This window comes from Candidatus Litorirhabdus singularis, from assembly GCF_026262625.1.
GTDB classification, from domain to species: domain Bacteria; phylum Pseudomonadota; class Gammaproteobacteria; order Pseudomonadales; family Halieaceae; genus Litorirhabdus; species Litorirhabdus singularis.
In genome coordinates, this window is record NZ_SHNN01000002.1 from 575,187 (window position 1) to 805,872 (window position 230,686).

The 230,686-nt window shown below is 54.6% G+C and carries 224 protein-coding genes, 6 tRNA genes and 1 other RNA gene (1 of these 231 running past the window's edge); 75 read left to right on the forward strand and 156 right to left on the reverse strand.

From position 1 onward, the window contains the following. Positions 1-24: 24 nt before the first annotated feature. Genes fabD through EYC98_RS10945 form a run of 4 tightly spaced genes read right to left on the reverse strand, consistent with a single transcriptional unit; the run spans position 25 to position 2,705 of the window. Positions 25-978: an ACP S-malonyltransferase gene (gene fabD, locus EYC98_RS10930; protein WP_279245379.1), complete on the reverse strand. Its 954-nt coding sequence runs from the start codon at positions 976-978 to the stop codon at positions 25-27. A 31-nt stretch (positions 979-1,009) separates the two neighbouring features. Beyond that, positions 1,010-2,032, reverse strand: a complete 1,023-nt coding sequence (gene plsX, locus EYC98_RS10935; RefSeq protein WP_279245380.1) for a phosphate acyltransferase PlsX — start codon at positions 2,030-2,032, stop codon at positions 1,010-1,012. A 15-nt stretch (positions 2,033-2,047) separates the two neighbouring features. Then, positions 2,048-2,230: a 50S ribosomal protein L32 gene (rpmF, locus tag EYC98_RS10940; protein ID WP_279245381.1), complete on the reverse strand. Its 183-nt coding sequence runs from the start codon at positions 2,228-2,230 to the stop codon at positions 2,048-2,050. A gap of 4 nt (positions 2,231-2,234) precedes the next feature. After that, positions 2,235-2,705: a YceD family protein gene (locus EYC98_RS10945; RefSeq protein ID WP_279245382.1), complete on the reverse strand. Its 471-nt coding sequence runs from the start codon at positions 2,703-2,705 to the stop codon at positions 2,235-2,237. Between the two features lie 144 nt (positions 2,706-2,849). On the opposite strand from EYC98_RS10945, the gene EYC98_RS10950 reads away from it, so the two are divergent. Next, positions 2,850-3,434: a Maf family protein gene (locus tag EYC98_RS10950; protein WP_279245383.1), complete on the forward strand. Its 585-nt coding sequence runs from the start codon at positions 2,850-2,852 to the stop codon at positions 3,432-3,434. On the opposite strand, the gene EYC98_RS10955 is transcribed toward EYC98_RS10950, so the two are convergent. Continuing rightward, on the reverse strand, positions 3,417-4,052 hold the full coding sequence (locus tag EYC98_RS10955) for an HAD-IA family hydrolase (protein ID WP_279245384.1): 636 nt from the start codon (positions 4,050-4,052) through the stop codon (positions 3,417-3,419). The genes EYC98_RS10950 and EYC98_RS10955 overlap by 18 nt on opposite strands. Next, on the reverse strand, positions 4,052-4,993 hold the full coding sequence (locus EYC98_RS10960) for an RluA family pseudouridine synthase (protein WP_279245385.1): 942 nt from the start codon (positions 4,991-4,993) through the stop codon (positions 4,052-4,054). The genes EYC98_RS10955 and EYC98_RS10960 overlap by 1 nt, the downstream gene beginning before the upstream one ends. Positions 4,994-5,441: 448 nt before the next feature. On the opposite strand from EYC98_RS10960, the gene rne reads away from it, so the two are divergent. The 9 genes from rne to trmA all read left to right on the forward strand — a co-directional run bounded on the left by rne (position 5,442) and on the right by trmA (position 12,950). Beyond that, positions 5,442-8,393, forward strand: coding sequence for a ribonuclease E (gene rne, locus EYC98_RS10965; RefSeq protein WP_279245386.1), 2,952 nt, complete (start codon positions 5,442-5,444; stop codon positions 8,391-8,393). Positions 8,394-8,467: 74 nt separating this feature from the next. Next, a tRNA-Ser gene (locus EYC98_RS10970) sits at positions 8,468-8,557 on the forward strand. 160 nt (positions 8,558-8,717) lie between these two features. Beyond that, the gene (locus EYC98_RS10975) at positions 8,718-9,392 is read left to right on the forward strand and encodes a Bax inhibitor-1/YccA family protein (protein WP_279245387.1); all 675 of its coding nucleotides are present in this window, start codon (positions 8,718-8,720) and stop codon (positions 9,390-9,392) included. Between the two features lie 78 nt (positions 9,393-9,470). Next, positions 9,471-9,866 (forward strand): sulfurtransferase complex subunit TusD, encoded by a 396-nt coding sequence (gene tusD, locus EYC98_RS10980; RefSeq protein ID WP_279245388.1) that lies wholly within the window; start codon positions 9,471-9,473, stop codon positions 9,864-9,866. A gap of 4 nt (positions 9,867-9,870) precedes the next feature. Further along, entirely contained in the window at positions 9,871-10,221 is a 351-nt protein-coding gene (gene tusC, locus EYC98_RS10985) for a sulfurtransferase complex subunit TusC (protein ID WP_279245389.1), read from the forward strand. 1 nt (position 10,222) lies between these two features. Further along, a complete protein-coding gene (gene tusB, locus EYC98_RS10990; protein ID WP_279245390.1) occupies positions 10,223-10,522 on the forward strand; it encodes a sulfurtransferase complex subunit TusB in 300 nt (99 codons plus the stop codon). A 3-nt stretch (positions 10,523-10,525) separates the two neighbouring features. Beyond that, the gene (locus EYC98_RS10995; protein ID WP_279245391.1) at positions 10,526-10,849 is read left to right on the forward strand and encodes a TusE/DsrC/DsvC family sulfur relay protein; all 324 of its coding nucleotides are present in this window, start codon (positions 10,526-10,528) and stop codon (positions 10,847-10,849) included. After that, positions 10,846-11,859 (forward strand): glycosyl transferase family protein, encoded by a 1,014-nt coding sequence (locus tag EYC98_RS11000; RefSeq protein WP_279245392.1) that lies wholly within the window; start codon positions 10,846-10,848, stop codon positions 11,857-11,859. Before EYC98_RS10995 ends, EYC98_RS11000 begins: the two co-directional genes overlap by 4 nt. Then, on the forward strand, positions 11,853-12,950 hold the full coding sequence (gene trmA / locus EYC98_RS11005) for a tRNA (uridine(54)-C5)-methyltransferase TrmA (RefSeq protein ID WP_279245393.1): 1,098 nt from the start codon (positions 11,853-11,855) through the stop codon (positions 12,948-12,950). Before EYC98_RS11000 ends, trmA begins: the two co-directional genes overlap by 7 nt. Here the strand turns inward: trmA and EYC98_RS11010 are convergent. The 3 genes from EYC98_RS11010 to EYC98_RS11020 all read right to left on the reverse strand — a co-directional run bounded on the left by EYC98_RS11010 (position 12,947) and on the right by EYC98_RS11020 (position 17,935). Next, on the reverse strand, positions 12,947-13,834 hold the full coding sequence (locus EYC98_RS11010; RefSeq protein ID WP_279245394.1) for a hypothetical protein: 888 nt from the start codon (positions 13,832-13,834) through the stop codon (positions 12,947-12,949). The genes trmA and EYC98_RS11010 overlap by 4 nt on opposite strands. Positions 13,835-13,860: 26 nt before the next feature. Next, positions 13,861-14,484 carry a dUTP diphosphatase gene (locus EYC98_RS11015; protein ID WP_279245395.1) on the reverse strand — a complete coding sequence of 208 codons (624 nt, stop codon included), beginning with the start codon at positions 14,482-14,484 and terminating at the stop codon, positions 13,861-13,863. Between the two features lie 82 nt (positions 14,485-14,566). Beyond that, positions 14,567-17,935, reverse strand: coding sequence for a mechanosensitive ion channel domain-containing protein (locus EYC98_RS11020; protein WP_279245396.1), 3,369 nt, complete (start codon positions 17,933-17,935; stop codon positions 14,567-14,569). 120 nt (positions 17,936-18,055) lie between these two features. On the opposite strand from EYC98_RS11020, the gene EYC98_RS11025 reads away from it, so the two are divergent. Genes EYC98_RS11025 through EYC98_RS11035 form a run of 3 tightly spaced genes read left to right on the forward strand, consistent with a single transcriptional unit; the run spans position 18,056 to position 21,186 of the window. Beyond that, positions 18,056-18,685: an ATP-dependent zinc protease family protein gene (locus tag EYC98_RS11025; RefSeq protein ID WP_279245397.1), complete on the forward strand. Its 630-nt coding sequence runs from the start codon at positions 18,056-18,058 to the stop codon at positions 18,683-18,685. 12 nt (positions 18,686-18,697) lie between these two features. Beyond that, positions 18,698-20,221 carry a UUP1 family membrane protein gene (locus EYC98_RS11030; RefSeq protein ID WP_279245398.1) on the forward strand — a complete coding sequence of 508 codons (1,524 nt, stop codon included), beginning with the start codon at positions 18,698-18,700 and terminating at the stop codon, positions 20,219-20,221. Further along, entirely contained in the window at positions 20,221-21,186 is a 966-nt protein-coding gene (locus EYC98_RS11035) for an alpha-L-glutamate ligase-like protein (RefSeq protein ID WP_279245399.1), read from the forward strand. Before EYC98_RS11030 ends, EYC98_RS11035 begins: the two co-directional genes overlap by 1 nt. 315 nt (positions 21,187-21,501) lie before the next feature. On the opposite strand, the gene EYC98_RS11040 is transcribed toward EYC98_RS11035, so the two are convergent. Then, entirely contained in the window at positions 21,502-22,407 is a 906-nt protein-coding gene (locus EYC98_RS11040) for a haloalkane dehalogenase (RefSeq protein WP_279245400.1), read from the reverse strand. A gap of 566 nt (positions 22,408-22,973) precedes the next feature. Between EYC98_RS11040 and EYC98_RS11045 the strand changes: the two genes are divergently transcribed. After that, positions 22,974-23,624, forward strand: coding sequence for a choice-of-anchor E domain-containing protein (locus EYC98_RS11045; protein WP_279245401.1), 651 nt, complete (start codon positions 22,974-22,976; stop codon positions 23,622-23,624). Positions 23,625-23,695: 71 nt separating this feature from the next. Here EYC98_RS11045 and EYC98_RS11050 read toward each other — a convergent pair whose 3' ends face one another. The 5 genes from EYC98_RS11050 to EYC98_RS11070 all read right to left on the reverse strand — a co-directional run bounded on the left by EYC98_RS11050 (position 23,696) and on the right by EYC98_RS11070 (position 26,225). Continuing rightward, a complete protein-coding gene (locus EYC98_RS11050) occupies positions 23,696-24,337 on the reverse strand; it encodes an NAD(P)-dependent oxidoreductase (RefSeq protein ID WP_279245402.1) in 642 nt (213 codons plus the stop codon). 28 nt (positions 24,338-24,365) lie between these two features. Beyond that, positions 24,366-24,818: a GNAT family N-acetyltransferase gene (locus EYC98_RS11055; protein ID WP_279245403.1), complete on the reverse strand. Its 453-nt coding sequence runs from the start codon at positions 24,816-24,818 to the stop codon at positions 24,366-24,368. A gap of 88 nt (positions 24,819-24,906) precedes the next feature. Continuing rightward, the gene (locus EYC98_RS11060; RefSeq protein WP_279245404.1) at positions 24,907-25,188 is read right to left on the reverse strand and encodes a hypothetical protein; all 282 of its coding nucleotides are present in this window, start codon (positions 25,186-25,188) and stop codon (positions 24,907-24,909) included. A gap of 105 nt (positions 25,189-25,293) precedes the next feature. Continuing rightward, positions 25,294-25,692 (reverse strand): PH domain-containing protein, encoded by a 399-nt coding sequence (locus EYC98_RS11065; protein WP_279245405.1) that lies wholly within the window; start codon positions 25,690-25,692, stop codon positions 25,294-25,296. 446 nt (positions 25,693-26,138) lie between these two features. Beyond that, positions 26,139-26,225, reverse strand: a tRNA-Leu gene (locus EYC98_RS11070). Positions 26,226-26,335: 110 nt separating this feature from the next. Between EYC98_RS11070 and EYC98_RS11075 the strand changes: the two genes are divergently transcribed. The 3 genes from EYC98_RS11075 (at position 26,336) to EYC98_RS11085 (ending at position 29,056) form a co-directional block, all read left to right on the forward strand. Next, a complete protein-coding gene (locus EYC98_RS11075) occupies positions 26,336-27,688 on the forward strand; it encodes a sodium-dependent transporter (RefSeq protein WP_279245406.1) in 1,353 nt (450 codons plus the stop codon). Positions 27,689-27,699: 11 nt separating this feature from the next. Next, on the forward strand, positions 27,700-28,722 hold the full coding sequence (locus tag EYC98_RS11080; RefSeq protein ID WP_279245407.1) for an SDR family NAD(P)-dependent oxidoreductase: 1,023 nt from the start codon (positions 27,700-27,702) through the stop codon (positions 28,720-28,722). 196 nt (positions 28,723-28,918) lie between these two features. Further along, positions 28,919-29,056 carry a hypothetical protein gene (locus EYC98_RS11085; protein WP_279245408.1) on the forward strand — a complete coding sequence of 46 codons (138 nt, stop codon included), beginning with the start codon at positions 28,919-28,921 and terminating at the stop codon, positions 29,054-29,056. Between the two features lie 620 nt (positions 29,057-29,676). On the opposite strand, the gene EYC98_RS11090 is transcribed toward EYC98_RS11085, so the two are convergent. The 8 genes from EYC98_RS11090 to EYC98_RS11125 all read right to left on the reverse strand — a co-directional run bounded on the left by EYC98_RS11090 (position 29,677) and on the right by EYC98_RS11125 (position 37,632). Further along, a tRNA-Cys gene (locus EYC98_RS11090) sits at positions 29,677-29,750 on the reverse strand. 75 nt (positions 29,751-29,825) lie between these two features. Then, positions 29,826-30,386: a CDP-diacylglycerol--glycerol-3-phosphate 3-phosphatidyltransferase gene (gene pgsA / locus EYC98_RS11095; RefSeq protein WP_279246073.1), complete on the reverse strand. Its 561-nt coding sequence runs from the start codon at positions 30,384-30,386 to the stop codon at positions 29,826-29,828. A gap of 8 nt (positions 30,387-30,394) precedes the next feature. Then, positions 30,395-32,314, reverse strand: a complete 1,920-nt coding sequence (uvrC, locus tag EYC98_RS11100) for an excinuclease ABC subunit UvrC (protein WP_279245409.1) — start codon at positions 32,312-32,314, stop codon at positions 30,395-30,397. Between the two features lie 20 nt (positions 32,315-32,334). Next, positions 32,335-33,345: a UDP-N-acetylmuramate dehydrogenase gene (gene murB / locus EYC98_RS11105; protein WP_279245410.1), complete on the reverse strand. Its 1,011-nt coding sequence runs from the start codon at positions 33,343-33,345 to the stop codon at positions 32,335-32,337. Positions 33,346-33,390: 45 nt separating this feature from the next. Further along, positions 33,391-34,149 (reverse strand): 3-deoxy-manno-octulosonate cytidylyltransferase, encoded by a 759-nt coding sequence (gene kdsB, locus EYC98_RS11110; RefSeq protein ID WP_279245411.1) that lies wholly within the window; start codon positions 34,147-34,149, stop codon positions 33,391-33,393. Between the two features lie 29 nt (positions 34,150-34,178). After that, complete coding sequence (locus tag EYC98_RS11115; RefSeq protein ID WP_279245412.1) at positions 34,179-34,595, reverse strand: ExbD/TolR family protein; 417 nt, start codon at positions 34,593-34,595, stop codon at positions 34,179-34,181. Next, positions 34,592-35,227 carry a MotA/TolQ/ExbB proton channel family protein gene (locus tag EYC98_RS11120; protein WP_279245413.1) on the reverse strand — a complete coding sequence of 212 codons (636 nt, stop codon included), beginning with the start codon at positions 35,225-35,227 and terminating at the stop codon, positions 34,592-34,594. Before EYC98_RS11120 ends, EYC98_RS11115 begins: the two co-directional genes overlap by 4 nt. Positions 35,228-35,304: 77 nt before the next feature. After that, positions 35,305-37,632, reverse strand: coding sequence for a DNA internalization-related competence protein ComEC/Rec2 (locus tag EYC98_RS11125; protein WP_279245414.1), 2,328 nt, complete (start codon positions 37,630-37,632; stop codon positions 35,305-35,307). 132 nt (positions 37,633-37,764) lie between these two features. Between EYC98_RS11125 and EYC98_RS11130 the strand changes: the two genes are divergently transcribed. Then, on the forward strand, positions 37,765-38,292 hold the full coding sequence (locus EYC98_RS11130; protein WP_320415552.1) for a DUF2062 domain-containing protein: 528 nt from the start codon (positions 37,765-37,767) through the stop codon (positions 38,290-38,292). Here EYC98_RS11130 and EYC98_RS11135 read toward each other — a convergent pair. From EYC98_RS11135 to EYC98_RS11190, 12 genes are all read right to left on the reverse strand, one after another. Next, complete coding sequence (locus EYC98_RS11135) at positions 38,231-39,472, reverse strand: lipoprotein-releasing ABC transporter permease subunit (protein ID WP_279245416.1); 1,242 nt, start codon at positions 39,470-39,472, stop codon at positions 38,231-38,233. The two genes, EYC98_RS11130 and EYC98_RS11135, sit on opposite strands and share 62 nt — an antisense overlap. Next, the gene (locus tag EYC98_RS11140; RefSeq protein WP_279245417.1) at positions 39,469-40,164 is read right to left on the reverse strand and encodes an ABC transporter ATP-binding protein; all 696 of its coding nucleotides are present in this window, start codon (positions 40,162-40,164) and stop codon (positions 39,469-39,471) included. The genes EYC98_RS11135 and EYC98_RS11140 overlap by 4 nt, the downstream gene beginning before the upstream one ends. After that, positions 40,157-41,410, reverse strand: a complete 1,254-nt coding sequence (locus EYC98_RS11145; protein WP_279245418.1) for a lipoprotein-releasing ABC transporter permease subunit — start codon at positions 41,408-41,410, stop codon at positions 40,157-40,159. The genes EYC98_RS11140 and EYC98_RS11145 overlap by 8 nt, the downstream gene beginning before the upstream one ends. 3 nt (positions 41,411-41,413) lie before the next feature. Further along, positions 41,414-41,647, reverse strand: a complete 234-nt coding sequence (nqrM, locus tag EYC98_RS11150) for a (Na+)-NQR maturation NqrM (protein WP_279245419.1) — start codon at positions 41,645-41,647, stop codon at positions 41,414-41,416. A gap of 9 nt (positions 41,648-41,656) precedes the next feature. Further along, positions 41,657-42,703 carry an FAD:protein FMN transferase gene (locus EYC98_RS11155; RefSeq protein WP_279245420.1) on the reverse strand — a complete coding sequence of 349 codons (1,047 nt, stop codon included), beginning with the start codon at positions 42,701-42,703 and terminating at the stop codon, positions 41,657-41,659. Continuing rightward, the gene (nqrF, locus tag EYC98_RS11160) at positions 42,687-43,910 is read right to left on the reverse strand and encodes an NADH:ubiquinone reductase (Na(+)-transporting) subunit F (RefSeq protein WP_279245421.1); all 1,224 of its coding nucleotides are present in this window, start codon (positions 43,908-43,910) and stop codon (positions 42,687-42,689) included. Before nqrF ends, EYC98_RS11155 begins: the two co-directional genes overlap by 17 nt. 46 nt (positions 43,911-43,956) lie before the next feature. Continuing rightward, entirely contained in the window at positions 43,957-44,565 is a 609-nt protein-coding gene (gene nqrE, locus EYC98_RS11165) for an NADH:ubiquinone reductase (Na(+)-transporting) subunit E (RefSeq protein WP_279245422.1), read from the reverse strand. Then, a complete protein-coding gene (locus EYC98_RS11170) occupies positions 44,566-45,228 on the reverse strand; it encodes an NADH:ubiquinone reductase (Na(+)-transporting) subunit D (protein ID WP_279245423.1) in 663 nt (220 codons plus the stop codon). Position 45,229: 1 nt separating this feature from the next. After that, entirely contained in the window at positions 45,230-46,000 is a 771-nt protein-coding gene (locus tag EYC98_RS11175; RefSeq protein WP_279245424.1) for a Na(+)-translocating NADH-quinone reductase subunit C, read from the reverse strand. Further along, complete coding sequence (locus EYC98_RS11180; protein WP_279245425.1) at positions 45,993-47,189, reverse strand: NADH:ubiquinone reductase (Na(+)-transporting) subunit B; 1,197 nt, start codon at positions 47,187-47,189, stop codon at positions 45,993-45,995. The genes EYC98_RS11175 and EYC98_RS11180 overlap by 8 nt, the downstream gene beginning before the upstream one ends. Before the next feature lie 2 nt (positions 47,190-47,191). Further along, entirely contained in the window at positions 47,192-48,535 is a 1,344-nt protein-coding gene (locus tag EYC98_RS11185) for a Na(+)-translocating NADH-quinone reductase subunit A (RefSeq protein ID WP_279245426.1), read from the reverse strand. A 173-nt stretch (positions 48,536-48,708) separates the two neighbouring features. Next, positions 48,709-50,103: a glyceraldehyde-3-phosphate dehydrogenase gene (locus EYC98_RS11190; RefSeq protein WP_420887179.1), complete on the reverse strand. Its 1,395-nt coding sequence runs from the start codon at positions 50,101-50,103 to the stop codon at positions 48,709-48,711. Positions 50,104-50,291: 188 nt separating this feature from the next. Here EYC98_RS11190 and mfd point away from each other — a divergent pair, with 188 nt between their 5' ends. Together mfd and EYC98_RS11200 are read left to right on the forward strand one after the other, a co-directional pair. Further along, entirely contained in the window at positions 50,292-53,756 is a 3,465-nt protein-coding gene (gene mfd / locus EYC98_RS11195; RefSeq protein ID WP_279245428.1) for a transcription-repair coupling factor, read from the forward strand. Between the two features lie 20 nt (positions 53,757-53,776). Continuing rightward, positions 53,777-54,808 (forward strand): CsiV family protein, encoded by a 1,032-nt coding sequence (locus EYC98_RS11200; protein ID WP_279245429.1) that lies wholly within the window; start codon positions 53,777-53,779, stop codon positions 54,806-54,808. Here the strand turns inward: EYC98_RS11200 and EYC98_RS11205 are convergent. After that, on the reverse strand, positions 54,771-55,511 hold the full coding sequence (locus EYC98_RS11205; RefSeq protein WP_279245430.1) for an S-methyl-5'-thioinosine phosphorylase: 741 nt from the start codon (positions 55,509-55,511) through the stop codon (positions 54,771-54,773). The genes EYC98_RS11200 and EYC98_RS11205 overlap by 38 nt on opposite strands. Positions 55,512-55,800: 289 nt before the next feature. Between EYC98_RS11205 and EYC98_RS11210 the strand changes: the two genes are divergently transcribed. Beyond that, positions 55,801-56,118 carry a DUF6763 family protein gene (locus tag EYC98_RS11210; RefSeq protein ID WP_279245431.1) on the forward strand — a complete coding sequence of 106 codons (318 nt, stop codon included), beginning with the start codon at positions 55,801-55,803 and terminating at the stop codon, positions 56,116-56,118. Between the two features lie 88 nt (positions 56,119-56,206). After that, positions 56,207-56,809, forward strand: coding sequence for a transcriptional repressor LexA (lexA, locus tag EYC98_RS11215; RefSeq protein ID WP_279245432.1), 603 nt, complete (start codon positions 56,207-56,209; stop codon positions 56,807-56,809). A gap of 41 nt (positions 56,810-56,850) precedes the next feature. Here lexA and EYC98_RS11220 read toward each other — a convergent pair whose 3' ends face one another. From EYC98_RS11220 to EYC98_RS11230, 3 genes are all read right to left on the reverse strand, one after another. Beyond that, positions 56,851-57,099: a hypothetical protein gene (locus EYC98_RS11220; RefSeq protein ID WP_279245433.1), complete on the reverse strand. Its 249-nt coding sequence runs from the start codon at positions 57,097-57,099 to the stop codon at positions 56,851-56,853. A 59-nt stretch (positions 57,100-57,158) separates the two neighbouring features. Then, positions 57,159-59,885: a type I DNA topoisomerase gene (gene topA / locus EYC98_RS11225; RefSeq protein WP_279245434.1), complete on the reverse strand. Its 2,727-nt coding sequence runs from the start codon at positions 59,883-59,885 to the stop codon at positions 57,159-57,161. 85 nt (positions 59,886-59,970) lie between these two features. Further along, positions 59,971-60,432, reverse strand: coding sequence for a hypothetical protein (locus EYC98_RS11230; RefSeq protein ID WP_279245435.1), 462 nt, complete (start codon positions 60,430-60,432; stop codon positions 59,971-59,973). Positions 60,433-60,515: 83 nt separating this feature from the next. On the opposite strand from EYC98_RS11230, the gene EYC98_RS11235 reads away from it, so the two are divergent. Beyond that, complete coding sequence (locus tag EYC98_RS11235; protein WP_279245436.1) at positions 60,516-60,950, forward strand: universal stress protein; 435 nt, start codon at positions 60,516-60,518, stop codon at positions 60,948-60,950. On the opposite strand, the gene EYC98_RS11240 is transcribed toward EYC98_RS11235, so the two are convergent. Both EYC98_RS11240 and EYC98_RS11245 read right to left on the reverse strand, forming a co-directional pair. After that, on the reverse strand, positions 60,947-61,228 hold the full coding sequence (locus EYC98_RS11240; protein WP_279245437.1) for a glutaredoxin family protein: 282 nt from the start codon (positions 61,226-61,228) through the stop codon (positions 60,947-60,949). The two genes, EYC98_RS11235 and EYC98_RS11240, sit on opposite strands and share 4 nt — an antisense overlap. After that, positions 61,206-62,423, reverse strand: a complete 1,218-nt coding sequence (locus EYC98_RS11245) for an ammonium transporter (RefSeq protein ID WP_279245438.1) — start codon at positions 62,421-62,423, stop codon at positions 61,206-61,208. Before EYC98_RS11245 ends, EYC98_RS11240 begins: the two co-directional genes overlap by 23 nt. A gap of 229 nt (positions 62,424-62,652) precedes the next feature. Here EYC98_RS11245 and EYC98_RS11250 point away from each other — a divergent pair, with 229 nt between their 5' ends. Together EYC98_RS11250 and EYC98_RS11255 are read left to right on the forward strand one after the other, a co-directional pair. Further along, positions 62,653-63,573, forward strand: coding sequence for an IclR family transcriptional regulator (locus EYC98_RS11250; RefSeq protein ID WP_279245439.1), 921 nt, complete (start codon positions 62,653-62,655; stop codon positions 63,571-63,573). Beyond that, on the forward strand, positions 63,573-64,352 hold the full coding sequence (locus tag EYC98_RS11255; protein ID WP_279245440.1) for a TrmH family RNA methyltransferase: 780 nt from the start codon (positions 63,573-63,575) through the stop codon (positions 64,350-64,352). Before EYC98_RS11250 ends, EYC98_RS11255 begins: the two co-directional genes overlap by 1 nt. Here EYC98_RS11255 and EYC98_RS11260 read toward each other — a convergent pair. The 12 genes from EYC98_RS11260 to EYC98_RS11315 all read right to left on the reverse strand — a co-directional run bounded on the left by EYC98_RS11260 (position 64,337) and on the right by EYC98_RS11315 (position 73,053). Beyond that, a complete protein-coding gene (locus tag EYC98_RS11260) occupies positions 64,337-65,512 on the reverse strand; it encodes a vWA domain-containing protein (RefSeq protein WP_279245441.1) in 1,176 nt (391 codons plus the stop codon). The two genes, EYC98_RS11255 and EYC98_RS11260, sit on opposite strands and share 16 nt — an antisense overlap. A 15-nt stretch (positions 65,513-65,527) precedes the next feature. Further along, the gene (locus EYC98_RS11265) at positions 65,528-66,373 is read right to left on the reverse strand and encodes an AAA family ATPase (RefSeq protein ID WP_279245442.1); all 846 of its coding nucleotides are present in this window, start codon (positions 66,371-66,373) and stop codon (positions 65,528-65,530) included. A 67-nt stretch (positions 66,374-66,440) separates the two neighbouring features. Next, a complete protein-coding gene (locus tag EYC98_RS11270) occupies positions 66,441-67,817 on the reverse strand; it encodes a vWA domain-containing protein (RefSeq protein WP_279245443.1) in 1,377 nt (458 codons plus the stop codon). Then, a complete protein-coding gene (locus tag EYC98_RS11275; protein ID WP_279245444.1) occupies positions 67,817-68,185 on the reverse strand; it encodes a hypothetical protein in 369 nt (122 codons plus the stop codon). Before EYC98_RS11275 ends, EYC98_RS11270 begins: the two co-directional genes overlap by 1 nt. Before the next feature lie 30 nt (positions 68,186-68,215). Further along, positions 68,216-68,659 carry a YcgN family cysteine cluster protein gene (locus EYC98_RS11280; protein WP_279245445.1) on the reverse strand — a complete coding sequence of 148 codons (444 nt, stop codon included), beginning with the start codon at positions 68,657-68,659 and terminating at the stop codon, positions 68,216-68,218. Then, entirely contained in the window at positions 68,652-68,918 is a 267-nt protein-coding gene (locus EYC98_RS11285) for a YcgL domain-containing protein (protein ID WP_279245446.1), read from the reverse strand. Before EYC98_RS11285 ends, EYC98_RS11280 begins: the two co-directional genes overlap by 8 nt. A gap of 2 nt (positions 68,919-68,920) precedes the next feature. Beyond that, on the reverse strand, positions 68,921-70,036 hold the full coding sequence (gene rnd / locus EYC98_RS11290; protein ID WP_279245447.1) for a ribonuclease D: 1,116 nt from the start codon (positions 70,034-70,036) through the stop codon (positions 68,921-68,923). Continuing rightward, positions 70,033-70,638: a recombination mediator RecR gene (gene recR, locus EYC98_RS11295; RefSeq protein WP_279245448.1), complete on the reverse strand. Its 606-nt coding sequence runs from the start codon at positions 70,636-70,638 to the stop codon at positions 70,033-70,035. The genes rnd and recR overlap by 4 nt, the downstream gene beginning before the upstream one ends. Positions 70,639-70,640: 2 nt before the next feature. After that, positions 70,641-70,970 carry a YbaB/EbfC family nucleoid-associated protein gene (locus EYC98_RS11300; RefSeq protein WP_279245449.1) on the reverse strand — a complete coding sequence of 110 codons (330 nt, stop codon included), beginning with the start codon at positions 70,968-70,970 and terminating at the stop codon, positions 70,641-70,643. Between the two features lie 8 nt (positions 70,971-70,978). Continuing rightward, a complete protein-coding gene (gene dnaX, locus EYC98_RS11305; protein WP_279245450.1) occupies positions 70,979-72,802 on the reverse strand; it encodes a DNA polymerase III subunit gamma/tau in 1,824 nt (607 codons plus the stop codon). A gap of 52 nt (positions 72,803-72,854) precedes the next feature. Next, an RNA gene (gene ffs, locus EYC98_RS11310) (signal recognition particle sRNA small type) lies at positions 72,855-72,951 on the reverse strand. A 14-nt stretch (positions 72,952-72,965) separates the two neighbouring features. Then, a tRNA-Ser gene (locus EYC98_RS11315) sits at positions 72,966-73,053 on the reverse strand. Positions 73,054-73,238: 185 nt separating this feature from the next. Between EYC98_RS11315 and EYC98_RS11320 the strand changes: the two genes are divergently transcribed. Further along, positions 73,239-73,406, forward strand: coding sequence for a hypothetical protein (locus EYC98_RS11320; RefSeq protein ID WP_279245451.1), 168 nt, complete (start codon positions 73,239-73,241; stop codon positions 73,404-73,406). Positions 73,407-73,427: 21 nt separating this feature from the next. Here EYC98_RS11320 and queF read toward each other — a convergent pair whose 3' ends face one another. The 3 genes from queF to EYC98_RS11335 are packed head-to-tail and all read right to left on the reverse strand — an operon-like array spanning position 73,428 to position 75,957. After that, on the reverse strand, positions 73,428-74,249 hold the full coding sequence (queF, locus tag EYC98_RS11325) for an NADPH-dependent 7-cyano-7-deazaguanine reductase QueF (protein WP_279245452.1): 822 nt from the start codon (positions 74,247-74,249) through the stop codon (positions 73,428-73,430). Positions 74,250-74,255: 6 nt separating this feature from the next. Then, positions 74,256-75,029: an ABC transporter permease gene (locus EYC98_RS11330; protein ID WP_279245453.1), complete on the reverse strand. Its 774-nt coding sequence runs from the start codon at positions 75,027-75,029 to the stop codon at positions 74,256-74,258. Beyond that, positions 75,019-75,957 (reverse strand): ABC transporter ATP-binding protein, encoded by a 939-nt coding sequence (locus tag EYC98_RS11335; protein WP_279245454.1) that lies wholly within the window; start codon positions 75,955-75,957, stop codon positions 75,019-75,021. The genes EYC98_RS11330 and EYC98_RS11335 overlap by 11 nt, the downstream gene beginning before the upstream one ends. Before the next feature lie 71 nt (positions 75,958-76,028). On the opposite strand from EYC98_RS11335, the gene EYC98_RS11340 reads away from it, so the two are divergent. The 3 genes from EYC98_RS11340 (at position 76,029) to EYC98_RS11350 (ending at position 76,814) form a co-directional block, all read left to right on the forward strand. Further along, on the forward strand, positions 76,029-76,409 hold the full coding sequence (locus EYC98_RS11340; RefSeq protein WP_279245455.1) for a PA2817 family protein: 381 nt from the start codon (positions 76,029-76,031) through the stop codon (positions 76,407-76,409). An 83-nt stretch (positions 76,410-76,492) separates the two neighbouring features. After that, positions 76,493-76,568, forward strand: a tRNA-Glu gene (locus tag EYC98_RS11345). Positions 76,569-76,738: 170 nt separating this feature from the next. Next, positions 76,739-76,814: transfer RNA gene (locus EYC98_RS11350), tRNA-Gly, on the forward strand. A gap of 279 nt (positions 76,815-77,093) precedes the next feature. Here EYC98_RS11350 and msrB read toward each other — a convergent pair. Then, the gene (gene msrB, locus EYC98_RS11355; RefSeq protein ID WP_279245456.1) at positions 77,094-77,486 is read right to left on the reverse strand and encodes a peptide-methionine (R)-S-oxide reductase MsrB; all 393 of its coding nucleotides are present in this window, start codon (positions 77,484-77,486) and stop codon (positions 77,094-77,096) included. Between the two features lie 74 nt (positions 77,487-77,560). On the opposite strand from msrB, the gene EYC98_RS11360 reads away from it, so the two are divergent. Further along, entirely contained in the window at positions 77,561-78,001 is a 441-nt protein-coding gene (locus EYC98_RS11360) for a hypothetical protein (protein ID WP_279245457.1), read from the forward strand. Here the strand turns inward: EYC98_RS11360 and EYC98_RS11365 are convergent. Genes EYC98_RS11365 through EYC98_RS11395 form a run of 7 tightly spaced genes read right to left on the reverse strand, consistent with a single transcriptional unit; the run spans position 77,983 to position 83,125 of the window. Further along, positions 77,983-78,933 carry a class I SAM-dependent methyltransferase gene (locus tag EYC98_RS11365; RefSeq protein ID WP_279245458.1) on the reverse strand — a complete coding sequence of 317 codons (951 nt, stop codon included), beginning with the start codon at positions 78,931-78,933 and terminating at the stop codon, positions 77,983-77,985. The genes EYC98_RS11360 and EYC98_RS11365 overlap by 19 nt on opposite strands. Then, a complete protein-coding gene (locus EYC98_RS11370; RefSeq protein WP_279245459.1) occupies positions 78,930-80,057 on the reverse strand; it encodes an ATP-NAD kinase family protein in 1,128 nt (375 codons plus the stop codon). The genes EYC98_RS11365 and EYC98_RS11370 overlap by 4 nt, the downstream gene beginning before the upstream one ends. Before the next feature lie 21 nt (positions 80,058-80,078). Continuing rightward, complete coding sequence (locus EYC98_RS11375; RefSeq protein ID WP_279245460.1) at positions 80,079-81,188, reverse strand: 4-phosphoerythronate dehydrogenase; 1,110 nt, start codon at positions 81,186-81,188, stop codon at positions 80,079-80,081. Continuing rightward, complete coding sequence (locus EYC98_RS11380; RefSeq protein WP_279245461.1) at positions 81,188-82,099, reverse strand: 5'-3' exonuclease; 912 nt, start codon at positions 82,097-82,099, stop codon at positions 81,188-81,190. Before EYC98_RS11380 ends, EYC98_RS11375 begins: the two co-directional genes overlap by 1 nt. After that, positions 82,099-82,650, reverse strand: a complete 552-nt coding sequence (locus EYC98_RS11385) for an elongation factor P hydroxylase (protein ID WP_279245462.1) — start codon at positions 82,648-82,650, stop codon at positions 82,099-82,101. The genes EYC98_RS11380 and EYC98_RS11385 overlap by 1 nt, the downstream gene beginning before the upstream one ends. Beyond that, positions 82,650-82,889, reverse strand: coding sequence for a sulfurtransferase TusA (gene tusA / locus EYC98_RS11390; RefSeq protein WP_279245463.1), 240 nt, complete (start codon positions 82,887-82,889; stop codon positions 82,650-82,652). Before tusA ends, EYC98_RS11385 begins: the two co-directional genes overlap by 1 nt. Beyond that, positions 82,886-83,125, reverse strand: coding sequence for a YheU family protein (locus EYC98_RS11395; RefSeq protein WP_279245464.1), 240 nt, complete (start codon positions 83,123-83,125; stop codon positions 82,886-82,888). Before EYC98_RS11395 ends, tusA begins: the two co-directional genes overlap by 4 nt. A gap of 117 nt (positions 83,126-83,242) precedes the next feature. On the opposite strand from EYC98_RS11395, the gene EYC98_RS11400 reads away from it, so the two are divergent. Continuing rightward, the gene (locus tag EYC98_RS11400; RefSeq protein WP_279245465.1) at positions 83,243-83,767 is read left to right on the forward strand and encodes a glycine cleavage system transcriptional repressor; all 525 of its coding nucleotides are present in this window, start codon (positions 83,243-83,245) and stop codon (positions 83,765-83,767) included. Here the strand turns inward: EYC98_RS11400 and EYC98_RS11405 are convergent. Genes EYC98_RS11405 through prmB form a run of 4 tightly spaced genes read right to left on the reverse strand, consistent with a single transcriptional unit; the run spans position 83,764 to position 87,225 of the window. After that, complete coding sequence (locus EYC98_RS11405; protein ID WP_279245466.1) at positions 83,764-84,003, reverse strand: hypothetical protein; 240 nt, start codon at positions 84,001-84,003, stop codon at positions 83,764-83,766. The two genes, EYC98_RS11400 and EYC98_RS11405, sit on opposite strands and share 4 nt — an antisense overlap. Continuing rightward, positions 83,981-85,141, reverse strand: coding sequence for an MFS transporter (locus tag EYC98_RS11410; RefSeq protein ID WP_279245467.1), 1,161 nt, complete (start codon positions 85,139-85,141; stop codon positions 83,981-83,983). The genes EYC98_RS11405 and EYC98_RS11410 overlap by 23 nt, the downstream gene beginning before the upstream one ends. A 7-nt stretch (positions 85,142-85,148) precedes the next feature. Next, entirely contained in the window at positions 85,149-86,258 is a 1,110-nt protein-coding gene (aroC, locus tag EYC98_RS11415; protein WP_279245468.1) for a chorismate synthase, read from the reverse strand. 49 nt (positions 86,259-86,307) lie between these two features. Beyond that, on the reverse strand, positions 86,308-87,225 hold the full coding sequence (gene prmB / locus EYC98_RS11420) for a 50S ribosomal protein L3 N(5)-glutamine methyltransferase (protein WP_279245469.1): 918 nt from the start codon (positions 87,223-87,225) through the stop codon (positions 86,308-86,310). Positions 87,226-87,316: 91 nt separating this feature from the next. Between prmB and folE the strand changes: the two genes are divergently transcribed. Continuing rightward, positions 87,317-87,865, forward strand: a complete 549-nt coding sequence (gene folE, locus EYC98_RS11425) for a GTP cyclohydrolase I FolE (protein WP_279245470.1) — start codon at positions 87,317-87,319, stop codon at positions 87,863-87,865. On the opposite strand, the gene EYC98_RS11430 is transcribed toward folE, so the two are convergent. The 13 genes from EYC98_RS11430 to sdhC form a co-directional block, all read right to left on the reverse strand. Further along, the gene (locus tag EYC98_RS11430; RefSeq protein WP_279245471.1) at positions 87,862-88,401 is read right to left on the reverse strand and encodes a DUF4892 domain-containing protein; all 540 of its coding nucleotides are present in this window, start codon (positions 88,399-88,401) and stop codon (positions 87,862-87,864) included. The two genes, folE and EYC98_RS11430, sit on opposite strands and share 4 nt — an antisense overlap. 11 nt (positions 88,402-88,412) lie before the next feature. Further along, positions 88,413-88,892 carry a phosphohistidine phosphatase SixA gene (gene sixA, locus EYC98_RS11435; protein ID WP_279245472.1) on the reverse strand — a complete coding sequence of 160 codons (480 nt, stop codon included), beginning with the start codon at positions 88,890-88,892 and terminating at the stop codon, positions 88,413-88,415. After that, positions 88,889-89,917: an NAD(P)H-dependent glycerol-3-phosphate dehydrogenase gene (locus EYC98_RS11440; protein ID WP_279245473.1), complete on the reverse strand. Its 1,029-nt coding sequence runs from the start codon at positions 89,915-89,917 to the stop codon at positions 88,889-88,891. Before EYC98_RS11440 ends, sixA begins: the two co-directional genes overlap by 4 nt. Positions 89,918-89,957: 40 nt before the next feature. Beyond that, positions 89,958-91,883, reverse strand: coding sequence for a molecular chaperone HtpG (htpG, locus tag EYC98_RS11445; RefSeq protein ID WP_279245474.1), 1,926 nt, complete (start codon positions 91,881-91,883; stop codon positions 89,958-89,960). Between the two features lie 154 nt (positions 91,884-92,037). Continuing rightward, positions 92,038-92,910 (reverse strand): succinate--CoA ligase subunit alpha, encoded by an 873-nt coding sequence (sucD, locus tag EYC98_RS11450; RefSeq protein ID WP_279245475.1) that lies wholly within the window; start codon positions 92,908-92,910, stop codon positions 92,038-92,040. Then, a complete protein-coding gene (sucC, locus tag EYC98_RS11455; RefSeq protein ID WP_279245476.1) occupies positions 92,907-94,076 on the reverse strand; it encodes an ADP-forming succinate--CoA ligase subunit beta in 1,170 nt (389 codons plus the stop codon). The genes sucD and sucC overlap by 4 nt, the downstream gene beginning before the upstream one ends. A gap of 136 nt (positions 94,077-94,212) precedes the next feature. Beyond that, positions 94,213-95,652, reverse strand: a complete 1,440-nt coding sequence (gene lpdA / locus EYC98_RS11460) for a dihydrolipoyl dehydrogenase (protein WP_279245477.1) — start codon at positions 95,650-95,652, stop codon at positions 94,213-94,215. A gap of 74 nt (positions 95,653-95,726) precedes the next feature. Continuing rightward, positions 95,727-96,950, reverse strand: a complete 1,224-nt coding sequence (gene odhB, locus EYC98_RS11465) for a 2-oxoglutarate dehydrogenase complex dihydrolipoyllysine-residue succinyltransferase (protein ID WP_279245478.1) — start codon at positions 96,948-96,950, stop codon at positions 95,727-95,729. An 8-nt stretch (positions 96,951-96,958) separates the two neighbouring features. After that, positions 96,959-99,781 carry a 2-oxoglutarate dehydrogenase E1 component gene (locus EYC98_RS11470; RefSeq protein WP_279245479.1) on the reverse strand — a complete coding sequence of 941 codons (2,823 nt, stop codon included), beginning with the start codon at positions 99,779-99,781 and terminating at the stop codon, positions 96,959-96,961. 75 nt (positions 99,782-99,856) lie between these two features. Continuing rightward, the gene (locus EYC98_RS11475) at positions 99,857-100,561 is read right to left on the reverse strand and encodes a succinate dehydrogenase iron-sulfur subunit (RefSeq protein WP_279245480.1); all 705 of its coding nucleotides are present in this window, start codon (positions 100,559-100,561) and stop codon (positions 99,857-99,859) included. A 14-nt stretch (positions 100,562-100,575) separates the two neighbouring features. Next, positions 100,576-102,348: a succinate dehydrogenase flavoprotein subunit gene (sdhA, locus tag EYC98_RS11480; RefSeq protein ID WP_279245481.1), complete on the reverse strand. Its 1,773-nt coding sequence runs from the start codon at positions 102,346-102,348 to the stop codon at positions 100,576-100,578. 2 nt (positions 102,349-102,350) lie between these two features. Beyond that, positions 102,351-102,719 carry a succinate dehydrogenase, hydrophobic membrane anchor protein gene (sdhD, locus tag EYC98_RS11485; RefSeq protein WP_279245482.1) on the reverse strand — a complete coding sequence of 123 codons (369 nt, stop codon included), beginning with the start codon at positions 102,717-102,719 and terminating at the stop codon, positions 102,351-102,353. Next, entirely contained in the window at positions 102,713-103,087 is a 375-nt protein-coding gene (gene sdhC, locus EYC98_RS11490) for a succinate dehydrogenase, cytochrome b556 subunit (protein WP_279245483.1), read from the reverse strand. Before sdhC ends, sdhD begins: the two co-directional genes overlap by 7 nt. A gap of 197 nt (positions 103,088-103,284) precedes the next feature. Between sdhC and gltA the strand changes: the two genes are divergently transcribed. Both gltA and EYC98_RS11500 read left to right on the forward strand, forming a co-directional pair. After that, positions 103,285-104,583 carry a citrate synthase gene (gene gltA, locus EYC98_RS11495; RefSeq protein WP_279245484.1) on the forward strand — a complete coding sequence of 433 codons (1,299 nt, stop codon included), beginning with the start codon at positions 103,285-103,287 and terminating at the stop codon, positions 104,581-104,583. Next, positions 104,583-105,704: a beta-ketoacyl-ACP synthase III gene (locus EYC98_RS11500; protein WP_279245485.1), complete on the forward strand. Its 1,122-nt coding sequence runs from the start codon at positions 104,583-104,585 to the stop codon at positions 105,702-105,704. The genes gltA and EYC98_RS11500 overlap by 1 nt, the downstream gene beginning before the upstream one ends. Positions 105,705-105,716: 12 nt before the next feature. Here the strand turns inward: EYC98_RS11500 and hisC are convergent, their stop codons facing one another. Further along, positions 105,717-106,769, reverse strand: coding sequence for a histidinol-phosphate transaminase (hisC, locus tag EYC98_RS11505; protein ID WP_279245486.1), 1,053 nt, complete (start codon positions 106,767-106,769; stop codon positions 105,717-105,719). 142 nt (positions 106,770-106,911) lie between these two features. On the opposite strand from hisC, the gene EYC98_RS11510 reads away from it, so the two are divergent. Then, entirely contained in the window at positions 106,912-107,592 is a 681-nt protein-coding gene (locus EYC98_RS11510) for a TIGR00153 family protein (RefSeq protein WP_279245487.1), read from the forward strand. Between the two features lie 80 nt (positions 107,593-107,672). Here EYC98_RS11510 and phoU read toward each other — a convergent pair whose 3' ends face one another. The 24 genes from phoU to ttcA all read right to left on the reverse strand — a co-directional run bounded on the left by phoU (position 107,673) and on the right by ttcA (position 136,066). Further along, positions 107,673-108,392, reverse strand: a complete 720-nt coding sequence (gene phoU, locus EYC98_RS11515) for a phosphate signaling complex protein PhoU (RefSeq protein WP_279245488.1) — start codon at positions 108,390-108,392, stop codon at positions 107,673-107,675. A 14-nt stretch (positions 108,393-108,406) separates the two neighbouring features. Further along, positions 108,407-109,207 (reverse strand): phosphate ABC transporter ATP-binding protein PstB, encoded by an 801-nt coding sequence (gene pstB / locus EYC98_RS11520; RefSeq protein ID WP_279246074.1) that lies wholly within the window; start codon positions 109,205-109,207, stop codon positions 108,407-108,409. Between the two features lie 37 nt (positions 109,208-109,244). Further along, the gene (gene pstA / locus EYC98_RS11525) at positions 109,245-110,951 is read right to left on the reverse strand and encodes a phosphate ABC transporter permease PstA (protein ID WP_279245489.1); all 1,707 of its coding nucleotides are present in this window, start codon (positions 110,949-110,951) and stop codon (positions 109,245-109,247) included. Then, complete coding sequence (locus EYC98_RS11530; RefSeq protein ID WP_279245490.1) at positions 110,951-113,206, reverse strand: ABC transporter permease subunit; 2,256 nt, start codon at positions 113,204-113,206, stop codon at positions 110,951-110,953. Before EYC98_RS11530 ends, pstA begins: the two co-directional genes overlap by 1 nt. Before the next feature lie 28 nt (positions 113,207-113,234). Continuing rightward, entirely contained in the window at positions 113,235-114,218 is a 984-nt protein-coding gene (locus tag EYC98_RS11535; RefSeq protein WP_279245491.1) for a PstS family phosphate ABC transporter substrate-binding protein, read from the reverse strand. A 57-nt stretch (positions 114,219-114,275) separates the two neighbouring features. Further along, complete coding sequence (phoR, locus tag EYC98_RS11540) at positions 114,276-115,547, reverse strand: phosphate regulon sensor histidine kinase PhoR (RefSeq protein WP_279245492.1); 1,272 nt, start codon at positions 115,545-115,547, stop codon at positions 114,276-114,278. Then, positions 115,547-116,254: a phosphate regulon transcriptional regulator PhoB gene (phoB, locus tag EYC98_RS11545; RefSeq protein WP_279245493.1), complete on the reverse strand. Its 708-nt coding sequence runs from the start codon at positions 116,252-116,254 to the stop codon at positions 115,547-115,549. Before phoB ends, phoR begins: the two co-directional genes overlap by 1 nt. 69 nt (positions 116,255-116,323) lie before the next feature. Beyond that, on the reverse strand, positions 116,324-117,376 hold the full coding sequence (locus EYC98_RS11550) for a 2-oxoacid:ferredoxin oxidoreductase subunit beta (protein ID WP_279245494.1): 1,053 nt from the start codon (positions 117,374-117,376) through the stop codon (positions 116,324-116,326). Beyond that, positions 117,373-119,235, reverse strand: a complete 1,863-nt coding sequence (locus EYC98_RS11555; protein WP_279245495.1) for a 2-oxoacid:acceptor oxidoreductase subunit alpha — start codon at positions 119,233-119,235, stop codon at positions 117,373-117,375. Before EYC98_RS11555 ends, EYC98_RS11550 begins: the two co-directional genes overlap by 4 nt. A gap of 1 nt (position 119,236) precedes the next feature. Next, positions 119,237-121,018, reverse strand: a complete 1,782-nt coding sequence (locus EYC98_RS11560) for an FAD-dependent oxidoreductase (RefSeq protein ID WP_279245496.1) — start codon at positions 121,016-121,018, stop codon at positions 119,237-119,239. Between the two features lie 199 nt (positions 121,019-121,217). After that, the gene (locus EYC98_RS11565; RefSeq protein ID WP_279245497.1) at positions 121,218-121,820 is read right to left on the reverse strand and encodes a transglycosylase SLT domain-containing protein; all 603 of its coding nucleotides are present in this window, start codon (positions 121,818-121,820) and stop codon (positions 121,218-121,220) included. Positions 121,821-121,822: 2 nt separating this feature from the next. Then, on the reverse strand, positions 121,823-123,844 hold the full coding sequence (ligA, locus tag EYC98_RS11570) for an NAD-dependent DNA ligase LigA (RefSeq protein ID WP_279245498.1): 2,022 nt from the start codon (positions 123,842-123,844) through the stop codon (positions 121,823-121,825). After that, positions 123,844-124,596 (reverse strand): cell division protein ZipA, encoded by a 753-nt coding sequence (zipA, locus tag EYC98_RS11575; RefSeq protein ID WP_279245499.1) that lies wholly within the window; start codon positions 124,594-124,596, stop codon positions 123,844-123,846. Before zipA ends, ligA begins: the two co-directional genes overlap by 1 nt. After that, positions 124,596-128,093 carry a chromosome segregation protein SMC gene (smc, locus tag EYC98_RS11580; RefSeq protein ID WP_279245500.1) on the reverse strand — a complete coding sequence of 1,166 codons (3,498 nt, stop codon included), beginning with the start codon at positions 128,091-128,093 and terminating at the stop codon, positions 124,596-124,598. The genes zipA and smc overlap by 1 nt, the downstream gene beginning before the upstream one ends. Before the next feature lie 157 nt (positions 128,094-128,250). After that, the gene (gene ccmI / locus EYC98_RS11585; protein ID WP_279245501.1) at positions 128,251-129,480 is read right to left on the reverse strand and encodes a c-type cytochrome biogenesis protein CcmI; all 1,230 of its coding nucleotides are present in this window, start codon (positions 129,478-129,480) and stop codon (positions 128,251-128,253) included. Next, on the reverse strand, positions 129,477-129,938 hold the full coding sequence (locus tag EYC98_RS11590) for a cytochrome c-type biogenesis protein (protein WP_279245502.1): 462 nt from the start codon (positions 129,936-129,938) through the stop codon (positions 129,477-129,479). Before EYC98_RS11590 ends, ccmI begins: the two co-directional genes overlap by 4 nt. Continuing rightward, complete coding sequence (locus tag EYC98_RS11595) at positions 129,938-130,471, reverse strand: DsbE family thiol:disulfide interchange protein (RefSeq protein ID WP_279245503.1); 534 nt, start codon at positions 130,469-130,471, stop codon at positions 129,938-129,940. The genes EYC98_RS11590 and EYC98_RS11595 overlap by 1 nt, the downstream gene beginning before the upstream one ends. Continuing rightward, entirely contained in the window at positions 130,458-132,470 is a 2,013-nt protein-coding gene (locus tag EYC98_RS11600) for a heme lyase CcmF/NrfE family subunit (RefSeq protein WP_279245504.1), read from the reverse strand. The genes EYC98_RS11595 and EYC98_RS11600 overlap by 14 nt, the downstream gene beginning before the upstream one ends. After that, positions 132,467-132,904 (reverse strand): cytochrome c maturation protein CcmE, encoded by a 438-nt coding sequence (gene ccmE / locus EYC98_RS11605; RefSeq protein WP_279245505.1) that lies wholly within the window; start codon positions 132,902-132,904, stop codon positions 132,467-132,469. Before ccmE ends, EYC98_RS11600 begins: the two co-directional genes overlap by 4 nt. Further along, on the reverse strand, positions 132,904-133,119 hold the full coding sequence (ccmD, locus tag EYC98_RS11610) for a heme exporter protein CcmD (RefSeq protein ID WP_279245506.1): 216 nt from the start codon (positions 133,117-133,119) through the stop codon (positions 132,904-132,906). The genes ccmE and ccmD overlap by 1 nt, the downstream gene beginning before the upstream one ends. Beyond that, complete coding sequence (locus tag EYC98_RS11615) at positions 133,109-133,873, reverse strand: heme ABC transporter permease (RefSeq protein ID WP_338140838.1); 765 nt, start codon at positions 133,871-133,873, stop codon at positions 133,109-133,111. The genes ccmD and EYC98_RS11615 overlap by 11 nt, the downstream gene beginning before the upstream one ends. 57 nt (positions 133,874-133,930) lie before the next feature. Further along, complete coding sequence (ccmB, locus tag EYC98_RS11620) at positions 133,931-134,605, reverse strand: heme exporter protein CcmB (RefSeq protein ID WP_279245507.1); 675 nt, start codon at positions 134,603-134,605, stop codon at positions 133,931-133,933. A 1-nt stretch (position 134,606) separates the two neighbouring features. After that, on the reverse strand, positions 134,607-135,224 hold the full coding sequence (gene ccmA, locus EYC98_RS11625) for a cytochrome c biogenesis heme-transporting ATPase CcmA (RefSeq protein WP_279245508.1): 618 nt from the start codon (positions 135,222-135,224) through the stop codon (positions 134,607-134,609). Continuing rightward, on the reverse strand, positions 135,224-136,066 hold the full coding sequence (gene ttcA / locus EYC98_RS11630) for a tRNA 2-thiocytidine(32) synthetase TtcA (RefSeq protein ID WP_279245509.1): 843 nt from the start codon (positions 136,064-136,066) through the stop codon (positions 135,224-135,226). The genes ccmA and ttcA overlap by 1 nt, the downstream gene beginning before the upstream one ends. 166 nt (positions 136,067-136,232) lie before the next feature. Between ttcA and EYC98_RS11635 the strand changes: the two genes are divergently transcribed. Both EYC98_RS11635 and EYC98_RS11640 read left to right on the forward strand, forming a co-directional pair. Next, a complete protein-coding gene (locus tag EYC98_RS11635; protein WP_279245510.1) occupies positions 136,233-137,213 on the forward strand; it encodes a malate dehydrogenase in 981 nt (326 codons plus the stop codon). Next, entirely contained in the window at positions 137,213-137,860 is a 648-nt protein-coding gene (locus EYC98_RS11640; protein ID WP_279245511.1) for a TetR/AcrR family transcriptional regulator, read from the forward strand. The genes EYC98_RS11635 and EYC98_RS11640 overlap by 1 nt, the downstream gene beginning before the upstream one ends. Here the strand turns inward: EYC98_RS11640 and EYC98_RS11645 are convergent. After that, positions 137,846-140,314: an ABC transporter permease gene (locus EYC98_RS11645; protein ID WP_320415553.1), complete on the reverse strand. Its 2,469-nt coding sequence runs from the start codon at positions 140,312-140,314 to the stop codon at positions 137,846-137,848. The two genes, EYC98_RS11640 and EYC98_RS11645, sit on opposite strands and share 15 nt — an antisense overlap. Beyond that, positions 140,311-140,979, reverse strand: coding sequence for an ABC transporter ATP-binding protein (locus EYC98_RS11650; RefSeq protein ID WP_279245512.1), 669 nt, complete (start codon positions 140,977-140,979; stop codon positions 140,311-140,313). Before EYC98_RS11650 ends, EYC98_RS11645 begins: the two co-directional genes overlap by 4 nt. Positions 140,980-140,998: 19 nt before the next feature. Between EYC98_RS11650 and EYC98_RS11655 the strand changes: the two genes are divergently transcribed. Further along, complete coding sequence (locus tag EYC98_RS11655) at positions 140,999-141,619, forward strand: arylesterase (RefSeq protein ID WP_279245513.1); 621 nt, start codon at positions 140,999-141,001, stop codon at positions 141,617-141,619. Beyond that, positions 141,612-142,907, forward strand: a complete 1,296-nt coding sequence (bioA, locus tag EYC98_RS11660; protein WP_279245514.1) for an adenosylmethionine--8-amino-7-oxononanoate transaminase — start codon at positions 141,612-141,614, stop codon at positions 142,905-142,907. The genes EYC98_RS11655 and bioA overlap by 8 nt, the downstream gene beginning before the upstream one ends. 23 nt (positions 142,908-142,930) lie before the next feature. Here the strand turns inward: bioA and EYC98_RS11665 are convergent, their stop codons facing one another. Beyond that, complete coding sequence (locus EYC98_RS11665; protein ID WP_279245515.1) at positions 142,931-143,710, reverse strand: PhzF family phenazine biosynthesis protein; 780 nt, start codon at positions 143,708-143,710, stop codon at positions 142,931-142,933. Positions 143,711-143,837: 127 nt separating this feature from the next. Here EYC98_RS11665 and EYC98_RS11670 point away from each other — a divergent pair, with 127 nt between their 5' ends. The 3 genes from EYC98_RS11670 (at position 143,838) to EYC98_RS11680 (ending at position 147,487) form a co-directional block, all read left to right on the forward strand. Further along, on the forward strand, positions 143,838-144,650 hold the full coding sequence (locus tag EYC98_RS11670; RefSeq protein WP_279245516.1) for an ion transporter: 813 nt from the start codon (positions 143,838-143,840) through the stop codon (positions 144,648-144,650). Continuing rightward, positions 144,647-146,830 (forward strand): YgiQ family radical SAM protein, encoded by a 2,184-nt coding sequence (locus EYC98_RS11675; protein ID WP_279245517.1) that lies wholly within the window; start codon positions 144,647-144,649, stop codon positions 146,828-146,830. Before EYC98_RS11670 ends, EYC98_RS11675 begins: the two co-directional genes overlap by 4 nt. Positions 146,831-146,905: 75 nt before the next feature. Continuing rightward, positions 146,906-147,487 (forward strand): YtfJ family protein, encoded by a 582-nt coding sequence (locus EYC98_RS11680; protein ID WP_279245518.1) that lies wholly within the window; start codon positions 146,906-146,908, stop codon positions 147,485-147,487. 26 nt (positions 147,488-147,513) lie between these two features. On the opposite strand, the gene EYC98_RS11685 is transcribed toward EYC98_RS11680, so the two are convergent. Genes EYC98_RS11685 through EYC98_RS11705 form a run of 5 tightly spaced genes read right to left on the reverse strand, consistent with a single transcriptional unit; the run spans position 147,514 to position 152,611 of the window. After that, positions 147,514-147,696 carry a hypothetical protein gene (locus tag EYC98_RS11685; protein WP_279245519.1) on the reverse strand — a complete coding sequence of 61 codons (183 nt, stop codon included), beginning with the start codon at positions 147,694-147,696 and terminating at the stop codon, positions 147,514-147,516. A 41-nt stretch (positions 147,697-147,737) separates the two neighbouring features. Further along, positions 147,738-149,453 carry an amidohydrolase gene (locus EYC98_RS11690; protein ID WP_279245520.1) on the reverse strand — a complete coding sequence of 572 codons (1,716 nt, stop codon included), beginning with the start codon at positions 149,451-149,453 and terminating at the stop codon, positions 147,738-147,740. A gap of 29 nt (positions 149,454-149,482) precedes the next feature. Beyond that, positions 149,483-150,616, reverse strand: coding sequence for an acyl-CoA dehydrogenase family protein (locus EYC98_RS11695; RefSeq protein WP_279245521.1), 1,134 nt, complete (start codon positions 150,614-150,616; stop codon positions 149,483-149,485). A 29-nt stretch (positions 150,617-150,645) separates the two neighbouring features. Then, entirely contained in the window at positions 150,646-151,893 is a 1,248-nt protein-coding gene (locus EYC98_RS11700; RefSeq protein WP_279245522.1) for an acyl-CoA dehydrogenase family protein, read from the reverse strand. A gap of 49 nt (positions 151,894-151,942) precedes the next feature. Next, positions 151,943-152,611: a TetR/AcrR family transcriptional regulator gene (locus tag EYC98_RS11705; RefSeq protein WP_279245523.1), complete on the reverse strand. Its 669-nt coding sequence runs from the start codon at positions 152,609-152,611 to the stop codon at positions 151,943-151,945. A gap of 146 nt (positions 152,612-152,757) precedes the next feature. On the opposite strand from EYC98_RS11705, the gene EYC98_RS11710 reads away from it, so the two are divergent. Beyond that, complete coding sequence (locus tag EYC98_RS11710; protein ID WP_279245524.1) at positions 152,758-154,797, forward strand: DUF3604 domain-containing protein; 2,040 nt, start codon at positions 152,758-152,760, stop codon at positions 154,795-154,797. A gap of 26 nt (positions 154,798-154,823) precedes the next feature. Beyond that, positions 154,824-155,450, forward strand: coding sequence for a class I SAM-dependent methyltransferase (locus tag EYC98_RS11715; RefSeq protein ID WP_279245525.1), 627 nt, complete (start codon positions 154,824-154,826; stop codon positions 155,448-155,450). Between the two features lie 12 nt (positions 155,451-155,462). On the opposite strand, the gene EYC98_RS11720 is transcribed toward EYC98_RS11715, so the two are convergent. From EYC98_RS11720 to EYC98_RS11735, 4 genes are read right to left on the reverse strand one after another with little or no spacing between them, the layout of a single operon-like run. Next, entirely contained in the window at positions 155,463-156,755 is a 1,293-nt protein-coding gene (locus EYC98_RS11720) for a hypothetical protein (protein WP_279245526.1), read from the reverse strand. Between the two features lie 19 nt (positions 156,756-156,774). Continuing rightward, complete coding sequence (locus tag EYC98_RS11725; protein WP_279245527.1) at positions 156,775-157,401, reverse strand: TetR/AcrR family transcriptional regulator; 627 nt, start codon at positions 157,399-157,401, stop codon at positions 156,775-156,777. Further along, positions 157,391-158,833: an MBL fold metallo-hydrolase gene (locus EYC98_RS11730; protein ID WP_279245528.1), complete on the reverse strand. Its 1,443-nt coding sequence runs from the start codon at positions 158,831-158,833 to the stop codon at positions 157,391-157,393. Before EYC98_RS11730 ends, EYC98_RS11725 begins: the two co-directional genes overlap by 11 nt. Positions 158,834-158,851: 18 nt before the next feature. Then, positions 158,852-161,056 carry a DUF3604 domain-containing protein gene (locus EYC98_RS11735; RefSeq protein WP_279245529.1) on the reverse strand — a complete coding sequence of 735 codons (2,205 nt, stop codon included), beginning with the start codon at positions 161,054-161,056 and terminating at the stop codon, positions 158,852-158,854. A gap of 331 nt (positions 161,057-161,387) precedes the next feature. Here EYC98_RS11735 and EYC98_RS11740 point away from each other — a divergent pair, with 331 nt between their 5' ends. Then, the gene (locus EYC98_RS11740) at positions 161,388-163,103 is read left to right on the forward strand and encodes a WS/DGAT/MGAT family O-acyltransferase (RefSeq protein WP_279245530.1); all 1,716 of its coding nucleotides are present in this window, start codon (positions 161,388-161,390) and stop codon (positions 163,101-163,103) included. Between the two features lie 42 nt (positions 163,104-163,145). On the opposite strand, the gene EYC98_RS11745 is transcribed toward EYC98_RS11740, so the two are convergent. Continuing rightward, positions 163,146-165,041, reverse strand: coding sequence for a metallophosphoesterase (locus EYC98_RS11745; protein WP_279245531.1), 1,896 nt, complete (start codon positions 165,039-165,041; stop codon positions 163,146-163,148). A 363-nt stretch (positions 165,042-165,404) separates the two neighbouring features. Here EYC98_RS11745 and EYC98_RS11750 point away from each other — a divergent pair, with 363 nt between their 5' ends. Genes EYC98_RS11750 through rapA form a run of 3 tightly spaced genes read left to right on the forward strand, consistent with a single transcriptional unit; the run spans position 165,405 to position 169,995 of the window. Continuing rightward, entirely contained in the window at positions 165,405-166,349 is a 945-nt protein-coding gene (locus EYC98_RS11750; protein WP_279245532.1) for a LysR family transcriptional regulator, read from the forward strand. A gap of 52 nt (positions 166,350-166,401) precedes the next feature. Next, positions 166,402-167,214 (forward strand): TatD family hydrolase, encoded by an 813-nt coding sequence (locus EYC98_RS11755; protein ID WP_279245533.1) that lies wholly within the window; start codon positions 166,402-166,404, stop codon positions 167,212-167,214. 60 nt (positions 167,215-167,274) lie between these two features. Further along, positions 167,275-169,995: an RNA polymerase-associated protein RapA gene (rapA, locus tag EYC98_RS11760; RefSeq protein WP_279245534.1), complete on the forward strand. Its 2,721-nt coding sequence runs from the start codon at positions 167,275-167,277 to the stop codon at positions 169,993-169,995. Between the two features lie 32 nt (positions 169,996-170,027). Here rapA and EYC98_RS11765 read toward each other — a convergent pair whose 3' ends face one another. Then, complete coding sequence (locus EYC98_RS11765; protein ID WP_279245535.1) at positions 170,028-170,822, reverse strand: SDR family NAD(P)-dependent oxidoreductase; 795 nt, start codon at positions 170,820-170,822, stop codon at positions 170,028-170,030. Between the two features lie 151 nt (positions 170,823-170,973). Here EYC98_RS11765 and EYC98_RS11770 point away from each other — a divergent pair, with 151 nt between their 5' ends. The 5 genes from EYC98_RS11770 to EYC98_RS11790 all read left to right on the forward strand — a co-directional run bounded on the left by EYC98_RS11770 (position 170,974) and on the right by EYC98_RS11790 (position 177,316). Further along, positions 170,974-171,558: a nuclear transport factor 2 family protein gene (locus EYC98_RS11770; protein WP_279245536.1), complete on the forward strand. Its 585-nt coding sequence runs from the start codon at positions 170,974-170,976 to the stop codon at positions 171,556-171,558. Positions 171,559-171,704: 146 nt separating this feature from the next. Continuing rightward, entirely contained in the window at positions 171,705-173,996 is a 2,292-nt protein-coding gene (locus tag EYC98_RS11775; RefSeq protein WP_279245537.1) for an EAL domain-containing protein, read from the forward strand. Positions 173,997-173,998: 2 nt separating this feature from the next. Then, a complete protein-coding gene (locus tag EYC98_RS11780) occupies positions 173,999-176,245 on the forward strand; it encodes a DUF3604 domain-containing protein (protein ID WP_279245538.1) in 2,247 nt (748 codons plus the stop codon). A gap of 14 nt (positions 176,246-176,259) precedes the next feature. Continuing rightward, the gene (locus tag EYC98_RS11785; protein ID WP_279245539.1) at positions 176,260-176,931 is read left to right on the forward strand and encodes a hypothetical protein; all 672 of its coding nucleotides are present in this window, start codon (positions 176,260-176,262) and stop codon (positions 176,929-176,931) included. Positions 176,932-176,977: 46 nt separating this feature from the next. After that, positions 176,978-177,316, forward strand: a complete 339-nt coding sequence (locus EYC98_RS11790; RefSeq protein ID WP_279245540.1) for a hypothetical protein — start codon at positions 176,978-176,980, stop codon at positions 177,314-177,316. 4 nt (positions 177,317-177,320) lie between these two features. Here EYC98_RS11790 and EYC98_RS11795 read toward each other — a convergent pair whose 3' ends face one another. Both EYC98_RS11795 and EYC98_RS11800 read right to left on the reverse strand, forming a co-directional pair. Then, positions 177,321-177,875 (reverse strand): hypothetical protein, encoded by a 555-nt coding sequence (locus EYC98_RS11795; protein ID WP_279245541.1) that lies wholly within the window; start codon positions 177,873-177,875, stop codon positions 177,321-177,323. An 11-nt stretch (positions 177,876-177,886) separates the two neighbouring features. Then, positions 177,887-178,495, reverse strand: a complete 609-nt coding sequence (locus EYC98_RS11800; protein ID WP_279245542.1) for a class D sortase — start codon at positions 178,493-178,495, stop codon at positions 177,887-177,889. Between the two features lie 91 nt (positions 178,496-178,586). Here EYC98_RS11800 and EYC98_RS11805 point away from each other — a divergent pair, with 91 nt between their 5' ends. Continuing rightward, positions 178,587-178,982: a thiol-disulfide oxidoreductase DCC family protein gene (locus tag EYC98_RS11805; RefSeq protein ID WP_279245543.1), complete on the forward strand. Its 396-nt coding sequence runs from the start codon at positions 178,587-178,589 to the stop codon at positions 178,980-178,982. A gap of 6 nt (positions 178,983-178,988) precedes the next feature. Here EYC98_RS11805 and EYC98_RS11810 read toward each other — a convergent pair whose 3' ends face one another. Further along, the gene (locus tag EYC98_RS11810; RefSeq protein WP_279245544.1) at positions 178,989-179,885 is read right to left on the reverse strand and encodes a TIGR01777 family oxidoreductase; all 897 of its coding nucleotides are present in this window, start codon (positions 179,883-179,885) and stop codon (positions 178,989-178,991) included. A 193-nt stretch (positions 179,886-180,078) separates the two neighbouring features. Here EYC98_RS11810 and EYC98_RS11815 point away from each other — a divergent pair, with 193 nt between their 5' ends. After that, positions 180,079-181,236 carry an epoxide hydrolase family protein gene (locus EYC98_RS11815; RefSeq protein WP_279245545.1) on the forward strand — a complete coding sequence of 386 codons (1,158 nt, stop codon included), beginning with the start codon at positions 180,079-180,081 and terminating at the stop codon, positions 181,234-181,236. Then, a complete protein-coding gene (locus EYC98_RS11820) occupies positions 181,233-181,937 on the forward strand; it encodes a PaaI family thioesterase (protein ID WP_279245546.1) in 705 nt (234 codons plus the stop codon). Before EYC98_RS11815 ends, EYC98_RS11820 begins: the two co-directional genes overlap by 4 nt. On the opposite strand, the gene EYC98_RS11825 is transcribed toward EYC98_RS11820, so the two are convergent. Both EYC98_RS11825 and hrpB read right to left on the reverse strand, forming a co-directional pair. Then, positions 181,934-182,509 (reverse strand): hypothetical protein, encoded by a 576-nt coding sequence (locus EYC98_RS11825; RefSeq protein ID WP_279245547.1) that lies wholly within the window; start codon positions 182,507-182,509, stop codon positions 181,934-181,936. The genes EYC98_RS11820 and EYC98_RS11825 overlap by 4 nt on opposite strands. Positions 182,510-182,616: 107 nt before the next feature. After that, positions 182,617-185,163, reverse strand: coding sequence for an ATP-dependent helicase HrpB (gene hrpB, locus EYC98_RS11830; RefSeq protein WP_279245548.1), 2,547 nt, complete (start codon positions 185,161-185,163; stop codon positions 182,617-182,619). 61 nt (positions 185,164-185,224) lie between these two features. Between hrpB and EYC98_RS11835 the strand changes: the two genes are divergently transcribed. Together EYC98_RS11835 and EYC98_RS11840 are read left to right on the forward strand one after the other, a co-directional pair. Beyond that, positions 185,225-185,983 carry a glutathione S-transferase N-terminal domain-containing protein gene (locus EYC98_RS11835; protein ID WP_279245549.1) on the forward strand — a complete coding sequence of 253 codons (759 nt, stop codon included), beginning with the start codon at positions 185,225-185,227 and terminating at the stop codon, positions 185,981-185,983. A 10-nt stretch (positions 185,984-185,993) separates the two neighbouring features. Further along, complete coding sequence (locus EYC98_RS11840; RefSeq protein ID WP_279245550.1) at positions 185,994-186,710, forward strand: hypothetical protein; 717 nt, start codon at positions 185,994-185,996, stop codon at positions 186,708-186,710. Between the two features lie 162 nt (positions 186,711-186,872). On the opposite strand, the gene EYC98_RS11845 is transcribed toward EYC98_RS11840, so the two are convergent. Together EYC98_RS11845 and EYC98_RS11850 are read right to left on the reverse strand one after the other, a co-directional pair. Further along, positions 186,873-189,998 (reverse strand): efflux RND transporter permease subunit, encoded by a 3,126-nt coding sequence (locus EYC98_RS11845; RefSeq protein WP_279245551.1) that lies wholly within the window; start codon positions 189,996-189,998, stop codon positions 186,873-186,875. 4 nt (positions 189,999-190,002) lie between these two features. Continuing rightward, complete coding sequence (locus EYC98_RS11850) at positions 190,003-191,097, reverse strand: efflux RND transporter periplasmic adaptor subunit (protein ID WP_279245552.1); 1,095 nt, start codon at positions 191,095-191,097, stop codon at positions 190,003-190,005. A 124-nt stretch (positions 191,098-191,221) separates the two neighbouring features. Between EYC98_RS11850 and EYC98_RS11855 the strand changes: the two genes are divergently transcribed. The 3 genes from EYC98_RS11855 to EYC98_RS11865 are packed head-to-tail and all read left to right on the forward strand — an operon-like array spanning position 191,222 to position 193,270. Further along, the gene (locus EYC98_RS11855) at positions 191,222-192,154 is read left to right on the forward strand and encodes an SPFH domain-containing protein (protein WP_279245553.1); all 933 of its coding nucleotides are present in this window, start codon (positions 191,222-191,224) and stop codon (positions 192,152-192,154) included. Then, positions 192,154-192,636, forward strand: a complete 483-nt coding sequence (locus EYC98_RS11860) for an NfeD family protein (RefSeq protein ID WP_279245554.1) — start codon at positions 192,154-192,156, stop codon at positions 192,634-192,636. The genes EYC98_RS11855 and EYC98_RS11860 overlap by 1 nt, the downstream gene beginning before the upstream one ends. 19 nt (positions 192,637-192,655) lie before the next feature. Continuing rightward, the gene (locus EYC98_RS11865) at positions 192,656-193,270 is read left to right on the forward strand and encodes a 3'-5' exonuclease (RefSeq protein ID WP_279245555.1); all 615 of its coding nucleotides are present in this window, start codon (positions 192,656-192,658) and stop codon (positions 193,268-193,270) included. A gap of 32 nt (positions 193,271-193,302) precedes the next feature. On the opposite strand, the gene EYC98_RS11870 is transcribed toward EYC98_RS11865, so the two are convergent. From EYC98_RS11870 to EYC98_RS11895, 6 genes are all read right to left on the reverse strand, one after another. Beyond that, a complete protein-coding gene (locus tag EYC98_RS11870) occupies positions 193,303-193,629 on the reverse strand; it encodes a hypothetical protein (protein WP_279245556.1) in 327 nt (108 codons plus the stop codon). A 101-nt stretch (positions 193,630-193,730) separates the two neighbouring features. Beyond that, entirely contained in the window at positions 193,731-193,919 is a 189-nt protein-coding gene (locus tag EYC98_RS11875; protein ID WP_279245557.1) for a hypothetical protein, read from the reverse strand. Continuing rightward, a complete protein-coding gene (locus EYC98_RS11880) occupies positions 193,916-194,458 on the reverse strand; it encodes a hypothetical protein (RefSeq protein ID WP_279245558.1) in 543 nt (180 codons plus the stop codon). Before EYC98_RS11880 ends, EYC98_RS11875 begins: the two co-directional genes overlap by 4 nt. Before the next feature lie 272 nt (positions 194,459-194,730). Continuing rightward, positions 194,731-195,249 carry a YqiA/YcfP family alpha/beta fold hydrolase gene (locus EYC98_RS11885; RefSeq protein WP_279245559.1) on the reverse strand — a complete coding sequence of 173 codons (519 nt, stop codon included), beginning with the start codon at positions 195,247-195,249 and terminating at the stop codon, positions 194,731-194,733. 159 nt (positions 195,250-195,408) lie between these two features. Continuing rightward, on the reverse strand, positions 195,409-196,707 hold the full coding sequence (locus EYC98_RS11890; RefSeq protein ID WP_279245560.1) for a type II toxin-antitoxin system HipA family toxin: 1,299 nt from the start codon (positions 196,705-196,707) through the stop codon (positions 195,409-195,411). After that, the gene (locus EYC98_RS11895; RefSeq protein WP_279245561.1) at positions 196,704-197,045 is read right to left on the reverse strand and encodes a helix-turn-helix domain-containing protein; all 342 of its coding nucleotides are present in this window, start codon (positions 197,043-197,045) and stop codon (positions 196,704-196,706) included. The genes EYC98_RS11890 and EYC98_RS11895 overlap by 4 nt, the downstream gene beginning before the upstream one ends. Positions 197,046-197,291: 246 nt before the next feature. Here EYC98_RS11895 and EYC98_RS11900 point away from each other — a divergent pair, with 246 nt between their 5' ends. Continuing rightward, on the forward strand, positions 197,292-198,191 hold the full coding sequence (locus EYC98_RS11900; RefSeq protein WP_279245562.1) for a BrxR family helix-turn-helix transcriptional regulator: 900 nt from the start codon (positions 197,292-197,294) through the stop codon (positions 198,189-198,191). A 77-nt stretch (positions 198,192-198,268) separates the two neighbouring features. Here EYC98_RS11900 and EYC98_RS11905 read toward each other — a convergent pair whose 3' ends face one another. Beyond that, complete coding sequence (locus EYC98_RS11905) at positions 198,269-198,520, reverse strand: hypothetical protein (RefSeq protein ID WP_279245563.1); 252 nt, start codon at positions 198,518-198,520, stop codon at positions 198,269-198,271. A gap of 204 nt (positions 198,521-198,724) precedes the next feature. Between EYC98_RS11905 and EYC98_RS11910 the strand changes: the two genes are divergently transcribed. Further along, a complete protein-coding gene (locus EYC98_RS11910) occupies positions 198,725-199,495 on the forward strand; it encodes an SDR family NAD(P)-dependent oxidoreductase (RefSeq protein ID WP_279245564.1) in 771 nt (256 codons plus the stop codon). On the opposite strand, the gene EYC98_RS11915 is transcribed toward EYC98_RS11910, so the two are convergent. Further along, entirely contained in the window at positions 199,492-201,363 is a 1,872-nt protein-coding gene (locus EYC98_RS11915) for an N-acyl-D-amino-acid deacylase family protein (RefSeq protein WP_279245565.1), read from the reverse strand. The two genes, EYC98_RS11910 and EYC98_RS11915, sit on opposite strands and share 4 nt — an antisense overlap. Positions 201,364-201,518: 155 nt before the next feature. Between EYC98_RS11915 and EYC98_RS11920 the strand changes: the two genes are divergently transcribed. After that, complete coding sequence (locus EYC98_RS11920) at positions 201,519-201,920, forward strand: MAPEG family protein (RefSeq protein WP_279245566.1); 402 nt, start codon at positions 201,519-201,521, stop codon at positions 201,918-201,920. Positions 201,921-202,100: 180 nt separating this feature from the next. Here EYC98_RS11920 and EYC98_RS11925 read toward each other — a convergent pair whose 3' ends face one another. The 6 genes from EYC98_RS11925 to EYC98_RS11950 form a co-directional block, all read right to left on the reverse strand. Further along, positions 202,101-202,526, reverse strand: a complete 426-nt coding sequence (locus EYC98_RS11925; protein WP_279245567.1) for a hypothetical protein — start codon at positions 202,524-202,526, stop codon at positions 202,101-202,103. Between the two features lie 62 nt (positions 202,527-202,588). Further along, positions 202,589-202,801 carry a hypothetical protein gene (locus EYC98_RS11930; RefSeq protein WP_279245568.1) on the reverse strand — a complete coding sequence of 71 codons (213 nt, stop codon included), beginning with the start codon at positions 202,799-202,801 and terminating at the stop codon, positions 202,589-202,591. Further along, positions 202,788-202,919, reverse strand: coding sequence for a hypothetical protein (locus EYC98_RS11935; protein WP_279245569.1), 132 nt, complete (start codon positions 202,917-202,919; stop codon positions 202,788-202,790). Before EYC98_RS11935 ends, EYC98_RS11930 begins: the two co-directional genes overlap by 14 nt. 303 nt (positions 202,920-203,222) lie before the next feature. Next, positions 203,223-203,930, reverse strand: a complete 708-nt coding sequence (locus EYC98_RS11940; RefSeq protein ID WP_279245570.1) for an OmpA family protein — start codon at positions 203,928-203,930, stop codon at positions 203,223-203,225. Positions 203,931-204,096: 166 nt separating this feature from the next. Next, complete coding sequence (locus EYC98_RS11945; protein WP_279245571.1) at positions 204,097-204,636, reverse strand: class D sortase; 540 nt, start codon at positions 204,634-204,636, stop codon at positions 204,097-204,099. A 14-nt stretch (positions 204,637-204,650) separates the two neighbouring features. After that, positions 204,651-206,537 (reverse strand): marine proteobacterial sortase target protein, encoded by a 1,887-nt coding sequence (locus tag EYC98_RS11950; RefSeq protein ID WP_279245572.1) that lies wholly within the window; start codon positions 206,535-206,537, stop codon positions 204,651-204,653. Between the two features lie 276 nt (positions 206,538-206,813). Between EYC98_RS11950 and pdsR the strand changes: the two genes are divergently transcribed. Beyond that, entirely contained in the window at positions 206,814-207,506 is a 693-nt protein-coding gene (pdsR, locus tag EYC98_RS11955; RefSeq protein WP_279245573.1) for a proteobacterial dedicated sortase system response regulator, read from the forward strand. Between the two features lie 39 nt (positions 207,507-207,545). Further along, entirely contained in the window at positions 207,546-209,522 is a 1,977-nt protein-coding gene (locus tag EYC98_RS11960) for an ATP-binding protein (protein ID WP_279245574.1), read from the forward strand. Here EYC98_RS11960 and EYC98_RS11965 read toward each other — a convergent pair. The 3 genes from EYC98_RS11965 to EYC98_RS11975 form a co-directional block, all read right to left on the reverse strand. Next, complete coding sequence (locus EYC98_RS11965; protein WP_279245575.1) at positions 209,512-210,387, reverse strand: universal stress protein; 876 nt, start codon at positions 210,385-210,387, stop codon at positions 209,512-209,514. The genes EYC98_RS11960 and EYC98_RS11965 overlap by 11 nt on opposite strands. After that, positions 210,387-211,433: an AraC family transcriptional regulator gene (locus tag EYC98_RS11970; RefSeq protein WP_279245576.1), complete on the reverse strand. Its 1,047-nt coding sequence runs from the start codon at positions 211,431-211,433 to the stop codon at positions 210,387-210,389. The genes EYC98_RS11965 and EYC98_RS11970 overlap by 1 nt, the downstream gene beginning before the upstream one ends. A gap of 114 nt (positions 211,434-211,547) precedes the next feature. Further along, the gene (locus EYC98_RS11975; protein WP_279245577.1) at positions 211,548-212,771 is read right to left on the reverse strand and encodes an MFS transporter; all 1,224 of its coding nucleotides are present in this window, start codon (positions 212,769-212,771) and stop codon (positions 211,548-211,550) included. A 514-nt stretch (positions 212,772-213,285) separates the two neighbouring features. On the opposite strand from EYC98_RS11975, the gene EYC98_RS11980 reads away from it, so the two are divergent. The 3 genes from EYC98_RS11980 to fghA all read left to right on the forward strand — a co-directional run bounded on the left by EYC98_RS11980 (position 213,286) and on the right by fghA (position 216,272). Beyond that, positions 213,286-214,206 carry an LLM class flavin-dependent oxidoreductase gene (locus tag EYC98_RS11980; RefSeq protein ID WP_279246077.1) on the forward strand — a complete coding sequence of 307 codons (921 nt, stop codon included), beginning with the start codon at positions 213,286-213,288 and terminating at the stop codon, positions 214,204-214,206. A gap of 105 nt (positions 214,207-214,311) precedes the next feature. Further along, entirely contained in the window at positions 214,312-215,418 is a 1,107-nt protein-coding gene (locus EYC98_RS11985) for an S-(hydroxymethyl)glutathione dehydrogenase/class III alcohol dehydrogenase (RefSeq protein WP_279245578.1), read from the forward strand. A gap of 14 nt (positions 215,419-215,432) precedes the next feature. Beyond that, positions 215,433-216,272 carry an S-formylglutathione hydrolase gene (fghA, locus tag EYC98_RS11990; RefSeq protein WP_279245579.1) on the forward strand — a complete coding sequence of 280 codons (840 nt, stop codon included), beginning with the start codon at positions 215,433-215,435 and terminating at the stop codon, positions 216,270-216,272. Positions 216,273-216,323: 51 nt separating this feature from the next. On the opposite strand, the gene EYC98_RS11995 is transcribed toward fghA, so the two are convergent. The 5 genes from EYC98_RS11995 to EYC98_RS12015 all read right to left on the reverse strand — a co-directional run bounded on the left by EYC98_RS11995 (position 216,324) and on the right by EYC98_RS12015 (position 219,012). Further along, the gene (locus EYC98_RS11995; protein ID WP_279245580.1) at positions 216,324-217,109 is read right to left on the reverse strand and encodes an esterase/lipase family protein; all 786 of its coding nucleotides are present in this window, start codon (positions 217,107-217,109) and stop codon (positions 216,324-216,326) included. 123 nt (positions 217,110-217,232) lie between these two features. Next, positions 217,233-217,700, reverse strand: a complete 468-nt coding sequence (locus tag EYC98_RS12000; RefSeq protein ID WP_279245581.1) for a PspC domain-containing protein — start codon at positions 217,698-217,700, stop codon at positions 217,233-217,235. Positions 217,701-217,829: 129 nt separating this feature from the next. Continuing rightward, entirely contained in the window at positions 217,830-218,087 is a 258-nt protein-coding gene (gene pspB / locus EYC98_RS12005) for an envelope stress response membrane protein PspB (protein WP_279245582.1), read from the reverse strand. A 10-nt stretch (positions 218,088-218,097) separates the two neighbouring features. Further along, positions 218,098-218,793, reverse strand: a complete 696-nt coding sequence (gene pspA, locus EYC98_RS12010) for a phage shock protein PspA (RefSeq protein WP_279245583.1) — start codon at positions 218,791-218,793, stop codon at positions 218,098-218,100. 21 nt (positions 218,794-218,814) lie between these two features. Further along, a complete protein-coding gene (locus EYC98_RS12015) occupies positions 218,815-219,012 on the reverse strand; it encodes a hypothetical protein (RefSeq protein ID WP_279245584.1) in 198 nt (65 codons plus the stop codon). A 224-nt stretch (positions 219,013-219,236) separates the two neighbouring features. On the opposite strand from EYC98_RS12015, the gene pspF reads away from it, so the two are divergent. The 3 genes from pspF (at position 219,237) to EYC98_RS12030 (ending at position 222,131) form a co-directional block, all read left to right on the forward strand. Then, positions 219,237-220,286, forward strand: coding sequence for a phage shock protein operon transcriptional activator (gene pspF / locus EYC98_RS12020; protein ID WP_279245585.1), 1,050 nt, complete (start codon positions 219,237-219,239; stop codon positions 220,284-220,286). Then, positions 220,283-220,537 carry a hypothetical protein gene (locus EYC98_RS21860; protein WP_279245586.1) on the forward strand — a complete coding sequence of 85 codons (255 nt, stop codon included), beginning with the start codon at positions 220,283-220,285 and terminating at the stop codon, positions 220,535-220,537. Before pspF ends, EYC98_RS21860 begins: the two co-directional genes overlap by 4 nt. Before the next feature lie 136 nt (positions 220,538-220,673). Next, positions 220,674-222,131, forward strand: coding sequence for an NAD-dependent succinate-semialdehyde dehydrogenase (locus tag EYC98_RS12030; protein ID WP_279245587.1), 1,458 nt, complete (start codon positions 220,674-220,676; stop codon positions 222,129-222,131). A 42-nt stretch (positions 222,132-222,173) separates the two neighbouring features. On the opposite strand, the gene glpK is transcribed toward EYC98_RS12030, so the two are convergent. Together glpK and EYC98_RS12040 are read right to left on the reverse strand one after the other, a co-directional pair. Beyond that, positions 222,174-223,664, reverse strand: coding sequence for a glycerol kinase GlpK (glpK, locus tag EYC98_RS12035; RefSeq protein WP_279245588.1), 1,491 nt, complete (start codon positions 223,662-223,664; stop codon positions 222,174-222,176). Positions 223,665-223,675: 11 nt separating this feature from the next. After that, entirely contained in the window at positions 223,676-225,103 is a 1,428-nt protein-coding gene (locus EYC98_RS12040; RefSeq protein WP_279245589.1) for an aldehyde dehydrogenase family protein, read from the reverse strand. A gap of 233 nt (positions 225,104-225,336) precedes the next feature. Between EYC98_RS12040 and EYC98_RS12045 the strand changes: the two genes are divergently transcribed. Then, a complete protein-coding gene (locus EYC98_RS12045; RefSeq protein ID WP_279245590.1) occupies positions 225,337-226,491 on the forward strand; it encodes an acyl-CoA dehydrogenase family protein in 1,155 nt (384 codons plus the stop codon). A 41-nt stretch (positions 226,492-226,532) separates the two neighbouring features. Here EYC98_RS12045 and EYC98_RS12050 read toward each other — a convergent pair whose 3' ends face one another. Continuing rightward, positions 226,533-227,738, reverse strand: a complete 1,206-nt coding sequence (locus EYC98_RS12050) for a CaiB/BaiF CoA transferase family protein (protein ID WP_279245591.1) — start codon at positions 227,736-227,738, stop codon at positions 226,533-226,535. Between the two features lie 116 nt (positions 227,739-227,854). On the opposite strand from EYC98_RS12050, the gene EYC98_RS12055 reads away from it, so the two are divergent. Continuing rightward, complete coding sequence (locus EYC98_RS12055; protein ID WP_279245592.1) at positions 227,855-228,361, forward strand: thioesterase family protein; 507 nt, start codon at positions 227,855-227,857, stop codon at positions 228,359-228,361. On the opposite strand, the gene EYC98_RS12060 is transcribed toward EYC98_RS12055, so the two are convergent. From EYC98_RS12060 to EYC98_RS12070, 3 genes are read right to left on the reverse strand one after another with little or no spacing between them, the layout of a single operon-like run. Beyond that, positions 228,358-228,936, reverse strand: coding sequence for a lysophospholipid acyltransferase family protein (locus EYC98_RS12060; protein WP_279245593.1), 579 nt, complete (start codon positions 228,934-228,936; stop codon positions 228,358-228,360). The two genes, EYC98_RS12055 and EYC98_RS12060, sit on opposite strands and share 4 nt — an antisense overlap. Positions 228,937-228,939: 3 nt before the next feature. Continuing rightward, the gene (locus EYC98_RS12065; RefSeq protein ID WP_279245594.1) at positions 228,940-229,533 is read right to left on the reverse strand and encodes a hypothetical protein; all 594 of its coding nucleotides are present in this window, start codon (positions 229,531-229,533) and stop codon (positions 228,940-228,942) included. Beyond that, entirely contained in the window at positions 229,533-229,916 is a 384-nt protein-coding gene (locus tag EYC98_RS12070) for a hypothetical protein (RefSeq protein ID WP_279245595.1), read from the reverse strand. The genes EYC98_RS12065 and EYC98_RS12070 overlap by 1 nt, the downstream gene beginning before the upstream one ends. 128 nt (positions 229,917-230,044) lie before the next feature. Between EYC98_RS12070 and EYC98_RS12075 the strand changes: the two genes are divergently transcribed. After that, positions 230,045-230,590 (forward strand): PepSY-associated TM helix domain-containing protein, encoded by a 546-nt coding sequence (locus EYC98_RS12075; protein WP_279245596.1) that lies wholly within the window; start codon positions 230,045-230,047, stop codon positions 230,588-230,590. Here the strand turns inward: EYC98_RS12075 and EYC98_RS12080 are convergent. Continuing rightward, positions 230,587-230,686, reverse strand: partial view of an AEC family transporter gene (locus EYC98_RS12080; RefSeq protein ID WP_279245597.1) — the end only. Its footprint extends 854 nt past the window's final position; 100 of the gene's 954 nt are visible here — the last part of the coding sequence; its start codon lies beyond the right edge, outside the window — the gene reads right to left on this strand; it ends in the stop codon at positions 230,587-230,589. The two genes, EYC98_RS12075 and EYC98_RS12080, sit on opposite strands and share 4 nt — an antisense overlap.

Consider the following 230,686-nt stretch of genomic DNA (forward strand, 5'->3'; position numbering starts at 1 on the left):
TTCCTTTATCAACGAGAGGCGCGATCAGGCGCTAGCGAGTTCGGTTACCGTATTCTGTAACGCTTCTGGTTCTTCTATATTAAAGCTGCTGAGACTCTTGTCGATGCGCCGGTTGAGACCGCTGAGCACTTTACCCGGGCCGCACTCAACCACCCGGGTGATCCCTGCAGCCGTCATGGCTTGAACGCAACCTGTCCACTGCACAGGGCTGTATATCTGCCGCACCAGTAACTCGGGTATTGCCGCTGGATCTGATTCCATAGCCGCATGCACATTATGCACGACGGGAACCTGTGGGGCGCTAAACTCAATTGCTGCCATTGCCTCTGCCAGCTTCTCACCGGCAGGTCGCATGAGTTCCGTATGGAAAGGCGCGCTAACCGGCAGCGGCAAAGCGCGTTTGGCGCCCGCTGCTTTACACAATGTAATCGCCGCTTCTACCGCAGCACTTTTGCCCGCTATAACGACCTGTCCTGGAGAGTTAAAGTTGACCGCTGCTACGACCTCACCAGATTCCGCGGCTGCTGCAGCGCAGGCCGCATTAATAGCGTCATCCTCAAGTCCAATAATCGCCGCCATCGCCCCCTCACCCACCGGCACGGCTGTCTGCATGAATGATCCTCTCTGCTGCACCAGTTTTACCGCCACTGAAAACTCCAGAGCACCAGCACAGACCAGGGCCGAAAACTCTCCCAAACTATGCCCTGCCATAAGGGCCGGCACGGCTCCCCCCGCTGCCAACCAGGCGCGATAGAGGGCCACGCTGCTGGTGAGCAACACGGGCTGGGTAGTCTCTGTCAGGTTTAGCTGCTCTTGCTCGCCGTTCTGGACCAAATCCCAGAGGTCATAGCCGAGTACCGTGGAAGCCTCTGCGAAGGTGTCTCCAATAATCGGATAAGCGGCGGCCGCGGCGGCAAGCATGCCTACTTTTTGCGATCCCTGTCCGGGGAAAACGAAGGCGATATCTTTTTGAGTCATAGCTCGAGTCTCGTTGCAGGAGGTTCTGGTTTTAGAAGAGTCTAGTTTCAGCAGCGTCTACTTTAAAGTGCTGCTGCAATGTCGGCACCATTTTATTGCGGACACAGAGAGCGGTCTGGGCTATGGCGTTGGCAAAACTGTCGCCATCGCTATGCCCATGGCTTTTAACCACCACGCCGTTCAGGCCCAGCATGAAGGCACCACTGTAGCTGGCTGGATCGATCGTAGTGCGCCAACTAGCCAATGGCCCTGTCAGCAGTTTAGCGGCCAGCCGCGCTGCTAACGAACTGCCCAGCTGAGACTCTAAACGCCTCGCCGCATGGGCTGCCGTGCCTTCCATTGCCTTCAGCGCAATATTGCCCAACATACCGTCGCAGACCACTACGGCGGCGTTGCCACTGAGGAGTTCGTTGGCTTCTATGCTGCCGATAAAATTAACCTCGGGGTCGTCCTGAAGGTATTGGTAGCACAAGCGGATTTGATCATTTCCCTTGGTGGCCTCGTGGCCGTTACTCAGCAGCGCAACAGCCGGCGTGGCGTCGGCGTGCAAAGCACTGACCAACGCGATGCCAAGCCGCGCAAATTCATGCAGTTGCGCGGCACGGCAATCGACGTTGGCACCGAGGTCCAGCATGTAACTATGGCCATTACTAACCGGCAACGCAGAGCACAGAGCCGGCCGGCTAAAACCGGGCAGCATGCCCAAAGCTTGCCGGGCTAACACCATTAATGCACCGGTATTCCCGGCAGATACCATGCCCGCTGCGCTGCCGGCAGCGACCGCGTCCAAACCGATTCTAAGGGGGTTGTCGCTGGAATCACGCAGCACGTCGAGCGGACTGGCATCCATAGCGACGGTCGCTGAGGCAGGTAATAGAGAGAGTCTGGAGTTATGAGTGCGACCCAGAGCGGCAGTGATCAAGGCTTGATCGCCCACCAACGTCAGGGATAATTCAGGGTCAGCGTCCACCGCCCGCACTGCGGCGGGAATGGAGCTGCGGAGACCGTGGTCTCCGCTCATTACGTCAACTGCCAGTCGAACTTCGGCGGTCAAACGGTCAATCCGGTATTAGTCTTCTGCGCCGGTGTCTACAACCTTACGGCCGCGATAGAAACCGTCGGCAGTCATGTGATGACGACGATGTGTTTCACCGCTGGTCTCATCAACAGACAGGGTTGCTGTGCCCAAAGCGTCGTGCGAACGACGCATGCCACGCCGAGAGCGGGTTTTCTTACTTTTCTGAACTGCCATGGTATTACTCCTGGTTCTGGTTGCCGGACTTCAATTGCTCCAGCACCGCAAATGGATTCTCTTTCCCCGAGCCAGCTTCTGGCGGCGGGGCCTTGTATTCTTCTAACGTCTGCTTACAAGCTGCGGTGTCGTGATAACCGACAATCGGCAGCTTGAGTATTATCTCATCTTCAACCAACGACCAGAGATCGCAGTTTTCGTCCTCGAGCAACAACGGCTCCAGTCGCTCTGGCAAGGCTTTCGCCTCATCATCATCGGCTACTAACGCCAGCCGGTTTTCTGCAACCAACTCCAACGGCATCGGTTCAAGACAGCGCTGACAGGTTATCTCTACTGTCGCTCGTACTGAAATATCAATCACCGAGCGATTCTCCTCGTCCTTGGAGAAGACGCATTCTGCCTCTACTGAACCCTCTGTCGAAGCCAGCAATGTGCTGATACGCTCCATTTTCGGGAGTGCGAGGTTGCCACTCACAGAGACGCCACGGACTGCCGCTTTTCGCGCATCCAGAGTGCTCGGAAGAGGCTCTGTAAACATAGGCGCGCAACTATAGGGGCGGATCTTCGTATTGTCAAAAAAATCTTTTAAATACAGCAGCTTCTATAACATACTGCGGAAATGGAAACCCTCATTCTAGCCTCAGGCTCGCGTTACCGTAAGCACCTGCTCCAACGCTTGCAAATACCCTTCAGCGTATTACCCCCTGATATCGATGAATCTCCCCTTTCAGGTGAGCCAGCAATTGCCCTGGCCGAGCGTCTGGCGGCAACCAAGGCTGAGATTATAGGTCGCGACCATCCGGGCAGCGTTGTTATCGGCAGTGATCAGGTTGCTCTATTAGACGAAGCGCTGTTAGGCAAACCGGGTACCGTCGCTAACGCGGAAGCCCAATTAGCCCTGTGCAGCGGCCGCGTAGTGGAATTCTTTACCGCAGTCTGTGTCTATTGGGACGGAGCCATGCAACAAACCAATGTCCCCTATCAGGTCGAGTTCAGAGAGCTTACCAGCGCAGAGATCAAGCGCTACGTGGAGCTTGAGCAACCTTTGGATTGCGCCGGCAGCTTCAAATGCGAGGGTTTGGGCAGCACGCTGTTCAGGCGGCTAAACGGAGAGGACCCCACAGCGCTGGAAGGCTTGCCGCTAATAGCCTTGAGTTCAATGCTTAGACATTGGGGCATTGACCCCTTACAACGGCAGGTCTAGCAGTTCAGGGAGAGAGTCCACAATGTGAGCTGGACCGTGTTGTCGTAATCGCTCACTGCTGTGGACGCCAAAACTCACACCGACAGAAGTCATGCCGCCGCTGCGCGCCATAGCGAGGTCATATTCACTGTCTCCTATCATGACGGCCTGCTCGGCGACACAATCCAGTTCAACCAGAATCTGCCGGAGCATCAGTGGGTCAGGCTTCGAAGCGGTTTCATCGGCACATCGGGTAGCATCAAAAAAATCGCCTAGCCCCAGCGCACCAAGCACGCGGTCCAGGCCGCGGCGACTTTTGCCAGTAGCAACGGCCAATTGCCAACCGCGACCTCGCAGTTGCTCGAGCATCGGCATGGCACCGGGGAACAAAGCGCAGGGCTGGCGGTCCAGATAACGGTAATGATCGCTATAAGCATCTCGCAGCGCTATGTGATCAGCGCCAGGCAATGTAGGGAACAGAATCTGCAAAGCCTCAGGTAGACCGAGACCGATTATGTCGCGCACTGCGTCCGCGGGCGGCTCGTCTATACCCAGCTTGCCCGCGGCACCTTGCATCGCTTCAACAATACGCCCGGTAGAATCGCTGAGCGTCCCATCCCAATCAAATATAACCAGCATCAGGAACCATCCAGTGCGGGCATTTGATCGAGCACGGCTTGCAGTTCCGGTTCAAGCGGCGCTGAAACCTGCTGTCGATTCCCTGCCGCATTACGGAAGGTTAACTGCGCCGCATGTAAAAATAACCGCGGCACCTTGTGACGACGCGCCAGTTCGGCGACTTCGGGGCTCTGATATTTTTCATCTCCCAGCAGCGGATGGCCTGCAAACTGCGCATGCACGCGTATCTGATGCGTACGACCGGTCAAAGGTCGTGCCTCGACCAGGGTGACACCCTCAAAGCGGCGCAGCACCTTAAAATCTGTGCGCGCCGGCTTGCCCTGCTTGTCTACCCGAACGATACGCTCGCCTTCCTTCACCGAACACTTGAGCAAAGGCGCCTCCACAAAGCTGCGTCGCCGTGGCCAGGTACCTGCAACTAATGCCAGGTAGCGCTTATCCATATGTTCTTCGCGCAACTGGCGGTGTAAGTCTTTAAGCACCGACGCCTTGCGTGCGATCAGCAATATTCCCGAGGTCTCTCGATCGAGTCGGTGCACCAATTCCAGGTAGCGATCTTGAGTACGTAGCAGGCGCAGACATTCTATTAGTCCGTAATTGAGCCCACTGCCCCCGTGCACAGCCAAGCCAGCAGGCTTATTCAACACCAGCAGGCCATCGTCTTCGTAAACCACACCGGACGTCAGACGCTTTGCCCAGCGGTCTGGTACATGCGTCACTTCCTGACCTGTATTGATGTGCAGCGGTGGAATCCGAACCATATCTCCGGCAGCAACACGGGTATCTGCTTTAACACGGCCCTTGTTGATCCGAATTTCACCTTTACGCAGAGCGCGGTAGATACGCGTACGCGGTACCCCCTTTAGCTCGCGCTGCAGAAAGTTATCCAGGCGCTGCCCGGCATAATCTGGTGTGACCTTTATAAAGCGGACCTGACTCATAAAATGTTTATATTTGAAGGGCTTAGGAATTGCTGTTATAGTCTGCGCTCGCGATTCGGTGGATATCAATCCAGAGAGAGGAGCGCCACGAGGGGATAAACCCCCGGTGAGGGTATCTAACCCAACAGCATCGACGTGGCAGACCGAGCGCAATATAAACGTTTTTAGCGCGTGACGACAGCAAATGACGTTCGTCACTGGAATTAACCGCACAGCACGGGCTGGCGGCTATAGACAAGAATCAATTACTGCCTGGGACGATAGCGTTTTCTAAGCGATCCCGGGGATACAAGACCACCGACACCTTTTTACTGGTATGCCGCAGTCTTTATTGGATATTCTATTGAAACACACTGATTAGTCAGTGTTTTAGCGGGCTCCGCTGTAATGAGCCTGCGATTCCTGTCAGCAGCTCCACCCCGCTGTGCCACACATAAAAGTGGTACACATGAAAAAAATGTTAATCAATGCAACTCACCCTGAGGAGTTGCGCGTAGGCTTGGTAGACGGCCAGAGACTTTATGATCTGGATATCGAAAACCGCACCCGCATACAGAAAAAATCCAATATCTATATCGGTAAAATCACTCGCGTAGAGCCCAGCCTTGAAGCTGCGTTCGTCGACTTTGGTGCCGACCGTCATGGCTTCCTGCCCATGAAAGAGATATCTCGCGAGTACTTCAAGCGCAAGCCTGAAGGCGAAGGTCGCATGAAGATCAAGGAATTGGTCAAGGAAGGCACCGAGGTCGTTGTGCAGGTAGATAAGGAAGAGCGTGGCAATAAAGGTGCCGCACTGACTACCTTTATAAGCCTGGCCGGTCGCTACCTGGTGCTGATGCCCAATAATCCGCGCGCAGGAGGCATTTCGCGCCGTATTGAGGGCGAGGAACGCACTCAGCTGCGTGACGCACTCAGCGGCTTGGAGATTCCCGAAGGAATGGGCGTTATTGTCCGCACCGCAGGTATCGGACGCAGTTCTGAAGAAATGCAGTGGGACCTTAACTATCTGGTCCAGCTCTGGGAAGCAGTTGCCAAAGCCAGCTCTGAAGAGAAGGCCCCTGCCCTGCTGCTGCAGGAAAGCAACGTCATTATCCGAGCGATCCGCGATTACCTGCGAGACGATATAGACCAGGTCATTATTGACTCACCTGAAGCCTACCAACATGCGCTGACGTTCATCTCGCACATCATGCCGCAGTATCAGAGCCGGCTGAAGATGTACGATGACTCGATACCGATGTTCAATCGCTTCCAGATTGAAAGTCAGATTGAGACAGCATTCCAGCGTGAAGTGAGACTGCCGTCGGGCGGTTCCATCGTCATTGACCCTACCGAGGCACTGGTATCCATTGATATCAACTCGGCGCGTGCGACGCGGGGCAGCGACATCGAGGAAACTGCGACCAACACCAACCTGGAAGCCGCTGATGAAATCGCTCGTCAGCTTCGCCTGCGCGATATCGGTGGCCTTATTGTCATCGACTTTATTGATATGTTGCAATCGCGCAATCAACGCGCAGTAGAGAACCGCATCCGCGATGCATTGGAGATAGATCGTGCAAGGGTTCAGGTAGGACGTATATCACGCTTCGGCTTGTTGGAAATGTCACGCCAGCGCCTGCGCCCGTCACTCGGCGAAACCAGCGGCATTGTCTGCCCTCGTTGCAGTGGCCAGGGTACTATTCGCGATACCAAGTCGCTTGCACTCGCGGTACTGCGTCTGCTTGAAGAAGAAGCTATTAAGGACCGCTCCGGTGAAGTACGCGCCATCGTACCGGTGCCGGTGGCCACTTACCTTCTCAACGAGAAGCGATCCGCGCTGGCCGGTATTGAAGAAGAGACCAAAGTGCGACTCATGGTAGTACCTAACCCCCATATGGATACGCCCCACTACGAAGTCACTCGTTTGCGTGACGACGAAATGGAAGTGCGCAGCGACTTGTCATTCGAGGTAGATGTTTCACCTGATGAAGAGACTCCAGCTGCGGATGTTCATGTTGACGCCGCGCCTCAACAGGCGGCTGTGCAGGGCGTCACGCCAAGAGGACCGGCACCGGAGCACACAGAGCCCAGCGCCACCCCAGAGCCCGCCCCGGTCGCTGCAGCTCCAGCGCCTGCTGAAAAACCAGCCAAGAGCGGACTGTTTGCCAAGATCGCTGCACTGTTCTCCGCTCCGGTTGAAGAAGAAGTCGTAGTCGAAGAAGTGCCTGCACCTAAGCCACAGGGAAACCGTCGTGGTGGCGAGAATCGCAACCGTAACCGCAATCGTAACCGTAATCGCAACCGCAACAATGGCAACGGCGACGCTCGCGGCGAACGCAAGCCAGAGCAGCAAAAGCAGGACGATCAAAAGCAGGACGATCAAAAAAGTAACCAGTCCCAAGCTTCAGATGGCGAGAAGAAAAATGACGAGAAGCGCGAAGGTTCGCGTGGGCGCAACCGCCGCGGCGGCCAGAATCGTCGCAATCGGGATGCTACGCCCAACAATACTGAGAACGCCGTTACGGCCACGACAACCGAAGCTGTAGCTGCGGCAGAGACTTCGCCAGCAGCAGCTGATGAGTCGCAGTCAGACAAGCCGCGCAAGCGTCCGGCGGGTATGCGTGGTGAAAATCAGCCACGTCGTCGCCGTCGGGGCAACAGACCGGCTGTTGAGGCAGCGGAAGGTGCAACAGATGCTGTGGCCACGGAAGCCTCGCCAGAAACCGCAGATACTGCGGCTTTAGCGAGCGATCCTGCTATCGCCGTCACTACCCAGACGGTAGAGGCAGATCCTGCTAGCAAGCCAACTGAGACTGCAGCAGAGTCATCAGCCGACGCAACTGATAGCAAAACCGACACTGCTAATAACGAGGCAGCGCCTGTAGTTGATGAAACTGTCGTTGAGGAAACTGTCCTTGAGCAAACTGCCGTTGAGAAAGCTGTAGCTGAGAACGCTGTAACTGAGAAAGCTGTAGCAGTAGAAGCTGAAGTGACTGCAGAAGAAGAAGGATCTGCAGCAGAGGCTTCGCTAGTCGAAGACACCGTAGCGGCAGAAGTTGAAGCTCCTGTTGCAGAAGCGGCGAGCGAACCAGCGCCAGTCCAGCCAGCTGTTGCAGAAGTGTCTGCGCCAGCGCCGAAACCTGCGCCTGCTCCGGCACCGGAACCGGTAGCTGCACCTGTTGCCGCCAACCAGGATGGCGTTGCTGCCTCGGGTCGAGCAGTCAATGATCCACGAGAATCAGCGAAGCCTATCAGCAGCGTTGCTATAGAAACCGGACACCCTGCGCTGTTCGGCGACACCGTCGCCGCACCTGTAGTACCGGTTCGGGCGAAGCCACCGCGGGCATCCAATGACCCTCGCGCAAGCAGAGCCCAGGCAGCACCCGAGCCTGAGTCTAGTGAGCAGGCAAACGGTTGATGGATGCGGGTTAGCGAATAGCTGACCCGTACTCTTGTCACCCTGATTTAGAGCTGTATAATCGCGTTCTTTCCGGTGGGCTGGCTGAGTGGTCGAAAGCGGCGGTCTTGAAAACCGTTGAGGGTTTATCCCCTCCTAAGGTTCGAATCCTTAGCCCACCGCCATTTATACTTGACCCGGACACGTTCCGGGTTTTTTCTGTCCAGAAGACCCTACTTTTCTCGAAGAGTCAGTTCGGTTTTTTGGTCTTGCTTTTGGAATTTTCCCGCTTATGATGGGTCTAACGAAAGTACGCAATGTTGCGTCTTTATAGGGAGTTGTACCATGCAAGATAAACCTGTCTACGCCACGCCGGCTGCCCACCTGGATTCGGTCCTGGCAACCAACAAGGTGCTCAGGAATACCTACATGCTGTTAGGCATGACCCTCTTGTTCAGTGCCTTTACTGCTACGGCATCGATCGTGATAGGAATATCACAGGGTGCTGCACTGATGCTGATGCTGGTCTCCTTCGGTCTTCTGTTTGTTGTCAATCGCACCGCAGATAGCGCCAAAGGACTGATTTTCATCTTTATATTCACGGGGTGTATGGGCGCGTCCCTCGGACCCATGCTCAGTTTCTACCTCTCGATGCCCAGTGGCCCGGGCCTGGTTATGCAGGCGTTGGGTGGTACTGCGCTGGTCTTTTTTGGACTTTCTGCTTACGCGCTGACCAGCCGTAAAGACTTTTCATTCATGGGTGGTTTCCTGTTTGTGGGCCTTCTGGTGGCGGTAATAGCTTCTATCGCCAACATCTTCCTCGGCATTCCTGCGCTGTCGCTGACTGTTTCTGCAGCAATCGTGATGATTATGTCCGGATTGATCCTGTTTGATACCAGTCGCATTATCAACGGTGGCGAAACCAACTACATACGCGCGACTGTCGGACTGTACCTCAGCATCTACAACCTGTTTATCCACATGTTGAGTTTGTTGACTGCCTTTTCTGGCGATGACTGACACAGCACTTAGCTTAGCTTTGGCCCCGGCAATGCCGGGGTTTTTTGTTTGCGCGCTCAATAATACCGACACTGAATCATGAAATTGTCGCTTTTGGTAATGGCAGCACCCTATGCCAGCGGCGGAGCTGATAGCGCCTGGCACTACGCCGATGCGGCGCTGGCTCTGGGTCATGAGCTAAGTCGGGTATTCTTTTATGACGAGGGCGCGCTAAACGGCACACTATCGAGTGTTCCGCCGCAAGATGAAGGTAACCGCACCGAACGCTGGGCAGTATTGCAGCAGCGCAGTGGCTGCGAGCTGATTCTATGCATCGCATCTGCCCTCAAGCGCGGTATGCTGGACTCCACTGAAGCTGAGCGCTACGAACAAAGCGGCGCAACGATTCATCCCGCTTTTGAGCTTGGAGGCCTGGGTTTGTTGGTTGACGCTAGCGCCAACTCGGATCGTCTGATCACTTTTGGCCCAGGCTAAACCCATGAAAAGGACGCTGTTAATCAGCCGACAAGCGCCTTACCAGAGCCACTTGGCCAGAGGCGCGCTGGACGCCGCTCTCGCTGCCGCAGTATTCGAACAGGATGTTACCCTGCTGTTCATGGATGACGGCCTCTGGCAGCTTCTCGACGGGCAGCAGCCTGACGCTGCCTACACTAAAAGTCTGGAAAAAACTCTGCGTTCGCTAAACCTGTATGATCTGGAAAAGTTGTATTTTGAGCAGGCCGCCGCGGTTGCCAGAGGCCTCAGCAGCGAGGATTTTTGCGTCCCGTGTGAGCCTGTTACTGACACCGCCAGCTTCATCGACTCATTTGACGTGATCTGGAGCTTTTAACATGCTGCTGCATACCGTAAACCAGAGCCCTATCACTAGCACTGCATGGCAAAGCGCACTGAACTCCCTGCTCCCGGGCGCGCACATTTTACTGTTGGAGGATGGGGTGTACGCCGCCGTCGCTGGCACTGCCGCTGCCGATCAGTTGTTAGCACTGAACGACGTACACTGCCACGTACTAGCCGCTGACGCAGCTACCCGCGGTATTACTCATAAGCTCGCCGAGGGCATAGAACTGATCAGCTATCAGGATTTCGTCAACTTGAGCACTGAATGTCACGCCGTACAGAGCTGGTATTAGGCCGTGATAACGCTGCCGCCCGAGCGGTTCGATAAAGAGGGTTTCCTGCGTGACCTGAACGCTTGGTCTCCAGCCGTCGCAAAACAAATTGCCGCTGCCGAGGATATAGCATTGTCAGATGAACACTGGGAAGTTATCGAATTATTGCGCCGCTATTATCAGGAGTTTGAAGCCTCGCCGGCGATGCGCGCTTTGGTTAAATATACTCGTATTCATTTGGGAGACGACAAGGGTCGCAGCATTTATCTGCTGCGTCTATTCCCTGGTAGCCCGGCCAAGCTGGGCAGCAAGATCGCGGGACTGCCAAAACCGGAAAACTGTCTATGAGTGACACTGTAGTTAAGCAGGAACACGCTTTTGCCCAGTATGTCCGAATCCTCGGCAAGGGCAAAACCGGTACGCGTAATTTGCAGCGTGAGGAAGCCCGCGACGCTTTTAGAATGATGCTAACCGGCAACGCTGAACCGCTACAGATAGGTGCTTTTCTAATGCTGCTGCGGGTTAAAGAAGAATCTGGCGAGGAGTTGGCCGGCTTCGTTGATGCCTGCCGTGACGTTATGGGTTTTGTACCGCGCCCGCAGGAAGTGGATCTTGACTGGTCGAGCTATGCGGGCAAGAAAAATCAGCAACCTTGGTATCTGCTCAGCGCCCTGCTGCTGGCGGCTAATGGTATCAAAGTCTGTATACACGGCGCTGATGGGCATACGCCGGGCAGAGTGTATACCGGCCCAGTACTCGAGCGCCTGGGCATCAAAGCTGCTAACTCGATCCAGCAGGCTCAGGAACATCTGCGCGAGCGTAATTTTGCCTGGCTGCCATTGGCCAACTTTTGCCCGCAGCTGCATGAAATGATGCAGTACAGGCATTTACTGGGGCTGCGCTCGCCAGTGAACACCCTGGCTCGACTGCTCAACCCATTGGGTGCCAACAGCAGTATTCAGAGTGTATTTCACCCCGCTTATGCGCGCCTGCACCTGGAGGGCGACGCGCTACTGCAGCAGCCTGCAAGCCTGGTTTTCAAAGGTGAAGGCGGAGAAGTGGAAATTAAACCCCACGCGACAACCGACTGCCAAATGCAACGTATGGGAACTGACGCATCGTTTAGTTGGCAGCGCAGTTTGCCGCAAAAACCTGAATCAGAGAGTTTGCTTGGAAGCGCTGCATTGAAACAGCTGTGGCGCGACGATGACGGTCAGGAGCGCTATCGCTATGGCCGACTGGCTACGGTGCACACGGCCGCTGTCGCGCTGCTATTGCTAGACCGCGCCAGCGATCAGCAACAAGCCCTGCAACTCGCCACTGACTGGTGGCAACAACGTGAGCGTAACCGATGGTAGCTCTTTCTGCCTTTCAACCACACAACTACGATGCGCTGCTTCAGTCTAAGCGTGAGCATCTGGAACAGCTTCTCGCGCCTTTCTCGGTGCCAGCCACTAAGGTGTTTGATTCACCGCCTGACAGCTTTCGGATGCGCGCCGAGTTTCGAATCTGGCACGACGGCGATGACATGTTCTATGCCATGTTTGATCCCGGTCGGCCTCGCGATCCATTGCGCGTGGATACGTTCCCCATCGCCAGCCAACGCATCCAGACAGCGATGCAGCCACTGCTCGACAAGCTACTGGCAAATCCTGAACTGCGTCGTAAACTGTTCCAGGTAGAGTTCCTGTCGACGCAGACAGACCAGCTACTCATCACGCTGATCTATCATCGCCAACTGGACGACACATGGCAGGAACAAGCGGCGCATCTGGAGACTGCACTCGATGCCAAGGTAATTGGCAGAGCGCGAAAACAGCGCTTGGTCTTAAGCCAGGACTACGTGGATGAACAACTAACCATAGGCCGGCGGGTATTCCATTATAGGCAGTTTGAACAGGGTTTCACCCAGCCGAATGCCAACGTCAATAGCAAGATGATCGAATGGGCTTGCGAACAAGCCAGGGGCTGCAGCGGAGATTTGCTGGAGCTATACTGCGGCAACGGCAATTTCACGCTGCCATTGGCGGGTCATTTCGACAAAGTGCTCGCAACGGAAGTGTCAAAAGCGTCAATGAACTCCGCTCGATTCAATCAGCAGCGCAACAACATCAATAATCTGGAACTGGTGAGGCTAGCCGCAGAAGAAGTGGTGGAGGCGCTAGCCGGCGCGCGGCCGTTTCGGCGTCTGGCTCATCTTGAGAATGGACTCGCAGGATACAATTTCGGAACCGTATTCGTTGACCCACCGCGGGCCGGACTGGACGCTGCCACGGAAAAGCTGGTGAGCCAATTTGACAATATTATTTATATATCATGCAATCCAGTAACACTGGCTGGGAACCTTGAAAGCATCTGTAGAACCCATAGTGTGCAGGCATGTGCCCTCTTCGACCAGTTCCCTTACACACAGCATGTGGAATGCGGCGTACTCTTACAGCGTCGCTAGACCTTAATGCCAAACTCTAGCAGGGCACGCCCCAGCGTTTCGTCCAAGCGCTCGCAGTCCTCTTCGCGCACGTCTATCAGCCGCAGCTGATGCTGCTGATAGAGAGCCTGCTTCTTTAGCTTCATGGTCAGCCGCTCTTTACTCTCTTGCTGCAACCAGCATTCAATATAGACATGTGCTGAAGGCAGGTAGAAATCAGCGTAATACTCTTCCTCAACCGGAAGCGCGCGATGACAGGCATGAGTGAGCTGCGCCAGATAAAGCCAGTTGCAGACCTGCAGTTCCAGTGGAGTCACCAACAGATGTCCATCCAGTCCTTCGCTAGGCGTACTTTCGACCTTGCTAAACAGGTCATCACCGGCACCATCAGCCTCGATGACCAGACCGGCGTCGGACTGCTTGATGAGCTCACGGTGAATGACTGGATGGTCAACAAAATCATGTGGCCAGGTGACATAATAAGCACCACTTTCTGCACTCTCTTGCTGCTGGCCGCCGAGCTGTTTGCCCCTGGCAGTCAATTCCCAACCCAGAATGCTGTGCATCTGTAAGCCAAGTTCAGCCAGTGAACGGTTAATCTGGCGCGGATGCAGGCGCGTATAGTAGCGCTGCATTTCGCTGGCGGTTATGCGCTGATTGGATTCGAGAGCCGCCAACAGGGGATGTTTATCCAGCGTGGGCGGCCACACAATATAACGCCCATAGCGATGGCTCTCTACATACTCACCGCCTTCAAACTCGCCCTTGGGTGTCAATACCCAGGCGTCGTCAACACGGCGTATCCAGCCGTAGTCTTTTAGCGTCGCAAACAATTGCTGTACCGACAGGTCCAGCACTTTGGCCATACCAGTGGTTGAAATTTTCTTGTCGGGATCTTCACTCATAAGGGGTTGACCCGGCATAAGCCGGGTTAGTCTGCAGATTCCTGATAACGTTGATCCAGTGCCTGGTAGAGACGATCGGCATAGTCTGCAGCTTCAGCGTCAAGCTCTGCTGCCAACTCCACCAGATGCTCATTATCTTCTCTACCAAGCCACAGCTTCCGATAGCTGCCGTCTTTATAGCCATTATCCTGACGGAAGAAGTTCAGTACATTTTTGCCGACATAACTGCGATACAGCGATTCAAAACTCATCTCTGCGGCCGTGAGGAGGTCCCAAAAAGCTGTCACCGAAAAGCCCTTTGTATTCAAACTGGCAGCCGCGAGTCGCTCCGTGGCCTCGCGCACGTCAATAATGGCTGGCTCATAGCCTTGCAGCTCAACGACGATAGCCGCAGCAATTTCATCACTGCTCTGCTGCTGTCGAAACATGGCACTCATACCAAAATGCCAGATGTCCACAATCTCTAAACGAACCTGCTCAATATCCGGATTCTGCTGCTTCCACCATTTGTAACCGTAGTGATCCATCAGTTCGCCACACTCGATCCAGACAGCGCGATACCACTCAAAATTTTGATCAATCCAGCTTTCATGAACGCGTGTATTCATACGGTGCTGCATTTCCAGCATATTGATCAGAGCTTGTTTCATAGTGTCCTCAAGGGCTCGATTTGGCGGCAATTTGATGCGCGAGCATAGCAGCGCACAGCAGTCGACACCAGCTACGTCAAAGCTATTGCGCGGGCGCGGCTGGTGGGTCCTGCTGCAGGTTTACTTGCAAGGGCTGACTCGTATCCAGATGCACGTCGCGCTGCGGAAAGGCAACCACGATACCCTCTTCCTGAAATAGCGTATTAACCGACTGACGCACTTCGCTGGCCGTCACCAGGCGCTTGTCGACGCTACCCAGAAAACAGCGCAGCACCAACTTCAGGGAGTTGTCGCCAAAGTCGTCAAAGGTAACAAAAGGCTGAGGATCTTCTAACACCAGAGGATGGCTCTTGCCTGCCTGCACAGCGAGCTCCATTGCACGCTTAAGGTTCGTACCATAGGCAACCCCGGCTACCACTTCAAAGCGGGTAACCTGGTCACTCAACGACCAATTCAGCAGCCGCCCGGTAATAAACTCCTTGTTGGGCACCAGTAGCTCGCGCCGGTCAAAATCTCGAATGGTGGTTGCACGCATTCTAATACGGGTGACGACTCCAGAAGTCTCTCCCACCGTAACGGTGTCACCCACTCTTATCGGCTGCTCAAAAAGTAAGATAAGACCACTAATAAAGTTGGCGACAATCTCCTGTAATCCAAACCCAATACCAACACTCAGTGCTGCGACAGCCCATTGAATTTGCGACCAGGCGAACCCCAGCATGCCCAGCACACTCATGAATACCCCCGCAATCAACACATAGCTAAACAGCGTTGAAACCGCATAAATAGCTCCAGCGGACATGGTTGTTTGTTGCTGTAGCAATAGTTCCAACAGTCCGGGAATGCGTTTAACCGCAACATAGCCTAGAAACGCGACTAACAGAGCAATGCCAAAATCTGCCAGAGTTACCGGAAGTATCGTATCGATGCCCTCCAGCTTCTCCGTATAGGTCCACAATTCTACATCGTTAAGAATGCCGAGCGCCGGCAACACCTCGCGCCAAACCGTGAGTACCCCGAAGACAGCGCCGATGAGAAGAAAGGCACTAAGCAATTTCCGTCCATCTGCATCTATCGTGTCCGGGTCCAACTCGACACGCTGAGGAGTCTCCTGCTCCTCTTCCTCAGGATTCTCCGCTGCCAAAGCGGCTGCAACCTCGACCTCCTCCCGCTCGCGCTTAATCATTCTCATTCGTAACAAACGTAGCCAACGCACACCAAACTCGTGCGCAATCAGGAGCGCCGCAAAAATACCGATGGTTAAAAGCATCAGTACTAAAAATTCGGTAGCGGTGCCGCTATAGCCCAACAGCATCAATAGGATCAGCGCACAAGGCACACCTATGAGAAACAACCTAGCCGCACGCGCCCAGATACTGCGTCGCGTATTACCAGAGGTGGCAAGCAGCGTATCTAGTCGAGATTCTACAAAGTTGGGCAGGCGCGCGAAGAATATGGCCAGCGCAACTTGTGCGGTTATCAACATAAGGGCGACAAACATGTTGTCAGCCTCGGTTAGACTTAACCGGTTGGCCAAAATGGCCAACAGTACGGTAGGTACAAACACCTGTTCCAGTGCGGTAAGACGCCTTCTGATGACCTGAATAGTACTAATTGACCAGTGGAAGTGGCGCACGGCCAAGCCATTATCCAGTACCAGATGACGCAGAATTTCCATACCAAAAAAGTAGTAACTGACTCGTTCAAGCGCAAACGACAGTGGCAATGCCACCGATGAATCTGGAGCGAGACCCCTCAGTGCCAGACCCAAGACCAGGAACAAGAACGGCCAGCGCAGTGCGAGCACTACCGTTATGATCAGACCCTGAAAGGTAGACATGAGCGTGTCTTGCTCGACATTGCCGACGCTCTCGCCCGTAGCCTCCAACCGTTGAAGCAGCCAACGCCTGCTGCGAAATAGAATGGCACTAACCAAAAATAGCAACAGCAGCCCTATCGACCCCGCTATATGCGCGGGCAGCAACACTAGCATCTTCCACCACTGGGTTGGTTCAAATACTTGCCAGGCTTCCCGAGGTAACTTCTCCAGCTTGGCCAGCGACAGCGGTGAGTCGGTTCTAATCCAGAGTAAGCGTTCAGATATAAACTTGCTGTAGCTGTCGGCCGACTTTTTTAGCCTTCGCGATGAAAAATCCAACTCTCCCAGCGTTCGTAAGTAGCTCTCTTCACCATCTATTGCTGCGATGATCAGATCACGCCGGGCTAACAACAGCTGACGGATCTCCGGGTCCAGGCTGCTTCGTTCGGCGTCACTCAGCCCCTCAGTGATCAGCCTGATTTGATCATTCATATTGTGATTGTCGCGGCGCTGCTCTTCGTACTCGATTTGGCGCAGGCTCGAATCCGCAATCATTTGTTCACGCTCTGACGCGGAGTAGCTGGCTTGACGACGCCTCGGGAACTGGTTTTTTTGTTCACTGAGTATGCGGCCTAGCGCCTGCGACATTCCCACAACTTGAAGCTTGCGCTCCAACGCCTGCAAGTCCGACTCATAGCGATCGGCGCCTGCACGCGCACTCTGTTCCGCCTCGCGTATTTTCTCCAGTTCAGTCGCCACCTGCGCTGAACGGGTGGTTAAGTGGGTATTTTCTTCAGCCAGCTTGAGTAACAAAGGGTCGCGACCCTGCAGTTCTTGCTCAGCAGATTTTGCGGCGTCAGCGGCTTTCTCAGCTTCTCCCTGACGCAACTTGATAACAAGGCTTTCATGCATTTTCACTGCGTCGCTAAGTCTGGCAATGTCGAAATTGGCACGATCTTTCTGGGCCTTCAACAGCTCCTGCCGCATAGGCCTGCTCAGCTGCTCTGCATCAAGCATAGCCAGTTCCGCAGTCGTATTATCAAGCTGCGCTTTTAGCAACCAGCGCCCCTCACGGTCCTGAAGAGAGTCGGACAGCGGCGCTGCGTTGAATTGATCATTAAGGCTATTCTGCTCTAAAGCTAGTGCAGTCATTCGCTGGCGAATTTCACCGGGACGGGATGTTTCTCGTTGCAACTGATTATCTAAATCTGCAGCCTGAGTTTGCACGGCCGCCAATTCAGCCTTGTCCTGCTGCAAGCTTGCCTCCGCCTGACCCAAGCTTATGCCTGAGACTACCCCCTCAACACTGCTTGAAGCGCTATTGGCCTCGTTCAGCTCAGCCTTGATTCTCGCGGCGTCGGCGGAAGCTGTAGCCAGCAGTTTCTCATAGCTACTGCGTTTGGCTTTAAAGTTTGCGGTGAACTTGATCAGGCTTTCGACCTGATTTAAGGACGCCAGCAGACGCTCCTTCTCGGCGGCTTCGAGGTCGCTTGCACCTTCTATCTGCGATCGTGCCGCCTTCAACTGCTCCGCGGAAAGTTCCGACCCGGACGTTATAGCCGTTTGCGCCATAGAGGTGGCCGGCAGCAGGAAAAAAAGGCATATGAACACTACTTTTAGTTGTGGGCGCACGAGAGGCTCCGTAGACAGGTTTGATGAGTGCATAGTAGGCAAATTTGTGCCGTATATCGATATAGAAATGTACCCATATGGGCGACCGCCATAGACACGTGAATGTGGTAGGGTTTGCCTGTGAAAGCTACCCTACCAATACCTACCAGAGCCGCTGCTATAATCGCGTTTGCAATATTGACGGTGGCCTGCAGCACGGCGCCCGTTACCGTGGTTGAGTCGGAGCCCGAGACAACGATTGCCACATCGACATTGCCGCCTGATGACGTTGGCTCCGTTCCCGCACCGGAGCCAATTGTGATAGTGGAGCCCTGCCCCATTACGCTTGACGACATGTTGCTGGTAGGAGAAGTTGAGCATGTGTTGGTGGGCGCAGAGCAGATATTATTGCAGGCACGCATAGACACTGGAGCCAAAACAACATCGCTGGACGTGTCTGATATCGAGTACTTCGAGCGCGACGGCGAACGCTGGGTACAATTTGCCGTCGCTGACCCGAGTACCGCGACAAGCCAAATACTGCAACGGCCTTTTAAGCGCAAAGTACGCATAAAGCGTCACGGGGATGAGTCGCAGCCACGCCCGATAGTCACTTTAATCATCAGCATGGGAAATTTATCACGGGAGGTTGAAGTCAGCCTGACGGATCGCAGCGGCTTTCGCTACCCGGTGCTGATAGGTCGTAACTTTCTGGATGACGAGGCGTTAGTCGATGTCAGCCGCAAATTTGTGGCAACGGATTCAGACTGAAATGAGGCGGCCATGAACCCGGGCAGGCAAATTGTAGCGCTGGTCGCGCTGCTGGTGATAGCGGGTGTTTCCTTGGTCTGGTACAAGCATCAGGTACTTGGCTTTCCCCTCTTGGCCAGTGAATCACAGACGCTGTGGAAGATTGAAGCAACGCTGAAGTTCGATGCACTGGGCGGACCGGTTACGGCCAGCATCAATTTGCCGGACGCGGTCGTCGGGCGCAGCGACGTATTTACCGAACAAATGGCGCCAGGCTACCAATTCGCCATCGTCGATCAGGACAACAACAGTATTGCTCAGTGGCGCCACGCTGACCCACCAGAGGGTGCCCAGGTGCTTTATTTGCGTTCCGAAATATTCTTCAATGAATTGGGGCCGCTCACAGAGGCGCCGGCGCCGGTGCCGGTAACACCTCACTTAATCGGCCTGGAGGCACGGGGTTTTGCTGACGCGCGCCAAATTCTCGCGGCCATGGATCTCGAGCCAGCTGCGCTAGTAGAAACGATTCTACGAGAAATCAACAGCCCCCAGAGTGCCTGGCTCGGTCTACTCTTGCGCGACCGCAGTCGGCGAGCAGATAAAGTTCAACTTGCCGCAGACCTACTGGCCTTTCAGGGCATAGCTGCACGCGTGATAAGAGGCGTGGAACTAATCGACAGACAACGTGGGCGCAGCGCTAGATTTATGCTCAAAGTTTGGCAGGACAATGCCTGGCAACTCTATGACGCGAAGTCTGCAACCGCACTACCATGGACCAAGTTTATTGAATTTCAGCAAGGTGAGCAGGCGCTCTTTGAAGTTTTTGGTGGCGAGAAATCAGAGTTATCATTTGCCGTCGTCAGCGAAGAGCGTGCGGCCTTTGTCAACGCGGTGGAAAATGCACGGAACCATAGCAGTTGGCTGGTCGATTTTTCAATTTATAGCTTACCCGTGGCGCAGCAGAGCACCTTCAAGCTGCTATTGCTGATTCCGCTGGGCGCGCTGGTGGTGGTGATACTGCGAAATCTGGTTGGCATAAGAACCTCGGGGACGTTTATGCCGATTCTTATTGCACTGAGTTTTTTACAAACTTCGCTGCTACCTGGCCTGATGTTGTTCCTCTTGGTAGTCGGGACTGGATTGCTGGTGCGTTCCTATATGTCGCGACTTAACCTGCTATTGGTGCCGCGCATCGCCGCGGTACTCGTGTTTGTCATTATTTTGTATGCCGCCATCGGCATTGCCGCGCATAAGCTGGGCTTTGACTGGGGCGCCAAAGTGACGTTTTTCCCGATGATTATTTTGTCATGGACCATTGAACGCATGTCTATCTTGTGGGATGAAGACGGCGCCAGAGAGGTGTTCATACAAGGCGGCGGAAGCCTCGTAACAGCGTCCGTAGCCTACTTGTTAATGAATAGCCAAACAGTGTCTGATGCGATTTTCCTTTACCCGGAAATGCTATTGATTGTTTTGGCAATCATTATTGCCATTGGCAGCTACAGCGGCTACCGCTTATCTGACTTGCGCCGTTTCCAGCCCATGGAGCGTTATTAGTGCTGGGGTTCGCCTCTCCATTAAGACTAAGGCGCATGGGTGTTGTCGGCATGAACCGTCGCAACGTGCGCTATATAGCACCCAACAATGCCCGTAGCCTGTATCCACTGGTAGACAACAAGCTCAAGACCAAACTGCTATGTGATGAACACGGTATCGCGGTACCGCGCCTCCTCGGCGTGTGCCGCTTTCAGCACCACCTGCGGGAGTTGGATGAGTTTTTACACGAACACCCCTCCTTTGTGATTAAACCCGCCAAGGGCAGCGGCGGCAAAGGGATTGTGGTGGTGAGCAGTCGCCAGGGGCGCAATTTTCAAAAGCCAAGCGGCGAGCAGATAACGATTCAGTCCATCAAGCGGCACACTTCCAATACGCTCAGTGGCTTGTACAGCCTGGGCGGAAAACCCGATGTCGCTATCATCGAAGAGATGGTCCAGTTTACCGATGACTTTGCAGACTTTTCCTTTGAAGGTGTACCGGACGTACGGGTGATTGTCTATCGCGGTTATCCGGTCATGGCCATGATGCGATTGTCTACCCACGCCTCCGACGGCAAAGCCAATTTGCATCAGGGCGCCGTAGGAGTTGGTATAGACCTGGCTTCAGGTCGCGCGCTCCAAGGCGTGCAGCACGGACACCTGATAACCCACCATCCCGATACCGAGCGGCGCCTGTCAGAGCTTGTTGTGCCGCAGTGGAGCGATTTACTGGAACTGGCTGCTCGTAGTTATGAAGTGACCGGACTCGGCTATATTGGTGCAGATATTGTTATAGACCGCGCACGCGGACCGCTGTTGCTGGAGCTGAATGCTCGGCCGGGGCTTGCTATACAAATGGCAAATGGTAAAGGCTTAGAACCGCGTGTCGGACTGGCCGAACAACGCGCCAATGATTACCCTGATGGTCGGCAGGAGTCAGCGTCAGATCGAGTACTGTACGCGACGGAAAGTATTGCCGCCCTATAGACCCAATACTCTGGAGTAGCAACGCTGGAGCTGATCTGAAATCACGGGCTATGTCCCTGATTAGTAACAATCTCCGGGGGAAGCCGTCTAATGAAAGCACCTGTCCATAGCACACTCAGCCTTCTGCTCGTGACCGCAGCCATCAGCATTGCTGGTTGTAACACCAGCACCGAATCCATCAGTCCTGCGATGGACTGATTTCAGGCCATCCAGTTGCAACAAGAAGTCGCTAATATCGGCCATGCGCTGACACAAAGGTAGATCTCCCGATGCCTTATACAGCGGTACTTGGGGTAAGCCTATTGCTCGTAGTGGCTAAGCACTGATCCCAAAATGCTCGAGGGCACGCTGCGCGATTGCCGCTCCATACTCCTGCACAAAATGTCCGGCTTCAGGCACTTTTAACGGCTCAGGACAATTTTTGATCAGACCACGAAGAGCTTCCATCGGGCCTTCGCCCAAGACTCCGTCACGCATACCGATGGCCATAAAGCTGCTTCCGGACCACTCCTTTGACCAGAACTCACGAGCCCGCAAACCGTGCTCGATGCCGCTCATGCCCGGTTCAACCGGCACCAATTGCGGAAAGCGCCTGACACCTGCTTTATAGCGGTTATCCGGGAATGGTGCATCGTAAGCCAGTGCATCCATGAGGTTAACCGCTTCCAGCGCATCACTAGCAAACATACCGCTAATAGGTATCTCTGGAGCTCTCGCGGCAAAGCCTTTCCACCTGGCAAACCCCTCCGACAGTGGCTCGCCAATCGGAATAGCCGTATTCATCACTAACAGGCGCTTAAAGCGACCAGGCATGTCCATCGGTAAGGTCAGACCCAAAATTCCGCCCCAGTCCTGACACACCAACGTGATATTGGTTAAATCCAGCTGTTCAATCAATCGCAACAGACTGTCGCGGTGAAAATCAAAGGTGTAGACCGCATCATCTACGGGCTTATCAGAGCGACCAAAACCGAACAGGTCCGGCACCACCGCGCGATGCCCGGCGCTACAAAAAACCGGTATCATTTTACGATACAGATAGCTCCAGGCCGGTTCACCGTGCAGGCACAGAAAAACCTCTTCTGTTGAATCACCCTCGTCAATATAAGCCATTCTGAGTGAATCATAGCCGGGCAGTGAATCGGTATAGTTAGGCTCGTAGGGAAAAGCCGGTAACAGTGAGAATCGCTCCTTAGGGGTTCGTAAGGCTTGGATCGACATTGGATACCTCGTTCAATGGCCGGCTTAACCGGTGCTGGTGGATTAGGCACCTGCCTTTGCGTTAAGAAAAGATGACCGCTACGCCAGTTATGGTCGCTATAGCCTTAAGCATTTTGGCAGCAAAAGCAGTGAAATGCCTACTATAACCAAAATGACGGTATTTGAAACAAAGTACGGGCAGACCATCAACGCAATACCAGTGTATCTCGCCACCGCGTGCGACTGTCGCCTGCCGTAAATGAAATACCCCAGTCCTATAGAACCGAACAATAGGGCCCAGAGTATGGTTGCCGTATCCATGTGCTTTTGCAGTCCACCTTGCGCGCCATTGACCACAACATAGTGTCAGGTTTTTTTACATTGTGCGCCTCATTTCACACTTGGAGAATCGTAAGTCTTTGATTTAACTGGGTTGGCATGATTCATGCATAATGTAAAGCCAAGGGGAAAGACTAACGTTTTTCCTTAGTCTTGCTGGCGTCAATACTCACCAGCTTAAGATTCCGCCCAGGAAATGACTACGCTGGGTCAGATATGACCCAGTTACAGCAGCAGGAGCAACATCAATGGAAATAAGAAAGCACAAAACAATTCAGGCACTTACCCTGGCAGTGTCGCTAGGTTTTGCCGCAGCCAGCGCACAAGCTGCTACCGTCTCTTACACAGGTTCAACGGGTATTTCAGACGTTTCGGCTAGCTCACTGGATCTGGAACAGTTTGACGCCAGTCTGGGCACACTCACTGGCATCGCTATTGACTGGGACATGGGTTTTTCAGGCGCGTTTTTCGCGATTCGGTTCTCTCAAGACGGTACAGCATCCGGAGAGAATTCGTTTATAGCCAGCACCGCAATTACCACTGCTGCACCAGCCGGCGCAGCTGGACCCGCGCTCAACGCTAGTGCGGGAGTCGCGTTTGACGTCAATGTGCCTGAGGATTATCAGCAAAACTACTCGGGTGAAACCTCTGACTCACAGAGCTTCGGCCCTCTGGCTGCGTTCGTGGGTAACGGGCTGGTTAGTTATGACTTTTGGGGCATGGCTAGCGCTACTTCGACTGTAAGCAATGGCGTATTTTCAGGTATTGATACACACCGCTATCAAGTAGACGCAGAGATCACCTACACCTACTCTCCAGTACCGCTGCCTGCGGCTGCTTGGTTGTTTGGTTCAGCTCTGCTTGGCCTTGCCGGTGTGGCACGACGTAGAAAGTCATAAGCATACCCGGAGGTCTCCTCCAGAAAACCCGCCATGTGCGGGTTTTTTTATGCCTGTTAGTTGGTTGGATTCTAGTACTGGATGATGGGTGCTTTTCTGGTCCAGGTGTCGTCCGCCAACATGTGCAACATGGCGTGAGCGCAATCTGAAAACGATATTTTGGACAAGCCACTATAGGCGTTGAACCCAAGGCGATACTTCTCAGTCCTTTTACCTTCATTCATTTGCAGAGGCCGAATACCAATCCAGTCCAGGTCGAAAGTGTTCTCTAGTAGCCTGAGCTGGTTCTCTTTATCAGAGTGCCTATGCTTGAGAAAAACCTCAGCGTACCACCGTACGAATTTGGACCCCCATGTAATCACATCATCGCTCAGGATATTACTGCCGCCTCCGCACCAAACCAACTTCGAAATATCGTACTGGCGCATTGCGTCGATTATATTTTTGGTGGCATCAGTGCAGAGATTCTGAGGTGAGGTTTTTTCATCCACGCCGATGGCGAAAAGAATAGCATCGGTGCCATCTGAAACCGCCTCCAGCACGTCGCCAGCTACCAGTGCATCGCCCTGCACTATCGTCAATCTATTGCGTACAGAATCCGGGAGCTTCTGTGGATCGCGCACGAGGACAGTAACTTCATGGCCCACTTCCAGACATTGGAGCAAACATTGCCGCCCCAAACCGCCCGTAGCACCGAACAAGGTAATTTTCATATAAGCAGTTCTCCTTACGGCTACCCCGCTACTGCAGCGGACGACTTAATCCATGGGCCGTAAACTTCAGACGCAATAATTGTTGCCCGGTCGGCTCATGGAATTTTTCCTCCAGGTGCTCAAACCCATACCTTGAATAAAACCTACGACCAACAGTATTCGCTTTAAAAACCTCTACTTCCAAATTGCCATGCATAGACTGGGCTTTATCCATTAGTGCCTTACCGATACCTTTGCCATGGTAATCGGGATGAAGAAATATTGCGCCTACCTCATTTCCCATGAGTGCGATAAAACCCCTAACTACACCGTTTACCTCAACTACCCACGTATCTGTATTCGGAAGATAGATATCGGCCGTGTTCTTGCGCTCCTGTGCTATGAATTCGTCCGTCATGAATTTATGGGCGAGTCGTGTTGCCAGCTCCCAGGTTTCAAGAACTGATTCTAGATCTGCTTGCCTATACTGTCTTATTTCCAAAAAGCCTTACCTATTACAGATGAAGCAATGATACGAAGCAAACAGGCGAGTCACTTAGTGGCGTATTAGAGCCTGTTACATACAGTCTTTACAGCACACCAGATTCCGTTTGGTTAAGGTAAATAAAAGTTGGCTGCTTTACACCCAACTCATCTCGAATTTTCTGGACTTCCGCTGACTCAAAAAAGGATCTGGCTTGGGCATGCGACTGCCAACCTGAAAAGTGAACCACTCGATTGGCGTCACCTTGATATTGCAGCACTTGATAGTTGACCTCACCTGCCGCCTTCCTCAAATCGGCAGCATGATCAAAACCACGTTTCCATTCAGCGTAGTTTTCTACTTCGTGAGTTATTAGCACATAGTCCATTCTGAATTCCCTTAAGACACTATCCCAAGACCAACTGTTCGAGCGCCCAGAGCTACGGCGGGGCTTCTCTTTTGCGGCAACCCAGGGCGCTGCCAACTTGGAATGCTAGGTTTCTGGGTGCCCGATTGCCTTCCTGAAGCCCGCTTTATCAGCAGGTGAGATCATTATCTTTTTCCCCGCGCCATACTCCAATTCAATGCGATCCAATGACAACGCTGGACTTGAAAGCAGGTTGCGCGTTTCCCGGACCGAGGATATGGACGAGATTTGAATAGTCCAGAAAAATGGTCCACTACGAACTGAGATACTCTGGTCAGCAACAACGTACTTTGTAGATGCCAGAATCCATAGTGGCAGCCCAGCACCAAGGGCAAGAATCAGTAATCCGGTCATTACACCATCGCCTTGCTGAGTAGCTGTGTAGGCTGCAATAAGACAGGCAATGGCTGAACCTGCCAATACGAGCAAGAGCCATGTGTCGATTTTGGACTTATAAATTTCCATAAATGTAAGCTCCTGAAGATTTTAACTCGAAAGAGACAGCCGCCTGTTAGTGATACCTTATAGGATTTTCCTGAAATCAACACTCACCCTCTATCAGGATCTCAATAATATCTACATGCAGGCAACTCTTGATCTCTAACCAACTTTTCTTAGTGTCAGTTCGGTTTTAAACCGCGTTGTTTCTGTCAGAATTGTCAACTTTAAGCGTCGCTGAGGCTACGTTGTCGTTCGATACCAGCAAAACTCGATCCGTTGGCGTAGAGAAAGTGTCATGAGAGATTGTGTCGTTCAAGACATCCTGAGCAACGAACTGGATTAGAAACCGAAGAATGAGAGCTACCGGCGACTGGGCGATACGCCCCCGCGATCTGTACCTGGTGTGAACCGAGCAATCATTCCGTACGACTTCGAAATAACGTAAACACGAATTTATGCGGTTTTTATAGTGGTGCCCGAGGCCGGAATTGAACCGGCACGACCGTTAAGTCGGGAGATTTTAAGTCTCCTGTGTCTACCAATTTCACCACCCGGGCAGTACTTAGGCTATGAAAGCGGCGGCATAATATCACAAGCTTTGCGGGCACTGAAAGCTTCTCTACAACAGTGCTACACTGCCGCTTGCTGATTAGGGAAAATAATAATTATGGCAAGCGCTCGCGGAGAATTTGGCTCTCGGTTTGGATTTATCATGGCCGCTGCCGGCAGTGCAGTGGGCCTGGGCAATATTTGGGGTTTCCCGACGCAGGCAGCTAGCAACGGCGGCGCTGCATTTTTACTCGTTTATCTAGTATTGGCCTTCTGTCTCGCCTACCCGGTATTGATGGCCGAGCTGATTATTGGCCGCCACGCGCACTCCAACGCGGTCAGCGCCCTGCAAAAAATTGCCCCTGGAGCACGCAGCCGCCGTCTGGGTACCACCACTGGCGTGGTCGGCTTTATTACCGCCAGCTTCATTCTCAGTTTTTATGCGGTTATAGCCGGCTGGATGATGGCCCACTGTTTGGCCGCAGCGGCTAACTTGCTAGGCGCACCAGACATCGCTGCCTGGCTGGTCAATATGGGTACGACACGTAATATTCTGTTTATGGCTCTGTTTATGGGCCTGACTGTCGGCATCATTAATGGCGGGGTTCACGACGGCATTGAGCGCTGGTCCAGTCGTTTGATGCCTGTGTTGCTGGTGACCATGGTACTACTGGTGGTGTATGTGTTGACGCTGGACGGGGCGATGGAGGGGCTAAAAGTTTACCTGCTGCCCGACTTCAGTGCGGCTATCAGCCCACAACTAATCGTTAAGGCACTGGGTGCAGCGTTTTTCTCACTCTCACTGGGTGTGGGCACTATGCTCGTCTATGGCTCCTATGTCTCGGACAAGGAGAATCTTCCTGTGCTGGGCGGTCTGGTCACTTTGATTGATATCGGTATTGCGGTGCTGGCCGGATTTTTGGTGTTACCCGCTATGTATGTGGCACAGCACAGTGGCGTAGAGATCTTCAACAGTGCTGGTGCCCTGATTTCTGAAGATACCCTAATATTTACGGTGCTACCGGCGTTATTCGATACCATGGGCATAGCCGGAGTGGTGGTCAGTTTTGCCTTTTTCGCGCTGATGAGCATCGCCGCCCTCACCTCCTCCATTTCTATGTTAGAGGTTCCCGTTGCCTATACCATTGAGTCACAGGGCTGGACCCGTCATCGCGCGGTGCTCCTCATTGGCTTTGCCATTGGGGTGATGAGCCTGATTATCTTACTCAACTTTGACACGCTGTTCGGCTTGGTAGTCAGTGTAACTACCCGCTATTCTCAGCCCTTACTTGGGTTCATGTATTGCCTGTTCTGCGGCTGGCTTTGGCATCGCGACAGCATCCTGCAGGAGCTCAAGAATGGCGCTCCTGATGTGGAAAGTGGCTTCTTCTGGAAAATCTGGCCCGGTTACATTCGGTATGTATGCCCCGCCGTTATCATGATTATCTTTCTGCAGGCTATTTTCGGATAGGGAGAGCGCCAGTGAATACATTGCAGCGACGTCAATTTTTACTGCGACTTGCCATTCTGGGCAGCGCTACTGCACTGCCTTCGCAGCTGCTGGCCTCTATTACCAGTGCCAAACCTCAACGCAGCGCTTTTGACGAGGACACCACGGCAACCATGGTGCTGGAGGGAATCGATCTCAGCGGTAAGACCTACGCCATTACCGGCGCGAATTCGGGGTTGGGTTACGAAACGATGAGGGTGCTAACCCAGCACGGGGCGCGCGTCATTGCTATAGCTCGCTCTCAAAAGAAAGCTGAGCAGGCCGTGGCCAGTATTAGCGGTGACGCCATACCGGCTGTGCTCGACCTGGGCAAGTTCGACACCATTGTCGACTGCGCGCAGTCCATTCGCCAACTGAACACGCCTTTAGACGGGCTTATCTGCAACGCTGGCATCATGGCACTGCCCCAACGGGAACTACTGTACGGCATAGAAAAACAGTTTGTGGTCAATCATCTGGGACATTTCATACTCATTAACCAGCTGCAGGAACAGGTGGTAGCCGCACCTGCGGGCCGTTTTGTGATCCTCAGCAGCCTGGCCCACCAACGCGCGCCTGCAACAGGCATTCAGTTTGATGATCTGGCACTGGAAAAGTCTGAATACGATGCCTGGGGCGCCTATGGCCACTCCAAACTGGCCAACGCGCTGTGCTCCCGCGAGCTGGCAAGGCGCTTAAACGGCACTTCGGCAACTTCCAACAGTGTGCACCCCGGAGTCATCAATACTAATCTGGGGCGTCATCTGCCCTGGTACATGCGCGTTGGAGGCGCCATGTTTGGATGGACCTTCATGAAAACTGTTGAACAGGGCGCTGCCACCCAAACCTACGTGGCAGCACACCCTCAAATGAAAGGCATTAACGGTTACTATTTTGCTGACTGCAATATCGACCCAGGTGAAACTCCCTCGATGCAGGATGACGCCATGGCCAGCCAACTATGGGAAGTCTCCGAGCGTCTGACCCGCGAATGGCTGCCAAGTAAGACAGCTTAAGGCCGTGCGGAATCGCTTCAGTCAATGTGAACTGGTTCACAACTTTACCTTCTAAGTGTCGGTTTTTTTTACAGTTTTTCGATTCTATCAACCTGTATCGACGGCCCCGGCCTTGAGTTACGTGGTGTTTGAGCGATTGGCATGATGCTTGCTACTTCTATTCCCATAGACACAGTAATTTGTAGGGAACAGGATCATGCTCATAAGCCCACATACCAAAATGTACGCTATCGCCATTGTTCTCGCCGTGATGTCCTGGGACTCACGAGCTGACGTTATGAGCGCACCTATCCTGCACAGCACTGACTATACGATTAGCGTTGTTGAACGGTAGCAGCGCCGCTTTCAGCTACAGCAAACGTACACAGCACACCGGAACGGCAGATAATTTACTGATCGAATTTGGGGGTTCAACAATTTTCTACTACACTTGCTTTTGTAATCTCACAGAGAGGTAAAGCAAGTGAACGCCCCCATGCTCGGAGAAGACAGCAGCTGGCTATATTGGGCAAGCGGTTGTCTCGCTGGTGTCGGCTGTATGCTGATGACCGTATCACTTTTAGGGCTCGCATTCTTGTAAGAGGGCTAAACCCCTCCTGCGCGAAGCAGCCTCACTCTTCTGGCGTATTTGCGCCACCGGCCTCCTCGGTCAGCACGCCTGAAAACTAGCAATCACTCGATACATTAAGCACTCCCGCCAAGGCAAGACCTGACTAACCCTTATGGGTCACACGCGTTTCTGAGAGTCGTCTATAGTTAAGTGATGACAAAAACAGAATATAACCGGAAACTGTTTCAGCTAACCCACGTCTATAAGCAGGCGCGACGCAATCACGATGAACGGGCGGTGATGAGCGCACTGGCGGCGGTTAACAGCCATTGCCAACAGCGTAGACAGCGTCCGGCAAGCGTATAAACTGGGGCCCTGCAGCTGAAGACGCTACAGGGGGAAGTTGGAGGCTCGGGTCGGAATCGAACCGGCGTACACGGAGTTGCAGTCCGCTGCATGACCACTCTGCCACCGAGCCATCGATGCGAGGCGGCCTATTCTAGGGTGTTGCTGGAATCTGTCAAGGAATTACGCGCAACTTACTGAAAAACAGCTATTTTTGCTCTTCTTCAAGCACTTTCCATGCCGCTTTAAGGTAGACCATCATTGACCACAGGGTGAGTGCTGCTGCGGCATAGATCATCAAGTACGCTACATTCAGCATCCAGCCCTCTGCGGACGCGGGGTCAAGCGCTAGTAACGCCACTATCGCCACCATCTGCACAAAGGTCTTCACCTTGCCAATATAGGATACGGCAACGCTGGTGCGCTCGCCCAGCTCAGCCATCCACTCGCGCAGCGCTGATATGACAATCTCACGACCAATAATCACACAGGCTGCCAGGGTCAATAATTTGTTTTCATGCAGTTCCACCAATAGCACCAGCGCCACAGCAACCATCAGTTTGTCTGCTACTGGGTCCAGAAAGGCGCCAAACTCGGTCATCTGCGCCAGCTTGCGCGCCAGGTAACCGTCAAACCAGTCAGTTATCGCCGCGATGCCAAAAAGACCTGAGGCCACCAGATAGTGATTCTCAAACGGCCAGTAAAACACCAGCACCAGCACCGGTATCATAGCTACCCGGGTCACGGTCAGGGTATTGGGAATATTCATACTCATGGTCAGTCCCTGTGTAGCTGTCCGTAAATTTCGCGGGCTATCTTTTCATTAATACCGGGGACTTTCATCAATTCGTCAAGGCTTGCCCGCTGCACGCCCTGTATCCCGCCAAAATGTCGCAATAGCTCGCGGCGTCGCTTAGCGCCGACGCCACTGATTTGATCCAGCACCGAGCTCTGGCGTTTCTTGTCCCGCTTGGCCCGGTGACCGGTAATCGCAAAGCGGTGCGACTCGTCCCTGATATGTTGTATCAGGTGCAAGCCTACGTTGTCACCTGGCAATTGCAATTCGCGGCCGCTATCGCCGATGATCAAGGTTTCAAACCCGGCTTTGCGTGTCACTCCCTTTGCCACACCGATGACTTTGACCTGGTCGATCTTGAGATCGGCCAGTACAGTCATGGCCTGCTGCACCTGCCCCTTACCCCCATCTATAAACAAGATGTCCGGGCATGCCCCCTCTCCAGCTTTCAGGCGCTTGTAGCGACGCTCTAGCGCCTGCTGCATAGCCGCATAATCGTCGCCGGGCGTTATCCCCTCAATATTAAATTTACGATAGTCAGACTTACGTGGACCGTTTTGATCGAACACCACACAAGATGCCACCGTGGCCTCACCTGAACTATGACTGATATCAAAACACTCCATGCGCTCGGGTGCCTTGGGCAAATCGAGACTGGTCTGCAGCACTTTGATGCGCTGTTGTGCGGTCTTGCGGGCTGACAATTCCGATTGCAGGTTCTCGGCAGCGGTTTGACGTGCCAGCTGCAACCACTTGGCCCGAGCCTCGCGCACACGTGTCTTCAGCGATAGCTTACGCCCGGCTCGCTCCGACAATACCTCTTCAAGCGCAGCTGCATCAGCGATTTTCTCACCCAGCACAATTTCTTTGGGCAGTTCCCGTTCTGAGCCCAGGTAGTACTGCGTCAGAAAGGCACTCAATACCTCGGCCGGTGTTGTATCCAGACGCAGCGGCGGAAAGTAGCTGCGACTGCCAAGCACCCTGCCGGCACGCACAAACAATACCTGCACACAGGCCTTGCCCGCCTCGACAATGGCGCACACGATATCCAGGTCACCCGCAGCACCTTCGATACCCTGCGTCGCCTGTACCTGCTGCAACTGCGACAACTGATCACGTAGCTGGGCAGCCTGTTCAAATTCCAGCTTGGCTGAAGCCTGTTCCATCGAGTCAGCCAGACGTTTCATCAATTGTTGCGAACGCCCGTTCAGGAACAGCACGGTATTTTCAACTTGAGTGCCGTATTCATCCGGCGTTACCAGGTTCACGCAAGGCGCGGTGCAGCGGCCAATCTGATGCTGCAGGCAGGGACGCGAGCGATTGCGGAAATAGCTGTCTTCACACTGCCGCACCTGAAACACTTTCTGCAAAAAATGCAGGCTATCGCGCACTGCGCCGGCGCTGGGAAAAGGGCCGAAGTAGCGCCCCTTAACGCGTTTAGTGCCTCTATGGAGGGCCAGTCGCGGGAAATCCTCATTTTCCGTCAACAGAATATAGGGAAAGGATTTGTCGTCACGCAGCAATATATTGTAAGGCGGTTTATGTTGTTTGATCAGGCTGTGCTCCAGCAACAGAGCATCGGTCTCGGTGCTGGTAACTGTTACCTGAACATTGGTAATTTTAGCGACCATGGCCATAGTCTTCGCTTCCAGCGCGGAGGCACGAAAGTAACTGGACACACGACTTTTGAGATTCTTGGCCTTGCCGATATATAACAGCGAACCATCAGCCGCATACATCTGGTAGATACCCGAGCGAGTGGTTAAGGAGCGCAGAAAAGACTCATACTCAAACCCCGCTCTGGTTTTTGCCACGCCAGTGTCAGACACACTTTCCGTCTCAGATGCAGGCGTGGCCGCATCACGGTGTTCCACTGACTCTGTTATGTCCGGGTCAATCATCTCGGCTGAGCCTTGTTTGCTTAACCATAGTTACGGGGTTCCTGTTCCAGCAGGATACCAAAACGCTCTGCCACTGCGGACTGAATACGTGCGGCAAACCGTCGTACCGTTGTCGCAGATTGCTTATCCGGGTTTATCACAACCAGTGCATGGCGGCCGTGGACGCGCACCGGTTCTGACTGCAACGTCTTAAAACCACACGCTTCAATCAGCCAGGCCGCCGGCACGCTGGCACCAGCGGCACGCGCATAATGCGGCAGCTGCGGAAACTTGATCAATAGCGCTTCCAGCTCCGCCTCAGTCAGCTGCGGGTTCTTGAAAAAGCTCCCCACATTGGGCACCCGTGCCGGGTCCGGCAGTTTACTGGTGCGAATTGCCAATACCGCATTGAAGACGTCCAGCGGCGTCGGCGAGACCAACCCGTGCTCGGCGCAGTATGCAGCCAGTGCCGGGTAGCTTACGTCAGGTTCAGCCTGACGCGGAAGTTTAAAAACAACGGTTTCAATCAGCAGCTGATCACTTAGATCGCGCTTAAAAACACTGTCGCGGTAGCCAAAAGCACATTCGTCACGGCTTAGTTGCAGACCCTCACCGGTATTCAGGTCGCGTGCCAATACCCGTTCGATAAACCCACCCACCTCGGCACCGTAGGCGCCAATGTTCTGAATCGGGGCGGCGCCAACACTCCCCGGTATCAACGCCAGGTTCTCCAAACCGGCCCAACCCTGGCTAATACTCCAGTGCACAAACTGATGCCAATTTTCACCGCCAGCCACCGCTACGGTGACACTGCTCTCATCTTCTAACAAAATTTCACGGCCCTGGCACAACTGATGCAGAACGAGGCCCGGCAGCCGTTCGCCTAGTACCACATTACTACCTCCTCCCAGCACCAGTAAGGGCTCTTGATGCTGTCGGGCAAATTGCCATGCAGCTGCAAAATCCTTGGCCTCGCGCAGGGGGGCGTACCACTGCGCCCGACTCGGAGTCGCCAGAGTATTGAAAGCTTGCAGGTCAATATTTGCTTGCACAGACATCGCTCAGGCAGCCCTGTGGCAGCAGGTGGTCACAACAGGTCAACTCGCCAACAAACGGCGTACATGCTCGAGGTCCGCCTCGGTATCAACGCCGGGCGGCACCTCTGCACAGGCGTTTTCAACGTGAATGCGCACGCCATTAGCCAGTGCCCGTAGTTGCTCCAGACTTTCCAATTGCTCCAGTGCTGCCGGGGGCCACTGCACAAAGCGGTGTAAGAAGGCGACGCGATAGGCATAAATACCCAGGTGGCGCGCTCCGCTTACCTGTGCGTCGAGTTCTGGCTGACCGTCCGCGAAAGCATCACGGTCCCAGGGTATCGCAGCGCGACTAAAGTACAGGGCCAACTGCTGTGTATCCGCCACCACTTTGACAATATTGGGATTAAATAACTCAGCGGCACTGTGCAGCGGCTCTGACAGAGTGGCGATACCCGCCTCGCTGTTTGCCGCCAGATTGCTGGCTACCTGGTTGATCACCGCTGGCGGAATCAGAGGTTCGTCACCCTGCACATTGACCACAATCTCCTCGTCTGCGAGTTGCAGCTGGCGTGCCACCTCTTCGATACGGTCAGTTCCTGAAGGATGATCGGCACGGGTCAGGCAGGTGTCGGCACCAAAGCCACGAGCGACTTCGACAATGCGTGCATCATCGGTTGCCACAACCACACGTGTAGCAGCACTCTCGCAAGCCTGCTCATAAACACGCTGTACCATCGGCTTGCCGGCTATATCTGCCAGCGGCTTACCCGGCAATCGACTGGACCCAAAGCGGGCCGGAATGACGACAGTAAAACTCATGGCTTGGCTCCGTTCAGCAAATCTCGCGGCTAGTCGCGCGGCGTAATAGTGGTAATACTCAGACGGATAAACCCCAGTTGACCCGCGGCGTCCATGGCTCTAACCACCGCTTCGTGGGGCGTCTGGGCATCCGCTGTAATTACCATAGGCAGCGACGTATCACCCTGCGACAACTGGCGAATAGCAGCCATCAGAGTATTGCGATCATTATCCGCCAGGCTTCGTGCATTGATACTGTACTGACCTGCCTCGCTGATCATAATTTCAATGTGCTCCGGCAGCTCAGGGTTAGGGCTGCCGACGGCTTCTGGAAGATCAATAGTGAGGTGTGTTTCTTTGGTGAAGCTGGTGCTAACCATAAAAAATATCAACAACAAAAACACCACATCAATCAGCGGTGTCAGATTTACATTAACCTCTTCAAGCTGTTGGCGACGAAATTTCAAACGCCCGACTCTTCCTTGGCAGTCGCGGCGGCGTCATTGTGCAAGGCATCTACCAGCTTGATCGTCTGCTGCTCCAGATCGATCACTATAGAGTCAATACGACCGACGAAATAGCGATGCATAATCAGGCTGGGGATAGCTACGGCCAGCCCCGCGGCGGTAGTCACCAGAGCTTCGGAGATACCTCCAGCCAAAGCCGAGGCATTGCCGGTGCCCTGCGCCATGATCTCGGTAAACACCTTAATCATGCCTACCACTGTTCCCAACAAGCCCAACAGCGGCGTTACTGCGGCTATGGTCCCCAGTGGATTAAGATAGCGTTCGAGCCGGTGTACAACATGCGCGGCCGCCTCTTCGATACTTTCTTTCATGACATCGCGCCCGTGGTGCGCATTGCCAAGCCCAGCTGCGAGAATTTCTCCCAACGAAGATGAGGTGCGCAAGGTGCGCAGTTTCTGGGCGTCCAATTCATTATTCTTCAACTGCCGCCAGACCAGCGCCAACAAATGCGGCGGCGAAATCTTCTTCGGGTTGAGGGTTACCAACCGTTCTACGCAGATCGCCAGCGCGGCTACAGAACAAAGCAGAATCGGCAGCATCAACCACCCTCCCGCTGTTACCAGCTCAAGCACACTCTACTCCCATCTCTGCATTCTAAAGACGACATTATAGGCGCAAGCTGGGTTGATAAAAACGACCTAGTACCAATCTAATGCCAATAATAACGCTGTTGTTCACGCCAACCGGCGGCGTGCTGCAATCGGCCTTCTCGCACCTTAAACTCGAGCGCGCCCTGCTGTGCTGTATTCCACAAGCGGGCCCCTCGCCGTCGGTAACGCGCAGCCACCTCCGGTCTGGGGTGACCAAAGCGGTTGAGGTAGCCACTGGCGAAGACCACTTCAGAGGGCTTCAGCGTGCTTACAAATGGCCCGGAAGATGAACTCAGACTGCCATGATGCGGCGCAATCAGCAGATCTACCTCCAGCGACCCCTGGGCCCGGCCAATCAACTCCAGCTCAGCACCCTGCTCTATATCACCCGGCAACATGACCCGAAAGTCGCCATGCTCCACCAATAACACACAGGAGCGATTGTTGCGTTTGAGGTAAGTCCCAAGCGGATCCGGGTGCAATTGTGTCAACCGTAACTGGCCTAGCGCTAACGTGGCTCCCGCACCACATCCTTGGTCCGGCATACCGGCCGCCACCGGGTCGCCCAACCAGATTCGCTGCACTGGTAATGCCGCTCTCACTGAGTCCAGGCCGCTGGCGTGATCATTGTCTGCATGACTGATTACCAGTAGGTCAAGACTTTCAATACCTTGCGCGTACAAGTACGGCAGAATCACTGCAGTTGCCATATTGGGTCCAGCCGGATCTCCGGCCCCGGTGTCATACAGCACCGTGTGGCTAGCAGTGCGCAGCACCACCGCAAGGCCCTGTCCGACATCAAGCACATTGACCACTAAGGTATCTGCCGGCACTGCGGGGCGATAAGGGACCAACAACGGCAATAATAACGGCACGGCTAGCCAGCGCCAGCGCAGGGGTGCAGGCAGTAAGCACAACAACAGCGCAGATAAAGCCAACAACAGGCTGGCGGGTGTCGGGTGATAGGCGAGCCAAGGCTGAATTGCGCCCTCTTTCAGCCACTCCCCCAACCACAGCAGCCCGCGCAGCGGTAAGGCCGCTATCTGCCAACAAACCACGGCGCCGCCCGGTAGCACCGGCAACAACGCCACGCCCGCCAAGCCCAAGGGTGCCACCAGCAGTCCAACCACGGGTATGGCGACCAGATTAGCTACCGGGGCCGCCCAACTGCTGCCGCCAAACCACAGGCTGCTAAGCAAACCAGTCACAGTGGAGAGGCACAATTGTAGATACAGGAGCTGTCGCCAGCCGCGAATATCGGGGCGCAACAGTAACAACCCGGCAATGGCCAGCACCGCACCAAACGACATCCAGAAGCCTGCGTTATGAGTAGCCAGGGGCTGCATGAGCATAACCAGTAACAGGGCCCAACTGATGCTATAGCGCCAGCCAAAGCGACGCCGGAGCAACCATCCGGCCTGAATCAGTCCCAACATCACCAGAGCTCGAGTCGTCGGTAGAGCAAAACCCGCCAGCGCACTGTAGCTGGTGGCAATAAAAATAGCCCCCAAATGTCCTGCAACGCTAGCCTGACGCAATAGCCCAAGCAACAACAGACCGCGGCCCAACTGCAGTCCCAGCCAGAAGCCCAATGCCGCCATCATGCCCACGTGCAAACCCGACACTACCACTAAATGATTGAGTCCCAGATGTTGTAGAAGCAGCCAATCTGAGTGAGCGATGGCGCCCCGCTGACCGACAGTTATCGCAGCCAACAGGGCTGTAACACGCAGCTCCAGGCCACTGTTTTCCAACGCCTCCAGTATTCGCTGGCGTACAAACTGATGGGGATTCGGCCACGGCTGGGCACTGGCCAGCGCGACCAGACCACGACTACGGATAGAGCCCGTAGCAGCTATTTTGTGCTGCGCCAGCCAACTCTGGTAATTGAAACTGTCAGGATTCGACAAGCCCCAGGGGCGTTTCAGACGCGCCTCCAGCTGCCAGCGTTCACCGGCTGTAAAGCGTTGTTCACCGTAGAAGCTCAACAATACCCGACTACCCGCTGACAGACAGTCGCTACGCTCAGCGTTACAGACCTCAGATAAGACTTCGCCGATAAAGCGCTGACGCCAACGCGGACCAGGTAATTCACGTCGTTGCGGAGGTTCCAATACCCGCACCTGCAATGCCAATACGGTGCCTTCCAGAACAGACGGCAGCCGTTCATGTAACAGCTGGTGACCCCACAGACTACTGAAACTTGCCCCACAGGATAATCCGACGACAAACAGAACCTGGCTTTGCCAGCGTCGCACGCGCGCCGCCCACAGCGCCCCTAATAACGCCAGCGCTATGCCTGCGAGAATCGCGGTCAAAGAAGGCAGGGCCGGCCACCAGCCGACCCCAAAACCTCCCACCACTGTACCAATCATCCATGAATACATGTAAAGTAGCCGCCTTTATCCTTGGCTACTTTCAGTCAAGCACAGGACTCCCGATACCGCCAGCGAACCATGCCTAAACGTACCTTCAGGCGCATTACCCCGTCCCCGACCCGGCTCCGGAGGATCTCGGGTTTGCATCTGCTCGGCGATTGGATCTATCAGCCCAACCTGTGGCACATCAATCGACATTCCTCTGCAGCAGCTTTTTTTGTCGGCTTGTTTATTGCCTTCATGCCCGTACCGGGGCAGATGATTTTTGCAGCGCTAGCGGCTATCTGGTTACGTGCCAACCTGCCACTGTCGGTAGCGCTGTGCTGGATCACTAACCCGCTAACCATTGGCCCCATATTTTTTCTTGCGTATAAACTGGGCGCGGTGGTCTTAGATATGACACCTCAGCCAATTGAGTTTGAACTGTCCTGGCAGTGGATCAACAACGGGCTGTTAAAGGTGTGGCAGCCGTTCCTGCTAGGCTGCCTGCTCTGCGGTACCTTCTTTGGCTGTCTGGGGTATTTTCTGGTCAGCGTTATCTGGCGCTGGGACGTGGTGAGACGTTGGGAAATACGCAAGGAGCAACGCGCGCGGCGCCTCGCGGAGGCTACTCGTGACGTAGAGCTTCGGCAGGCGCCAAACGAGCCGCCCGACGCGCAGGGTAAATAGCCGCAAAAAAGCACATGGTAATCGTCACCACGTTGATCACCAGGATGTCCTGCCAACGCGGATCTGATGGCAGTCGCGACACCGGATACACGTCGGTGGTTAAAAACTGGATACCCAGTACCGATTCCAGTCCTTCCACCAAGTCGCTGATACCGTAACTAAGCCCCAGCCCCAGAAGAGTCCCCAGCGCGGTTCCCAACAGTGCAATCAGCAAGCCCTGGCACAGAAAGATAATGGTAATACTGCCAGGGGTCGCGCCCTGTGCACGTAATATGGCAATGTCGGCCTGCTTATCGATCACCACCAACACCAGCGAAGACACCACATTGAAGGCGGCTATTGCGATAATCGACAGCAGCAGCACCACAATAAGATTACGAGACAGCTGAATAGCGGCATACAGATTGCCATGGGTAAACGTCCAGTCATTCGCGTAAAAGCCGGCGGGAAGATTTTCCAATAGTTCCCAACCAATTCGCTGTGCCGCAAACAAGTCCGACACCTGCAGATGAAAGCCATCCACCGCTGGCGGGGCGGTCCGCCCCAGCAGCTTGCCCGCTAAGCCAAGATGAACAAAAGCCGCCGCCTGATCCAGCTCAGTACCACTATCGAGCAGACCACTGATAACAACATGGTGATTACGAGTACCCGCCGCACTCCGGGTAGGACCCGGCACAATCAACGACAGCCGATCACCCACAGTGGCTTGTAGACGACGCGCCAGCTCAACGCCCAAAATAATTCCATTGGGGCTGCCTGCAAATGCTTCCAGATGCCGGGTGCTAATAGCACGCTGCAGAACCCCCAGCCGCCGTTCAGCACCCAGATCAATGCCTGTAGCCAGCGCGGTCTCAATGCCAGTGCGGTAAACCAGTAGGCCCTGGAATTGTATATACGGGGCGGCACCGTTCACCTGGGGATGCTGTTCCATTAAATCCAGAGTCTGCTGCCAATCGGCGATAGGTTGATAAGACTTCACCGTTAGCTGCGGTACCAGACCCAAAATGCGTTCACGCATTTCCCGGTCAAAGCCGTTCATCACCGACAGAACAACAATCAATAAGGTAATAGCCAGCACAATACCGGCAATCGACAGCAGCGACAAAAAACTGCTTAAGTCAGCTCCACGCCGAGTGAACGTGTAGCGCGCGGCCATTGCCAGCAGATTGGCAGTTCTCACGCAGAGCCCTTGCGCTGCAATACGCCGGCTGACAACTCCCAGATTTGATCCATATGCGCAGCAATCAGTGGATCATGAGTCACAATAATGAAACTGGTGTTACTGCTCACCATTAACTCATCAATCAGTGCCAGCACCTGGTTGGCCGAGGTTGGGTCGAGATTACCCGTAGGCTCATCCATCAATACGCAAGCTGGCTCCGTGACCAATGCCCTGGCTATGGCTACCCGCTGCCGCTCGCCGCCGGACAGTTGTGCCGGGCGATGCTGCAAACGAGTGTCTAGCCCGACCCGCGCCAGCATCGCGCTTGCACGGGCGTTTGCAGCTTGGCGCGATTCACCGCCAATCAGCAGCGGCATGGCGACATTTTCCAATGCGGTGAATTCTGGTAGCAAATGATGAAACTGATACACGAAACCCAGGCTGCGGTTGCGCAGTTTGCAGCGCTGCGCCTCACTGAGCCCACTCATATCCTGCCCTAGCATCGTTACCGCCCCGCTACTGGGAATGTCCAAACCACCCAACAAATTGAGGAGTGTTGACTTGCCCGAGCCCGAAGCGCCAATAATGGCCAGTCGTGCTGCACTCGGCAGTTCAAAATTAATGCCGCGCAGTACCTCAACTTCCAAGCCTGCGTCACGGTAAGTCCGCCCGAGGTCAATACACTGCAGTACCGTAGTTGGTTCAGCCATAACGCAACACCTCCGCAGGAGCAATACGCGTAGCACGCCAAGCCGGCACTAACGTAGCCAGTAGACTCAGCAACAAAGCGCTGCCAACAATCAGCAGCACATCCCGCCACTGCAAGTCCGCTGGCAGGTTGCTGATAAAATACACTTGCGGGTCAAACACCTTGAAGCCAAACAACTGCTCCAATAACGCCACCGCCTCGCTAATATTGAGTGCCAGCAACACGCCCACCAGCGCTCCAACTGCGACGCCTACGCTCGCCAGCACCAACCCCTGCGCCATAAAAATCGCCATCACACTGCGCGCGCTGATCCCCATGGTGCGCAGCACGGCTATGTCACCGCGCTTTTCGGTTATGGCCATGGTCAAGGTAGACACAATATTGAAAGCCGCTACCGCTACTACGCTCATCAGCAGCACCGTGATCATAGTTTTTTCCATGCGTACGGCACTGAACAGACTGCGCTGGGTCTGCTCCCAGTCACGTACCTGAAAACCTGGACCCAGTTCCTCAGCGATATCTCGTGACAGCCGTGGTGCCGCATAGAGATCCGCAAACTGCAGCCGCAGCCCATGCACAGCATCTCCCAGAGACAACAGTTTTTGTCCGGCGCCTAAAGCTATATAAGCGCGGTTGCTGTCCAACTGCGCACCAACACTAAATACACCAACAACCTCAAAACGCTTGGTACGAGGGTAGGCACCCAATGGGGTGAGAGTCAGCCTGGGTACCGTGACCTCAACGCTGTCACCCAGATTGAGACCCAAGCCGCGAGCCAGCAGACTCCCCAACACAATGCCGTAGCGCTGCTCTTCGAGTGCCGAAAACTTCCCTGCCAACATATTGTCGGCTACTGCCGAGACTGCAGATTCCAAGCGTGGGTCAATGGCTACCAGTTGGGCGCCCGCCACCTGTCGCTGACTGGCTAGCAGCACTTTGGTTTCAATAAAAGGAGCGAATCCAACAATAGAGGGATTCTCTTGCAGTGTGTCGGTGAGTTCTGACCAAGCCTCTAGATCACCGGTCTCAGCGCGTATTTCAGCGTGTGAAACCAGAGTCAGTATACGATCGCGAAGTTCACCGCCAAACCCGTTCATCACCGACAGCACCACTATCAAACTGGCGACGCCAATCGCCATCCCTAACAATGAAACCATAGAAACGACGCCGATAAAGCGAGTGCGCTGACGTGAAAAACTGTAGCGAGTGCCAATATAAAGCGGTAGCTGTCGCTGCCAAAACCGCACTGGTTAATCCCGGTTTTTATCTGCCGAGTAAAACAGCTCAGAGGCAGCTGAATCAGAGCGAGTTTGCTCCTCGCACACCTGAGGGTTGCCGCCGCAAATATCGCAAGACGTATCCAGGCCAATAGCCCCCATACCACCGCAGGAGCCCTTGATAGGCTTATTACTGAAGATTACGCCAACCGCCATGCTCGCAACGACCAGGAGGAAGAACAGGAAAGTGAATACAAATGTCATCATCCGCGCATATTACTGTAAATAGTGTTCGATTGCTGGCGTTTTACGCACAACGATTTCTGTTCCTGCTGCTATCACCAGATAAGCTGCAAGCCCCTGCTGAGTTGCAATACGCAGCGCATGTTCTGGGCCTAGCACCGTAAGCGCAGTAGCCCAAGCATCAGCGAGTGTGACCTGTGGATGCACCACTGTCACCGAAACCAGTTCATGCTGCACGGGCCACCCGGTGCGCGGGTCCAGACTATGGGAATACTGCACTCCGTCGACCTCAAAAAAGTTTCGATAGTTGCCAGAGGTGGCTATACCGGCACTAGACAGCGCCAGAATCGCCAGCGGAGCGCCTCCACCAATGCGCGGTTGTTCGATGGCAATACGCCAGGCCTCACCGCGCGGATTAACACCCAGAACCCGCACCTCACCGCCAATTTCCACCATGTAGTCAGTGATACCCCGGCGGTTAAGTAACTCAGCCAACTGGTCTACGGCATAACCTTTGGCGATTGAAGAAAAGTCCAGCTGCAAGGCGCCAGTCTTAAGCAGCCGCATACCCTGCTCATCGACCTCGACTTGCTGCTCTCCGACTTGCTCCAGCAAGCGTGCTATGGCGTCGTCGTCGGGCACAGTATCGCCCATCTGCGGACCAAAGCCCCACAGGTCTACCAAGGGCGCAATGCTCACATCGTAGGCACCCTCACTGGCGTCCGTCACTGACCGCGCTACGAGAAATACCTGGATAAACTCTGCACTGACCGAATGCCACTCACCGCTTGCGGCACGATTGAAGCGGCTAATTTCTGAATTCTCACGATACGTCGACATGCTGGCATTGATCTGCTCCAGTCGCGTCTCGATGTCGCTACGCAGAATATCAGTGTCCGCCACCGTATCTTGACGGGTGATTGTGACGTGATAGCTGGTACCCATGGTGGGCCCCGCCAGCTGCAACGGTAGCTCAGATTGTCCACAGCCATTGAGTAGCAGCACAGCGCCAACGAAAAAGGCCAGCAACATGTGCTGGCCTTGGCGTCGATTGTGAAGCGGGTTATCCACCAAAGTCATCAAGCATAATATTCTCGGGTTCAACACCCAGATCGGCCAACATAGAGATGACCGCTGCGTTCATCATGGGCGGACCGCACATGTAGTATTCACAGTCCTCTGGCGCTGGGTGATCTTTCAAATACTGTTCGAAAAGCACGTTGTGGATAAAGCCGGTCAGGCCATCCCAGTTATCCTCGGGCTGCGGATCTGACAGTGCGACATGCCAGTCAAAGTTGTCATTTTCCGCCGCCAGCGTGTCGTAATCCTCTACGTAAAACATCTCGCGCAGTGACCGCGCCCCATACCAAAAGGACATTTTACGTGTGGAATTGATACGACGCAGTTGGTCAAATATGTGTGAGCGCATGGGAGCCATGCCAGCACCACCACCGATAAACACCATCTCTGCCTCAGTGTCCTTGGCAAAGAATTCGCCGAATGGACCGTAGACCTTAACCTTGTCACCGGGCTTGAGATTAAACGTCCAGGAAGACATTTGCCCACAGGGAATGCCGGTACTACCCGGGGGTGGTGTCGCAATACGTATATTGAATTTGACCACGCCCTTCTCTTCCGGGAAGTTTGCCATGGAGTAGGCGCGAATCACTGTCTCATCGACCTTCGAACTCAGGTCAAAGAATTTAAATCGCTCCCAATCACCGCGATACTCTTCGTCGATATCAAAGTCTTTGTACTGTACTTCGTGAGGCGGACACTCCAGCTGTACATAACCACCCGCGCGAAAGTCTACGTTTTCGCCATCAGGCAATTTCAGCACGAGCTCTTTGATGAAGGTTGCAACATTAGAGTTGGACTCTACGGTGCATTCCCACTGCTTGACGCCGAATACTTCCTCGGGCACTACCACAGTCATGTTTTCTTTGACTGGGGTCTGACAAGACAAACGCCAGCCATCCGCAGCATCACGCCGTGTAAAATGAGATTCTTCGGTAGGCAACATGGCGCCACCACCCTCAGTGACGATGCACTTACATTGCGCACAAGTACCACCACCACCGCAGGCTGATGCCAAAAACAGATCGTTGGCGGCTAGCGTCTGCAGCAATTTGCCGCCGGCTGGCACCACTATCTCTTTTTCACCATTGACACTAATGGTGACGTTGCCTGAGGTCACCATGCGCGACCGGGCCAACAAAATCACCGCTACCAGAGTGAGAACTATGGCGGTAAACATCACCACGCCAAGACTAACTGTCAAAATCATAACTGCCTATCCGTTTACAGGTCTGTCTGTTTACAGGTCTATTCGTTTACAAGTCAATACCGCCGAAAGACATAAAGCCCAGCGACATAAGTCCAACAATAATAAACGTAATACCTAGCCCCTGCAGTCCATCCGGTACATCAGAGTACTTAAGTTTCTCGCGAATACCGGCCAGGGCAGTAATTGCCAGGGCCCAGCCGACGCCGGCTCCAGCGCCAAATACCACGCTTTCGCTGAGATTATAGTCGCGCTCCACCATAAATAGTGAAGCACCCAAAATGGCGCAATTCACAGTGATTAGCGGTAGAAATACGCCAAGCGCGTTATAGAGTGCCGGCACATATTTATCCAGAAACATCTCCAGAATCTGCACCAGCGCGGCGATTACGCCAATATAACTCAGCAGTCCGAGAAAACTCAGGTCAACATCGGGCAATCCGGCCCAGGCCAGTGCTCCATCCGCCAGCAGGTAGGTGTAAATCAGATTGTTAACCGGCACGGTAATGGTCAACACCACAATTACCGCTACGCCAAGACCAAAGGCCGCTTGGATTTTCTTGGATACCGCCAAAAACGTACACATGCCCAGGAAGAAGGCGAGCGCCATATTGTCGATAAATATAGAGCGAACAAACAGGCTCAGATAATGTTCCATTTACACACCCTCCTTGGCAACGGTGTGCTTGGCCATGCGAAAATCTGGCTCTTCGACCTGCGCTGGTTTCCAACTACGCAGAGCCCAAATCAGTAGGCCAATCAAGAAGAACGCGCTGGGGGGCAGCAACAACAAACCGTTAGGATTGTACCAACCGCCGTCGGTCACCAGTGGCAGAATCTCGACGCCAAACAGCTTTCCGGCACCAAACAACTCACGCACAAACGCCACTAATAGCAACACCACGCTATAACCCAGCCCGTTGCCTATACCATCAATAAAGCTGGGCACGGGTGCGTTCTTCATGGCGAAGGCCTCGGCCCGCCCCATGACAATACAGTTGGTAATAATCAGGCCGACAAATACCGACAACTGCTTGCTGATGCCGTAAGCCACGGCCTTAAGCACCTGGTCCACTACAATCACCAGCGAGGCAATAATAATCATCTGCACAATAATCCGAATGCTACTCGGCACATGATTGCGCACTGTGGAGATAAAGAACCCGGAGAATGCTGTCACCAGGGTCAGTGCGATACACATCACCACCGTCACCTGCATCGAAGAAGTTACCGCCAGCGCCGAACAGATACCCAGTATCTGTAAAGCGATCGGGTTCTCCTTGAAAATCGGCGTCGTCAGCGTGTCTTTCAAAGTCGCCATGTTATGCGTCTCCCGCTTTCAATTTTTCTAAAAATGGACCAAAGCCCTGTTGCCCCATCCAGAAATGCACCATATTGGTAACACCACGACTGGTCAGCGTGGCACCGGCCAGACCGTCTACCTGATATTCAGACCCGGCACGAGTTTTATCCACACTGCCCTTGATCAGTTCCAGCGCCACCGCCTGGTCCTGATAGATTTTCTTACCCGGCCAGCTAGCTTTCCAGCGCGGGTTATCAATCTCGCCACCCAGCCCCGGGGTTTCTCCGTGCTCATAAAAGCCCAGCCCTGCCACGGTATTCAAATCTGACTGTAGTGCCACAAAACCATACATGGTCGACCATAAGCCATAACCGTGCAGTGGTAGCACCACTTTCTCTAACTCGCCTTGCTCACGCACCAGATACACTAGAGCGTAATTTGAGCGGCGCCTGACCTTAGCAACGTCCTGCTCGGAGCTCAAAACCAGCGAAGTTGAGGGGTTCTTGGCAGACTTACGCTGATCGAAGCTCTCCGGGTCCATACCCTCGACAAATTCGCCCGTATCGAGATCAACCAGGCGAGTTTCAATGCGCGAGAACTGCTCGGCTATGGGAGTGCCCTCTTCAAGCAGCCCGGCCGCGGCCAGAATATTACGATTACGATCGTCGAGCTTGTTGGCAACCTGCATGTCTTTCAACGCTACCGCTGCGCCAGAAACAAGTACCGAACACACTACGCAAAGCGATACCGCTACGATGAGAGTTTTCTGAATGGAATCATTATTAGCCACGGGCAAGTCTCCGTTTGATATTCGACTGCACCACAAAGTGGTCAATTAACGGAGCAAAAAGATTGGCAAACAATATGGCCAGCATCATGCCCTCGGGGAACGCCGGGTTAACCACTCGAATCAATACCACCATGACGCCTATCAACCCACCAAACCAGAGCTTGCCGGTATTGGTCATCGCAGCAGACACCGGATCGGTTGCCATAAAGACCATACCAAAGGCAAAGCTTCCAACTACCAAGTGCCAGTACCACGGCACAGCAAACATCGGGTTAGTGCCCGTGTCCAACACATTAAACAGTGTCGATAAGGCGATCATACCCAGCATCACACCCAGCATAATGCGCCAGGACGCTATCCGGGTTACCAGCAATACCAGCATACCCAGCCCAATAGCCAGCGTAGACGTCTCACCAATTGATCCCTGCATATTGCCCATAAAGGCCTGCCCCCATTGCAGTGACTGCTGCAGTGTAGCAACGCCCTCTGTCGCCATGATCGACAGAGCAGTAGCGCCGGTATAACCGTCTACCGCAGTCCAAACGGAATCACCAGACAACTGCGCTGGATAAGCAAAGAACAGAAACGCACGCCCGGTAAGCGCTGGGTTGAGAAAGTTCTTACCGGTTCCACCAAACACTTCCTTACCGATAACCACACCAAAGCTGATGCCCATTGCCACCTGCCACAGGGGGATATCCGGTGGGCATATCAAGGCAAACAGAACCGATGTGACAAAGAAACCTTCGTTAACCTCGTGACCCCGTTTGATTGCAAACAGGATTTCCCAGGCGATACCGACCAAAAAGGTCGTTATATAGATAGGCATAAAGTAGACGGCGCCAAACCAGAAGCAATCCCAGAGGCTGGTGGGATCGTTACCGGCCAACAGACCGATGAGCGGCCCATGCCAGTCTGTAATGCCACCGGTGCCGGCGGCCATCACGGTATTGGCCTGAAAGCCGAGATTGTACATGCCGTAAAACATAGCTGGGAAAGTCGCCAACCACACGGTGATCATGATCCGCTTGAGGTCTACGCCATCGCGCACATGAGCCGTACTGCGGGTCACTGAATCCGGCGAGTACAAAAAGGTGTCAAACACCTCATACAGCGCGTAGAAATTCTGCAGCTTACCGCCTTCCTGGAAGTGGTGCTCGACACCATCGAGCATTTTACGCAAACCCACGATCAGCCCTCCTTTTCTATCATGTTGAGGTTATCCCGCAGAATCGGCCCGTATTCATATTTACCTGCGCATACGTAACTGCATAACGCCAGGTCTTCTTCTTCCAACTCAAGACAACCAAGACTCTGTGCAGTTTCGGTATCACCCACTACCAGCGCTCGCAGTAGTTGGGTCGGCAGCACATCCAGCGGCATCACCTTCTCGTAGCTGCCCGTCGGCACCAACGCGCGCTCGCTGCCATTGGTCGTTGTGGTCATTGGCAGCAACTTGCGCGGCAGTATGCTGGTCAAGTAAATCCCCAGACTGCTGTGCTTGCTGGCGCCGGGTGAAAGCCAACCCATAAACTCGCGGTGGTGACCCTCTAACAATACCGATACCTGATTGTGGTAACGCCCCAGATAAGCAGTGCCTGCCTGAACCTTACGGCCCCCAAGAACAGAGCCTGAAATAATACGATTGTCACCGGACTTTAACTCACCCGCGCAAAGCGCCTGCAAGTCAGCGCCCAAGCGAGTACGCAACAAACGCGGCCGCTCCACTTGTGGGCCACCGAGTGATATCACCCGCGTGGTATAAATCTCACCATCGAGGAACAGACGGCCTATGGCAATCACGTCCTGATAGCCGACAGTCCACACTGTACGGTTAACGCTGGCTGGCATCAAATGATGAATATGCGTGCCCGGTAACCCGGCTGGATGCGGTCCGGCGAATTGTTGCGCCTCGAGTTTGTTGCTGGTTCCGGCGGGCACTTCACTGCCCGCGGCGCTGCAGACATAGACTTTACCGTCGCTGAGCATGGCCAGCAGATCCTGACCCAGAGCAAAGGCTTCGGCCTGTTCCTGAATGACCAGCGCCGGGTTAGCCGCCAAGGGATGGGTGTCCATAGCGCTAATAAAAATAGCAGCCGGCGCAGCGTCATGGGCGGGAATCTTACTGAAAGGCCGTGTACGCAGTGACGTCCAGAGCCCGGACGACTGCAGTTGCTGTCGCACGGCCTGGGCATCAAGGCTGCGGGCCTGCTCTGCGCTCACTGGGGTAAAGCGCACGGCCTCATCACCGTCGACATCAATGACTACCGACTGCAATACTCGCCTGGAACCACGATTAATCGCGGCAATTGTCCCGGCTGCAGGTGCAGTGAAAGAGATACCAGGATTTTTCTTGTCGGTGAAGAGCTCTTGACCCTTTTTCACGCTGTCGCCGACCTGAACTGCCATGGTGGGCTTCATGCCCTCATAGTCAAAGCCGACCAAGGCCACGGACCGTGCCGGAGCGCAATCGTCTATGGCCTGCTCCGGCTGACCGGATATGGGAATATCCATACCCCGCTTAAGCTTTATCATTGCAAATGCCTGTGCGAATGTTAACAAATGTGAATGGAGTGGGAAGTGACCGTCCCAAATCGCGCGCATTATAAGGAATTCGCCCGCGTTGCGCCACAGGATCGGCGTCACACAGTTGATTTTGCACAAGTTTTTGCAGGTAGCACGGCATCTGGCCCGCTCCCGACGCCAACTCAGTCGACTTTGGGGTAGCTCGAGTAGTGAATACCGGCCATTTGCTCAAGAATCCGGAACACCTGGCAGCTATAACCAAACTCATTGTCATACCACAGATAAATGACTGCCTGCTTGCCATTGACGATGGTAGCTTCGGAATCAAAGACACAGGCGTGGCGGGAGCCGACAAAGTCACTGGACACGACTTCCGGGGAATTCGAGTAATCAATCTGTTTGCGTAGCGGTGAATGCAAGGCCACTCCGCGCATGTACTCATTCAATTCCTGAGCCGTAATCTCTTGCTTTAAGCTCAAATTCAAAATCGCCATAGAGACATTCGGTGTGGGCACGCGAATAGCGTTCCCTGTGAGCTTGCCCAGCAGCTGCGGCAACACTTTGCCAACCGCTTTGGCAGCGCCCGTCTCTGTCAAAACCATATTCAGAACGGCGCTGCGACCGCGTCGATCGGCCTTGTGGTAGTTATCAATAAGGTTCTGATCGTTGGTATAAGCGTGCACAGTTTCAACGTGGCCTGTGATGATGCCGTATTCATCATCCAGCGCCTTAAGAGGCGGTGCTATGGCATTGGTGGTGCACGATGCTGCAGAAATGATGTCGTCAGAATCCATGATCTCCTCATCATTAATGCCGTGTACGATGTTCTTCATCTCGCCCTTACCAGGCGCCGTAAGAATCACTTTACTCGCACCTTTGCACTGCAGGTGCTGAGAGAGCCCCTCAGAATCACGCCACATACCGGTGTTATCAATAATAATAGCGTTTTCGATGCCGTATTCGGTGTAATCCACTTCGGCGGGGGAATTGGCGTAGATGACCTTGACTTCATTACCATTGGCAACAAAAGACTGCCGCTCTTCGTCAACTCGGATAGTCCCATCAAACGGACCATGTACTGAATCTCTGCGCAGCAGGCTGGCGCGCTTGACCAAATCGTTGGCTGCCTTACCCCTGCGTACCACAATGGCGCGCAACCGCAGCGTATCTCCGCCCTCTGCTTTCTCAACCAGCAAACGCGCCATCAGTCGGCCGATACGACCAAAGCCGTATAGCACAACATCGCGTGGCTTAACGACGGGTTTGGCATTACTGCCTATCAGCTCACTGACGACCTGTTTAACGTACTTCTTAACGCTCAGTCCTGCCGGACGGCCTTCAGCTTCATAATCAACCGCAATACGGCCCACATCAATGTGCGCAGTGCCCAAATCGAGGCTGGCAAGCGCTTTGATGACGGGATAGGTCTCGTATTCTGACAATTCATTCTGTTCGATCTGGCGGACGTAACGGTGATCCTGCATTAGGTCCAGCACCGAGCGGTTAACCAGCGAATGCCCATAGATATAGGTTTTAACGCTGTTCTCGCGGGATAACTTCCCCACCAGTGGAATCATGGCCTCTGCCAGAGCCTCACGCTCTTTCCAGTCCTTGAAATAATCACTCGGGCGCTCGCGTGTTTGATCGTTCACCGTATCATCCTGTAAGTCGGGGGGTCTTTGAGCCGGTATTATCTTCGTATGGTGGCGCCGGCGCAAGCTAGCTACAATACGCGCCCGAGATTCCCGTCACAGTTTGTAAATAAATGTTTAATGAACTCCTGCAACAGTTAGCCCAAGCAGCACCTGAACACTCCCGTACCGCCATTGGACCCGTTCACGGTAGCGCTGCCGCGCGCCTGATCGTCGAACGTGCAGAAAGCGGCCCGCTGCAATTAGTCATCACCTCGGACGGTCAGGGTGGCAGCCAGTTACTGCGCGAACTCGATTTTTACGGCCGTGGCCGCGATCTTTCGATTCTGCGGTTCCCGGATTGGGAAACTCTGCCCTACGATAATTTTTCGCCGCATCAGGATATTGTTTCCGAAAGACTACACGCGCTTTACCACCTACCCAACCTGCAAGGTGGCATTGTGGTGGTGCCAATCAGCACACTCATGCATCGCCTGCCGCCCACCGAATACGTCACCGGCTATAGCCTGGTACTAGAGCTGGGCCAGAAGCTGGACCTTGAGGAGTTCCGCCGACGGCTTGAGCGCAATGGCTACCGCAGTGTCGATACGGTCTTTGAGCATGGCGAATACGCAATGCGCGGCTCACTGTTTGATATATACCCTATGGGCAGTCGGCTGCCCTTTCGCATCGATATGCTGGATGACGAAATAGAAACACTGCGCACCTTTGACCCGGAGACCCAGCGCACCATCGAGCAAGTTGATGCTATTGACCTGCTGCCGGCTCGAGAGTTTGCCCTCGACCGTCGCTCAATTATGCGCTTTCAGGACAATTGGCTGGCGGCCTTCGACGTCGATCACGACGCCTGCCCCATGTACAGTGAAGTCGGCGCGGGACGGATACCCGGCGGCTGCGAATACTACCTGCCGCTATTCTTTGAACACTGCGCAACTCTATTTGACTACTTACCTGACGACTGCCAGGTGAGCGCCATCGGCTCCCACCATTCTGCCGCTGAACATTTCTGGTCTGAGATCACGCACCGTTTTGAGGAATATGGCGTCGACCCGCGCCGCCCGCTGCTGCCGCCTACGCGCGGTTTCTTAACCGTGGCAGAACTCTACAGCGAATTGGGCCAACATCATTTGCTGGAGTTGCGCACCGAACCAGACGCCCCTACTCATATGTCTCCAGGGCTTCTACCACCGCCGGACCTCAGCCTGGACCAGAGCGCTCGCTCACCTGCGCTGCGGATCGCGCACTTCGTTGAGGAGCACCATGGCCCTGTTTTACTGTGCGCGGAATCGGCAGGTCGGCGTGAGATTCTGTTGGAGTCTCTGGCTGAGCTTAAACTGCACCCAACCGAGTACGCCGGGTGGGACGAGTTTATCAGCGCCGGTGCTGACTTCGGCATTAGCACCGCACCTATTGATCGCGGAGTATATTTTGGTGACGATGCGCCAACACTTATCTGCGAAGCACAGCTATTTGGCAACCGCATCGCCCAGCGCCGGCGCCGCGAAACCAGCGCAGCGCAAACCGCCAATGCATTCAGAGACATCAACGAATTGCGCCCAGGCGTGCCCGTCGTGCACTTTGATCATGGTGTGGGCCGCTATCTGGGACTTGAATCACTGGATGTGGACGAGCAGCTCACTGAATTTATTGCGCTAGCCTATGCAGAGGGTGCAAAACTCTATGTGCCAGTGGCATCCCTGCATCTGATCAGCCGCTATGCCGGAGCTGATCCCGAAATAGCACCACTGCACCGTCTCGGCAGTGATAGCTGGCAGAAGGCACGCCGGAAAGCGGCGGAGAAAGTTAACGATGTGGCCGCTGAGCTACTGGAGATATACGCGCGCAGAGAGGCTAAAGAAGGCTATCAGTTCAAACTCGAACCCGGGCCCTACGAGCAGTTCAGTGACGCCTTCCCGTTCGAGGAAACCCCGGATCAGGTGGATTCTATTAAGGCCGTCGTGGATGACATGACCAGTGCGCGAGTCATGGACAGACTGGTTTGTGGCGACGTCGGCTTTGGGAAAACGGAAGTAGCGATGCGCGCCGCTTTTATCGCGGTACAGAATGCACGTCAGGTTGCGATACTGGTTCCCACCACCCTGCTGGCACAGCAGCACCACTCATCATTTAGTGATCGCTTCGCCGACTGGCCAGTGCAAGTTGAAGTGCTGTCGCGCTTTCGTAGCGCGGCAGAACAAAGCGCTATTCTGGAGCGGGTCAAGAACGGGAAAGTTGATATCCTGATTGGCACTCACAAGCTGCTCAATAGCAGTGTGACCTATCAGGATCTGGGGCTCCTTATTATTGATGAGGAACACCGCTTCGGGGTCAAACAAAAAGACTCGATCAAGGCACTGCGTGCCGAGGTCGATATCTTGACGCTGACCGCAACGCCGATACCCAGAACCCTGAACATGGCACTGGGTGGTATGCGCGACCTATCCATTATAGCCACGCCACCTGCGCGCCGACTGTCTATAAAGACCTTTGTGCGCGAACATAACATTGGTCTGATTAAGGAAGCGGTACTGCGAGAAACCCTGCGTGGCGGCCAGGTCTATTATCTGCACAACGAAGTAAAAACCATTGAGGAGCGAGCACGCAAATTACGCGAGCTAGTGCCAGAATTGCGAGTAGCGGTTGCCCACGGACAAATGCGCGAACAGCAATTGGAGCAGGTGATGTCCGACTTCTATCACCAGAAGTTCCATGTACTGCTGTGCACTACCATTATCGAAACCGGTATCGACGTACCCAGCGCCAACACCATCATCATTGAACGCGCCGATCGCTTTGGTCTGGCGCAACTGCATCAGCTCCGGGGCCGTGTCGGGCGTTCGCACCATCAGGCGTACGCTTACCTGCTGTGCCCGCCCCGCTCTGCCATTACCACTGACGCAGAAAAGCGACTCGACGCGATTGAGGCTGCCGGTGATCTCGGCGCTGGCTATCTACTGGCAACCCACGACCTGGAAATTCGTGGCGCTGGAGAATTGCTCGGCGAAGATCAGAGCGGACAAATCCACAGTGTTGGCTACAGCTTATATATGGACATGCTGGAACGCGCGGTCACCTCGTTACGCAATGGCGAGATCCCGGATATTGATGACGACGGCAGGCGCGATACCGAAGTTAACTTGCGCATACCGGCACTGATTCCAGATGACTACCTACCTGACATCAATACCCGACTCGTACTCTACAAACGCATCGCCGGCGCCCGCGACGATAGTGATTTGCGCGAGATACAGGTAGAGATGATTGACCGCTTCGGTCTTTTACCGGAAGCTACCCGCAACCTGTTCACAATTACACAAACAAAACTGTTGGCTAGCGCGCTCGGTATTACCAAAATAGAGGCAGGAGATCGCGGTGGCAGTCTGGACTTTGCAGACAACACGCAGGTCGACCCGCTGGCACTGGTGAAACTGGTGCAAAAAGAACCACATATCTATCGTCTGGTGGGTGGCACCCGCTTGCGCTTTGACAGTGAACTTCCCGAGTTTGAGGAGCGATACCAATTCGTACAACAGCTAATAGAAAAGATAAGCCCAGACAGCAGCGAAGCCGCAGCGTGAGAGGTCAGGCGTGCCTGCTGATGATGCTGTGTATGGCCTGGTCGAGCTCAAGCAGTGCCCAGCACGATACCAACTGGTATCAGGTCGAATTGCTGGTGTTCAATTACCTCACGCCACGCACCAATGAGAAATGGCCCATCTATCCAGAGCTGGGTTACCCGGACTACATGCAGGCGCTAGAAGACATCACCACCGACAACAATGCTGCTCGCGACATGGAATTTGTTACGCTTGAAACCGCCGCCGCTGAACCCATAGACTTGTTTTGGGAGCGGAGTCTGGAGAGCCTCTGGCAGGAGGTAGGCGAGCTGGAGCGTAATGCTCAAGTACTGGCACCGACGGCAGATTCGAACAGCACGGCGACGGCCGTGTATAAATTGTCCGTTCCCGCCGCGTTCTCAAGACTACCCGCCAGCGCTCAACAATTTCGAGATGAGGTAGATCTCATTCGACGCAGCGCTGACCTGCATCTGCTCTATCATGAAAGTTGGCTACAGCCGATGCGCGGGCGTGATCGAAGCATCGCCATGGTGCTGGACAGCGACGAGAAACGCGGGGCCTATCCGGTACTTCAGGGCAGCATTCTGTTGCATGTCTCGCGCTATTTACACATCGAAACCGACCTTTGGGTGAACATCGAGGCCTCAGGTCAAGGTCGCGGACGCTATCTGTCACCGCCACCACCACCGGTGCAGGCATCAAGCACTGCCGCTTGGCAATTTCGTATTGAAACCAGTGAAATGGACTTTAGTATGGCGCCTGATGAGCCGTTAATGGCTGGATCAGAAGTCGTTTCTGCGCAACAACTGGCAGACGCTCTGGCTCTACCCAGCAGCCCTTGGTACGATTTTGCTCAACCGGTTCAGGTAACGCAGCGACGGCGTATGCGCAGCAGCGAAGTACACTTTATAGACCATCCGCTGGTGGGTATCATTGTCACTGTAACGCCTTATGAATTCTTGCCGTTTATCGATCCACAGGCAGCATCTGACGCCACGGCAGCAGTGGCCGACCCTACTGGCGTAGCAAAAACCGTTGCAGCCAGCCGCTAACATTGACTGCTTGCTGCTGCAGAATTTCGTGCATTGCCGCTTCGGTAATGGGCTGAGTATCAAGCCCCGCTCCCCAATTGACGACGATACACAAGGCCGCATAATCAAGCCCTAACTCTGCCGCTAATGCCGCCTCAGGCATGCCGGTCATACCGACCACATCACATCCGTCTTGAGCCAGCCGCCTAATCTCCGCCGCGGTCTCCAGTCTGGGGCCCTGTGTGGCAGCGTATACACCTCCGTCGAGACATTCCACACCGGCATCAAGCGCTGCCTGAAGCAGGCACTCGCGCACACGATGGCTATAAGGCTGAGTAAACTCAATATGCTCCAGACCAAGTTCGCCGCCATCGTAAAAGGTATGCTGCCGGCCCCACGTGTAGTCAATCAGCTGGTCGGGCACCGACAAAATACCTGGCCCCATGGGCGCGCTAATACCCCCCACCGCGTTGACTGCAACCACCTGAGTCACGCCGAGTTCGCGCAGGGCCCAGAGATTCGCTCGGTAGTTGATCAGATGCGGGGGCAATCGATGCGGCACGCCATGACGTGCGAGAAAATAGGCCTGGCACTCGTTCAACTTTCCTGCCTGTATCGGGTGTGAGGGGGCACCCCAGGGCGTATCTGCCGTAAACTCCTGCAATGGAGTGAAACCCGGTAGCTGATTCAGTCCAGTGCCGCCAATAATTGCTGTAGTCGTCACAACTGTGCCTCTCAATGTTCATCTGTTTATACAATTTTCGCATTTATAGGTTAGGTGTTAATAGCCTGACAAGCTAAAAAACCAACCGACAGCGCGCGGAGACCAGACCAGCTTCTGCTAAGCCATTGATAAGCTACCAAAAGTCTTTTTACGTAGACCAATTATCAATGTAAACGGGGCTGCTAATTACCTTTGGCGCTAATGGACAGCCCCACTCGTTTTGATATCTTAACAGTGACGCGACTGTTACCAGCACGCAAAATGGCAACAGCGTTATTGGGAGACAGACATGAAACTTTTGCCACCTCTTATCGGCGAATGGTACAGGGACGTCCAGAACGGGGCGATTTTTGAAGTAGTGGCATGGGATATTCAAACCCTGCTAATAGAGACTCAGTACCTGGACGGCGAGGTCAGTGAATACGAACTCGAATCATGGCGCGAGCTGACGTTGACGCGCTGTGAACCACCAGAGGATTGGCGCACGCCTTTTGAGCTAGATGGTGACGATGTACACGACCCCGACCTGCCCTTCCATCCCGAGGACTGGTCAGGCCCCGTTAATGGCATTGAGCCGGAGTACAGCTGCGGCGTTGAAGATATCTGAGACGCTAGCGCAGTACTTGTATATATAAACAGCCTGTATATAATCACAGCATCTAATTGACGGGGCCCGTGCCCTGTGAGGCGCTGTGATGGAAAACCTGACTAACCGACAACAACAGGTATTAGACCTGATCCGCCGTCATATATCGGACACCGGATTCCCTCCCACACGCGCCGATATCGCGCGAGAATTAGGTTTCAAATCAGCCAACGCTGCTGAGGAGCACCTCAAGGCTCTGGCGCGTAAGGGCGCTATCGAAATGGTACCTGGCGCTTCGCGTGGTATCCGTCTGCCCGAGAGCCAGGGCATTCCGGTTATTGGCCGTGTGGCCGCTGGAAGCCCGGTATTGGCGATTGAGCATATTGAGGAATATTGCGACTTACCGGCGGCATTTTTCAAGCCCGCAGCAGACTACTTTTTGCGGGTCAGCGGCGACAGCATGATTGATGTTGGCATTCATGATGATGACTTGCTGGCCGTGCATCGCACCAGTAATGTCAAGAACGGCGATATTGTGGTCGCGCGTATCGGCGATGAAGTCACCGTAAAACGCCTGCAAAAAGGTAAATCCAACCGTCATCTGACACTGCTGCCAGAGAACGCTGATTATCAGCCCATTGAAGTGGACCTGGGAGAGGTTGAATTTGCCATAGAAGGACTCAGTGTTGGGGTTCTACGACGCGGCTGCTAGTTAAAGAATGACAGGCGCACGCTGCCCCACGACCGCACTTTTTAATGAACCGTGCGTGGCACCTCATCTGCTTCCTCTAGCTCCAGGCCTTCGTGCTCAGCCATTGAAGCCGCCGCCTGAATACCGGCCTGGATCATAACCCGGGCCACTTCCAACGATGAGTCCATCAGGTATACCCGGGACTCCTCGGAAAACTGAATAACCACCAACGGCTCTCCATCTTCCTCGGCACGCTGCAGCGCCACGTCGCCATTGGCGAGTTCGACTATTTCCAAGAACGATGAGCTCAAAGGGTTCCCCTGATCCTATGCGATGAGTGATTCTATCATAAGCGGCCTGACCCAGAGGCTCAGGCCGAGGTTTTTTTCTGCTTCGCAGCTGCAGATTTTTTCTTTGCCGCCGCCTTTTTCTTAGGTTTTGCCTTCTTCTTGGCTGCCGGCTTTTTCTTGGGCGGAATTTCCTGCTGCCATGTGTTGCCGTGATAAAAGGCCCGCCAACCAGTGGGCTTGTCGTCGACCTCAGTCATCACATACTGCTCTTTAGTCTTGCGACTAAAACGAATCTGGCTGCGATTGCCATCAGGGTCTGTCACCGGCGCGGAGAACAAGAAACCGTACTTGGGATCGATCTCCTGCTGGTGAGGCAAAATCTCATCCACAAATGGGGCCCGCGTCTCACGATTACGCGGGAAACCGCTGGCCGCCAAAAACATGCCCGCCGCGCCGTCTCGCAGCACGTAGGTATCCTCGACCTTCTCACAGGCCAATTCAGGCATCGGCACGGGGTCCATCTTAGGCGGAGCGGCCTCGCCGTTACGCAACAGCTTGCGGGTGTTTTTGCACTCCTCCGCCGTGCAACCAAAGTACTTACCGAAGCGCCCGGTCTTGAGCTGCATTTCAGCGCTACATTTGTCGCACTCAAGCACCGGTCCGTCATAACCCTTAATCTTGAAGGCACCCTGCTCTACTTCAAAGCCACTGCAGTCAGGGTTATTACCGCAGACGTGTAGCTTGCGCTTTTCGTCTATCAGGTAACTGTCCATGGCAGTGTTGCAGATTTGGCAGCGATGCCGAGTACGCAGTTGCCGCGATTCTGCCTCTTCGTCAGCATCCTCACTGACAGCTTCATCGCCCGAAGTCAGATTTATCGTCGATTTACAGCGTTCTTTTGGCGGCAGCGCATAACCGGAGCAACCCAGGAAGACACCGGTGCTGGCGGTACGAACCTGCATCGGGCGCCCACACTGACTGCATTCAATATCAGTCATGGTGGGCTCATTGGTACGCATCCCACCCTCTGGTTGCTCGGCCTTTTGCATCTGTTCCGAAAAGTCAGCATAGAAGCTGTCCAACAAGGCACGCCATTCCAGCTTGCCTTCGGCAACCTCATCAAGGCGCTCTTCCATGCCTGCCGTGAACCCATAATCGAGCAGCTCGGTAAAGCTCTCCTGCAGGCGCTCGGTTACCACATCACCCATCTTTTCGGCATAGAAGCGCTTGTTCTCCAGACGCACGTAACCGCGATCCTGAATCGTCGAGATAATCGAAGCGTAGGTGGAGGGCCGGCCGATGCCGCGTTTCTCTAACTCACGCACCAGGCTGGCCTCACCGAAGCGCGCTGCCGGTTTGGTAAAGTGCTGCGCGGGCAGTAATTCTTTGAGATTAAGTATTTCGCCCTCATTAATATCAGGCAATACCGTATCTTCGGCGGCTTTACCGCCAGCCGGCAACACCTTGGTGTAACCATCAAACTTGATGATTCGACCCTTGGCATTGAGTTCGAAATCTCCAGCTCCGATCGTTAAGGTGCTTGATAAATAACGTGCTGGCATCATTTGGCAAGCCACGAAACGCCGCCAAATCAACTCATATAGCCGCTCTGCGTCGCGCTCCATGTTCTGCAGTTGATGCTGCATCACATTAACGTCGGATGGACGAATCGCCTCGTGTGCTTCCTGAGCGCCCTCCTTGGAGGAGTAACGCAGCGGACCTTCTGGAAGATACTCTGGCGCAAAATTGTTCTGGATATAATCGCGACAGGTTTGCACTGCGTCAGCACTCAAATTGGTTGAGTCAGTTCGCATATAGGTTATGTAGCCGGCCTCATACAGACGCTGCGCCATCATCATGGTCTTCTTGACGCTGAACCCCAAACGCGTGCTGGCCGCCTGCTGTAATGTTGACGTAATGAAGGGAGCCGAAGGACGTGAGCTGGTTGGCTTATCTTCACGCAGCCGAACCCGATATTCCGATTTTTGCAGCTCGGCGACAGCTGCCATCGCAGTGGTCTCATCCCCTGGGCGGAAATTTTCGCCACCGTGCTTGCGCACCTGAAAGCGGACTTCGTCACTGGCGCCGGACAACAAATCAGCATGAATTTCCCAATATTCCTCAGGAATAAAAGCATGAATTTCGCGTTCACGCTCGACGATCAATTTCACCGCAACCGATTGCACTCGGCCAGCCGACAAGCCCCGGGCTACCTTAGCCCACAGCAGCGGTGACACCATGTAACCAACGACCCGGTCCAGAAAGCGTCGGGCCTGCTGGGCATTGACGCGATCGGTATCCAGCTTACCAGGTGATTTGAAGGCATCCTGAATCGCCTTCTTGGTTATTTCATTGAAGACTACCCGCTGAAAGCGCGTATCGTCGCCGCCAATGGCTTCGCGCAAGTGCCAGGCAATCGCCTCCCCCTCACGGTCAAGGTCAGTCGCGAGGTAGATGGTGTCAGCGTCAGCCGCCAACTTCTGTAGCTCCGAGACAACCTTCTCTTTGCCAGGCAGAATTTCATAGTGCGCCTGCCAGTTCTTCTCGGGATCAATGCCCATACGCTTAATGGTCTGCGCCCGACTTTTCTGTTTCTTGTGCTCGATCTTTTTCTCAGGCGACAGTTTGCGGGTAATCGCTGCCTGTCGAGCCCGCTCTTTGGGGTCGACAGCGCTCTTACCACTGCCAGCTGTTGGCAGGTCCCTAATGTGACCAATGCTGGACTTGACCACAAAATCGTTGCCCAGATACTTATTGATAGTCTTGGCTTTAGCGGGAGACTCGACGATGACCAGTGATTTACCCATATTCCCTCAAGAGGTGCGTGCAAAAGGCGACATATATAAGACTTGAACCAGCACGGGTCAAGGAAAATTGTGTGTAACGTGTCATTCAGCTCACCGGAGGCTCGCCCAAAAGGCGTCGTAGCTGACTATCAATCAGCTTCAGATCCTCCGAGTTACCGGTCTCATCCCAGAACACTCCGATACCTGCCATAGAGGCACTAGCGTGGCTCACCCCCTCTGGCATAGCAGCCAGTGGCTCAGCCACTTCAGGTGGTATTTCCCGGAGTCCGATCAGCCAACCCTGAGCTGTACGTCGATAGACTACATTGGGATGTGGCTGCTTGTCTTCACGCGGCCGCCGGCGTGAGTAAAACGGCTGCAAACCGCTGTCAGGCATATCTGGCAGCTGCTGCAACTGTACCACCATGCCAGCCAATGCGGCCTGTTCACGCAGCGAGGCGAGATGACGCTGATGCCGGCTAGGGCGCATACTCAGCAACGGTGAAAGCGCTACCATCACCACAAAAATAATCAGAACCCAGGTCACTACTACCTCACTCACTTTCATCTGCACTTGACCTAGCGCAGCATTTGCAGGGGCTATACTATGTTATATATTACGTATTCAACAGATCCTAATGAGGAAGTGCCGTGAGTAACTACCAAACATTGTTAATGGCCGTCGACTTGAGTGAAGATTCACATGCAGTTGCGGCCAAAGCCGCCGCTCTGCGCGATGCCTATGGCGCCACGCTACACATCATCCACGTCATAGAACCGCTGAGCTTTGCCTACGGGGGCGATATCCCCATGGATTTTTCTGGAATTCAGGAAGAGATCCATCAACAAGCACGCACTCAATTGACTGCGTTTGGTGAGAAGTACGGTGTGACGGAAGCTAATCGACACATTGTATTGGGCCGGCCTGAAGTTGAAATTCATGCTCTCGGCGAGGAACTTGGCGTCGACCTCGTCGTAGTCGGCAGCCACGGCCGCTACGGCCTGGCCTTGTTGATGGGTTCAACAGCTAACGGCGTGCTGCACGGTGCCACCTGTGATGTGCTGGCAGTACGCGTAGGCAGCTAATCTCCGGTAGAGGGTGCTGACGGCACCGCTGCCTGTAACAATGCGGCAATCTGCGCTGGCGTGAACGGCCAGTTAAGCTCCGCCCCGCCATCGCCACGACGCAGCACCGGTATCAACCAGCCATAACGTTCGAACAGCGCGTCGTCGGCACTGATATCCACCGTCGTCACTGTAATGCCTTGCGCCAACCACGGTTGCAGCAGTTCCAGCGCCTGCTCACACAAATGGCAGGCACTGGTGCTATATAGCGTCAGATCAGAGGTCGTAGCCACGCTCATTATGCAGAACCGTGTCCAGCCCCTCGGTCTCTTCCTCTTCGTTAACGCGCAGTGGAGTCACAAAACCAATCAGCTTTAAAATGATGTAGGTTGCTACAGCGGTGTAAAGGCCTACCGCCACGATACCGCACAGTTGGACCGAGAGCTGCTGGGCGATGGTTACACCCTCGGCAAGGCCCTGCCCTGAAAACACGCCGAGCCCGGAACTGGCAAAAATGCCAGCCAAAAAAGTTCCGAGCATCCCACCGACGCCGTGCACGGGAAATACGTCCAGTGAGTCATCTATTTTTAACTTCTGCTTGAGCGTAAGAGTGGCATAAAAACACACGATACCGGCACTCACACCAATCACCAATGCGCCTCCGGGTCCGACAAAGCCAGATGCCGGTGTTATCGTGCCCAGTCCCGCCACCATACCGGTGACAATACCCAAAGCACTGGGCTTGCCGTACTTTATCCATTCGATGGCCATCCAGGTGAAAGCCCCGGCGGAAGCTGAGAGATGGGTTACCAGCATCGCCATGCCCGCGTCGCCATTGGCAGCCAGCGCGCTACCGGCGTTGAAGCCAAACCAGCCTACCCAGAGCATACTGGCGCCGGTGATGGTCATCGTCATGTTGTGAGGAGGCATAGGCACTTCACCGAAACCACGGCGATTACCAATAACCAGGGCCGCGACCAGAGCGCCTACTCCAGCGGTGATGTGGACCACGGTACCACCGGCAAAGTCGAGTAAGCCCATTTCACCCAGCCAACCGCCGCCCCACACCCAGTGAGTCACGGGAGCGTAGACTACAAGCAGCCACAGCAATGAGAAAATAAGCACGGCGCCAAAGCGGGTGCGCTCAGCAAAGCCACCAATAATCAGAGCCGGGGTAATAATCGCAAACGTCATCTGAAACATGACAAAGACCGTTTCTGGCAGGTCACCGGCAAGGCTATCTTCACCGACCCCGGATAGGAGAACCTTGTTAAAGCCACCCAGCCACTTCGAGCCTTCGTCAAAGGCTATGCTGTAGCCAATCACATACCAGAAAATAGAAGCGACACAGGCAATACCAAAGCACTGCATGAGGACCGACAGCACATTCTTGGATCGCACCAGCCCTCCATAAAACAAGGCCAGTCCTGGCAATGTCATGAAAAGTACCAACGCGGTTGCCGTCAGTATCCAGGCGGTATTTGCTCCATCCATAAGGGCTTCCTCAAGAAAACTTGTGTTTTATTGTTAGCAGTAAATAGCTGCGCGACATAGGGTACTGAACAGACCGTCGCTGGACAAGTAGGAATCCTCAAGACGCGGGTTTCTACCCTTGATGTATCCATTCAATGGCAGTACCATAACCCTAAGTTTAATAATTCATACTGGAAGCGCGGGCGCCTTTGGGCTCGCCGCTTGCACACCGAACAGAGGTATAACGTAGGTGCCATTGTTTTCTCAACCCACTGCGCGAGCGCTCGCCATCCTCGACCTGTTGATGGCCAATCCCCAGCAAGCATTCGGACTCACCGAAATGACCCGCCGGCTGAACCTGAACAAGGCGACCTGCCATGCCATCCTAACGACTATGGCCAATTACGGCTTCTTGGTGCAACACCCCAAAACCAAAGCCTATCGCCTGGGGCCCAGCATAATAGCCGCAGGTAATGCGGCATTCGCACAGTTTCCAGTACTGGAATATGCCCGCCCGGAGCTCGAAAGTCTGGAGAACGAGTTTGATATAGGCTTCGCGGCAACCGGCCGCTCCAAGACCCACGTTGTTCTGTTGGCGCTATACGCCTCAGCCAGTTCGCTGATCGATCAGTTCCAGCTCGGCCTGCGCCTACCCAACACCGCCCCTGTCGGTGCCTGCTTCACCGCCTGGTCGCCTGCCAAACAACTTGAAGCCTGGCTTGAACGGGCCCATGAAGCCCGCGGTGAATACAACGAGAAGCTGGATCAAAAGCTTCGCATGTCGGTCATTTCGATTCGTGCCCGCGGCTTCGAAGTCACCTTGAAAACCAAGGCCGAGGCTGAATTACACGAAAATCTTCGGCTTATCCAGAATGCCTGGAACCTGAAGGATCTGGAAGAAATCACTCATAACTACCAGCGCGCACTCTGCGATGAATACGTGCATCTGGACCGCATAGAACCGCGCTCACGCTACGACGTAAGCACCATCAGTGTGCCTGTTTTTGCCTATAAGCAGTTGCCCGCGCTGTGCTTCGCCGCAGGTTCATTCGGCCAAAGCATCACCGGCAGCGAGATTGAAAGCATTGCACAAAGTATGCGTGATGCCGCTGAACGGGTAACACAGCGGGCGCGCGCACAAGCCACGCCCGAGGACAGTTACCTCAACTAATGTCAGTGCCGGACTCTCCCGAGTTCAAGGACCGTAAGGCCCTCTTTGACCGTATGATTACCGTGTACGGCCGCAATCCAGTGCTGGAAGCATTGGAAGACCCCAATCTTGAATGCTTTCGCTTACACCTGGCCGACAGTAATAAACCGGCTGCGGTATTGCAGAAAATGCAGGAACTCGCGGTTCAACGCGGCGCCGAAGTCTGCTTTCACGGCAAGCGTGAGCTCTCCAGAATTTCCCGCAATGGCAAGCAGGATCAGGGCGTTGCCGCCGATATCGTGTGCCCCGGTTTCAGGCAGTTAGAACAGTATCTGGAGTTGCCACGGCAGGGGCGACAACGCCTGCTGGCACTTGACGGCATCAGTAATCCGCAGAATCTTGGCATGTTGGTACGCTCCGCAGTAGCCGGTGGAATCAATGGTATTGTCTGGAGTGCAAGGGGCAACGCTGAATTGGGACCACTAGCCATCAAGGCCAGCACTGGCACGCTCTATCGCGCGCCTATTCTGCGCTGTGAGAACCTGGGCAAGGGGCTTGCCGCCTGTCAGGCAGCTGGCTTTGCGATACGTGTGCTGGGGGCTGAGGGATCTACCAGTCTGCTGGATGCCGCCACTGGCGACACCGGGTCTGTGGTATACGTGCTCGGTAACGAGACGCGAGGCGTCTCGGCAGAAATTCGACAGCTCGCTGATGCTACGGTCTCTATCCCCATGGCTAGCGGTGTCGAGTCACTGAATGTCGCCGTCACCGCTGCCCTGATCGCCTATTTGGACAGGTAGGCCATACCCTCTTCCAGCCCGCGCAGACTCAGTGGATACATATGACCCTCCAGTAACTGACGGGTCATGGAAATAGACTGCGTATACTCCCATTCATCTTCAGGTACCGGGTTAAGCCATATCACTTTGTCATAGGTATCAGTGATACGCCGCATCCACAGCTCACCGGCCTCTTCGTTCCAATGCTCAACACTGCCGCCGGGTTGCACAATTTCATAGGGTGACATCGACGCGTCGCCGACAAAAACCACTTTGTAGTCGTGGCTGTACTTGTGCATCACATCCAGCATAGGCGTGCGCTCGTTGTGTCGCCGCACGTTATTCTGCCAAATGGATTCATAAATAAAGTTATGGAAGTAGAAGTTTTCCATATGCTTAAACTCGGTTCGCGCCGCGGAGAACAGTTCTTCACAGGTTTTGATATGCGGATCCATCGAGCCACCGATATCGAAAAACAGTAAGACTTTTACCGCGTTGTGCCGCTCCGGAACCATCTTGATATCCAGAAAACCGGCGTTGCGGGCGGTGGAACTGATGGTATCGTCCAGGTCCAGTTCCTCAGTGGCGCCAGTACGCGCAAATTTGCGCAAACGCCGCAGTGCCACCTTGATATTACGGGTGCCTAATTCAACGGAGTCATCCAGATTGGCAAACTCGCGTTTGTCCCAAACCTTTACTGCCTTTTTGTTCTTGCCGTTCTCACCGACCCGGATTCCTTCAGGGTTAAAGCCCTCCTGACCGAACGGTGATGTGCCTCCGGTGCCAACCCACTTGGAGCCGCCTTCGTGACGTTCCTTCTGCTCCTCGAGACGCTTCTTGAACTCCTCAATCAGCTTTTCCAACCCGCCCAGAGACTCAATTTTGGCCTTCTCTTCGTCAGTCAGATTCTTCAAAAACTCACTGCGCAGCCACTCATCGGGAATGAGGGCCTCGATGATGTCGTCGAGACCTTCCAAGTCCTTGAAATGAGCGCCAAATGCCTGGTCAAAACGATCGAAGTACTTTTCGTCCTTGACCATACAGGTCCGCGAAAAATAGTAAAACTCGTCAATATCAGCAAACGCAATACGTTGCTTGAGACCTTCCAGCAAGTCCAGCAGTTCTTTGGTCGTCACCGGTACGCCTGCATCACGCAGGCCCTGAAAAAAGTTAATCAGCATGGTTCGACAGCTACCCTAGCGCATTTCGCGTCGATGCATAAACGCCAGCCGCTCCAGCAGATGGACATCCTGCTCATTCTTGATCAGCGCGCCATACAACGGCGGTATCGCCTTACTGGGGTCACGCTCCTTCAGCACCTCGTCGGGTATCTCATCAGCCATCAACAGCTTCAGCCAGTCGATCAGCTCCGATGTGCTTGGCTTTTTCTTCAAACCGGGAATGCTGCGTACATCGAAGAACACTTCCATAGCTTCCTGTACCAGATCTGCGGCGATATTCGGATAGTGAACATCGACAATCTGGCGCATGGTGTCGCGATCCGGAAAGTTGATAAAGTGGAAGAAGCAGCGACGCAGAAACGCGTCGGGAAGTTCTTTTTCATTGTTACTAGTGATAATAATCACCGGGCGCTTCTTGGCTTTGATGGTCTCGCCGGTTTCGTAAACGAAAAACTCCATGCGGTCGAGCTCTACCAGCAGGTCATTCGGAAATTCGATATCCGCTTTGTCGACCTCATCAATCAGCAGCACCACCTGCTCCTCTGAATCAAAAGCTTCCCAGAGCTTGCCGCGCTTGATGTAGTTAGCAATATCATGCACTTTGCCATCGCCGAGCTGCGAATCGCGCAGTCGGGAAACCGCATCGTACTCATACAGGCCCTGCTGTGCCTTGGTGGTAGATTTGACATGCCACTGAATCAAGCGCATGCCCAATGCGTCTGCGACCTCTTCCGCCAGCATAGTCTTACCTGTGCCAGGCTCGCCCTTAATCAACAATGGCCGCTGCAGGGTAACTGCCGCGTTAACCGCCATGCTTAGATCATCAGTAGCGACGTAGCGCTTCGTACCTTCAAATTTCATGTTGAGTCACTTTCTTCCAAAAAACCAGCGTGCCAGCCTACCTAGACGTGCTCTTTGACGCAAGGGGTTAACGGCGTCTGCGTGGCCACATAAACACTGCCACTAGCACCAACAGGAGCAGCGAAACTATCGCTGGCGGCAACCAACCAGCCGGTACCCAACCTGTATCGACACTTTCTGGCGGCGCCTCCAGCTCGGGTGGCGGTGCATATACATCGGTTATTAAATTGACCTCGCGCTGATAGCTCCCGCCATCTGCTTGTACCTGAATTTGATAGCGCCCCGCAGCTGCTAGCATCGTCAGCGGCAGGCGGACTTCCCCGGCACCGTCCACGTCAGCACCGCTAGCCTGCAACTGCCAGCGCTCCCCGTCCTGCCGTTCGACCTGTATCGACAGGCTCAACAGGCCCAGTAATTCAGCATCGGTTACCGCCCGGCCAGCTTCTGTGAGACTGATACCGATCTCAGGAATACGACCTTCCGGCATCGTTGTGGGAGGCGCGTCAATCTCCAACGAGAGCTTAGAGAGCACATTGACTCTGGCAATGGCACTTGGCGCCGATATCAACCAGGCGCCAGCCGCAGGCTCGCTGACCGTGATCAACTGAAAGCGAGGGTGTTGAAACCATCCCACCGCGGGATTGTCGCTGCCAGCGTTGTACTGCTGACCATCGGGACCGGCCAAACCGACCTCATCAACATTGGGGTCATGGAAAATTAAAGCGGTAAACTCGGAGACAGAGGCATCAATTAGAAATTCCCCGCCAAACAGCGGCACCTGTTCAGTAGGCGCGGCAATATCCAAAGCCTGCAGAAATACCGCAGACAACTGCTCCGCGCTGACTACGCGTTCTGACAGACCACCGGTTGCCTGCGCCAACTGGGTCAGAAAGGTCTCGTCTGCCTCTGCGGACAGCGCGATGGTATGCACTGTGATGCCAGCTTCACGAAATTCGCGCGCCGTCTGCTCCAACAACAACTGGGCGGCTGCGGCGTTCTCTGCGCCATCAGCAGACACCTCCACCTTACCGTCCGTCAGCAAGATCACCGACGTCTGGTAATCATAGTGCAGCCGCGCTGCATCCCACGTTGCGGCACGCAGTGCCTCAGGGATATTGGTGAGCAAGCCATGATTACCAATCTCTGCCACCGCGGCAGAGGCGCGCTCGCGCCAAGGCTCATCTACCAAGGCATGCGGCACCGGCATATTGACGTGTTCGCCGAACGTCCAGACGCCGGCACGAGACCCGTCTGGCAGTAACCTAACCATCAGTTCCAGAGCAGGCGCGCGCAGATTATCAGGGTCCGACTCGCGCATACTTCCCGAAATATCGATCAATAAGCGCACATCTGGGAGCCGTTCGCTGGCCACTAGCGGCGGCGACAGCATACTGCCAGCACCGAGCACCAGCAGCACAACCAACCAACTACGCAGAGCGCTCATCAGGCGTCTCCGATCGGCCCGGCCTCACGCCCGCGTAAGCTCAGGCGACGCCCGATGATCATCACAAAGCCCAGTACCAAAGACGCCCCTATGCACCAGAGCAAAGGTGTTCCTGCGCGGGCGAAAGCTGCAGATTCAATAGCCAATGCGTCGAACACCGCGACCACAAGCGCCGGGGCCAGAGCCAACGTGTCCTCGGTGGCGCGTGCCGGCGTTAACAACAACGCAGCCGAGACCAGCAATGCTGTGAATACGGCGGCCCAGGAGCCACCCCAGCGGCTTACCCAATAACCGGCAACACCCGCGAGCCCAGCAGCTCCAAAAACATAAATCGCCCACGCCAGTTGATAGGTTTGATCAGTCTGCATACAGCGCCTCCCATCTAACAATCATAGTGGTTAATCCACCCAATGTACGATGTGCTCATCGTAACCGTCAGGATGCACAAATTCATCGGAGATCGCTCGACCGCGAATCGAAATACCCGCCTCGTGCACTGAGTCCGGCGAGCCACTAAGCAGTGGGTGCCAGTCGAACAGAGGTTTGCCCTCTGCCAAAAGGCGATAGGCGCAGGTACCCGGCAGCCAGTGATACTCAGTCAAATCCTCAACCCGCAGATGCACACAATTGGGTACAATTTGCGAGCGCCGCTCATAATCCGAGCAACGACAGCCCTGCTCATCCAGATAGCGACAGCGCACGCCAGTGTAAAACACTTCGCCGCTGTCAGCGTCCTCGAGCTTGTGCAGGCAGCAACGGGCACATCCATCACAGAGTGATTCCCATTGTGGCTGGCTCATCTCCGCCAGCGGCACTGTCTCCCAGAAGCGCGACTCAGCCATCACTGCGCTCGCGTGCCAGCAATTGTGTAGGCGTCGGTGGTAGCTGCAAAAAATACCCGTGTTCTTGCAAGCTTTGACGCACCAGGTCAGCATCAACTCGCGCCAGAGTGCGTTTGGCATCAAGCATCAGCAACATAATCGGCTCGGGGTCACCAAATGTTTTCAGCAGCGCTTCAGGCACAGCCTCAAGACCACGACTCTTTTCAACGTAAAGATACATTTCAGTTTTACGCGAGCTCTTGTAAATTTGGGTCAGCATTGTTATCTCGCCGCGTTAGCAATTTCCAGTAAGGGTTCAATCAAAGGCTGCCGGCGCCACCCCGCCCAGGTAACTGGCTCTGCAATAACTGCACCGGGCTCCGCCAAGCGCACTAGCAACTCATAGTCCTTGCCAGTGAGCAGTATTTCGGGGGCCACCTGCCATTCCTGCGCAATCCCCGCCACCTTCTTTTTCATCGCCTTAACCGTATTGCGCTGCTGCGCCGAGAGCGGCTCAGGCAATGGCGGCACCGTATCCCCACTCGCTTCAGCTTGCTGCAAGACTGTTAGCAGCGTAGCGCCCTGTTTACGCACCACCGAGGCGGGCATGTCCGGAATAGTGGCGAGGTCGGCCTCACTACGCGCGCCACGCTCGGCCAGCGCCAGGCAACTTTTGTCATGCAAAATCCAGTTACGCGGCTTATCGACGACAACCGCCCGCTCCTCGCGCCAGGCACACAAGGCGGCCAAACGTGCCAACTGAACTGGCTTCAGTTTCCATGCAGATTTTATCCGCAAGTGCGGCGGCGCTGCTGGCGCCAGAGCTACCTGCACTGCGCTTTCGCTGTCTTCCAGTACCCACTCCAACCTGCCGCCATCAAGCAATTCCTGATGTAGGCGCGGATATAACCGCGCCAGCGGCAACACATCCTGAGCTGCATATTCCAACTGGGCGTCTGAGAGCGGACGCCGTAGCCAATTGGACCGGGTCTCTTCCTTGGGTATTTGAGCGCCGGTCAACTGTTCAATCAACCCACGATAGCCGAGTCCGAAGCCCAGCCCCAAACAGGCGGCAGCGCGCTGGCTATCAAACAGCGGGCGTGGCAAACATCCCAGCAGATGCTGAAACACTTCCAGATCCTCGCTCGGTGAATGCAAAATTTTGGTAATGTGAGGGTTTTCAAGCAGCTCTGCCAATGGCGATAAATCAGACACGGTAAGCGGATCTATCAGCCAAGCTTCTTCGCTGCCCACAAAACACAGCTGGATCAGCGCGGCTTTGGCATAAAAGGTATCGGTACGCATAAACTCAGTATCGATGACGACAGCTTTGGCGTCACTGTGCGCCGCTAAAATCTCTGCAAAAACCTCGTTTTCTGTGACCAACTGCCAGCTCATGTTATGCCTACCTCGCGGCGACCGCTGAGCGCATGCGCCAGGGTATTACCGTCTACAAATTCGAGTTCTCCGCCCAAGGGTACGCCGTGTGCAATGCGCGTTACGGTAACCCCGTCAGCGCGCAACAGTTCTCCCACATAGTATGCCGTGGCCTCTCCTTCTACGGTGGGATTGGTCGCCAGAATGACTTCTGTCACGTCTTCATCAGCTACCCTCGATTGCAACTGATCCAGGCCTATCTCTTCCGGACCAATGCCATCAATCGGCGATAAATGTCCCATCAATACAAAATACTGGCCGCGGTAGGACCCACTTTGCTCTACCGCCATTACGTCACTGGGCGACTCGACCACACAAAGAGTCTTGTTGTCGCGACGTTGGTCGCGGCAAATGGAGCACAGCGTTTCCTCACTAAAGTTACGACATTGCTGGCAATGCCGCACCCCGGTCATTGCCGCCACCAGCGACTCGGCAAGCGCTGTCGCTCCTTCCCGATCCCGTTCTAACAAATGCAGCGCCATGCGCTGGGCTGACTTGGGGCCGACACCGGGCAAACAGCGCAAGCCATCCACCAGATTCTCAATGAGGGGGCTAAAACTCACCGTCAGTCCTGGAACGGCATTTTGAAGCCAGCAGGTAAGTCCAGACCGCCGGCAACATTGGCCATGGCTTGCTGGCTGTTGATCTCTACCTTCTTGACCGCATCATTGACTGCCGCTGCCAGCAAGTCCTCTAGCACCTCTTTGGCCTCGCCCATTACCGCATCATCAATACTGACACGCCTGACATCGTAGCGCCCGCTCATGATCACTTTGACCATGCCTGCACCCGCCTGCCCTTCGAGCTCGACGTTGGCCAGTTGTTCCTGTGCTTTCTGCATAGACTCCTGCATTTGCTGAGCCTGTTTCATCATGTCACCGATACTGTTTTTCACATCTACCCTCAGTGTTTAATCGGAGTTATCGAATCGCGGTCCAAAGTGCCCGCAAATGTGTCTAGTAATAGTTTAACGCGGGGGTCCTGTTCTATAGACACCACCGCCTGGGCCAACCGCTCATCCAACAAGCGCTGAGCTCTGGCTGCCGGAGTCTCCTGTCGCGGCGAGCCAATTTCTACATGCACGTGTATTTCACGCCCCAATAATTGGCTCAATGCACTGGCTATTTTTTCATCAACGCTGGAGTTGTACAACGAGCCATTAGCCTCATCCAGCACCAGGTAAGCTTTGTCGCCTTCCACCTGACGCAGCTCGCAGTTGGACGCTACATTCTGCAGCACTCCGGAAAATTTGAGCGTGTCCAGCAGGTCTGCCCAGCGGCCAGGCTCAAACAACTGCGCGGGGTCTACCGGCTTGGTAGCTACTGCCGGGACTGCTTTGGCGGCAACGTCCTCAGCAACATCGACCAGAGCCCCTTCTGGTTCTGGCTCTGGATGGGGACGTTTCTGCATTGAGCCACCAAAGCTGGAGCTTGGCGGTTTTGCAGAAGGTGCTGATTGTTGTTCCTGAGGCGCTGATCTTACTGGCGGCGTAGATGGCGGCTCAGACCTGAATGCCTGCGCAGCAACAGCTGCTGCCGGTTCAGGCGCAGATAGCACAGGCGCCGAAGGCGCCTCAGGCTTTTTTACCGGTTCTGCGTCCTCCCCGGACACAAGCTCTTCATACTCCCCGGCATCCAGGACCTCCCCGGGACGGAAAGCAATCATTCGCAGCAGGGTCATCTCCAGTCCACTGCGCATGTCGGCTGCAAACGGCAGATCACGGCGCCCATTGAGCCCAATCTGGTAGTAGAGCTGCGCATCCTCAGGGCTGATAGAGGCGGCTATAGACTGAACTCTCTGCGCATCACCCCAGCTATTATCAACTGCCTCTGGAACGGTTTGGGCAACTGCAACGCGATGCAACAAGCCAACCAGTTCTTGCAACGCTCCGGGATAATCAGGCGCATGCTGTGAGAGATTCTCGACTGATTTTAGCGCAGCTGCTGCATCCTGAGCCGCTACGGCTTCAAGCAACGCATATACGAACACCAAATCCACGGTGCCCAACATTTCTCTAACGTCCTGCTCGCCCAATTGACCGGAGCCAAAGGCAATCGCCTGATCAGTGAGGCTGAGAGCATCGCGCATACTGCCGGTAGCCGCGCGTGCCAACAGCCATAGCGCCGGCTCCTCAAAGGCAACTGACTCAGCCTCTAGGACGTTCTTCAGATGGGCAACAATCACTTCTGGCAGCATATTCTTCAGATTGAACTGCAGACAGCGTGACAAAACCGTTACCGGTAACTTCTGGGGATCTGTGGTGGCCAGCAAGAATTTAACGTGAGGCGGAGGTTCTTCCAGTGTTTTCAGCAGAGCGTTAAAACTATGCGTCGACAGCATGTGTACTTCATCAATGAGGTACACCTTATACCGGCAGCGTGTTGGCGCGTACTGTACGTTTTCCAAAAGTTCGCGCGTGTCCTCTACTTTGGTGCGCGACGCCGCATCCACTTCAATCAGATCAACGCTACGACCCTCTGCAATTTCACGGCAAGAAGCGCACTCGCCGCAGGGCACCGAACTTACGCCCTGTTCGCAGTTGAGACTTTTCGCAAAGATACGCGCCACAGTGGTCTTACCGACACCGCGGGTTCCAGTAAACAAATACGCATGATGCAGGCGGTCGTGATCAAGAGCGTTAATTAACGCCTTTAGGACATGTTCCTGCCCGACCATTTCCCTGAATGTTCCGGGCCGCCACTTGCGGGCCAGGACCTGATACGACATAGACTTGTTAACCCTGCATTTAGGCCGCTAGCATACACGATTAAGGTGGCGGCCCAAACAGCCACACCCCGGCACACGAATCAAAAGTTACCGTTGCTCCCTTCCAGGCCTGGCGGAGTTCACTTCCTATCGTTGCGGGGGGACCGTAAGGGCCACCATAAAATGGCGGAGAGGGAGGGATTCGAACCCTCGATAGGTTGCCCTATACACACTTTCCAGGCGTGCTCCTTCGGCCACTCGGACACCTCTCCCGACGCGGCGCGCATGATACCACAACACTGGCGGGTTGCCAGCCTTACTGGCACTGATCGCGTTTAACAGCTGACGCCTTATGACATGTCAGTGGCGGCCTATGCCATGGGAACCAGAACCGTGGACGGGTGTAATGGACGCATCAGCCCAGCAACAGTAACGGGCACTACCGAGGCAACACATTATGCGTATTATTGGACATCAACACCGCAGCGCCGCCACCTACCGTCGCAAGCAGGCGCTGGTTACTCAGCTTTGTCACGGCAATCAGGTCGCCAGCGAGGAACTGCGACTGCTGTTAAAGATGGAAGGCGGTGACAAGCTGCGCGGCAGAGGTCGCCCCAGATCTTAATCCCGGATCACTAATCCACCGCTATTGGCGGGCACTTCTGATCAGTGGCGCAGCAGCTGCTTCTGAGCAACGCCAGGGGTTGATGTCTAGCCCACCACGGCGGCAGTAAAGAGCCTGCACCGAGAGCTGAGCCGGCTCACAGACTGCGCTGAGATCACAAAAGATGCGCTCTACGCACTGCTCATGGAACTCCTGATGCTGACGAAAACCCAACAGGTAAGCCAGCAGGCTGGCGGGTTCTAGCGCCCGCCCCCGCAGGCGGACAATCACGCTGGCCCAGTCCGGTTGCGCAGTAACCGGGCATAGCGACCGCAATAGGTGACTGTGGTAAACCTGTTCCTGCGCGCCACCGCCAGCACGCAACAAACTGACGTCCGGGCTCGCCGGAATAGACTCAGGCGCCAAGCAGTCTAGATTCTCGCCTGGCAAAGCCTGCACGGCCAAAGCCGGGTCATCCAGGCCCAGCAGCTTTAATTGCACCTCGGTGCCAACCACAGCAGCGATGTCTGCACACACTGTCGCAATCAACTCATCGGTATTGCCAAACTGGGTCATATTCAGGGAATTTAGATACAGTTTCAGCGACTTGGACTCTACCAGATTGGCTGAAGTCGCCGGAATGTGCAGACGCCCTACTCGCGCCTGCGGCACGCTCTGCGCATCCAGCCATGACAATTCCCACAGGTGCCAGATGTCTTCGCCAAGGCTCGCACCTGGATAGCTCGCCATGGGCAGTGCCAGGCGCCCCTCTTGGCGCGGTATCGGATACAGCAACTCCGGGGCGTAATGCTGCGCTGCTGGCGTAATCTTGCCCAGCGGGTTCTGCGGCGACTGGTCACTCATAGCGGATCACTGTCGCAGCCGCTTGCCCGTATTGAGCAGATACATGCAGAAGCTGAAGGCCACCACGTTGAACAACGCCAACATAGCAAAGGCAAAACCAACATCGACGTCAGAGACACCCAGCACGCCATAGCGAAAGCCATTCACCACATACACCAGGGGATTGAGAGCCGACACACCCGCCCAGAAATCCGACAGTAAATCCAGTGAATAGAATACGCCGCCCAGATAGATCAATGGGGTCAAAATGAACGTGGGCACAATCGAAATATCGTCGAAGTTATTGGCAAAAACCGCATTAATAAAACCGAACATACAAAACAATACCGAAGTCATCAACACAATCGCGACTGTCAGACCAAAGTGCTTAACCTCCAGGTCTGCAAAGAATAACGACAGACAAGTCACAATAATGGCGACCAACAGACCACGACTGACACCTCCCATGACATAGCCGGCCAGAATAATCACATTGGGCACGGGTGATACCAGTAGCTCTTCGACACTGTTGTTGAACTTTGCCCCAAAGAACGAAGACACCACGTTGGAATACGAATTGGTCACCACCGACATCATAATCAACCCGGGCACTACAAACTGCATATAGGTAAAGCCACCCATCTCACCAATCCGCGAGCCAATCAAGGTTCCGAAAATGACAAAATACAGCGTCATAGTTATGGCTGGTGGCAGCAGTGTCTGCGGCCAAATGCGGAGATAACGACGAATCTCCTTAATGAGAATAGTGTAAAACGCTACCCACTTTTCATTAGGATTCATCAACAGCCTCCAGCGGCGCAGGGCCCAGCAAGCTGACAAACATTTCCTCAAGCCGATTGGCCTTGTTGCGCATACTGCTCACTTCCAGCCCTTGCTCCGACAACAGACTGAACAGCTGGTTGACCGTCTGTCCCTTGTCGACATCCACCTCCAGCGTATGGTCGTCTACCCGCCGGCAGGAATAGCCCGTCAGCGCAATGCTGGGTGGCAACGACGTCGCCATATCCAGCATAAATACCTCGGTATGTAGCTGCTGCAGTAGGTCACGCATACTGCTGTTTTTCACGATAAGACCATGATCAATAATGGCGATATTTCGACACAGCATCTCCGCCTCTTCCAGGTAATGCGTGGTGAGAATAATGGTTGTGCCATCGACATTGATCTCCCGCAGGAAGTCCCACATGGAACGCCGCATCTCAATGTCTACGCCGGCGGTTGGCTCATCGAGTATCAGCAAGCGCGGCTCGTGCACCAGCGCGCGGGCGATCATCAGCCGTCGTTTCATACCGCCTGAAAGCTCCCTGGCCCGATCAAAGCGTTTTTCCCACAGACCGAGCTTCTGCAAATACTTTTCTGCACGCTGCTGGGACAGCGCCGCTGGCAAGCCATAATAGCCGCCCTGCGTCACCAATATGTCGATGACTCGCTCAAACACATTGAAGTTAAATTCCTGCGGGACAATCCCTATACTCTTCTTGGCCAGCGGAAAGTTCTCGTCAATATCTACCCCGAAAATCTGCACACTGCCGCCACTTTTGTTAATCAGTGAGAACAGAATGCCGATGGTCGTGGACTTACCCGCTCCATTGGGCCCAAGCAACGCAAAAAAATCGCCCTCAGCCACCTCCAGGCTGATACCCTTGAGAGCCTCAACGCCGTTGGGGTAGCGCTTTTGCAAATTGCTTATGGTTAATGCTGCAGTCATGTATTTCCTGTTGTGCATCGCTAAAAAAGCCCGCTATTGTATATCCGACTCACCAACCACGCGACTAACTTATGAACGATGATCAATATCGCGAGCACTGTATCGACTTGCTCAACAAATTCAGTGGCCTACTAGCCAAACATTGCGAGCAGTGCTCTGACGACGATCCTCTGCGCACCATGTCTGAAGGATTCAACCACATTGCCACCGGCGCTGAGCTCTATAGCTCGGGTCCGGTCCTTGTCAATCAGCTGTTTGCCAGCTGTCCAGACCTGGCGCCCTACTTCCCGCGCGAGATACTCTGGTTCCTCGGAGGCGAGTGCCTGCATCTGATGCCAGACCGGGAAATCGCCATCTATCAACAACTGGACGACCAGCGCTGGAGCGCCGCGGAGGCAGGCAAAATCCTGCACTATCACGATGCGCGCGCCAAGCTCTTGAAATTGCAATAGAATCTCCACAGTTTTTGGCGGCAATGGCTTGACCTTTGGAACACGGGGTCCTAGAATGCGCGCCACTCGATTGAGAGCTATGCGTCCCCTTCGTCTAGTGGCCTAGGACACTGCCCTTTCACGGCGGTAACAGGGGTTCGAACCCCCTAGGGGACGCCATTTCTCAGCGAGTATGCAGTAACCGTGGCGGCGGTTTAAACACGTAAGCGGGAATAGCTTGCTGGTACAGCGGAACCTTAACAGTGGTTAGGCTTCTACCAGTGAAGGAAAACTTGCAACCGTGGCGGCGGTTTAAACACGTGGCCGTGACGGCGGTTTAAACACGTTATGCGGGAATAGCTCAGCTGGTAGAGCGCAACCTTGCCAAGGTTGAGGTCGCGAGTTCGAACCTCGTTTCCCGCTCCAAATCAAGAAAAGGGTCAACCGTCAGGTTGGCCCTTTTTGGTTAAAGCGGTTCGAAGTTGTACGCAACCCCGGCTCTTTCCCGCTCCAAATCAAGAAAAGGGTCAACCGTCAGGTTGGCCCTTTTTGGTTTAGGCTGTCAGCAGTCGCTTAATGCCGCACCGTCCTCCTTCTGCCTGCTTCCAAACCCTGCATCTGCATAGTCGCCCCAGTGGAGTACCTGGGGCATTCATGTTCACAAAAAACTTTAAAATAAAAACCTAAGCTATTGTTTTTAATTGGCTATTTTTTATCCAAGCTAATGGATGCCGAGTTAATACAATACCGCAGACCGGTGGGCGCAGGCCCGTCCTCAAACACGTGGCCAAGATGCGAGCCACAGTTGTCACACATCACCTCCACCCGAAGCATGCCATGGGTGGTATCCCTGGCTTCACGGATCTTGGGGGCATCTGCGGGCTGAAAAAAACTTGGCCATCCGCAACCTGAATCAAATTTACTGTCCGACAAAAACAACACCTCCCCACAGCACTTGCAGGTGTAGCTGCCCTCATCTTTGGTGTCCCAATATTCGCCACTGAAGGCAGGCTCAGTCCCCTTTTCCCGACAAACCGCGTACTCCTGGCGACTCAATTTCTCGCGCCAATTTTCGTTATTTTCCAAATCTTTACTCACTGTAATCTCCTCTCTGGAACCACCAAACCCGATCCCGTACACTAACGACTTCTTAGTTGAGCGACAACCGATCGATGGCTGACCTGCACATAGATGATTTTTATCGCGACAGCGCGATGATCATGCTGCAACTTTATTCCCGTTTTCCCCGCAAAACCATCCTCTACGTAGAGGATATCTCGGGCCCGGACGCTCCCGATGAATACGGTCTGCATTCCGAACGCTTTCAGGCCTGCTTCAGCGCCATGGTCTGGCTGGGCCAACAGGGGTATTTACAGTTTGAAGATACGGTCAGAGAGGAGGCATTGGATCAAGGGGTTTTAACCCAACGCGGTTTTTTACTGCTATCTTCGCGCTCAGAACTGGAGTTGGGTATACCAGTAGAGGAAGAAGAACAGCTACCACCATCAGTCATGGAGCACTCACAAACCAACGTTAATCAGATCAGGGCGGCCCTGAAATCTGGCTCATCAATCATGCTTCGCCACGTGATGCACTACATGCTGTCGCTGTAAGTGAAGCACATCAGTTTCAGCGCCGGGTCGTGATCACGCTCATCAAAAGCCACCGCAGGCCGCAAGTCCTTAATAAATAACAATTGTGGAGCCTGTTGTGCCACTGCATCCAAGAGGAATCGAGCTGCCACCTGCGGCGAGTCTAGACACAACAGGACCTCTGCACCGGGCGCGCATAATGAGGGCAGCTTGCTGATTACCCTGGGGTAATCCCGTTCAGCTAAAAAACTGCCGGGGTTATTGTTCGGTGGACTCACAATAATGACATCGAAAGGGCCACTGCGACGCAGCCTGCCCCAGCTTTTGAACACATTGTGACTGAGATAACTGACCCCATCGCCCACCCCATTGAGCTGATGATTCTGCTGCCCCTGACGTAATGCAGCAGCCGACGGTTCCAGGTTCACTGCATGAGTAGCTCCGCTGGCTCGGGCTACAACAGAAAAAACACAGGTATCAGCATACAAATTCAGTACCCGCTTACCTGCTGAGACAGTTGCTAACCAGCGTCTGGCTTCAGCCCACTCCAAGGCAAAGCCCAAGGGCAGCCCCGTCGCCAGAACAATGCCATATTTGAGACCATCCTCAGTGGCTATGGGCTGACTTGGCAAAGCCCCCCGCATCACTTGCACGGGTTTGCCGGCCAAGTGGCAGGACTGGCAGACGATAGTTTCGGCGCCAAATAGCGCGCAGGTCTGCTCCAGGCCGTCCAGCAGTGCTTCTAGTACAGGGGGCGCGAGGGGAGCCTCCAGTGACACCAATAACACGGGGTGATAGTAATCGATCGCAATCTGCGCCCATTCAGGAGCGCTGTCGTCGCGCCCATCGAACAGTCTGCATGCTTCTTTGCTGCTCTGTGACAAACGCTGTGCCAGCTGCAGCATCATTGGTCGCAGCGCGAGCCGTGCAGCCTCGATTGACCCTGCCGTCACTGCACCGCCACTACGGGGTATAGGATAGCGTCCTGATAACCGGTCAATATGCGGCGATAACCTGCCAGCTCACGGTCGAGTTCAGGGTCATTGGTATCTACCAGTAAGGGGCGCCCCGACAGCGCCGCTATCTTGCCTTTACCAGCGACGACAACAATATTATCAACACCGACCTCGCGGATAACTGCGGGACTCAACTGTTGATTGCCACGACCAAAGACATGTCCCTGACCGCCGATGGCGGTCACCAGAATTTGCGACGGCCCACTCCACTCCTGCAGCAATGCGAGTAGCTCGTTAGCAGTCACATCGCTGCCACTCAGCTGCCCTGCAATAACAACATCCACGCCCAGCAAAGTGCCGTTCACGCCCAACTCTTCTGTAATCGCGGCAGTGGTAGACCCAGGCCCAATCACATACAAAGTATCTGCTTGCATGCGCTCAACAACGTCTGCTGCGATTTCTGCGGCTACCAGCTCTTTACTCTCAACACCGGAAATCTTGGTTTGCTGTAAAAAACTGCCCACCTCTGGCACCAGCAATTCGCCATAGAATTTGGATTTCACCTGGCCTTGTCGAAACGCCGCCTCATCAATATCGCGGACCTCACGCAGCTGCACATTGACCAAGCCTGCCGCGACCAGTCGCAACAGTATTTCTCCCGCCGCCTCCGGTGCCACGGCAAACACTCCTGAATGCATCTTTACACCGCAGGGTATTCCCAGCACTGGCAGCTCAGACTCTGAACCCAGTGCATCAAGAACGTCTCGGGCGGTACCGTCACCACCACCAAACACCAGCAGGTCAAGTTCGCACTCGCGCAGTGCTTGAACAGCTAGCAGCGTATCCTGAGGTCCGGTATCCGCCGACTTCGGCAAGCCAATGATTTGATGCCGCAGGCCCAAAGCAGCACAAATATCGCCACCCATGGCACCACCCCAACACTGCACGTGTATATCCGCGTCCGCCAGCATTGCCAAGGCACGCTGACAACGCTGCGGTGCACGTAATTCAGCCCCGAGTGCCAATGCCCGCTCACGCACGTCAGGCCCATCGCTGCCTTTCAGTGCCACACTGCCGCCGATACCCGCATAGGGGTTTATCACCAGGCCGATTTTTAACATTGGTTTATTAACATTGGCTTATTAACATTGAATTCCCAAAGCCTGACATAGTGCCAACTGCTCTGCATCAAGCTGCTTGGCGTTTACTATCGACAACGATGCCAACTCGCGTCGCCGCGGATAGTCGCTGCGCTGCTGGTCAAAATCTGCGCCAGCATTAAGCCGCATACGCTCATCATCGCTGCGCACGCTATAACTGTTAGCCTGCAGCCAACGGATGAGTTGCGCCTTGAACAAATTGGCAGGAACTTCCAGCGAGAGCGATTCTAGCTGACCTGAGGAAGCATCCGGGATCGTCAGACCCAAGGCCCTACAGGCACTGTCGCGCAGCATGCGGGTCGCCAAAACTTTACCATCGTAGCTATAACCTGCGATGTGTGGCGTTGCAAAAAAACAGCGCTGCATCAGTTCTACATCAATTGTGGGTTCATGCTCCCACACGTCCAGAATCACTCGACGCTGGGGCTGCTCCGACAGCAGTTGCTTAAGCGCGTTGTTGTCAACGATGGGCCCACGCCCGGCATTGATCAGCAAACTATGCAGGCTAATACGCTGCAGTGCTTCAGCGTCCAGCAAATGATAACTTGGCCAGGGCTCACGCCGCGTCAGCTCAGCATGGACGCATATTACGGTGCAATTCAAGACTTGATCCAGGTCGACCAGCCGCTGATCAGATCCACGCTCCAGCCAGGGATCGTAGGCACAGCAAGCTATACCCATAGTGTTCAGACGCGCAGCCAGGCGTTTACCAATCACCCCAAAACCAACGATACCCACCGTACCTCCAGCGCACAGCTGTTCCAGGTAGTCGTCGCAACTGGCAATCGCACTAATCACGTATTCCAGTACCGAATTGGCATTCGAACCCGGGGCATGAGCAAACCCGACCCCCTGTGCGGCCAGATAATCGACATCAACATGATCGAAACCGCTGGTGGCGGTGCCTACAAATGACACGGCGCTGCCATCCAACAACGACGCACCTACTGAGGTCACCGATCTTACCAGCAGTATATCGGCGTCACGGACATGTTCAGCACGCAGCTCGCGTCCCGGGTACAAGGCAACGCTGCCCAGTGCGCCAAAGAGTTCTTCAACGCCCACCATATTGCTATCAGCTACTATTCTCATCAGCGCCTCCTCACGCGCTGCGCAAGATTGCCACAGCGAGCAGGCAACGGTCCTTCAATGCCCAACTCAAGTAACCACCCCTGCAACGCCAGCAGCGGCTCTGCTTGTAACTGGTAGGCGGATGGCAATACGTTTACCTCTTCAATATGCTCGGCTAACTGCACCAGACTGCGCGCCAGCAGCGCCTGCCCCCAATGTTGCTGAAGATTCTGACTAATTCTGGCGGCGCCGCGCACACCGCTTTGCGCTAGCTGATCGAATCGATAGCGTAACTGGTCTAGTGAACCAAAGGTTTGCAACAACTGTGCGGCGGTCTTGGCGCCTACCCCCGGTACACCAGGAATATCGTCACTGGGGTCGCCTACCAATGCCAGATAATCGGCCATCTGCTCGGGTGCGACACCGAATTTCTCCGTAAATTGCTCGCGCTGCATACGACTGCCGCTGGCGGCATCCCAGAGCACATCGCCGGCTCCCAACAGTAGCTGTCCCAGATCCTTGTCGCGGCTGATCACACAGCAGTCCTGCCCCTGCTCTCTAGCCAACCGTGCCAAGCTACTTATATAGTCGTCAGCTTCATATTTAATGCCACTGTAGGCGGGAATGCCAAGAACTTCTGTCAACTCCCTGCAGCAGCGCAATTGCAGCGCCAAAGCTTCATCGGGAAGCTCACGACTGGCCTTATAGCCGGCATACAACTTGTTGCGAAAACAGGTTCGCAGACTTTCATCAAAAGCCGCAGCAACAATGACCGGCTGGTCGGCGCTAACCTCTTCGAGTAAATCGAGCATAAAGGCAGCGTACCCATAGACCGCATTCAGCGGGAAGCCATCTGGCGTGCGCCAACGATCCGGCAAGGAGAACCAGGCCCGAAAAATATAAATAGAGGCATCCACTAGGTAAACCGGCATCACAGGCACCTGCTGAAACTATTCTGGAGGGCGTCAAACACCTCTATCTGCGGTGTGGCGAGACCACCGAATTCCTCCGCCAAGGCTAATCTGAAAGCGCCTGCGCGCTGCCCCAAGCCCTCTTCACACAGGCGCTGCGCCTGCTTAATCACCTGTCGTTCGAAACTGTCAGCGTCAATCGTCTCACCGGTCAGGTTATCGGCACTGATGTGAAAGTCCTGGGCGCAGGCCAGGCTGAAATGCCATTCCAGAGCCTGGGGCAATGCCTCCACAGCCTCAAACTCTTGCTGCTGGCGGCCACTGCGGCCATCAGGCTGATACCAATAGCCGTAATCGGGTAGCTGACGCCGCTTGGCTCCAGCGATACACCAATGTGCCACTTCGTGCAGAGCACTGGCAAAATAGTCATCTCGATAAAATATCTGGTGCTGCTGTTGAGTCCTGCGTGCAGGTTGGTACAGCGGCTCATCGGCACCGCCGCGTAGCACCGTATTGTGACTATCGCAGAAGCAATCAGCAAAGACCTGCTCCAATCTAAGCGCGGCTGACATCAGTCCGGCATCCGCTTGCGAATGGTGTAGTGGTACTCCTGGCCCACCTGCTCCTGCGCCACTAAGTCGTGACCCAGGAACTCACAAAAACGCGGGATATCACGCGTCGTAGAGGGATCTGTAGCGAGTACCTGCAGGATCTCTCCGGCCGCAATATCCCTGACTTTGTTGTGCAATAACATAACCGGCTCTGGACACAACAGACCCCGCGCATCAAGAATATCCCGCACCTTTGTCATTCCAGCAGCTCCTGAGCCTGCTCACGTGGTAGCAAGTCCCACTCTTGGCTATCGCCATCGTATAAGAGGCACAAACTGCCGTCCTGTAATTGCGCTCGCAACCGCCCCACCTTGCCAGCCAGGGTCAGCTCATAATGCCCGTAGTCAGTGCCGTCGCGACTGGCAAACTCTTCCAGTAACGCTGCCAGCACCTCTTCCGACAGCCGCTGAATAGGAACTTCCACAAAGTCTGCCATGTTCTCCGTCCGCTATGTTTGCCAAGTCGGTGTTTGAGCTTATTTGGCACCACACTAGGCGCGCCGTGGCTTGGCGGGTAATATACGGCCTCATGCGGCAAATGTGGAGTCCAAGCGGTGGAAACCTCTTTCATCATCACTTTTATTGGCGACGATCGCCCCGGTCTGGTAGAAGAACTATCGGCTGTCATTTCTGACCATCAGGGTAACTGGCTGGAGAGCCGTCTATCCCAGCTGGCCGGAAAATTTGCCGGACTGATACGGGTTTCCCTGCCCAGCGACCGCGGCGCATTGTTGGAAGATGCATTAAAACAGCTGTCCGAACGCGGGCTTAGCGTTCGAGTTCACACCCTGACTGAGGCTGATACCAGCGCTAGCAATGAACGCGCGATACGCCTGTCCATTATGGGCCCGGATCGACCGGGTATTGTGCGCGAAATCGCCAGCGCCTTGGCGCGGCAAGCGATCAATGTGATTGATATGCACAGTGATGTGAGCAGTGCTCCGATGAGCGCAGAGCAGCTATTTACCGCCAATGTAGAAGCAGAGATTCCCGCTTCCAGCGACCTTGATGCGCTCACAGACACCTTGGAGCAAATTGCCAACGACATGTCAGTCGACGTTAATATGGATTTGCTTTAGTCGCCACCAAACTGCGCTATTGCCCGCTGCAGCATGCGCAATAACGCCCGAGCCAGTACCAGCAGGGCTACAAACAGCGCGGCTGCCAACACAATGGTCAAGACGCCCCCCGCGCTGTACAGGAATAACTGTGCCATCTCCCGCGGCGGGATATCAAAGTGATAAATGGCCGACCAGACCAGAACCACGCTGGCCAGCACGGCTAACAACAGGCTACGACGCTGGCGTGACTTCATCACTAGCTTCCTCAATATGAATATATTTCCAGGCGATTATCAGCGCCAGCAAGCTGGCTCCACTGGCCATCAAATAGGTCGCTTGCTGGCTATACTGCCACAGCCACCCACTGGCGATTGCGCCCACGGCGCCACCTGCGCCAAAACTTAGACCACTATAAAGAGCCTGCCCCTGGCCAGCTAGTGCCGGCGGGAAAGAGCGTCGAATCAGTTCAATAGCCACCGCGTGAAAAGCACCAAAAGTCGCCGCATGCAGACACTGCGCCAGCACTAGCAGCAGCCAGTACTGCGCGCCATAGCCAATCAATATCCATCGCAGTACTGCCAGCGCCAGGCACGCCAGCGTTAACAGCCGGATTCCAAAGCGCGGCAGTACGCGGTGCATAAACAGAAACAGCACCACCTCAGCCACTACGCCCAGTGCCCATAGCTGGCCTATAGCGGCACGGCTGTAACCCAGACCCTCCAGGTGCAGACTGAAGAAGGTGTAATAAGGGCCGTGAGCGACCTGGAGTAGAAAGCACACCAACAAAAAACCCCATACGGTTTTTTTGCGCAATATCTGCCGCAGGCCCGCATTGTTTGCAGCCCGAGGTGGTCGCGCCACATCCACTATGAGCAAGCTCGACAACCAGATCGTGGCTAACAGACCCGCCATGACCCATGGCAAGCTGGCAACCGACACCCTGTCAAACCATGCGCCCAGGCCGACGACAGCCACGATAAAGCCTACTGAGCCCCACACGCGCAGTTGACTGTAACGATTATACTCGGCGCCCAGGTGAGCCAGAGTAATCACTTCAAACTGGGGCAGTATCGCGTTCCAGAAAAAGCTATATAAAAGGACAACCAAAAGCAGTGTCGAGAACTCTCGAGAGGCAAAGATGCCGCAGAAACACAGCAACGCTAACAATGCACCTAACTGCACAACCCGCAGTCGTTTGCCACTGGCATCGGCAAGCCAACCCCAGAGATTCGGTGCCATGATCTTGGTGGCCATGACGGCACCGCTCAGATAACCAATCTCCAAAGGGGAAAACCCCTCACCCTCAAGAAACAGGCTCCAGTACGGAACGTAGGCACCCAGCAGAGCGAAATAGAAAAAGTAGAACCCAGACAGGCGCCAGTAGGGAAGCACTAGTGAATTAGAGCCCCTCTGGGCCGGCACTGGCTGGTAATATCGGTGTCTCACAGGTGACATCGGCATTCTGCGCCCGATGGCGTAGATAGTGGTCCATAAGCACCAGCGCCAGCATAGCTTCGGCAATCGGCGTGGCTCTAATACCGACACAGGGGTCGTGGCGACCGTGTGTAGCCACTTCCATTGCCGCACCGCTCGTGTCAATACTATCACCGGGGAGACGAATGCTAGAGGTTGGTTTCAAGGCAATACTAACCGTAACATCCTGGCCGCTGGAAATTCCGCCCAACACGCCACCGGCATTGTTGCTATGAAAACCCGCCGGCGACATCAAATCGCGATGCTCGCTGCCCTTCTGCTCGACCGCGTCAAAGCCTGCGCCAACTTCTACCCCTTTGACCGCGTTAATACCCATCATCGCTGCGGCGATGTCAGCATCCAAGCGATCGAAAACCGGCTCGCCCAGGCCCGGCGGCACACCGCTGGCAACCACGTTGATACGCGCGCCAATGGAGTCGCCGGACTTATTCAGCGCAGCCATGTAGGTCTCCATTTCCTGAACCCGCTCTGCATCAGGACAAAAAAATGGATTACGTTCTACTTCTTCCCAATCGTGATTGATGGCTGCTATCGGCCCAAGCTGCGCCAGATAGCCGCGCACCAGCATGCCACGCGCAGCCAGATACTTTTTAGCAATGGCTCCGGCAGCTACGCGCATGGCAGTCTCTCGCGCCGACGAACGACCGCCGCCACGATAATCTCTAAAGCCATATTTCTGATTATAGGTGTAGTCCGCATGTGCCGGTCTGAAAGTGGTTTTAATGTTGCCATAGTCCTTACTGCGCTGATCAGTGTTCTGAATCAACAGCCCGATCGGCGTGCCGGTGGTAACGCCCTCAAATACACCGGACAGAATTTGCACCTCATCCGCTTCGCGACGTTGGGTGGTAAAACGGGATGTACCGGGTTTGCGCCGGTTGAGATCAGTTTGTAAATCAGCTGCCGACAACTCTAGTCCCGGCGGACAGCCATCTACCACACAGCCCAGCGCGGGGCCATGACTCTCGCCAAAGCTGGTTACTGTGAATAACTTGCCAAATGTATTCCCTGCCATGAGATGACTGCGACCCAGAGACTAAAATGAGAGCAATATTATAAAGGTTTCAGGCGAAGCTTGCCCCGCTTTGCAGCAATTCTTGTGCAGTAAGCACGAAAACACCATGGCCACCGCGCTCCAGCTCTATCCAGGTAAACGGCACATCTGGAAAGGCCTCTTCCAGCGCTTCCCAGCTATTGCCGACTTCGGCCACCAACAGGCCATCAGGGGCCAGAAAGTGCGGCGCTTGCTGCAGAATAATCGTAATCGCTTCCAGCCCGTCGCTCCCCGACCCCAGCGCCAAAGCAGGTTCGTGTCGATATTCTGCCGGCATAGCCTGCAGATCATTAACATCTACGTACGGCGGATTAGTCACTATTAGATCGTATTGCTTGCCCCGCACTGCTGCGAACATATCGGACTCAATGACTGTGACGCGCTGCTCCAGATCCAGCCGCTGCGCGTTCTCAGCCGCCAGCCCCAACGCCTCCTCTGATATATCCAGCAAATCGACACTAACCTCCGGCAACCAGGCGGCGATGGCAAGACCAATGCAGCCACTGCCACAACACATATCCAACACCCGGCGTGGATTCACGCCGGGATACCAGGGAACAAATTCGGTTTCAATCAGTTCGGCTATCGGCGAGCGCGGAATAATTGCTCGAGTATCTATCAAGAATTCCAGGCCCGCGAACCAGGCCCGCCCAGTCAAATACGGTACTGGAATACGCTCGTCAACACGGCGCCTGGCCAACTCAATCACTCGCTCTTTCTCGTTATCGGCGACCACACAATCCAGAATTGATGGGTCCGCCTCCAATGACAGGCGTAACCCGCCCAATACCAGATGCAACGCTTCATCCCAGGCATTGTCCGTGCCGTGACCGTAGAACAAATCGGCCGCTTCAAAGCACTCACGCGCCCAGCGTATGCAATCACCGACCGTATCCAACTGGTGTTTCAATTTTTGCTGCTCATTCATGACTGCAGTTTAACCCGCGGCGCCAAATTGCCATAATCTGGTGGTGTTGGTAACATCCGCCTCCACCCTAATGCCAACGCAGAGGAATGCCATGGAAGACGCTTTTGCACGGATTATCACCGCCTGCGGTGAAGACCTGAACCGTCCAGGTTTACTTGATACCCCGAAACGGGCGGCCAAGGCGTTCGAGTTTCTGACTCACGGCTACCGGCAGAACGTTGAAGACATTGTAAATAACGCGCTGTTTCCGTCCGATTCCAGTGAGATGGTGTTAGTGCAGGATATTGAGATGTATTCGATGTGTGAACATCACCTGTTACCGTTCATTGGCAAGTGCCATGTCGCTTATATCCCTAATGGCAAGGTGCTGGGTCTATCCAAGATTGCCAGAATCGTCGACTTATACGCGCGGCGCCTACAAATCCAGGAGCAGCTGACCACTCAAATCGCGCAAACGGTAATGGAAGTCACTGAATCAGAAGGTTGCGGCGTGATCATTGAAGCCCAGCATATGTGCATGATGATGCGCGGCGTTGAGAAGCAAAACTCATTGATGAAAACCTCGGCCATGCTGGGCAGTTTTCGTTCCAATCAGCCTACCCGCAATGAGTTTCTGTCCCTGCTAAAAATCAGCCGCTAATTACTGTGGCGAATCAAATCGAGATGCAGGTAGTGGCGTCGATTGGCTCTGTCTATAGCATAAATTACGTAGGTGTAAGTCGCACCATCTTGCTGAATGCGCGCCACCAAATATTGCTGTCGCTCGTCATGGCCGTATAGCAGGCGTTGATCGAAAACACGGCTAGCCCACTGTGCACTGCTGCCACAGCTGCGCCCATCGCACTCAAACAGCACCTGAGCGTTTTCAGTCACCTGATCCCGCATCCATTCGAACGCTTCCTGAGCAGTATAATCTTGGTTAATCGCCCAAGTTAGGCGCAGCAATTCGCCATCAATCTGCTCTGATTCTTTGTGGCGCCAGCGGCCACCCACTTTTTGCATAGCACCCAGACCCAGCAAGTAATCCACCTCCGTAGGCCCCTGCTCAACTGCCTGCGTACTGTGCGGATAGGGCTCTGGAAGGAACTCGGCAAAGATAGCAGGAGACAGCGCCGGCAACGGATCGGCGGCATATGCCACCGAGGCTGCCAACCAAACCAGTACACTTACTACCATTCGCTGCATCATTAAGTCCTGAATTCAAACAGAGGTGGCCACGCGTAAAAGGCCTGATTGGCGCAACCGCGCGCGGGTAACTCGGCATCTAATGCTACCAGACCCGCCGGTGGATATCCGGGCAGATCGTAGTCACCACTGGTGCCGTTGCACAGCCAGGCCACTAATTCCGCGACCAGGGGTAGATGGCTAACCAGCAGCACGCAGTCAAGGTTCAGATCATGCAACACTGACTCAACTCGCTCCGGCGTTGACTCCGGCACCAACTCTGCGGTTTCTTGAAACGGTAAACCCGGCAAATACTCACCCACAATCGCTGCGGTTTGACGGGCTCGAAGCTTGGGGCTGTGCACGATCGCTTGCGGTAACGGGAGCTCTTGTAACAGTTTGCCAACACTCGCTACCTGCTGCCGACCTCTAGCAGTCAGCGCCTGTTCTTCGGTTGCAACGCTACGAGCGGCTTCACCGTGGCGCAACACATAGATTCTCACTCGGAATCCTTGCGCACTGCGAACTCCACGTCGTGGGTTTGCTCCGCCATCATCATACCGCCAATGACGCCAGCGAGATCCTGCCGCTCATAGAGTATGGCATACAGGCCAGACATCAATGGCATGTATACCGAGCGAGCGTCGGCCGCCTGCTTCAGCGAACCCAACGTATTAACCCCTTCTGCAACCTGACCCAGCTCAGCAACGATGTCGTCAAGCGCGCGCCCCTGACCAAGCTCAAAACCTACGCGGTAATTGCGACTGAGCGGCGAGGAACAGGTGACGATCAAGTCACCGACGCCGGACAAGCCCAGAAAGGTCAGCGGGTTGGCGCCCATATCTACTGCAAAGCGCGACATCTCGGCCAAACTGCGCGTCAGCAGCATACCCATCGTATTCTCACCGACCTCAAGCGCCGCACCCAAGCCGGCCATAATGGCATACACATTCTTGAGCGCACCGCCCAGCTCTACTCCGTACCTATCGTGACTGGCGTAGACCCTGAAATTGCCACTGTGTAACAACCCCTGAACCAGTTGCACCAACGCGTCATCGGCACTGGCTATCACCGTTCCTGTGAGCTGCCCATCGGCAATTTCGCGGGCAAGATTGGGGCCGCTAAGTACGCCCAGGCGGTGCTTGGGGAGTTCGTCTTCCAAGACCTGGCTCATCAGCTTAAAGCTCTCTGCCTCGATACCCTTGGTCATGCTAATGACCACAGCCTGAGCATCCAGATGCTTGCCGACCTCGCGCGCCACTTGTCGGCAGGAACTGCTGGGCACCGCCATAAACAGCACGTCGACATCGGCCACAGCGTCCGCAAGGTCGGTAGTCGCGCGCAGCCCGCGGTGCAGCGGGTAATCAGGCAGGTAGGCTGAATTGACATGTTCAGCGTTCACTGTGCGCGCGACTTCTGCATTGCGCATCCACAGCGACACCGCATGCCCATTAGCGGCCACAATGTTGGCAATGACAGTACCGAAACTACCACCGCCAATCACCGCTACCCGGTGCTCTGTACCCATACTCAGTGTCCTGCCCCGTGGCCTTACAGCCTGCCCTGAATCAGTGACTCAGTTCAAGTAACAACTTATTCAACCGCGCTACATAGCCCGCTGGGTCTTCCAACTGACCACCCTCTGCCAGATGGGCCTGATCAAAGATAACGCTGGCAAGGTCACTAAAACGATCCTCATCCGCCTCCTGATCCAGCTTTTGCAGCAGTGGATGTTGGCTATTAATTTCCAAAATCGGTTTTGAATCGGGGACTGCCTGCCCGGCCGACTCCATAATCCGCCGCATCTGGGCTCCCATATCGTGGTCGCCGACCACCAAACAAGCCGGGGAGTCAGTCAGTCTGGAGGTCGCCCGGACATCCTCTACCCGTGCTTCCAACGCCACTTTCAATCTCTCCACCAGCGCTTCGCTATCCTTTTGCAGCTGCTCCTGTTCCTGCTTGTCCTCTTCTGACAAGTCACCCAGATCAAGCTCTCCGCGGGCTACATCCTGGAACTGCTTATCTTTGTATTCCATCATGTGGTTAATCAGCCAGTCGTCGACGCGATCAGTCAGCAACAATACCTCGATACCCTTCTTGTGGAACACTTCAAGGTGCGGGCTATTGCGAGCGGTGTTGTAGTTCTCCGCTACCACATAGAAAATTTTGTCCTGCCCTTCCTGCATCCGCTCAATGTAATCATCCAAACTCTGAGTCTGTGCCTCAGCATCGCCTTGAGTGGTGGCAAAACGCAACAAGCCGGCAATCTTCTCCTTATTGGCCATGTCCTCAGCCGGTCCCTCCTTCAGCACCTGACCGAAGGTATCCCAGAACGTCTGATAGTCCTCGCTGTCCTTTTTCTTGGCCATTTTGGCCAACATATCCAGTACGCGTTTGGTTAACGCTGAGCGCATCGAATCTACCGCCGGGTCCTGCTGCAGAATTTCCCGTGACACATTGAGCGACAGGTCATTGGAATCTACGACTCCTTTGACAAAACGCAGGTACATCGGCAGAAACTGCTCTGCCTCGTCCATGATAAAGGTGCGTTGAACGTACAACTTCACGCCGCGGGTCATCTCACGATTCCACATATCAAAAGGCGCGCGGGTAGGGATATACAGCAAGCTGGTGTATTCAAACTTACCTTCAACCTTGTTGTGACTCCATTTTAGCGGCGGTTCAAAGTCATTGGATATATGCTTGTAAAATTCCAGGTATTCCTCTTCGCTGACATCATCGCGGCTGCGCGTCCACAGTGCTTGAGCCTCATTAATGGCCTCAAACTCGGGCTCAGCAACAGACTCAGTGGCGCCTTCCTCGGCATCCGGGTCAACCGCAGGCGCCGGCTTGGCCATCAGTACGGGCACTGAAATATGATCAGAGTATTTCTTTATAACGCTGCGCACACGCCAGTCATCAGAAAAATCAGTGCAGTCGCTCTTCAAATGCAAAATGATGGTCGTGCCGCGCGCGTCCTTCTCGGTGGCTTCAATAGAAAACTCTGCCTCACCGTGGGACTCCCAAAGGACTGCCTGATCAACAGCGGCACCGGCCCGGCGAGTTACGACCTCGACCCGATCGGCAACAATAAACGCCGAGTAGAATCCAACCCCGAACTGACCAATCAGCTGCGAGTCTTTTTTCTCATCACCGGTCAGAGACTGCAAAAACTGCGCAGTACCAGATTTAGCAATAGTACCCAGATTCTCAATCACCTCGTCGCGCGACATGCCAATACCATTGTCACTGATGGTCAGGGTATTGGCGTCTTTGTCAGCTTCCACTCGAATACTCAGCTGCGGGTCAGTTTCCAGCAGCGAGGCATCGGAGAGCGCTTCAAAGCGCAACTTGTCAATGGCATCGGAGGCATTGGATACAAGCTCACGCAGGAATATCTCCTGATTGCTATACAGGGAGTGAATCATCAGATGCAATAGCTGCTTGGCTTCAGTCTGAAAGCCCAATGTTTCTTTATTGGCGTCGGCAGTCATAGGTGTTTAATCTCCAGTCATCAAAAATCGCCCACTGTTAATGGGGGCTTGGTGCGCAATTTCAAGGTGCGATGCCTAGTAATCGGGCCTCAGGGCCAAAAAACGAGCATAAAAAAGCCGGCCCAGGGCCGGCTAGTGTTGATCCAGCAGTCCGTTACCAACCGGTAACTTCAGCCAGTCCAGCGCCAATTTCAGCCAAACTACGTACTGTCTTAACGCCAGCGTCTTCCAGAGCAGCAAACTTTTCGTCTGCAGTGCCCTTGCCGCCAGAAATGATCGCTCCAGCATGACCCATACGCTTGCCTTTAGGTGCGGTAACACCAGCAATGTAAGACACAACCGGCTTAGTCACATTCGCTTTGATATAGGCCGCAGCCTCTTCTTCAGCGGTGCCACCGATCTCGCCGATCATTACAATCGCTTCGGTAGCCGGATCATTCTGGAACATTTCCAGAATATCGATGAAGTTAGAACCGGGAATCGGATCGCCGCCAATACCCACACACGTGGACTGACCGTAACCTGCATCAGTGGTCTGCTTGACCGCCTCGTAGGTCAGGGTTCCTGAACGAGAGACGATACCGACTTTACCAGGTAGATGAATGCTGCCTGGCATAATGCCGATTTTGCTCTCTCCAGGAGTAATAACTCCAGGACAGTTAGGCCCTATCAGACGGACACCCAACTCGTCGCATTTAACCTTGGCTTCGAGCATGTCCAGCGTAGGAATACCTTCTGTAATACAGACGATCAGGCTAATCCCACCATTGGCCGCCTCCAGAATCGAATCCTTACAAAATGCCGCAGGCACATAGATAACCGAAGCATCAGCGCCAGTTGCAGCGACAGCTTCTGCCACAGTATTAAAAACGGGCAAACCCAGGTGCTCCTGCCCGCCCTTACCGGGAGTGACGCCACCGACCATCTGAGTACCGTACTCAATCGCCTGCTCGGAGTGGAATGTACCCTGCGAACCAGTAAAGCCCTGGCAAATTACCTTGGTGTTCTTATCAATCAAAATACTCATGACTGGCTCTCCGCCGCTTTCACTGCCTGCTGTGCAGCGTCGGTAAGACTCTCAGCAGTGATAATATTCAACCCACTATCAGCCATTAGTTTACGGCCGAGCTCCGCATTATTGCCTTCCAGTCGGACCACCACCGGAACCGCAACACCAACCTCTTCCACCGCGCCAATAATACCCTCGGCAATCAGGTCGCAACGCACAATACCGCCAAAAATATTTACCAGCACGGCTTTAACGTTGTCGTCGGAAAGAATGATCTTGAACGCCTCGGTAACACGTTCTTTGGTCGCACCGCCGCCAACATCGAGAAAGTTAGCAGGGAAGCCACCGTGTAATGCCACAATATCCATGGTGCCCATGGCCAGTCCAGCGCCATTAACCATGCAACCAATGCTGCCATCCAGCGCTACATAGTTGAGTTCCCATTGCGCGGCATGCGCCTCGCGCTCATCTTCCTGGCTCGGGTCATGCATGTCTCGCAGTCCGCCCTGACGGTACATAGCATTACCATCCACGCCCAGCTTGGCGTCCAGACAGTGCAGGTTACCCTCTTCAGTAATTACCAGCGGGTTTACTTCTATCAGTGCCAGATCCTTATCTTGAAACAGTTGCGCCAGACCCATGAAGATCTTCACAAACTGCTTGATCTGATCGCCTTTCAAGCCAAGGTTAAAAGCCAGCTCACGGCCCTGATAGGGCTGTGCGCCCGTCAGAGGATCAATAATAGCGCGCAGGATCTTGTCAGGAGTTTCCTCAGCGACCTTCTCAATTTCAACGCCACCTTCAGTGGAAGCCATAAACACGATACGACGACTGGCACGATCTACCACCGCCCCGAGATACAGTTCATCAGCAATATCGGTGCAGGTTTCAACCAGAATCTTGCTCACCGGCTGACCATTTTCATCAGTCTGATAGGTCACCAAATTCTTACCCAACCAGTGCTCGGCGAAATCGCGTATTTCTTCCTTTGACTTTACCAGCTTGACGCCGCCAGCTTTGCCGCGACCACCAGCGTGTACCTGAGCTTTAACCACCCACATATCGCCGCCAATTTTGTCCGCTGCGTTTGCAGCGTCCTCTGGGGTGTCTACCGCGTAACCTTTGGAAACTGGTAAACCGTACTCAGCAAACAGCTGCTTGCCCTGATACTCATGAAGATTCATGTATTTCTACCGTGTGTTGGAAAACGAAACCGTAAATGGCGGTTATCAAGCCTTGCAGCTCCCGCCCCCATATTCTTATGGTCGTATGCTGAAAATGCGGCGCTAATTTTCTATGAAAACGGCCGAACGCGCAAATCTATTTGCGCGGCCGCCGATTTGGTATGTGAATCGCGTGACCGTCTACGGCCAATGCGGCCTCATGCACTGCCTCAGAAAGCGTCGGATGCGCGAACACAGTCAGCCCAATATCTTCTGAGCTGGCGCCAAATTCCATGGCAATAACAACCTGCTGAACCAGGTCTGCGGCGTTTGGACCGACAACGTGGCAGCCCAAAATACGGTCGCTTTCAGCATCTGCCAGCATCTTTACCATACCTTGCGAGTCGTTAATCGCAAGGGCTCTGCCGCTGGCAGCAAACGGAAACACCCCGCTTTTGTATTCAATGCCTTCGGCTTTCAGCTCCTGTTCAGTTTTACCGACCGCGGCAATCTCCGGATGCGTATAAATAACCGAAGGAATCGTCTCGTAGTTCATTTCAGCGTGCTTACCGGCAATGCGCTCAGCCACCATGACACCTTCTTCCGACCCTTTATGGGCCAGCATCGGGCCGCGCACTATGTCACCAACCGCATAGATACAGGGAGCTTCCGTTTCGCAAAAATCGTTAACAAAGATGAAACCGCGCTCATCCATGGTGACGCCGCTATCACCGGCTAACAGATTCTCTGTCTGCGGCCTACGGCCTACCGCCACTATTAACTTGTCGAAGACCTCTTCATGTTCACCATCGCCATCGGTATAGGTCACAGTGACGGCATCGCCACCCGCCACGGCTCCGGTAACACGGGCGCCCATACGGATATCAAGGCCCTGACCGCTGAGGATTTTCTTGCTTTCGCGGGCTATCTGAACATCCATCATCGGCAAAAATTCATCCAATGCTTCCAGCACGACTACTTCGGCACCACAACGATTCCAGACGCTACCCAGTTCAAGACCGATTACACCGGCGCCAATCACGCCCAAGCGCGCGGGTACTGACTGAAATTCCAGGGCACCAGTAGAGTCGACAATCAAGTTGTTGTCGATCGGCGCTGGTGGTATCTCAACCGGAACCGAGCCGGTCGCGATAATGATGTTCGCGGCTTCAATGACCGACACGTCTCCCTCGGCAGTGGTGAGCTCGACCTTATGCCCCGCCAACACCTTGCCACTACCGATCACAGGCGTGACGCCGTTCGCTTTGAAGAGCCCGGTAATGCCCCCGGTTAACTGGTCGACGATTTTGTCTTTACGCGCCAACATAGCTGGCACGTTCAAGGAAGCGCTAGCTACTTCGATACCATGCACACCCAGTTCACTGGCGGCTTCATGGAATTTGTGACTGCTGTGTAGCAGGGCTTTGGAGGGGATACAGCCGACATTGAGACAAGTACCTCCCAACCGCGACTTGCCAGCCGAGTCCAGCCACTTTTCAACACAGGCAACTTTAAGCCCCAACTGTGCGGCACGAATGGCAGCGACATAGCCGGCCGGACCTGAGCCTATAACAACGACATCATATGAATCGGACATGGTAACTCCTGTAGAGACTTATGCTATGTCGCATGCGCGCCATAGCCAAAGAAAAAAAACGTCGGGCGACAGACTTAAAGCTGTAACAAAATTCGCGCCGGATCCTCAATAAAATCTTTGATCGAAGCCAGAAATTGCACCGCATCCTTACCATCGACCAAACGATGATCATAGGACAAAGCCAGGTACATCATAGGCTGAATGACAACTTCACCATCGACGGCCATAGGCCGGTCCTGAATTTTGTGCATACCCAAAATACCGGTCTGAGGCGGATTCAGAATGGGCGTAGACAGCAAGGACCCAAATACGCCGCCATTAGTAATGGTGAAGGTGCCTCCGGTCATATCTTCAATGCTCAGCTTGCCGTTGCGGGCACGGCCACCAAAGTCGGCAATACGCGCTTCAATATCTGCCATGCTCATAAAATCAGCATCACGCAATACGGGCACCACCAAACCATTCTCGGTAGACACGGCGACGCCGACATCCTGGTAACCGTGATAGACGATATCATCACCGTCGATGGATGCATTGACCACCGGAAAGCGCTTCAACGCCTCGCAGGCAGCTTTCACAAAAAAGCCCATAAAGCCCAGTCGGGTGCCGTTGTGAGCTCCCTGAAACTGCTCTTTGTATTTGCCGCGCAACGCCATGACAGGCGCCATATTGACCTCATTGAAGGTCGTCAGCATGGCAGTCTCGCGTGACACACTGAGCAGACGCTCGGCAATGCGCTTACGCATACGCGTCATGGGAACCCGTCGCTCTAGCCTATCACCACCGGGCTCAGCCGCAGCGATAACCGGACTCTGCGCTGGCGCCGCAGGAACCGGCGTTGGTGCAACACGCGCCGCTTCTATATGTTTCAATAAATCATCTTTGGTAATGCGGCCATCTCTGCCAGTGCCGACCACCTGTGCCAGGTCGACACCTTCTTCCTCAGCCATCCGACGCGCCGCAGGCCCGAGCTGCGCCATAGCACCGTCGTCATCAGCCGCTGGTTGCTCAGGAGTGCCTGGAGGTGCAGCCACGGGGGCAGGGCTAGTCTTGGCAACCTTGCCCTCCTCTAGTCTCCCTATTACCTCGTCACTCAGAATTACTTCGCCGGCAGGTTTGACAATCTCGGTAAGCACGCCGTCAAACGGTGCGACCACCTCCATAACAACCTTGTCGGTCTCAATCTCTACCAACAGTTCATCACGCTGCACCGGATCTCCCGCGGCCTTGTGCCAAACTGCTATTTCTCCATCCGCCACTGACTCTGGGAATGACGGTGCCTTGATATCTTGTGCCATGTTTTTACCTAGTCCGCCGCTAAAGCTGCGTTAATGAGACGTTCCTGTTGTTCAAGGTGAAGGGCCATATAGCCTGCCGCGGGTGCGGCGGCTGCATCACGTCCCACATAGTGGAGATACACCTCGGGTTTATGTCTGAATAAAACGCGCCGCATGTGGTGCTGACTGGAATACCAGGCGCCCTGATTCATAGGCTCTTCCTGGCACCAGATCGCGTCTTTAAGATTGGGATACTGTTGCAGTATGCGAAACAGATCAGGCTCAGGGAACGGGTATAGCTGTTCCATCCTGACCAGCGCAATATCGTCGATGCCGCGATCTCTGCGAGCGTCGCGAAGGTCGTAGTATACCTTGCCTGAACACAGGACCACGCGCCGCACTTTGTCGCTATCCAGGTCATCTGTTTCCGGCAACACATTCTGAAAGCAACCGCTCGCCAGGTCTTCAATGGTCGATACTGCCTGCTTATGCCGTAAAAGGCTCTTTGGCGACATCACAATCAGCGGAGTTCGCAGCGGTCTGATCGCCTGCCGTCGCAGCATATGATAAACCTGTGCGGGAGTTGTAGGCACACATACCTGAATATTGTGCTCAGCACAGAGCTGTAAAAACCGCTCCAGTCGCGCCGAAGAATGCTCAGGGCCCTGACCCTCATAGCCGTGGGGCAACAACAGCGTCAGACCGCAGACGCGATTCCACTTGTGCTCACCGCTGGTAATAAATTGATCAATGACGACCTGAGCGCCATTGGCAAAGTCACCAAATTGAGCCTCCCAGATCACCAGGCCTTTGGGCGCAGTGGTTGCATAGCCGTATTCAAATGCCAACACCGCTTCCTCAGACAGCAGCGAATCATATATCTCAAATACCGGCTGTTCCTTGCTGATCTTTTGCAAGGGAATGTAGATGCTGCCATCTTTTTGATTGTGCAGAACCGCATGGCGGTGAGAAAAGGTACCGCGACCCACATCCTGTCCGGTCAGCCGAATGGGATAGTCCTCTTGCAACAAGGTGGCATAGGCCATCGTTTCCGCAAAGCCCCAGTTAATCTCCATAGACCCCGCTGCCATCTTGCGGCGGTCTGTCAGAATTCTATTCACCTGACGCTGCAGCGGCACACCCTCGGGTGACTGGTTAATCTGTGCACCTAGTTCTTGCAGGCGTTTGATAGGAATAGACGTGTCGCATTCAATATCCCAGTTATGACCCAAATAGGGTTCCCAGTCTACGAACATAGAGCTATTGGGCTCATGTACCAGACTTTTCACCATCGGCTGATCACGATCCAGAGAGGCACGCAGCTCTTCGACCAGATATTCGTCTTCTTCTGCGGTGATCACCCCGCTGGCAATGAGTCGCTGTGCATACAGATCGCGCGTGGTTGGATGGTGCTTGATCTTCTCGTACATCAGCGGCTGGGTGGTCGACGGTTCGTCCGCCTCGTTGTGGCCACGACGTCGGTAGCAAACCAGATCCAGCACCACATCTTTGGTAAATTCATTGCGGTAGTCGACCGCCAGTTGCGTCACAAATAACACCGCTTCCGGATCATCCGCATTGACGTGAAAAATAGGCGCCTGCACCATTTTGGCAATGTCAGTACAGTATTCAGTAGAACGTGCATCAGCGCGGCGACTGGTGGTAAAGCCGATCTGGTTGTTCAACACCACATGGATGGTGCCACCGGTGCGGTAGCCACGGGTCTGCGACATCTGGAAGGTTTCCATGACCACACCCTGTCCGGCGAAAGCGGCATCGCCATGCAACACGATGGGGACCACGGTGTTGCCCTGGGGGTCTAGACGCCGGTCCTGTCTGGCACGCACGGAGCCCTCAACCACAGGGCTTACAATTTCCAGATGCGAGGGATTGAAAGCCAATGCCAGGTGACACTCACCACCTTCGGTCATAACATTCGAAGAGAAACCCTGATGATATTTGACGTCACCGGAGCTGGTGTAAGTAACTTTGCCCTCAAACTCATCAAACAACTCTGAGGGCTTTTTACCAAACACGTTGACCAGGACATTGAGCCGTCCGCGGTGGGCCATACCAATAACAATTTCTTTGGCACCATAACCGCCAGAGCGCTGCACCATCTCCGACAGCATCGGAATCAGTGACTCTCCGCCTTCAAGACCGAAACGCTTGGTACCCGGGTATTTGGAACCCAGCGACTTTTCTAGTCCCTCCGCCTTGATTAGACGGCGCAGTAATTTTCGGCGTACTTCATCACCGTAGTCAGGCGCGCAACGGACGCTTTCCATGCGCTGCATGATCCAGTGCCGCTCCTCAGTCGCTACAATGTGCATGAACTCTGCGCCTACCGTATTGCAATAGGTGCGTTCCATGGCATCGACAATTTCACCCAAGGTAGCGTCAGCCTTACCAATATGCAGACTGCCGGTTTGGAACACAGTATCAAAATCGGCTGTGCTCAATTCGTGAAAAGCCAGCTCCAGGTCAGGAATATGTTGGCGTTCAGCGAGCCCGAGAGGATCCAGTTTGGCCTTCTGATGACCGCGCTGACGGTAAGTAGAGATCAGTTGCACCACTCGCACCTGCTTGCGCTCATACTCGGTGGCTTTACTGTCTTGCTGCACCGTAGCTTCAGTGCGCACCCGCATCTTGCCAATTTGGGCAAAGCGGTCACGGACCGTAGAGTGGGGTACGTCCTGCAAGGCGTTGCCGTTTACACGGGGCAAGCTGTCGAAGTACCCCCGCCACTCTTCAGGTACCGCGTTAGGATCCTTAAGGTAGGTTTCATAGAGGTCTTCTACGTAGGTGGCATTGCCACCCGATATATGGGAGCTCTTCCAAAGGAGCTCCATGCTGCCTTCTTGCATCACTTTCCTGTCAGCCGCTGGGGCTCTTAACTACAAACACGTGCCCAAGTTTGGCACAAATCAGGTGGCGCGTTGCAATAACATGTTACGAATATGGCCAATAGCACGCGTCGGATTCAAACCCTTGGGGCAGACTGCAACACAATTTTGAATACCATGACAGCGAAATACGCTGAAAGGGTCGTCCAGATTGGCCAGTCTGTCTTCAGTCGCCGTATCCCGGCTATCCGCCAGGAATCGATAGGCCTGAAGCAAGCCTGCGGGGCCGATAAATCGATCCGGGTTCCACCAGAACGAGGGGCAACTGGTCGAACAGCAGGCGCACAAGATGCACTCATACAGGCCATCCAGCTTTTCACGTTCCGCTGGCGTCTGCAGACGTTCAATCGCCGGTGCCGGGGTATCGTTCTGCAAGTAGGGCTGAATTTTTTCATACTGGGCGTAGAACAGGGTCATATCAACCACCAGATCTCGCACCACCGGCAGGCCGGGTAATGGACGCACAATCAGCTTGTTGTTCTTTACTGTCGTTGACAGTGGCGAAATACAAGCAAGGCCATTCTTACCATTCATATTGACTCCATCAGAGCCGCATACGCCTTCGCGACAGGAGCGCCGGTAAGCCACTGAAGAATCCTGGGCCTTGATCAGCTCCAGTACGTCGAGCACCATCAGGTCCTTGCCGCCGGTATCGACTTCAAGGTCCTGCATATAAGGTTCGCTATCGGTATCCGGGTTATAGCGATAAATACTGACTTGTAGCATGTTGCTTTATCCCCTTAATAGGTCCTGATTTTAGGTTGAAACGTGTCAACTGTCTTGGGCTCAAAGTTGACGCCGCGCTTGCTGACTTGCTTATTGACTGGATCATAGACGGAGTGGCAGAGCCAGTTTTCGTCATCGCGTTCCTGAAAATCATCACGCGCATGAGCACCACGACTCTCGTCACGGGCTTCTGCGGGTATCGCGGTAGATTCAGCAACTTCCAGCAAGTTTTGCAATTCCAGTAATTCAATACGAGCAGTATTAAAGGCCTGGCTCTTGTCTTTCAGGTGCGCACCTTCAATACGCGGCCGCAGATCTTCAAGCTTGGCAATGCCATCGCGCATAAACTCACCTTTGCGGAACACACCGAAGTGATTCTGCATAATACCCTGTAGCTCTTTACGCAGGTCGGCAACATTCTCCCCTGAAGAGGATTCGTTGACGCCATTCAGGCGTTCCATCGCATGATCAACATCAGACTGCGAAGAATCCCGCAGTTCGATACCTGTGCGCAGCGCACTTTCGATATGCAGCCCTGAAGCACGACCAAACACCACCAGATCGAGCAGAGAATTACCGCCTAACCGGTTGGCGCCGTGCACAGATACACAAGCGGCTTCGCCACAGGCGTAAAGGCCTGGAATAACATGATCATTGCCCTGTGCATCCAAGGTCAGTGCCTGACCATGAACGTTGGTGGGGATACCACCCATCATATAGTGGCAGGTTGGCACAACCGGGATCGGCTCTTTCACCGGATCAGCATGTGCAAAGGTACGCGACAGCTCGCAAATACCCGGCAGACGACTCTCGAGCACTTCCTCACCCAGGTGGTCCAGCTTCAGGAATACATGGTCACCGTCAGGGCCACATCCGCGACCCTCGAGAATTTCCAGCACCATGGAACGTGCCACGACATCACGGCCAGCCAGATCCTTGGCGTTGGGCGCATAGCGCTCCATAAAACGCTCACCATCCTTGTTGATCAGATAACCGCCCTCACCTCGACAACCCTCAGTAACGAGCGTGCCAGCACCATGAATACCAGTGGGGTGAAACTGCCACATTTCCATGTCCTGCACGGGAAAACCCGCCCGCAAGGCCATGCCGATACCGTCTCCGGTATTGATATGAGCATTTGTCGTGGACGCGTAGATACGTCCGGCGCCGCCGGTGGCAAATACAGTCGCCTTGGATTTAACGTAGACGGTTTCGCCGGTTTCCATGCAAATGGCGATAACCCCGGTCACAGCACCGTCCTGATTCTTGACCAGGTCTACTGCAAACCACTCGTTAAAGAAGGTGGTCTCATTTTTGACGTTGTTCTGATACAGGGTATGTAGCAGCGCATGGCCAGTACGATCCGCTGCCGCACAGGTACGTGCAGCCTGACCGCCTTCGCCAAAGTTTTTAGATTGACCACCAAAGGGCCGCTGGTAGATGCGCCCCTCCTCGGTACGTGAAAAAGGCAAGCCCATATGCTCGAGTTCAAAAATCGCCTCGGGACCTACCGAGCACATATACTCAATGGCATCCTGATCACCGATATAATCTGACCCCTTAACGGTGTCATACATATGCCAGCGCCAATCGTCATCGGGATCATCGGAGGCAATGGCACATGTGATGCCACCCTGAGCCGATACCGTGTGCGAGCGGGTCGGGAATACCTTGGTTATAACAGCGGTTTTATAGCCCGACTGCGAAAGCTGCAGGGCAGCACGCATACCAGCACCACCGCCGCCTACGATAACCCCATCAAATGATATTGTACGAATTCCAGCCATGCTTAGCTTCCCCAGATAATAGAAATGCCCCACACCACATAGGTGAAGAGGGCAACGGCACAAACGCAGGTCAATACGCCACGCAACAAATTGGCTTTGGCGCCCATCATGCGGGGCGTCACGTAATCTGTCAGCGTACACCACAGACCAATCCAGGCATGAGCGGCCAGAGACAGTAGTGCTGCCACACTGAACACACGCACCCACGTCGGCTCAAAGGTCGTGCGCCATTCCTGATAGCTCATATCAGGATTAGCGACCACAACCGCGCCGATAAAAATAAAATAGGCCAACAAAACCACACCGCTCACGCGCTGTACTAGCCAGTCATACAGACCCGAACGGCCAAAGTTAGTAACGGCAGTTACCATATCCATATCCCCGCAACAACAATCAGGATTGCGGCTACAGCCACAACAATTTTGGCGCCCAAAATGCCGCCCTCGAGAGTTTCTCCAACACCCGCATCACCGAACAAATGCTTAATACCGGAGGCCGCATGGTAAATGAGCGCGGCCACAATCACCCAGATCACCAGCTTATACAAAGGCGAGGCCAGCTCCAGCTTTAACGCGTTAAAGCTCTCCTCACTGGCCAGACTGGCGTCCAGAGCATAGATAAGCACGGCCATGGCCACAAATAGAAATACGCCGGAAGCGCGTGTCAGGATTGACACCAAAGCTGGCAGAGGCAGCTTGATGGTTGTCATGTCCAGATTTACAGGTCGATTATCATTCACAGTAATAACACCACTTTGCCCCAGACAGTGCGGGCTGTTTATCCTAAAGAAAGGTGAGCAATCTGAAACCGCGCTAGAGCCCATTCAGGCTGGGCGCGACCGGCGGAATTATAGTGATAACGTCTGCCAAATACAATTGACAAAATCAGCCGAAACTCTATAGTTGACCCCCCCACAGACTCAGATCAGGACCCTTCATGAGCGACAAGACCGCCACCCTATCTATAGCCGACCCTAATGGCGCCATCGAGACCATCGAACTACCCGTTTACAGCGGTACTATAGGCCCAGACGTTGTTGATGTCGGAGCACTGACTGCACAGGGTATGTTTACTTATGACCCCGGCTTTGTCTCAACCGCAGCCTGTGAATCGCAAATTACCTATATAGATGGAGCGCAAGGCATTCTGCTGCACCGCGGCTACCCTATCGAGCAACTGGCAGAGCACTCCGATTACCTGGAGACCTGCTACCTGCTGCTCTACGGCGAACTGCCCACTGCCGAGCAAAAGGCGGAGTTTGAGAACACCGTGCGCTACCACACTATGGTCCACGACCAGCTGACATCGTTCTTCCACGGCTTTCGCCGCGACGCCCACCCCATGGCCATCTTGTGTGGTGTGGTAGGCGCTTTGTCCGCCTTTTACCACGATTCTCTGGACATCAGTGACGAACAGCACCGCGAGATTGCCGCTTTCCGACTCATCGCCAAGATGCCAACGCTGGCCGCTATGAGCTACAAATTTTCCGTGGGACAGCCGTTTATGTACCCGGATAATAGCCTGGGTTATGCAGAAAACTTTCTGCACATGATGTTTGGCACTCCCTGCGAGGAATCCAACGTCAATCCTGTTTTGGCCAGAGCCATGGACAGAATCTTCCTGCTCCACGCTGACCACGAGCAGAATGCCTCTACCTCTACCGTGCGTTTAACCGGTTCTTCGGGCGCTAATCCGTTTGCCTGTATCGCCGCCGGTATTGCCGCACTGTGGGGTCCTTCCCACGGTGGCGCCAACGAAGCAGTGCTCAATATGCTTGAGGAAATTGGCGATGTGAGCCGTATCGACGAGTTTGTTGCCCGCGCCAAGGACAAAGAAGATCCGTTCCGACTGATGGGCTTTGGCCACCGTGTTTACAAGAACTTTGATCCTCGCGCCAAGGTTATGAAAGAAGCCGCTGACGAAGTGCTGGCTGAACTCGGCATCGAGAATGACCCGCTGCTGGAAATTGCCAAGCGTCTGGAACAAATAGCTCTGGAAGACGACTATTTTATCAGCAAGAAACTTTACCCCAATGTCGATTTCTACTCCGGTATTATTCTGAAGGCGATTGGCATTCCCACCAGTATGTTTACCGTGATTTTCGCGGTTGGCCGTACGGTTGGATGGATCGCTCACTGGCATGAGATGATTAGCGGTAGCTACCGTATTGGGCGTCCGCGTCAGCTCTATACTGGCCACGAACAGCGCGATTACAGCCCGTTAGAAGATCGGTAATGTCCGCCATTGTTATCAGCGGTACCGGGCTTTTCACGCCTGAGCAGTCCATTAGTAATGCGGAGCTAGTCGAATCCTTCAACACTTGGGTTGATAGCGCTAACAGTGCCAACGCCATCGCAATAAATGCCGGTGAGCAGGAGCCGCTGCAGCACTCCAGCGTCGAGTTTATTGAAAAAGCATCCGGTATCAAAAGCCGCTATGTGATCGATAAGACCGGTATTCTCGATCCTGAGCGCATGGCACCACGTATTCCCGAGAGGCCCAATACTGAACCCTCTTTGCAGTGCGAAATTGGTGTCGCGGCAGCCCGTCAAGCCTTGTCTATGGCCGGCAAAACCCCACAGGACGTTGATGCCGTGCTGGTCGCCTGTTCTAACCTGCAACGCGCCTACCCGGCTATGGCAGTGGAACTGCAAGCGGCATTGGGTATTGAAGGCTGGGGCTATGACATGAACGTTGCCTGCTCCTCGGCCACATTCGCGCTGCAACAAGCACGCGATAGCATCGCTAACGGCAGCGCTCGCTGCGTGCTCATAATCAACCCTGAAATTTGTAGCGGCCACTTGAATTTTCGCGATCGCGATGCTCACTTTATCTTTGGTGATGTGTGCACAGCCATGGTCGTGGAGAGCGCAGAAACCGCGACCTCCGAATCCCAGTTCGAGATACTGGGAGCACGTTTGCAGACCTCCTTCTCCAACAATATCCGCAACAATTTCGGCTTTCTTAATCGTGCAGACGAAACCGGCGCGGGTCAGCCCGACAAGCTATTTGTGCAAAATGGTCGCAAGGTCTTCAAGGAAGTCTGTCCCATGGTCGCCGAGCAGATAGTTGCGCATTTGGAGAGCCTGGAACTGACACCGGAGCAGCTCAAGCGTATGTGGCTACACCAAGCCAACCTGAGTATGAATCAATTGATAGGCAAGCGAGTGCTCGGCCGCGAGGCCAGCGCTGCTGAGGCCCCGACTATCCTCGATGAATATGCCAACACTAGCTCCGCGGGGTCCGTCATCGCCTTTCATAAGTACAACGATGACTTTGCTTCCGGTGATCTCGGCGTATTGTGCTCCTTCGGCGCCGGCTACAGCATCGGCAGTATCGTTCTGCGTAAGGTCTAGCCCGCTGGGGCCTCAGCCGAGGTCATCCAGCGCGTCCAGCAAACACTGACACTCCTCACGGGTGCCCACGGTAATCCGCAGAAACTCATCGATGCGCGGTTTGGCAAAATGCCGCACCAACACGCCGCGCTCCCGCAGCTGAGCGAATACTTTGGCGGCGTCACCGTGGTCAGGTCGCGCAAACAAGAAATTGGCCGCCGACGGCAACACCCCAAATCCCCTGTCCCTCAGTTCAGCCGCTAGCCACTCACGCAGTTCAATCAGCCGCTGACAACTATCATTAAACCAGCCCACGTCTTCCAGAGCCGCAATGGCGCCAGCTTGCGCGAGTCGATCCAACGGATAAGAATTGAAGCTGTCTTTGACTCGCTGCAACCCCTCAATCAACGCAGCATCTCCAAACGCCGCACCAACCCGCAGTCCCGCTAGCCCGCGTGACTTGGACAAGGTCTGCACGACCAGCAAATTACTGAATTTGTGGATCAACGGAACGACACTTTCACCACCGAAATCAACGTAGGCCTCATCGACCACAACGACAGTGTCAGGGTTCGCTGCCAACAGACTGGCAATAGCCGCAGCACCAACAACTACCCCCGTGGGGGCGTTAGGATTTGCAAAAATGATACCGCCATTGGGACGCTGGTAATCCTCCAGTTGCACGGCAAAGTCATCATCCAGTGGCACCGTCTCGTAGTCGAGACCAAATAACGCCGCATAGACCGGATAAAAACTGTAAGAGATATCCGGAAACAAAAGCGGGCGCCGGGGCTGAAACAGCGCCCGAAATACATGCGCCAACACCTCATCAGAGCCATTACCGACGAATACCTCGGCGCTGGAAACTCCAGCGACCTTGGCCAGTGCGGCTCTCAGGTCAACGCTCTCCGGGTCAGGATACAGGCGCAGGCTCTCGTTGTTAGCTCCACCAATAGCTTCCAGAGCGCGCGAAGACGGCGCCCATGGTAATTCATTAGTGTTAAGCTTGGTGAGCTGGGCCTTTGGCTGCTCACCCGGCACATAGGGAGAAAGGGAGGCCACCAGCGGGCTCCAGAAACGGGACATCGAACAACTCCTGCGGAAACGAACAAACATTTTACTCAATAATGGCTAAACTTACCCGTTTGAGATGTATTCACACTATACGGCCATATTCATCCTGAAAAAGAATTTCTATAATAAGCAACCAAATCGAGGAATCTACGCCATGCCCCCCAGAAATCCATTTGCCAATCTGTTTGTCGAGTCACCTATGCGGCCACTGCAGGATCATATGGACCGCGTCTACGAGACCACTGCCGCTTTAGTCCCCTTCCTTCAGGCTGCGCAAGCCGGAGACTGGAAGCTCGCCCGGGTAGAGCAGAAGAAGATTGTGAAGTTGGAACATGTTGCCGACAAACAGAAGCGGTCCGTGCGCACTCATTTACCAAAAAGCCTGTTCATGCCCGTATCACGCTCAGATTTACTCGAACTGGTCAGTGTACAGGACCATATTGCCAATGCCGCCAAGGACGTTTCGGGACTCATGTTGGGAAGAAAAATGCGTTTCCCGGAGGAGATCGCGGAAGATTTCATTGCCTATGCGAAGGCGAACATAGACACCGCGAAACAGGCAATGAAGGCGGTTAAGCGCCTCGATCATGTGCTCGAGCTTGGTTTCAGCAAACGCGAATTGCAAAGCGTCGAGAAAGAGGTTGCAGAAATAGAACATCTGGAACACCTCACCGACAAACTGCAGATTAAACTCCGCGCCAAGCTGCACACTATCGAAGAAAACTTGAATGCGGTCGATGTCATGTTCCTCTACCGCATTATTGACAGCCTGGCGAAAATTTCAGATCACGCAGAGAAGGTCGGCAGTCGTCTGCAGATAGTCGTCGCAGTTTGATCCCGGCCCGACATTAGCTGCAGGCACAAACCGCCTGCGGTCTCGTCAAGTTGATTGAGACAGTGGGCACTCGCAGGCGCCTACTTCTCTTCAAGTTGAGCGATCAGATCGCTAATTTCAAGGTGGCGCACGTCCAAACCCTTGACCAGATAGATAACGTATTCAGCAATATTACAGGCGTGATCACCGACGCGCTCCAGAGCACGTAAAGCCCACATTTCCTTTAAAACAGAGCCAATAACGCGAGGGTCTTCGACCATATAGGTCATCAGGGAGCGCATCGCACTGCCATACTCCTTGTCGACCTGGCTGTCTTCCTTAGCAACTTGTATCGCCATATCCACATCCAGTCGGGCGAAGGCATCCAGCGCATCGTGAACCATTCCGGCGACATGGTTACCAATATGCCGCAATTCTACGTAGCCACTGGGAGAAGCACCCTCCTCACACAGTGTGATCGATTGCCGCGCGATCTTGGCAGCTTCATCACCAATTCGTTCGAGGTCGGATATAGCTTTGCTAATCGCTAGTACCAGCCGCAGATCACTTGCGGTGGGCTGGCGGCGCGCGAGAATACGCGAACAATCATCATCTATCTCCACTTCCAGCATGTTGACGTCATGATCACGACTGACCACTCGCTCGGCCTGATCAGGGTCCTTTTCCACCAGCGAGTGGACCGCGGAGCTAACCTGCTGCTCAACCATACCGCCCATTTCCAACATGCGAGCTTTAATCTCTTCCAACTCATGATCAAACTGAGCCGAGATATGTTGAGTGTTACTGTCGTGAGTGACCATGTTGCGACTCCCCTCTAACCGTAGCGTCCAGTGATATAATCTTCAGTCTGTTTCTTGCCCGGATTGGTAAACAGCTGATCCGTTGAATCATACTCAATCAGCTTACCCATATACATAAAGGCAGTCATATCAGAGACTCGCGCCGCCTGCTGCATATTGTGCGTCACAATAACGATGGTATAGCGAGACTTGAGCTCATAAATAAGCTCTTCAATCTTCAAAGTACTGATAGGGTCAAGCGCCGAAGCCGGCTCATCCAATAAGACAACCTCAGGTTCTACCGCTATGGTGCGGGCAATGACCAGCCGCTGCTGCTGACCACCGGATAAACCCAGTGCGCTGTCACCCAGCCGGTCTTTAACCTCATCCCATAACGCAGCCGCCTTTAGCGACTTTTCCACGGCCTCATCCAGCACGCGCTTCTTGTTAATTCCCTGTATGCGCAGACCGTAAGCGACGTTTTCGTAAATCGACTTGGGGAACGGGTTGGGTTTTTGAAACACCATACCTATGCGTCTGCGCAAGGCTGATACATCGATGCGACGATCGTAGATGTTGTCATCATCCATCAGAATCTTACCTTCCACACGACAACCGTCGACCAGATCATTCATGCGATTAAAACAACGCAACAAACTAGACTTGCCACAGCCACTGGGGCCAATAAACGCCGTTACCCGTTGCCGCGGTATTTCCAGATCGATATCAAACAGCGCCTGGGTTTGGCCACCGTAGAACAAGCTCAGACCCTCAACCTTGAGCGCGAGACCCGCATCATCAAGCCCCTGCGCCGGTTGCCGACCCAACGCCTCCATATCTATGCCATGTGTCTGTATAGTCAAACTCTAACCCTCAGCTTTCCAGCGACTTATAGCGTTCGCGCAGACGGTTGCGCAGGGAAACCGCCGTAAAATTTAGCAGTGCGATAATAATCACCAGCAGCAAGGCGGTGGCGTAAACCAGTGGCCGGGCTGCTTCAACATTCGGGCTCTGAAATCCGACGTCATAAATATGAAAGCCCAGATGCATGAATTTCTGATCCAGATGCACAAAGGGGTAATTACCGTCCACCGGTAGCGATGGCGCCAACTTGACGACTCCGACCAACATCAACGGTGCTACTTCACCGGCTGCTCGCGCCACCGCAAGTATAAGGCCTGTCATTATCGCCGGGCTGGCCATAGGCAAGACCACTCTCCACAAGGTTTCCGCGCGCGTAGCCCCCAAAGCGAGGCTGCCCTCGCGGACCGCGCTGGGTATCCGTGAAAGCCCCTCTTCCGTTGCCACAATAACCACGGGCAAGGTCAGCAAAGCCAGCGTCAGTGATGCCCACATCAGCCCCGGCGTTCCAAATGTAGGGCTAGGCAGCGCAGCTGAGAAAAACAGAGAGTCGAGTTCACCGCCCACGATATACACAAAGAAGCCGAGGCCAAAAACGCCATAAACGATTGAAGGCACGCCCGCGAGATTATTGACCGCCACTCTGATGGTACGTGTCACCAGGCCCTGGCGTGCATATTCACGTAGGTAAACAGCAGCAATGACGCCAAAGGGCGTGACCATTACTGACATCAACAACACCATCATTACGGTACCGAAAATAGCCGGAAATACGCCACCTTCAGTATTGGCTTCACGCGGTTCTGTTGACAAAAACTCCCAGAGCTTGGCAACGTAATGTCCCATTTTTTGCAACAGACTCATCTGGTTTGGTAGTGTCGCTCGCACCACCTTGGCTATCGCCTGATCGACGATGCGTCCATCAACCAGTCGCACCTCGTAACGATCATCCCGTATAGAATCATACAGTGATGCGAGTTGCTGCTGCAGAACCCTATATTCCGCGTCGAGCACCGCTCGCTGTTCTGCCAATTCTGCCAGGGCGCCGGGATTTACATCTCCCGCCATTTCCAGTTTGCGCTCGGCGAGTCGCACCGCCTCCATACCATGATTAATACTGCCAATTTCTTTACGTTCTATGCGGTGAATCTCTTCACGCACCGCCACGCTGCCTGCTATTGCCTGCTGGAAGGCCTGCCAGGTCCGGGGAACACCCTCACCCTCGGCAACTCGCTCACCGCGCACGGTTACACTATGCAAAAATCCGTACTGATTACCCCACTCCAGTCGCTCTACCACCATCGCCCATTCCGGGTTATGAGTATCCACCAACTGCTCTTCCAGCACCCAGACAAAGTCGCTGCCCAGAAAATCACGGTTGCCCTGCTTGAACAGCATGCGATTGAAAAACGGGCCTGCCCCTACCAGGGTTATTCCGGCACTGCGCAGCTGCTCGCCACTAACCTGTTTCTCTTCGACAAGGACGCCCAACTGGGCAGACTCCTGACCATCGTAGACAACACCAGATTGTATGATGTTATTCGGCCAGAAGTGTCCAAAGCCACGCACCGCAAGCAGCGATATCAAACCCACAACCGCAATAACGCTGATGCTCACCGCTGCACCATTCGCCCAGATCAGCGGTTCACCGCTGCGAATCCAGGTCAGCATGCCAGCGCGCTTTTGCAGGTATAGACTGTTTTTTTCAGAAGCAGACATCAGAGCGACCCGTATTTCACACGCAGGCGCTGACGAATAATCTCAGCGATCGTGTTGACCACGAAAGTAAACATAAACAGTACAAAAGCTGCCAGAAACAAGATTCTGAAGTGACTGCTATCGACTTCTGCCTCCGGTACTTCGACAGCAATATTCGCAGCCAGCGTGCGCATGCCCTCAAATATATTGGCGTCCATAATTGGCGTATTACCGGTCGCCATCAAGACGATCATAGTTTCGCCTACTGCCCGCCCCAGACCGATCATAAGCCCGGAGAAAATGCCCGGGCTGGCGGTAGGGATGACCACCCCGACCAGGGTTTGCCAGGGCGTCGCGCCCAGCGCCAGACTGCCGTAGCTCAAATGCTTGGGCACCGCAAAGATGGCATCTTCAGCGATCGAGAAAATGGTGGGAATAACTGCCATGCCCATGGCAATACCAACAACCAGAGCGTTGCGCTGATCAAATGATATGCCCAGATCCTGTGTAATCCAGGCCCGCATGTCACCACCAAATAGCAGTAGCTCCACGCTGTCGTTCATCGCAAAACACAGCCAGGTTACGCCGCACACCACCGGTATGAGAATCGCCGCATGCCAGCCATCAGGTACCAGGGTACGCAGATTGACCGGCAACCGTGACCAGAAAAAAGCGAAACCCAAAATACCCACCGGCATCAGCAACAGCACCGAAAACACTCCGGTCAGGTTAGTTTCTACAAAAGGTGCCAGCCACAGACCCGCAAGAAAACCCAGGATGACGGTTGGCAGCGCCTCCATCAGCTCGATAAGAGGTTTTATTTTGCGTCGCAAAGCAGGGGCCATAAAATAGGCCGTATAGATCGCGCCACATATGGCCAGTGGTGCCGCGATCAGCATCGCGTAGAAAGCCGCCTTCAAAGTCCCGAATGCCAGCGGTGCGAAACTGTACTTGGGCTCAAAATCGTTACTGGAAGCGGAAGACTGCCAAGTGTAATCAGGCTCCGGATAGCTTTCGTACCAAATCTTGGTCCACAGTGCCGAGAAGGAAATCTCGGGATGCTCGTTGTCGATATCCCACTGACTGACCTTGCCGTTCTGGTCCATTAACAACAAAGCATCGGCTCGTGGTGCTATTGCCGCCACCTGTGTGGCTCGGTAATCCACAGACTGACTCAGTAACTTGCGCTGCCCTGTGGTGTGAAATATTTGTAACTGTCCATCTGCATCAAGCGCCAGAAAACCCTTTCGACGCTGCTCTGGTAGCAATTGCAACAACTGCGCTCCGCCAGTGTCAAAGGAGCGGATCTTGTTCAGCGCCGCCTCTTTGCCATTACGTACCATAAAGTACTGGGATAACTCACCGTCGGTGGACGCTGCCAATAAGGAAATACCACCCAGTAGCATGCTACTGGTGCTGAGCTCACTGCCATCCGCAAACAGGCGACCTTCATCCGCGAGCTGCTGGGCGCCGCTCACATCTTCACGATTGAGATCGATGACCTGATAGGCGCCCGCTTTATCCAGCAGATACAACCAACGCTGGTCTGTGCCCAGATACAGCGCAGCGTATTCCTTGCGCGGCAAATTCAGGCTCAACTCCTCGCGCTCCAACTCTATCTCGCCACTGAGAAAGTTCTCTTCTTTGGTATACCGAACGACCCACAGCTCACCACTCGTCGATTGAGCGGCGATCACCAACCCGGCATCGGTATCACGCAGTGCCAATAGTGCCAGCGCCGATCCATCTGCCGCAACCTGAATCGGATCGTCCCCATGAGGATATTCGATGCGCGGTGTGATCAACCGTTTATCGTCGGGATAAGAGAGACGATACTCGTGGGAGGCCAGCAACACAGTACCGTCAGCGTAACCAAGCCCTAGTAAACGGCTATCAGCAGCCTCTGCACTAACTACGGTGAGTGCTACCGAATCCTGCTGTCGTAGCGGTTGATAAAGCACAGTCGCCCCGGATGCCAACTCTGAAAACCGCGCGTGGCCGCCGGTATCCAGAATCAGGCTCATCTCACCCTGCTCTTCAATATACATATAGGCAGCATCAGTCGCTGCTGTCAGCTGCAGTTGTTGCTCAGTGGCAAGTTCAATCTTGGCTGCGGAGAACAGTGGCAGGATTTCATAAACCAGATAGAAAAATATGAGCAGAATCGACATCAGCACCGCTCCGCCACCGGCACTGATTACCACGGTAGCGGCACGGTCCTTGAAATGGCGCCAGGGCGCCATCCATTTAGGGGTCTGTTCTGCGAGAGAAGTCATCTTGGAAATCGACAAGGGGGGACCCGGCCTAGCCGCCGGTGCTCAGTTCAGCCAAGGTGCGCTCTGCGACGCTAGCGGGCAGCGGAATATAGCCATCCTTGAAGACGACCTCCTGACCCTGCCGCGACAATACTAACTTGAAGAACTCGCGCTCCAGAGGCGCCAGCGGCTTGTTGGGTGCTTTGTTAACGTAAACATACAGGAAGCGCGACAGCGGGTAAGCGCCGGCAACTGCGTTGGCCGGCGTTGCTTCAACAAAATCTCCACCTGGCTTTTTCGACAGTGGTATGGCTCGCACGCTGGAAGTCCTATACCCGATACCCGAATAGCCGATACCATTGATAGAGGTAGATACCGACTGCACTACCGAAGCGGACCCAGGTTGCTCGTTAACTGAGTTCTTAAAGTCCCCTTTACAGAGGCCCCGCTTCTTAAAGTAGCCGTAAGTGCCGGAGACAGAGTTACGCCCAAACAACTGAATGTCGCGACGCTCCCAACTTCCATCCAGACCCGCCAGTCCCCAGCTGGAGATATCAACATCTCCACCACATTTGCGCGTTGAAGAAAATATCGCATCAACGTCTGCAATACTCATTCCGGGAATGGGGTTGTCCTTGTGTACGTAGACTGCCAGGGCATCAATCGCGACCGGCACGGCAGTTGGCTTATAGCCAAACCGAGTTTCAAAGGCTTCGATTTCCTTGTCCTTCATGCGACGACTCATCGGACCCATATTGGAGGTCGATTCAGTCAACGCGGGCGGCGCTGTGGAAGAGCCGGCTGCTTGAATTTGGACTTTAACATTAGGGTAGGCACGCTGAAACTCTTCGGCCCACAGGGTCATCAGATTGGCTAGCGTGTCCGACCCGACACTGGAGAGGTTGCCCGAAACACCACTAGCAACCTGATAATCCTGGAGCCCGCTGTCGACACCGTTATCTGCTATTACAATACCACTGGTAACGAGGCTTACAGCCATTAAACCACTACGTAAAAAACGCGCTACTGTCATACTATCTCTCCGCTGGACTACTGTCTGAAGCCACAGTAAACGGAAGATGTTACAGTTTTATGACAAGGGTAAAATACAGGTAAATATACTGCCGACACCCTTCTTACTGGTAATTTCCAAGGTGCCGTGATGCCCTGCCAGGATGTGTTTGACGATTGCCAGACCCAAGCCGGTTCCGCCAGAAGCAACCGAGCGACTTTTGTCGACACGGTAAAAGCGTTCAGTTAAACGTGGAATATGCTCAGCCTCTATACCGGGCCCACTATCGGTGACCGACAAGCGGCCCCAATCACCCTGCTCTGACCAGCTCAACAATACATCACCTTCGCTGTACTTAAGGGCATTAATCAGCAGGTTGGAAACAGCGCTGTATAGCAAGCGATGATTACCCCGCACCCAGCGTTTGCTGCTTCTATCAATAACAATGCTTCGACCAGGCTCGGCGTTTTCAAAATGCTGCTGCACCTCGGCCATAAGCGCCCCCACATCTACAGGCGCCAGGTCCTCGCCTGGCTGAGTTGCCTCAAGCTCCGCTAACACCAGTAGTTCGCTGAGCAACGTCTCCATACGCGCCGATTGCTCGCGCATTTGTTTCAAGGGCCGCAACACCCTGTCTTCTTGACACAAGCCACTATCGATCAAGGTATGCAAATAGCCCGTAATAACTGTCAGCGGTGTCCTAAGTTCGTGTGACACATTGGCAACAAAGTCGCGCCGCATTGCCTCCAACTGGTCCAGCCGGGTTACGTCACGGGCAAACATCAGGTGACTGCCGTGCCCGAAGGGCGTGATCTCGATCTGCAGCCGCAGTTGCGCATCAGCAGGGCTGGCAATCAGCAACGGCTCCTGAAAATCGCCTGAACTAAAATAGCGTATGAAGCGCGGCAAGCGCAGCAAATTGAGTAACGCCTGACCACGATCACGCGGATAATGGAGGCCCAGCAGTTGCACTGCAGACTCATTGCTCCACTCGATACGGCCCTCGGGGTCAATCATTACCGTCCCCTCTTTGAGCGCTGAAAACGATTCACGCATGTAGCTGACAGCTGTCTGCAGACGGTAGCGCTCTTCTCGGTCGCGTCGCTGCAGGTGGTAGATGCTATCAAACACCGCGCCCCATAGACCCTTGGCCTCCGGCGGCTCGGCGTCTGGTGTCTGTAACCACTGCGTGACGCGCCACATCTGCATCATCCATGACACAACGACAAGAAGGCAGGCCAGCGCAAATCCCAGTAGTGGCTTCGAAAAGAACCAGCCGATGGCTATTCCCAGCAGCAGATAGATAACAGCGCGACGTACCTCTCCCGTCCATACGGCACGCGAGTCCACTAGAGGGCAACGCCCTGCGAGGAAAACCGATAGCCTGTACCGCGCACTGTTTGAATCAGCTGTGAGTAATCTGGCGTTCTGTTTTCCAATGCTTTGCGCAGGCGACGTATATGCACATCCACGGTACGCTCCTCCACATAGACGTTGGCACCCCAGACTTGATCAAGCAACTGACCGCGCGTATAGGCTCGCTCTGGGTGAGACATAAAAAACTGTAATAATCTAAATTCGGTAGGGCCAAGATCAATGTCGTCAGTGCCAACACTCACGCGTTTACTCTGCCCATCAAGCACCAGTTCCGCCACCTGCAAGCGCTCGGCGGCTTCGCCGCCGACGCTGCGGCGCAATAGAGATCGCACTCGGGCGATCAGTTCACGCGGCGCGAACGGCTTGGTAATGTAGTCATCCGCGCCCACGTCCAGACCTTGAATCACATTATCTTCAGCCGTCTTAGCGGTGAGCATGATCACTGGCAGCTCACGAGTGTCATCATTGCGCTTGATACGATGCAGCAACTCAATTCCATTACCACCCGGTAGCATCCAGTCCAACAGCACCAGGTCGGGACGCTGATCGACGATTATCTGATAAGCATCGCGAATGTTATCGGTCTGCAGACAGTCAAACTCTGCAATTTCCAGGGCCATGACCAACATGTCGCGAATGGCCACTTCATCTTCAACGATCAGCACGGAGCGTTCGTTCATAGTTCTCTAATCCCGCTTTGGTTAACCTACCTTATTAAAAGCGGACATTATTACCAAATTATGACAGCGCTAGCGTAAAGACTCGTTAATGTTCTCTAAAACCTTGCGCCCGGGACATAATTCTTCCGGCCCCAGCTGGTTAAGCGGTCGCTGCACAGTGTCCAATGCCTCATGTAAATCTTCAGAGTGCTCTTCCATATAAATTAAACCGGTCAGTATTTGTCCGCTCTGACGATGCTGCTCTACGATATTCATGGCCGATGCGCGGTCAAACGGATCCAGCCCCTCTGCCAGTTTGTGAAGATGGATCACGGAGCCGTCATGCATAGTGACTTCTGCAGAAGTACCAGGTTGGTAATGCGCGGTAATCTCCTGCTGCATAGGCACAAAGTCTATAGTGCCGGTGGCTTCTGAATGTTCACGCACAAATTCATAGGACTTGGTCGAGCCTACATTATTGTTAAAGGTGACACAGGGGGAAATAACATCAATCAGAGCAAAGCCTTTGTGGCTAATGCCGGCCTTGATTAATGGAACCAACTGCTCTTTGTCGCCAGAAAAGCTTCGAGCTACAAAGCCCGCACCAAGTTGCAACGCTGTGCCGCACAAATCTATCGCCGCAAACGGGTTGGGGTCACCCTTTTTGCTGGCCGAGCCAGCATCCGCGGTCGCGGAGTCCTGTCCTTTGGTTAAACCGTAGCAACCATTATTCATGACGATGTAAACCATATTCAGGTTACGTCTAATCGCATGTACAAACTGCCCCATACCAATGGACGCTGTATCACCATCACCCGATACCGCCAGGTAGGTAAGATCTCTATTGGCCATAGAGGCGCCAGTAGCGACAGACGGCATACGTCCGTGCACAGAATTAAAGCCATGAGACTTGCCCAAAAAATAGGTCGGTGTTTTAGAGGAACAGCCAATACCCGATATTTTGGCGATCTTGTGTGGTTCTATCGACAACTCATGGACCGCCTTAACAATGGCACCGCTGATAGAATCGTGACCACAACCCGCGCACAGAGTGGATATAGACCCCTCATAATCTGCCTTGGTGTATCCCAGGTCATTCACCGGCAATTCGGGGTGACGGAATTTCGGATTAATGTAACTCATGATGCTTCTCCCGACTCCAGTTTGCCAGTTTCGCGGCGTAACGGAGTGATGTTGGTACCAGGTATCTGTTGCAAAATCTGCTTACGTATATTGCGTGCGCTAATCGGAGTGCCGTCAAAGCACAGCACCGACTTAAGCTTGTCGGGCCCAAATTCGAACTCGGCCATCAAGAGGGTGCGTAACTGTGCATCACGATTTTGTTCAATCACAAAGGTACGTTCATGCTGGTCGATAAAAGCCTCTACGTCCTGGTTGAACGGAAACGAACGCACACGCATGGCATCTATATAAACTCCCTCCTCTGCCAAATAGTCCAGCGCCTCCAGAGATGAAGATTCGCTGGTGCCATAGAATATAACGCCGTAATCAGTAGGGCGGTCAGCCGGATTCATAACGGGCCCCGGCACCCAGGTCTTTGCAGTTTCCCACTTTGCCATCAAACGGTGCATATTCGCCTCATAGATCTCACCGCTTTCTGTATACACCGCGTATTCATCACGCGAGGTGCCGCGAGTAAAGAAAGCGCCTTTAGTGGGGTGTGTTCCAGGATAGGTGCGATAGCAAATGGCATCGCCATCAACATCCTTGTAGCGCCCGAAATCTTCCATATTATCGAGGTCTTCTGCAGACAGCACTTTACCGCGATCGTAAGTTCTGTCGTCATCCCAATGCAGCGGCTCAGACATATTGTCATTCATGCCCATATCCAGGTCCGTGAGAATGATGATGGGTGTCTGCAGACGCTCAGCCAGGTCAAAGCTATCGGCTGTCATATCAAATGCTTCGCGCGGAGTCGAAGGGAACAGCAGCACCTGCTTGGTATCGCCATGCGAAGCATACGCCGCAGACAGCACGTCAGACTGCTGTGTTCGCGTTGGCATCCCGGTAGAAGGCCCTGCACGCTGAACATCAATCAATACTGTGGGGATTTCTGCGAAGTAAGCCAGGCCCAGAAACTCGCTCATCAAAGATATGCCGGGGCCGCTGGTAGCTGTGAAAGAACGGGCGCCATTCCAGCTTGCACCAATGACCATACCGATGGCCGCCAGTTCATCTTCCGCCTGCACAATCGCGTAATTTTTGCGTCCGGTGCCGGGGTCTATACGCATACGCTTGGCGTACTTTTCAAACGCCTCCACCACCGAGGTAGACGGTGTGATGGGATACCAGGCTGCCATCGTAGCGCCGCCATAAATAGCCCCCAGACCGATCGCGCTATTACCATCGATCAAAATACAATCACCGACCAAGTCGCGTTTCTCAACGCGAATACCCAGCGGACACTCAATGTTTTCCCGCGCATACTGATGGCCAAGCTCCAGCGCGTGGATATTGGGCGCAACCAACTTCTCTTTGCCCTTGAACTGGTCACCCACCAGACGCGTCAGAACCGCAAAGTCGATATCCAGCAGCGCAGCCAGTGCACCCACATAAATAACGTTCTTAAACAGCTGTCTTTGTCTTGGGTCAGAATATTCGTTGTTGCAAATGCGGGTCAGCGGCAGCCCAATGATATTGACATCATTGCGGATCAGCCTCAGGTCTAGCGGTTTGGTATTGTCATAGATAAAGTAGCCACCGCTTTCAACTTCCTGAATATCCTTGGGCATACTCTGCGGATTAACGCTGAGCATGATGTCTACCCCGCCGCGACGGCCGAGATAGCCTTTTTCACTAACCCGTACTTCGTACCAGGTAGGCAGGCCCTGAATGTTAGACGGGAAAATGTTTTTGGGAGAGACTGGCAGTCCCATCCTGAACAACGCCTTGGCAAACAGATTGTTGGCACTGGCTGAACCAGTGCCGTTGACGTTGGCGAACTTTATAACAAAGTCGTTAACTGACTTGATAGTTTTCATATCACTGGCCCGCCTTGGTTACGCTGTATAGGAATTTCTGCATATCCCATGCCGTGGTAGGGCAGCGCTCGGCGCAAAGGCCGCAATGCAAACAAACGTCCTCGTCCTTTACCATGCTACGTTTGGTGGGTAGCACATCGGAAACATAAAGATCCTGTGCCAGGTTCCCCGCCGGTGCGGTCAGCTGCGTGCGCAGCACGCCTTCCTCTACGTCAGCAGCAACAAACGTAATGCAATCGGTCGGGCAAATATCGACACAGGCATCACATTCAATACAGCGGGTTTCTTCGAATACGGTCTGCACGTCGCAATTAAGACAACGTTCCGCCTCCTTGAAACCGGTTTCGCGGTCAAACCCCAACTCCACTTCAAGTTTGCGATCAGCGAGTGTTTTCTTCTTGTCAGCCTGGGGCACGACATAACGCAGATCACTCTCAATGGCGTTGTCATAACTCCATTCGTGCACGCCCATCTTCTGGCTGACCAGATTAACTCCGGGGCCGGGACGCTCACGCACATCCTCACCGCGACACATCAGATCAATAGAAATTGCTGCCTGATGGCCGTGAGCAACCGCAGTAATCACATTCTCAGGACCAAACGCTGAGTCACCGCCAAAAAAGACACGCTCGTTAGTCGATTGGAAAGTGGTCTCATCCACCACCGGCATATCCCACTTACCAAACTCAAGTCCAATATCACGCTCAATCCAGGGGAAGGTGTTTTCCTGCCCGATGGCCATCAGCACAATGTCAGCCTCCATCAGAACCGGGTCATCGCCAGTAGGCACCAGACTGCGGCTGCCATCTTCGGCATAGACCGCCTCTACTTTTTCAAACCGAACCCCTTTGAACTCACCATTTTCAACGACAAATTCCTTGGGTACGTGATTGTCGTAAATAGGAATATCTTCATGCATCGCATCTTCTTTTTCCCAAGGCGATGCTTTCATGTTGGCAAACGGGCTACGTACGACGACGCGCACATCTTCGCCACCCAGACGCCGCGAGGTTCTACAACAATCCATTGCCGTATTACCGCCACCCATCACAATCACGCGCTTGGCAATTTTTTCAACGTGCTCGAATGCCACACTCGACAGCCAGTCAATCCCTATATGAATACTGGCATCCGCCTCTGCTCGTCCTGGCAGCTCCAGATCCTTGCCGCGGGGCGCGCCAGTGCCAACAAACACGGCGTCATAGCCTTTATCCAGAATCTCTTTGAGGCTGCCAACGTAATGATTAAACGTCGTTACCGCGCCCATATCGAGAATATAATTAACTTCCTGATCAAGCACTTCGATAGGCAAGCGGAAGGACGGAATCTGGCTGCGCATCATGCCGCCACCGGCAATCTGGTTATCGTAAATATCTATGCTATACCCGAGTGGCAGCAAGTCTCTGGCTACCGTCAACGAAGCCGGTCCTGCACCGATCAGTGCGATACGCTTGCCATTTTTCTGTGTGGGTATCTCCGGCATGCGCGCAGCGATAACCGCATCGTCCTTGTTGTCTGCTGCAACTCGTTTGAGGCGACAAATCGCTACTGGTTCCTCTTCTACCCTGCCGCGCCTGCAGGCGGGCTCACAGGGACGGTCACAGGTGCGGCCGAGCACTCCGGGGAATACGTTTGACTCCCAGTTGATCATATAGGCATCGTCGTAACGCTCTGCCGCTATCATACGGATATACTCTGGCACCGGCGTATGAGCCGGACACGCGTACTGACAATCCACTACCTTGTGGAAGTATTCTGGATCTTTTATGTTTGTTAACTTCACCGCTTCTACCCTGACCTTTTTTTGTTAGCTAATTATGTCGTGTGTAGTTGTGCCAGTGCCCACAATGGACAGTGGCCATGGATTGTTTCACATTCTGCGGAAAGATACAGTGCATTTGCCACAGAAACGTAAATATTCCAATGACTTACACAGCTGTTAAGAATATTGGCTTGGCACCCAACCGTCCTCACAGAGCGGTCTAAAGACCGAAGAACCAGCCACCCTTATCGAGGCTCTTTTCGCAGCTGTTTAATTGGCGGGTATACTTGGCGGACTGGCGCGATACTTTCTTGGCCACATCCTTGAGCCACTGCTTATTTTTAAAGGTGCGACGATTAAAACCTCCATGCCCTTCGTGATAAGCAAGGTATAGATGATAGGGGTCATCTTTGCTGATGCCGCTGCGTTTAAAGGACTGGTGGTTATACCAGCCTATAAAATCGATTGAATCGCCGAAGTCATCACGATCAGCACCGTAATTACCGGCGTCGCGACTATAGGTTTCCCAGGTTTCTTTCAATGCCTGGGTGTAGCCATAGGAAGAGGAAGGTCTGGGGCCTGGTATAACCCAGAGAATCTTTTTGCGAGGCGGCTTGGCTTTGGCTTTGAAACGGCTTTCCTGGTGCATGATGGCCATCATCACCGGGACCGGACTACCCCACTTCTTCTGCGACTTATGGGCATCCTTATACCAGCCGCTTTTCTCCTTGAACATTGAGCAAACATCGTTGACGTCTGAGGGCGGCGAAGTCGTGCAGCCCGATATGGCTAGTAGCAAAAAAATCAATACGATACAGCGCATTATTAGTCCTTGAAGTCACGCTCGAGAAGCGTCTGTAATGCCGTTTCATCAATAACAGTTACGCCCAATTTTTCAGCTTTAGTGAGCTTGGATCCAGCGCCTGGCCCGGCAACCAGACAGGAGGTTTTGGCCGATACGCTAGCCGCAACCTTGGCTCCGTAACCCTGTAGCAGTGCTTTTGCCTGATCCCGGGTCATCGTCTCCAGAGTCCCAGTTACTACCCAGGTCTCGCCTGCCAGCGGCTGATCAGCCGCCGGAGTCTGAACCAAATCTGGCCAACTGACACCCGCTTCGCGCAGCGCCTTCACGACCGTCAGATTTTCCACTGTATCAAAAAACTGCCGCAGGTAATCGGCTACCACTGGCCCCACATCCGGTACCTGCAGCAAACGTTCTTCAGTGGCGCCCTGCAGCGCCTCCCAACTGCCAAAGTGTTGCGCCAGGGACAGCGCAGTCGCCTCCCCCACTTCTCGAATGCCCAGTGCGTAAACAAACCGCGCCAAACTCGTTTCGCGACTGGCCGCAATGGCTGTCACCAGATTGGCGGCTGAACGCGGCCCCATGCGCTCCAGCTCGCTGAGGTCCGCCACCGAGAGCTGATACAGATCGGCAACCGAGCTTACCAGCCCCGCATCAACCAGTTGCTCAACCAACTTATCCCCAAGCCCTTCGATGTCCAGTGCGCGGCGCGAAGCGTAATGTTTGATGGCCTCCTTTTGCTGAGCCGCACAAACCAGACCACCACCGCAGCGGATAACTGCTTCCCCTTCGGCCTGCACCAGTGCTGAGTCACACACAGGGCAACGCTCTGGGAACGTAATGGCGCGACTGCCAGCGGCACGTCGTTCCAGATTCACCGAAACCACCTGCGGGATAACATCGCCAGCGCGTCGGACCAGAACTTCGTCGCCGATTTCCAGCCCCAGTCGTTCAATTTCGTCGCGGTTATGCAGGGTAGCGTTGCTGACGGTCACACCACCGACGAACACCGGTTCGAGTCTCGCCACTGGAGTGATCGCGCCAGTTCTGCCGACCTGAAACTCAACATCCAACAAACGCGTGGACTGCTCCTGTGCCGGAAACTTACGCGCAATAGCCCAACGCGGTGCGCGCGAAACGAAACCTAGTGTTTGTTGCAGTGCTATAGCGTTGACCTTGAAGACAATGCCATCTATGTCGTAGGGCAGCTCGTCGCGACGCACAGCCAGCTGACGATAATATTCCAGACACCCCTCAATTGATGTGACTATCGCGGACTCAGCATTGATACGCAGCCCCCATTCATTCAGACAATCGAGAATGGCAGAGTGCCGTTCGGGTAGCTGACCGCGGTCAACGCGCCCGACACTGTAACAACACATTTGCAGCGGGCGCTGCGCCGTAATTCTGGAATCAAGCTGGCGCAGACTGCCCGCAGCAGCATTGCGTGGATTAACAAAGACTTTATCGCCAGACTCACGTGCTCGCTCATTCAGCGACGCAAACCCCGCTCGCGGCATATAAATCTCGCCGCGCACTTCCAACACTTCTGGATATCCTGAACCCAGTAAAGTCAGCGGCACCGAATCAATGGTGCGTACGTTGTGGGTTATATCCTCACCAGTACTGCCGTCACCGCGCGTAGCACCACGAATAAGAGAGCCATTTTCATAGAGCAAACTAACGGCAATGCCGTCCAATTTCGGCTCACAGGCGTATTCAATGGCTGAATCGCTGCCGATACGCTCTTTCAAGCGACGGTCGAAAGCCAGCAATTCCTCATCATCAAAGGCGTTGTCCAGCGACAACATAGGCACGTCATGCCGCACTTGGCCAAACTGTTGCAGCGGGGCCGATCCAACCCGCTGGGTTGGCGAGTCTGAGCTTATCAGCGCCGGATACTGTTGCTCAAGTGCCTGCAGGCGCCGCAATAGGGCGTCATATTCCGCATCAGAAACCACTGGCTCATCGAGGACGTGATAACGATAGTTGTGCTGGTTGATCTGCGCTCGCAGCTCAGCTGACTCTGACTCGGGGCTGCTCACTAACGCCCATCTTTGGTCAGGAGACGACGTTCCAGGTCACGAATCAGTTGTCGGTTATGTTCAAGCGTTTGCCGCGTCATAACGCTGCGCGAGTCGTCGAGCAGATCGCCGCCGAGGTGCTTGGCGACACTCTCTGCAGTTTCACGCATTTGTTCATACGCTTGCATCATATTGCCGGGGCCCGGTAAGGGCAGAAAAAATGTCAGACCAGGTGTGGTAAAACCGCTCATGGCGTCAATGTCAAACACGCCTGGCTGCAGCATATTCGCGACGCTAAACTGAATGCGGCCGCGACCGGCTGCCTGTTCATGCCGATGAAAGAAGTTCATTTCCCCAAAGCGGAGGTCGCAGGCCAGTAACACCTGTAGAATATCATCGCCGCCAAAGCCGTCATCATCGCGCGCCACGACATGCATTAGAATAACTTCTTCCGCTGCAGGGGGCTCTGGCTCTGCCGGGTCCCGGGCACTCATCCCCTGCAGCAGATCAAGATTGTCGCCGGAGTCGCGTCCGCTAACATCTGCAAAGTCATCATCGCTGGCACCACCAGCGCGCTCCAGGATGCGGGCGCCGCCATTAGGCAGCTCACGCATTACTGGCGCATCGGGGTCAGCGCCTTCCTCGGGAACCTTGGCCAGCGACATACGTACCCTCGATGGGCTCTTCCGCATGCGCCGATAGCCATCCAGCAACACCGCCAGTATTAGCAGCGCACCCACTATCACCATCCAATCGCGAACGTTAATGTCCATTAAACAGCAGCCAGCTCAGCGGCCTCTTCGACATCTACGCTAACCAGTCGCGACACGCCTGGTTCCTGCATAGTTACACCGAGGAGGTGGTCCGCCATTTCCATCGTAATTTTGTTATGAGTAATAAAAATAAACTGCACTTGGTCTGACATCTCCTTAACCATACGCGCATACCGCGCCGTGTTGGCGTCATCCAGCGGCGCATCGACCTCATCCAGCATACAGAATGGAGCGGGGTTCAATCGGAATATTGAAAACACCAGGGCAATCGCTGTCAATGCTTTTTCACCGCCCGAAAGCAGATGAATAGTACTGTTTTTCTTTCCCGGTGGACGCGCCATGATGGTTATGCCGGTATCCAGAAGATCATCTCCGGTCATTTCCAGATAAGCCGAGCCCCCGCCAAAGACCTTTGGAAACAGTTCTTGCAGACTGCTGTTAACTGTCTCAAACGTTTCTCGAAAGCGATTACGGGTTTCTTTATCAATCTTGCGGATTGCCGACTCCAGCGTTTCCAGGGCACTTTCCAGATCCTGATTCTGGGCGTCCAGATAATTCTTGCGCTCAGACTGTTGACTGTACTCATCTATAGCAGCCAGATTAATCGGCCCTAAACGCGCAATACGCGCGGCAACTTTGTCCAGCCGCATCTGCCATTCCACTTCAGCCGCTTCTTCTGGCAGCTCCCGCAGCACCGACTCCAGGTCCTGCTCGGCATCCTTCAGCAGTTGCTGCACATTCTCTCGTTTCACATCCAGTGTCTGCTGCTGCAGGCGCAACTGTTCCAATTCCTGGCGCACTGACTGTGCCCGCTGCTCAATCGCGCCGCGCTCGGTCTCGGCCTCGCGCATTTGGTGGTCGATTGCTGACAAGGCCTGACGGGCGCCGCCAAGCTCAGACTCTACCAACAGCCGCTGCTCCAGCAGTTCTTCCAGCTCGGCGCGCAGGTCATCCAGTGGCTGATCATTGCTAGCCAGGCTTTCCTGCAGGGCCTGTTTACGCTCCAGTAGCTGCTCTACCTGAGCCGAGGTGCGGGCAATCGACTGCTCCATCGATTGCAGCTGCGTTTGTAACGACTGGTGGCGCATAGCCAACTGATGTGCATTATCTTTGTCATGGCGAGCGTTCTGCCGCGCGCTATCCAGGTTTTGACGCGAGCTATCTCGACGCGACAGTAGTTGCTCGCGCCGCTGAGAGTCAGATTCCATCGACTCAATGGCCGCCGCCAGCAACTGCCGCGCTTCTGCAATACTGTCCTGCTCACTACGGAACTGGGTGCGCAAATCGTCGATTTCGGTCTCTATGCCATCGCGACGTTTGTTGATCTGCTCAATCTTGGCCTGCTCGGCGCTCAGTCGCGCGCTGATATCCGCGTGCTGACGCGTTTCAACCTGCAACTGATTCAGAGACTGCTGACGTTGTGCTTCCAATTCTTTCAAGTGACTAGCCAGCTGCTCCTGCTCCGCCTCCAGCTGGGCGCACTGAGTTGCCGCTGCCTGCATACCGGCATGCAATTCCTCCAGCGCTTGCTGGCGCTCGATAACACCCACTTCTTCGTCGGCCAGTCGATTAACCCGCAGCCAGTTGGTGCCCAGCCACACCCCTTCCGGGGTTATAACGCTTTGATGCGCTGCCAGACTGGCGCGCAACACCAGGGCATCGGCCAGATTCTCTGCGGTGCAAACACTACCCAGTAAACCGCTGAGTTCCTGACCACCTTGGACCTGGTCCAGCAATGAGTCGGCTACCCCGGCTTCCCCGCCGCGGCCGCGGTCCAGTAACAGCAAATTGCCCTCGGGCAATTCAGCGAGTGCCGCTTGCAGCGGATCTATATCGTCGACGCATATGGCCTGCAGGTAATCACCCAGGACTGTTTCTACCGCACGCTGCCACCGCGGTTCAACTTGCAGCTGCTCCAGCAGCCGCGGGTTCTGATCCAACTGTTGTCCCTGCAACCAACCTTCAACACCAGCACCTTGAGTCACGGAGGCCTGCTGCAACGCCTCCAGCGATGCGTGGCGCCCGCGCATAGTCTGTAAATTGCCTCGCGACTGATCCAGCTCACTGGCCACCGCGCTGCGGCGATCACGAGTTGCATTGACCTGCTCCAGCAGCTGTTCACTGCGCTGCTGATGTTCCGCTATCACCAGCTCCTGTTCAGCAAGCTGCTCGCCCAGCATATCGGATTCATTGTCCGCAGGACCGGCAGCCAGCGATTTCTGTTCCTGCTCTAGCGTACCAATGCGATTTTGCAGCCGCTGCAGCGCCTGCTCCAAATGTTGGATACGTGATTGCTGAACTTCTGCCTGCTGCCGGGGTTCAGCTGCCACTTGGTTGAATTCATCCCACTCCTGCTGCCATGTGGCCATCTCAGACTCAGCCTCCAGCAGCGCCGCCGCTGACAATTCCTCCGCCTGTTGCAGTAGTTCCAGCTCGGGCAGCACCCCGGTAATTTCCTCTTGCCACATCGCCTGACGCTCACTGTCGTCCGCCAGATGCCGGCCCGCTTCAGTGAAACTGGCATCTGTCTGTGCGAGGTCTTCCGCCAGCTGACTGCCACGTTCCTGCTGATGCTTCAGGGTTTGCTCGTTGCGCGCAATTTCCGAGCCCAGACCATAAAATCGTGCCTGCACTTCGTTAAACTGGTCGGTGGCGTCAGTGTGACCTACCCGGTACTCTTCGATTCGCGCATCCACCTGCCGCTGGTCGGCAATCACGCTTTCGAGCTTGATATCACGCTCACCAATTTCGTGCTTGGCCTGGCTCAACCCGGTATCCAGAGTACGCCACTGCAGTGCGTGTAACTGAGCACTGAGCAACCGTTCCTCGGCTTTATAATCGGCGTATTTTTCAGCGGACTGGGCCTGTCGTTGGAGGTGCTGCAGCTGACGCTCAAGTTCCTCGCGAAGGTCAGTTAGACGTTCAAGGTTTTCATGGGTACGCCGCATGCGGCTTTCAGTTTCCTTGCGCCGCTCCTTATATTTGGAGATACCAGCGGCTTCTTCGATAAAGACGCGCAAATCCTCCGGGCGCGACTCAATGAGTCGCGAAATCATGCCCTGCTCAATAATGGCGTAGCTACGTGGGCCCAGCCCGGTGCCCAGGAAGATATCAGTGATATCGCGACGCCTGCACTTGGAGCCATTGAGGAAATATTCTGATTGACCTTCGCGAGTCACCTGCCGCTTGATTGAAATTTCGCTATAGCTGGCGTACTCGCCGCCGACTTTGCCATCCTGATTGTCAAACACCAGCTCAATGTGAGCCTGCCCCACCGGTTGGCGGTTGACCGAGCCGTTAAATATAACGTCGGTCATTGATTCACCGCGCAGATTCTTGGCTGAGCTCTCGCCCATAACCCAACGCACGGCGTCGATCACGTTCGATTTACCGCAGCCGTTGGGCCCCACAACGGCGCACATGTTGCTGGGCAACTGCACGTGGGTGGGGTCCACAAAGGACTTGAAGCCTGCCAGCTTTATCGACTTTAATCTCATGCGACGTTAAATGATCTCTCTATGTAATTGATTTTATTATATTATTTAATTTTAAGACGCTTACTTTAAACGGCAGCGACAGTAACCCAAACACTATATGTAGTGGCGTAGTTTAACGCGAGCACACTAGTCATGGCAGTGGCAAAAGCGGTTTTTTTTAGATTTTTTTCGGTTGCAACGTTAGCTGCATAGACTCCGGCTCGCTCGCAGGTACCAAGGGCCCTACTTCGCCCTGAAACGTAGCGTTAGCTTCGCCGGGCTGACCGTTAGGTGAGATGCGGGCAATGACCGTCACCTGTTCGAGGGTAGAAATACGCTGACCGGCCATTGCCGCTGCATCATCAAGCACCACCGTACGCGGCAGTTCAGAGGCCCGAAATCGCTGCACCGCCACTGGCATTCGCGCACCTGAAACCGCATCGCGCGCAAAGACAAACACCGTATCCGATGGCCCCGGAGTCGCACCGGCCGGCAGCTCGACGGTCACACTCACTGACCCTGCGGCCACCATACTGGTATCCGCTGCGGCTGTTAAAACAGCAGCTGAACCCGTCGCTGCGACCGGCGCCGTTCCACCCGCAGCCAGCGCTTGTCGCGCACGGGCAATCACACCATTAATCATTTGCACCGAATCTGACTGCGGATCCTCCATGGCCACCAGACGTTCCCAATAGCCTATAGCCTCCTGATAGCGTTGCTCCTCAAAAGCCACCATGCCAAGCAGCCCCAGCGCGGTAGACTGATGAGGGTTTATCGCCAGCGCCTGTTCCGCCAAAACTTTTCCCTCAGCATCCAGTCGTCGCCCTGCCGCGAGAAAACTCGCCTGCGCCGCCATGGCTAGCGCGATGGCATCCTGCGGTGACTGACTGGCCAGGCCCGTGTAAACCGTCTGCGCACGACCATACTGACCGCTATTAATATAGAAACGTCCCAGCATCGCCTGATAATGCAGGTTATCAGGACGCTGCAAGGCGCGCGCTTCTACCAACGCCATCACCCCCGCATAATCGGCATCAGTGCTATCAGCGCCCAGACCCTGGAGTGCTCGAGTCACTTCAACATCACCCATCGCACCCAGCTGCCAGTAAAGTGCAGCTGCCAGCGCTACTACAGGCACCAACAACCAGATCGGGTTCAATGACTTGGCCGCGATCACAGCCTGGCCATCGCCGTCGATACCGTCTTCCAACAGCCTTAACTGGGCGTCTTCGCGCAACACACTGGCCTGCTCATCTTCCGCCAACTCGCCGCTACGAATTGAATACCAGTCCAGATTAGAGGACTCCGCTGAGTGCAGCTCGCGGCTCCGGGCGAACCAGTTCGGGCGCAGTAAAAAGGCCGCAGCCAATACCACTAACAGCCCCACTCCAAACCACCAAATACTCATGACTCGCGCTCCTGCAATAACTTGGCCAAGCGCTCACGTTCGACATCCTGCAACCCGGAATTCCCAGCGGCGCGGCGACTGCGCCTGACAGTACTCCACAGAGTCAGTCCCGCCAGTGCCAATAGCAGCACAGGAGACAGCCATAGCACCGCTGTGGTAGGACTGAAACGTGGTCGATAGAGCACAAATTCGCCGTAGCGTTGCACCATATAATCGACAATTTCCTCATTGCTCTTACCTGACTGCAACTGTTCATTAAGTTGCGCACGCAGATCCTGCGCAATAGGCGCGTTGGAATCCGCAATATTCTGATTCTGGCACTTCGGACAGCGTAGTTCGTTACTCAGGACCCGATAGCGCTCACGCATCGCCGGATCACTGAACTCATAGGTTTCAATAACTGCCTGAGCCGCCTGGACCCAAAGCACAAAAACGACCAGTGCAGACCAACGCAACATCAATTTTCTCTCCAACCCAGTTGTAACAGCAATGGCTGCAGTGTCTGAGTCCAGACCTGCTCATTGACGACACCAACATGGCGATAGCGAATGACACCTTGCGCATCTAATACATAGGTTTCCGGGGCGCCGTAGACACCCAGGTCCAGCCCCAGCGTGCCATCGACATCGGCAATATTGAGCCGGTAGGGGTTACCCAACTGTCCCAGCCATGCCAGTGCGTCTTCGCCACGGTCTTTGTAATTGAGCCCAAACAGAGGCACGCCCAGATCGGCAATGCGCTGCAAATAGGGATGTTCGACGCGACAACTGGGGCACCAGCTAGCCCACACATTGAGCAACGCAGGAGCGCCCAGCAGCGCCTCGCGTGACAGGCTTTCATCAGTGCCCAGTGCCGTCAGAGAAAACTGCGGAAAAGCCTGATCCACCATGGCCGAAGGCAGCGCCTGGGGGTCGAGTTGTAATCCGCGCCCCAACAGCAATCCCAGTGCCACAAACATCAACAGCGGTATGAATAGCCTAAGTCGTTGCATGAGTGCCGGTCACCGCTGCCGCAGCGTTATCAGTGCCAGTATCTGTATCAGCATTAGTCGCTTTCACCTTGCCTGCCCGATAACGGCGGTCAGCCAGGGTTACGAAGCTACCCAGCGCCATAAGAATAGGCCCCAACCAGATCCAGCGCAGAAACGGCTTGTACTGCAAACGCACCGACCAGGCTCCGTCACCTATCGGCTCGCCCAGCGCCACAAAGAGATCACGCCATAGCCCACCGCTAATCGCTGCCTCTGTCATCACCTGCCCGGAAGCCATATAGCGGCGCTTCTGTGCCGCTAGACGCGCAACCAGTTTGTCCTCAAGAGTTATCGCAAATACGCCCTCATCGGCCGTGTAGTTGGGACCAGATACGCGCTCCAGACTCTCGAACCTGAACACATGACCGGCCACTTCCTGACTCTCGCCTGGAGACATCTTCAAATCCATCTCCACCGCATATTGGCTGGTCAGCACGACTCCGATGACCGCAACCGCGAAGCCCAAATGAGCCAGCTGCATACCGTAATAACTGGGGGTGAGTCGCTTCAAACCTGCAACCAGGCTACTGGCGTTGCGTACCTTCGTTTGTAAATCACGCAACATCGCCAGCATCAAATAAATTGCCAGCACCAAAGCCAGCGCCACCCAGATGTTATAGCTCTGATTCGATATCAGCGGCAGCAAAGCGCCCACCACCACCGCCACTAAGGCCGGCACTAATAGTTCTCGCAGCCAGCGGGCGCTCGAGTCCTGCTTCCAGCGTGCCGTAGGACCGATACCCATAAACGGAAGCAACACCGCCATCAACGGCACGAATACCGCGTTGAAATAAGGTGGCCCGACAGAATATTTGCCCAGCCCTAGAGCATCGGTCAACAGTGGAAACAGCGTGCCAAATAACACCGTGAGAGTCGCCACCAGAAAAAACACGTTATTGATCAGTAGCAGACACTCGCGCGACATCCAGCCGAAGCTGATGCGGCTTTGCACTGCAGGTGCACGGAAGGCATACAACGTCAGTGAGCCACCCACCACCAGACACAGAAAGATAAGGATGAAAACACCCCGCTCAGGGTCTGTGGCAAACGCGTGCACTGAGGTCAATACTCCGGATCGAACCAGAAACGTCCCCAACAGGCTCAGCGAAAAAGTGAAAATGGCCAGCAGTACGGTCCAACTTTTGAACAGCCCCCGTTTCTCGGTTACCGCCAGGCTATGTACCAGCGCAGTGCCTGCCAACCAGGGCATGAAAGATGCGTTTTCGACCGGATCCCAAAACCACCAACCGCCCCAGCCAAGCTCATAATAGGCCCACCAGCTGCCCAACATGATGCCGAGGCTAAGAAAGCCCCACGCCACGTTAGTCCAGGGTCGTGACCAGCGTGCCCAGGAGGCATCCAATCGCCCTCCCAACAGCGCTGCGATAGCAAACGCAAAGGCCACTGAGAATCCAACGTAGCCCATGTACAGCAGCGGCGGATGTATTACCAGGCCGGGATCCTGCAACAGCGGATTAAGATCTGCCCCGTCTGCTGGAATCGATGGCAGCAGGCGCGCAAAAGGATTAGAAGTGAGTAGCGAAAACAGCAGGAATCCGACAGCGATAAGACCCATTACCGATAGCACTCGGGCCAGCATCTGCAACGGCAGTGCCCTGCTGAACAGCGCCACAGCAGCCGTCCAGCCCGACAGAATAAGAGACCATAGGAGCAGAGAGCCCTCATGATTACCCCAGACAGCAGCAAACTTGTACGCCGTCGGCATCAGCGAATTGGAATGTGAAGCCACCAGTGCCACGGAAAAATCGTCCTGCAGAAACGACGTGGCCAGGCAGGCAAAACTGATCGCTGTGAACACCAACATACCTACGGCCAGTGAGGGCGCCAGCTCCATGGCCTGCCGCTGTTGCCGAAAACTGCCCAGCAAAGGCACAGTGCCCAATAACAGCGCTAAGCAGAGTGCCAGTATCAACGCAAAATGTCCCAGCTCCGGAATCATGATTCTGCCTCCTGATATTCCTTCATCGCCTCTATGACCTCCGGTGGCATATAGTTTTCATCGTGCTTGGCCAACACTTCGGTTGCCTGCAAGACACCGCTCTCGTCCAGTTTGCCCGCAGCGACCACGCCCTGACCCTCACCGAACAAATCCGGCAAAATACCTTCATAAACAACACCGACGGTTGCGCGGTTATCGGTTACCTCAAACTCAACCCGCAAACTGTCGGTGCTGCGTTTCAAGCTACCATCCACAACCATGCCGCCGAGGCGGATATTTTGCCCAATAGGCGCTTTACCGGCGACGATTTCAGAGGGTGGGAAGAACAGATTGATATTACCTCGAAGTCCGTAGGTCACCAGACCCGCCGCCACGGAGGAAAATACGACGATGAAACAGACTATCAGCAGACGCTGCTTACGAACCGGATGCACTACTCTTCTCCCTCTGCGTTGGATTGGCTGGCGCGCTGTTGACGCGCCAGCTCACTGCGCAATAACGCCAGCTGCTGACGTTGCAGGCGCCGACTGCGCAATACAGGCCCCAGCAAAAGCACGGTCACGGCTACCAAGGAAACACCATAGACGCTCCAGACGTAAGCGCCGTGCCCCGCCATATTCAAGGCTTCTGCTACCGTATCAAACTGCATTCGCTGACCCCTGCCCCGCCTTGGCGAGCACTAACTTGCGAACCCAGTTGGTGGAACTCTCACGTCGCAATATTTCACTGCGCATGTACAGCAGCAGGCTGCTGGCAAACAAGCAATAAAATGCCACAATCATTAACAACAGTGGCCGCAGCATCGACCCATCCATGGTCGAATCTTCAGTAAATTTGATACTGGCCGGCTGATGCAGGCTGTACCACCAGTCGACCGACTTATAAATGATCGGTATGTTCACCGTACCTACCAGACTGAGGACCGCACAGGCTTTACCCGCTAGTTCTTCGTTATCGAAGGCCTCGTAGAGCGCAATAATGCCAACATAGAGAAAGAACAGTACCAGCATGGACGTCACGCGCGCGTCCCAAACCCACCAGGTTCCCCAGGTCGGCTTACCCCAGACCGCGCCCGACAATAACCCCAGAAAGGTCAGCATCGCGCCTATTGGCGCACAGCTGCGCAGCGCGATGTCTGCCATCTTCATGCGCCAGATCAGACTGACTGCGCCTGCCGTTGCCATCACATAGTAGCCTGCCAACGCCACTACTGACGCCGGCACATGCACAAACATGATGCGATAACTATTACCCTGCCTGAAATCTGGCGGCGCATAAAGCAAGCCCCAGACGGCGCCCACTGCCAACAATATCACGGTTATAGGTACCAGCCAGCGCAGAATGCTGCCCGCAATACTGTAGAGCCAGGGCGGCGATCCAAACTTATGAAACCAAGTCCACATTAGCAGTAATGTCAATAAAACCAGGCGCAGATTATACAGGTCCAAGCCATAGAAATACTAACCTGCATCAACAGAAATTCGCAGACCAGCGGCAATCGCAAAGGGTGCTAATGCGACAGCCAGCGAAAGCATGCCGCCCAGCACCAGTAACTGAGGCTGCGCGCTGTTTCCAGCAGCGGCAAACTGCACAGCTGCGCTGCCAAAAATCAGTACCGGCACATAAAAGGGGATAATCAGTAATGAGATGAGTATACCGCCGCGCTTGAGGCCCACTGTCAGCGCTGCACCAATGCCACCGATCAGACTCAGCACTGCGGTACCCAACAACAAACTCAGCATCAGCGTGCCGATCGCCTTGCCTGGCAGTTGTAACATCAGCGCGAACAGCGGTGATAGCAAGGTCAGCGGCAGGCCGGTCAGCAACCAGTGCGCAAAAACATAAGTCAGCGCGGGCAGAAATAAGGGTTGCGGGGCAAGCACCAGCTGCTCCAGCGTACCGTCATCAAAATCGCCGCGAAACATACCCTCCACTGCCAACAGCGTTGCCAGCAAGGCCACTATCCACAACACCGCCGGTGCAAATTCAGTTAGCTGGCGCGGGTCAGGACCAATACCGAGCGGAAACAACATCACCACCAGTAAAAAGAACACCAATGGGTTAACCACTTCTACCGGCCGCCGCACGGCGAGCAAGAGTTGCCGCCGGAGACAGGCTGCCAGTAACCGCCCCATCCTAGCTTCGCTCCTGACGCGCAATGCTGACTCGCCGCACCGGGTAGTCTGAGGGCAAAGGCTGATGTGAGGTTAGCACTACGGCGCCGCCAGCGGCCGCGCGCGCAGCTATAACATCTGCCAACCGTTTGACTCCGGCCCTATCAATTGCGGTGAATGGCTCATCCAGCAACCACAAGGGCGCCTCGCTCAGATAAAGGCGAGCCAAATTCACCCGCCTCTGTTGCCCTGCGGAAAGATTATGACAGGGAATATCCTCATAACCGGTTAGCTCGACCGACTGCAACGCGGCGTCTAAGCCCGCCAACGGTAGATTCTGCACAGAGCAGTACCAGCGCAAGTTTTCCCGCGGTGTCAGCAAGGTTTTCACACCCGCCTTGTGACCCAGATAAAGCAAGCTATCGGCATTGCATTGCAAACCCCCGCTGTAACCGTAGCGCGCAAGTCCGGCCAGCGTGCGCAACAAACTGGTCTTGCCGCTGCCATTCTCCCCCTCCAGCATCATCACTTCACCAGGGTAGATCTCCAGAGAGAAGTCACTGAGTAATACCCTGCCGCCGCGCTCTAACTCCAAGCCGTGGACTTTTAGCAATGGTTCGGCATGGGCCGCGGCGGTCACTAGAGATTGACTACCTGAATGCCCGGCACATGCAAATCCGGGTCTTCGGCTATGCTGAGCGAACCAAAATCGAACAGCGACACATCGGCAAGTTGAGAGGGCGCCACATTGCGAATGCTTCTGAAAATGGTTTCGGTACGTCCAGGATACTCCCGCTCCCATTCCTGCAGCATGCGTTTAATTTGCACCCGCTGCAGATTTTCCTGCGAACCACACAGGTTGCAGGGAATAATTGGAAACTGTTTGTGGTCGGCATAGCGCACCAGGTCAGACTCCTTGCAATAGGCCATCGGTCGTATCACTACATTACGCTTGTCGTCGCTCAGTAACTTCGGCGGCATGGCCTTCAGGGAACCGGCGAAAAACATATTCAAAAACAAGGTCTCTACAATATCATCGCGATGATGGCCCAGAGCAATCTTGCTGGCGCCAATTTCCTGTGCGAAACCATAGAGACTACCGCGTCTCAGCCGAGAACATAATCCGCAGGTGGTTTTTCCCTCTGGCACCAGCGATTTCACGATGCTGTAGGTATCCTTCTCCAAAATGTAATAGGGAACACCCTGCGCCTCGAGGTACGCCGGTAGCACATGCTCAGGAAAGCCCGGCTGCTTCTGATCCAGATTTACCGCAATCAGCTCAAAATCAACCGGAGCGTTAAGGCGCAGGTTAATCAGGATATCAAGCATCGCGTAAGAGTCTTTACCACCAGAGAGACATACCATGACGCGATCGCCGGCTTCTATCATGCTGTAGTCGGCAATCGCATTACCTACGTTGCGGCGCAGCCGTTTATGCAGCTTGTTAAATTCGGTTTTTTCCTTTCTCGAAAGCTCGGGCACTGCTTGGCCTATGATGATCGCTGGTCGGCTGCGGATTTTACTTGTTTTCGGAGCAAATCCCAATGCAGTAGCAATTATTCAGTGAGATGACTAAAATGGCCGCCCCAGAATCGGCCCACCTTAATTGGCTGACATTCAATATCCAAGCACAGAGGATTTGCAAACGATGAAAGCTCCCGTACGCGTAGTAGTGACCGGCGCCGCCGGCCAGATTGGTTATGCCCTGTTATTCCGGATTGCTTCCGGCGCGATGCTCGGCGAAGACCAGCCGGTAATACTTCAATTACTGGACATTACCCCTGCCATGGAAGCGCTGGAAGGCGTGCGCATGGAACTTGACGACTGTGCCTTCCCGCTGCTGAGCGACGTTATCTGCACTGATGATCCCAATGTAGCCTTCCAGGACACCGACTATGCACTGCTGGTTGGTGCCCGTCCGCGTGGCCCAGGGATGGAGCGCAAGGATTTGCTGGAAGCCAATGCCGCTATATTCTCCGTTCAAGGCAAGGCGATTAATGACAACGCCAGCAAAAACATCAAGGTCTTGGTAGTCGGTAATCCCGCCAACACCAATGCACTCATCACTCAGCGTAACGCGCCCGACATCGACCCGCGTAACTTTACCGCCATGATGCGACTCGATCACAACCGCGCGAAGACCCAGATCGCTCAGAAGACGGGCAAGACTGTGTCTGATGTCAGCCACATGACCGTATGGGGTAATCACTCCGCTACCCAGTACCCGGATCTGTTCAACACCCTCGTGGACGGGAAAAGCGCTATCGAACTGGTCGATCAGGAATGGTACGAGAATGACTTTATCCCTACGGTGCAGCAGCGTGGCGCGGCTATTATCGCCGCACGTGGTGCTTCATCCGCTGCCTCTGCCGCTAACGCTGCTATTGACCACATGCGCAGCTGGGCACTGGGTACCGAAGGTGACGACTGGGTTTCTATGGGCGTTTATTCCGACGGTTCCTACGATATCACCGCAGGCCTGATCTACTCTTTCCCCTGTCGTTGTCGCGACGGTGCCTGGGAAATCGTACAGGGTCTCTCAGTTGATGAGTTCAGCCGCGGTCGCATGCAGGCTACCGAGCAGGAACTGACCTCAGAGCGTGACGCTGTGCAGCATCTGCTCCCCTGATGACTGAAGGCATCGGCAAAAGCTACCATCACGGCAATCTGCGCAACGAACTGCTGGAAGCAGCAGAAGCGCAGTTAGCCGAAGCTGGCGCCGAAGACCTGAGCCTGCGCGCACTGGCGCGCAGGGTCGGGGTTTCTCAAACAGCCCCTTATCGTCATTTTCAAGACAAGAGCGATTTGCTCGGAGCGCTAGCGACCCGAGGCTATTCGAAACTACTGCAGCAATTAGAACTGGCGCGGTTGCGTGCCGGCGATGATCCCGTAAAACAGTTGTATGCGTTCGCTCACAGCTACGTGAATTATGCGGTCAATAATCGGGACGTTTTCAAACTGATGTTCGGGCCCATGCTGCAGCCCAATGAGCAGTTCCCCGACCTGCAAAATACCAGTCGCGAAACCTATGACCTGGTGCGAGATATTATGCGCCGCGGTATTGAACAGGGTGTGTTCCTGCACTCCGACGTAGAATACCTCGCCAATGCTGGCTGGTCCGGTATTCACGGTCTGGCAACCCTAAAGCTGGACATTCCAGAGCTATTTCAGCGCAAGATCGACCTGAATCGGCAGATTGATCTGGGAGTCGCCATTTTTGTCACCGGTCTGGCCAACCTGTCGCCTGCGGAGGAGCAGCCCTCACAACTCCCTTAACACCGTCAGTGGCGGACTGGAAATCACCCGCCGACAGTTCCAAACACCCAACCCACCGATCAGAGTAATGCCAACCAGTGGTCCCAGAAACCACAGCAGTGGACTGGGCTGATAGCTCATGTCCAGTGCCTGTGTCTGCAGGATGTAAACCGACAGCTCTGCCGCTAGAGTCGCCAGACTACCCGCAAACAAGCCCAGCACACCGAATTCAATCACCAAGCTACCCAGTATCAATTTACGCGGCGCTCCCAACGCACGGAGTATGGCGCTTTCCAACAAGCGCGCGTCAACACTGGCCTGCACCCCGGCAATCAAGACCAGCGCGCCGGCTAATAAAATTACCCCCAGCACCAGTTCTATCGCCGCCGAAACCTGACTGACGATGGCGCGCACCTGCTGCACCACCACATCCATTTCTATCACCGTGACGGTAGGAAATTCACGGATGAACTGGTTTAAAAACTGTTTCTCTTCTCCGCCCAGGTAGAAGCTGGTCATAAACGTCGCCGGGTAACCCTGCAATACCGCGGGCGGAAACACCATAAAGAAATTGGGTTGCATACTGCCCCAATCCAGTCGGCGAATACTGGCCACCGTAACACTGAGCTCACGTGCGCCCACGGTGTAGGTGACTGTATCACCCACCTTTATCTTCATACTGTCGGCAATGCCTTCCTCCAGCGAGACCAGCGGTTGTGCGCTATCTGCGTCCCACCAGCTGCCGGCGATTATTTCATTGTTAGGCGGTACCGCGTCTGACCAGGTCAAGTTGGTCTCGCGCTCACGCCTACCCTCTTCCGGATCATCACTGCGCCCCAATGCCTCGCCATTGATATGCGTTACCCTGCCCCGCACCATGGGATAAAGCGGCTGCGACAGCACAGCTTTACGATTCAGCGCCTCGCGTACCGGATTAACCTGCTCCGGAGAAATATTAATCAGGAAGTGATTCGGCGTGCCTTCCGGCAATTGGGTTTGCCACTCTTCTATCAGGGAGGTCCGTACCAGTACCAAAATCAACAGCAACATAATCGCCATGGAGAAAATCACCACCTGCAGGGTATTGGCCGCACCGCGTCGCTGCAGTCCCGCCAGAGCCAGGCGCCAGATACTGCCGGCGCGCATACCGGCCAGACGACCACCACGAAGCAGCAGCGTCGCAGCCCCTGCAGCTACTAATGCCGAACACGCCAGTCCGGCAAGTACCGCCAGCGTCAGATTTACATCGCGGCTATACCAGAGCATCAGCAGAATAATTGCACCCAGGCCCACCAGGTAGTCCTGCACCGTCCGTTGCGCCATGCCCGGCATATCTCTGCGTAACACCCGCAGCGGCGAAATTTTGCCGAGTCGACGCAGCGGCGGCCAAGCAAAGCTAGCCAGACACACAAGTGCGGTGAACATCCCCATCAGGTAAGGGCGTGGACCGCTGGACGCAGGGGTTACCGGCAGAGCATCGCCAAACAAGACAAAAAACAGACTCTGCATAGACCAGCCCAACAACGACCCTAGCAAAGTTGCCGCCGCACCCAGTATCAGCAGGCTGCTGCCGTACAAACGCGCAATTCGCCCGGAAGTAGCACCCAGACTCTTCATGATTGCCACATAGTCATAGTGACGTTCGCTGAAACGCCTCGCTCCCAGAGCAATAGCTACTGCGGCCAGCACCACTCCCAAGCTACCTGCCAACAGCAAAAACTGCTCCGCGCGTTGCAGGGCACTGCCTATCGATTGCTGGCTGCTGGCAACGTCGAGTAATCGCTCACCGTTCTCCAGACGAGGTTCCAACCATTCAACGGTAGTCTCAAGCGCACCGGCATCACCGGCTAGCAGCAGCCGATACTCCACGCGACTACCGACTTGAACCACCTCAGTCGCGGGGATATCCGTATAGTTCATCAATACTCGGGGACCAAATCCCAGAAAACTACTGCCTTGATCAGGCTCACTCCGGATCGCCGCCGTCACTGAAAAATCAGCTTCGCCGATGGTGAGTTGCGCACCTACATCGATATCCAGCAGGGCGAATAGACGAGAGTCGATCCAGACAGTGCCGGCAGCAGGCCCGTGGGCAATAGCCTGAGGGGCGGCGAAAGGCTGATCGGAGCGCAGTAATTCACCGCGCAACGGATAGTTATCGCTGACTGCCTTTACCGATGCCAGAACCATATCCTCGTCTCCGGCGTAGACCATCGACGGGAAGGACAATGTGTTGGCTACTTGCAGCCCCTGACTGAGGGCATACTCGCCCCATGAATCGCTGACCGCAGATGAGCTGCTAACGACGCGATCCGCCGCCAGGAAGCGATGACTCTCTTGCTCCAGACTATTTTGCAGACGCGTGGTAAAGGCACTGATTCCAGACACGATAGTGACGGCGATAACCAAAGCCGCAAACAACACACCCAGCTCGCCACCGCGCCAATCGCGCAGCAACATTTTAAGTGCCGTCACGCCTGCGCTTCCACCAGAGCTCCGGCATGCAATCGCACACGCCGATCGCAACGGTCCGCGAGGCGGGATTCATGCGTTACCAGTACCAGAGTCGTACCCTGCTCCCGGTTGATTTCGAACAGCAGATCAATAATATGCGCGCCGGTCTCAGTATCAAGGTTTCCAGTGGGCTCATCGGCAAACAGGATCACCGGTTCAGCGGCAAAAGCACGGGCGATTGCCACCCTTTGCTGCTCGCCTCCCGACAATTGGCTGGGGTAATGAGTCACCCGCTCCCCCAGTTCCACCCGCGCCAGAAAGCCAGCAGCGCGAGATTCTGCATCGCTATGACCGGCAAGCTCCAGGGGCAACATGACGTTCTCCAAGGCAGTCAGGCTGGGCAGCAGTTGAAAGGACTGGAACACAAACCCCACTTTCTCCGCCCGCAACAATGCGCGTTCATCTTCATCCAACTGCTGGAGATCTACCCCGTCGATCCACACTTTGCCATCGGTGGCTTCATCAAGCCCCGCCATCAGTCCTAATAGCGTAGACTTACCGGAACCGGAGGCGCCAACGATAGCTACTGATTCCGAGGCCTTGATTTCCAGATCAATCCCTTTCAGTATTTCCAGCTGGCCCCCGGCAACTTCAACCCGTTTCAGGAGATTCTCTGTTTTGATCATATTCTGGCGTAGCTCTTTTATGACCGCCCGACTGGCGGTCCTATGGTTATTAATAGGGCTGTTGTACAGTCCCGGATCACTGGCGCTGCAAAAAAACGTGCTTATCCTGGGCGATAGTATCAGCGCCGCCTATGGCATGTCTCTAGAGGAAGGCTGGGCGAACCTCCTGCAAAGCCGGTTACAGGAGCGTGGCATTAGCTATCAGGTTATCAACAGCAGTATCAGCGGTGCTGACAGCAGCCACGGGGTACGCGCCTTACCAGGTCTGCTGGAGCAACACCAACCTGCGATTCTGGTCCTCGAGCTGGGCGGTAACGATGGCTTACGCGGCTATCCGTTGAAGCGCCTGCGCGAAAACCTGCAATCCATGATTTCTCTGGCGCAGCAGGCCGGCGCTCAGGTCATACTGGTAGGCATGCAAATTCCACCCAACTACGGTACCCGCTATGCGCAGGGTTTCAGTTCCAGCTATCAACAGCTGGCGACGGCAAACAGTATTGTGCTGGTGCCACAATTTCTGGAAAACATCGCGCGGCAAAGCGACATGATGCAGGCAGACGGCATCCACCCTACGCCGGCCGCGCAAGCCTTGTTATTGGAAAACCTGTGGCCACATCTCGAGGCATTATTAGATGACTGAAAGCAAGGCGACGCCAACGCTGGCGCAGCGCGATCGCGCGCACGTCTGGCACCCCTACGCGCCGGCAGATAGCGATGCGCCACTGTATGGTGTCACCTCAGCCGATGGCGTGCGACTGCAGCTAGAGGATGGTCGCGAGATTATCGATGGCATGTCGTCCTGGTGGTGCGCTGTCCACGGCTACAATCATCCGATATTGAACACCGCAGTCAATGAGCAAATTCAGCGCATGTCACATGTCATGTTTGGCGGACTGACCCATGGTCCAGCCGTGGAACTGGCAGAATTACTGGTGCAAATAACCCCGCCTGCGCTGGACCGGGTGTTCTTCAGTGATTCTGGTTCTGTGGCGGTGGAAGTGGCATTGAAGATGGCGCTGCAGTACTGGCACGCAACCGGGCAACCACAAAAGCAACGCTTTATCGCACTGCGTAGTGGCTATCATGGTGATACTTTCGGCGCCATGTCTGTTTGTGACCCGGTTACCGGGATGCACCACTTATTTGGCGACGTATTGCCGCAACATTTATTTGCGCCAGCCCCCGACTGTACTTTTGGCAGTGGCTGTAGCAGCGCCGATATGGCTCCCATGCGCCAATTACTCAGCAAAAACCATGACAGCGTCGCCGCAGTGATCCTGGAACCGATTGTTCAGGGAGCTGGTGGCATGCGGTTCTATGACCCTGCCTACCTCCAGCAACTCAGCCTGCTGTGCGAAGAGTTCAACTGCCTGCTCATCTTCGACGAAATTGCGACCGGGTTCGGTCGCACCGGAAAATTGTTTGCGCTGGAGCATGCTGAGGTAGTGCCCGATATTCTCTGCCTTGGCAAAGCACTGACGGGCGGTTATATGTCATTAGCCGCCACCCTGTGTAATCAAAGAGTCGCCAACGGTATTAGCGATGGCGATGCCGGCGCCTTCATGCATGGCCCCACTTTCATGGGCAACCCCTTGGCCTGCGCAGTCGCCTGTGCCAGCATTAAACTGCTGCTGGAAAACGATTGGCAGGCCCGCGTGCAACGCATTAACAATGACTTGCAACAAGGATTGGCGCCAGCAGCTGAGCTGCCCGCGGTAGCTGAGGTGCGCTGTCTGGGAGCAATTGGCGTTATCGAACTACATGAGCCGGTGAACATGGCACAGATTCAGCCAATGTTCGTTGAACGCGGAGTCTGGCTGCGCCCATTTGGTAAGCTCGTTTATACCATGCCCCCGTTTATTACTAACAGCGCGGATATTGCCACGCTTAGCGCCGCCATGATCGATACTATCGACAGCCTCTGCTAGCTGCTCAATCCAGCCGCGAACGGTTATAGCCGCAGCGTGCCCTGCATAAAGGTCACGGCCTGACCGCTCAGATGTACACGGTCTCCCTCCAGCTGGCACTGCAACTCCCCGCCCCGCGCAGATACCTGCCGCGCCTCCAGAGTCGTCTTATTCAGTCGCCGAGACCAAAACGGTGTCAGGGCACAATGTGCAGAACCCGTAACGGGATCCTCGTCAATGCCCACTTGAGGGCCGAAAAACCGCGATACAAAATCAACATTTTCACCCGGAGCCGTAACGATAACCGGGGTATCACTCGCGGCCAGCAGGGCTTTCATATCCGGCCTCAGCGCTCTCACTTGCGCTTCGTTGGCGTACAGATACAGGCACTTATCACCGTTGAAAGCCGCCTGAGGTTGCGCGCCCAGGGCCTCAGCCAGCGCGGGATCCACAGTCTCCTCGGCCAGCTCGTAGGCTGGAAAATCCAGACTGATGGAAGCACCCGAGCGGCGTGCCGTCAGCCAACCACCACGAGTGGTAAAGCGAATCTCTGGAGCAGAATAAGCCAGTTCATTGAATAACACATGAGCGGTCGCCAATGTGGCATGGCCACACAAATCTACTTCAACCGTCGGCGTAAACCAGCGCAGCTCGAATGCATCACCGGCCGCTGCGTAAAACGCTGTCTCAGACAAGTTATTCTCAGCGGCAATCGCTTGTAATAATGAGTCCGGCAACCACTCCGAAAGGCAGACCACGGCTGCAGGGTTACCACCGAAAGGCCTCGCACTGAAAGCACTCACCTGAAATTGTTGTAAAGCCATACCTTGCCACTCCAAAACCTTACGCTTGGCCACAATACACCGTCGATAGTCCAGTTTTGACAGACAATCGAGCTACTCATTGCCGCGCTGATCACTTATAGTGCCATCAAATTCGAGCTCGAGAATTATGGAAAGCAATCAGTCACCCGCCCAGCTCAAACTCTACAATATCATTTTTGGCACAGAGAGCTCCTGGGGACGCACTTTTGATCTGGCGATCATCATCGCTATCCTGCTCAGCGTGGGAGTCGTGCTGCTGGATTCTATTCCCCGCTACCACAGCAGTTATGGCGACTTTTTCTACGCCGTAGAATGGGTCTTCACCATTATTTTTACCATCGAGTATGTGCTGCGACTATGGTGCTCACCGAATCGCCGGCAATATGCACTAAGCACCTTCGGGCTGGTGGACTTGCTAGCCATTCTGCCAACCTATATCGCCTTCTGGTTCCCCGATGCTATTTCACTACTGATTATTCGTCTGATCAGAATACTGCGCATCTTTCGAGTATTGCGGTTGCTGCAGTTTCTGCGCGAAGCCAATGTACTATCGCGCTCGCTGTCTAATTCACGCCGTAAGATTTTCGTGTTCTTCTCAATGATGCTGATACTGACCACGATTTTTGGTTGTCTGATGTATGTAATCGAGGGACCACACAATGGGTTTGCGACTATTCCGCACAGTATTTACTGGGCTATCGTCACCATTACCACGGTGGGCTACGGCGACGTTGTGCCTCATACTGCACTGGGGCAGGCAGTCGCTTCAGTCGGAATGCTGACCGGGTACGCCATCATTGCCGTACCGACAGGTATCATCACCGCTGAGCTTGCTATGGAAATATCCCGTGACCGCTTACGAACCAATTGCAAAAACTGTGAACGCGCCGGTCACGACACTGACGCGAAACACTGCAAATATTGTGGAGCTCAACTATGAACGCGCCTGTTAATGCGCCCCGTGCTATTACCGAGTATCGCAAATATTGGGCTGAATGCTACGGTGTTTCGCCCTACCTACCCATGAGCCGCGCCGAGATGGATGCGCTGGGTTGGGACAGCTGCGACATCATTATTGTTACTGGCGACGCTTACGTAGATCACCCCAGCTTTGGAATGGCAGTGATTGGCCGCCTGCTGGAGGCGCAGGGCTTCCGGGTCGGCATCATCTCCCAGCCTGACTGGAGCAGTGCCGAGGCGTTTACCCAGCTAGGGCGTCCCAATCTGTTCTTCGGCGTCGCCGCCGGTAATATGGACTCGATGATCAATCACTACACCGCCGACCGCAAACGCCGCAATGATGACGCTTACACGGCAGGCAATGTCGGCGGCAAACGCCCCGATCGCGCAGTGATCGTATACAGCCAGCGGATTCGTGAGGCCTATAAAAATGTGCCGCTGGTCATCGGTGGTATCGAAGCCAGCCTGCGCAGAATTGCTCACTATGACTACTGGAGCGAAAAAATACGTCGCTCCGTATTGCTAGACGCTCGCGCGGATATTCTCTTATACGGCAACGCAGAGCGCGCGATTGTCGACCTTGCACATCGCCTGGCCAACGGTGATTCCATACACAGTATTCGCGACCTGCGCGGCACGGCTTACGTTTGCAAACGAATCCCCGACGGCTGGCAGGTGCTCGATAGCAGCGACGTGGATGTCGTGGGCGCCGTTGCGCCACCACTGAATCCCTATGCTGAAACCGGGCCCGAATGCGCCACCGGCGGTGCCGAGAGCAACGCTGATTCAGAGCCTGACGGCGATGTACAGGCGGTACGCCTGGTGCCACGCCAGAGTGCACTGCAACGTTCAGGCCCGACTGTTATTCGACTGCCAGCCTTCGAACAAGTACGCGCCGACAGCACGCTCTACGCGCACGCGTCTCGCATTCTGCACAAAGAAACCAACCCGCATAATGCCAGTGCACTGGTACAGGCGCACGGTGACCGTGAGTTGTGGCTCAACCCACCTCCGATCCCACTAACCACCGAAGAGCTAGACTGGGTCTTCGAACAGCCCTTTCAGCGCACCCCACACCCGGTCTACGGCGACGCCAAAATAACGGCTTACGAAATGATCCGGTTTTCGGTAAACATCATGCGCGGCTGCTTTGGCGGCTGCACTTTTTGTTCTATCACCGAGCATGAGGGGCGTATTATTCAAAACCGCTCACAACCCTCTATCATTCGTGAAGTGGAGCAGATTCGCGACAAAACTCCCGGTTTCACCGGCGTCATTTCCGACCTCGGCGGCCCCACCGCCAACATGTGGCGGCTGGCCTGCAAGAGTCGCGAGATAGAAGCCAGCTGTCGCAAGCTCAGCTGTGTATACCCGGGAATATGCAAAAATCTGAATACCGATCAGACACCGCTGATTGAGTTATACCGCGAAGCACGAGCGGTTCCCGGTGTGAAAAAAGTGTTGATCGCCTCCGGGCTGCGTTACGACATCGCCGTGAAGACGCCCGCCTATGTCAAAGAGCTGGTCACCCACCATGTCGGTGGCTATCTAAAGATAGCACCAGAGCACACGGAACAAGGCCCGCTGAGCACGATGATGAAGCCCGGCATCGGCACCTACGAGACTTTTCGTAAAATGTTCGAGAAGTACTCAAAAGAGGCTGGTAAAAAGCAGTACCTGATTCCCTATTTTATTGCGGCCCACCCAGGCACTACTGACACTGACATGATGAATCTGGCGCTGTGGCTCAAACAGAATGGCTTTCGCGCTGACCAAGTCCAGACGTTCTATCCCTCGCCGATGGCATCGGCAACGGCCATGTACCACTCCGGGCGGAATACGCTGAAAAAAATCAGTCGTCAAGGCGACATGATGCCCACGGTACGCGGCCTGCGACAACGTCGTTTGCACAAGGCCTTTTTACGTTATCACGACCCTGATAATTGGCCGCAGCTGCGCCAGGCCTTGCAGAAAATGGGTCGCCGCGACCTTATCGGCAGCGCACCACACCAGTTAATACCCGCGCGACAACCCGCTGGAAGTAGCCAGCGCGCTGGCGCGCCCGGCACCACTTTTGCCACTCAGCACAATGGCTTGCCGCGTACACCGGAGCATAAACGAGGTACGCGGCGCAGCCGCAAACCCAGCAGGCAACGCTAACAATCTGGATCATCACCCTTTTTCAAGGTGCGCTCGCTGGAGTATCATGAGCGTACCCGCACAGGAGTACATGACATGAAAACCATAACCCTGATAGGTCTACTCTGGATGACCGCCGCGTCCAGCTTCGCTGGTGGCATTCTGGTCGGGCAACCGCTGCCGCAGTTGAAGATATCAGAACGCGGTGAACTACTATTGGATGACGATGATGTCAGCTATAGCGCCTGGCAGTCGCCACAGCAGCCTGGCAAAGCCCACGTCCTGCAATACATGGCAGGTACCGCCGGCGCCAGCAAGCTGAACGAACCGTTCACCGAACGGCTCAAGGTCTCAGCCGATCTAGATATTATGGTGACCACCGTTATTAATCTCGACGATGCTACCTGGGGTACCAGCGGCTTTGTGGTCAGTGAGGTTAAAAAGAACAAGCGCCTATTCCCGATGTCACAACTGGTACTGGACGACGATGGGCACGGTCGCGAGGTCTGGTCATTACCACGCAAGTCTTCGGCGATTGTCATCACCGATGCCGCTGGCATTGTCCTGTATGTTAAAGAAGGTGCAATGGATGAAAGCGAGATTGAGCGAGCTTTAGAGTTGCTGCGCGGCACCGGCAGTCCTGCAGTGCTCGGCACCGATACCGCCGCCAGTTCCTAACCCATCATCTGCGGCCGAGATTGGGGCTACTGCGGTAGCGACTCATTCTCGGGCTGATCTTTTGCAGCCGGGTCACAACGCCAGCTGCCACTCGGTAATTGCGCGCAATCCCAGTCGTCACTGCCTTCATAGGGAACGGCCGCTGGCCTGCTGCCATCGTTGCTGGGACTCGAGCCACAACCAGCTAACACCAGTAGTAATAGTGCCATCAAACCTTGCTTAAATGATCGTCGGTAAAGTTGTGGTTTCATCAGTGCCCATCTCTTCGATATACGGTAACCCCGCCAACAAGGGTTTCAACCACCTCCAGTTCGCGTACATCACCATTAGTTTGCAATGGATCTCCGCTCAGCCACACCAGATCGGCCAGCTTACCGGGCTCCAATGAGCCGATGCGGTCCTCCTGAAACACCTGCCAGGCTGCATCGATAGTCATCGCACGCAGTGCGGCCTCAGGTGACACACGTTGTTCAGCGCCTATAACATTGCCGCCAGTTGAGATTCTGTTCACCGTACTCCAAAGCAACTGCAGCGGCTGCATGGGCACCACAGGGGTATCAAGGTGCACGCTGTAGCGCAGGCCCAGCGACTGTGCTGAACGGGTCGGGCTCATTCGCGCCGCACGCTCAGGACCCATGAATATGTCCCGGTGCCGGTCACCCCAATAATAGGTATGCGCCGAGAAAAAACTAGGCGTAACGCCCAGTCTCTGCATCTTTTGCAATTGATCTTCACGTGCCATTTGCGCGTGAATCAACACCAGGCGCGGGTCAGCTTCGGGACGCTTCTGTTGCGCCAGTTCAAAAGCATGCAGAATGTCATCTATTGAGCCATCACCGTTACCGTGAATTGCCAACTGATAGCCGGCCTCATGAAAGCGCGCCACAATCTCAACCAGTTGCTCGCGAGGAATGGTCGGATAGCCGCGGTAATTTGCGTCGCCTTTGTAAGGTTCATGATAGGGATGCCCCAGATACCCGGTGTAGCCTTGAATGCTGCCATCGGCGACAATTTTGACCGGCCCAAGGCGCAGCTTCTCACTCTCGAATTCAGACTTTACTACCGTACCAGCAAGTAAATCGGCGCCCAGCATGTCATAAAACGGAAACAGCACCAGGCGGGGAGCCAACATATTCAGTCGCGAGAGGGTTGCCAGACCGCTGGCCAGACCACTGTCCACTCCGCCACTCTGAGCCGTAGTCACTCCTTGTGCCGCATATTCCTCGCTGGCTGATAGCGCCATCTCTACAGCCTCGAGCATGCTGAAGTCCATGGCCTTCGCCATGGCTGGCATGTGCGCAGTCTCTTCCAACAGTCCGGCCGGCTCACGCAGTCCAGGCTGACGCCGTATGACTCCACCAATAGGATCTTCGCTAGCCGCATCAATGCCAAGCTCTGCCAATGCCATACTATTGGCCACGCCCATGTGTCCAGAAACGTGAGCAATATAGATGGGACGGTCTGTGGCGACAGCATCAAGATCTTCCCGCGTCGGGTGCCGATGCTCAGCCAGCAAGGTGTCATCATAGCCAATGCCCAGCAACCAACCGCTGCCAGGCCGTTCCTCTGCTTTTGCCCGCAGTGCAGCCTGTAAGCCGGCTATATCCTGCACCTGTCCAATCGGTGGACTATTGAGGTCAGCTCCCAACACCGTCAGACCTGAGCCGGGGAAGTGCCCGTGGGCGTCAACAAATCCGGGCATCAGGGTTTGACCACCCAGATCAGTCACCAGGCTGCGATCAGTTTTCAGCGCCAGAATTTGCTCGCTGCTGCCGAGGCGCTCTATCTCTTCGCCGCGCAACGAAACCGCTTCGTACACTGCGTTTTCGGCATTCATCGACAACACCTGCCCATTGATAAATAGCCGATGCTCGGGCGGGGCCACCGGGCGGGTACCCAGCCACAAGCTGGTTGCGACGCCAAGCAACCCTACCAATACAATCGCCAAAATAAGTCTGAGGTTCACGTCATTACTACTCCAGTTCTGCCATCCACTTATGCTGCGACTGGCCCGATCACCAGGTCTGCCAATTTAGCGCGATGATAGGCAGCGTCACCCCAAAGCATCTGATTATGCATTTGACGCTTGAAATAGAGATGGATATAGCATTCCCAGGTAAAACCAATGCCACCGTGAAATTGCACCGAGCGGCTAGAAGCATAGGCCGCCATATCACTGGCCGACGCCTTGGCCATATGGGCGGTACGGGCAGCAGCTTCAGGCTCCGAGTCCAACGCGCAGGCTGCGTTGTAGACCAGTGACTTGGTCTGGTCAATCTCAAGCATCACGTTTACCAGCGGATGCTTAACCGCCTGAAAGAAGCCCAACTCGCGATCGAACTGTTTGCGCACGCGAGCGTACTCTACGGTCGTTTGCAGCTGCCATTCAGCAGCGCCCACCATGTCGGCCGCTACCATGGTCCAGAGCGCAGGCATAGCTTGATGTAACGCCGCGCCGGCGTCTGTCGCAACCAGTTCAGCAGTAACCCCGTCGAAGCAAACGCGGGCCTGATCGCGCGTCAAATCGACAATCGCATCGATCTCTAACGCAATACCCGTGGCATCCGCAGCGACCCAGTACAACTCTACCGCAGCGCCGTTACGCGCCTTCACCAGAAACTGGCTAACTTTTTGCGCATCCTGAACATAATAGGCGGTACCACTTAGCTTGCCGTCTCGAACCTCGACATCAGTATCGGCGTATTCCCAGGAGCCGCGGCTATCAATACCGGCATAAGTCGCTGCTGCGCCGCCCGCTATCGCCTCCAGTGCCGCATCAGCAGCGGTCGAGTTGGCAGCGGCCAATATGTAACTGACATTGGCTGTCGCCAGCAATGGCGAGGGAAAAGCAGCGCGTCCGGACTCTTCACACAATGCCGCTACGGCGACTGCGCCCAAATCCATACCCCCTACCCGCTCCGGCACTGCCAGCATGGTCCACCCCAGATCAACCATTTGTTGCCACAGTTCGGGGGCCCACTGGGTCACCAGCGGTCGATGCGGATCGGGGTCCGCCGCTACCAGCGCATGCAGTTTATCAACCGGCAGCGAATCCTGAAAAAACTTGCGCGCTGAGTCACGCAGCATCACCTGCTCTTCGCCAAAACCAAAATTTGTGGGTTGTGCCATTACCTTCATTCCTCGCTTGGATTGCTGTTCTACTTGGACTTGGGCAAGCCCAGCACGCGTTCGCCCAGTATATTTCGCTGGACTTCATTGGCACCGGCAGCAATCGTCATACCAAAAGAGTTCATATAGGCCATCGGCCAGCGACCACCGGCGGGGGCATTCGGGTCAGCCAAATAAAGTGAGCCCGCCGCGCCCTCGATTTCGGTAGCCAGTTCCGCCACATCCTGCGTTATCTCGGTCATCAGGAGCTTGTTTTGCAGCGGTATTCGCATCGGGTGATCCTGCAGGCCCTGCACGCGAGCGCGCCGACTGCTCTGCTTGAAGCCCTCTTCGCGAATCATTTCCTGCATAATCCGGTCTCGAATCACAGCGTCATCCGCCGCGGTCTTACCGTTGCGAAAACTGGTTTTTGCCAAATCAACCAGGGCACTTGAACCGAACACACTGCCGCTTTCCTTGCCTGCGCTTTTACCACGCCCGCCGGAACGCGGCGTAACCAACTCACCCGCACCACGCTCATGTGCCAGTGTCGTCATAGCCACCTGCCAACCCTTGCCCACCTCATCCAAACGATACGCGTCATCGACTTCCAGGTTGTCAAATATAACTTCATTAAACCCGGTCTCGCCGGTAATTTTAATCAGGGGCCGTACGGTAATTGACTTGCCCAACTCAGAACGTATGGGCACCACAAAGTAAGACAATCCATCATACTTGTGTGATTTATCAGTCCGCAGCAGCAGAATCATCCACTCCGCGAAATGCGCCAATGACGTCCACACTTTGTGGCCATTGATGATCCACTTGTCACCCTTGCGCTCGGCAAACGTCTGCACGCTAGCCAGATCAGAACCCGCACCGGGTTCGCTGAAACCCTGACACCAGATGTCCTCGCCAGACAGCAAGCGGGGTAACAGTTCGCGTTTCTTATCCTCACGGGCGTGAAAAAACACTGTGGGAGCGGCCATACCCAGCCCAATCACATTCGGGAAGAACGGGGTTCTCACCGCTGCTATCTCAGCGTTGGCCACGCGTTGACAATCGTTGCGTCCACCACCCCCGCAGTCGACGGGATAGTCGCAACCGACCAGCCCGGCATCATAGGCTTTTTTCTGCCAGTCTTGCAGGTAATGCAGTTGTGGCTCGGTCATAATTTCAAGCGGTGAAAGCGGCAGCCGCACCGGCGGTTCAGGCGGCAGGTTATCCTGCAGCCAGTCACGGCAGTACTGACGAAACTCTGCTTGTTCAGGGGTATCCTTACGCGCGGCATCGGACATGGTCAATGCTCCTCCAGTCTGGCGGATTAAATGTTCTTAAATGAGTGGACTAGGTTAAGTTAAGGCCTTTGCGTTCCAGCGCTCCCTTCAAGTAGAGGGAAAGTGCGCTGGCACCTTCGCGCAGCACCAGCTCTGCATCGCTGCGATCATCTTCTATTGCCATCTGTACTGTCGCAAAACCCAGCTCGATAGCAACCCGCGCTCGTTGCACGCTATTAGCGTCCATAGCGACGTTGAACTGAGCGGCCCAAACTTTGGCAAAGGTCTCAGCGACCAGCCAGTGGTTATCCTGACGCACCTGTTGCAACGGCGCAATCGCCTGTAAGGCATGCATGATCTGAACACCACCGGTCATATTGACCGTGACCTCATAACACCCTGCCAATACATCGTATATATTATCAACAATACTCTGCGGTTCTACACCCACCACATTTTGATCGTTCCATTCCACAAACGCCTGATTTTGCAGCTCCAGCAGGCGCCCGCCCATAGCGTTAAGCACTGAATATTTATTAGGGAAATAGCGATACAGTGCAGGCACCGTGATGCCCGCGCGCTCGGCAATAAGGTTGGTCGATATCCGCTCCAAACCCAGTTCTACCAGCAACTCCGCGGCAGCATCAAGAATACCTTCGTAGGTACGTATAGCGCGTTTTTGCTGGGGTCGATGTTTCTCAACCAGATCGACGCTTTGTTGTTGTTCTTCTATATTCATCTAGAGACTCCTGTCCACTTCGGAGTGTGCTGAGATTTTGTGTTTATAGCAAGGATTTGGACAATCTAATGCGCTACCCACAGGCGCTCAACATATCATATCTATCCGGCTTATACTTAAGGCCAAGCCTACTGCGGGAGCAGCCCATGAAAGCATCGATGCTCGCTAAATCAGCTGCCACTTTGTCGTGCAAGGGGGTTCTATCGCTGGCTCTTTACGCCCTGCTGCTCAGCTATCCTGCAGCAGGCTTTGAACGCACCGAGGATAGGCTACCCTGCGCTCATCGCAGTGAAACCAAGATGGCCCTTTTTGGCGACTTGCATGTACACACCAGCTATTCCTTCGATTCCTATATTTCGAGCCAGCGCAACACACCCTGGGACGCCTACCGCTACGCCAAGGGAGAGGCCATAACACTGTCTGACGCTGATGGGGAGCAGACCTTGCAAGCACAACTGCAAAGGCCATTGGATTTTACCGGTATCACAGACCATGCTGAGTTTCTGGGCCCCATTAACATCTGCACAACCGACTCCAGTGCTGCGGGCTATTGGTTTCCGTACTGTGTGCTGACACGCAGTAATATCTACGTTCTACAGTTACTGGCGGCCAATTACTGGGCCTCTCTAGGAGTCCTTTCGGAGACCAACGACGGCGATCGCGAGGCCAGCTTTGTCTGCCAAATGTCCGACTGTGACGGTGCGCACAATGCCACCTGGCAGCTCATTCAGCAGGCCGCCGAGGAGCACTATGATCGCAGCAGCGACTGCAGTTTCACAACTTTTGTCGCCTACGAGTACACCGATGCACCCGGTGGCAAAAACTTGCACCGCAACGTCGTGTTTCGCAATGAAAACGTCACCGCCACTGCAATCTCGACCTACGACACTGGTAGCCGCAATGTACCCGAACTATGGAGCCGTCTGCGCGCGGAGTGTCTGGATGATGACGTAAACTGCGATGTTATGGCTATCCCTCACAACTCAAACCTATCCGGCGGGCTAATGTTTCCTGACCCCGCCAGCGAACAAGAGGCGCGTGATCGCCTGCGCCTTGAGCCTCTGTTCGAATTGATACAGCACAAAGCCGCCTCTGAGTGCCGGTTCGATCGATTACTGGGCCGGGGTCTGGCCACCGAGGACGAGCTGTGTGATTTTGAGCAGGCCAAGAGTGACAACCTGACCATGCTGGCCACGGTGTTCGGTAAAGTCCGCACGGCCAGCGCAGCCCCGGTAGGACTGGATGACTTTGGGCGTCGCAACATGGTCCGCAACGCGCTCAAGGACGGCTTGGCACTCGAGCAATCAAGCGGCATCAACCCCTTTCAAATGGGATTTATCGGCAGTACCGATACGCATAGCGCGACACCGGGCGGTGCGGAGGAGAACAACTACGTAGGCCATCTGGGCCGGCGCGACGCGGGATATCGCAACATTCAGGATCACTTTTTTGATAATCCCGGTGGCCTGGCGGTGGTCTGGGCGGAGGAAAACTCCCGCGATGCCATTTTCGATTCTATGCGCGAGCGCGAGACCTACGCTACCAGCGGCACCCGCCCTATCGTAAGGTTTTTCGCCGGAGATGAAATTGCAGTCGATGCCTGCGCCCAGCCGGACATGATTGCGCAAGCTTACCGTGATGGAGTCGCCATGGGGGGACGCCTTGAACAACCGGCCTCACCCCGTTTTCTGATCAGCGCCAGCAAGGACCCTGGCAGTCCCGGCAATCCTGGCAACGACTTGCAGAGAATTCAGATTATTAAGGGCTGGGTCGATACTGGCGGCACGACGCACGAACACGTCTTTGATGTCGCCGGCAATGCCAATAATGGAGCCAGCGTGAACCCTGCCAACTGTGAGCCAGTGGGTAGCGGTCATGAGCAACTGTGCCGGGTCTGGCAAGATCCGCAGTTCAATGCTACGGAGTCAGCATTTTACTATGCCCGCGTACTGGAAAACCCCAGTTGTCGCTGGAGCACATTGCAGTGTCAGGCGGCAGGCGTCAATCCGTTTGCAGCTGACTGCCAGACTCAGGCCGACGCGCGCACTGCTGAACAGCGCGATGCCGGTGCAATTGGGGATGTTTATAGCAAATGTTGTCTGGACCCTGCGCAGGAACCCTTCTATTCTCCTGTGCTGCAAGAGCGTGCCTGGACCTCCCCCATTTGGACCAGCGCCGCACACTGATCAGTCCCCGCACAGGAATTTACGCTATGCCATCTTCACCCGCTGCCCGCCGCGAATACCGCTTTCACGGGGTGCGCATGCTGACCTCCGCGCATCCAGCAATACGCGCGGTCAGACGCACCGATGCGAGCCCTTCTATTCACGGTAACAAACTCTGGCGGTCGAGCTTTCTGCTCATCGATTACCTGCACAAGAACCCCCCACCACACTGCGACACGGTCATGGACGTTGGCTGTGGCTGGGGCATGTCGGGAATTTATTGCGCTCAGCGCCTGGGCGCAGCCGTCACCTCCGTCGACGCCGACGGCGATGTTTTCCCCTATCTAAACGCCAACGCCGCTGCCAATGGGGTCGAAGTCACCACCTTGCAGTCACGCTTCGAGAAGATCACTAGTCGTCAACTGGAATCTGTTGATCTGTTGGTCGCGGCCGATATTTGCTTCTGGGACGAGTTGGCAAACCCGGTCTACAACTTGATCAATCGCGCAGTAAACGCAGGGGTAAAGAAAATTGTTATTGCAGATCCAGAGCGCTCGCCGTTTCTGGATGTTGCACAACGCTGTCAGGAAAAACACTGCGCAGAGCTGATTGATTGGCAAACACGGCAACCGGTACAAGCTCGCGGCGCCTTACTTATTATTGAAAACGCCTAAGTTTGAACCCATCTAGTCCTCCTGTATTCGGTAGCTGCGCTGCAGCCCCTGCAGAGGCACAGGCTTACCGGCTTCCAGGCGCGGTCGGTACAGCGCCCCGCGCAACCACCGTCGCAGCCGATTGGCTCCCGGCAGTTCTACATCAGCGTTTGCAACATCAGCGGCGGTTACCCTGCCGTTAGCCGCGATATCAAGTTGCACATTGACATCGACCGCGCCGGAAGAGCCCCGCGGCGAAACATCAGGTCGATAGAACCAGGGTTTGCTAGGCAACTCGACCGGAGGCATGGCGTTACTGCCGATAGGCCCAGACAGCTCCCAGGCACGCTGGTAGTGCTCCAACGCACGCTGATGGCGATCGTTCCAGATATGCCAATCTCCCAGCTGCAGCAGTATCTGCACCTGGGCATCCGCTGCCGGTTGTGGGCGCCGCGCTAACCAATCGAGTGACTCTTGCAACAATGCCAGACCGCGTTGATAACCCATATCGCGCAGCAGTTTAAGCTGACGATCCTCCGAGCTTAGCTGATCCTGCAAGGGGTCGTTAGCATAGCCGCGACCGTAATTATTGGCGAAGTCGAGCTCCGGGCCAAACTCGGCCTGACTCACGGCATACAAAAACCCTAACTGCGCATAAGTTAGCTGCAGCACGTTGTCGACGTCGGGGTCACGCTCCAGCAGCACTGCACGGCGTTGCTCATCAAGCTCGCGATATAGGTGAAAAACCCGCTTACGCAATTCTGAAGTATTCTCCAGCCATAACTTGAGAACCCAGTCCGCATAGGCGGCCTGCTCGACAATCGCTGGCCCAGAGCCTGCAGGCCAGTTGCGGCGTGCCAAAAAATTGCGATAGTGCCAGGCATCATCAGCGGCTTCAGTGTCGCCGCTCAATAGATACCACTCGGTCAATTTCTTGACGACTGGCATTTGGCCGGCGTCGTGCAAGCCTTCATTGATACGCATAACATGCAAGCCTCGGCGAGCACCCTTGATAGCACCCTCATAGTCCCCACGATCAGCCAGATAGTAGGCTTCTGCCAGTAGTGTTTCTCCCAGGCCCGCTCCATAGGCGCCACCCTCTAGCTCAGCCTGCTCTGCAGCCATTCGAAAAGCCTGTGCCTCGGGCGCGCTGCGCAGCAGGCGCTGCTCCATCTCGGGCGCTGCAATCAATGCACTGTCGTAATAGTTGAGTCCGTAGGGAGTTGGCGGCTCATCAGCGTCACCCCGATACGCCTGCGCCGCAGGGGCAAACGCCTGAGCAAGCAGCAGGGGAATAGCTAAAATCAGATTAGGAAACGGGAACACAGTCGCACTGTGGCACAGCCTAGCCCGAAAAATCCAGCACCGCCGCGAAAGCGGCGACCAATTGCTCAGCTACCAGCTGATGGTAAGCCGCATCGAAACCTTCAATGCGCACTTTGGCGGCGTACGCACCCAGACTATTGAAGGCCATTAGCACCGCGAAACCCAAGCGTAATTCCCTAACGGCAGGCGACAGATGTGTAAGCGCAATCGCGAACAGTTGCTGCTGCCGGTTGAGCAGAGGAGAGTCCTCACGATCCAACCCCCGAGCGCCTAGCTGAGAGTGATTCATCAGTTGCGCCAGAAACTGTAGGTAGTCAACACCCCCGTCACTATCACCCACCTGTTCCAGCAGCGGTAGGATCAGCACACGTGCCAACTCCTCCATGCGCGGCTCTGCCCCAAGCGATGAAAGCAGTTGCCCGCGGTGTAACTCCACCCGCGGTCGATGCTTGTCGAAGATAGCCTGCAACAGCCCCTCGCGCCCGCCAAAATGGTAGTGCAGCGCAGTGGCATTGCGCTGGCCAGCGGCACGATTAATCTCCGCCAAAGACACGCCGTCAAGTCCCCGCTCAGCAAACAGCTGTGTGGCCGCCGAGACCAGTAGCGCTCTGGTCTGCTCACTACTGCGCGCAGCTTCAGCCACCACTGGCGAACCCCAGCGCCGACGTCGTCAGTTCGATCTGTTTTTCAAGCCACATGACTTCATAGGTATTATTCAGCACCAGGGCCTCTTGCAACAATTCCTGTAAGCAAGACTGCTGTTCAGACAGCGCCGCAGCCCGCTGCGGCTCAGCCGCCAATGCCATTTCAAGCACATGCAACGCCTTGACGCAGCTCCCCTGCTGACGATAGTTCTGCGCCTGCTGGATCAAAGCCTCAACCCCTGCAAGTACAGCGACATCAGCATAGACCGCGCGGGTTGGCACCGGATATAGCTCGGTTGTTGACTCAAAATGGAACCAGGTGGCGTAATACTCCCAGATACTCTTTACCGCCCAGGAAACTTTACCGTGGCCCTGAGTGAGCTCCGATCCGGCCGGCAACCGAACCTCCTCCATCAATTGATAGAGGGTTTTGCCGGCGTTCATCCCGGCGACTACCTGAGCATGCACAGAATCCACTGCTTCGCGCATCCTCTGCATGCCGCCTACTGTATTTTCCAAACCCACCACGGGCGAGAAATGGCTGGGGACAATCACTTCTGGCTGCAGCGCAATCATCAGGTCCAGACTACGAATGTATTCCACCGGCTTGCGCACTTTTTCGCCACGCATAGTAAACACGTTGGGGAATTGCGGAAACATGGGACCAAAGGTGTCCCCTGAAAACAGAATCTTGTGCTGCGGCAGCCAGAGTACGATATTGTCTGCACCCTCAGCTCCCGGGGTTCCGTAAACCTCAAAAATAACCCCGCCCTGCTCAAACCGATAAACTTCCCAGTCCTGCACCGTAATCGTCGGAGTGACGCCACCATAAGCAAACATCCCTGCTTCAGGCGGCTGTTCTGGCATAAACGGAAACAACAGACGGTTACGGCTCCAGAAATACGGCTCCAGGTCTTTCAGGTAACGTTGCTCCTCCAAAAAATCATGGTGGGCGATAATCTCCGTGTCTGGCTTTTGCCAGAACTTGACGCCACCAATGTGATCAGCATGAGAGTGACTGGTAATGATGTGAGTGATCTCGCCCTCGGGCAGCACCTTCTGCAACTCCTGCAATTGCCTGGCGGCCTGTAAAGCGAGACCGGTATCAAACATGACATGGCCTGCAGAGGTAGTAATAACATGAGTATTGCCAATGCCGCGGGCCTGAAATATAAAGTCATTGATCTTCTCGACGCTAATAGGCACCTTGTGCAGCTGGTTAGCGCGCTCAGAATCAGCTCGATCCAGCATATCCTCAGCGACACTGCCGGCAATACTGGCTGCCTGTATCATCGCCTGCTGCTTCAATTCGCCGCCCTCATTATTAAGGTACCAGATAGCTGCAACCGCTATGACAGCAACTACTATCAGCAATTTGGCGATCGCTAAGCCACGCTGCGACCCTAATACATTGGCTCTGTGTGCACTTTTCATCGGACAAGTTCCTCGTAGTTAATTTCTATAATTTATATAGATAGGTGACGACCAGGCCCGCTCTTCATTAGGGCTTTGGCAATCGTCGTCGGCTGGCGTGCGATAGTCTCCGAAGCACGGGTTTACCGCTATGCATACTCCGTTTTCATCGTAATCACAGCGCAGCCCACCCGCGTTCACGGCGGGACTGGGTTCCTGAATCGCTCGCACATAATAGGTGGCATCGCGGCCGGCCAACGCAAACTCGGGATCACTAAACTCTAGACTGCAGGTACCGTCTGTAGCCGCGCATTCGAAACTACGCCACGTGTCTTCAATCAGATCTTCGGTGCGTTCGCCGGACTCTCTACGTGGCGTTATTTTCACCACCTCTATACGGGTAATCGCTTTACGCTCATCGCCCGGGTTGTAGCATTCATTGGCACAAAGACTGGCCTGACGGTCGCTGCCCAGCACCGCAGCCACTTGCGGCGGACATCCCGGTAACTGCCGGAAAGCGCCAGCAGCACTAACCCGAAAGCGCGGTGATTGCGTCATGTCGGTGGCGCTACCCATCGATAATTCGCCCTCGTTGCTATTGAGCAAATCAAACCACAATAAAATTCGGTCCCCCGACGTCGCATAGACTTCCCGCTGACGCAGCGCTGACCAGATCGAATCCCGATCTCTCCCCTCAGCATGCACCGCCACCAGCCCCCCGGTCAGCCAGAACGACTGCTGCCGCTCCATGTTGCGCAATTCATTGAGGCCGATCTCGCCCAGATCTTCCAGCCTTCGGACTTGCGTCGACGCAGGGTCACCGCGATCCAAACCAGAGCGCTGTAGTTTGGCATCGGCCACCCCCATGGCTTCGGTATTGCCGCGCTTGCGACCGATATCCTTATAGCCATTACCCGCTCGGGCACGATGATTGTCACTAGAGCCGATAAAGCCGAACTGAAAACGCTGTCGATCAGGCTCATTTTCCGGCTTGTCGAGCGTTAAGGCGTACTGAGTGGACACCTTGGGGCGCAATTTAAAACTGGGGTTAAAACAGTCTTCGCACTGACCACAATTGAGCCAGTCACTGACCTGGGCTCCCGGTACAGTGAGATGCCCGGAGATTCCAGCATCTACGTAGGCCTGACGTGCTGCCGTAATACTAGCCGCGCAAGCCGCAGAGGCTGGTTCTTCACAGCGCTGCTGAATAATTTCACCGGCACGCCAGCAACAGGGCAGAAAACCCGGGCTGGGCAGCGGACATTGAGCAGACCCGTCCGCTGCATATTCCACCGGAACAAAGTCACGATACTCCTCTGAATTACCGTGGCCAGAGTAAACCTCGATCAGGTTCTGGTAGCGCGGATCATGGTAATCATTGCTCAACTGTTTATCCCAGCTGGTCCCTTCCGGCGTACTCAACCCCCAGGTATTACCATGGGGAATCACCAGGGCCTCAAAGCCCCAGTCATCGAGCTTGCTAAATAACTCTCTGGGGTTATCCGCCACTTCATGACAGTCTGTCGGCAACTCACGCGAATTGACACCACTGGCGCAGCGCGGCGTGTCTGCAATTGCATCGTAGTAAGCCTGAATGTTCAGGTAAAAATCACGATTGGGCCAATCCCTCACCGCCAGCGCCACCTGAGCGCCCCGCCCTATAGGAGATTTTGATAACTGATCTCGCGGCGCAGCTATCGGGCGGCTGGGCACCATCGCGTCAGCAGTATCACGAAAAAACACGTTCTTATGGCCGTAGTGCGCTGCGGACGTCGCCGCCACATGGCTCCATTCGAAGCCCAGAAACGACACCATATCGGGACTACCCCCGTTACCGGCAACTGCATTACAAGCTCTTATGGAATCACGGGTTTGTTGCCATAAGTGCGGGGTAATGCCCTCAGCATGATCACTAATACCCCAGAAATCTACCGCCGAGCAATAACGAGCATAATCACAAGCATCCGCAGGCGGCCGCACGCCCTCACCACCGGTCAGTGGCATTCCCAGAATAAATCCATCCGGAGAAAATGATGTGTGCGTGTGCAAGTCCCCAAACAGTATCTGCGCGTCGCCACGGCCTAGCGCTGCTGCCGCTGCAGCGCCGCCTTCTGATTTAATGGCGACCATGGACTGCGCTGGCTGCTGCCCAACTATAGTGCCAGCATCCTGCTCTTCCCCACATCCGCCGAGCTGCATAGCCAGCAGCGGCAGAGTCATCATCAGCGTTTGCCTTCGCAACATTTAGCCGCTCCCGTCTTGTCAGGATACAATTAATTAGGTCGCATTAATTAGCTCACATTAAACATGAACAGACAACCATAGGTGGTTCTGATAGCTATACTTGCTAGACCTATACTGAAGACGCGTCAGGTGCGCTTGCCGCATCAATTATTAGTCTAAATTGCTAAACTATGCTTTATGTGGTAAAAAGCGCGCCGCGTAAACACTAGGCAAACCCGTCGTTACGCCTACATACAGACGGGATAGCTTGTTATATCAATTGGTTGTAGGCACTTGTTCAGGTCCACGCTGACTGACCAAAAACTCGAATAGGCACAGAGGCTACGAATTAATGAAACAACTTGGTGTACTCGATTCCGCATTTATCAACCTTGAGCAAAGCAACACGCCACAGCACGTTGGCGGACTGGGTATTTACGACCCCTCCTCTGCCCCGGACGGTTTTGTTCGCTTCAAACAGGTCATCGCCAACTTTGAGCAGCGCCTTCAGCGTATGCCCCTGTTTCGTACGCGACTGGTAGAAGTACCCGGCGGCATCGACCGCCCCTACTGGGTTAAAGACGCTAACTTCGATGTTGAGTTTCACCTGCGGCACATCGCGCTGCCAGAGCCCGGAGACTGGCGTCAACTGTGCATTCAGGTGGCTCGTCTACATGCGCGACCTCTAGACATGTCACGTCCACTCTGGGAAGCCTATATTATTGAGGGTTTGGACAATATGTCCAATCTGCCAGCCGACAGTTTCGCGGTATATACCAAGATGCACCATTCGCTGGTTGATGGCGCCGGTGGTGCCTCGTTCATGGCCGCTCTACATGACTTGACTGCAAACCCAGACGAGCAACCAGCCGCCGAAGAGCCATTGTTAGTTGATCGCCAACCGTCCAACGCTGAGTTGCTTGGCAAAGCCAGCATCAACCGCGTCAAGAACTCCGTGAAGTTAGCCCGTAGTTCAGTGTCATTTGCCTCAGAACTTGGAAAGTACGCGCTGCAAGTGGCTCGCAAGGAAGTCTCGGTACCCGATATTCAATCCCCCAAGACACGTTTCAACAACCCGGTTGGGCCACACCGCGTCTTTGACGCCGTGGACTTCCCTCTGGCTGACTTCAAAAAGATCAAGGATCACGCCGGCGTCAAATTGAACGACGTCGCTCTGTGCATTGTCGGCGGCGCAATGCAGAGTTACCTGTCTTCAAAAAACGAAACACCTGAGTTGCCACTGGCGGCCAGTCTGCCTGTAAACATGCGCACCCGGCGCGGCGCCACTGATGACAACAATCAGGTCGGTGCGATTTTTGCGTCGCTACATAGCAATATTACCGATCCCCTGGAACGTCTCAAAGCAATCCACCACAGCACCATAGAAGCCAAGGAATACGGCGAGACCAGCCCCTTGGTTGACGCTCTCAAAATCGCCGGCATTTTCTCGCCTGCGGTGAGTAAAGCTGCTGCCAGCATCTGGTCCGAGCGGCAGCTTTCGCGCCATGTTCCGTTAAACACTTCTACTGTCATCACCAATGTGCCAGGGCCAAACTTTGACCTGTATTGCGCCGGAGCACGCATGGTTCAGTACCACGGTATGGGCGTATTAACACCCGGTGTAGGTCTTTTCCATACGGTGTTCAGCCAAGGCGAGCGGGTCAATATGTCGGTATTAGGCAATCGTGACATTATGCCTGACCCGGCGTTCTACATAGATTGCCTGCGCAATGCCTACGCAGAGCTTCTGCAACAGGTGGAACGCAGTGAGGAAAAACCGCCTGCCGCCAAAAAGAAAGTCGCCAAAGCTCCGAGTAAAGCACCGGCCAAAAAGGCCAGCGTGAAAAAGACCGCTGCCAAAAAAGTAACCGTGAAAAAGGCTCCTACCAAAAATACACTAGCAAAGAAGCCGGCGGTGAAGAAAGCAGCTGCCAAGAAGCCTCCAGCTAAACGCAAAGCCAGTTCGGTGAAGCCTGCAGCTCAAAAGGCCGCGCCTAAAAAGGCCGCCGCGTCAGCCAGACCCAAGGCTAAGCGCAAAATCGGTGCGGTAGCGCCAAAGCTGCGCTAGACAGCTCTCTGGAACTCAGCCAGGCGCAAGCACCGGTCCCGATCAGGGGTCGGTGCCCAGTGCCTCCTCCAATATCAAGTCACGACGCACCATGATTGCCTCGATCTGACGCGGGTGCAGATAGTCTCCCAGAACATCCTGCAGCTCCGCCAAAGACAACCCTTCTAGTTGTTGACGGAGTAAATCAGACACCCGTAAACCCACTTTGGCATATTGCTTGGGCCGTCTTTCCAGGGTCCTGAATGCTAACGAGTGATCGATCAGCCGCATCATATAATCGCGTTTGCTCCACAATATATTGGTCAAATTACGGTCTTCATTAAAAGCCAGAACATCGAATACAAAGCGCAGTCGATACTGCTCCATTTGCGGACAAAAACTTTTGAAAGGCTCACCGCTTTCACCACGATCGCGCTCATTGATGGTACCGGTAAACCAGGCACCCAATGAGCCCTGCTCGCCTTCCACGGGCCGCAGCACCGTAACCGGAACCAGCTGCAGGTCCATCATGCGGTCCAATTTGTAGGCAGCGACATCGTACTGATAGCGATCGCTGCGGTTGTGTCGCCGCGACAGGTACTTGGACTTTGTCTCCAATCCCGGGACACTATCGACATGCTTGAACACTGCATCGCCGCTGTGCTCTCCGCGGCGCAAACTAACTCGCTGGGGTTTGGTGATACCAGTACCAATATCCACCACCTCCAGAATATCCCCGCGTAGCAGAAAATCTTCCATTTCCGCATCAGTCATTCCCCACATCGTCGGAGTCAGATTATTGTCTTCAACCACTGGCTGCTGCCGCTCTGGCTCGCCGAGGTATTGCACATAGCGCTGACCGGCTTCTTGCACCAGCACCGCTGCGCGCCCCTGATACACGGATTTCAGCATGCCTGTGTCGAGCCGAATAATCTGTCCTCCCTGGCGCTCAATGGCCTCACCCCGGCTCGGCGTATGCCCTATAACAAGCGTGCTCGCCCCCGCCCGTTTCAACAACCGCTCGGTATTGAAAGACTCAGCCAGCGGATGACAAAACGCACTACCTCGATACCAAACGGGACTTTCGGAGGAAAATATAAAGGCGCGCTCCAGCTCAGCCATTTCGGCATAAACATCAAACCAGGCGGGTCGTTTCTTGGGCTTGCTGGCCATCACCTGCTCTACCTGATTATTCAGGTAGGCACGGCGCTCATAGAAATCCACATAAGGGGCCAGCACGCCCTCGTCACGCAACACCTCAACCAGTTCCAGATAGCGTAGGAAATCCCGTTTATTATCGTCGTTAATCGCAGCCAGCGTCTTCTCGGCAATCTCCGCGGACGCGCCGCCATGCATATAGAGCGTATCGTTGACCCGCAACAGCAATGGCATCTGTTGCAGCCAGGCACCCAATTTACCGTCTGGAGCAAAAGCGCGCTGCAGGGCAAAGTAGCCAGGGGGGTAGTCCTCATCAAAGCGGGCCAACGCCGCCTCGGAATCCAGATCGGGGTTGGCGACAGCAAAGGTCTTGAAGGCACGCTTGCGCTCTGACCTTTTCTCATCACCCGCAAATGCAGCAAATTCAGCAGCCGAGACATAGCTGAGATCACCGCTCATCACCATGATCTCGTGATTACCCAACACCAGATGCAGCGCGCCACCCGCTTTGGTCGACTGCTTGTCCAGCTTTATCAGTAGCTCCACGACTTTGCGCGAATCTGCGCCTCGATCAATAAGATCTCCCAGACTCACCAGATGAGTGTCGCCACCACTCCAGTTGGTGGCGTCATCAATAACTCCGGCCTCCTGCAATATCTGCACGAGATCGGTGTAGGCGCCATGCACATCCGCGAAAGCGACCACTCGGGATGTTGTGTCCACCTCAAAAGCACGCTGTGCTGCTGCTGCCGGTGCCACTATACAAACCAGCACCACCAACAAAATCGATAATCTACTCATGAAACCCCTCCCCAACCAAACTCAGCGACAGTATAGCCCGACAGCGCCAGCGCGCCTGCTTACCGGCATAAAAAAACCCGCCAAAGGGCGGGTTTAAAATGTGTTTCTATGGATCTGAATTTCGTCTATCGGCAGGGCCGCAGCCCCTTAGCTCTGGAAGTCCTCCCAGGCAATCAATCCGATAAGCGCGAAATACAGACCAAACATTGATGCAATAAACATGTCGAGTCTCCTTTTTCGTCACTCGGTGAATGGAGTAATAGACAATAGGGGCACAGGTGATATTATCCAAATGTATTATTGTAATACACTTCATGAACCGAATTTATATCAGGCAAGCGCAAGTCGTTTCGGAGCGCCAATATGGACACTAGAGATTTATTTAAAATCGATCTTAACCTATTGATATCATTACAGGTATTACTGGAAGAAGGCAGTGTTTCAAGGGCGGCAGAGCGGCTCTTCATTACCCAGCCCGCTATGAGTAAAACCCTGTCCAGACTGCGCCAGGTATTCAATGATGAGCTTTTCACCCGCTCATCTCACGGAATGCAACCCACGCCGCGAGCTCTGGAGCTGGGTCACAGCCTGGAGGGTATTCTTCATGAAATCAAACAATTGGTCAGTGTCAGTGACTTCGACCCCGCTACTTACGAGGGAGAGATCAGCATTGCTCTCTCCGAGTTTATCGGTATCGGCATCTTGCCATTGTTGATGAGCCGCCTGTCACTACTGGCCCCCGGGCTCAGACTGCGGACGATCACCCGTGTGGAGCAACAATTAGACCAACTGGCCAACGGTAGCCTGGACCTTTCAATACATCTTAAGCTGCGCAACTATAGCGAAGATTTTTTGACTCATTCATTGGGGGGCACCGCCCCGGTAATTCTGGCCCGGGAAGCGCATCCGCTGACTGGAAAACGACTGGATTGGGAGCTGCTCAGTCAGTACCCCTATGTCAGCCTGTATGTCTCCGACCTCGAATTACTGGAATTGGTCAGCGCGGAGGATTTTCGTCGCGCCAGCAACTCCAGTCGCGGCGGCTTTGAAACCAGTCACCTGCTGACAGCGCTGGAAGTACTTCGAGCCACCGACTACCTGATGCCGGCACCGCCTTTCGTTCTCAATAACCCCACCGCTGGCTACAAGATACAAGCGCTCAGTTTCCCTTCTGAAGTCGACTATGAATTGGAGTATATGTTGGTGCGACACAAGCGGACCGCTCGCTCTCCAGTACACAATTGGCTATGGCAGCAATTACTGGAAGTGTTTGAAGAGCTCAGCGAACGGATTCGTCACGCCCTCTAGCCGTGGCATAATGCCGTCGCTTTTAACCACACCGCAACAGGACAATCCGCCAATGGGCAGCCAGAAAAAACGCCGCGACATCCCCCGCTTTGAACATCCGATTATTGAGACGCACTGTCATCTCGACTATCTGGATGCCGAACAATTGGAAGAAACTATAGAGCGCAGCCGCGCGGTGGGTATTGAACGCATCGTGACTATTGCGGTATCACCAGACAACCTGGCCACTGTTATGGGATTGGCGCATGAGCACAGTCAAATTTGGTGCACGCAGGGAATCCATCCCCACGAGGCCGAGCTTTATAACGACACCGTGGAGGCAACCATTACTGCCAACGCCAGCGACTCGCGCGTGGTAGCCATTGGCGAGATTGGGCTGGACTATTTTTACGATCACGCTGACCGCAACGTGCAATGCCGCGTCTTCGAAGCCCAGCTGGCGTTGGCTGTAGAACAAGATCTGCCGGTGGTCATTCACACCCGCGAAGCAGACGCGGACACACGGGCAATACTCGAGAATTTTTCCTCCTCACTGCAGCGTAAAGGAGTGATTCACAGCTTTACTTCAGGGCTGGAGTTGGCAGAATACTGTCTTTCCGAAGGCTTTTGCCTCGGCTTCAATGGCATCACGACCTTCAACAAAGCAGACAATGTCCGCGAGGTAGTTAGCGCCACCCCGTTAGAGCAAATACTGCTGGAGACCGATGCCCCCTACCTGACTCCAGTACCTTACCGGGGCAAACCCAACGCACCGTACTACCTGCCTTTTATCGCCGAAAAGCTGGCCGCGGTCAAAGACTGCCCGGTCGAAGAGCTGCTGCAGATAGCCTGGCAAAACAGTTGCCAGGTATTCGATTTCGATTAACCAAAAATCGCTTTTGGCGTGCTAGAATGCGCGCCTTTAGCGCCACCCGAAAAGGCATGAATGGAATATATAGTAGGACAACGCTGGGTCAGTCACGCTGACGCACAACTGGGGCTTGGCATCATTGCTGAACTGGATGGCCGCCGCGTAACTGTCAGCTTTCCCGCTATCGGCGAGGAACGTACTTATGCCACCGACAATGCGCCGCTAACGCGGTTGCGCTTCAAGAGCGGCGACAACATAACCACTATCGATGACATTGAGCTTTGTCTCATCGATGTGACCGAAGTCAGCGGCATCCTTTACTACACGGGCCTCGATAGCCACGATGAGGAGCACCAGATCAGCGAGCTGGAACTGGACAGCTTTGTGCAGCTGACCACGCCCCAGCAACGCCTTTTGAATGGCCACTTTGATGGCAACTCACAGTTTGCACTGCGCGTGGCGACCTTTGACCACCTGAATCAACTGCAACAGTCTCCGGCGCGCGGCCTGCTCGGGTCACGTACCAGCCTGCTACCGCACCAGGTATACATCGCCAGTGAGGTCGGACGCCGCTTTTCGCCGCGGGTGTTACTGGCCGATGAAGTTGGCCTGGGCAAGACCATTGAAGCCGGCATGATCATTCATCAGCAACTGCTTAGCGGACGCGCGCAGAGAGTATTGATCGTTGTACCCGAGAGTCTGCTGCACCAGTGGCTGGTCGAGATGCTGCGCCGCTTCAATATGCACTTTGCGTTGTTCGACGCCGAACGCGTTGACGCCATGACCGAAAGCAACCCCTTCGACGCGGAACAGTTGGTACTGTGCAGCCTGGACTTCCTCAAAGCCAGACCCGACATGGCAGCGTTGGCACTGGACTGCGAGTGGGACCTCACCATCGTCGACGAGGCCCATCATTTACAATGGTCAACAACCGACGCAAGTGCAGAATACCTACTGGTAGAGCAGCTGGCGAAAATCAGCGCTGGCTTGCTATTGCTGACCGCCACACCGGAACAAATTGGCCAGGCCAGTCATTTTGCCCGTCTCAGGCTCCTGGACCCGGAACGCTTTCACGACCTCGACCTGTTCATCGCGGAGGAATCCGGCTTCAAACAACTGAATCAACAGCTCAAACAACTCGAAGCCGACCACGCTGCTACCGCGGAGATTGATGACCTGCTGGATAGGCATGGCACCGGGCGCGTATTGTTTCGAAATACGCGAGCCGGCATACAGGGCTTTCCGGAACGGCAATTGCACACCTACCCCTTGCCCAACCCTGACGCCTACATCACAGGCGATGATGAACGTGCACTGCTTTATCCTGAACTGAATCACGCCGAGGAAGATTGGATCGAACGTGACCCTCGGGTCAGCTGGCTAGAGCAAACGCTGAAACAACTGCGCCCCAATAAGGTTTTAGTTATCTGTGCCAACGCTGATACCGCCATAGCTCTGGAGCATTTTTTGCAGATGCGTGCCGGTATTCGCAGCGCCGCCTTCTATGAGGGACTGAGTATTCTGGAACGGGATCGTGCAGCTGCCTATTTTGCCGATAGCGAAGCTGGCGCTCAGACGCTGGTGTGTTCAGAGATAGGCAGTGAAGGTCGCAACTTCCAGTTCGCGCATCACTTGGTCTTGTTTGACCTGCCACTCAACCCAGACTTGCTGGAACAGCGCATTGGCCGCCTGGACCGCATTGGCCAGACCAGCGCCGTCGAAATACACGTCCCGTTTCTAGAAGGCTCAGCTCAGGCAACCCTGCTGCGTTGGTACGACGAGGGCCTCAATGTGTTTCGTGAAAGCTGCTCCGCTGGCTTTGCCATTTACGAAAAATTCGCAGAGCGCCTGCAAGAACAGCTGCGCGGTCCGAATGATCAGCTTGAAAAGCTGCTGCAGGAAACGGCCAGTTTCACCGAATTGACTCGCGCGGAGCTGCGTGAAGGACGTGATCGCTTACTGGAACGTAACAGCTGCAAACCTGAGATTGCCAACTCAATCATTGAGGAAATCAGCGAGGCTGAGCAGACCAATGACCTGCTCGACTACCTCGACCTGCTTTGCAATGCTTATGGGGTAGACCAGGATTATCATTCAGAGCATGCACTGATATTGCGCCCGGGTGAGCATATGCTCACCGGTTACTTTCCTGGTCTGCGGGAAGAAGGCACCACCATCAGTTTCAATCGCGAACAGGCTCTGGCACGCGAAGACATCGACTTCCTCACCTGGGAACACCCGATGATCGTCGAGTCCATGGACATGGTCGCGAGCACCGAGTTAGGAAACGCCGCTATTGCAACGCTAAATTTGAAAGGTATAGCAGCTGGCACCCTGTTACTGGAGGCCGTTTATACCATTAACTGCGTGGCGCCTCGCGGGCTTCAACTGGAGCGCTTTTTACCCGTATCACCGATTCGCCTGCTAGTGGACTCCCGTGGCAAAGACCTGGCTGCGCTGGTACCTCACGAGCGCCTCAATGACCTCTGCGAGAAAGTGAAGAAACCCACCGCCCTTGCCATCATCAAGCAGGTGCGAGAAGAAGTTGAAGAAAAAATGCAGCATGCTGCCAAGCTGGCTAGCCAACAGATGAATACTGTATTAGAAGCCGCCGAAACAACGATGCGTGAGCAACTGCGCGGCGAACTAGAGCGATTGCAGGCTTTGGCGGCAGTCAATCCCAGTATTCGCAGTGAAGAGATAGAACACCTGCGCGTACGCACTGAAGAGTGTTCCGCGCACATAGGCCACGCCACCCTGCAACTACAAGCCCTGCGCCTGATCATTACTACGTAAAGTGAGACCGCGGGCCTGGCCGCGCCGATCAATCAGGCGGGCAGCTCAGGCGCCCAGGGCACACCGTTAATATGGCCACCACCGTCGACATAGAGCGTATTGCCGGTCATATAACGTGACATATCGGAGCCGAGAAAAACCGCTACTGGCGCAATATCCTCCTCGGGATCCCCCATATAACCCATGGGGCTGCTGTCTTGCAGCGCCGCCGCCATCTCGGGGTTGTGTTCCATCAACATTTTGAAAGGCGTGGTGACCGCACCCGGACAAATAATATTCGCAGTAATACCCAGCCCTGCCCATTCCCGCGCAGCCGTCCGTGTATACGCGCGCACGGCCTCTTTTGCTGCATTGTAATCGACGGTCCCAATATGGGCGTTGACGCCGTTCAAGGAACACAGATTAATGATGCGCCCGTAGCCCGCGTCACGCATAGCAGGAAACGCCGCTGTCATAGCAGTACAGACTGCGTGAAAACCTGCGGTCATGGACTCCAGTAAACGTTCAGCGGCGATGTTTTCCACGCGTGCAGGCTGATGCTTCATAGTTGGATAGGCATTGTTAACCAAAATGTCCAGTCGACCGTAATCAGCAAGCGTCTTCTCTACCGCGGCAGTAACCGTCGCCAGTTCGGAGACATCAGTAGCGATAAAGCGCCCGGCCCCGCCCAGCTCCGCCAATTGCGACGCTACTTCAAGCCCCGACTGCTGATTATATTCCGCCACCACAACAGTAGCACCCTCGCGGGCATATGCGCGGGCAATGCCGCGGCCAATACCGGCGCCAGCACCGGTAACCAGTGCAACTCGTCCTGACAGCAAAGCCATGTTTTTCTCCTTCGTAAAAACTCTATTCTAGGCTGCCACGCAGACAAGCGCAGCTCAACATACTGTACTTGGCAACGGTACTGCGCTCCGGGGGCAGACATTATGGCCGCAACGGCTACACTGTCAGTCTAAAAAACAAGGAGCGTAAACTATGAGTGATACTCGTCAGGTTCTGAATAAAGCCAATCTGGGCATCACCGCTGGCATTCCCCTGGAAGCCAGCGGCGGCGGCATCGATGAATTGCGAGCCGATATCCAGCGAATCATGGATATGGAAGCCATACGACAACTTAAGTATGCGTACTTTCGCTGTATCGACACCGCCAATCTTGAAGAACTGGGAGAGCTGTTCCATGAAAACGTGCTGGTACATTTCCTGGGCGGAACCTACGAATGGAAACTGCAGGGCCGTCAACAATATATGGACGCTGTTGGTGCTTCCTTCAGTCGCGAGTCTGTAGGCCACCATAACGGGCATCATCCGGAGATACAGATGCTAAGTGCCACTGAAGCCACGGGAATCTGGTATCTCGCCGATAATATGTGGATCCTGAATCACAATGCATTCACGACCGGCACCGCAATATATTGGGACCGTTACGTTAAAGAAAATGGCCGCTGGCTCATTCAGGAGACGCGCTACGAGCGCCTTTATGAGCTTAATTCTGTGCTGGAGGAACGACCCAGCTTCGACTCCCATTATTTGGCGGCTCACGGTCCCGCACCAGGCGACTGAATCGAGTAAAAACAACAACTGTCAGGCCAGCAATAGCGGCAGTTTTCACACTTGGGTTGATTGCCTGATCATGTTACTTTCAAGGGGTTTTCGCTGATTCAGGATTAGAACATGACAACTCTCGCAACCCCGAGTACATCGAGCTGATGGCGGGATTTTTTACTATCGGCAGAACCATTGCCATGCTGCTAGTAGTGGTATTTCTTGCTGCCAGTGCTGCTCTCACATTTTTTCTTGTCTATGAGCAGTATTCGCGCCAGAGTGCACAACTTATTAGCGATAGCGTCTGGATCAGTAAAAGCGGTTCACAGCTGCCGCTAGCCATACACTACAAGGATGAACGGGTACTAGAAGATCTTCTGGGCGAGTACTTTGGACCTGACGCTGTGGTCTATGCTGCGGCGATAGACACGCTCGATAACCCAATCGCAGAGCGCACGCGTGGCCTAGGTGAGAATTATCAGTCGGCGCTTTTTTCCGAGGTGCGTGAAAACGCTGATCCACTGGACGTAGCCCAACTTAGCTCGGGGACCAGCATAATGGGCCCCAGCTATCTCGAAGTTTCGATACCTGTTTTTAGCTACATCAACCCACTTGAAAAAGACGTTGCGCGTGATGAATTTGGCAATCGCGTGGCCTATTCCCGCAATGAAGGGGCTCAACATGTTGCGGGTTACGTCTATTTGGGCATAGACCTGACAAAGGTAGAGCAATCTGTTACCGACTACGGCATCCGCATTGGGGCCGCCAGCCTAAGCTTCTGCCTGGTGGCAATTTTACTCATTTTGATGTTTACAAGGCGCATTACCGCGCCATTATCAAATCTGGCGCAACTGGCGCAGGATATCTCAGCCGGCAAGCTAGACAAGACTTTCAAAGCCAGAGGTCGTGGCGAAGTCGGCCAGATCGCCTCTATGATCAATAACGTTATTAAAGAGCTGAACAGCTACAAGGCCCGCCTCGACGTCGACCACCAATTATTAAGTATGAAAGTCGAGGAGCGTACCGCGCAGCTCTCCAAGCGCAACAAAGAGCTGAGCAAAGCAGTGCAGGAGGTCACGGAAACCAAGGATCGAATGCGCCGCATGGCATACTATGACAGCCTGACCGACTTGCCTAACCGCCAGTTATTTACCGAGCAGCTGGCATTATTGATGCGTATCGCGAAACGTGAAGGTCATAACCTGGCGCTACTATTTATCGACCTGGATAACTTCAAGCGCATCAACGATTCACTGGGGCACAGTGCTGGAGACGCGCTTCTGCGAGAAGTTGCTCAACGGCTCTCATCAAGCGTGCGCGAGAGCGACTTGATTTCAAAATATCTGGATGCCCACTCCAAGATTGACGTGTCGCGACTCGGCGGCGATGAATTTACCGTGGTACTGCACAAAATTGAAAATCAGGATGTCGCCAGTACCGTAGCCGCGCGCCTACTGGAAGCCCTGCGTCAGCCTATGCTGATTGAAGGCCATGAAATCGTTGTGACTCCGAGTATTGGAATAGCACTGGCCCCGCGCGACGCAAGCACTGTTGAAGACCTGCTCAAGCGCGCCGATACCGCGATGTACCACTCCAAGAATGAGGGCCGCAACAACTACCGCTTCTATTCCAGCGCTATGAAGGGCAGCGGTGTCGGCCGCCTCAAGCTGGAGACAGATCTGCGCAAGTCGCTAGAGCGCGATGAGCTGCTGCTGCATTACCAGCCTCAGGTGGATATTCGCACCGGTGCGATCGTTGGCGCTGAAGCACTGATCCGCTGGCAGCACCCTGAACACGGTCTGGTGCCACCTTTTCGATTCATACCACTCGCTGAGGAAACAGGGCTCATCGTACCCATCGGAGATTGGGTGTTAGAGGAGGCATGTCGGCAACAGATGTCCTTTCAACAGCAGAAACTAGCACTGCCGAAACTGGCCATCAACGTTTCGAGTCTGCAGTTTCACGGCAAGTTCGCAGACAAAGTCGCCAAGGTGCTAATCGAGTCTGGCTTGTCACCGAAAAGGCTGGAACTGGAGCTAACCGAAGGTGTAATTATGGGCGACGCCAAAGCCTCGATTGAATCATTGCACAATCTGAAAAAGCTCGGCGTGCGCCTTTCTGTCGATGATTTTGGCACCGGATACTCCTCTCTGAGTTATCTAAGCAGATTTCCTCTGGATGAGCTAAAGATAGATCGCAGCTTTGTCATTGACTATAACAAGAGCCAAAATGACCGCAGCCTGATTGAAGCCATAATTGCTATGGGCAAAAGCCTCAATTTGATGATGGTGGCCGAAGGCGTGGATGAGGACGATCAGTTCCGTTTTCTGTATGGCCAAGGTGTGCAGGTCATACAAGGCTTTTTGTTCAGCAAGCCGTTGCCGGTAGACGAGTTTGTCGAATTGATGCGAAACAACCCTTTCCCCGCGCAAATTAAAGCTATTCTGGATCAGTAAGAATGATTAGCAGGCTACTGGCAGTGACGATTCTTCTCGCGGCACTGGTGCTTAGTTATGCCTGGCTGGGCGCCACCGGCTTCCTTGGTGAGCCACAGCCGGTTGGGGACATCCATCAACAACCAGTGCCAGCGACTGTGCAAGCCGCGCGTCAAGCGCAACAACAAAGTGCGTTCAAGGCAGTGGCTGAAAACGCTGAGAAACAAATACTGTTCGGTGACTTTCATGTTCATACCACCTGGTCTAACGACGCCTACGTCGCCAGTTTGCCGATCTCGGGTGGCGAAGGTTCGCATCCTCCCGCCGATGCCTGTGACTACGCCCGTTATTGCTCGGGGCTCGATTTCTGGTCGATCAATGATCACGCTATCTCGCTGAACCAACGTCGGTGGCGGGAAATAAAAGAAAGCGTGCGCCAGTGCAATGCCGTGTCGGGCGAAGAAAATCCGGACGTCGTGGCATTTTTGGGTTACGAGTGGACCCAGGCCGATCCTACCAATGCCAATAGTCACTATGGACACAAAAACGTTATCTTTCGACACACCGACGAGGAACGCGTCGCCAAGCGGCCTATCTATGCCGAAACTGATCTGGGGCCCGCAGCGTTTAACCCGACGCTGATAAGTCGCATGATGTTGCCTCTACAAAAATGGCGACAACAGCAGATTTACCAGGACTGGAATCTGTATATGGCAGAAATGGAGTCTGAACCAGACTGTCCCCACGACGTCAGCAGCGATCTGCTGCCAGTCGACTGCAAAGAAGGTGCGCGCAGCCCTGCTGACCTGTTCCGCAAGCTCGCTGAGCAGGGCCATGAGAGCCTGGTCATTCCACACGGCAATACCTGGGGTATGTACACCCCACCCAATATTACCTGGGACAAGCAACTCGCAGGCGCCAACCAGAATGAACAATTTCAGTATTTGATTGAAGTGTTTTCCGGGCACGGTAATTCTGAGGAATACCGCGCTTTTAATGACCGCGCTTACGACCCTGAAGGCAAGGTGTACTGCCCTGCCCCCAGCCCGGACTATCTACCTACCTGCGTTCAGGCAGGCCGCATCGTGCGCCAGCGCTGCATGAGCGCTGGCGAAACCGCCGCAGAGTGCGACCGTCGCGAATTAATGGCCCGTCAGTACGCGGTAGAGTCCGACTATCCGCTGGCAACTGTGCCCCGCTCAGAGCCCAACGACTGGCTGGATGCGGGTCAGTGCCGCGATTGTTTTCTGCCCGCCTATACCTTTCGCCCGGGGGGCTCGGCGCAATATGCGCTGGCACTTGGAAATTTTGATGACCCCGACACACCCAGACGGTTTCGCTTCGGTTTTCTGGCATCCAGTGACAATCATACGGCGCGCCCGGGCACGGGTTATAAAGAGCGTAACCGTCGCCACAACGTTGAGGGGTTTTCGCTGGCCGACAAATTCACTCGCGATTTTTTGATGCGTAAACAGCCGGGTCCGGTTCCTTTCTCAGTGCCTGTAGAGAGCGATGTGGCGTTTGATCAGGGCTTGTTACTGACCCACGCCGAGCGTGCATCTTCGTTTTATCTAACCGGTGGACTGGTTGCGGTACATGCCCCGCGTAAAGATCGCGATGCCATCTGGAACGCGGTGCAAAGCAAGGAAACCTACGGTACCAGCGGCGACCGCATACTACTTTGGTTTGACCTACTCAACGCGGGGGCCGCCGGAGGCCAGTTGGCACCCATGGGTAGCGAAGTAAGCTTGAGCGAAAATCCGCGGTTTCAAGTGCGTGCGGTTGGCGCACTGCGCCAACGTCCAGGCTGCCCGGATAGTTCAGTAAATGCACTCGGGCAAGAGCGGCTCGCCCGCCTCTGCTATGGCGAATGCTTCAATCCTGGCGACGAAAGAAAACTTATCACCCGTATTGAGGTTGTGCGCATTCGCCCGCAAACCAGACCTGGAGAACCTATCAGCGGCCTGATTGAAGACACCTGGCTGACGCACCACTGCCCACCCGATCCCAATGGTTGTCAGTTTGACTTTGAAGACCCGGATTTCAACAGCACCGGACGCGAGACAGTCTATTATGTAAGGGCCATTGAAGAGGCCAGTGAGGCCGTCAATGCGGCACTCATGCGCTGCCAATACGATGACAACGGTCACTGCACCAGCGCCAACATTTGCGCTGGCTCGCCGCTGTTTACTGACCCGGCCGACGATTGTCTGGCTAGCAATGAGGAGCGCGCCTGGTCCTCACCGATTTTTGTGAGCCACAGCGAATAGCTTGGAGAACAGATATGTCCGATGAGAAAGAAGCATCACTGATCAGCCAACTAACCCAACTGGGTGGGCAAATGGCGGGCCAAACTCTTGAAGCCGCCAAAACCACCGCGGAACTAACCGCTATGTTCGGTGAAAACTGGCTCAAGTCGACGGTCATGAAGACGCTTGACCCGGAACGACTGGATGCTATGGCTGACGCTGGGCGTTTTCTGCGTGATGCGCGTGAAACCGCCGGTCTCACCCTCAGCGAACTTAACGAATCACTCGGTATTGACGACAAGGAGCTGCTAAAGGACATTGAGAGCGGTAAACGCTTTATGCCGATCGAGCTGATGTTCCGCAGTGCATCACTGATGGCACGGCATGATCCCATTCCGTTTTTGATCCAGTTCATGCGCACCTATAACCCATCGCTAGGGGCCACGCTTGAACAATGGGGCGTTATGGCTCTGCCGCTGCAATACGAGCGGGAACGGCGCTGGATCAACATCTATCGACAACACGATGTATTACGGGAGCTCGACGACGACGAATACGAACGCCTGATCAACTATGTCGACAGTGCCACCGATCTCGTTCTTGATGTGATGCGCACAGAAAAGGCGGCTAATAAACCGAAGCGAGCGCGGGCCAAGACCAAATCTGCGCGCAAGCGGAAACCCGCGACCGACAGCGGAAAAGGCTGAAAGACGCCGTGTAAACTACGACAGCCGCGGTTATACTTGATCGGTTATGGTTAAAAAACTTCCCACCAAGGACGACCTTAGAGCTGAGTTAGATCAGGAAATGGAAAACTTTCTGAGCGGTGGCGGCGAAGTCGACGAAATACCGCGCGGTACCAGTGGCAAACAACCGGGCGACCCACCGACCTACCTCAGTAAGCGACTTTTTGTCGAACCTGCGGGCCCGCGCACGCTAGTACCAGAGGTCGTTGCGGCAATAGAAGCCAGGCGCCTTGCAAAACTTAAGCGCCAGCCAGCCAAAAATAGTACTCGCCTAACCAGACCGCGCCGCAAGATCATCTACGATGATTTTGGCGAACCCTTGCGCCGGATTTGGGTAGACGAGTAACCAGTTAGCTCCGGCGGCGACGCAGCGCGCCCATACCTGCGGCGAGCGCTACAAACCCAGCACCAAACAATCCAATCAATGGCAGCGGGCTAGCAGTCTTGGGCAGCATTGGAGCTGCGGTCACAACTACTGCATCGATGACATCAGGACCGTCCTCATCTTCATGAATAATCGCCCAGCGATCGTGTGGCAGGTAGATGTTCAATTGCTGACCACGCGACAGCTCCCGCGGACGATACTTGGTGCCATCAATGTTGGCACGCCATTCTGGCTCAACCTTCTGGGTATAACTGCCGCCAGAACTTCCGTCCTTATTGATCAGCTTAAAGGTCAAGGTACGACCTCGAACACGTTGCAGTTCAACTTTGACGCGGGCGAACATTTTGCCATTTTTGACCACAACTTCGTCGCAAGCAGCAGCAACGTTTGGAACCTGATCAGTCACCGCACTAGACCAATCGATATCAGAGCAGGAAAGGTCGTCCTGCGCAAATGCCGTCGGACCGGAAACCATGGCTACAAACACCCCGCCTACCAAGAACATTTTTTTTATTGTCATAACTTAACTCCTTAATGATGAATAGCACTGATGGTATCGAGTTCAGCCCTGACTATAAATCGTTGCGGCGCTGAACCGACATAGTAAAAAGGATAGCAGGTGACCAGTGTCACTGCAGCAGATTCGCTGGGTTCCAGAACTTCAACGTCCAGGGGATCGACAATACTGATATTGCTGACACGAAAGCGGCGTTCGCCTGCGGGTGTCTGTAACATCAATAAATCGCCAGTTTTGATATCTTTCAGAGCTCTAAAATAGCCGTCTCGATGCCCCGCAATGCCGATATTGCCAGCTTCATCGGGGCCCGCGGTACCGGCAATCAAACCAGCACCCAGGTCCATCATCAGGTCGGTATCTTCATGGTAGACCGGTACTTTCAGCTGCACTCCCGGAATACTAAGCACTGCGACCACATCGCTGGGAGCTTGCCGAAGGCCCTCTGAATAGGCCTCGATACGCGTTGACGACCACTGCGACTGATCCGGCTCTTGATAGGCGAGCGCACGTTCAAAGGCGGCGATATCACTAGTCCGATCGATTTCGGCAAGCGCCAATTGACTCAGAAAAAAGCCTCCACAGCCCAAGCCTAGCAGCCAAAAACTTATCTCTAAAAATCGCAAAGACTTGCGCCGATAATTGATGGTGCTACCCTCTCCCAAAGTCTGATGACGGCCAACTGGCGGTTCCAGACTGACTTTAGACTCGCTTCAGGTGTTAATCATAGCAATATTCCTGCCAGCTAACGATACCCTTTTTTACGATGGGAAATGCTCAGTTTGCAGCTCCCGCGCGGTGTCGCTGCTGCGCCGTAGTGATGGTCGCTTGCTATTGCGTGATATCCATAGTGAGCAGCCAATACCGAATGAACCCGGCAAGCTGCTGAAGCTGGCTAACCTGCATCTGTTCACGGTAGAGGGTCACTGGTTGACCGGGCTGGATGCTGCCCTGCGCGCTTACTCGCATACCCGGTGGCGCTGGCTTTGCACTCCGCTGCGCTGGCGCGGGTTACATGCTATCGGTGCCTGGGCGTACTCTCTTGCAGAATTACGACGCTACCGACGGCTCTATAGCTGCCCCGGCTGCGCACCTGCCTTGGACGACCGCTGAACCCGATCAATCGCCCAGCAAATCCGGCAGCGCCTCGCGCAAATTAGGATAATGAAATTCAAAACCGGCGCCTTGCAAGCGTCCAGGTACCACCCGCTGACCATTGAGCAGCAATTCATCCGCCATTTCACCTAGCGCCAACGTCATGATCACGCCTGGTACCGGTAACTTCAGCAAGGCTCGGCGCTGCCCACACAGCTCATCACAAAACTGGCGGTTGCTGACTGGCTCCGGAGCCGTCAAATTAAACACCCCGGCCAATTCAGGCTGCGCCAGAAGAAAACTCATTGCTGCGATAACATCGTCGCGATGCACCCAACTCAGCCACTGTCGACCACTACCCAACCAGGTGCCCACGCCGAAGGCCAGTGACTTTGCCAACTGTTCCATGGCGCCGCCATCGCGCGCCAGCACAACCCCCAGACGGAGCAGGCACAAACGGATTCCCAACTCAGAAAAACCAGCCGCGGCGGCCTCCCAGCGCACACATAATTCTTGAGCAAAGCCCTGCGCGTTAGCCACGGCGGCTTCATCCAACTCGGTATCCTGCTGAGGACCGTAATAGCCGATAGCAGAGCCACTGAGCACAGTAGAGGGCTTGTACTGCAGGCGTCGCGCCAGCTCCACCAGGGCTAGCGTAGTGTCCACCCGACTGCTTATCAGCTCTTGCTTACGCTGGTCCGTCCAGCGGCCAGTAGCCAGCGACTCGCCCGCCAGGTTGATAAAGGCGTCAAATCGGGCATCGTCGGCGATACTGTCCAGGTCCGTAATATAGCTGATGCTGTCAGTATCAAAATGGGAGGCGTCGCGGGTATACACGGTGACCTGCGCGCACTGATGCGCCAGACTCTCAACTAACGCACCACCGATAAAACCGGTACCGCCTGTTATCAGAATATTCATGCTCACGAATTTACTATGGGTGGCTGTACATGCAAGTAAATATTTGTAGAAAAATGCCGTATCCTGCTGTTTTAGCGTGACTTTCTATTCTAGAAACAACTTTAAACGACCGCTCGCTGGCAAACCCTCTCCGGCCTGTGTAACGTATCCCCAGCCTGCAAGAATCACTCTGTATTGAAAGGATGACCCTCCTATGAGCAATGAAATAAAGCCGTTTCACATCGACATTCCCGAGTCCGCACTGGAAGATCTGCGCGACCGCCTGGCGCGCACACGCTGGCCAGAGGCCGAAGTCGTTGACGACTGGAGCCAGGGTATACCCTTGGCTTACAGCCAGGAGCTGGCGCGTTATTGGGCTCAGGAGTACGACTGGCGACGCTGGGAGCGCAAGCTCAATAACTGGGATCAATTCACTACGGTTATCAACGATATAGACATCCACTTTCTGCATATTCGCAGCCCCCATGAGAACGCGCTGCCGATGGTGATGACCCACGGCTGGCCTGGCTCCATCGCTGAGTTTCACAAGATTATTGAGCCGCTGGTGAACCCCACGGAGCACGGCGGAAAGGCGGAGGACGCCTTTCACCTGGTCTGCCCTTCACTGCCCGGTTACGGATTCTCAGGTAAACCCACCCAGGCCGGCACCGGGGTCGATAAGATTGGCGAGATGTGGGGCGAGTTGATGGCACGGCTAGGGTACGACCGCTATGTCGCACAAGGCGGCGACTGGGGCTCTATGGTCACCCAGGCCATAGGCCAGAGCCAAACCGAGCACTGCGCTGGCATTCACATCACTATGCCCATCGCGCCACCCGACGAAGAGGGCATGGTGGATATGACAGATCGCGAATTGGCGGCACTGGAAAGCATGGGCTATTACGACAAACATGATTCCGGCTATTCCAAGCAGCAGGGCACGCGACCGCAAACGCTGGGTTACGGCCTGGCCGATTCACCCAGCGGCCAGATGACCTGGATTGTCGAGAAATTCTGGAGTTGGATGGATTGCGGCGAAGGCGACCAGCGCCACCCCGAGAACATCCTTAGTAAGGACGAATTGCTCGACAACGTGATGATGTATTGGCTCACCAATTCCGGAGCCTCCTCGGCACGCCTGTATTGGGAGAGCTTTGTTAACGTCAATATGGATCCGATCAACATGCCCACCGGCTGCTCCATATTTCCCAAGGAAATCTTCCGCGCCAGCGAACGCTGGGCCGCCAAGCGTTTTACCGACATCATTTACTGGAACGAGCTGGACACTGGAGGCCACTTCGCGGCCTTTGAGCAGCCCGAAGTGTTTGTCTCAGAATTGCGCAAGTGCTTTGCGCAGCTGCGTCACCAATGAGTGACGAAGAACCCGGCATGAGTACGCCTTTATTTAACCCCTTTGAGTCGGAGGATATCAGCCCGCCCTTCTCCGAGCATTGGCAGGCGAAGCGTCGACTGGCTAAGTCTTTACGAGACTTGACTGAAGTGCTCCTTACCTCTACCCCAGACGTTGATGAGATGAATGACATCGCCGAACGACTGGAGTTACAGGCCCGCCAATTCGCCAAATCAGAGCGGCGTTATGGCATCACCGCCTTTGCTGAAGACGGTCGTCATGGCGGTTACGCGGAGGTCAATCATGAACTCAATGCTATCGCCGGGCTAAGTAATCCGATCGCACCGGGTTTGAACATGTGGTTTGAGGGCGACATCGCGTTGGGCAAGGTGACCTGTGGCTCGGGCTATCAGGGTCCACCCGGGCACGTGCACGGCGGGTTCGTTGCCGCCATTCTCGACCAGTTTCTAGGTATGGCCCAAATTATGGGCAAGACGCCGGGGATGACAGGCAGTCTGACCGTACGATACCTGCGGCCCACACCCTTGCATCAGGAACTATCACTGCGCGCCGAGTTGGACCGGGTAGAGGGCCGCAAAACTTTCATGACAGCCACCATGTACGCTGGCGATGTCCAAACCGCTGAATGCACCGCACTGTTTGTGCGCCCGCGTGACGGAATGCAAAATATGCACCGCGACGCGACAGTGCCTAAGAGCTAGGGCAGCACCCGGTCGTACACCCGGGTAATACGAATCGGCGCCAGAAAGCTGGCAGGCTCTAACTGCAACTGCACCTGTAACTGGCTTGCGTCGTTGATCAGGGTAAAAATTTCGAGGATATAGCCGGCATCCAGTGGTTTTGACTCTACGTACAGCACCCCAGCTTCCCAACCGGCAAAGCTGAAGTCTAACGGTTTGCTTCGACGACTGGTGCTAACCACCTGCGACCTGCCATCAGAATAGAATACCCGTTCATAGCCCTCGCTATAGCGCAGCACAAACTCTGGTTCCTGATAGGAAAAATAAAGCTCTTCGTCGTAAGAAAGATGGTCGTAAAGCTGTTGCTCCACGGGTCCGCCACGATAGCGACCTTTGGTCTTCTTGCCACGCGGAACCTTGCCGCCACCCGCCTTAATAGCCTTCTCAACTTGACGATCACTGTCATCACTAAGTTCTTCATTGATGACCCAGTGGCCATCGAAGGCCGTGGTCAGCGTATCGGTCTCTGCCTTTAGCACCGGCGACAACATCAAGCCAGCCACCGCTAGTACCAGATATTTCAATAGTTGCACTTACACATTCCCTGCATTGATCTGCCGCAGCATAGGCCATCTGAACGCCGCAGTCATTCGCAAACTCTACGCCCGCAACTGCGCCAACGCAGGCACACAGTCCGGGACTACTTACGCCGGTGTCGGGTGAATCGTGTTGGCTCCGCTTCCCATGGCTTATCGGGCCAAGGGTGCTTGGGGTAGCGACCCTTCATCTCCTTTTGCACCTCACGATAACTACCGCGCCAGAACCCTGCTAAATCCTGAGTCACCTGCAGCGGTCGCTGCGCGGGTGACAGCAGATGCAGCATCAGTGGCACTTTGCCCTGCGCTACGCTGGGAGTATCGCTGGCACCAAACATCTCCTGTAACTTCACGGCTAGTACCGGTGGATCACTGAGATAATCGATGTTGTAGCCGGAACCTGAGGGCACCTGCAATTTGGTCGGCAGCAGCTGCTCCAATTGCTGCGATAGATTCCAGTCCAGCTGCGCAGATAGAATTTTGGTTAGGTCCAGTGCCTTCAAATCTGCAAGCCGGGTTACTTTGTCTAGCCAGGGCTGCAACCACCCTTCCAGAGTGGCGACCAAGTGACTATCGCTGACATCAGGCCAACTCTCGGGCTGCAACTGATGCGCCAACATCACTCTGGCCTGCCACTGGCGGGAGTCGTTATTCCAGGGCAGCAGCGCCAACCCGCGCTCACGAATATAACTCATCGTCGCCGCGCTGCGTGCAGCTACTGGAACGTTCTCCAGCCGCTTACTGCTAAGCACGAGTGTACCGAGCAACCGCTGCCGCTGAGCCAACAGGCGCTCATTACGATCACCCCAGGCTATAGTGTCCTGCACACGGCACAGCCCTGCCAAGGCGTGGTCGAACAACATAGGCTCCAACGCGGCGGCGCAGTAAATACGATCCGTGGCGCTGCCACTCTTCGCGCCCAGCTCTGCCACTGCCAACCATTCATTACGGGCAAGTTCATCTTCAGCACCAAGCGTCACCTGACGACCATTGCTAAGCTGATAGCGGCCCGGTTCTCCCTCTAGCGCTCGTGCCACTCGGTCAGGCCAGGCAGTCGCCAGCAACAAACCAGTAATATCAGTAGCATCAACGGCAATATGTCTCTCGGGCTCCAGCATTAGTTTTCGATAGCTGCTCGCCTGCTGCCTAACGCGATTGGCCCAACCCGAGCGGGAAAGCTGGGATGCATTACCAGAATCAAGCGCCGCCAATCTGCGCTCAATATCAACACCCGTAATGGTCTGCGGCTGACGTTCGCTAAACACGGCCGCGAGCAGGCAGGCGTTTTCTACCAAGCCCCACTGCACCGACTGCAAGAGCATATGTGCCAACCGCGGATGCAGCGGTAACATCGCCATCGCTTCGCCATGGGCTGTTAAGCGTGATAATCCCTCTAGCTGATGCACAGCGCCCAGTGTCGTCAATAGTTGTAGTGCCCGCGCATAGGGTCCAGACGGCGGTACATCCAACCACTGCAGCTCAGACGGATCAGCGACACCCCAGCGCAATAACTGCAGTGCCAGGGGCGCCAGATCTGCCTGCCTGATTTCAGGCACACTGGCCGGCTCCAATTGTTGTTGCTGCTCCTCGCTCCATAGGCGAACACACCGACCGGGACCCACCCGACCCGCTCGTCCCATGCGCTGGATACTGGACGCACGCGATATTCTCCCTAGCGTGAGCCGGGTCATACCGGTGCGCTGATCATAGTGAGGATGGCGAGCCAAACCGCTATCAATCACACAGCCGATACCGTCGATTGTCAGGCTGGTTTCGGCAATATTGGTTGCCAGTACCACTTTACGCTGGCCCGATTCAGGAGACATGATTGCGGCCTGCTGCCGACTCAGCTCAAGCGCTCCGTACAGCGGCATCACTGCAATCTCGCCGGGCAAGTTCAAGGCATTGCGGACACGCTCGATCTCACCCTGCCCAGGCAAGAAAACCAGAATGCTGCCGGCACCTTCATCAGCCGCCAACGCCTCAATTTCTGGCACAACGCGCTCGACAATTGACTGTCGCGCGCGCCAGGGGGCGCGGTAATGCACGGCGACTGGAAACTGACGCCCTTCGCAGCGTAGCACCGGCGCATTGCCTAAAAGCTTTGCCACGCTGTCTCCATCCAGCGTCGCCGACATTACCAGAATTTTGAGAGGATCCTGCGGCTCGCGCAGCAGTTCTCGAGCTTGTAGCACCAGCGCCAGGCCCAGATCTGAATCCAGATTACGTTCGTGAAATTCATCAAAAATCACCAACCCAACGCCGTCCAGTGCAGGATCCGACTGCAACATACGGGTCAGAATCCCCTCAGTAACCACTTCGATGCGGGTTCCCGTTCCGCCACGACCGACTTGGGTGTCACCGCGCACGCGATAGCCAACCGTTACACCAACAGACTCTCCCAACAGTTGCGCCATACGTTGAGCACTGGCACGCGCTGCCATGCGCCGCGGCTGCAGCATGATAATACGCTGCCCATCCAGCCACTCCGCATGCATCAGCGCTAACGGAACTTGTGTGGTCTTGCCGGCACCGGGCGGCGCCTCAAGCACCAGTTCATTGGCGCAGGTAAGGAACTGCCGGATTGGCTCCAGCAACTCGTAAATTGGCAGGTCGGTATCGAACATCAGGGGGCAGTATACTGTCTTCATACCCTGAGTCACCTTCGGTTACCATGGGCACAGAACAATCGCATGAACAGAGGAAAACTCAATGCCTGGACCGTTCAACTTGTTAACGTCAACACTCGCCTCCGCCGCGCGGGGCTGGACAGGCATCAGAGCCCAGCCTCTGCAAGACAAGCCCCCAGAGCCGCTGGTGCTATACGACATGGAAAACTGCCCCTATTGCAGGCTGGTGCGTGAAGTACTGACCGAGCTGGATCTGGACGCGGTAATCTACCCTTCCCCCAAACGGGGTCAGCGCTTTCGGCCAGAACTGGTAGCGCTGGCAGGCAAAGCCCAGTTTCCGTATTTAGTCGACCCCAATACCGATGTTAGCCTATACGAATCACTTGACATTATTGCCTATCTTTTCGAAACCTATGGCAACGGCGATATACCGATGAAATGGCGTCTGGGAGCGTTACAAACGGTTAGCTCGATGCTGGCCAGCGGCGCACGCGGCAGTCGCGGGCTGAGCGTCAAGGCGTCTCGGCAACCTGAGCAGTTGCTAGAACTCTATAGTTTTGAAGGCAGCCCCTATGCCAGACCGGTTCGGGAGCTGTTATGCCAGCTGGAACTGCCCTACCTCCTCCGCAACTGCGGGCGCAGTGAGCTCGGAGAGTGGCTGCCGCCGGTCCTGCGTGAACGTCTGGAATTGATTCCGGACAGCCAGCTACCCAATCGTATTAAACTGCAGCAAGAACAGGGACGCATGGGTATTCCGTTTCTGTGGGATCCGAACACCGGCACCGGCCTGTTTGAGTCCGACGCCATCGTCGACTACCTGTCAGACAATTACGCGGTTTAGAGGCCTTTCTATGACTACTACCGTTATCATCCCCTCCCGCTTCAATGGACCTCCGCAATCTGGCAACGGCGGCTACACCTGCGGATTACTCGCCAGCTATATCGATGGGGCCGCCACAGTAAGACTGCATGCACCGCCGCCGCTGGAAAAACCCATGCAACTGCGCCAATTGCAGTCAGGTCTGGTTGATCTCCACGACGAAGATACTCTGATTGGCACTGCCAACGCCGCGCCCTGGCAATTGGATATTCCCGCTGCACCCTCGCTAGAGGACGCCCGCCGTGGCCAGCAGGCATTTTGCGCCTACGACAATCACTTTTTCCCACATTGTTTTGTATGCGGTCCAGCCCGCGCTGTGGAGGACGGGCTGTGCCTGCATCCCGGTCCGGTTGATGATTGGAATTTACTCGCGTGTGCCTGGCAACCGGCCGCTAACCTTCTGGACGGCGATGGCATGTTAACGCCAGAAATTATCTGGTCTGCGTTGGACTGCCCCGGTTATTTTGCTGCGGCCGGAAAAGAGCAGCCACCCTCACTACTGGGTGAGCTCACCGGAACGATCTTTGCCAAGGTTGCGGGCGCGGAAGAGCTAATCGTGTTCAGCTGGCCTCTGGGACCAGCGGAGGGGCGCAAACGCCGTGGCGCCACCGCTATAGCCAATCAGCAGGGTGAGGTGCTAGCCGCGTCACAGTCACTGTGGATAGAGGTAAAAACTCGCGCCAGCTGAGCGCCACCGCTGGTGGCAGCGGTTATCGTTGCGGGAAGCGAATGCGCAAAATTTCGTGCGCCTGGCGCTGTAAATCCTCTCTGAAATCTGGATGCGCAATGCCGATCAGATCTCTGGCACGCTCTCACAATACTGCACCATATCCCTTTACCTCGACTAATCTTATGCTTCGGCGGCGCCATCCCCAGCCGTAAAATCTGCTGGTAAGCGTAGGCCCAAACGCCGGCGCACATCCTGATCAATCATATACATAATGGGGAGCAACAGCAGTGATACCAGTCCGCCAAAGATGACACCCCAGGCCATACTCATGAAGACTGGCTTGAGGTAGCTGTTCTCCCCCATCAATCCATAAGCGGTTGGTAGCATGGCTACAGCAGTAGTCAACGACGTAATAAAAATGGGCCTGAAACGGCGATAACAAACGGCGGCAACTTCCATGGGAGACAGATAGTCACCTTTTTCATTGCGCTGTCGATTCATCGCATGCAGCAGCACCAGCGAATCGTTCACCAGAACGCCCATCAGTCCGATGATACCGGTAATGGCCATCATACCCATGGTCATGCCCTGCACCGAATAACCGATAATCACCCCAGTGATACCAAACGGCAGGCATATAAGAACCAACAGCGGCTGTGATACTGAATTGAACAAAATCACCAAGGCGGCAAATATAGCCAGTAAACAGACTCCAATAGCCAGCTGGAAATTACCCAGCGCACGCTCGTTCTCCTCGACTTGTCCAGATAACTTGATACGCACGCCAGGGTAACTAGCTGACCAGTTCTGTGCCGCGACAAACTCAGCAATATCCGCGTTAATATCCATTACCGTCGTCTTCTGCTCGTCAATACGTCCAAATACGGTCACCGTACGTTTACCAAAATAGTGCTTAATATTGGCCTCGCCAGAACGCACATGAAAGTCTGCCACGCTATCCAGGTAGATGGGCTGGCCACGGGAATTAATGATGGAAAGATTTTCCAGCGTCTGCAGTTTTCCCGCCTGCTCAGGCGTTAGCTGTAAGCGGTAACGGACTCTTTCGTCCAACGTCTGCAGTTCATCCACCAGCAAACCGTCTACAGCGACACGCACGGCGCGTATCACCTGTTCCATGCTAAGACCACGTGCTGCGAGCAAGCCGTGATTAAACTGTAGGTCAACAATATCTTTACCGGCGTGATGCGAGTTCCACACAGTCGTCACGGCCGGATGCGACTCAACAAAATCCTGCAGCTGCGCAGCAATAGCAAAGCGTTCATCACCACTACCGACTACCTCGACCTCAACTGGCTCGCCCATTACTGGTAGATCAGTCTGCGGTTGTACCGTAATGGATGTAAAACCGGTTCTATCGCTAACCACCTGTTGCAGGTCCTCCACCAACTGCCGTGTAGTAGAGTCACCGCTGCGTCTTCCCAACGGATGCAATTGCACCGCTATCAACGCCCAGGCTTGATCTCGCCCCTCGGTGGCGCCATAGAAATTGGTATCGTGATGACCAATATCACTGGTTATAGCGAGTAGGTCAGCTGGGTTAACCTGTTGCCGGAACTCCCCTTCCAACTCTGCTACGGCCGCGACTGTTTGCTCAAAGCTGGTTCCCGGCGGCAACTCGATCTTGATATGCACAGTGTCGAAATCGAGGTCCGGGAACAGGCTGAAACGAATGGTGCTGAGGCCAATCGCTACCACCGCTAGGAACATTAGCAAGAAGCCCAGCAGTGTCAGATAGCGCCGCTGCAGCAAACGTTCAATCAGCCGTTGATAGGCGGAGCGCAGTCGTTCAAAACGAACCCGCTCCGCTGGCTGTTTGGAGATTGGCACATGACTCAGATGGCTGGGCAACAGGAACTGGCTTTCTAACAGCGAGGCCAGAAGAATCACTACCACGGTAACAATAAACGGCTCCATCCAGGCACCGCTGGAACCTTCAAGCAACACCAGAGGGGTAAACGCCAATACCGTGGTTAGCGCACTGAACGCTACCGGCTGACTAACCTGCGCAGCACCCAGAATACTCGCCTGCCCTGCTGAAAAACCCTGCTGACGCAGATACTGCGTGTTTTCGCTGACCACTACCGCATCATCGACGAGTATTCCCAGCATTAAAATAACGGCGGCAAGCGTCATGGAATTGATAGTATGCCCCAAGGCTGAGACCAGCAAAAATGTTAGGCACAGCGCGAAGGGAATTCCCAGAGCAACCCAAAATGCGAAGCGAAATTGTAAAAAGTAGGTGAGCAATACAAACACTGCCAACAGCCCGACAATGGCATTACCGGTGAGCACTTCTAATGCGTTATCGGTCAACCGCGATACATCGCCCACAACCTTGAGCTCTACTCCATGGGGAAGCGCCGCCGCCGCGACGAACGCTCGCAGATTGGCTGCTGTATGAACCTCATCCGCCAGTGCATTTTTTCTCACACGTAGGGTAATACTCAGTTGACCATCAATACGCGTTTGTATCTGCCAGTCCTCATAGGCACTGATAACTTCAGCGACATCGCGCAAAAGCACGGTGTTACCCGGTTCTCGAGCACGAATAACAACTTTCTCGATATCGCGCGGCTGGCGAAACTGACCGACGGCGATTACCTGTTTTTCGGTGGTAAATGAGTCTAGTGCGCCGCCACTATCACGCAAATTACGTGCGTGAATAGCCTCAATAATTTCTTCGTAGTTAATGCCTAACCGAGCCAGCTTTTCCTGCTCTAACATTATCCGCACTTCAGGCCGGCGGTAGCCCAGACGAGTCACCGACGCCACCCCGGAGACTTCACGCAGCGCGTCACCGGTGTTGCGTGCCACTTGTCTCAGTACCGCTTCTGAAGCCGTTCCCGTTACATGAATGTCCATGACCGGCGTGGTCAGCGTCGAGAGCTCATCTACCAAGGGCTTTTCCAACAGGTCCGCGGGTAAACGCGCTACCGCTCGATCTACAGCCTGCTGGATATCTCTCATGATCACATGTTTGGGAGCGGCATCCAGGTCGAGATTCAACGTTATAACAGACAGGTTTTCCATGCTATTGGAGTAAAGGTTACGCACCCCATCAATTTCCAACAGCTCTTCTTCCAGCGGCAACGTGATCGATAGTTCGATTTCTTCTGGACCAGTTCCCGCGCGTACGGTAGTAATATTGACCACACCCATATCGATATGTGGATTGTACTCATAGCGCATATCAGCAATGGTCAGTGCTCCCATCAGAAACACAGTAACCATAATCAGGTTAACCAGCAGAGGGCGGCGCACAAACCATGCAATCAGATTTTGCATACGCTCAGAAAGATTCCGTTACGCTAACCGGCGTGCCATCATTCAAGCCGAAATGCCCGTCTACAACCACCTGGTCACCCGCTACCAATCCGGCTAACACTTGTAAGCGACTGCCATAACCTGCTGCCAGTAACGGTTTCACCTGCTGCACTCGGCCCTCTCGCACAACAAAGACAACGCGCTGCCGGTCGCGATCTACCAGCGCCGCCTCAGGCAGCAGTAACACCTCTGGTTGCTCCAACAGTTCAATTGATGCCGTAGCGGTCATGCCGGGTCGAATCCGAGGGTCTCCAGCTTCAAGAATCAACTTGACCGGGAAGTTGCCAGTTGCAGGGTCTGCCTTCACACCAACCCACTCTACGCGTGCCGCATAGTGAACACCCTTAATACCGGTCAGCGTGACGCTGGCAACAGCACCGGCATGCAAATGGCTGATATCGGACTCACTTATCCAGGTATGCACGCGCATCACCTGAACTACTTGCAGTCGCACCAAAGTCGCACCAATGGTTACCGGCTCGCCAGGTTCCACCAATTTTTGGTCCACCAGACCCCGCGCCGGGCTCACAATACGCGTGTCCTTTAACTCTCTCTGGGCCAATTGCCGAACAGCCTGAGCACGCCGATAGTTAGCCTCTACTGCAAGTACCGCCAGCCTGGCATTGTCCAGCGTTTCTGCCGAGATAGTGTCCTGACGTGCGAGGTCCTCTCGTCGCTGCAAGCGCAGACGCGCTTCCTCTAACAACGCGTGCGCTTGTTCCGCACCTCGGCTAGCTTGGGTAAGGCGCAGCTCAGCCTTGTTGCGATCCAGTTCAACCAACAGGTCTCCAGCCTCTACCGCGTCTCCTTCCTTCACCATAACGGCGGCTACCGTGCCGTGGGTTTCTGATGACACGTCAACCTGCTCCAGTGCCTCTACCACACCAAAGCTACTGACCTTTCCCTGCCAGCTCTGGGGCGACAGCTGATGCACCACTACAGCAACGGTGAGAGTTTGCCCTGGCCCTGATACAGGGGGCTCTGCGCTTCCGCAGGCAACCAGCAACAGCAGTAGAATCAAAAGGCTAGACTTCGAAAAAGACAACAATGGAAAACTCATTTGTGAACCAGATAGTCGCTATCATCTCAAATAGCGCCGCTATTCACCACGTCGGGCGACGACTGTCAAAAAGCGCCTGCTCAGCTTACAATACGGCGGACACGCAGAGCAGGAGAGTAAGCACATGGACGGAGTTGGTATATCGGCTATCGTAGTCGTCATCTTTGCGATCAGCGTCATAGTCGCTGGGGCCAAGCTGGTACCGCAGGGCCACAACTGGACCGTAGAGCGGTTCGGCAAATACACCAAGACACTCAAGCCCGGCCTCAACCTCATTGTTCCCTTTGTCGAACGCATCGGCGAAAAGGTCAACATGATGGAAGTGGTGCTGGATATCTTGCCGCAGGAAGTTATTAGCAGCGACAACGCGATGGTGACAACCGACGCTGTGTGTTTCTATCAAGTTCAGCAACCCGAAAAAGCGGCCTATGAAGTCAACGACCGCGAGCGAGCGCTGCAGAATCTGGTTATGACCAATATCCGCGCAGTACTCGGTTCGATGGAATTGGACGAGATGCTGTCTAATCGCGATCGCATCAATGCAGAACTGTTGAACAAAGTGGACGAAGCTACTAACCCCTGGGGCATTAAGGTGACACGCATCGAGATTCGTGACATTACCCCTCCCGCTGACCTGGTCGAAGCCATGGCGCGACAAATGAAGGCGGAGCGGCTAAAACGTGCCCAGATTCTCGAAGCTGAGGGCACACGAGAAGCCGATATACAACGCGCAGAGGGTGACAAGCAAGCGAAGATTCTGACCGCAGAAGGTGAACTGCAGGCTGCTATTCGCGAAGCGGAAGGCCGCGAAAGGCTGGCGGAGGCAGAGGCTAGAGCTACCACCGTCGTCAGTGATGCCATCGCCAAAGGCAATCCACTGGCCATCAACTACTTTATTGCACAGAAATACACCGAAGCACTTGGTAGCCTGGCAACGTCTGATAACAGCAAGGTAATTATGATTCCGCTGGAAGCAAGCAGCCTCATTGGCGCAATCGCCGGTATTACCGATATCACCAAAGGGGCAATGAGCGAGGAACACGGGAGCAATAGCTAATGCACTCTCTTATTGAGCTTCTGGCGGGTCTGCAGGATTGGCACTGGTTTGTTTTCGGCACTATGCTCATGGTGCTTGAGGTAGCGGGCGCTGGTGGCTTTTTGATAGGCATGGCACTGGCAGCTTTTTTACTGGCCGCGCTGCTGTTTGTAATCCCGGGGCTATCCTGGCCCTGGCAACTGGCGATATTCGCACTCACCTCGGTGAGTCTCACTATGTTGTATTTAAAGGTTTTTCGTAATTTCAACGATGCCACCGACGCACCATTAATCAACGATCGCGCGGGACAACTGGTAGGTCAGTTCATAACATTGACAGAGCCTGTTCATAACGGCGAAGGCTCGGTGCAAGTGGGTGACACCCGCTGGCGAGTGAAATGCGAAGGTGATCTGCCTGTGGGAGAGATCGTGAAAGTTGCTGACAGTGACGGAATGACACTGATTCTGGAAGAGAAAGTCCGTCCGGAGGGTTATCGGGTCTGACCCGCCGCGCGCCATCTCTGTGAAGCAACGCATCGTCGTCATCGATTTCGAAACTACCGGACTCTCCGCTCGTGGCGGCGATCGGGCTATTGAAGTAGGTGCTGTCGCCATTGAAGATGGCCGGATTGGGGCAACTTTTCAAACACTGATCAACCCGGGTCGCCAGGTAGATAGCTTCATCGAGAGTTACACCGGTATTAGCAATAGCATGCTCGCCGAGGCTCCCAACGGCCGTGAAGTATTTCCCGAATTGCATGAATTCGTTGGCGATGCGGTACTGGTAGCTCACAACGCCAGCTTTGATCAAAACTTTCTCGACGCCGAATATCAGCGTGTGGACTGTACCCGCCAACAGCCATTTCTCTGTTCTATGCGTGTCGCACGGCGACTATATCCGGACGCCCCAAACCACAAACTGGGAACACTGGTCGATTACGCAAACGTGCCTATTACCGGAACGTTTCACCGCGCCCTGGCCGATGCTGAAATGACCGCCCTACTCTGGCTAGCCATGCTAGCCACACTGCGCGACGGTTTTGGTCTGGAAGATGCTCCACTGGAGTTACTACAAAAATTGCAAAGTGTAGCCATAGCGCGGGCTGATGATTGGCTAGCGGCGAAAGCTGCTGAGTAGCAGCTGCCATGTACCTGTATTGCGCAACGTTCCTAGCGCGACTTTGAAAACGCTACAATACGCCTGCCGTCGTCCTGATGGGTGGGCGGAAATACCCACCACGCCTGCTCAGGGTCGCCATTAGGAATAAAGGCAGTGGGCGCATTAAAACGGCAGTCAACGGTCACCGAATTGGTAAATACGATACCAAAATTTTTCCCGTCTCGGCGCTGAATGAAGGCCTGATAACCGGTCTGGGTTGCCATATGCTTACTATGGTCAATCGACTCAAAACCGACTCGCCGCACGTGGCCATCGACACTGCGAATAAACAGGAAGCCCTCTTCGGCCCACTTTTGAATATGTTGCTTGGCTAACATCGTGTAAAACTACAACGCCGCACCAGTAACGCGCAAGCCAACTCCTTCAGGCCTGTCGTGTTTTCAGGCAAACGTTTCAACACGATGGATGCAGTAGGCGGTCAAACAGCATCACCGGCGAATTGATCTTGCATGTCACGAGCAACTTCACGCACCTGCTGTTCGGCATAGTGCAGGATATCGGTCATCCAGGTGACTTCGCGCTGCAGACAATACTGGCCCACACTGACTGTCACAAACAGAAACAGGAAGAATGCTGATAAAGGCGTGCGCCTTTCGTCAGACATCATCCGCCCCATACCTGGCGCGCTAATTCTCGTAGTTCCAACGTGTTGACAAGGCTGGTGGCATCGTAAAAATCCGGTGCCGGGATTCCATGCAGCGTCAATAACTCCCGCCAGGCTACGCGCAGTAGCAAGACAGCAGCCTCAGGCATACCAAGCTCGCCCCGCTCACAGGCTGCAACGGGCCGGGAGTGCCATAAGGGTTGATAGGTAGCCGAAGACACGCCATCGGTAGTTGAGCCCAAGCGCTGCTCCGGCCGCCGCGGACTCTCAAGACAGCTGCGCCACAGTAGCCAGTAACGTCGCTCAGGGTCGAGGCCTATTTCCCAGTAAGAAAGATGCACCGGCCGCATGTCATCGGACCATTCTGTCTGGGCAATAAAGCAGGCCTCACTATCATAGGAAACAGGAAAGCGATCGATGCAGGCAGCAGCGCCTAATGCCGTCCAACCCGCGTCTGCCACGGGCAGCCTAGGTACCAGACTGAGCAAGCGATCTACAGGGTCGTTCGGGCCTATTGCAAACCATTGTTTATCGCGGGTCATTGGACCGGACCCAAGGCGGTTTTAGCCAGCTGTCGTTGGCTCAGGCCCGTCAGGCAAGCCGCACCTTGACCCCAAAGTCCACTTTTTGTCTTTGACAAAGTACTCTCCCATAATCATGGATTACGGGTTCCATACTAGGGAGAGCGGCATTTTTACCCCATGGCCGCCAACGTCAGCTGCATGTCCGCGGGCGCCAAGTTACTATGGCCAGCAAAACCGTGTGCAAACGAATATATGGGAATGGCAAAAGGGGCAGCGCACTGGGCCCAGCGCTAATGCAGGTTGCGGCTGCCTTCTACCTCAAACAGATCGAGAAAATCAGAGAACAGGTTTTTCACAGTATCCAACGAACTGTTGAGCCGATGATCACCTTCTATCAAGTGCAACCGGGAATCATGTTCACGGGAGAAACGCTCAGAGTTGGCACAAGGCACCACCTCATCGTTAGTACCATGAACAATCTCCACATGAGCAGCACCCGGGCAATAGGACTGCTGCTCATACTCAGGTATGTAGAGTGCCGGAGCCATTAGAAATACCCCGCTAACCGGGAAGCTGCGGGAAGCAACCAAGGAGACATATCCACCCATACTTGAGCCAACCAACAACGCGTCGCTTTGCTCACGGATAAGAATGTTTAACAGCCGCACCACGCGCGCGTCTGGGTCGTCCTGATTCTGATAATCAACGCTATCGACCTCGAAACCTTTACTCTCGGCCAATTCCGCCAGAGCACGGATCTTACTGCCCCAGGGGCCGCTTTCTTTGCCATGCGCAAAATATATTCTCACCGTTAATCTGTCCTACACTACTTTACTGAAGAACGTATCATAATTGACGCGGCCAGCAGATCACCTAGCGCCAATTTTGCTATTCATGTCCCGTTAACGGGTACAGATATCAGGTATTTCTGTGGCGAAAGCCACAACCCCAAGGCTAGAGCAGACGGACTAGAGCCGACGCATCTGTCGACCGATGTCACGCGCAGGCTTATCCGCCACGCCAGCCTGACGCGCCACATCCCGCCACAGGTCAATACCGGCCTGTACCTCACTGATTAGCGCGCGCCCCTGATTACGCTTGATGCCGCAAAACCGACCCACGCTCAGCAAGTCCTCTACACTGAGACCATCGCGCTTACCGTTAATACTCATTTGGTGACGGTGATCATAATCAACTCGGGGGTTATAGGCGAAGTTCATGTCATAGGCCGGCGCCAGCCGCCAATCGCCGGATTTATCCATCAGAAATGCGATATTTTTGGTGTGATCTGCCTGGTTTCGCGCCAGTACGTTAAAAACCATACGCTTGAACTGCTGCTCAAGTGCCTGGCGACCGCAGCCAAGACGCTGGATGACTGCCAGCGCCTGCTCGTAGCTATAGGCGCCGGCGCGATTGAAGTCAAAGTGCGCTATTCCGCACAGCGTTAGCATATGTATTTTGTTGCCGAGTTCATCGCGATCAAAGCGGCGTGTGGCGAAATGTTGGCGTGAGCCGTCCGTCAGTAATCCGCACTCTTGCATCTCAATACCTGCCGCCAGCGCCATCAAGTGATAAGCGTATTCAATCAAACCGTGCCCGCGCAACTGCGGTTCCTCTTGATCTGGGTTAGCGCTAACCCCATCAAACTTTAGAATCCAGTAGCCAAATCCCTCTGGCGCAGGTAGCTGCCCTGAACGAACCTCATTCGTCTGCCTGTTCCAGGCAACAATAGCTTTGGCCCTGGCGCCTCCGGCAGAGGTACCCACCTGCATAATCTCCTGAAAGGCACCCTGATTTTCTGGCTCGTCCCCGAACTGAAAGGACAGCTGCGGGCGCTGATTCACAATACTGCCAGACAACTCCGCCAAGGGCTCCGGCTGGATCGGCTTACTGCCCCGCGGTCGATACCCCCGCGCTGGGCTAAACTCCAGTGCCCCCATCGCTCGTGAGCCGATATAACAAAGTCTTTCTACCGGGTTGAGCGAATCAGCCCGTCGACCCTCGCTGTCGAGCCAGGCATTAATGACCGCATTACCGAACTTATCAGGCAAGGCATCAGCCAGCAGACCTGGCAGGCCCTTAAAAGTATCGCGTTCAAGCTCCGCAAACTCAAAAATACCCGCGCCAATCGGCATAGTCAGGGGCGCTATCTGCGGCCCGTTGATAGCAAAATCAGCAGCGTACTCGAATGCACCAAGCTGGCGCTGACTATCCCATGCAATAGCGCCAATGACAGAGCCCCAAAGGCTGACGCTGGCTACCGTCATTCATCTTCGCCCCAACGAAAGGCGGGAGCGGAAGGCGTTCGGGGCGAACCAGCGCGGCGTCGGGTCTTACCCTTAAAGCGAGCTAGCGCCATCGGACTCGGCTGGTCCGCCGGAGCTAAGCTTTCAAGACTGTCGAGAAGCTCCAGTCCTCGTAGCAGACGGACCAGCGTTGAAACATCAAAGTTGCTGCCATTTTCCAGGCTGGAGAGGGTTTTGCGAGTGATACCCGCCTCCGTAGCCAAGGACTGCTGACTGATATTGCGGTTAAGCCTGGCACGAGCCAATCGTCGACCAAGCTCGCTCACTATTTGTTCATTATTTAGATCTGAATATTTCATACGAGTATCTTATTACTCATTAAATATTATTATAGTACTAAGGATAAGACTACGTAACATAATAATTTATATATATAACGCGTATTAAATTACTTTTAAAGCATTTAAATACTTATTTTGAGTAATAACTTTATCGTTATACAAATTATTAATATTCAGATACTTTCCGTCGATAAACACATTGCCCGCCTGAGCGTTAATGTGAATAATAGTAGTCATAGAACACATGTCGTGGATGTATACATAATGGACGCAGATCAACATCAACCCAAAATGCCGGCAGCGCGTACCCAGTGGCCGTTTCGCTGGGAGCTTCTGGTGCGTTACCGCTTTATCGAGATAATCGCCCTCTGGGAGGGACGCCTGACCACCCGACATTTGTGCACCACGTTTGGAATCGGCCGACAGCAGGCCTCCAAAGATATCAACGCCTACTTGCGTGAGGTCGGGCCAGCCAACCTGGAATACGACAAATACTTGAAGGGCTATAAACCCACTTCCGGCTTTACCCCGCGAGTCACCCGTGGTCTGGCGGACGAATATCTACACCTCATGGCACGCAACAACGAACTATCGTCGATGTTTGAAAGCCTTGACCTACAGGTCGCTAACATGGAGGTTTTGTCCGTGCCCGTGCGCGATGTACCACCACAGATCGTGCGCCCCATTGTCAGTGCCGCGAGACAGCAGAAGCGATTGGAAGTCGATTACGTCTCTATCAATGCACCAGATCGCGAGGGACGGGTAATCGTGCCGCATACTCTGGTGCACACCGGCCTGCGTTGGCACGTGCGTGGCTGGTGCGAAAAAAATCAGGAGTATCGTGACTTTGTGCTCAGTCGATTTCGCGGCGACCCGGAGATAATGGACACCTCACCTCACGGCTATGAAGATGACGTCGCTTGGCGTGAGCAGGTAACAATTCGACTAGTACCAGACTCACGCCTGCACCCTGCCAAACAAGCAGTTGTGGCTGGCGACTATGGTATGAGCAATGGCGTGCTGAAAATCACGACCCGTGGATCGCTTGTTCAATATGCGTTGCAGTCACTGCGCATAGATACCTCTGTCGTGCAGATGAAACCAGAAGCTCAACAAATCATGGTAGAGAATCTGTCAGAGTTGGAGCCTTATCTGTTTCACTAGTGAGGCTCCTGTTTTAGGGCGATACCCGACCTGGTCCGAACCACATGATGTAACAGCCTACCCGGGCATCTGGGCGGCTAGCTATCAACGCCAATCTCGGCGTCGCTTACACACCGCTGCTCGTACACCAGCCCCAGCGCCACAGCCAGCAAGATGAGCAAGCCCGCCAGCTCATCGTAAAACGCTACCGCAGCGCCAATTACAATGACCTTGGCAAGGAGCACAATGATTTCATCGGTCATATCCAGTGGCGGTGAGTCCGCGAGCGCCACTACGTCAATATCATCTTCACTTTCTCTGAATGCATTATCACTAAATAGATTGAGCATGTGAGTTATCCCGAATAGTCGAGATATCAGTGTCCGCGCTTCGGTCCATGTCGCCAATCTGTCGCCTAACCAACGTGATTGAAAAGCATACAGGTAGCCTACACGGTCATGACACCGCTGGTCGATAACGCGCCAGACCCACGATTGTCTCGACTGCTTTGCTGTTATATGGTCTGCACCCTATAGGTCATCGGAATTCAAAGAATGCAGCTTCATCTCAAGGACAAAACCGCTCTCGTTACCGGCAGTCATCGTGGCACTGGCAGCGTCATCGCCGCCACTCTGGAAAAAGAAGGTTGCCAACTCATCAGTCATGCCATTAATGAGGTCGATCGCAGCGAGCATGGTTATTCCGTATGGGGTGACCTGGCAACCGTCGCCGGCTGTGAGCAAGTGCTGGAACAGATTGCCGCAACAGACCTCAACGTGGATATTCTGGTCAACAACTATGGCACAGCGGACCGTCACAACTGGCAGGACACTGATACCGACAAATGGCTGCAAATGTATGAACTGAACGTTTTATCGGCAGCACGCATGGCCCAGGGGCTAACGCCTGGCATGCGCGAACGTGGCTGGGGCCGGGTGATCAATCTGGGCACTATAGGCTCACACCAACCCAATTCCATTATGCCCGCTTACTACGCGGCAAAAGGCGCGCTGGCCACTCTGGGCGTGAGCCTGGCGCTGGAATTAGCTAACACTGGCATCACTGTCAATACAGTATCACCGGGCTACGTGCGCACAGATGAAGTAGAGGCTGGCTACACAGCGCGAGCGCGCAAGCGCGGGCTCAGTGAAGATTGGGATGAGGTTCAAAAAATGATCGTGGAAACCGACTTCCCCAACCCCTGCGGGCGCATCGCGGAGCGTGAGGAAGTGGCCGATTTGGTGGCATTTCTTGTCAGCACACGCGCCGGTTTTATCAACGGACAGAATATCCGCATCGATGGCGGCGCTGTGCGCTACGTCTAGGCGGCCCGCAACGCACGGCCCAAGGTCTTGCTGCCGAGTGCCGGGGTGAAATCATCGCCCTGCCATACCGCTTCACCGTTAATGAGTACACGAGTCACTACGCCGTCAGAGCGATTGACCATCTGATCGTGCTCAAACAGCTCCCGATAAATGAGCTGCCGGTTGGCGTCACAGTCATGCTGACTCAGCGCCTCAGGATCAATCAAGACAATATCTGCCTGCGCGCCAATTTCCAGGGTGCCCACATCCAGCCCGAAGAACTCGGCAGGCTCACTGGTCAAGCGCTGTACCACGCGCGCAACTGTCTGCAGGGATTCAGCCTGCGCCAATTTCAATGACATTAGGTTGGCATCAAAAAACGCCATATTAGTAATGTGGGCGCCTGAATCATTGAAGCCCGGCATCGTCTGTTCGTGCAGCAGTAACCCGAGAGTGGCCTTATTGCCTACATTGCCGATATCTACCCAAAAGCGGAAACTCTTATCGTACTCACGCAACATATGCAGCATAAAGTCTGCATCTTCAGTTAAGGCACGCGGGAACTTGTCAAACACTTCACGCTCACAATCGCTACGAGCCTGATCAACAGCACCCTGTTGATAGCGTGCCAAACGCGCAAAAACCTGCTCAAAATTCTCTCCATCCCATTCAGCCGTTGGCGCACCATCAAACACCATACGGTCAAAATCACGTATCACCAGACTGTCAGGAGCACCCATCTTGGTGCGTAAGTGGGCAAGATTCCAGCCGCTACGACCATGATTCCAGTCGGTACGAAAATCCTCTATAAACTGTGGATCATTGAGCAGTGCCAGGCGCCCTTCTACGTCATCATATTCCTTGGCAATCAAGCGACAGGTGGAATCAAGCTCTTCGTAAAGCGGGCTGACAATACCGTCCGACCAGACTCTGAAGTTTGTCCCCAAAGCCTGAAAATGCATATTGCCGCGGAAAAAGCTCCCGTTCATAAGTTTGGCAAAGCCAAGAAAGGCATTCGAAGCTTTCGGCATTAAGGCAAATTCCATTGCACTCAGAGCAGAAGTCTTGAGGGCCTTGCCGAACAAGCGACCGCTGGTAAACGCGAAGTAAGTGAAAGCCTTAAGTCGGTTTTCGATGATAGGAGTGGTCTGCCAGACACGGTCGCGGTCACGCAAAACTTGCAGCAATCGCTTCATCTCCCAGCGCGGTGCGAATTGCGTAGGAATGCGCTTATCGGTATTGGGGGTGTTCGCCATATAGTGGAACGGCAAGCCATCGGTACTCATTCCCATAAAGCCTTGTTCCAAGGCCTGCTCCAACAACTGCGCCATTTGCTCGAGTTCTGCCGGGGTCGGCTCACGGGAGACACTTTCCTGCAGACCCATGACTTCTACGCGCAACATCGAGTGCGGCACAAACGCAGCGATGTTCGGTCCCAGCGGAATTTTGTTGAAATGATCGAGATAGTCGCCAGTATTATCCCAGGTAACCGCCTCGACGCACTTCCTCAACACTGGCTTGGGAATGTTCTCTACACGGGTAAAGCAATCGACAATCGGGTTATCGTCACCGTGCAGTTGCTGTCCGAAGCAAGTACCCAGACTGCAGTTACCTACCAGCACTGTGGTGGTACCGTGACGAACAACCTCGGGCAGCCCCGGTTCCAGGTCTACCTCTAGATCCAGGTGGGTATGAATATCCAACATTCCCGGCAACAACCACTGCCCCTGCGCGTCAACGGTCTCCGTCGCTAAAGTCGCCGGCAGGTCAGACCCACGCGCAGCGATGCGACCATCGCGAACGGCAATATCGACCACCTGCGGCGCCTTACCGGTACCATCAAAAACCAAGGCTCCCTTGATCAGGGTATCCCAACAAATATCGGTCATTGCTATATACTCCTTACTAAGCAGCCGTCCATTGTGCAGACTTGCAATGAACGGCGCAAATATTATAGTGCGTGCTTCACTGAATCACGTCCTCACGCTCTCTACTATTTCATTTACTTCTTACTACTCACTGTCGTCCGCATCAGGAGCATCCAATGAATATCCCCGACGCATCTCTAATCAGCGTAATACCTCTATATACCGCATTGCTGGGTTTGCTGTTTATTCCGTTTACCCTGCGCGTAGGGACCTACCGCATAAAGAACAACATTTTGATCGGTGACGGTGACGATCCAGAGATGCTGAGAAGGATTCGGGGCCAGGCCAACTTCATTGAAACCGTACCCCTGGCACTTATACTGCTAATAATGATGGAACTATGCGGCGCTGGTGATACCTGGCTGCATGCACTTGGCGCCCTGCTGGTATTCGGTCGAATAGCGCACTACGTCGGTCTTACCGAAGTCGGCCCGGGCCTACTGCGTCCCATCGGAATGATGTCCACACTGCTGGTTTACCTGGTACCCAGTGGTTGGTTGCTGGTCCATTCGCTGTAGTAGCCGCAAGCAAAAAAAACCCGGCACAAGCCGGGTAAAGGTAGGGGTCATGAAACCTGTGTCATCTGCCAAAGAAGCGCGCCCTATTGCTTAAAAAATTCCCGGCGATACCGCTGCCGGGGAAAGGTAGGGACTGCTTTCGCTGCGCCATTAGCAGGTACTAATACTTTACTGGATCACTCAAGCCGCTTGCATTAAGTCAGCGGCAAAGGCTGTGGCAACAGCCTGCAGTGAATAATCCTCCATTTTCATTTGCTTCAGGGCATCCTGGGCTGCTTTGGCACTCTTGCTGCTAAGGCGCTTTTGCAACGCCGGCAGGATCCCAATTCGGTTCACCATCTGCCAAGTACCCGTGGCGCGCTTACGCTTACCACTCTGCCAACTCAGCGCCTCTTCGTAGGCATAGAAAGCCTTAACCGCCATTAGCTCCGCCTCAGACTGCACCTCATGGTCCGCGGCACGTAAATCAACAGCGTGGCGGTAAGCCTGCAAGGCCAGCTCCGGTTGCCCACGTTCAGTGGCATTCTTTGCAAAGATATAGCAAAGCTCTGGTTGCTTAATACGTGCTACCAACTCGTGCATTTCCCGTAACCCCTTGCTGTCCATCACCGATTCCTCTTTTCCATTTGGCGATACATATCGCCATAGCCGCCTTGTTGGCGCCAACCTCAAGTACTGCGCTGAACAATCAATTCAAAGTGTCCTAACAAACTCCTGAACTCTACCGCTGTGCGGTTGATGGCCAGACCTATACAAGCGGCGTCATCTGGTTGCACACTGACATCCTCTTGCCCTCTCTCTACCAGGGCTGCCAAAGCCATCAGCTCAAACTCCGTAAATTCAACGGAAACGGTATCGCTAGCCAGCTCAATCGTTCGCATCGAAGTTTTCCATCTCTATCAACCAGCCCAGCGCTGCAGCGTTTTCTCCAGCAGTCGCATCAAAACTATTCTCGTCAGCGACTTCGTAAGGCAGCGCTGGCGCCAAGTGGTTGTGCATAGTCAGTTCCTTTCAATGTTGATCATGTGCTGCGGTATGGACACATAATAGGCTGCCAGACCCTGGCAAAGGATTGCCCACAGCGCCAACCGCATGACTATTGACGCCATCTTGGTATCAGATCCACTTAAATCCAATTAATTCCTTATAACCCACTGTTTTTAATACATTATTTTATTTTTGACCCGTAAAGAAAGGCGCCAGGTGGGCGCCAGGATGAAGCTTTACGGGTACAAAAAAGCCCGGCGATGCCGGGCGAAGACCTGATCTAGCACTGCTCCTGACTGGGCTTTGCAGCCACTCTTAATCTATTTGGGCATAGCCGTGACCGGGCTTGCCGGTCAAATGAATGCGGACAGCTCGCTCCAGCGCGTAAGCGTCATAGTCGCCCGCGAGCGCTTCGCTGCTGCCAGCACCATGACTAAATCGTTCGATCCGCTCCGCGGCCACTCCCAATGCCTGCAGTTCCTGCATGACATAGCTGACCCTGGCCAACGACAACTGCATGTTGTACGCGTCATCTCCACGCGGATCGGCGTAACCGTCCAATCGGACCGCAATAGCCGGATTATTAGCGAGGAAATCCGCCAGTTTCGCCAAGCGATGACGACCCTGCGGAGTCAGTTCAGTGGCATCCGTCTTGAACAACATTTCCAACTGCAATTGTTCGAGTACCAGCTGCGCGTAATCAAGATTGGCGTCCTCTGCCATTTCCAGACGTGCCACCAGCATCTGCTGCTCCTGCAAAGTCACAGCAAGCCGTGCCTCGGTGACTTCCAACGCGGCCCGGTCAGCTTCAGCGCTGGCTGCCTGCTCCAGTTGCTCGCTGTACCAGGCGCCGATAGCGGCACCAGCGACCATACCAAGTGGCCCGCCTAAGGCACCACCAGCCGCCGCCGCACCGATAACCCCGGCACCCTGCTTCGTCGCCAGATGTTCATCGGCATACGCAGGCCCTACTGTCATCAATGCCATCATTCCGGCCATTACTACATTGCGTGTTTTGCTCATATCATGCTCCTTTGCAGCTGTGCTGCGGTTAACGTTTGCTTCAACGCTATTAAGCAGCGAGAAAGGGGCAATCACTGGCAGCATATAGGGCAATTCAACGATAGAATCTGACCAATTATGGCGCGCACATTCCGCCATCAGAGGGCTATAAAAAGCACGCTCGCGTTTACGACTGTGACTTGCTTTGCGGTACTGCTCGGACTACCCAACGCAAGGGCCCGCCGGCACTGGCACCCGTAAACGGGTAGCAGGTAACCAGCATTAACTCACCACCGTGTTCGGGCAAGGGCTGGTCACGCGTGTCCACTACACCAGCATCAACGACACGATAATTCGTTTGATTTCCATTGATAGCTTGCAAGGAAATGAGAAGGCCCGGACGCAGTTGCGCAAGAAATTGAAAGTGCGAATCACGGTGTCCTGCAATGACCTTGGTGTCGCTCACTGCTGAAAGCTGTAGCCCGGGTCCGAAGGCCAGCGCCTGCCCGTGATGCCCCTCGAGTACGAACAAATCTACGTTCAATGCTGCAACTCGCATTCGCAGCACGGCTCGAGTATCCAAGCCTGGCCACGCCGACGACTGCTTTCCCTGCAACCAGGCCTTCTTTATGAGAAGCTGGGCCAACTCAGACTTACCCACCATCCACAGCGCACCGCCCGCCTGCCAACAGCCAAGCGTCATCAGCAGTATAAGCACAAAGCGCATAAATATGCCGCTATCTACTGCCGCGAATAACCTTGCGTGCATCGTCGCTTCAACCAAAGGCGCGCGCCCAATATCGCAATCATCATGGCTATCAAGCCGGTCCATAGCAGCCGCTCGAGTACACCCAACGCGGTTTTCGGCCACGCCATTTGCTGCCCATGAGGCAGTAGATTGGGTATTCGGGCCCCTTTCAATGCAGCATCCATGGGGCGACTAATACGCTCTTCAATAGCGACAAAGCTGGTGTAGGGGCTCATCAGTTGGTGCTCCAGGGCCACCGGCAGGACCATGGAGCGTACGGCCTCATCACTCGCACCCAGAACACCCAGATCCATCAAACCCGCAATCTTTCGCCGAGCCCACAGCGTTGCTATATCAGTTCCGTCTTTGTTGTTGCCCAATATCAACTGACGCTGCCAGACACCATGACTACTCTGACCCGTCACGACAACTACGCCATCATGCAAGGGTGCTTCAAACCGCACTAGTAACTGCAAAGGCTCTCCTGCATAGAGGTCCGGTAGCTGCTCTGGGTAAGCCTCGACGCCTTGGGGCCAGTGCACTTTGATATCAGTAAGCTGCGGCTGCTCAAGTTGCTCAAACAGCGACGCCAACACCGGTTCAACCTCCGCACTGTCACCAATATAGGTAAAACTTCCACGGCCAAATTGTGCTGCCTTGCGCATAAACCAGCCATTGGGAGCCGATCCGATACCAACGGTAAAAAGTCTGCTACCAGCGAGGTTCTCGCTGATAAAGCCGATTAGTTGGGTCGTATTGGCCACCGCGCCGTCGGTAATGAAAACCACCTGGCGTATATGTTCGCTGGCAATACCCGGCAGCGCCAATTCCAACGCCCCCAGCATTTCGGTACCGCCGCCGGCCTCAAGATGGCGAACAAACTCACTGGCGACAGCCACATTGTGTGGCGTTGCGGGCCGCGCCTTAGGGAACAGCTGCCGTGCACTACTATTAAACTCGATAATATTGAAGGCATGCGGCTCAGCGAGGCCACTTAAGGCCTGCTGCAGCGCGGCGCGTGCCTGAGCGATGGAGCGACCACCCATTGAACCCGACGTGTCGATGACAAATACGATCTCTCGTTGTTGCTGCTTGGGCGCTGGTGATTCCGGCGGCAACACCATCAACAGTCCATAGTGCTGGGCGTTGCGCTCACCAGTCAAAAGCAGCGCCTCCGGCAGACTGCCCAACTGCGGCTGCCAATCCAACACCAGATCTCGATCCAGGGATGTATCGCCCTGCGCCAGACTCAAATGGTAGCGGTGACCGGTACGCGTCAACGCCAGTGGATGAAAGCGCGCACTCACCGCAGTCAATGGAACCCCCATATCAATATCAACAGTAATGCGTAGCTTATGGCTGTCTCCCTCTGTTAACTGCGCCGCCGCAACGAACGCAGGCTCAGGCGCCGCTACCTCAGCGCTAACACCGGCTGGAACATAACGGGGTGTCATTGTCATGGGAAAGCGCAAGCTGTAGGAACCGCGTCGCCATTGCACTTGCTGAACGTACTCTAGCTCTACAAGCACCTCCTCGCCCGGCGCGATATTGGCAACCCGATTACGAAATAGATGGGGCGTATGCTGTTCCACCAGACTGGCCTTCTTGCCCTCGCTGCGGGCTTTTTCATAGCGTTGCAGAGCATCTGCCCGTTCGGCAATGGTCCCGTGTATCACCCGGTTGCCTACCTCCATACGCAAGCGATTCACCGCGGCGTCTTCCGGAAGCGGAAACGCATAAACCGCTTCCACCCAATGCTCTGTCTGATTACGAAAGCGTTGCTGTAACTGCACTCTGGCGACCACCCCGCTAACCTTAATGCTCACAGCAGTATCAAGTATGGGCGCTGGTACATATGACCCAGCAGTGATCTCCAGCATTAATTCTCCTCGACTTATGTCTGGCAACGCCTGGGCCCCGGCGCTCAACGCAATTAGACATGTCACCAGCAGTAAGCCCCCATTAAACCTGTTCTGTGTTTTCATAGTGATAGCCGCGCCCTGTCAACAATAGTGAAACTATGAAAACAGTCCATGCGGGCAAAAAGATCTCCCCGCAGTGTCGATTTGCTGCGCAATTGTGATGAATTGTGGCGTACCCTTGTGCAAGCCAGCCATTTTTGAAAACATCCAGCGTAAAGCTAAAGAAGAACTCTGATGCCACGCACAATTGCTATCGTAGAAGACGAAGCCGCTATCGCAGCAAATTATCGCGATGCCTTGCAGCGACAAGGTTTCAGCGTCGCTATTTACCCGGACCGTCCCAGTGCCTGGGCGGCGTTCAGCGAACGACTGCCAGACTTGGCCATCATTGATGTTGGTTTGCGTGATGAAGTCGAGGGCGGCTTCGAACTGTGCCGTGAACTGCGTTCACGCGCGCCGGAATTGCCGATCGTGTTTTTAACGGCTCGTGACTCTGAGCTTGATGTAATCTCCGGCCTCCGTCTGGGTGCGGACGACTACCTGACCAAAGATATTAGTCAGGCTCAAATGTTAGCGCGTATTGTTGCCCTGTTGAGACGCGTTGACGCGTTGAGGCAGCCAGTACGTGCAGACGACGTCATCGAGCGTGATTCGCTGAGCATCAACCTGGAAAGAATGAGTGTGCATTGGCAGCAAGAGCTGGTGGAGCTCACGGTTACAGAATTCTGGATGGTACACGCCCTCTGCCTGCATCCGGGACACGTCAAAAACCGTCAGCAACTAATGGATGCAGCCAATGTGGTGCTAGACGACAATACCATCACCTCGCACATCAAACGCATACGCAAAAAATTTCAGCTTCATGACCCTGCTTTCGCATGCATTGAAACCGCTTACGGCATGGGTTACCGCTGGCTCAGTGCCTAAGCGATGAATCTGCGTCGGCAACTGCTTCTGGTGAGCCTTTTGCTACTTACACTGCCATGGGCGGGCTGCCAATTTGTGCGTGAAATGGAATCGGCCCTGGAGCATGGGCAGGCGCAATCATTAAGGGCTTCAGCGCGCGCTGTCGCAACGGTGTTAATGGACCGGCCAGAGTTAATATACCCCAACACTGAGCGACGGCTTGCAGAAAACAATGCCCAACCCGGCCCATCCCTTTATGCAACGACCAGCAGCGCGCCAATCATCGTTGACGGCTACGATGATGGCTGGGACGGGCCTGACCACCTCCAATTTGGCCCGATCAGGTACCGCTCCAGAACGCGTGATGGGCGACTCTATCTACTACTGCAAATCACTGATCACGAAGTAATTTATCACGACCCGAAGTTACTGGACCGGGTGAGCGGTGACCGCCTGTTATTACGTACTGATCGCGATTATATTATTTCTACAGCGGCGCCGGGACCGGTGCAGGCGCGTCTACTTAACTCCCGTATTGGCGGCCCAGACCTGATGGGCAACTGGGAGTCTCGCATTCGCGGCCACTGGCAAGATACTCAGGATGGCTTTTCTATCGAGCTTGAAATGCCACTTTCCGCGCTTCATGGCAGGTTAGGTTTTTCTCTGATCAACGTAGATGGTGACGGCAACGAAACACATTTTGGAAATCTGGAATCCAATCGCCCGGCGCCCTGGTTGATTTACCCGCCACGCGCACTACAAGCTCTGGTTACACCTTTTTCCAGCGTCGCGTTAAGGCTGAGCGTGATTGACCGAGACCGTTGGGTGGTCTCTCAGGCTGGCCAACCGGGAGCCGCAGTGGCGGGCACAAAAACTCCCTGGCTGTTGCGTGCCATCTACCGTGCGATTCTCAATAAGGACCCACCACCTGCACCAACGGCGGCCGCGATTTACGGCCAGCAGGCCGGCCCTGAAGTTGAAGGTGCTCTCGGCGGTAACTCCGCAGTGGGAAGCTATCGCCTAACTGCTGGCGGCGAGCAGAAGCTGATACTTGCCGCCGCTCCTATCGTCAGTGACGGTAAGGTGATAGGCGCACTTTTAGCAGAACAGAACAGCGAGCAATATCTGAGTCTGACGGATCAGGCTTTTAGTCAGCTACTCTTTATCAGCCTACTTGCGATGCTGGCCTCGGCGCTGGGTTTGATCGGTTACGCCTCCTGGCTTAGTTGGCGCATTCGGCAATTGTCACAGGCCAGCGCCAATGCAATTGGCGCGGATGGTCAGATTCGCGCTGAATTCCCCGCCAGCAGTGCCAAAGACGAGCTTGGTGAGCTGGCCCGTCAGCACGCTCAACTGCTGCTGCGTCTGCGCGAATACAACGAGTACCTGCGCTCGCTGAGCCGCAAGCTATCACATGAGTTGCGTACGCCCATTGCCGTTATCCAGTCTTCACTGGATAACCTTGAACACAATGACAGTGACCGAAACGTTTACCTCCCCAGAGCACGCCAGGGGCTGGCTCGACTCGCGGGCATTCTCACCTCAATGGCAGAAGCGAATCGACTGGAGGAAAGCTTATACAGTAATGCGCTGGAACCGTTTGACCTGGCCGAGCTGTGCCGGCAATTACATGCCGCATACCGTCAGATTTACCCACAGCAACAGATCACGCTGTCAGGGGCAGATACCGCACTGCTGGTACATGGGTCCGCAGACTTGGTCGCGCAAGCCATGGACAAGCTGCTGGATAACGCGGCCAGCTTTTCGCGTGAAGGGAGCCGCATCACAATTTCAGTGCATAAGACCGACACAGATATCATTGTACAGGTCAGCAATGAGGGTCCGGCGCTACCCGCACATATGCAGCAACAGCTGTTTGATTCGATGGTTTCAGTGCGCGAGCAGCGTGACGATGTACATTTGGGGCTGGGGCTTCACATCGTCAAACTGATTATGGAATACCATGCGGGACAGGTTCAGGCCGCCAACCGCGATGACGGCAAGGGCGTAACCTTCAGCCTCTGCTTCAGGGCTTGATTGCCAGCACGTCGGTGCGCAGCCGCGACAACACATGCTCTGCAGTATTTCCTAACAGACGTGCTTTGACCCCGCGCCGACCTACCGTGCCCATGACCACCAACTGCGCCCGCAGCCGCGCCGCCTCGCTGGCAATCACTTTCTCTACCGGCCCCCGTTTTAATCGAAACTGTTTCGGAGACAGCTCATACTCTTGGCATAGCCGTTCTACTACAGGCGTCAGTGATTCCTTTATATCAAGCGCATGGCTGTGCTCATCGACCAGGTCTAGTTCGGTCAGCAGCGGAGAAATATGGATGGCATGAATCAGGTGCAACTCGCAGTCCATTACCGCCGCATACGCTTTAGCGGTCTCTATAACCTTGCGATTGAGTGCCTGCTTGACGCGCGATCGGCTAGCTAGGTCCAGCGTGGCCAGTAGCGGTCGGGTCTTACGCCATTGTCGATCACAGACAATCATCAGCGGTGCCGGACACTCCCTCAGCAGATGCCAGTCAGTTGAGCTGTAAACAAAAGTCTCACTGCGGTGACCGGTCTTGACCACGACAGCATAGTCTCTGCGTTCGCATTGGCGAACCACCCAGTTTCGAATCTCTTTCTCCCACACTGACTTAACCGACACCTGTAAACCCGGGAGCTGTTTTGCAGAGACCAGCTGCTCCAGCTTCTGGCCGTGAGCCTCCAGAATGCGCCGCCGGGCTTCTGCCTGCTGAGACTTGCCGGTAATTCCTTGAGCGGCCAGTGATTCGTAGCAAAATCCAACTACCTCTACCGTATACCCGCGGCGCTGTGCCAATTTCATGCCGCGCTCGATAGCCGGCTGCTTTTCGTTCAGATAATTGGCAATGATCATCATTCTGGGCATTAGGATTCCTCCTTGGAGGTTTGCTGCAGGCGTTGCCGATAATCCGCTGGTGCTTCTCCGGTCCAACGCTTGAAAGCACGCGAAAAAGTACTGGGCTCAGAAAACCCTAACAGATACGAAATCTCGCTAATAGAACGGGCTGGATTGTGCAGATATTTACGCGCCAGTTCCAGCCGGGTGTCCTGCAATAAATCTACGAAACTGGTGCCTTCATCTTTCAGTTTGCGCTGCAGTGTTCGATTACTGACATTCAGCGCTCCAGCTATCTGGCTTTGATTCGGTGGCCCGTCTGGCAATTTTTCCACAATCTTGCTGACCACATCGCGCGCCGTACTGACATCATCGAAACTGGCAAGATACGCTTCCGCCTGATCATCGTTAATCTTCGCCAATTCCTGATTGGCGGTTAACAGCTGGTCTACAATGTCGGAGCGCACAAAACTGACCCGATCTATCTCCGCCCCGAAGTGTATTTTTGCGCCCATCAGTGACATGAACAGATCAGGATCCTCCGGTTCGGGCCGGCGCGTATCGACACTGATAGGACTCACATAATCTCCCAATGTCATGCGGCACATCACCATCACCAAGCCCATACCAAAATCCAGGCTGGCATAATCGGCCTCATCATCCTCGACAACCCGCCCGACATGAAACTCCAAATCAATCAGTTCATCGCGCTGCTGTAGCCTAAGCTCCACCCCTGTACTCAGCACATGGCAGAATCGCACCAACCGCTGCAAGGCATCTAATACTGTATCGCTGGCGAGAAAGGCAAGCCCCAGTCCCTGCAGAGTCGCCGCCTGGACCTGTTCAGCCGCCAGTAAACCGAAAGCCGGATTGCCCGTTTCCCGCAGCGCCAAGCTGAATAGCTGCTGCATTTTTGCCGCCGGTATGCGCCGATCAGCATTAATAACATGAGCCGGATCAATATCAGCTTCTGCCAATAATTCCATGGGATCAACGCCCTGCAGGCGCAACGATTTGGCGATAGGCAGTACAAAAGTAGCCAGAGTTGAGTGTTGCTCATGCGTTGCTTCATTCATGCGCACAATATAGCGCAGCTGCAGCTTGCAAGGCCAGCAAGCGCGCCTCCGTAGTCACTCCGCTCAATTGTAAAGAAGCCCCGCCGAAGCGGGGTAGATGCTATGAATATAGCTTTATACAACCACCGGTTCAGCCGCCGGTGAACTCTTCTCGCGGTGAATACGGCGCCCCAGATTCACCACAAGCAGCAGAAATAGCGGCGCAAATACGCACACCAACAATAGCAGCGTGCTACGCATACCCCAGCTGTCCAGCAGAAAGCCGAGCAGCGGTCCGCTGACAATGAACACGCTACGCACCAGCAGACTAACCAGAGAGTTAACAGTAGCCCTGAACTCCCCCGGCACACGGCTGTTTAACGCTTCATAGAACAAAGTCAGGCTCAAACCGCGGCTGGCCTGAATAGCAAACCCGAACAAAACCCCATACCAACCTCCACTCAACGCCATACCCAAAAGGCCGAACAGGGGCAGTATGGCTGTCACCAATAATAGGTTACGCCAACCCAACCGTTGCTCGATTACCCCGGCATAACGTGCCGCGACACTGACGGTGAGGGCAAAGGCCGCCCAGATATAACCAAACCAAACTACCGGCACACCGTTAAGCTCCCAGTATTTCTGGTATACCCAAAAGCTGTATAGGCCTAGCAATCCGAAGCAGACGATAGCAATCACTGTCCACAGCACTACCGGGCGCCCAAATAACAGCAACTCCATAATATGCCGAGCATTGTCGGCGTGCCCATTCTCACTGGGCGGACGCCGTGCCTCCTGCAAACGCCACGCCAGACAAAACGGCAACAGCCCAACGACTGCCTGTACCGCTAGCAAAATTGCCATATCTGCCCACACCAGCAACAGACTGGCAACTATCCCTGCCACACCCGACGCCCCGGCCTCAATCGAGATTAAACGGCTTAGAGACCGCCCGGGACCCGCTTCCCTATCCCCCAATGCCTGGAGCTCTGTCTCGCTGTCATAGAGCAACGCCAGATCCGCGCCGGAGATCAAGCTAATACCAACACCAAGAATGAACTCATACAACATGAAATCAAAAAAGCTGTCGGCCCCAAGCAGCCACAGAAAGCCACCGGCGTTAGCCAGCGAGCCGATGATCAGGGCTTGCTTGCGACCCCACAGATCAGCAATATAGCCGGATGGAACTTCCAACAATGCGATGGTCATCGCGAACAAAGCCTGCGTCTGCAGCACTTCAGACATCGTCAGGCCGTAGCCTTGCAGCAAGGGCACGAACACGGGAATGACCACCATAAAGCTATGGCAGAAACCCATGAGATAAATTGTCGTAATATTGCTTTTCAGTATTCTGTTCACGGCGCCACTCCCTGCCGCGAGAACCTGAAAAAAACGAGTAAGCCTTAAACGAAAAAAGCCTCCGGAACTTCAGGTTCTCGGAGGCTTTTTTGCTTACTTATCAATTCGCTTCCTCAAACCACTCCATGCACAACCAGCAGCGCACACGGCACGCCGATACTGGCGTGGCGTTTGCAGCACATAGCTGTTGTTTGGCAATACATCGTGGTCATGAGTCTGTCTTCACATTGATTAGGTTGGTAAAAATCTGCTGCCGCTTCTGCGACAGGCGAGCATCATCCTCCTGCCTACAGCTTCGGTCAACCGCGGCATGCTCCAGATGGCCATATTGTGAACAAGTTACGCTAACAGCGCGCGGTGCTCGTCTGATAAAAAGACGCAAAGCGATCGTGCTAACAATAACCAATGGGAGAAAAGATCTGTGAACAACGACTGTCCAATTGCAATCAACGATGCTTTCGCGGCATATTGACAGCCTGAGCTGACGGAGACAAAAAGTATTAAACGCTTACATCTGGGCCTTACCCCTTGGCATTACAACAGCGAAATTGACGCTGACGCTTTATGTCGGCAAGCCGAGCTTGCTGAAACATGGGGCTACGACTCTTTCTTTCTCCCGGAAAGTCATTTCTCTGGTGCTACCTCGCTGCCTGATCCAATGTTGCTACTGGCCGCCGTCGCCGCGCGCACCACACGTCTGCAACTGGGAACTACCTCTTATCTGCTACCAATACGCAATGCGCTACAGGCCGCGCAGCAGGTAGCCGCGTTGGATCGACTCTGTAAAGGTCGGCTGATACTGGGCCTGGGCCGCGGCTTCCAGTCAGCAATGCTACAAGCCTATGGCGTTGACCTGAAACTCAAACGGCAGCAGTTCGAAACTGTTCTTGGCGGTATGCGCAACGCATGGGCTGGCAATGCCATCGATGCTAGCGCTGAACCACTGCGCATATCCCCGCTCCCTTTACAGCAGCCACACCCGCCACTCTGGGTGGCAGCTTTTGGGCCCAAAGCTATCACTCAGGTCGGCTCTATGGGGCTGCCCTATCTGGCCTCGCCGATGGAAACGCTGGATCAACTGACACACAATCACCAACTGCACCGCGACGCCATCTCGAAGGCGGGTAAAAAGCAGCCACCTGAAATTATCATTATGCGCACAGTCTACATCAGTGAAGATCCTGACCAGTGCGCGCAAGTACGCGACAAACTGGCTTCTGTTGGCGCTGGCGTTCACGCCAAAAACGCACCCAACCCCGTTGACGACTGGTGCCTGATCGGTTCGCCGGAGCAGGTCGGCGTCGGCATCGAGCGTTATCAACGGCATTTGGGCATGACACATTTAATCGCAGTACGTCCGCGGGTACCGGGAATATCGCGGGACGCTAACTGCGAGTCGATGAGACTACTGAGCTTAATGCGCAAGGATGGTTAAAGACGCCAAGTTTGAGAATCATTGCGCTAACCGTTATTGTTAGCGCCTGCCGCATTTGACCAGTATCTGCTTAACTATTTCACAGACAACACGGGAGTTCATATCTTGAAAACACGCGCCGCTATCGCAGTCGCAGCGGGTAAACCGCTAGAAATCGCCGAGGTTGACCTGGACGGACCACGTGCCGGTGAAGTACTGGTCGAGATCATGGCTACCGGCATCTGTCATACCGACGCTTTCACACTGTCAGGAGATGATCCCGAGGGCGCCTTTCCTGCGATTTTAGGTCATGAAGGTGCAGGCATCGTCCGTGAAGTGGGCGCCGGTGTTACCTCCGTCAAGCCCGGTGATCACGTAATCCCTTTGTACACACCCGAGTGCCGCGAGTGTAATTTCTGCCTGCACCCAAAAACCAACCTGTGTCAGGCAATCCGTGAAACTCAGGGCCAGGGCGTGATGCCCGACGGCAGCTCACGCTTTTCTCTGGATGGGACGCCCATACTGCATTACATGGGATGCTCAACGTTTTCTAACTTCACCGTGCTACCCGAAATTGCGTTAGCCAAAGTACGTGAAGACGCGCCTTTCGACAAAATCTGTTACATCGGTTGCGGTGTGACTACCGGCGTCGGCGCCGTGGTCTATCGTGCTCAGGTTGAGGCCGGTTCCAATGTCGTTGTATTCGGTCTCGGCGGTATCGGGTTGAACGTTATTCAGGGTGCCGCTATGGTCGGCGCTGGGAAAATTATTGGTGTCGACATTAACCCCGCCAAAGTCGAGTTGGCGCGCAAATTTGGCATGACTGACTTCATCAACCCTACTCAGGTCGACAATGTGGTTGAAGCCATCCAGGACCTGACTGGTGGCGGTGCCGATTACAGCTTTGAATGCATTGGTAACGTCGACGTGATGCGACAGGCGCTGGAGTGCTGCCACAAGGGGTGGGGTGAAAGCTATATTATTGGGGTTGCCGGCGCCGGCAAGGAAATTGCCACCCGCCCGTTTCAACTGGTCACCGGCCGCAGCTGGCACGGGGTAGCATTTGGCGGCGCCCGCGGTCGTACCGATGTGCCTAAAATCGTTGACTGGTACATGGAAGGGAAGATCAATATCGATGATCTCATCACCCACACTATGCCACTAAACGATATCAACAAAGGCTTTGACCTGATGCACGCAGGCGAGAGTATTCGCTCGGTCGTGGTTTACTGAAAACTGGAGTGACAATGGAACAGGTAGGCTTAAACCACTGCTTTGGCGGCCAGCAGTTGCGCTTTCGGCACCAGGCCGAAAGCCTCGATTGCGCCATGCATTTTTCGGTGTATTTACCGCCACAGGCAGAGCGCGGACCAGTGCCCGTACTCTACTGGCTATCTGGGCTAACCTGCACCGATGAAAATTTCGTCAATAAAGCCGGTGCTCAACGTTATGCCGCCGAGCACGGTATTGCGGTCGTTGCTCCGGATACCAGTCCGCGCGGCGAAGGCGTAGCGGACGATCCTGAAGAGGCATGGGATTTTGGCTTGGGAGCCGGGTTCTATCTTAACGCGACACGCGAACCCTATGCCCATCATTACCAGATGTACGACTATATAAGCACTGAGCTGCCGGCCTTAATCACTAAGCAGCTGCCGGTGGACACGGAGCGCGCGGCTATCAGCGGCCACTCTATGGGTGGACACGGGGCTTTGTGCATTGCTTTGAAAAACCCGGGGCAGTATCGATCTGTTTCTGCTTTTGCGCCCATCGTTGCACCATCGCAGGTGCCCTGGGGACACAAGGCCTTTAGCAACTATCTGGGCAATGATCAGGCAACTTGGCAGCAATGGGATAGCTGTGCACTGATCCGCGCTGGCGCGGCTCAAGTACCTATGCTGATCGATCAGGGCGACGCGGATGACTTTCTGACAGAACAGTTACGCCCGGAGCTCCTACAGCAAGCCTGCGAAGAGAGCGGCTACCAGGCACGAATCAGAATGCAGTCAGGCTATGACCACAGCTACTTTTTTATCGCCAGTTTTATTGGGGGGCACATCGCCTTTCACGCCGCGGCGATGGAGCAGTAAGACTGCCCAAGCCTGTTCAGGGTGCTGCACCAGGCACTTGCAACTCGACACTCAACCCACGGTGGGGAACATCATGCCCTGCCAGCTACGACGTTCAAACGGCTGCCACTGCCCCTGTGCCTGGGCCAAGCGCTCCGCCAACAGATACCAAATGCTAGGGTTATACGTCATGCCACAGTGGCTACCGATCACTTCAATATTTTGCGCTTGCGGAAAACTGCCTTGCTGTATCGCAGAGCGCCAATTAACCACGCCGTCGCCGCGCGAGTAAACCGCCGTTGTCGGCACCCGTGGTGGCTGCGCCAGCACATACTGATCGATGCTGATCTCGTTATCCGGGTTAAGCAGTGAAAACAATCGTCGCGGATAAGAGCCAGTATCACGCCCCTCACCGAAGGGACTGCCCAGAGTAATAACTTGCCGCACCTGATGTGGCGCTTGCTTGGCCAGCTCTCTGGCGTATATGCCGCCGAGACTGTGGCCAACCAAAGTTACCGCCCCACCGCTGTCTGCCGCCAATTGGCTAACTCGCTCCAACGCCCGTTCCAACAAATCTCCGCGCGGGCCCATATTGCGACCTTCCTGCCAACCAACAGCCTGATAGCCCAATGATTGCAAATATCGGCACAGCGGGCCGTTATAGCGGTCATCGCTAAGAAAGCCCGGTATGACCATTACACCATGGCCATCGCCTGCGGGCTGGCTGCGCAGCCAGCGCCGACAAAGCGCCAGCGACGCGATTTCGCTCATGGCTCGTTGGGCCTCGGTCAGCGCCAGTAGAATATGTGGCGGCGGCATGGCCTCATCGACTTCGGATTTTAACGCGGTATTATTCATAACTTGGCGGGGCGCAGTGCCTACAGCTAAAACGATGCCAAGCAGTGTAACATGCTGGCTGCAGGTGTTAAGAAGGTTAAAAAAAGGGCCGCGAGGCCCATACATCAAATCACCGAAACGATATCAGAGCTTGCTGAACTCTTTGTTGAGATTGTACTGTCTAGAGGTCACATAGGACTCCATATCTTCCACCCGACCCAGCGCAGCATCCAGACGCTCACGCGCACGCTGCAAACGAACTGCCGGGCTTTCCCCATAGCGAAACATCTTGCGCGGCCGATACGTGTGATAATTCTCGTCGTAATCCATTGCAACCTCTACATCGTCGCTACCAGTGTAACCGTCGCTAGCGTTGGCGCTATAGCGACGTCCAGAGCGGGCGTAAGCATCGGTATCGTCACCATTACTGCGGCGCAGCGGCGCCAGCAACATCCAAGCTGCGACATAAGCCCAAAAAGCCAGCGGCCCCATAAACAGAAACAGCATAACGGCGGCAATGCGCACAACCCAGTGATCGACTTCCCAGTGATCCGCCAACCCGGCACATACACCGGCGACCTTACCATCACGGGTATTACGGTACAGGTTCATCCCCCAGCCCGAGCGCCGTCGACTCTTAAAGCGTCTGGACTGACTACGATAGCCGCGACTATTTCCACTCCTACTGACGCTATCACTTGAATAGTAATCACGTCTCCTACGATGTCGTCTACCCATGAGTTACACCTCCTCCTGCTGTGTTCGCGCTCGTTGCTGGCGCCAATCTGGATGATCTGCATCCAGGATAGACTCCAATGTTTCAATACGATCTGCCAACGTGTCTACTGTTTCCAACATTTGCTCAACAGCCGCGCGATCTTCATGATTCAAACTTCTGGATGAGCGATTGACGCTGCGATAGTGCATTGTTAGCCAGATTGGAACGACCACTGTCAGAAACAGAATAGTCGGTACAAACATAAACTCGAGAAACTTCATGCTTTAGTCCCTATTCAGATTGCGCGACTGAGCTTTCTGACTTTACACCCATCTCCTGCTTGAGCCGGGCCAACTCATCGTTAAGTAGCTCATCTTCCTGTAGTGACTCAATTTCACTGGCCAGGTCCGGCGCCACCTGACGGCCGAGATCCATAGACTCCAGCTGCCCCTCCAGGTCATCCATACGGCGCTCAAACTTATCAAATTTCTGAAACGCATTATCCAATGCCTCGCGATGAATTTGACGCTTGACCTTGATGCGGGACTCTACCGTTTTGCTGCGCATTACCAGACTCTTTTGCTTGGCTCGTGCATCTGTCAGTTTCTGCTGGAGTTGGCCAATTTCTTCATTGAGCTGGTTAATATGCTCATCAGTGGCGGTCAATTCAGCGGTCACCGTTGCCAGCTCCTCCTCAATAGCACGCTTTTCCTGTAGTGCAGCTCGAGCCAGATCTTCGCGGCCCTTGGAAATCGCGAGCTTCGCCTTCTCCTCCCAGCCGCGCGCCTCCTCTGCAACCTGCTCGCAGCGTCGCTCTGCGCTCTTGCGCTCCGCCAGGATACGGGCCGAGGAACTGCGCACCTCTACCAAGGTATCTTCCATCTCCTGAATAATCAGGCGGATCATTTTCTGCGGATCTTCGGCCTGATCCAGAATGGAATTAATATTCGAATTGATAATGTCTGTCATGCGGGAAAAAATACTCATGGTCTTACTCCGAAATACAACTTAATGAAACAAGGTGCGGTGTTCGCGAGGACGGTAGGTGTCAGTCCGGGGTAGACCAAACCAGTACAACGCCTCAATCACTGCCACAATTTGTAAAAATGTCATAACAACGATCCAGGGACCGAGAAAAACGCCACCAAAAGCACAGATCACCGCTACCGCGGCATAAATCAAAACCCTTTCCTCCAATGCGCTCATCTTAACCCCCTGTTAACTCTTGATTGGGCCCTGCCACACTGCCGGCGGCTTGGGCGTGTCTGCAATGCTGCAACACCTAAGCTATTACACATTCCGTGCCAACATTGTTAAGTCATTGATATAGTTGCCTTTTAAGGTATGGAGAGGTCAAAATCCAGACCCCAATAGGTTATTTTTACTCTTTTATGGTGTATTTAGCCTTATTGATTGGTATATTTGACCTCATGCCTCGTGAACAAGAACATATGGTGGGTAATTCCATAGCCCTCAACGACACCTTGGAACACGTCTCCAGAGTGGCGCCCATAAACCGCCCGGTGTTGGTTGTTGGCGAGCGCGGAACTGGTAAAGAATTAATCGGAGAACGCCTGCACTACCTTTCAACACGCTGGGAGGGCCCGCTGGTCAAGGTCAACTGCGCAGCGATCGCCGAGCCCCTGCTCGAATCAGAGTTATTCGGACATGAGCCTGGCGCCTTTACAGGAGCGACACGCACCCATCAAGGCCGCTTTGAGCGCGCCGACGGTGGCACCCTGTTTCTCGATGAACTAGGCACTATGTCCAGCGGGCTGCAGGAGAAACTATTGCGTCTGGTTGAATACGGGGAATTCGAGCGTCTAGGCGGCCAAACCACCCTGCAGGTCGATGTCAGAGTCGTCGCCGCCACCAACGCCGACCTGCAACGCCTGGCGGCAGCAGGAGAGTTTCGGGAGGACTTGCTCGATAGACTCAGCTTCGATGTTATTCACCTGCCACCTTTGCGCCACCGCCAGAGCGATATTCCAGAACTGGCCCACCACTTTGCTGTGCAAATGTGCAGTGAACTAGGCTGGGACCTCTTCCCGGGTTTTACCAACGAGGCAGCTCTGGCCCTGCTCCGCCACCCCTGGCCAGGTAATGTCCGCGAGCTGAAAAATGCCGTGGAGCGCTCGGTCTACCGCTGGGAAACGCCAGAGCAGCCGCTCGACACAGTGGTGCTAGACCCTTTCTACAATCCATGGCAAGACCCGCCACTGGAACCAGCCGACAACGAGCGCGACACTTCTATCACCCTACCGCCCGCCCAGCCCGTTCGCGCGACTACACCTGCCACCCCTGATTTCGGCGCGGCAGTGCGCAGGCACGAGCGCGGCTTGCTGAGCAACGCGCTACAACAGCACCAACATCATCAGGGTGATACTGCTCGCGCACTGGGCCTAAGTTACGACCAATTACGCGGCCTGTTACGCAAACACGGCTTGACCGGTGCAACACGGAATCCACAGCCTTCGTGATACACTCAGATGCTATGTCCAACGCTCTGACCAACGCTCTGACCAACGCACAAACAGATCAACTGACAACCACCATAAGCACCCTGGGTAGTGCGTCATTCAGCGCCAGCCTGCTCGACTTCGTGCGCAGTTTTGCCCGCTTCGAAGCGCCCCAGAAGGTTTTTCCGACTCTGGGTTTTACCAAATCTACTACAGTAATAATGCGACCATTGAACTGGTCACCTATCTGGCGCGATCCATTGAAGGGTTAACGCCATTGGATGTTACCGACCCTTTACTGTTACTTTCTCGCAGCAGCTAACATTACCAGGGTATAAACTGCCAAAGACCCCATCAAAATAGTGCACGACATCTTGATTCACGCACTGCAGCGCAAAGGAAATCACTATGACACTGAATCTAAGCGACCGCGGCCTGCTCCATCATCAGGCCTATATCAACGGCAAGTGGGTAGACGCCGACGACAATGCCACTTTTAGCGTGAAAAACCCGGCTAGTGGTACTGAGATTATCGCCGTTGCAAAAGTTGGCCAAATCGAGACTCGTCGCGCTATAGCGGCAGCAGAAACCGCCATGCGGGACTGGCGCCAGCGTCCAGCGAAGGAACGCGCCCAGATTCTGCGCCGCTGGTTTGACCTGATGATGCAACATCAGGAAGATCTCGCGATTATTATGACAGCTGAACAGGGCAAGGTGCTTGCCGAGTCACGCGGCGAGGTTGCCTACGGCGCGTCATTCGTCGAATGGTTTGGCGAGCAGGCCAAGCGAGTAGATGGTGATGTCATACCTGGACCCGGTGCCGACCGTCGTATTGTCTGCATCAAACAACCGGTAGGCGTAGTAGCGGCTATCACTCCCTGGAACTTCCCAAACGCGATGATCGCGCGCAAGGCTGCACCTGCGCTTGCCGCCGGTTGCTCCATTGTCATCAAACCTGCCAGTGAAACTCCATTATCCGCTTTCGCCATGGCTGAATTGGCGGACCGCGCCGGGGTACCTGCCGGAGTGCTCAATGTGGTCGCGGGCAGTAGCGGCCCGATCGGCGGCGAGCTGACCAGCAACCCCGGAGTTCGCAAACTTACATTCACCGGCTCCACCCCCATCGGCAAAATGCTGCAACAGCAGTGTGCGGCCACTATGAAGAAAACATCGATGGAATTAGGCGGCAACGCCCCTTTCATCGTGTTTGATGACGCTGATATTGATGCCGCGGTTGTCGGCGCTATGATCTCCAAGTATCGCAACTCAGGGCAGACCTGTGTCTGCTCCAACCGAATATTTGTGCAAGACAAGGTTTACGAAGAATTTGTGGAAAAACTGGTCGCTGCGACCAAAGAGCTGGTTGTCGGTGACGGTATGCAAGAGGGCATCACCACTGGCCCGCTAATCAACGCCGGGGCCGTGGCTGATGTGGACGCACTGGTACAAACTTCTATTGATCAGGGCGCACAAGTAGCGCTAGGCGGCTCGCGTCATGAATTGGGCGACTGCTACTACCAGCCTACTATCCTCACCGGCGTGACTTCGGAAATGGCAGTCTTTCGCAACGAAATTTTTGGACCGGTAGCACCCGTCATTCGCTTTTCCAGCGAAGCAGAGGTAATTGCTATGGCCAACGACACTGAGTTTGGCCTGGCCTCATACTTTTATACCCGCGACATCGGTCGAGTATGGCGTGTTGCGGAGGCGCTGGATTACGGCATCGTCGGTATCAATGAGGGCATCATCTCCAACGAGATGGCGCCGTTTGGCGGGGTCAAGGAATCCGGCTCCGGACGCGAAGGCTCGAAATACGGTATGGACGATTATCTCGAGATCAAGTACATGCTGATGGGGGGGCTGTAGCTAGAAAAAGGACTAGCGACCGCAGTGGTCGCTGCCTGATAATCAGCCAATAGCGCGTTGCACCGCCGCATGCCAGGATTGTAGCCGCGCGGTACGACGCTTGGCTGACATTTGAACTTTGAATTCACGGTCAGCCCGCCACACCTTACTCACTTCTTTTTTGCCCGCCCATAAACCCACACCAATACCTGCCAGATAAGCTGCTCCAGCCACTGTGGTTTCAGTCATCACCGGTCTGATCAGTTTACGCCCTAATACGTCCGCCTGAATTTGCATCAACAGGTCGTTGGCGGCGGCACCACCGTCGACCCGCAGCGGCTTCATCGGCTTACCGAGATCCTTCTCCATCGCGCGCAGAATATCGACATTCTGTAATGCCATTGCGTCCAACGTAGCGCGGGCTATATGGCCGCGGTTAGACCCCCGGGTCAGGCCGGTCAGCGTGCCGCGCGCCTCAGGCTCCCACCAGGGTGCACCCAGCCCGGTCAGTGCCGGTACAAACTCTACCCCGTCATGATCTGTAACGCTGGCGGCCAAAGGCTCTATCGCCGCCGCCGACTTGATTAAGCCCAATTCATCGCGTAGCCACTGCACGGCGGCGCCGCACACAAAAGCACCGCCCTCTAGTGCGTAGGTGGGGGTTTTCTCCCCCGCCAACTGCCAGCCAATAGTGGTCAACACGCCGGCTTTAGAGGCCAGCATACGGTTACCGGTGTTCATGAGAATAAAAGAGCCGGTACCAAAGGTGCACTTGGCATCACCCACCGCAAAACACGCCTGCCCAAACAGCGCAGCCTGTTGATCCCCCGCCATACCCGCAACAGGTATTCCATCGGGAAGACCCGGGACACCATGAGTCACGCCCATGACACCGCTGGAGGGCACGATTTCGGGCAGGATACCCTCAGGAACCTCAAACAGCTTCAGTAATTCGCGATCCCATTTGACGGTGCCTATATTCATCAGGGAGGTACGCGAAGCATTGGAGACGTCAGTCACGTGGTGACGTCCACCGGTCAGCTTCCAGACTAAATAACTGTCGATAGTGCCGGCCCGGACCTTGTCCTTGGCCAGCAAACCCTTGATACCCTTCGCGTTCTGCAGCAACCAACGGAACTTGCTGGCAGAGAAATACGGGTCCAGCACCAAACCCGTTTTGCGCCTAACCTTGGGCTCTAGCCCTTCACTTTGCAGTTGCCGGGTATACTCGGTGGTTCTTCGACACTGCCATACGATAGCGTTGTGCAAAGCCTCGCCGGTATCGGCATGCCAAAGCAGCGAGGTTTCACGCTGGTTGGTAATGCCAATGGCGGCGATCTCAGAAGGTTTGCATAGCTTGCGCCGCTGTAAAGTGCGCAACCCCTTAACCACAGAATTCCAGATGTCTGCCGGGCGATGTTCAACCCAGCCCGGACGCGGATATATCTGCGGATACTCGTAATTGACCTCGCCACAGAGGTGACCGCGTTGATTCACCAGGGCTACCGTTGTACCGGTAGTGCCCTGGTCTATGGCGAGTATATAAGCAGCCATGGCTGCCAGACTTAGCTTTCGTAACCCGAAATAGCTTTGATTTCCAGGTAATCAGTGAAGCCGTGAGCGCCCCACTCGCGTCCGTTGCCAGACTGCTTGAAGCCACCAAACGGTACATCCATACCAGCACTCGCGCCATTGAGGTGCACATTACCCGCACGGATACGTGATGCCACCTTACGCGCGTGTTCCAGACTGCCGCTTTGAACATAGCCCGCCAGACCATAGTCGGTATCGTTGGCTATCTCTATCGCTTCTTCCTCGGTGTCGTAAGGAATCATCGTCAGTACCGGCCCAAAGATCTCTTCGCGGGCTATAGTCATCTGGTTGTTAGCTTCGGAAAAAACCGTGGGCTTGATGAAGTAGCCTTTTTCGAGACCATCAGGACGTCCAGTACCGCCGGTGACCAATTTGGCACCTTCAGCAATACCCTTTTCAATCAGTCCTTGAATCTTGTTGAACTGCACCTCAGAGACAACCGGCCCCATAGTAGTGCCTTCGGCTTTAGGATCACCGACTACAACCGACTCGGAGACCTTGGCCGCAATAGCTTCAGCTTCCGCCAACTTGGCGGCGGGCACCAACATACGTGTGGGCGCGTTACAGCTCTGCCCGGTATTGGTGTACATGTGCATCAAACCACCGGTAACCGCAGATTCGAGGTCCGCGTCATCCAGAATAATATTGGGTGACTTGCCGCCCAGTTCCTGAGTTACGCGCTTAACTGTTGGCGCAGCATTTTGTGCCACCAGGGTTCCCGCGCGGGTTGAACCGGTAAAGGACATCATATCGACGTCTTTATGCTTGGACAGTGCGGTACCCACGCCAGGACCGTCGCCATTGACCATATTGAAAACGCCAGCAGGAACGCCCGCCGCGTGCATAATCTCACTGAATACATAACCAGACAGCGGCGCTACCTCACTGGGCTTGAGCACCATGGTGCAACCCACTGCCAGCGCAGGAGCTACCTTGCAGGTGATCTGGTTAACCGGCCAGTTCCAAGGCGTAATCATACCAACAACGCCAATCGGCTCCTTGAACACACGGTGTGCTCCAATGCCCTCTTCAAACTGGAAGTCCTGGAGTACCTGCAGCGCCTGCGCAATGTGTCCAAGACCGGCACCGGCCTGTGCCTGCACTGCCAGCTTAGTGGGCGCGCCCATCTCTTCAGATATAGCGTCAGCCACGTCGTTATAGCGAGCTTTATAGGCTTCTACAATCGCCGCCAGCAGAGCGATGCGATCTTCACGGCTAGTAACAGAAAAGGTGGCAAAGGCCGCCTTTGCGGCTGCTACGGCCTTGTCGACATCGGCTTCATTACCCAGAGCAATATGACCACAGACGCCTTCTGTAGCCGGGTTAATCACGTCAAAACTGTTAGGCGCAGAGGGATCAACCCACTCACCGTTAATATAAAACTGTGTGTACTCGCGCATGCTTTTCTCCGCCTGGTTTCAGTTTAATCAAATCCGTCAGCCAACATACCAGAGTCACTGTGGGAGGCAATAGGCGGCAGCGAGATTTCGACAGCAACGATAACGGATTTTCGCTATTATCGCCGCCATTCCGATAGGCTAGAATAACCCCCTATGCAGTCGCAAAGTGCGCATCCGTTGGACTTATGCCGCTATCAGAGCTGCCTTTATCGTTACCAAAACCGGAGATACCTATGACCGCCGCCGCCATTCACAATGAAGACATGACACTGTTCCGCGATATGGCCAGACGCGCCTTCAGCCAGGAGATATTGCCCAACATAGAGTCCTGGGAAGCGGCCCATGCTGTGCCCAGAGAGCTGTGGCGGACGTTAGGTGCGGCAGGGCTGCTATGCCCGGATATGCCCGAAGAGTTTGGCGCCGCTGGCACCACCGCCCAGGTAACTCTGGCCATGATCGAAGAGCTCTCTCACATGGGTTTCGGCGGTATCGCCAGCGGGTACGGCATTCACTCCAATATCGTAGCCCCCTATATCAACCACTTCGGTAGCGATGCACAGCGCCAGTACTGGTTACCCAAAATGGTCACCGGTGACGCACTGGGAGCGCTGGCGATGACTGAGCCAGGTGCCGGATCTGACGTGCAGGCCATCAGATCTAACGCCGTCCGCGATGGCGACGAGTGGATACTCAACGGCTCGAAAGTCTTTATCACCAACGGCATGCTTGCAGATATCGTAGTGGTCGCCGCCATCACTGACCCGGGCAAGGGCGCCAAAGGCACTTCACTGTTTCTGGTGGACGCCACCCTGCCTGGATTCTCCCGCGGCCAGAAAATTGAAAAAATTGGCCAACACACCAGCGACACCGCGGAGCTATTCTTCAATGACGTGCGCCTACCGGCGGACGCACTGTTGGGGGAAGAAAACAAAGGCTTTGTCATCATGATGACTGAGCTGCCGCGGGAGCGTCTCGGTATTGGCGCGCAGGCCGTGGCAGCGGCTGAAGGCGCGCTGGAAATAACCGTGGATTACGTCAAAGAGCGTAAAGCGTTCGGACAAACCATAGGCGCATTTCAGAATACTCGCTTCAAGTTGGCAGACGTAAAAACCCGAATTGCCCTGAACCGGGCTTTTTACGATCAGTGTGCCGAGGCCTACAACCGCGGTGAACTCAGCGCCGACAACGCCGCGATGCTGAAGCTGGCAACCTGCGAGATGCAGTGTGAGGTCATCGACGACTGCCTGCAGTTGTTCGGTGGTTACGGCTATACGGTTGAATATCCGATTAGCCGCTTCTATGTAGACGCTCGTATTCAGCGTATCTACGGCGGCACTTCAGAGATTATGCGCGAACTGGTAGCGCGCACCATGCTCGGTAAGGCCTAAGCTCTAACCACCACTGAGCGTGCAGAGCTGACGAGTGCTCGTTAACTCTGCAGCTTGGATAACTCGGCGATCTCAGCATCACTCAGCCCGAGCATACCTTTGAGGACTTCCTCGTTGTGACTGCCCACTTCTTGACCGGGCCAATCGGTGCGCCCCGGCGTGCCACTAAGCTTGGGCATAATGGCCGGAATCTTCAGTGACTTACCGTCTATGTCCACTTCCTCAAACATACCTCGCGCATTGAAATGGGGATCGGCCATCTGGTCTTCAACATTGTAGATGAGGCCAACCGGCACCCCTTCCGCCTCCAGTGTGTCAATAATGTGTTTTGCAGGATGACCCGCGCACCAGGCCGCCAAGGCCGCGTCGATTTCAGGTTCATGCTCTACCCGCCCCTCGTTATTAGCCATCTCCGGGTTCTCCGCCATCTCCGGGTGCCCGGCGGCAATCATCAGGCGTTTGTAAATAGAGTCGCCGTTACCGCCGATCACTACAAATTTACCATCGGCGCAGGTATAGGTATTAGTAGGTACGATGCCGGTTACGGTGGTACCTGAGGCCTCGCGCACCACGCCCGCTCCGGAAAACTCCGGCACTACGCCTTCCATCAGGTTAAACATGGATTCATACAGCGCTACATCCACCACCTGGCCCTTGCCATCGGCAGAGTTCATGCGCTGCAGCAAAGACATACAGACTCCCAGCGCCGCATGAATACCAGAAATCGTATCACCGATACTAAGGTTCGGGCGCACTGGCGGTTCGCCAGGGAAACCATTCACATAACGAAATCCGCTGATACCTTCTGTGACCGAGGCATAGCCGGGTTTGGATGAATAAGGGCCGGTCTGGCCGTAGCCAGAAATACGCGCGTAAATCAGTCCAGGATTGTCAGCCTCGAGATCCTCAGGGCCCAGACCCCATTTTTCAATAACGCCAGGCCGAAAGTTTTCTACCACTACGTCTGCGGTTTTCAACAGCTCCTTGACTAACTCGCGACCGCGCTCGGTTTTTAGATCCAACGTCACGCTTTTTTTGTTGCGCCCCAGACTTCGGTACCAGTGCGCCGTGCCATTTTCTACCACGCGCCAGCCGCGGATCGGATCACCCGCTCCGGGTGGCTCAATCTTGATGACCTCTGCGCCAAAGTAACCCAGGATAGAACCGGTAAAAGGACCCGCCAGTAATTGGCCCAGCTCTATCACCCGGATGCCATCCAGGGGACGCGCAGTGTTTGCTTCAGTCATAATTACTCCTCAAATTCAGGGGGCCTATTCTACATAAAAATCATTGCGTTGCCGTGATACTTACCACGCTGAAGCAGCCGAGCTATGATTCGTAACCGAGAATACCAGGAGCCAATATGACAGATCATGATCGCACCAACCCCGCCACGTCGCTGTTCACTGTTAGCGCTGAGGTTCAGCCACAGTGGATAGACTACAACGGCCATATGAACATGGGCTACTACGTGGTTGCCTTTGACGAGCTGTCGACCGATGCGTGGTTCACTTCACTAGATATCGGCGCCGAGCACTTCAAAAGGTGCAACAATTCCACCTTCACGCTCGGTTGCAACATAGACTATCTGCGTGAAGTATTCGCCGGCGACCGGCTCCGCCTGACCACCCAGCTCATCGATTATGACCACAAGCGCCTGCACTACTACCACTGCATGTACAACGAAGACAAAGACTATCTGGCAGCCACTAATGAGTGTCTTACCCTTTACGTCGATATGGAGACACGACGCAGCACCAGCTTTGGCGCTGACTATATGCAGCGTTTCGAGCAAGAATTGCAAAGGGGCCAGGCCCACGGAATGCCCGCAGGTTTTGGACGCAAGCTGGGAATACGCCGCAGCAGTTAGTCCGCCTCCTCCTCGCGCAATTTGACCGGTCCAAACTGGTCGGCAAACTTACCCTGCATGGGCGCATAAAAATCCCGGAAGTACTGCATATCAGCGCTTATATCACCGCTTGGCACCAGCGCGGGACCAAAGCCACCGCGCTTTTGCCCAAAGTCCAGATACGACGGCACGATAGGCACCTTCGCCTCGCGGGCAATGTGATAGAACCCGGATTTCCAGTAGTCAGTGCGCGTACGCGTGCCTTCCGCCGGAACCGCAATCACCAGCGCTCCCAGACCGTCAAAAGTGGCGGCCATATCCTCTACCACATTACTATTGCGATGGCGCACGATCGGCAGTCCACCAAACGCGCGCATCAACCACCCCAGCGGCGGCTGAAACAGACTGTGCTTGGCGAGAAATTTAATGCGTATATCAAACGCGGCGGCGAACAGCAGCATCAGCGGGAAATCCCAGTTGGAGGTGTGCGGTGCGGCTATCAGCACGTAGCTTTCCGGCTGTGGCCGCTCTCCCTCTATCCGCCAGCCAAAACTTCTCAGAACCAGGCGCGCGCAACGACTCTTGAAGCTACTCATGGCTTATTGCATCTCCAAAGCATGCTGCCCGACGGTCACCGTACTACCGCGTTGTTCAAGGCCCGCGGCGCCAGTATCCATGCGCTGGGCGCGGTTGAGGGAGCGTGGCAGATCCTGCCAATTGGACGCTCCCCAGCGGTGCGTTGGTAGCGGCTCGGTCAGGTCACTAATGTCCACCACCGACACAAAGCTAAACAGCGGCTGAATACCCTGCCCACCGCCAAGCTCGCGGTCCCAGCGCAACAGGGTGCTGTCGGTCAATCGATGTTCGGTGTCGAAGGCCAGCAGAAGAAATTCGCCACGGGTATCCGCTGCGCCCCAGTCTATCGACAGAAAATCGGCGCCTATGGCACGCAAACTGACCCCGACCTGATTCTCCTGTATTTGCCAATACTCCCATGCCAGCACATACCCACTGCTTAACGCTGACAGCCTAACCGGAGGCCCTAGTGCAGAGAGCACCTCACCAACGCCGACTCCCGGCGTTTGCACCCGCTCCAGATCTGCGGCGGGTAACGCTTGTCCGATGTCATAGCGGGACACGCTGCAACCCCCACTCACCAATAGCAGACACAGCAACAACGCACGCCGTGCCATCAGGGACTCGCAGCCACGTAACTGGAATACTCGGTGAGACTATCGTTGGCATCAAAAAAGAAAACAGCGCGATCGTAGCGGGTTTCAACATCAAACTGATTGTATAAGATCAGAATCAGGCCCTCGCCATTAGACTTTTCAAACAAGTAGTAAAGAACGGTTTCATCGCCCAAGGCGATAATCTGTGAGGGTGGACCCAGCGCAGCCAAAACCTCAGAGCGCGTAGTTTGGCCCGCCACCATGGACTCCATAATGGCCGGTTCCCACGTCACTTCAACACCACGATTATCGGTATATTGGGCGCAGCCAGACAGCAACACCGCACAAGTAATCAGCCCACAAACCCGTAACAGCAGGTTCCGAAAACACAAGCCAAACCGCATGCAAATAAGCCTTTTTGGGGAAATTGATCGCGCAACAGCATAAAACACATTGAAGGTGAGTGATAGCTGATTCTTGCGCTCTGAGCGAGGCATCTCTACCATGTACAGCTTTTGACTGGAGCCATTTCATGGACCGTAAGTTACTGATCACGCTGCACCTTTATCTCTCCGCCTTTTTCGCACCGGCGGTCATTCTGGTCGCGTTATCCGGCGGTCTCTATTTACTCGGCATCAAGGGCACCGTAGCGGTAGAACCGGTCTACTCCGGGCCAGCGGTAGCGTTTGCAATTGACGCGAACTCGCCAACGCTGAAGCAGGATGTGAAAGTGCTGCTTTCCACCGCTGGTGTTAATGATTTTGAGTTCGACTACGTCAAGGTCAAGGGGAATACCTTGTACACGCGCCCCACCTCCGCAGAACACTATCAGTTCAAGTTATCGGCGGACGCGGTCGAAGTCATTCACGCCATTCCCAGTCTGCAAAATCGCATGATTGAATTACACAAAGGCCATGGTCCAACGGCATTCAAGACCTTTCAGAAAGCCTTCGCAGTGGGCTTGCTGCTGGTCATCCTGAGTGGCTTATGGCTGGGTATTTCAGCTGCACGACTGCGACCCAAAACCCTGCTCAGCACTGGAGCTGGCACGCTGCTGTTTGTACTGCTGCTGCTTTAAAGCAGGCCAGCCGCCTGCAGCACGGCCATACCCAGGGTTATACTGGGCAACGATAACAGGGTGGTGACCAGCACAATGTTGGCAGCCAAAGCTCCG

Coding starts and splice junctions, on each gene's coding strand:
- fabD (WP_279245379.1), bottom strand. CDS start 978: ATGACTCAAAAAGATATCGCCTTCGTTTTCCCCGGACAGGGATCGCAA.
- rpmF (WP_279245381.1), bottom strand. CDS start 2,230: ATGGCAGTTCAGAAAAGTAAGAAAACCCGCTCTCGGCGTGGCATGCGT.
- EYC98_RS10950 (WP_279245383.1), top strand. CDS start 2,850: ATGGAAACCCTCATTCTAGCCTCAGGCTCGCGTTACCGTAAGCACCTG.
- EYC98_RS10955 (WP_279245384.1), bottom strand. CDS start 4,052: ATGCTGGTTATATTTGATTGGGATGGGACGCTCAGCGATTCTACCGGG.
- EYC98_RS10960 (WP_279245385.1), bottom strand. CDS start 4,993: ATGAGTCAGGTCCGCTTTATAAAGGTCACACCAGATTATGCCGGGCAG.
- rne (WP_279245386.1), top strand. CDS start 5,442: ATGAAAAAAATGTTAATCAATGCAACTCACCCTGAGGAGTTGCGCGTA.
- EYC98_RS10975 (WP_279245387.1), top strand. CDS start 8,718: ATGCAAGATAAACCTGTCTACGCCACGCCGGCTGCCCACCTGGATTCG.
- tusD (WP_279245388.1), top strand. CDS start 9,471: ATGAAATTGTCGCTTTTGGTAATGGCAGCACCCTATGCCAGCGGCGGA.
- tusC (WP_279245389.1), top strand. CDS start 9,871: ATGAAAAGGACGCTGTTAATCAGCCGACAAGCGCCTTACCAGAGCCAC.
- tusB (WP_279245390.1), top strand. CDS start 10,223: ATGCTGCTGCATACCGTAAACCAGAGCCCTATCACTAGCACTGCATGG.
- EYC98_RS11000 (WP_279245392.1), top strand. CDS start 10,846: ATGAGTGACACTGTAGTTAAGCAGGAACACGCTTTTGCCCAGTATGTC.
- trmA (WP_279245393.1), top strand. CDS start 11,853: ATGGTAGCTCTTTCTGCCTTTCAACCACACAACTACGATGCGCTGCTT.
- EYC98_RS11010 (WP_279245394.1), bottom strand. CDS start 13,834: ATGAGTGAAGATCCCGACAAGAAAATTTCAACCACTGGTATGGCCAAA.
- EYC98_RS11015 (WP_279245395.1), bottom strand. CDS start 14,484: ATGAAACAAGCTCTGATCAATATGCTGGAAATGCAGCACCGTATGAAT.
- EYC98_RS11030 (WP_279245398.1), top strand. CDS start 18,698: ATGAACCCGGGCAGGCAAATTGTAGCGCTGGTCGCGCTGCTGGTGATA.
- EYC98_RS11040 (WP_279245400.1), bottom strand. CDS start 22,407: ATGTCGATCCAAGCCTTACGAACCCCTAAGGAGCGATTCTCACTGTTA.
- EYC98_RS11045 (WP_279245401.1), top strand. CDS start 22,974: ATGGAAATAAGAAAGCACAAAACAATTCAGGCACTTACCCTGGCAGTG.
- EYC98_RS11050 (WP_279245402.1), bottom strand. CDS start 24,337: ATGAAAATTACCTTGTTCGGTGCTACGGGCGGTTTGGGGCGGCAATGT.
- EYC98_RS11060 (WP_279245404.1), bottom strand. CDS start 25,188: ATGGACTATGTGCTAATAACTCACGAAGTAGAAAACTACGCTGAATGG.
- EYC98_RS11065 (WP_279245405.1), bottom strand. CDS start 25,692: ATGGAAATTTATAAGTCCAAAATCGACACATGGCTCTTGCTCGTATTG.
- EYC98_RS11075 (WP_279245406.1), top strand. CDS start 26,336: ATGGCAAGCGCTCGCGGAGAATTTGGCTCTCGGTTTGGATTTATCATG.
- EYC98_RS11085 (WP_279245408.1), top strand. CDS start 28,919: ATGCTCATAAGCCCACATACCAAAATGTACGCTATCGCCATTGTTCTC.
- pgsA (WP_279246073.1), bottom strand. CDS start 30,386: ATGAATATTCCCAATACCCTGACCGTGACCCGGGTAGCTATGATACCG.
- uvrC (WP_279245409.1), bottom strand. CDS start 32,314: ATGATTGACCCGGACATAACAGAGTCAGTGGAACACCGTGATGCGGCC.
- kdsB (WP_279245411.1), bottom strand. CDS start 34,149: ATGAGTTTTACTGTCGTCATTCCGGCCCGCTTTGGGTCCAGTCGATTG.
- EYC98_RS11125 (WP_279245414.1), bottom strand. CDS start 37,632: ATGTATTCATGGATGATTGGTACAGTGGTGGGAGGTTTTGGGGTCGGC.
- EYC98_RS11140 (WP_279245417.1), bottom strand. CDS start 40,164: ATGGCTGAACCAACTACGGTACTGCAGTGTATTGACCTCGGGCGGACT.
- nqrM (WP_279245419.1), bottom strand. CDS start 41,647: ATGATGACATTTGTATTCACTTTCCTGTTCTTCCTCCTGGTCGTTGCG.
- EYC98_RS11155 (WP_279245420.1), bottom strand. CDS start 42,703: ATGACTTTGGTGGATAACCCGCTTCACAATCGACGCCAAGGCCAGCAC.
- nqrF (WP_279245421.1), bottom strand. CDS start 43,910: ATGATTTTGACAGTTAGTCTTGGCGTGGTGATGTTTACCGCCATAGTT.
- nqrE (WP_279245422.1), bottom strand. CDS start 44,565: ATGGAACATTATCTGAGCCTGTTTGTTCGCTCTATATTTATCGACAAT.
- EYC98_RS11170 (WP_279245423.1), bottom strand. CDS start 45,228: ATGGCGACTTTGAAAGACACGCTGACGACGCCGATTTTCAAGGAGAAC.
- EYC98_RS11185 (WP_279245426.1), bottom strand. CDS start 48,535: ATGATAAAGCTTAAGCGGGGTATGGATATTCCCATATCCGGTCAGCCG.
- EYC98_RS11190 (WP_420887179.1), bottom strand. CDS start 50,103: ATGATTCCACTGGTGGGGAAGTTATCCCGCGAGAACAGCGTTAAAACC.
- mfd (WP_279245428.1), top strand. CDS start 50,292: ATGTTTAATGAACTCCTGCAACAGTTAGCCCAAGCAGCACCTGAACAC.
- EYC98_RS11200 (WP_279245429.1), top strand. CDS start 53,777: ATGATGCTGTGTATGGCCTGGTCGAGCTCAAGCAGTGCCCAGCACGAT.
- EYC98_RS11210 (WP_279245431.1), top strand. CDS start 55,801: ATGAAACTTTTGCCACCTCTTATCGGCGAATGGTACAGGGACGTCCAG.
- lexA (WP_279245432.1), top strand. CDS start 56,207: ATGGAAAACCTGACTAACCGACAACAACAGGTATTAGACCTGATCCGC.
- topA (WP_279245434.1), bottom strand. CDS start 59,885: ATGGGTAAATCACTGGTCATCGTCGAGTCTCCCGCTAAAGCCAAGACT.
- EYC98_RS11230 (WP_279245435.1), bottom strand. CDS start 60,432: ATGAAAGTGAGTGAGGTAGTAGTGACCTGGGTTCTGATTATTTTTGTG.
- EYC98_RS11240 (WP_279245437.1), bottom strand. CDS start 61,228: ATGAGCGTGGCTACGACCTCTGATCTGACGCTATATAGCACCAGTGCC.
- EYC98_RS11245 (WP_279245438.1), bottom strand. CDS start 62,423: ATGGATGGAGCAAATACCGCCTGGATACTGACGGCAACCGCGTTGGTA.
- EYC98_RS11255 (WP_279245440.1), top strand. CDS start 63,573: ATGTCAGTGCCGGACTCTCCCGAGTTCAAGGACCGTAAGGCCCTCTTT.
- EYC98_RS11260 (WP_279245441.1), bottom strand. CDS start 65,512: ATGCTGATTAACTTTTTTCAGGGCCTGCGTGATGCAGGCGTACCGGTG.
- EYC98_RS11265 (WP_279245442.1), bottom strand. CDS start 66,373: ATGAAATTTGAAGGTACGAAGCGCTACGTCGCTACTGATGATCTAAGC.
- EYC98_RS11270 (WP_279245443.1), bottom strand. CDS start 67,817: ATGAGCGCTCTGCGTAGTTGGTTGGTTGTGCTGCTGGTGCTCGGTGCT.
- EYC98_RS11275 (WP_279245444.1), bottom strand. CDS start 68,185: ATGCAGACTGATCAAACCTATCAACTGGCGTGGGCGATTTATGTTTTT.
- EYC98_RS11280 (WP_279245445.1), bottom strand. CDS start 68,659: ATGGCTGAGTCGCGCTTCTGGGAGACAGTGCCGCTGGCGGAGATGAGC.
- EYC98_RS11285 (WP_279245446.1), bottom strand. CDS start 68,918: ATGCTGACCCAAATTTACAAGAGCTCGCGTAAAACTGAAATGTATCTT.
- rnd (WP_279245447.1), bottom strand. CDS start 70,036: ATGAGCTGGCAGTTGGTCACAGAAAACGAGGTTTTTGCAGAGATTTTA.
- dnaX (WP_279245450.1), bottom strand. CDS start 72,802: ATGTCGTATCAGGTCCTGGCCCGCAAGTGGCGGCCCGGAACATTCAGG.
- EYC98_RS11320 (WP_279245451.1), top strand. CDS start 73,239: ATGCGTATTATTGGACATCAACACCGCAGCGCCGCCACCTACCGTCGC.
- queF (WP_279245452.1), bottom strand. CDS start 74,249: ATGAGTGACCAGTCGCCGCAGAACCCGCTGGGCAAGATTACGCCAGCA.
- EYC98_RS11330 (WP_279245453.1), bottom strand. CDS start 75,029: ATGAATCCTAATGAAAAGTGGGTAGCGTTTTACACTATTCTCATTAAG.
- EYC98_RS11335 (WP_279245454.1), bottom strand. CDS start 75,957: ATGACTGCAGCATTAACCATAAGCAATTTGCAAAAGCGCTACCCCAAC.
- EYC98_RS11340 (WP_279245455.1), top strand. CDS start 76,029: ATGAACGATGATCAATATCGCGAGCACTGTATCGACTTGCTCAACAAA.
- EYC98_RS11360 (WP_279245457.1), top strand. CDS start 77,561: ATGGCTGACCTGCACATAGATGATTTTTATCGCGACAGCGCGATGATC.
- EYC98_RS11370 (WP_279245459.1), bottom strand. CDS start 80,057: ATGTTAAAAATCGGCCTGGTGATAAACCCCTATGCGGGTATCGGCGGC.
- EYC98_RS11375 (WP_279245460.1), bottom strand. CDS start 81,188: ATGAGAATAGTAGCTGATAGCAATATGGTGGGCGTTGAAGAACTCTTT.
- EYC98_RS11380 (WP_279245461.1), bottom strand. CDS start 82,099: ATGCCGGTTTACCTAGTGGATGCCTCTATTTATATTTTTCGGGCCTGG.
- EYC98_RS11385 (WP_279245462.1), bottom strand. CDS start 82,650: ATGTCAGCCGCGCTTAGATTGGAGCAGGTCTTTGCTGATTGCTTCTGC.
- tusA (WP_279245463.1), bottom strand. CDS start 82,889: ATGACAAAGGTGCGGGATATTCTTGATGCGCGGGGTCTGTTGTGTCCA.
- EYC98_RS11395 (WP_279245464.1), bottom strand. CDS start 83,125: ATGGCAGACTTTGTGGAAGTTCCTATTCAGCGGCTGTCGGAAGAGGTG.
- EYC98_RS11405 (WP_279245466.1), bottom strand. CDS start 84,003: ATGAAGTCACGCCAGCGTCGTAGCCTGTTGTTAGCCGTGCTGGCCAGC.
- aroC (WP_279245468.1), bottom strand. CDS start 86,258: ATGGCAGGGAATACATTTGGCAAGTTATTCACAGTAACCAGCTTTGGC.
- prmB (WP_279245469.1), bottom strand. CDS start 87,225: ATGAATGAGCAGCAAAAATTGAAACACCAGTTGGATACGGTCGGTGAT.
- folE (WP_279245470.1), top strand. CDS start 87,317: ATGGAAGACGCTTTTGCACGGATTATCACCGCCTGCGGTGAAGACCTG.
- EYC98_RS11430 (WP_279245471.1), bottom strand. CDS start 88,401: ATGGTAGTAAGTGTACTGGTTTGGTTGGCAGCCTCGGTGGCATATGCC.
- EYC98_RS11440 (WP_279245473.1), bottom strand. CDS start 89,917: ATGGGTACAGAGCACCGGGTAGCGGTGATTGGCGGTGGTAGTTTCGGT.
- htpG (WP_279245474.1), bottom strand. CDS start 91,883: ATGACTGCCGACGCCAATAAAGAAACATTGGGCTTTCAGACTGAAGCC.
- sucD (WP_279245475.1), bottom strand. CDS start 92,910: ATGAGTATTTTGATTGATAAGAACACCAAGGTAATTTGCCAGGGCTTT.
- sucC (WP_279245476.1), bottom strand. CDS start 94,076: ATGAATCTTCATGAGTATCAGGGCAAGCAGCTGTTTGCTGAGTACGGT.
- lpdA (WP_279245477.1), bottom strand. CDS start 95,652: ATGTCCGATTCATATGATGTCGTTGTTATAGGCTCAGGTCCGGCCGGC.
- odhB (WP_279245478.1), bottom strand. CDS start 96,950: ATGGCACAAGATATCAAGGCACCGTCATTCCCAGAGTCAGTGGCGGAT.
- EYC98_RS11470 (WP_279245479.1), bottom strand. CDS start 99,781: ATGGAGCTCCTTTGGAAGAGCTCCCATATATCGGGTGGCAATGCCACC.
- EYC98_RS11475 (WP_279245480.1), bottom strand. CDS start 100,561: ATGCTACAAGTCAGTATTTATCGCTATAACCCGGATACCGATAGCGAA.
- sdhA (WP_279245481.1), bottom strand. CDS start 102,348: ATGGCTGGAATTCGTACAATATCATTTGATGGGGTTATCGTAGGCGGC.
- sdhD (WP_279245482.1), bottom strand. CDS start 102,719: ATGGTAACTGCCGTTACTAACTTTGGCCGTTCGGGTCTGTATGACTGG.
- gltA (WP_279245484.1), top strand. CDS start 103,285: ATGAGCGACAAGACCGCCACCCTATCTATAGCCGACCCTAATGGCGCC.
- EYC98_RS11500 (WP_279245485.1), top strand. CDS start 104,583: ATGTCCGCCATTGTTATCAGCGGTACCGGGCTTTTCACGCCTGAGCAG.
- hisC (WP_279245486.1), bottom strand. CDS start 106,769: ATGTCCCGTTTCTGGAGCCCGCTGGTGGCCTCCCTTTCTCCCTATGTG.
- EYC98_RS11510 (WP_279245487.1), top strand. CDS start 106,912: ATGCCCCCCAGAAATCCATTTGCCAATCTGTTTGTCGAGTCACCTATG.
- phoU (WP_279245488.1), bottom strand. CDS start 108,392: ATGGTCACTCACGACAGTAACACTCAACATATCTCGGCTCAGTTTGAT.
- pstB (WP_279246074.1), bottom strand. CDS start 109,207: ATGGAGGCGTTGGGTCGGCAACCGGCGCAGGGGCTTGATGATGCGGGT.
- pstA (WP_279245489.1), bottom strand. CDS start 110,951: ATGTCTGCTTCTGAAAAAAACAGTCTATACCTGCAAAAGCGCGCTGGC.
- EYC98_RS11530 (WP_279245490.1), bottom strand. CDS start 113,206: ATGACTTCTCTCGCAGAACAGACCCCTAAATGGATGGCGCCCTGGCGC.
- EYC98_RS11535 (WP_279245491.1), bottom strand. CDS start 114,218: ATGACAGTAGCGCGTTTTTTACGTAGTGGTTTAATGGCTGTAAGCCTC.
- phoB (WP_279245493.1), bottom strand. CDS start 116,254: ATGAACGAACGCTCCGTGCTGATCGTTGAAGATGAAGTGGCCATTCGC.
- EYC98_RS11550 (WP_279245494.1), bottom strand. CDS start 117,376: ATGAGTTACATTAATCCGAAATTCCGTCACCCCGAATTGCCGGTGAAT.
- EYC98_RS11555 (WP_279245495.1), bottom strand. CDS start 119,235: ATGAAAACTATCAAGTCAGTTAACGACTTTGTTATAAAGTTCGCCAAC.
- EYC98_RS11565 (WP_279245497.1), bottom strand. CDS start 121,820: ATGCGCTGTATCGTATTGATTTTTTTGCTACTAGCCATATCGGGCTGC.
- zipA (WP_279245499.1), bottom strand. CDS start 124,596: ATGGACATTAACGTTCGCGATTGGATGGTGATAGTGGGTGCGCTGCTA.
- smc (WP_279245500.1), bottom strand. CDS start 128,093: ATGAGATTAAAGTCGATAAAGCTGGCAGGCTTCAAGTCCTTTGTGGAC.
- ccmI (WP_279245501.1), bottom strand. CDS start 129,480: ATGAGTATTTGGTGGTTTGGAGTGGGGCTGTTAGTGGTATTGGCTGCG.
- EYC98_RS11590 (WP_279245502.1), bottom strand. CDS start 129,938: ATGTTGCGTTGGTCTGCACTGGTCGTTTTTGTGCTTTGGGTCCAGGCG.
- EYC98_RS11595 (WP_279245503.1), bottom strand. CDS start 130,471: ATGCAACGACTTAGGCTATTCATACCGCTGTTGATGTTTGTGGCACTG.
- EYC98_RS11600 (WP_279245504.1), bottom strand. CDS start 132,470: ATGATTCCGGAGCTGGGACATTTTGCGTTGATACTGGCACTCTGCTTA.
- ccmD (WP_279245506.1), bottom strand. CDS start 133,119: ATGCAGTTTGATACGGTAGCAGAAGCCTTGAATATGGCGGGGCACGGC.
- EYC98_RS11615 (WP_338140838.1), bottom strand. CDS start 133,873: ATGTGGACTTGGTTTCATAAGTTTGGATCGCCGCCCTGGCTCTACAGT.
- ccmB (WP_279245507.1), bottom strand. CDS start 134,605: ATGGGGCGGTTACTGGCAGCCTGTCTCCGGCGGCAACTCTTGCTCGCC.
- EYC98_RS11635 (WP_279245510.1), top strand. CDS start 136,233: ATGAAAGCTCCCGTACGCGTAGTAGTGACCGGCGCCGCCGGCCAGATT.
- EYC98_RS11640 (WP_279245511.1), top strand. CDS start 137,213: ATGACTGAAGGCATCGGCAAAAGCTACCATCACGGCAATCTGCGCAAC.
- EYC98_RS11650 (WP_279245512.1), bottom strand. CDS start 140,979: ATGATCAAAACAGAGAATCTCCTGAAACGGGTTGAAGTTGCCGGGGGC.
- EYC98_RS11655 (WP_279245513.1), top strand. CDS start 140,999: ATGACCGCCCGACTGGCGGTCCTATGGTTATTAATAGGGCTGTTGTAC.
- bioA (WP_279245514.1), top strand. CDS start 141,612: ATGACTGAAAGCAAGGCGACGCCAACGCTGGCGCAGCGCGATCGCGCG.
- EYC98_RS11665 (WP_279245515.1), bottom strand. CDS start 143,710: ATGGCTTTACAACAATTTCAGGTGAGTGCTTTCAGTGCGAGGCCTTTC.
- EYC98_RS11670 (WP_279245516.1), top strand. CDS start 143,838: ATGGAAAGCAATCAGTCACCCGCCCAGCTCAAACTCTACAATATCATT.
- EYC98_RS11675 (WP_279245517.1), top strand. CDS start 144,647: ATGAACGCGCCTGTTAATGCGCCCCGTGCTATTACCGAGTATCGCAAA.
- EYC98_RS11680 (WP_279245518.1), top strand. CDS start 146,906: ATGAAAACCATAACCCTGATAGGTCTACTCTGGATGACCGCCGCGTCC.
- EYC98_RS11685 (WP_279245519.1), bottom strand. CDS start 147,696: ATGGCACTATTACTACTGGTGTTAGCTGGTTGTGGCTCGAGTCCCAGC.
- EYC98_RS11695 (WP_279245521.1), bottom strand. CDS start 150,616: ATGGCACAACCCACAAATTTTGGTTTTGGCGAAGAGCAGGTGATGCTG.
- EYC98_RS11700 (WP_279245522.1), bottom strand. CDS start 151,893: ATGTCCGATGCCGCGCGTAAGGATACCCCTGAACAAGCAGAGTTTCGT.
- EYC98_RS11705 (WP_279245523.1), bottom strand. CDS start 152,611: ATGAATATAGAAGAACAACAACAAAGCGTCGATCTGGTTGAGAAACAT.
- EYC98_RS11710 (WP_279245524.1), top strand. CDS start 152,758: ATGAAAGCATCGATGCTCGCTAAATCAGCTGCCACTTTGTCGTGCAAG.
- EYC98_RS11715 (WP_279245525.1), top strand. CDS start 154,824: ATGCCATCTTCACCCGCTGCCCGCCGCGAATACCGCTTTCACGGGGTG.
- EYC98_RS11730 (WP_279245528.1), bottom strand. CDS start 158,833: ATGAAAAGTGCACACAGAGCCAATGTATTAGGGTCGCAGCGTGGCTTA.
- EYC98_RS11735 (WP_279245529.1), bottom strand. CDS start 161,056: ATGTTGCGAAGGCAAACGCTGATGATGACTCTGCCGCTGCTGGCTATG.
- EYC98_RS11740 (WP_279245530.1), top strand. CDS start 161,388: ATGAAACAACTTGGTGTACTCGATTCCGCATTTATCAACCTTGAGCAA.
- EYC98_RS11745 (WP_279245531.1), bottom strand. CDS start 165,041: ATGAGTAGATTATCGATTTTGTTGGTGGTGCTGGTTTGTATAGTGGCA.
- EYC98_RS11750 (WP_279245532.1), top strand. CDS start 165,405: ATGGACACTAGAGATTTATTTAAAATCGATCTTAACCTATTGATATCA.
- EYC98_RS11755 (WP_279245533.1), top strand. CDS start 166,402: ATGGGCAGCCAGAAAAAACGCCGCGACATCCCCCGCTTTGAACATCCG.
- rapA (WP_279245534.1), top strand. CDS start 167,275: ATGGAATATATAGTAGGACAACGCTGGGTCAGTCACGCTGACGCACAA.
- EYC98_RS11765 (WP_279245535.1), bottom strand. CDS start 170,822: ATGGCTTTGCTGTCAGGACGAGTTGCACTGGTTACCGGTGCTGGCGCC.
- EYC98_RS11770 (WP_279245536.1), top strand. CDS start 170,974: ATGAGTGATACTCGTCAGGTTCTGAATAAAGCCAATCTGGGCATCACC.
- EYC98_RS11775 (WP_279245537.1), top strand. CDS start 171,705: ATGGCGGGATTTTTTACTATCGGCAGAACCATTGCCATGCTGCTAGTA.
- EYC98_RS11780 (WP_279245538.1), top strand. CDS start 173,999: ATGATTAGCAGGCTACTGGCAGTGACGATTCTTCTCGCGGCACTGGTG.
- EYC98_RS11785 (WP_279245539.1), top strand. CDS start 176,260: ATGTCCGATGAGAAAGAAGCATCACTGATCAGCCAACTAACCCAACTG.
- EYC98_RS11790 (WP_279245540.1), top strand. CDS start 176,978: ATGGTTAAAAAACTTCCCACCAAGGACGACCTTAGAGCTGAGTTAGAT.
- EYC98_RS11795 (WP_279245541.1), bottom strand. CDS start 177,875: ATGACAATAAAAAAAATGTTCTTGGTAGGCGGGGTGTTTGTAGCCATG.
- EYC98_RS11810 (WP_279245544.1), bottom strand. CDS start 179,885: ATGAATATTCTGATAACAGGCGGTACCGGTTTTATCGGTGGTGCGTTA.
- EYC98_RS11815 (WP_279245545.1), top strand. CDS start 180,079: ATGAGCAATGAAATAAAGCCGTTTCACATCGACATTCCCGAGTCCGCA.
- EYC98_RS11820 (WP_279245546.1), top strand. CDS start 181,233: ATGAGTGACGAAGAACCCGGCATGAGTACGCCTTTATTTAACCCCTTT.
- hrpB (WP_279245548.1), bottom strand. CDS start 185,163: ATGAAGACAGTATACTGCCCCCTGATGTTCGATACCGACCTGCCAATT.
- EYC98_RS11835 (WP_279245549.1), top strand. CDS start 185,225: ATGCCTGGACCGTTCAACTTGTTAACGTCAACACTCGCCTCCGCCGCG.
- EYC98_RS11840 (WP_279245550.1), top strand. CDS start 185,994: ATGACTACTACCGTTATCATCCCCTCCCGCTTCAATGGACCTCCGCAA.
- EYC98_RS11845 (WP_279245551.1), bottom strand. CDS start 189,998: ATGCAAAATCTGATTGCATGGTTTGTGCGCCGCCCTCTGCTGGTTAAC.
- EYC98_RS11850 (WP_279245552.1), bottom strand. CDS start 191,097: ATGAGTTTTCCATTGTTGTCTTTTTCGAAGTCTAGCCTTTTGATTCTA.
- EYC98_RS11855 (WP_279245553.1), top strand. CDS start 191,222: ATGGACGGAGTTGGTATATCGGCTATCGTAGTCGTCATCTTTGCGATC.
- EYC98_RS11860 (WP_279245554.1), top strand. CDS start 192,154: ATGCACTCTCTTATTGAGCTTCTGGCGGGTCTGCAGGATTGGCACTGG.
- EYC98_RS11870 (WP_279245556.1), bottom strand. CDS start 193,629: ATGTTAGCCAAGCAACATATTCAAAAGTGGGCCGAAGAGGGCTTCCTG.
- EYC98_RS11875 (WP_279245557.1), bottom strand. CDS start 193,919: ATGATGTCTGACGAAAGGCGCACGCCTTTATCAGCATTCTTCCTGTTT.
- EYC98_RS11880 (WP_279245558.1), bottom strand. CDS start 194,458: ATGACCCGCGATAAACAATGGTTTGCAATAGGCCCGAACGACCCTGTA.
- EYC98_RS11890 (WP_279245560.1), bottom strand. CDS start 196,707: ATGACGGTAGCCAGCGTCAGCCTTTGGGGCTCTGTCATTGGCGCTATT.
- EYC98_RS11895 (WP_279245561.1), bottom strand. CDS start 197,045: ATGAAATATTCAGATCTAAATAATGAACAAATAGTGAGCGAGCTTGGT.
- EYC98_RS11900 (WP_279245562.1), top strand. CDS start 197,292: ATGGACGCAGATCAACATCAACCCAAAATGCCGGCAGCGCGTACCCAG.
- EYC98_RS11905 (WP_279245563.1), bottom strand. CDS start 198,520: ATGCTCAATCTATTTAGTGATAATGCATTCAGAGAAAGTGAAGATGAT.
- EYC98_RS11910 (WP_279245564.1), top strand. CDS start 198,725: ATGCAGCTTCATCTCAAGGACAAAACCGCTCTCGTTACCGGCAGTCAT.
- EYC98_RS11915 (WP_279245565.1), bottom strand. CDS start 201,363: ATGACCGATATTTGTTGGGATACCCTGATCAAGGGAGCCTTGGTTTTT.
- EYC98_RS11920 (WP_279245566.1), top strand. CDS start 201,519: ATGAATATCCCCGACGCATCTCTAATCAGCGTAATACCTCTATATACC.
- EYC98_RS11925 (WP_279245567.1), bottom strand. CDS start 202,526: ATGGACAGCAAGGGGTTACGGGAAATGCACGAGTTGGTAGCACGTATT.
- EYC98_RS11930 (WP_279245568.1), bottom strand. CDS start 202,801: ATGCGAACGATTGAGCTGGCTAGCGATACCGTTTCCGTTGAATTTACG.
- EYC98_RS11935 (WP_279245569.1), bottom strand. CDS start 202,919: ATGCACAACCACTTGGCGCCAGCGCTGCCTTACGAAGTCGCTGACGAG.
- EYC98_RS11940 (WP_279245570.1), bottom strand. CDS start 203,930: ATGAGCAAAACACGCAATGTAGTAATGGCCGGAATGATGGCATTGATG.
- EYC98_RS11945 (WP_279245571.1), bottom strand. CDS start 204,636: ATGCGCTTTGTGCTTATACTGCTGATGACGCTTGGCTGTTGGCAGGCG.
- EYC98_RS11950 (WP_279245572.1), bottom strand. CDS start 206,537: ATGCTGGAGATCACTGCTGGGTCATATGTACCAGCGCCCATACTTGAT.
- pdsR (WP_279245573.1), top strand. CDS start 206,814: ATGCCACGCACAATTGCTATCGTAGAAGACGAAGCCGCTATCGCAGCA.
- EYC98_RS11965 (WP_279245575.1), bottom strand. CDS start 210,387: ATGCCCAGAATGATGATCATTGCCAATTATCTGAACGAAAAGCAGCCG.
- EYC98_RS11970 (WP_279245576.1), bottom strand. CDS start 211,433: ATGAATGAAGCAACGCATGAGCAACACTCAACTCTGGCTACTTTTGTA.
- fghA (WP_279245579.1), top strand. CDS start 215,433: ATGGAACAGGTAGGCTTAAACCACTGCTTTGGCGGCCAGCAGTTGCGC.
- EYC98_RS11995 (WP_279245580.1), bottom strand. CDS start 217,109: ATGAATAATACCGCGTTAAAATCCGAAGTCGATGAGGCCATGCCGCCG.
- EYC98_RS12000 (WP_279245581.1), bottom strand. CDS start 217,700: ATGAACCTGTACCGTAATACCCGTGATGGTAAGGTCGCCGGTGTATGT.
- pspB (WP_279245582.1), bottom strand. CDS start 218,087: ATGAAGTTTCTCGAGTTTATGTTTGTACCGACTATTCTGTTTCTGACA.
- pspA (WP_279245583.1), bottom strand. CDS start 218,793: ATGAGTATTTTTTCCCGCATGACAGACATTATCAATTCGAATATTAAT.
- EYC98_RS12015 (WP_279245584.1), bottom strand. CDS start 219,012: ATGAGCGCATTGGAGGAAAGGGTTTTGATTTATGCCGCGGTAGCGGTG.
- pspF (WP_279245585.1), top strand. CDS start 219,237: ATGCCTCGTGAACAAGAACATATGGTGGGTAATTCCATAGCCCTCAAC.
- EYC98_RS12030 (WP_279245587.1), top strand. CDS start 220,674: ATGACACTGAATCTAAGCGACCGCGGCCTGCTCCATCATCAGGCCTAT.
- glpK (WP_279245588.1), bottom strand. CDS start 223,664: ATGGCTGCTTATATACTCGCCATAGACCAGGGCACTACCGGTACAACG.
- EYC98_RS12040 (WP_279245589.1), bottom strand. CDS start 225,103: ATGCGCGAGTACACACAGTTTTATATTAACGGTGAGTGGGTTGATCCC.
- EYC98_RS12045 (WP_279245590.1), top strand. CDS start 225,337: ATGACCGCCGCCGCCATTCACAATGAAGACATGACACTGTTCCGCGAT.
- EYC98_RS12050 (WP_279245591.1), bottom strand. CDS start 227,738: ATGACTGAAGCAAACACTGCGCGTCCCCTGGATGGCATCCGGGTGATA.
- EYC98_RS12055 (WP_279245592.1), top strand. CDS start 227,855: ATGACAGATCATGATCGCACCAACCCCGCCACGTCGCTGTTCACTGTT.
- EYC98_RS12060 (WP_279245593.1), bottom strand. CDS start 228,936: ATGAGTAGCTTCAAGAGTCGTTGCGCGCGCCTGGTTCTGAGAAGTTTT.
- EYC98_RS12065 (WP_279245594.1), bottom strand. CDS start 229,533: ATGGCACGGCGTGCGTTGTTGCTGTGTCTGCTATTGGTGAGTGGGGGT.
- EYC98_RS12070 (WP_279245595.1), bottom strand. CDS start 229,916: ATGCGGTTTGGCTTGTGTTTTCGGAACCTGCTGTTACGGGTTTGTGGG.
- EYC98_RS12075 (WP_279245596.1), top strand. CDS start 230,045: ATGGACCGTAAGTTACTGATCACGCTGCACCTTTATCTCTCCGCCTTT.